The sequence below is a fragment of the Pseudomonas sp. MF7453 genome, assembly GCF_016405455.1.
Lineage (GTDB): Bacteria > Pseudomonadota > Gammaproteobacteria > Pseudomonadales > Pseudomonadaceae > Aquipseudomonas > Aquipseudomonas paralactis.
The window spans coordinates 1-230,686 of sequence record NZ_JAEKCN010000004.1 but is presented as its reverse complement, the minus strand read 5'-3'; the positions used below and the strand labels follow the sequence as shown (position 1 = coordinate 230,686).

202 protein-coding genes, 3 tRNA genes and 2 pseudogenes (1 of these 207 cut by a window edge) are annotated in these 230,686 nt (G+C 59.6%); 91 read left to right on the top strand and 116 right to left on the bottom strand.

The annotated features are described in order from the left end of the window. Positions 1 to 163, top strand: partial view of a cold-shock protein gene (locus JFT63_RS29880; protein WP_005790922.1) — the end only. Its footprint begins 440 nt before the window's first position; 163 of the gene's 603 nt are visible here — the last part of the coding sequence; its start codon lies beyond the left edge, outside the window; it ends in the stop codon at positions 161 to 163. Positions 164 to 236: 73 nt separating this feature from the next. On the opposite strand, the gene JFT63_RS08870 is transcribed toward JFT63_RS29880, so the two are convergent. Together JFT63_RS08870 and JFT63_RS08865 are read right to left on the bottom strand one after the other, a co-directional pair. After that, positions 237 to 443, bottom strand: a complete 207-nt coding sequence (locus tag JFT63_RS08870) for a SlyX family protein (protein ID WP_017847119.1) — start codon at positions 441 to 443, stop codon at positions 237 to 239. A gap of 3 nt (positions 444 to 446) precedes the next feature. After that, on the bottom strand, positions 447 to 872 hold the full coding sequence (locus JFT63_RS08865) for an HIT domain-containing protein (RefSeq protein ID WP_198843796.1): 426 nt from the start codon (positions 870 to 872) through the stop codon (positions 447 to 449). Positions 873 to 1,615: 743 nt separating this feature from the next. Here JFT63_RS08865 and JFT63_RS08860 point away from each other — a divergent pair. Further along, complete coding sequence (locus JFT63_RS08860; RefSeq protein ID WP_044267846.1) at positions 1,616 to 2,914, top strand: OprD family porin; 1,299 nt, start codon at positions 1,616 to 1,618, stop codon at positions 2,912 to 2,914. 181 nt (positions 2,915 to 3,095) lie between these two features. Here the strand turns inward: JFT63_RS08860 and JFT63_RS08855 are convergent, their stop codons facing one another. Further along, the gene (locus tag JFT63_RS08855; protein ID WP_054898004.1) at positions 3,096 to 3,938 is read right to left on the bottom strand and encodes a mechanosensitive ion channel family protein; all 843 of its coding nucleotides are present in this window, start codon (positions 3,936 to 3,938) and stop codon (positions 3,096 to 3,098) included. Positions 3,939 to 4,075: 137 nt separating this feature from the next. Then, a complete protein-coding gene (locus JFT63_RS08850) occupies positions 4,076 to 4,561 on the bottom strand; it encodes a YajQ family cyclic di-GMP-binding protein (protein ID WP_003193880.1) in 486 nt (161 codons plus the stop codon). A gap of 123 nt (positions 4,562 to 4,684) precedes the next feature. Between JFT63_RS08850 and JFT63_RS08845 the strand changes: the two genes are divergently transcribed. From JFT63_RS08845 to JFT63_RS08835, 3 genes are read left to right on the top strand one after another with little or no spacing between them, the layout of a single operon-like run. Continuing rightward, positions 4,685 to 5,602 carry a putative 2-dehydropantoate 2-reductase gene (locus tag JFT63_RS08845; protein WP_198843795.1) on the top strand — a complete coding sequence of 306 codons (918 nt, stop codon included), beginning with the start codon at positions 4,685 to 4,687 and terminating at the stop codon, positions 5,600 to 5,602. 46 nt (positions 5,603 to 5,648) lie between these two features. After that, positions 5,649 to 7,685 carry a sensor histidine kinase gene (locus JFT63_RS08840; protein WP_198843794.1) on the top strand — a complete coding sequence of 679 codons (2,037 nt, stop codon included), beginning with the start codon at positions 5,649 to 5,651 and terminating at the stop codon, positions 7,683 to 7,685. A 2-nt stretch (positions 7,686 to 7,687) separates the two neighbouring features. Beyond that, positions 7,688 to 8,266 (top strand): cob(I)yrinic acid a,c-diamide adenosyltransferase, encoded by a 579-nt coding sequence (locus JFT63_RS08835; protein WP_198706736.1) that lies wholly within the window; start codon positions 7,688 to 7,690, stop codon positions 8,264 to 8,266. Between the two features lie 115 nt (positions 8,267 to 8,381). On the opposite strand, the gene JFT63_RS08830 is transcribed toward JFT63_RS08835, so the two are convergent. The 3 genes from JFT63_RS08830 to secA form a co-directional block, all read right to left on the bottom strand. Then, the gene (locus JFT63_RS08830) at positions 8,382 to 9,326 is read right to left on the bottom strand and encodes a Nudix family hydrolase (RefSeq protein ID WP_057704414.1); all 945 of its coding nucleotides are present in this window, start codon (positions 9,324 to 9,326) and stop codon (positions 8,382 to 8,384) included. A 141-nt stretch (positions 9,327 to 9,467) separates the two neighbouring features. Further along, entirely contained in the window at positions 9,468 to 10,685 is a 1,218-nt protein-coding gene (gene argJ / locus JFT63_RS08825; RefSeq protein WP_065895085.1) for a bifunctional glutamate N-acetyltransferase/amino-acid acetyltransferase ArgJ, read from the bottom strand. 123 nt (positions 10,686 to 10,808) lie between these two features. Beyond that, complete coding sequence (secA, locus tag JFT63_RS08820; protein WP_057704412.1) at positions 10,809 to 13,544, bottom strand: preprotein translocase subunit SecA; 2,736 nt, start codon at positions 13,542 to 13,544, stop codon at positions 10,809 to 10,811. Positions 13,545 to 13,850: 306 nt separating this feature from the next. Between secA and JFT63_RS08815 the strand changes: the two genes are divergently transcribed. Further along, a complete protein-coding gene (locus JFT63_RS08815) occupies positions 13,851 to 14,306 on the top strand; it encodes a DUF721 domain-containing protein (RefSeq protein WP_186560428.1) in 456 nt (151 codons plus the stop codon). A 4-nt stretch (positions 14,307 to 14,310) separates the two neighbouring features. On the opposite strand, the gene JFT63_RS08810 is transcribed toward JFT63_RS08815, so the two are convergent. Then, on the bottom strand, positions 14,311 to 15,789 hold the full coding sequence (locus tag JFT63_RS08810; RefSeq protein ID WP_057704410.1) for a helicase HerA-like domain-containing protein: 1,479 nt from the start codon (positions 15,787 to 15,789) through the stop codon (positions 14,311 to 14,313). A gap of 205 nt (positions 15,790 to 15,994) precedes the next feature. Here JFT63_RS08810 and JFT63_RS30055 point away from each other — a divergent pair. The 5 genes and pseudogenes from JFT63_RS30055 to JFT63_RS08790 form a co-directional block, all read left to right on the top strand. After that, positions 15,995 to 17,026: pseudogene (locus tag JFT63_RS30055) on the top strand (cache domain-containing protein); the annotation flags it as partial. 93 nt (positions 17,027 to 17,119) lie between these two features. Continuing rightward, positions 17,120 to 17,884 (top strand): methyl-accepting chemotaxis protein, encoded by a 765-nt coding sequence (locus tag JFT63_RS30050; protein ID WP_407071394.1) that lies wholly within the window; start codon positions 17,120 to 17,122, stop codon positions 17,882 to 17,884. A gap of 214 nt (positions 17,885 to 18,098) precedes the next feature. After that, on the top strand, positions 18,099 to 19,220 hold the full coding sequence (locus JFT63_RS08800; RefSeq protein ID WP_186560426.1) for a glycosyltransferase family 4 protein: 1,122 nt from the start codon (positions 18,099 to 18,101) through the stop codon (positions 19,218 to 19,220). Next, positions 19,213 to 19,965: a DUF2334 domain-containing protein gene (locus tag JFT63_RS08795; RefSeq protein WP_198843793.1), complete on the top strand. Its 753-nt coding sequence runs from the start codon at positions 19,213 to 19,215 to the stop codon at positions 19,963 to 19,965. Before JFT63_RS08800 ends, JFT63_RS08795 begins: the two co-directional genes overlap by 8 nt. Continuing rightward, positions 19,953 to 21,062 (top strand): lysylphosphatidylglycerol synthase transmembrane domain-containing protein, encoded by a 1,110-nt coding sequence (locus JFT63_RS08790; RefSeq protein ID WP_198843792.1) that lies wholly within the window; start codon positions 19,953 to 19,955, stop codon positions 21,060 to 21,062. The genes JFT63_RS08795 and JFT63_RS08790 overlap by 13 nt, the downstream gene beginning before the upstream one ends. Positions 21,063 to 21,185: 123 nt before the next feature. Here JFT63_RS08790 and purU read toward each other — a convergent pair whose 3' ends face one another. Beyond that, positions 21,186 to 22,034 carry a formyltetrahydrofolate deformylase gene (gene purU, locus JFT63_RS08785; RefSeq protein WP_005790961.1) on the bottom strand — a complete coding sequence of 283 codons (849 nt, stop codon included), beginning with the start codon at positions 22,032 to 22,034 and terminating at the stop codon, positions 21,186 to 21,188. A 347-nt stretch (positions 22,035 to 22,381) separates the two neighbouring features. On the opposite strand from purU, the gene mvaT reads away from it, so the two are divergent. After that, positions 22,382 to 22,756, top strand: a complete 375-nt coding sequence (gene mvaT / locus JFT63_RS08780) for a histone-like nucleoid-structuring protein MvaT (RefSeq protein WP_005790963.1) — start codon at positions 22,382 to 22,384, stop codon at positions 22,754 to 22,756. Positions 22,757 to 22,846: 90 nt separating this feature from the next. Here the strand turns inward: mvaT and sbcB are convergent, their stop codons facing one another. Then, the gene (gene sbcB, locus JFT63_RS08775) at positions 22,847 to 24,274 is read right to left on the bottom strand and encodes an exodeoxyribonuclease I (RefSeq protein ID WP_057704405.1); all 1,428 of its coding nucleotides are present in this window, start codon (positions 24,272 to 24,274) and stop codon (positions 22,847 to 22,849) included. 167 nt (positions 24,275 to 24,441) lie between these two features. Between sbcB and JFT63_RS08770 the strand changes: the two genes are divergently transcribed. From JFT63_RS08770 to JFT63_RS08745, 6 genes are read left to right on the top strand one after another with little or no spacing between them, the layout of a single operon-like run. Beyond that, on the top strand, positions 24,442 to 25,134 hold the full coding sequence (locus tag JFT63_RS08770) for an RDD family protein (RefSeq protein WP_186560422.1): 693 nt from the start codon (positions 24,442 to 24,444) through the stop codon (positions 25,132 to 25,134). After that, on the top strand, positions 25,131 to 26,111 hold the full coding sequence (locus tag JFT63_RS08765; RefSeq protein ID WP_198843791.1) for a stage II sporulation protein M: 981 nt from the start codon (positions 25,131 to 25,133) through the stop codon (positions 26,109 to 26,111). The genes JFT63_RS08770 and JFT63_RS08765 overlap by 4 nt, the downstream gene beginning before the upstream one ends. Next, positions 26,098 to 27,627: a DUF4129 domain-containing protein gene (locus tag JFT63_RS08760; protein WP_198843790.1), complete on the top strand. Its 1,530-nt coding sequence runs from the start codon at positions 26,098 to 26,100 to the stop codon at positions 27,625 to 27,627. The genes JFT63_RS08765 and JFT63_RS08760 overlap by 14 nt, the downstream gene beginning before the upstream one ends. Next, positions 27,624 to 28,781: a DUF4350 domain-containing protein gene (locus JFT63_RS08755; RefSeq protein WP_198843789.1), complete on the top strand. Its 1,158-nt coding sequence runs from the start codon at positions 27,624 to 27,626 to the stop codon at positions 28,779 to 28,781. The genes JFT63_RS08760 and JFT63_RS08755 overlap by 4 nt, the downstream gene beginning before the upstream one ends. Next, positions 28,778 to 29,773: an AAA family ATPase gene (locus JFT63_RS08750; RefSeq protein ID WP_198843788.1), complete on the top strand. Its 996-nt coding sequence runs from the start codon at positions 28,778 to 28,780 to the stop codon at positions 29,771 to 29,773. Before JFT63_RS08755 ends, JFT63_RS08750 begins: the two co-directional genes overlap by 4 nt. 7 nt (positions 29,774 to 29,780) lie before the next feature. Continuing rightward, complete coding sequence (locus JFT63_RS08745) at positions 29,781 to 31,112, top strand: DUF58 domain-containing protein (RefSeq protein WP_198843787.1); 1,332 nt, start codon at positions 29,781 to 29,783, stop codon at positions 31,110 to 31,112. A 10-nt stretch (positions 31,113 to 31,122) separates the two neighbouring features. On the opposite strand, the gene JFT63_RS08740 is transcribed toward JFT63_RS08745, so the two are convergent. Together JFT63_RS08740 and JFT63_RS08735 are read right to left on the bottom strand one after the other, a co-directional pair. Beyond that, a complete protein-coding gene (locus JFT63_RS08740) occupies positions 31,123 to 31,482 on the bottom strand; it encodes a PilZ domain-containing protein (RefSeq protein ID WP_186560413.1) in 360 nt (119 codons plus the stop codon). A gap of 220 nt (positions 31,483 to 31,702) precedes the next feature. After that, positions 31,703 to 32,077, bottom strand: a complete 375-nt coding sequence (locus JFT63_RS08735) for a tetratricopeptide repeat protein (RefSeq protein WP_057704397.1) — start codon at positions 32,075 to 32,077, stop codon at positions 31,703 to 31,705. Between the two features lie 176 nt (positions 32,078 to 32,253). Between JFT63_RS08735 and pyk the strand changes: the two genes are divergently transcribed. Beyond that, complete coding sequence (pyk, locus tag JFT63_RS08730; protein ID WP_005790976.1) at positions 32,254 to 33,705, top strand: pyruvate kinase; 1,452 nt, start codon at positions 32,254 to 32,256, stop codon at positions 33,703 to 33,705. Positions 33,706 to 33,917: 212 nt separating this feature from the next. Here pyk and JFT63_RS08725 read toward each other — a convergent pair whose 3' ends face one another. Then, a complete protein-coding gene (locus JFT63_RS08725; RefSeq protein ID WP_198843786.1) occupies positions 33,918 to 34,859 on the bottom strand; it encodes an iron-sulfur-binding ferredoxin reductase in 942 nt (313 codons plus the stop codon). A gap of 216 nt (positions 34,860 to 35,075) precedes the next feature. Between JFT63_RS08725 and JFT63_RS08720 the strand changes: the two genes are divergently transcribed. From JFT63_RS08720 to JFT63_RS08700, 5 genes are all read left to right on the top strand, one after another. Next, a complete protein-coding gene (locus tag JFT63_RS08720) occupies positions 35,076 to 36,599 on the top strand; it encodes a fumarate hydratase (protein WP_032879675.1) in 1,524 nt (507 codons plus the stop codon). A gap of 253 nt (positions 36,600 to 36,852) precedes the next feature. Continuing rightward, the gene (locus JFT63_RS08715) at positions 36,853 to 38,619 is read left to right on the top strand and encodes an ATP-binding protein (protein ID WP_198843785.1); all 1,767 of its coding nucleotides are present in this window, start codon (positions 36,853 to 36,855) and stop codon (positions 38,617 to 38,619) included. Next, positions 38,613 to 39,938, top strand: a complete 1,326-nt coding sequence (locus tag JFT63_RS08710) for a sigma-54-dependent transcriptional regulator (protein WP_198706751.1) — start codon at positions 38,613 to 38,615, stop codon at positions 39,936 to 39,938. Before JFT63_RS08715 ends, JFT63_RS08710 begins: the two co-directional genes overlap by 7 nt. A gap of 287 nt (positions 39,939 to 40,225) precedes the next feature. After that, positions 40,226 to 41,545, top strand: coding sequence for an MFS transporter (locus JFT63_RS08705; protein ID WP_198843784.1), 1,320 nt, complete (start codon positions 40,226 to 40,228; stop codon positions 41,543 to 41,545). Between the two features lie 150 nt (positions 41,546 to 41,695). After that, positions 41,696 to 42,328, top strand: coding sequence for a flavin reductase family protein (locus tag JFT63_RS08700; protein WP_198843783.1), 633 nt, complete (start codon positions 41,696 to 41,698; stop codon positions 42,326 to 42,328). A 125-nt stretch (positions 42,329 to 42,453) separates the two neighbouring features. On the opposite strand, the gene JFT63_RS08695 is transcribed toward JFT63_RS08700, so the two are convergent. Both JFT63_RS08695 and JFT63_RS08690 read right to left on the bottom strand, forming a co-directional pair. Beyond that, positions 42,454 to 42,699: a hypothetical protein gene (locus tag JFT63_RS08695; RefSeq protein ID WP_019817340.1), complete on the bottom strand. Its 246-nt coding sequence runs from the start codon at positions 42,697 to 42,699 to the stop codon at positions 42,454 to 42,456. Positions 42,700 to 42,743: 44 nt separating this feature from the next. Further along, the gene (locus JFT63_RS08690) at positions 42,744 to 43,085 is read right to left on the bottom strand and encodes an antibiotic biosynthesis monooxygenase family protein (RefSeq protein WP_198843782.1); all 342 of its coding nucleotides are present in this window, start codon (positions 43,083 to 43,085) and stop codon (positions 42,744 to 42,746) included. A gap of 328 nt (positions 43,086 to 43,413) precedes the next feature. On the opposite strand from JFT63_RS08690, the gene JFT63_RS08685 reads away from it, so the two are divergent. Further along, positions 43,414 to 44,343 carry an AraC family transcriptional regulator gene (locus JFT63_RS08685; RefSeq protein WP_057704390.1) on the top strand — a complete coding sequence of 310 codons (930 nt, stop codon included), beginning with the start codon at positions 43,414 to 43,416 and terminating at the stop codon, positions 44,341 to 44,343. Positions 44,344 to 44,464: 121 nt separating this feature from the next. On the opposite strand, the gene JFT63_RS08680 is transcribed toward JFT63_RS08685, so the two are convergent. From JFT63_RS08680 to edd, 4 genes are all read right to left on the bottom strand, one after another. Continuing rightward, positions 44,465 to 45,892 (bottom strand): ATP-binding protein, encoded by a 1,428-nt coding sequence (locus JFT63_RS08680; protein WP_198706762.1) that lies wholly within the window; start codon positions 45,890 to 45,892, stop codon positions 44,465 to 44,467. Between the two features lie 31 nt (positions 45,893 to 45,923). Continuing rightward, entirely contained in the window at positions 45,924 to 46,658 is a 735-nt protein-coding gene (locus tag JFT63_RS08675; protein ID WP_005790997.1) for a response regulator, read from the bottom strand. 138 nt (positions 46,659 to 46,796) lie between these two features. Then, on the bottom strand, positions 46,797 to 47,753 hold the full coding sequence (locus tag JFT63_RS08670) for a glucokinase (protein ID WP_198843781.1): 957 nt from the start codon (positions 47,751 to 47,753) through the stop codon (positions 46,797 to 46,799). Further along, on the bottom strand, positions 47,750 to 49,576 hold the full coding sequence (gene edd, locus JFT63_RS08665) for a phosphogluconate dehydratase (protein ID WP_186560401.1): 1,827 nt from the start codon (positions 49,574 to 49,576) through the stop codon (positions 47,750 to 47,752). Before edd ends, JFT63_RS08670 begins: the two co-directional genes overlap by 4 nt. A gap of 221 nt (positions 49,577 to 49,797) precedes the next feature. Between edd and gap the strand changes: the two genes are divergently transcribed. The 8 genes and pseudogenes from gap (at position 49,798) to JFT63_RS30040 (ending at position 58,856) form a co-directional block, all read left to right on the top strand. Next, positions 49,798 to 50,799: a type I glyceraldehyde-3-phosphate dehydrogenase gene (gene gap, locus JFT63_RS08660; RefSeq protein WP_057704386.1), complete on the top strand. Its 1,002-nt coding sequence runs from the start codon at positions 49,798 to 49,800 to the stop codon at positions 50,797 to 50,799. A gap of 221 nt (positions 50,800 to 51,020) precedes the next feature. After that, entirely contained in the window at positions 51,021 to 51,539 is a 519-nt protein-coding gene (locus JFT63_RS08655) for an RNA polymerase sigma factor (RefSeq protein WP_005791005.1), read from the top strand. Between the two features lie 75 nt (positions 51,540 to 51,614). Next, positions 51,615 to 52,583, top strand: a complete 969-nt coding sequence (locus JFT63_RS08650) for a FecR family protein (RefSeq protein ID WP_057704385.1) — start codon at positions 51,615 to 51,617, stop codon at positions 52,581 to 52,583. Positions 52,584 to 52,698: 115 nt separating this feature from the next. Next, positions 52,699 to 55,263, top strand: coding sequence for a TonB-dependent receptor (locus JFT63_RS08645; RefSeq protein WP_198843780.1), 2,565 nt, complete (start codon positions 52,699 to 52,701; stop codon positions 55,261 to 55,263). Positions 55,264 to 55,399: 136 nt separating this feature from the next. Beyond that, a complete protein-coding gene (locus JFT63_RS08640; protein WP_057704383.1) occupies positions 55,400 to 56,008 on the top strand; it encodes a biliverdin-producing heme oxygenase in 609 nt (202 codons plus the stop codon). A 169-nt stretch (positions 56,009 to 56,177) separates the two neighbouring features. Beyond that, on the top strand, positions 56,178 to 56,579 hold the full coding sequence (locus tag JFT63_RS08635) for a YbaN family protein (RefSeq protein ID WP_186560395.1): 402 nt from the start codon (positions 56,178 to 56,180) through the stop codon (positions 56,577 to 56,579). 75 nt (positions 56,580 to 56,654) lie between these two features. Beyond that, a pseudogene (locus JFT63_RS30045) lies at positions 56,655 to 57,998 on the top strand (PDC sensor domain-containing protein); the annotation flags it as partial. A gap of 102 nt (positions 57,999 to 58,100) precedes the next feature. Further along, positions 58,101 to 58,856 carry a methyl-accepting chemotaxis protein gene (locus JFT63_RS30040; protein ID WP_372804199.1) on the top strand — a complete coding sequence of 252 codons (756 nt, stop codon included), beginning with the start codon at positions 58,101 to 58,103 and terminating at the stop codon, positions 58,854 to 58,856. A 145-nt stretch (positions 58,857 to 59,001) separates the two neighbouring features. Here the strand turns inward: JFT63_RS30040 and JFT63_RS08625 are convergent, their stop codons facing one another. Next, positions 59,002 to 59,565: an NAD(P)H nitroreductase gene (locus JFT63_RS08625; RefSeq protein WP_198843779.1), complete on the bottom strand. Its 564-nt coding sequence runs from the start codon at positions 59,563 to 59,565 to the stop codon at positions 59,002 to 59,004. Positions 59,566 to 59,705: 140 nt separating this feature from the next. Between JFT63_RS08625 and JFT63_RS08620 the strand changes: the two genes are divergently transcribed. From JFT63_RS08620 to JFT63_RS08610, 3 genes are read left to right on the top strand one after another with little or no spacing between them, the layout of a single operon-like run. Further along, entirely contained in the window at positions 59,706 to 61,133 is a 1,428-nt protein-coding gene (locus JFT63_RS08620; protein WP_198843778.1) for a di-heme oxidoreductase family protein, read from the top strand. A 31-nt stretch (positions 61,134 to 61,164) separates the two neighbouring features. Further along, positions 61,165 to 62,229 carry an imelysin family protein gene (locus JFT63_RS08615; RefSeq protein ID WP_057703856.1) on the top strand — a complete coding sequence of 355 codons (1,065 nt, stop codon included), beginning with the start codon at positions 61,165 to 61,167 and terminating at the stop codon, positions 62,227 to 62,229. 2 nt (positions 62,230 to 62,231) lie between these two features. Continuing rightward, a complete protein-coding gene (locus JFT63_RS08610) occupies positions 62,232 to 63,329 on the top strand; it encodes a DUF1513 domain-containing protein (RefSeq protein WP_057704003.1) in 1,098 nt (365 codons plus the stop codon). A 177-nt stretch (positions 63,330 to 63,506) separates the two neighbouring features. On the opposite strand, the gene JFT63_RS08605 is transcribed toward JFT63_RS08610, so the two are convergent. The 5 genes from JFT63_RS08605 to colR form a co-directional block, all read right to left on the bottom strand. After that, positions 63,507 to 63,734 (bottom strand): hypothetical protein, encoded by a 228-nt coding sequence (locus JFT63_RS08605; protein ID WP_198843777.1) that lies wholly within the window; start codon positions 63,732 to 63,734, stop codon positions 63,507 to 63,509. Then, positions 63,731 to 64,450: a lipopolysaccharide kinase InaA family protein gene (locus JFT63_RS08600; protein ID WP_198843776.1), complete on the bottom strand. Its 720-nt coding sequence runs from the start codon at positions 64,448 to 64,450 to the stop codon at positions 63,731 to 63,733. Before JFT63_RS08600 ends, JFT63_RS08605 begins: the two co-directional genes overlap by 4 nt. A gap of 3 nt (positions 64,451 to 64,453) precedes the next feature. Continuing rightward, a complete protein-coding gene (locus tag JFT63_RS08595) occupies positions 64,454 to 65,134 on the bottom strand; it encodes a class I SAM-dependent methyltransferase (RefSeq protein WP_057703859.1) in 681 nt (226 codons plus the stop codon). Positions 65,135 to 65,322: 188 nt separating this feature from the next. Continuing rightward, positions 65,323 to 66,603, bottom strand: a complete 1,281-nt coding sequence (locus tag JFT63_RS08590; protein ID WP_057703860.1) for a sensor histidine kinase — start codon at positions 66,601 to 66,603, stop codon at positions 65,323 to 65,325. Next, complete coding sequence (gene colR, locus JFT63_RS08585) at positions 66,593 to 67,276, bottom strand: two-component system response regulator ColR (protein ID WP_003208587.1); 684 nt, start codon at positions 67,274 to 67,276, stop codon at positions 66,593 to 66,595. Before colR ends, JFT63_RS08590 begins: the two co-directional genes overlap by 11 nt. A gap of 199 nt (positions 67,277 to 67,475) precedes the next feature. Between colR and JFT63_RS08580 the strand changes: the two genes are divergently transcribed. Further along, positions 67,476 to 69,425: an LTA synthase family protein gene (locus tag JFT63_RS08580; RefSeq protein WP_057703861.1), complete on the top strand. Its 1,950-nt coding sequence runs from the start codon at positions 67,476 to 67,478 to the stop codon at positions 69,423 to 69,425. Between the two features lie 49 nt (positions 69,426 to 69,474). After that, complete coding sequence (locus JFT63_RS08575) at positions 69,475 to 70,200, top strand: phosphatase PAP2 family protein (protein WP_198843775.1); 726 nt, start codon at positions 69,475 to 69,477, stop codon at positions 70,198 to 70,200. Between the two features lie 762 nt (positions 70,201 to 70,962). On the opposite strand, the gene groL is transcribed toward JFT63_RS08575, so the two are convergent. From groL to JFT63_RS08550, 5 genes are all read right to left on the bottom strand, one after another. Continuing rightward, entirely contained in the window at positions 70,963 to 72,609 is a 1,647-nt protein-coding gene (gene groL, locus JFT63_RS08570) for a chaperonin GroEL (protein WP_057703864.1), read from the bottom strand. 50 nt (positions 72,610 to 72,659) lie between these two features. Beyond that, entirely contained in the window at positions 72,660 to 72,953 is a 294-nt protein-coding gene (locus JFT63_RS08565; protein ID WP_057703865.1) for a co-chaperone GroES, read from the bottom strand. 248 nt (positions 72,954 to 73,201) lie between these two features. Next, positions 73,202 to 73,678 carry an FxsA family protein gene (locus JFT63_RS08560; RefSeq protein ID WP_032879654.1) on the bottom strand — a complete coding sequence of 159 codons (477 nt, stop codon included), beginning with the start codon at positions 73,676 to 73,678 and terminating at the stop codon, positions 73,202 to 73,204. Positions 73,679 to 73,744: 66 nt separating this feature from the next. Next, a complete protein-coding gene (locus JFT63_RS08555) occupies positions 73,745 to 74,476 on the bottom strand; it encodes a HugZ family pyridoxamine 5'-phosphate oxidase (protein WP_198843774.1) in 732 nt (243 codons plus the stop codon). A gap of 103 nt (positions 74,477 to 74,579) precedes the next feature. Beyond that, positions 74,580 to 75,587 (bottom strand): DUF481 domain-containing protein, encoded by a 1,008-nt coding sequence (locus JFT63_RS08550; RefSeq protein ID WP_057703867.1) that lies wholly within the window; start codon positions 75,585 to 75,587, stop codon positions 74,580 to 74,582. Positions 75,588 to 75,741: 154 nt separating this feature from the next. On the opposite strand from JFT63_RS08550, the gene JFT63_RS08545 reads away from it, so the two are divergent. The 4 genes from JFT63_RS08545 (at position 75,742) to JFT63_RS08530 (ending at position 80,558) form a co-directional block, all read left to right on the top strand. Further along, positions 75,742 to 76,095, top strand: coding sequence for an MGMT family protein (locus JFT63_RS08545; RefSeq protein ID WP_057703868.1), 354 nt, complete (start codon positions 75,742 to 75,744; stop codon positions 76,093 to 76,095). Between the two features lie 43 nt (positions 76,096 to 76,138). Continuing rightward, complete coding sequence (locus JFT63_RS08540; RefSeq protein WP_057703869.1) at positions 76,139 to 77,671, top strand: AmpG family muropeptide MFS transporter; 1,533 nt, start codon at positions 76,139 to 76,141, stop codon at positions 77,669 to 77,671. Positions 77,672 to 77,868: 197 nt separating this feature from the next. Beyond that, a complete protein-coding gene (locus JFT63_RS08535) occupies positions 77,869 to 79,584 on the top strand; it encodes a proline--tRNA ligase (RefSeq protein ID WP_057703870.1) in 1,716 nt (571 codons plus the stop codon). A 20-nt stretch (positions 79,585 to 79,604) separates the two neighbouring features. After that, entirely contained in the window at positions 79,605 to 80,558 is a 954-nt protein-coding gene (locus tag JFT63_RS08530; protein ID WP_198843773.1) for a hypothetical protein, read from the top strand. 84 nt (positions 80,559 to 80,642) lie between these two features. On the opposite strand, the gene dinB is transcribed toward JFT63_RS08530, so the two are convergent. Then, positions 80,643 to 81,701, bottom strand: coding sequence for a DNA polymerase IV (gene dinB, locus JFT63_RS08525; RefSeq protein WP_198843772.1), 1,059 nt, complete (start codon positions 81,699 to 81,701; stop codon positions 80,643 to 80,645). A 278-nt stretch (positions 81,702 to 81,979) separates the two neighbouring features. Between dinB and JFT63_RS08520 the strand changes: the two genes are divergently transcribed. The 4 genes from JFT63_RS08520 to JFT63_RS08505 all read left to right on the top strand — a co-directional run bounded on the left by JFT63_RS08520 (position 81,980) and on the right by JFT63_RS08505 (position 86,509). Further along, a tRNA-Met gene (locus JFT63_RS08520) sits at positions 81,980 to 82,056 on the top strand. A gap of 174 nt (positions 82,057 to 82,230) precedes the next feature. Continuing rightward, positions 82,231 to 82,307: transfer RNA gene (locus JFT63_RS08515), tRNA-Met, on the top strand. A 279-nt stretch (positions 82,308 to 82,586) separates the two neighbouring features. Next, on the top strand, positions 82,587 to 85,229 hold the full coding sequence (gene mprF, locus JFT63_RS08510; protein WP_198843771.1) for a bifunctional lysylphosphatidylglycerol flippase/synthetase MprF: 2,643 nt from the start codon (positions 82,587 to 82,589) through the stop codon (positions 85,227 to 85,229). Further along, positions 85,229 to 86,509: a virulence factor family protein gene (locus tag JFT63_RS08505; RefSeq protein ID WP_057703874.1), complete on the top strand. Its 1,281-nt coding sequence runs from the start codon at positions 85,229 to 85,231 to the stop codon at positions 86,507 to 86,509. Before mprF ends, JFT63_RS08505 begins: the two co-directional genes overlap by 1 nt. Before the next feature lie 135 nt (positions 86,510 to 86,644). On the opposite strand, the gene recJ is transcribed toward JFT63_RS08505, so the two are convergent. Then, entirely contained in the window at positions 86,645 to 88,354 is a 1,710-nt protein-coding gene (gene recJ, locus JFT63_RS08500) for a single-stranded-DNA-specific exonuclease RecJ (protein WP_198843770.1), read from the bottom strand. 149 nt (positions 88,355 to 88,503) lie between these two features. Beyond that, the gene (locus tag JFT63_RS08495; RefSeq protein ID WP_003193952.1) at positions 88,504 to 89,046 is read right to left on the bottom strand and encodes a YaeQ family protein; all 543 of its coding nucleotides are present in this window, start codon (positions 89,044 to 89,046) and stop codon (positions 88,504 to 88,506) included. A gap of 137 nt (positions 89,047 to 89,183) precedes the next feature. Between JFT63_RS08495 and JFT63_RS08490 the strand changes: the two genes are divergently transcribed. Then, positions 89,184 to 90,383 (top strand): CaiB/BaiF CoA transferase family protein, encoded by a 1,200-nt coding sequence (locus JFT63_RS08490; RefSeq protein ID WP_198843769.1) that lies wholly within the window; start codon positions 89,184 to 89,186, stop codon positions 90,381 to 90,383. Positions 90,384 to 90,553: 170 nt separating this feature from the next. Here the strand turns inward: JFT63_RS08490 and JFT63_RS08485 are convergent, their stop codons facing one another. Next, the gene (locus JFT63_RS08485) at positions 90,554 to 90,838 is read right to left on the bottom strand and encodes a DUF3509 domain-containing protein (RefSeq protein WP_057704004.1); all 285 of its coding nucleotides are present in this window, start codon (positions 90,836 to 90,838) and stop codon (positions 90,554 to 90,556) included. Positions 90,839 to 91,044: 206 nt separating this feature from the next. Between JFT63_RS08485 and JFT63_RS08480 the strand changes: the two genes are divergently transcribed. After that, on the top strand, positions 91,045 to 91,707 hold the full coding sequence (locus tag JFT63_RS08480) for a response regulator transcription factor (protein WP_186559948.1): 663 nt from the start codon (positions 91,045 to 91,047) through the stop codon (positions 91,705 to 91,707). Here the strand turns inward: JFT63_RS08480 and JFT63_RS08475 are convergent. The 6 genes from JFT63_RS08475 to xerD all read right to left on the bottom strand — a co-directional run bounded on the left by JFT63_RS08475 (position 91,676) and on the right by xerD (position 101,491). Continuing rightward, positions 91,676 to 92,920, bottom strand: a complete 1,245-nt coding sequence (locus JFT63_RS08475) for an EAL domain-containing response regulator (protein ID WP_057703879.1) — start codon at positions 92,918 to 92,920, stop codon at positions 91,676 to 91,678. The genes JFT63_RS08480 and JFT63_RS08475 overlap by 32 nt on opposite strands. 182 nt (positions 92,921 to 93,102) lie before the next feature. Beyond that, positions 93,103 to 96,675, bottom strand: a complete 3,573-nt coding sequence (locus JFT63_RS08470; protein ID WP_057703880.1) for an ATP-binding protein — start codon at positions 96,673 to 96,675, stop codon at positions 93,103 to 93,105. A 129-nt stretch (positions 96,676 to 96,804) separates the two neighbouring features. Then, a complete protein-coding gene (gene thrC, locus JFT63_RS08465) occupies positions 96,805 to 98,214 on the bottom strand; it encodes a threonine synthase (protein WP_186559942.1) in 1,410 nt (469 codons plus the stop codon). A gap of 67 nt (positions 98,215 to 98,281) precedes the next feature. Beyond that, the gene (locus tag JFT63_RS08460) at positions 98,282 to 99,586 is read right to left on the bottom strand and encodes a homoserine dehydrogenase (RefSeq protein WP_078822234.1); all 1,305 of its coding nucleotides are present in this window, start codon (positions 99,584 to 99,586) and stop codon (positions 98,282 to 98,284) included. A gap of 128 nt (positions 99,587 to 99,714) precedes the next feature. Further along, positions 99,715 to 100,446, bottom strand: coding sequence for a thioredoxin fold domain-containing protein (locus JFT63_RS08455; protein ID WP_005791088.1), 732 nt, complete (start codon positions 100,444 to 100,446; stop codon positions 99,715 to 99,717). A gap of 148 nt (positions 100,447 to 100,594) precedes the next feature. Next, a complete protein-coding gene (gene xerD, locus JFT63_RS08450; protein WP_046069403.1) occupies positions 100,595 to 101,491 on the bottom strand; it encodes a site-specific tyrosine recombinase XerD in 897 nt (298 codons plus the stop codon). 107 nt (positions 101,492 to 101,598) lie between these two features. Between xerD and JFT63_RS08445 the strand changes: the two genes are divergently transcribed. Then, on the top strand, positions 101,599 to 103,407 hold the full coding sequence (locus JFT63_RS08445; RefSeq protein ID WP_057703884.1) for a cation:proton antiporter: 1,809 nt from the start codon (positions 101,599 to 101,601) through the stop codon (positions 103,405 to 103,407). Here JFT63_RS08445 and JFT63_RS08440 read toward each other — a convergent pair whose 3' ends face one another. From JFT63_RS08440 to ffh, 6 genes are all read right to left on the bottom strand, one after another. Then, positions 103,408 to 103,821 (bottom strand): acyl-CoA thioesterase, encoded by a 414-nt coding sequence (locus JFT63_RS08440; protein ID WP_198843768.1) that lies wholly within the window; start codon positions 103,819 to 103,821, stop codon positions 103,408 to 103,410. An 81-nt stretch (positions 103,822 to 103,902) separates the two neighbouring features. Continuing rightward, positions 103,903 to 104,253, bottom strand: coding sequence for a 50S ribosomal protein L19 (rplS, locus tag JFT63_RS08435; RefSeq protein WP_003175895.1), 351 nt, complete (start codon positions 104,251 to 104,253; stop codon positions 103,903 to 103,905). Between the two features lie 45 nt (positions 104,254 to 104,298). Then, positions 104,299 to 105,072, bottom strand: coding sequence for a tRNA (guanosine(37)-N1)-methyltransferase TrmD (trmD, locus tag JFT63_RS08430; RefSeq protein WP_153475158.1), 774 nt, complete (start codon positions 105,070 to 105,072; stop codon positions 104,299 to 104,301). Further along, the gene (gene rimM / locus JFT63_RS08425) at positions 105,054 to 105,590 is read right to left on the bottom strand and encodes a ribosome maturation factor RimM (protein WP_003175898.1); all 537 of its coding nucleotides are present in this window, start codon (positions 105,588 to 105,590) and stop codon (positions 105,054 to 105,056) included. The genes trmD and rimM overlap by 19 nt, the downstream gene beginning before the upstream one ends. Before the next feature lie 5 nt (positions 105,591 to 105,595). After that, the gene (gene rpsP / locus JFT63_RS08420) at positions 105,596 to 105,847 is read right to left on the bottom strand and encodes a 30S ribosomal protein S16 (protein WP_003175899.1); all 252 of its coding nucleotides are present in this window, start codon (positions 105,845 to 105,847) and stop codon (positions 105,596 to 105,598) included. A 251-nt stretch (positions 105,848 to 106,098) separates the two neighbouring features. Continuing rightward, on the bottom strand, positions 106,099 to 107,475 hold the full coding sequence (gene ffh, locus JFT63_RS08415; protein WP_003193965.1) for a signal recognition particle protein: 1,377 nt from the start codon (positions 107,473 to 107,475) through the stop codon (positions 106,099 to 106,101). Positions 107,476 to 107,707: 232 nt separating this feature from the next. Between ffh and JFT63_RS08410 the strand changes: the two genes are divergently transcribed. From JFT63_RS08410 to JFT63_RS08400, 3 genes are all read left to right on the top strand, one after another. Continuing rightward, positions 107,708 to 108,520, top strand: coding sequence for a cytochrome C assembly family protein (locus tag JFT63_RS08410; RefSeq protein ID WP_003193966.1), 813 nt, complete (start codon positions 107,708 to 107,710; stop codon positions 108,518 to 108,520). Between the two features lie 12 nt (positions 108,521 to 108,532). Then, entirely contained in the window at positions 108,533 to 109,771 is a 1,239-nt protein-coding gene (locus JFT63_RS08405; protein WP_057703886.1) for a transporter associated domain-containing protein, read from the top strand. A gap of 272 nt (positions 109,772 to 110,043) precedes the next feature. Then, on the top strand, positions 110,044 to 111,354 hold the full coding sequence (locus tag JFT63_RS08400) for an MFS transporter (protein WP_198843767.1): 1,311 nt from the start codon (positions 110,044 to 110,046) through the stop codon (positions 111,352 to 111,354). 112 nt (positions 111,355 to 111,466) lie between these two features. Here JFT63_RS08400 and purT read toward each other — a convergent pair whose 3' ends face one another. The 5 genes from purT to JFT63_RS08375 form a co-directional block, all read right to left on the bottom strand. After that, positions 111,467 to 112,648, bottom strand: coding sequence for a formate-dependent phosphoribosylglycinamide formyltransferase (purT, locus tag JFT63_RS08395; protein WP_198843766.1), 1,182 nt, complete (start codon positions 112,646 to 112,648; stop codon positions 111,467 to 111,469). A gap of 70 nt (positions 112,649 to 112,718) precedes the next feature. After that, positions 112,719 to 113,186, bottom strand: a complete 468-nt coding sequence (locus tag JFT63_RS08390) for a preQ0 transporter (RefSeq protein ID WP_003193971.1) — start codon at positions 113,184 to 113,186, stop codon at positions 112,719 to 112,721. Positions 113,187 to 113,332: 146 nt separating this feature from the next. Beyond that, entirely contained in the window at positions 113,333 to 113,548 is a 216-nt protein-coding gene (locus tag JFT63_RS08385) for a DUF1289 domain-containing protein (RefSeq protein ID WP_198843765.1), read from the bottom strand. Then, positions 113,545 to 114,069: a gamma carbonic anhydrase family protein gene (locus JFT63_RS08380; protein ID WP_054898908.1), complete on the bottom strand. Its 525-nt coding sequence runs from the start codon at positions 114,067 to 114,069 to the stop codon at positions 113,545 to 113,547. Before JFT63_RS08380 ends, JFT63_RS08385 begins: the two co-directional genes overlap by 4 nt. Positions 114,070 to 114,104: 35 nt before the next feature. After that, a complete protein-coding gene (locus JFT63_RS08375) occupies positions 114,105 to 114,707 on the bottom strand; it encodes a CoA pyrophosphatase (RefSeq protein ID WP_016971944.1) in 603 nt (200 codons plus the stop codon). Positions 114,708 to 114,854: 147 nt separating this feature from the next. On the opposite strand from JFT63_RS08375, the gene JFT63_RS08370 reads away from it, so the two are divergent. The 7 genes from JFT63_RS08370 to nagE all read left to right on the top strand — a co-directional run bounded on the left by JFT63_RS08370 (position 114,855) and on the right by nagE (position 123,350). After that, positions 114,855 to 115,403: an NUDIX hydrolase gene (locus JFT63_RS08370; RefSeq protein ID WP_003193976.1), complete on the top strand. Its 549-nt coding sequence runs from the start codon at positions 114,855 to 114,857 to the stop codon at positions 115,401 to 115,403. 37 nt (positions 115,404 to 115,440) lie between these two features. Further along, positions 115,441 to 115,944, top strand: coding sequence for a L,D-transpeptidase family protein (locus JFT63_RS08365; RefSeq protein ID WP_057703892.1), 504 nt, complete (start codon positions 115,441 to 115,443; stop codon positions 115,942 to 115,944). 262 nt (positions 115,945 to 116,206) lie between these two features. Then, entirely contained in the window at positions 116,207 to 116,953 is a 747-nt protein-coding gene (locus JFT63_RS08360) for a GntR family transcriptional regulator (RefSeq protein WP_032895423.1), read from the top strand. A 22-nt stretch (positions 116,954 to 116,975) separates the two neighbouring features. Next, positions 116,976 to 118,082, top strand: coding sequence for an N-acetylglucosamine-6-phosphate deacetylase (nagA, locus tag JFT63_RS08355; protein ID WP_198843764.1), 1,107 nt, complete (start codon positions 116,976 to 116,978; stop codon positions 118,080 to 118,082). After that, positions 118,063 to 119,085: an SIS domain-containing protein gene (locus JFT63_RS08350; protein WP_198843763.1), complete on the top strand. Its 1,023-nt coding sequence runs from the start codon at positions 118,063 to 118,065 to the stop codon at positions 119,083 to 119,085. Before nagA ends, JFT63_RS08350 begins: the two co-directional genes overlap by 20 nt. 30 nt (positions 119,086 to 119,115) lie before the next feature. Further along, positions 119,116 to 121,626 carry a phosphoenolpyruvate--protein phosphotransferase gene (gene ptsP, locus JFT63_RS08345; protein WP_198843835.1) on the top strand — a complete coding sequence of 837 codons (2,511 nt, stop codon included), beginning with the start codon at positions 119,116 to 119,118 and terminating at the stop codon, positions 121,624 to 121,626. 26 nt (positions 121,627 to 121,652) lie between these two features. Next, a complete protein-coding gene (gene nagE, locus JFT63_RS08340; RefSeq protein ID WP_198843762.1) occupies positions 121,653 to 123,350 on the top strand; it encodes an N-acetylglucosamine-specific PTS transporter subunit IIBC in 1,698 nt (565 codons plus the stop codon). A 126-nt stretch (positions 123,351 to 123,476) separates the two neighbouring features. Here nagE and JFT63_RS08335 read toward each other — a convergent pair whose 3' ends face one another. From JFT63_RS08335 to purL, 3 genes are all read right to left on the bottom strand, one after another. Continuing rightward, positions 123,477 to 123,746, bottom strand: a complete 270-nt coding sequence (locus JFT63_RS08335; protein ID WP_020301367.1) for a DUF6124 family protein — start codon at positions 123,744 to 123,746, stop codon at positions 123,477 to 123,479. A gap of 475 nt (positions 123,747 to 124,221) precedes the next feature. Further along, the gene (locus JFT63_RS08330) at positions 124,222 to 124,533 is read right to left on the bottom strand and encodes a hypothetical protein (protein WP_054897795.1); all 312 of its coding nucleotides are present in this window, start codon (positions 124,531 to 124,533) and stop codon (positions 124,222 to 124,224) included. 4 nt (positions 124,534 to 124,537) lie between these two features. Beyond that, entirely contained in the window at positions 124,538 to 128,434 is a 3,897-nt protein-coding gene (gene purL / locus JFT63_RS08325) for a phosphoribosylformylglycinamidine synthase (RefSeq protein WP_198843761.1), read from the bottom strand. 286 nt (positions 128,435 to 128,720) lie between these two features. Here purL and mltF point away from each other — a divergent pair, with 286 nt between their 5' ends. Beyond that, on the top strand, positions 128,721 to 130,181 hold the full coding sequence (gene mltF, locus JFT63_RS08320; protein WP_057703898.1) for a membrane-bound lytic murein transglycosylase MltF: 1,461 nt from the start codon (positions 128,721 to 128,723) through the stop codon (positions 130,179 to 130,181). A 136-nt stretch (positions 130,182 to 130,317) separates the two neighbouring features. On the opposite strand, the gene JFT63_RS08315 is transcribed toward mltF, so the two are convergent. The 5 genes from JFT63_RS08315 to treP form a co-directional block, all read right to left on the bottom strand. Continuing rightward, positions 130,318 to 130,596 (bottom strand): PTS transporter subunit EIIB, encoded by a 279-nt coding sequence (locus JFT63_RS08315; protein WP_198843760.1) that lies wholly within the window; start codon positions 130,594 to 130,596, stop codon positions 130,318 to 130,320. A gap of 2 nt (positions 130,597 to 130,598) precedes the next feature. Beyond that, on the bottom strand, positions 130,599 to 133,133 hold the full coding sequence (gene ptsP / locus JFT63_RS08310) for a phosphoenolpyruvate--protein phosphotransferase (protein ID WP_198843759.1): 2,535 nt from the start codon (positions 133,131 to 133,133) through the stop codon (positions 130,599 to 130,601). 85 nt (positions 133,134 to 133,218) lie between these two features. Beyond that, a complete protein-coding gene (locus tag JFT63_RS08305) occupies positions 133,219 to 134,439 on the bottom strand; it encodes a maltoporin (protein WP_198708046.1) in 1,221 nt (406 codons plus the stop codon). A 166-nt stretch (positions 134,440 to 134,605) separates the two neighbouring features. Continuing rightward, the gene (gene treC / locus JFT63_RS08300; protein WP_198843758.1) at positions 134,606 to 136,252 is read right to left on the bottom strand and encodes an alpha,alpha-phosphotrehalase; all 1,647 of its coding nucleotides are present in this window, start codon (positions 136,250 to 136,252) and stop codon (positions 134,606 to 134,608) included. Positions 136,253 to 136,374: 122 nt separating this feature from the next. After that, positions 136,375 to 137,817, bottom strand: coding sequence for a PTS system trehalose-specific EIIBC component (gene treP, locus JFT63_RS08295; RefSeq protein ID WP_057703903.1), 1,443 nt, complete (start codon positions 137,815 to 137,817; stop codon positions 136,375 to 136,377). A gap of 256 nt (positions 137,818 to 138,073) precedes the next feature. On the opposite strand from treP, the gene treR reads away from it, so the two are divergent. Then, the gene (gene treR / locus JFT63_RS08290; protein ID WP_057703904.1) at positions 138,074 to 138,778 is read left to right on the top strand and encodes a trehalose operon repressor; all 705 of its coding nucleotides are present in this window, start codon (positions 138,074 to 138,076) and stop codon (positions 138,776 to 138,778) included. 252 nt (positions 138,779 to 139,030) lie between these two features. On the opposite strand, the gene JFT63_RS08285 is transcribed toward treR, so the two are convergent. Beyond that, positions 139,031 to 139,633: a TetR/AcrR family transcriptional regulator gene (locus JFT63_RS08285; protein WP_233102257.1), complete on the bottom strand. Its 603-nt coding sequence runs from the start codon at positions 139,631 to 139,633 to the stop codon at positions 139,031 to 139,033. A 113-nt stretch (positions 139,634 to 139,746) separates the two neighbouring features. Here JFT63_RS08285 and JFT63_RS08280 point away from each other — a divergent pair, with 113 nt between their 5' ends. Next, entirely contained in the window at positions 139,747 to 140,670 is a 924-nt protein-coding gene (locus JFT63_RS08280; RefSeq protein ID WP_198843757.1) for an NADP-dependent oxidoreductase, read from the top strand. A 29-nt stretch (positions 140,671 to 140,699) separates the two neighbouring features. Next, positions 140,700 to 141,578, top strand: coding sequence for an aldo/keto reductase family oxidoreductase (locus tag JFT63_RS08275; protein WP_198843756.1), 879 nt, complete (start codon positions 140,700 to 140,702; stop codon positions 141,576 to 141,578). A 208-nt stretch (positions 141,579 to 141,786) separates the two neighbouring features. On the opposite strand, the gene JFT63_RS08270 is transcribed toward JFT63_RS08275, so the two are convergent. The 4 genes from JFT63_RS08270 to JFT63_RS08255 all read right to left on the bottom strand — a co-directional run bounded on the left by JFT63_RS08270 (position 141,787) and on the right by JFT63_RS08255 (position 145,319). Then, positions 141,787 to 142,968, bottom strand: a complete 1,182-nt coding sequence (locus JFT63_RS08270; RefSeq protein ID WP_045338580.1) for a macro domain-containing protein — start codon at positions 142,966 to 142,968, stop codon at positions 141,787 to 141,789. Then, on the bottom strand, positions 142,968 to 144,311 hold the full coding sequence (locus JFT63_RS08265; protein ID WP_045338579.1) for a DarT ssDNA thymidine ADP-ribosyltransferase family protein: 1,344 nt from the start codon (positions 144,309 to 144,311) through the stop codon (positions 142,968 to 142,970). Before JFT63_RS08265 ends, JFT63_RS08270 begins: the two co-directional genes overlap by 1 nt. A gap of 41 nt (positions 144,312 to 144,352) precedes the next feature. Next, complete coding sequence (locus JFT63_RS08260) at positions 144,353 to 144,532, bottom strand: hypothetical protein (protein ID WP_045338577.1); 180 nt, start codon at positions 144,530 to 144,532, stop codon at positions 144,353 to 144,355. Between the two features lie 430 nt (positions 144,533 to 144,962). Further along, a complete protein-coding gene (locus tag JFT63_RS08255; protein ID WP_045338574.1) occupies positions 144,963 to 145,319 on the bottom strand; it encodes a plasmid mobilization protein in 357 nt (118 codons plus the stop codon). A 489-nt stretch (positions 145,320 to 145,808) separates the two neighbouring features. On the opposite strand from JFT63_RS08255, the gene JFT63_RS08250 reads away from it, so the two are divergent. From JFT63_RS08250 to JFT63_RS08225, 6 genes are all read left to right on the top strand, one after another. Further along, entirely contained in the window at positions 145,809 to 146,018 is a 210-nt protein-coding gene (locus JFT63_RS08250) for a TraC family protein (protein WP_045338571.1), read from the top strand. Between the two features lie 2 nt (positions 146,019 to 146,020). Then, positions 146,021 to 146,245 carry a hypothetical protein gene (locus JFT63_RS29535; protein WP_233102256.1) on the top strand — a complete coding sequence of 75 codons (225 nt, stop codon included), beginning with the start codon at positions 146,021 to 146,023 and terminating at the stop codon, positions 146,243 to 146,245. Between the two features lie 269 nt (positions 146,246 to 146,514). Beyond that, on the top strand, positions 146,515 to 147,309 hold the full coding sequence (gene trbJ, locus JFT63_RS08240) for a P-type conjugative transfer protein TrbJ (protein WP_045338568.1): 795 nt from the start codon (positions 146,515 to 146,517) through the stop codon (positions 147,307 to 147,309). A gap of 2 nt (positions 147,310 to 147,311) precedes the next feature. Then, complete coding sequence (locus JFT63_RS08235) at positions 147,312 to 147,500, top strand: hypothetical protein (RefSeq protein ID WP_045338566.1); 189 nt, start codon at positions 147,312 to 147,314, stop codon at positions 147,498 to 147,500. 2 nt (positions 147,501 to 147,502) lie between these two features. Beyond that, a complete protein-coding gene (gene trbL / locus JFT63_RS08230) occupies positions 147,503 to 149,122 on the top strand; it encodes a P-type conjugative transfer protein TrbL (protein ID WP_054907373.1) in 1,620 nt (539 codons plus the stop codon). Positions 149,123 to 149,124: 2 nt separating this feature from the next. Next, a complete protein-coding gene (locus JFT63_RS08225) occupies positions 149,125 to 149,445 on the top strand; it encodes a hypothetical protein (RefSeq protein WP_045338563.1) in 321 nt (106 codons plus the stop codon). A 477-nt stretch (positions 149,446 to 149,922) separates the two neighbouring features. Here JFT63_RS08225 and JFT63_RS08220 read toward each other — a convergent pair whose 3' ends face one another. The 8 genes from JFT63_RS08220 to JFT63_RS08185 all read right to left on the bottom strand — a co-directional run bounded on the left by JFT63_RS08220 (position 149,923) and on the right by JFT63_RS08185 (position 158,260). After that, positions 149,923 to 150,447 (bottom strand): hypothetical protein, encoded by a 525-nt coding sequence (locus JFT63_RS08220; RefSeq protein WP_233097083.1) that lies wholly within the window; start codon positions 150,445 to 150,447, stop codon positions 149,923 to 149,925. A gap of 205 nt (positions 150,448 to 150,652) precedes the next feature. After that, positions 150,653 to 151,531: a helicase RepA family protein gene (locus tag JFT63_RS08215; RefSeq protein WP_045338561.1), complete on the bottom strand. Its 879-nt coding sequence runs from the start codon at positions 151,529 to 151,531 to the stop codon at positions 150,653 to 150,655. A gap of 3 nt (positions 151,532 to 151,534) precedes the next feature. After that, on the bottom strand, positions 151,535 to 151,756 hold the full coding sequence (locus JFT63_RS08210) for a helix-turn-helix transcriptional regulator (protein WP_045338559.1): 222 nt from the start codon (positions 151,754 to 151,756) through the stop codon (positions 151,535 to 151,537). A 301-nt stretch (positions 151,757 to 152,057) separates the two neighbouring features. Continuing rightward, the gene (locus JFT63_RS08205; RefSeq protein WP_045338558.1) at positions 152,058 to 153,266 is read right to left on the bottom strand and encodes a tyrosine-type recombinase/integrase; all 1,209 of its coding nucleotides are present in this window, start codon (positions 153,264 to 153,266) and stop codon (positions 152,058 to 152,060) included. 307 nt (positions 153,267 to 153,573) lie between these two features. After that, on the bottom strand, positions 153,574 to 155,151 hold the full coding sequence (gene guaA, locus JFT63_RS08200; protein ID WP_005791155.1) for a glutamine-hydrolyzing GMP synthase: 1,578 nt from the start codon (positions 155,149 to 155,151) through the stop codon (positions 153,574 to 153,576). An 81-nt stretch (positions 155,152 to 155,232) separates the two neighbouring features. Then, entirely contained in the window at positions 155,233 to 156,702 is a 1,470-nt protein-coding gene (guaB, locus tag JFT63_RS08195) for an IMP dehydrogenase (protein WP_034128014.1), read from the bottom strand. A gap of 104 nt (positions 156,703 to 156,806) precedes the next feature. Continuing rightward, positions 156,807 to 157,355 carry a sugar ABC transporter ATPase gene (locus JFT63_RS08190; RefSeq protein ID WP_198843755.1) on the bottom strand — a complete coding sequence of 183 codons (549 nt, stop codon included), beginning with the start codon at positions 157,353 to 157,355 and terminating at the stop codon, positions 156,807 to 156,809. 137 nt (positions 157,356 to 157,492) lie between these two features. Then, positions 157,493 to 158,260, bottom strand: coding sequence for a sulfite exporter TauE/SafE family protein (locus JFT63_RS08185; RefSeq protein ID WP_198843754.1), 768 nt, complete (start codon positions 158,258 to 158,260; stop codon positions 157,493 to 157,495). 99 nt (positions 158,261 to 158,359) lie between these two features. Here JFT63_RS08185 and JFT63_RS08180 point away from each other — a divergent pair, with 99 nt between their 5' ends. From JFT63_RS08180 to leuA, 6 genes are all read left to right on the top strand, one after another. Continuing rightward, positions 158,360 to 159,250 carry a LysR family transcriptional regulator gene (locus JFT63_RS08180; protein ID WP_198843753.1) on the top strand — a complete coding sequence of 297 codons (891 nt, stop codon included), beginning with the start codon at positions 158,360 to 158,362 and terminating at the stop codon, positions 159,248 to 159,250. A 9-nt stretch (positions 159,251 to 159,259) separates the two neighbouring features. After that, positions 159,260 to 160,639: an exodeoxyribonuclease VII large subunit gene (gene xseA / locus JFT63_RS08175; protein WP_057703908.1), complete on the top strand. Its 1,380-nt coding sequence runs from the start codon at positions 159,260 to 159,262 to the stop codon at positions 160,637 to 160,639. 3 nt (positions 160,640 to 160,642) lie between these two features. Beyond that, positions 160,643 to 161,461: a M23 family metallopeptidase gene (locus JFT63_RS08170; protein ID WP_198843752.1), complete on the top strand. Its 819-nt coding sequence runs from the start codon at positions 160,643 to 160,645 to the stop codon at positions 161,459 to 161,461. A 135-nt stretch (positions 161,462 to 161,596) separates the two neighbouring features. Further along, positions 161,597 to 165,682: a dermonecrotic toxin domain-containing protein gene (locus JFT63_RS08165; RefSeq protein WP_198843751.1), complete on the top strand. Its 4,086-nt coding sequence runs from the start codon at positions 161,597 to 161,599 to the stop codon at positions 165,680 to 165,682. Between the two features lie 375 nt (positions 165,683 to 166,057). After that, complete coding sequence (locus JFT63_RS08160) at positions 166,058 to 170,026, top strand: membrane-targeted effector domain-containing toxin (protein ID WP_233102254.1); 3,969 nt, start codon at positions 166,058 to 166,060, stop codon at positions 170,024 to 170,026. 364 nt (positions 170,027 to 170,390) lie between these two features. After that, positions 170,391 to 172,070, top strand: coding sequence for a 2-isopropylmalate synthase (gene leuA / locus JFT63_RS08155; RefSeq protein ID WP_057703912.1), 1,680 nt, complete (start codon positions 170,391 to 170,393; stop codon positions 172,068 to 172,070). Between the two features lie 198 nt (positions 172,071 to 172,268). Here the strand turns inward: leuA and JFT63_RS08150 are convergent, their stop codons facing one another. The 21 genes from JFT63_RS08150 to trmJ all read right to left on the bottom strand — a co-directional run bounded on the left by JFT63_RS08150 (position 172,269) and on the right by trmJ (position 191,225). Further along, entirely contained in the window at positions 172,269 to 173,060 is a 792-nt protein-coding gene (locus JFT63_RS08150; protein ID WP_057703913.1) for an amidohydrolase, read from the bottom strand. Beyond that, entirely contained in the window at positions 173,048 to 174,196 is a 1,149-nt protein-coding gene (locus JFT63_RS08145; protein WP_198843749.1) for a pyridoxal phosphate-dependent aminotransferase, read from the bottom strand. The genes JFT63_RS08150 and JFT63_RS08145 overlap by 13 nt, the downstream gene beginning before the upstream one ends. 134 nt (positions 174,197 to 174,330) lie before the next feature. After that, entirely contained in the window at positions 174,331 to 175,800 is a 1,470-nt protein-coding gene (gene der / locus JFT63_RS08140; RefSeq protein WP_057703915.1) for a ribosome biogenesis GTPase Der, read from the bottom strand. A 264-nt stretch (positions 175,801 to 176,064) separates the two neighbouring features. Next, complete coding sequence (gene bamB, locus JFT63_RS08135; RefSeq protein ID WP_198843748.1) at positions 176,065 to 177,216, bottom strand: outer membrane protein assembly factor BamB; 1,152 nt, start codon at positions 177,214 to 177,216, stop codon at positions 176,065 to 176,067. Continuing rightward, entirely contained in the window at positions 177,209 to 177,850 is a 642-nt protein-coding gene (locus JFT63_RS08130; protein ID WP_003194010.1) for a YfgM family protein, read from the bottom strand. Before JFT63_RS08130 ends, bamB begins: the two co-directional genes overlap by 8 nt. A 41-nt stretch (positions 177,851 to 177,891) precedes the next feature. Beyond that, entirely contained in the window at positions 177,892 to 179,181 is a 1,290-nt protein-coding gene (hisS, locus tag JFT63_RS08125) for a histidine--tRNA ligase (protein ID WP_057703917.1), read from the bottom strand. Positions 179,182 to 179,204: 23 nt separating this feature from the next. Next, positions 179,205 to 180,314, bottom strand: a complete 1,110-nt coding sequence (ispG, locus tag JFT63_RS08120; RefSeq protein ID WP_003175952.1) for a flavodoxin-dependent (E)-4-hydroxy-3-methylbut-2-enyl-diphosphate synthase — start codon at positions 180,312 to 180,314, stop codon at positions 179,205 to 179,207. A 2-nt stretch (positions 180,315 to 180,316) separates the two neighbouring features. Next, positions 180,317 to 181,315, bottom strand: coding sequence for a RodZ domain-containing protein (locus JFT63_RS08115; protein ID WP_198843747.1), 999 nt, complete (start codon positions 181,313 to 181,315; stop codon positions 180,317 to 180,319). Further along, the gene (gene pilW, locus JFT63_RS08110) at positions 181,315 to 182,073 is read right to left on the bottom strand and encodes a type IV pilus biogenesis/stability protein PilW (protein WP_186559905.1); all 759 of its coding nucleotides are present in this window, start codon (positions 182,071 to 182,073) and stop codon (positions 181,315 to 181,317) included. Before pilW ends, JFT63_RS08115 begins: the two co-directional genes overlap by 1 nt. 12 nt (positions 182,074 to 182,085) lie before the next feature. Next, positions 182,086 to 183,234, bottom strand: a complete 1,149-nt coding sequence (gene rlmN / locus JFT63_RS08105; protein WP_005791178.1) for a 23S rRNA (adenine(2503)-C(2))-methyltransferase RlmN — start codon at positions 183,232 to 183,234, stop codon at positions 182,086 to 182,088. Between the two features lie 29 nt (positions 183,235 to 183,263). Continuing rightward, positions 183,264 to 183,689 carry a nucleoside-diphosphate kinase gene (gene ndk, locus JFT63_RS08100; RefSeq protein WP_003175956.1) on the bottom strand — a complete coding sequence of 142 codons (426 nt, stop codon included), beginning with the start codon at positions 183,687 to 183,689 and terminating at the stop codon, positions 183,264 to 183,266. A 91-nt stretch (positions 183,690 to 183,780) separates the two neighbouring features. Continuing rightward, entirely contained in the window at positions 183,781 to 183,981 is a 201-nt protein-coding gene (gene iscX, locus JFT63_RS08095; protein ID WP_003194015.1) for a Fe-S cluster assembly protein IscX, read from the bottom strand. A gap of 14 nt (positions 183,982 to 183,995) precedes the next feature. Beyond that, the gene (gene fdx / locus JFT63_RS08090; protein WP_032895388.1) at positions 183,996 to 184,337 is read right to left on the bottom strand and encodes an ISC system 2Fe-2S type ferredoxin; all 342 of its coding nucleotides are present in this window, start codon (positions 184,335 to 184,337) and stop codon (positions 183,996 to 183,998) included. A gap of 3 nt (positions 184,338 to 184,340) precedes the next feature. Then, entirely contained in the window at positions 184,341 to 186,203 is a 1,863-nt protein-coding gene (gene hscA, locus JFT63_RS08085; RefSeq protein WP_198843746.1) for a Fe-S protein assembly chaperone HscA, read from the bottom strand. Between the two features lie 51 nt (positions 186,204 to 186,254). Continuing rightward, on the bottom strand, positions 186,255 to 186,776 hold the full coding sequence (gene hscB / locus JFT63_RS08080) for a co-chaperone HscB (RefSeq protein WP_034128027.1): 522 nt from the start codon (positions 186,774 to 186,776) through the stop codon (positions 186,255 to 186,257). A gap of 8 nt (positions 186,777 to 186,784) precedes the next feature. After that, entirely contained in the window at positions 186,785 to 187,108 is a 324-nt protein-coding gene (gene iscA, locus JFT63_RS08075; protein ID WP_003209680.1) for an iron-sulfur cluster assembly protein IscA, read from the bottom strand. Between the two features lie 28 nt (positions 187,109 to 187,136). Beyond that, positions 187,137 to 187,523: a Fe-S cluster assembly scaffold IscU gene (gene iscU / locus JFT63_RS08070; protein WP_003175965.1), complete on the bottom strand. Its 387-nt coding sequence runs from the start codon at positions 187,521 to 187,523 to the stop codon at positions 187,137 to 187,139. A gap of 99 nt (positions 187,524 to 187,622) precedes the next feature. Then, entirely contained in the window at positions 187,623 to 188,837 is a 1,215-nt protein-coding gene (locus JFT63_RS08065) for an IscS subfamily cysteine desulfurase (protein WP_003194019.1), read from the bottom strand. A 50-nt stretch (positions 188,838 to 188,887) separates the two neighbouring features. After that, complete coding sequence (iscR, locus tag JFT63_RS08060; RefSeq protein ID WP_003194020.1) at positions 188,888 to 189,379, bottom strand: Fe-S cluster assembly transcriptional regulator IscR; 492 nt, start codon at positions 189,377 to 189,379, stop codon at positions 188,888 to 188,890. Between the two features lie 287 nt (positions 189,380 to 189,666). Beyond that, positions 189,667 to 190,452 (bottom strand): serine O-acetyltransferase, encoded by a 786-nt coding sequence (cysE, locus tag JFT63_RS08055; RefSeq protein ID WP_198843745.1) that lies wholly within the window; start codon positions 190,450 to 190,452, stop codon positions 189,667 to 189,669. Between the two features lie 2 nt (positions 190,453 to 190,454). Further along, positions 190,455 to 191,225: a tRNA (cytosine(32)/uridine(32)-2'-O)-methyltransferase TrmJ gene (trmJ, locus tag JFT63_RS08050; protein ID WP_198843744.1), complete on the bottom strand. Its 771-nt coding sequence runs from the start codon at positions 191,223 to 191,225 to the stop codon at positions 190,455 to 190,457. A gap of 145 nt (positions 191,226 to 191,370) precedes the next feature. Between trmJ and suhB the strand changes: the two genes are divergently transcribed. Then, positions 191,371 to 192,186 (top strand): type III secretion system regulator SuhB, encoded by an 816-nt coding sequence (gene suhB / locus JFT63_RS08045; RefSeq protein WP_005791195.1) that lies wholly within the window; start codon positions 191,371 to 191,373, stop codon positions 192,184 to 192,186. 205 nt (positions 192,187 to 192,391) lie between these two features. Here suhB and JFT63_RS08040 read toward each other — a convergent pair whose 3' ends face one another. From JFT63_RS08040 to queA, 6 genes are all read right to left on the bottom strand, one after another. Further along, entirely contained in the window at positions 192,392 to 192,934 is a 543-nt protein-coding gene (locus JFT63_RS08040) for a glycine zipper 2TM domain-containing protein (protein ID WP_003194023.1), read from the bottom strand. Between the two features lie 124 nt (positions 192,935 to 193,058). Continuing rightward, the gene (gene secF, locus JFT63_RS08035; RefSeq protein WP_057703923.1) at positions 193,059 to 193,973 is read right to left on the bottom strand and encodes a protein translocase subunit SecF; all 915 of its coding nucleotides are present in this window, start codon (positions 193,971 to 193,973) and stop codon (positions 193,059 to 193,061) included. Between the two features lie 9 nt (positions 193,974 to 193,982). Continuing rightward, positions 193,983 to 195,851: a protein translocase subunit SecD gene (secD, locus tag JFT63_RS08030; RefSeq protein WP_057703924.1), complete on the bottom strand. Its 1,869-nt coding sequence runs from the start codon at positions 195,849 to 195,851 to the stop codon at positions 193,983 to 193,985. A 62-nt stretch (positions 195,852 to 195,913) separates the two neighbouring features. After that, positions 195,914 to 196,252 carry a preprotein translocase subunit YajC gene (gene yajC / locus JFT63_RS08025; RefSeq protein ID WP_003175975.1) on the bottom strand — a complete coding sequence of 113 codons (339 nt, stop codon included), beginning with the start codon at positions 196,250 to 196,252 and terminating at the stop codon, positions 195,914 to 195,916. A gap of 43 nt (positions 196,253 to 196,295) precedes the next feature. Further along, a complete protein-coding gene (tgt, locus tag JFT63_RS08020) occupies positions 196,296 to 197,411 on the bottom strand; it encodes a tRNA guanosine(34) transglycosylase Tgt (protein WP_032803964.1) in 1,116 nt (371 codons plus the stop codon). Positions 197,412 to 197,416: 5 nt separating this feature from the next. Further along, positions 197,417 to 198,466 carry a tRNA preQ1(34) S-adenosylmethionine ribosyltransferase-isomerase QueA gene (gene queA / locus JFT63_RS08015; protein WP_198843743.1) on the bottom strand — a complete coding sequence of 350 codons (1,050 nt, stop codon included), beginning with the start codon at positions 198,464 to 198,466 and terminating at the stop codon, positions 197,417 to 197,419. Between the two features lie 108 nt (positions 198,467 to 198,574). Between queA and JFT63_RS08010 the strand changes: the two genes are divergently transcribed. After that, positions 198,575 to 198,659, top strand: a tRNA-Leu gene (locus JFT63_RS08010). 83 nt (positions 198,660 to 198,742) lie between these two features. After that, positions 198,743 to 199,072, top strand: coding sequence for a hypothetical protein (locus JFT63_RS08005; protein ID WP_198707333.1), 330 nt, complete (start codon positions 198,743 to 198,745; stop codon positions 199,070 to 199,072). Here the strand turns inward: JFT63_RS08005 and JFT63_RS08000 are convergent. Together JFT63_RS08000 and JFT63_RS07995 are read right to left on the bottom strand one after the other, a co-directional pair. Beyond that, positions 199,043 to 199,681, bottom strand: a complete 639-nt coding sequence (locus JFT63_RS08000) for a LysE/ArgO family amino acid transporter (protein ID WP_044268254.1) — start codon at positions 199,679 to 199,681, stop codon at positions 199,043 to 199,045. The genes JFT63_RS08005 and JFT63_RS08000 overlap by 30 nt on opposite strands. Positions 199,682 to 199,707: 26 nt before the next feature. After that, entirely contained in the window at positions 199,708 to 200,514 is an 807-nt protein-coding gene (locus JFT63_RS07995) for a 2OG-Fe(II) oxygenase family protein (protein ID WP_034133614.1), read from the bottom strand. Positions 200,515 to 200,739: 225 nt separating this feature from the next. On the opposite strand from JFT63_RS07995, the gene JFT63_RS07990 reads away from it, so the two are divergent. Further along, on the top strand, positions 200,740 to 201,432 hold the full coding sequence (locus tag JFT63_RS07990; protein WP_198707331.1) for an NBR1-Ig-like domain-containing protein: 693 nt from the start codon (positions 200,740 to 200,742) through the stop codon (positions 201,430 to 201,432). Positions 201,433 to 201,440: 8 nt separating this feature from the next. Here JFT63_RS07990 and JFT63_RS07985 read toward each other — a convergent pair whose 3' ends face one another. After that, entirely contained in the window at positions 201,441 to 202,076 is a 636-nt protein-coding gene (locus JFT63_RS07985; RefSeq protein WP_198843742.1) for a LysE family translocator, read from the bottom strand. Between the two features lie 156 nt (positions 202,077 to 202,232). Here JFT63_RS07985 and JFT63_RS07980 point away from each other — a divergent pair, with 156 nt between their 5' ends. Then, complete coding sequence (locus JFT63_RS07980; RefSeq protein WP_057703933.1) at positions 202,233 to 202,604, top strand: PH domain-containing protein; 372 nt, start codon at positions 202,233 to 202,235, stop codon at positions 202,602 to 202,604. A 58-nt stretch (positions 202,605 to 202,662) separates the two neighbouring features. Here the strand turns inward: JFT63_RS07980 and JFT63_RS07975 are convergent, their stop codons facing one another. Then, positions 202,663 to 203,037 carry a c-type cytochrome gene (locus JFT63_RS07975; protein ID WP_057703934.1) on the bottom strand — a complete coding sequence of 125 codons (375 nt, stop codon included), beginning with the start codon at positions 203,035 to 203,037 and terminating at the stop codon, positions 202,663 to 202,665. Between the two features lie 29 nt (positions 203,038 to 203,066). After that, positions 203,067 to 203,498 carry a bleomycin resistance protein gene (locus JFT63_RS07970; RefSeq protein WP_198843741.1) on the bottom strand — a complete coding sequence of 144 codons (432 nt, stop codon included), beginning with the start codon at positions 203,496 to 203,498 and terminating at the stop codon, positions 203,067 to 203,069. 180 nt (positions 203,499 to 203,678) lie between these two features. Between JFT63_RS07970 and JFT63_RS07965 the strand changes: the two genes are divergently transcribed. The 7 genes from JFT63_RS07965 (at position 203,679) to JFT63_RS07935 (ending at position 212,758) form a co-directional block, all read left to right on the top strand. Continuing rightward, entirely contained in the window at positions 203,679 to 204,059 is a 381-nt protein-coding gene (locus JFT63_RS07965; RefSeq protein WP_057703936.1) for a response regulator, read from the top strand. 194 nt (positions 204,060 to 204,253) lie between these two features. After that, entirely contained in the window at positions 204,254 to 204,868 is a 615-nt protein-coding gene (locus JFT63_RS07960; RefSeq protein WP_198843740.1) for a biliverdin-producing heme oxygenase, read from the top strand. After that, the gene (locus JFT63_RS07955; protein WP_198843739.1) at positions 204,865 to 207,093 is read left to right on the top strand and encodes an ATP-binding protein; all 2,229 of its coding nucleotides are present in this window, start codon (positions 204,865 to 204,867) and stop codon (positions 207,091 to 207,093) included. The genes JFT63_RS07960 and JFT63_RS07955 overlap by 4 nt, the downstream gene beginning before the upstream one ends. A 429-nt stretch (positions 207,094 to 207,522) precedes the next feature. Continuing rightward, entirely contained in the window at positions 207,523 to 209,427 is a 1,905-nt protein-coding gene (locus JFT63_RS07950) for an alkaline phosphatase D family protein (protein ID WP_198843833.1), read from the top strand. Between the two features lie 137 nt (positions 209,428 to 209,564). Continuing rightward, positions 209,565 to 210,578: a diguanylate cyclase domain-containing protein gene (locus JFT63_RS07945; RefSeq protein ID WP_198843738.1), complete on the top strand. Its 1,014-nt coding sequence runs from the start codon at positions 209,565 to 209,567 to the stop codon at positions 210,576 to 210,578. Positions 210,579 to 210,692: 114 nt separating this feature from the next. Beyond that, positions 210,693 to 211,943: a 2-aminoadipate transaminase gene (locus JFT63_RS07940; RefSeq protein WP_198843737.1), complete on the top strand. Its 1,251-nt coding sequence runs from the start codon at positions 210,693 to 210,695 to the stop codon at positions 211,941 to 211,943. A gap of 98 nt (positions 211,944 to 212,041) precedes the next feature. Continuing rightward, a complete protein-coding gene (locus JFT63_RS07935; protein ID WP_198843736.1) occupies positions 212,042 to 212,758 on the top strand; it encodes a hypothetical protein in 717 nt (238 codons plus the stop codon). 87 nt (positions 212,759 to 212,845) lie between these two features. On the opposite strand, the gene ptaA is transcribed toward JFT63_RS07935, so the two are convergent. After that, positions 212,846 to 213,940, bottom strand: coding sequence for a pyoverdine biosynthesis transaminase PtaA (gene ptaA, locus JFT63_RS07930; protein WP_198843735.1), 1,095 nt, complete (start codon positions 213,938 to 213,940; stop codon positions 212,846 to 212,848). Between the two features lie 211 nt (positions 213,941 to 214,151). Between ptaA and JFT63_RS07925 the strand changes: the two genes are divergently transcribed. Both JFT63_RS07925 and JFT63_RS07920 read left to right on the top strand, forming a co-directional pair. After that, positions 214,152 to 214,757 carry a helix-turn-helix transcriptional regulator gene (locus tag JFT63_RS07925; protein ID WP_082629676.1) on the top strand — a complete coding sequence of 202 codons (606 nt, stop codon included), beginning with the start codon at positions 214,152 to 214,154 and terminating at the stop codon, positions 214,755 to 214,757. Then, positions 214,744 to 215,607, top strand: coding sequence for a queuosine precursor transporter (locus tag JFT63_RS07920; protein ID WP_198843734.1), 864 nt, complete (start codon positions 214,744 to 214,746; stop codon positions 215,605 to 215,607). The genes JFT63_RS07925 and JFT63_RS07920 overlap by 14 nt, the downstream gene beginning before the upstream one ends. A gap of 107 nt (positions 215,608 to 215,714) precedes the next feature. Here JFT63_RS07920 and queC read toward each other — a convergent pair whose 3' ends face one another. The 8 genes from queC to hmpA form a co-directional block, all read right to left on the bottom strand. Beyond that, positions 215,715 to 216,413, bottom strand: coding sequence for a 7-cyano-7-deazaguanine synthase QueC (gene queC / locus JFT63_RS07915; protein ID WP_057703945.1), 699 nt, complete (start codon positions 216,411 to 216,413; stop codon positions 215,715 to 215,717). Between the two features lie 148 nt (positions 216,414 to 216,561). Then, positions 216,562 to 217,449: a heme o synthase gene (cyoE, locus tag JFT63_RS07910; protein WP_005791249.1), complete on the bottom strand. Its 888-nt coding sequence runs from the start codon at positions 217,447 to 217,449 to the stop codon at positions 216,562 to 216,564. 11 nt (positions 217,450 to 217,460) lie between these two features. Further along, entirely contained in the window at positions 217,461 to 217,796 is a 336-nt protein-coding gene (gene cyoD / locus JFT63_RS07905) for a cytochrome o ubiquinol oxidase subunit IV (protein ID WP_003194051.1), read from the bottom strand. Further along, positions 217,796 to 218,422 (bottom strand): cytochrome o ubiquinol oxidase subunit III, encoded by a 627-nt coding sequence (locus JFT63_RS07900; protein ID WP_034133624.1) that lies wholly within the window; start codon positions 218,420 to 218,422, stop codon positions 217,796 to 217,798. The genes cyoD and JFT63_RS07900 overlap by 1 nt, the downstream gene beginning before the upstream one ends. 3 nt (positions 218,423 to 218,425) lie before the next feature. Beyond that, positions 218,426 to 220,444, bottom strand: a complete 2,019-nt coding sequence (gene cyoB / locus JFT63_RS07895) for a cytochrome o ubiquinol oxidase subunit I (RefSeq protein WP_003194053.1) — start codon at positions 220,442 to 220,444, stop codon at positions 218,426 to 218,428. Between the two features lie 3 nt (positions 220,445 to 220,447). After that, complete coding sequence (gene cyoA / locus JFT63_RS07890) at positions 220,448 to 221,389, bottom strand: ubiquinol oxidase subunit II (protein WP_005791256.1); 942 nt, start codon at positions 221,387 to 221,389, stop codon at positions 220,448 to 220,450. Positions 221,390 to 222,181: 792 nt separating this feature from the next. After that, positions 222,182 to 222,688 carry a disulfide bond formation protein B gene (locus JFT63_RS07885; protein ID WP_057703946.1) on the bottom strand — a complete coding sequence of 169 codons (507 nt, stop codon included), beginning with the start codon at positions 222,686 to 222,688 and terminating at the stop codon, positions 222,182 to 222,184. Between the two features lie 220 nt (positions 222,689 to 222,908). Further along, positions 222,909 to 224,090: an NO-inducible flavohemoprotein gene (gene hmpA, locus JFT63_RS07880; RefSeq protein ID WP_198843733.1), complete on the bottom strand. Its 1,182-nt coding sequence runs from the start codon at positions 224,088 to 224,090 to the stop codon at positions 222,909 to 222,911. A 147-nt stretch (positions 224,091 to 224,237) separates the two neighbouring features. On the opposite strand from hmpA, the gene norR reads away from it, so the two are divergent. Next, the gene (gene norR / locus JFT63_RS07875; RefSeq protein ID WP_198843732.1) at positions 224,238 to 225,782 is read left to right on the top strand and encodes a nitric oxide reductase transcriptional regulator NorR; all 1,545 of its coding nucleotides are present in this window, start codon (positions 224,238 to 224,240) and stop codon (positions 225,780 to 225,782) included. 152 nt (positions 225,783 to 225,934) lie between these two features. On the opposite strand, the gene JFT63_RS07870 is transcribed toward norR, so the two are convergent. Further along, entirely contained in the window at positions 225,935 to 226,837 is a 903-nt protein-coding gene (locus JFT63_RS07870; protein ID WP_057703949.1) for a DMT family transporter, read from the bottom strand. Between the two features lie 136 nt (positions 226,838 to 226,973). Between JFT63_RS07870 and JFT63_RS07865 the strand changes: the two genes are divergently transcribed. After that, positions 226,974 to 227,849: a helix-turn-helix domain-containing protein gene (locus tag JFT63_RS07865; protein WP_198843832.1), complete on the top strand. Its 876-nt coding sequence runs from the start codon at positions 226,974 to 226,976 to the stop codon at positions 227,847 to 227,849. Here the strand turns inward: JFT63_RS07865 and JFT63_RS07860 are convergent. Beyond that, positions 227,846 to 230,341: a helix-turn-helix transcriptional regulator gene (locus JFT63_RS07860; protein ID WP_198843731.1), complete on the bottom strand. Its 2,496-nt coding sequence runs from the start codon at positions 230,339 to 230,341 to the stop codon at positions 227,846 to 227,848. The genes JFT63_RS07865 and JFT63_RS07860 overlap by 4 nt on opposite strands. A gap of 230 nt (positions 230,342 to 230,571) precedes the next feature. Continuing rightward, positions 230,572 to 230,686: hypothetical protein (locus JFT63_RS30035; protein WP_442963710.1), on the bottom strand; the 115-nt coding region annotated here is incomplete at its 5' end.

The window sequence follows — 230,686 nt, the reverse complement described above, 5'->3', positions numbered from 1 at the left end:
CATTTCCCGCGATTCGGGCGACGATATCTTCGTCCACTTCCGGGCGATCCGTGGCGAAGGCCACCGCGTTCTGGTCGAAGGCCAGCGTGTGGAGTTCTCGGTGATGAACCGTGACAAGGGCCTGCAAGCCGAAGACGTCATCGCTGCCCTGCCGCGTCGCTGATCCCAAGCCTTCGCAGCAAAAAAAACCGCGATCCGGCGTTGGCTGGATCGCGGTTTTTTATGGCCTGCGCTTTTTAATAGTGCGGCGGTGGCGCTTCTTCTTCAGATGACTCGAACTGGCCGCCCATTTCTTCCTGGCGTTTGAGCAAGGCGGTCATTTGCAACTGCAGGCGCTCAACCGCCCGCTGCTGTGTCACCAGGATGTCGTTGAGGGTCTCGATGGTGTCGTCCTGAAAGGCCAGGCGGCTTTCCAGGTCGGTAACGCGGTCTTGCAGGTCCATGATTCAGTCCTGGGTAAAGATGAAGTCGGCAGGCAACAGCTCGCGCAATCGAGCGCGGATCGCCGCCACTTGCTCTTGGGTATAGGGCCGGGCCGGATGCTTGCCCCACACTGGCGCCGGCCAGGCGGCGTCATCGCGTTTGCGCACGATCACATGCACATGCAATTGGCTGACGACGTTCCCCAGCGCGCCGATGTTCATCTTGTCAGCGGCCAGCCCCTCGTTAAGCCATTGCGCCAGGGCTGTCGTTTCTTGCCACAAGGTTTGTTGATCGGCGACATCCAGTTGAAACACTTCGCTGATACCGTCGATGCGTGGCACCAGAATGAACCAGGGGTAATTGGCGTCATTGGACAGCAGCAAGCGACAGAGCCGGAAGTCCCCAATGGCCAAGGTGTCTTGTTGCAGGCGTTGATCTAAGGCGAACACGTAGGCACTCCGTTCGGCAGGTCGGGACAGGCGCCCAGCATACCTTCGAACGCCCAAGGCTTCACGGCCAATCCTGAATGCCCTGAGGCAGACAGGTGAAAAAATGCACCTTTTGAAGGCAGAAAAATAGTTGATCCACGCTAGACCGGGCCTCAACGGCACGCACCAAAATGACCCACTCGTGCGTCAAAGGGATCCGCCAATTACCCACTTAGAGGGGTGAACCGGTAACGTTTTACCCAGGTACAGGTTTTGCGTAGCACCCAAGAGCGGTAACACCCTGGGCGTCAAGCCCAAACCAAACGGCGTAAAAGGCCCGTGCTTATGCGGTTTTTACACGCCCATCACACTTTTCACGAAAAAATGACATTCGGTCGCCGGTTTGAGCACGCTTGTTGCATTCACCCCCGTATCGTCGACAACGGCACCCGTCTGGAAGCAGGTGTTTCGCGATAAACAACAGCAGCGTTTCAATGTGTTTCATGGACGAGTTCAAACTTTAAAATAAGTGTGAAACAGCATTGAAGTTGTCAGCCTTGTTACATTCGGGCTGTGAATTTGCGACATGGATCTAGCGATTTACGACAGCCTCGTAAAGAAGCTGAAAGGAAAGATGGGCAAGTATCGTCATAAGGGCCTGCGTGATATAGCTTTACGCTGGCACCCATAACAGAAAGAGCCGCCCAGATAAAAATACAGGTGGGACGGCAGTACTCTTCCTAAAACCAAAGGAGCAAATCACGATGCGCGTGATGAAGTGGAGCATGATCGCCCTGGCTGTTTCAGCAGGCACCTCGCAGTTCGCAATGGCGTCCGCCCAGGACGATTCCAAGGGCTTTGTTGAAGACAGTACTTTCAGCATCAATACTCGCGCTCTGTACTTCAGCCGCGACTTCCGTAATGAGCCAGGAGGCGGTTACAGCACCGTCAACGGCAAGCGTAAAAGCCGTGCCGAAGAAACCGGCCTGGGCTTCAATGCCCTGTACGAATCGGGCTTCACCCAAGGCACCATTGGTGTCGGTGTGGACGTGATCGGCCTGATGGGCCTCAAGCTCGACAGCGGCAAGGGTCGCGCCGGCACGGGGCTGTTCCCTACCGGTTCCGACGGTCGCTCGCAGGACGACTACTCCAAAGGCGGCGGCGCAGTTAAGTTCCGCATCTCCAATACCGTCTTGAAAGTGGGTGACCAGTACACCACCGCACCGGTATTCGCCTCTGATGACAGCCGTCTGTTGCCGGAGCTGCCACAAGGTATCTCGATCACCAGCAACGAGATCAAGGGCCTGAAGCTTGAGGGCGGCCACTTCACCTCCAGCGTCGCGCAAAACCAGACCTACCATGACAGCCTGGGCCTGACCAAAACCGACTTCGTCGGCGGCGTCTACGCATTCACCCCGGAATTCACCGGCAGCCTGTACTACGCCAAGACCGAAGACTACTTCCGCAAGTACTACAGCAACCTGAACTGGACCCACGCCCTGAGCGATGATCAGTCGTTCGCGCTGGACTTCAACATCTACGACACCAAGAGCGACGGCGCCGGCCTGCAACGTGCAGAGAAGGATGGCGTGACCAAGCTCGATAACCGCGCCTTCAGCTTGCAGGGTGCGTACACCATCGGCGCGCACACCTTCACCCTCGCCGCCCAAAAGGTTACCGGTGACGGTGACTACGGTTACGGCGTAGACGGCGGCGGCACAGTATTCCTGGCCAACTCCATCGCCCGTTCCGACTTCAACGCCGAAGGCGAGAAGTCCTACCAGGCGCGTTACGACATCAACATGGCGACCTTCGGCATTCCTGGCCTGAGCTTCATGACGCGCTACGTCACCGGTAGCGGCGCCAACACCGGCACTACCAGCAACGGCAAAGAGTGGGAACGCGACATCGAAGCCAAGTACGTGATTCAGAGCGGCCCGGCCAAAGACCTCAGCCTGCGTCTGCGTCAAGCGACTTACCGCTCCGGCGATGGCGTTTACTACGGTTCGCCGTCGATCGACGAACTGCGTCTGATCGCGAACTACCCGCTGAACATCTTGTAATTGCCGGTTCAATTACAACGATGACTTGAGGCCTCGGCCTTAAACAAAAAGCCGCTCCTCTGGTTAACAGGGAGCGGCTTTTTTATTGCAGTTTTGTTTCAACCAACAAAACAACTAGCAAGCTAAGTAACTAGTTTTTCAAAGCTGACCTTTCGGCCAACTTCGATAGCATCACGCCAAGTTACTTCGGCGCACTTTCCTGCATCACCCGAATAACCCGTTGCGGAAACGGAATATCAATCCCGGCCGCTTTCAAACGGTCACGCGCCAGTTCATTGAACATAAACATCACGTCCCAATAATCCGGTGTGTTGGTCCAGCAACGCAGGGAGACGGTGATGGAACTGTCGCCCAACGTCGACACCACCGCCACGGCGGCAGGGTCCTTCAGTACACGCGGGTCTTCAGCCAAAGCCAGCAGCACTTCACGGGCCTTCTGCAGGTCCGCCTCATAGTCCACACCCACGTCAAACACAACCTTGCGGGTCGGCTGGCGGTTGGTGTTGGTGATAAGACCGTTGGACAGGCTGCCGTTGGGGATGATCACCGTCTTGTTGTCGCCGGTACGCAGCACCGTGTGGAAGATCTGGATGCTGTCGACGGTACCCGAGGTACCCTGGGCTTCTATCCAGTCACCGATACGGAACGGGCGGAACAACAGAATCAACACGCCGCCGGCAAAGTTCGCCAGGCTGCCTTGCAAGGCCAGGCCGATTGCCAGGGTAGCGGCACCGATCGCCGCAACGAACGAGGTGGTGGCCACACCAATCATCGAGGCCACGTTGACCACCAGCATGACTTTGAGCGCGATGTTAGCAAGGCTGGTGATGAAGTGTTGCAGTGCCAAGTCAGCGTTACGCATGGCCAGCAGACGGCCCACGCGGTGAGTCAAGACGTTGATCAGCCACCAGCCGATGGCCAGGGTGACCAACGCCAGCAATACGCGGCTGCCGTATTCCATGATCATAGGGAGCCAAGACTGGGAGGTCTTGATCAGGTGATCCATTTCAGCGTTCAAATCCATCTACTTTCTCCTGTTGTACGGCGATAAGGCTGTATTGACTGCCTGACAACGCAATTGAGCCCCGAAGGGCTCAATTGTAGGCAATGATGCTTGGGGCGTGGGACGTCAAAAGTGCCCACAGGTTCCCCAAAGTGCCATCAGTCGCGGAAGTTATTGAACTGCAGCGGCATGTCGAAGGTCTTGGCGCGCAGAGCTGCAATAGCCTCTTGCAGGTCATCACGCTTCTTGCCGGTGACGCGAACCTGCTCGCCCTGGATGGCGGCCTGGACCTTGAGCTTGGCGTCCTTGATGTGAGCGACGATCTTCTTGGCCAGCTCCTTGTCGATGCCTTCCTTGAGCACGGCTTCCTGCTTCATCAGCTTGCCGGAAGCGTAGGCGTCCTTGACCTCCAGGCATTGCACGTCGATCTTGCGCTTGACCAGGGCCAGCTTAAGGATCTCGATCATCGCTTCCAGCTGGAAATCGGCTTCAGCGGTCAGGTTGACGGTCAGTTCCTTTTCCTTGAATTCGAAGCTGCCTTTGCCTTTCAGGTCATAGCGACGGTCCAACTCCTTGACGGCGTTCTCGACGGCGTTGGTGACTTCGTGTTTGTCCAGTTCAGATACCACGTCGAACGAAGGCATGTGATTTCTCCAATATAAGGGGCGGGCTCAGTAGAGATGGAGCGCGCCCGAGCTAAAATGCCGGGGCATTATAGCGGTTCTTTCGCGCCGTTCACCGCTGGCGACCTTATGGAGCACACACTGATGTCGACCACCTGGCATATTCTTGGCGCCGGCAGCCTGGGCACGCTCTGGGCCACACGGCTGGCCCGCGCAGGCGTGCCCGTCAGGCTGATTCTTCGTAACCCGGCACGCCTGGCCAGCTATCGCGCCGGCCAAGGGTTGACCCTGGTGGAACACGGCGTGGAACAGACTTATCCGGTCATCGGGGAAACGCCTGACAGCCCGGAGCCGATTCGGCGTCTGCTGGTGGCGTGCAAAGCCTACGACGCCCAAAGCGCCATCGCCCAGTTGCAGCATCGACTCGCACCGGACGCCGAGCTGATCCTGTTGCAAAACGGCCTCGGCAGCCAGGACGCCGTGGCGGCGCAATGGCCGTCGGCGCGCTGCATCTTTGCCTCCAGCACCGAAGGCGCGTTTCGCGATGGCGATTGGCGGGTGGTATTTGCCGGCCATGGCTACACCTGGCTGGGGGATGCGAGCCATCCCACCCCGCCGCTGTGGCTGGATGATTTGCAAGCGGCAGGCATTCCCCATGAATGGGCCACCGATATCCTCACGCGCCTGTGGCGCAAGCTGGCGCTCAATTGCGCCATCAACCCACTGACCGTGCTGTACCACTGCCGCAACGGCGGCTTGAGCGCCCACCACTGCGAGGTCGCCACGCTCTGCGCCGAACTGGCCGAACTGCTGGAGCGCTGCGGCCAGCCTGCCGCTGCACAGGACTTGCACAGCGAAGTCGAGCGGGTGATCCAGGCCACCGCCGCCAACTATTCCTCCATGTACCAGGACGTCGCCAACGCCCGGCGTACAGAGATCAGTTACTTGCTGGGCTACGCGTGCCAGGCCGCGGCCCGTCATCAGTTGGCAGTGCTGCATCTACAACAGGTGCACGCGCGGTTGGTGGCGCATTTGCTCGCACGCGGATTGGCCAGCGACTGAGGCACGCGCTACCCTGCCTACCTGTCTATCACCTGGGAAAACCCTGATGCCACTGCGCCAGCGTCTTGAAAATCTACCGGTAGGGCAGAAACTGCTGGCGGCCCTGCTGGTGCTGTTGACCACCGTATTGCTGGTGGCCAACCTGACGTTTATCAGCGCCGCTTACTGGATCTCTCAGGAAAGCATGGCCCCCCAGGCGTTGCAGGCCATCGGTCGGCTGGTGTCCAACCCGTCGCTTGCCGCCCAGGCGCTCGAATCGCCGGCCAAGGCCGAGGCACTGCTCAACGAACTGACCAGCTATTCCCCCCTGCGCGCCGCGGCCTTGTACGACGGCGAAGGCAACCGTCTGGCGCAGATGCAACACGGCGACCGCCTGCACCTGCCGGACCACTACCGGCATATCGAAGCATGGCGTGTTACCGAGTTTCGCAGCAACCAAGTCATCACCCTGCCCCGCGGCGCCCAGCCTTCCGGGCATTTGCTGCTGGTGGCCAGCAGTGAGTTGCCGGTGGCCTTCTATACCGGCACGCTGACCGCGAGCCTGGGTATCCTGATCTTCAGTGTGTTGCTGTGGCTGGTCATCGCCCGGCAGATCAAACGCCTGATCACGCGGCCCATCCATGAACTGGAAGAACTGTCGCGCCAGGTCACCCGCGAAGAGAACTACGCCCTGCGCGCCGGGCCTGGCAACCGTGATGAAATCGGCAGCCTGGCCGAAGCCTTCAACACCATGCTGTCGCGGATCGAAGCCCGCGAGCAACAGCTCAAGCGCGCACGCGACGACTCCCAGGCCGCTTACGACCAGGCCCAGGGTTTGGCCGAAGAAACCCGGCATACCAACCGCAAGCTGGAACTGGAAGTTCAGGTGCGCAGCAAGATCGAGAAAAAACTCACGGGTTTCCAGAACTACCTCAACAGCATCATCGACTCGATGCCCTCGGCGCTGATCGCCCTGGATGAACAGCTCTACGTCACCCAGTGGAACCAGGAGGCCACCGCCCTTTCCGGTACGCGCCTGGACGAAGCCCTGAATCAACCGATCTTTCTCGCCTTCCAGCCGCTTAAGCCGTACCTGCCGCAAATCAAGGCGACGGTGGAGCAGCACACGGTGGAACGGATCGAGCGGGTCACCTGGGTCAAGGACGACGAGCCCAAGCATTACGCCCTGACGTTCTACCCGTTAATGGGCGGTGCCGGGCGCGGGGTGGTGATCCGGATCGACGACATCACCCAGCGCCTGTCCCTGGAAGAAATGATGGTGCAATCGGAAAAAATGCTCTCGGTCGGCGGTCTCGCGGCCGGCATGGCCCATGAAATCAACAACCCGCTGGGCGCGATCCTGCATAACGTGCAGAACATTCGGCGGCGCCTGTCCCCCGACCTGCCCAAAAACCTGGAGCTTGCCGAGCAAGTGGGGATTGAGCTGGACACGGTCAATCACTACCTGCAAGGCCGCGAAGTCCCGAAATTGCTGGACGGCATTCAACAGGCTGGCGCGCGAGCGGCGAAAATCGTCACCCACATGCTCAGCTTCAGTCGGCGCAGTAATCGTCAGATGGCACCCTGCGACTTGCCGGCCCTGATCGACCAGGCCGTGGAAATTGCCGGCAACGATTTCGACCTCACCATTGGCTTCGACTTCAAGGGCCAAGCGATCATCCGCCAGTTCGACCCGCAACTGGGCCCCGTGCCTGGCACCGCCAACGAGCTGGAGCAAGTGCTGCTCAACCTGCTGAAAAACGCCGCCCAGGCGATTCACCTGCGCGAGGACGACAGCGAGCCGGGGCGCATCATCCTGCGCACCCGCCTCAACCCGCCGTGGGCGGAAATCCAGGTGGAAGACAACGGCATCGGCATGAGCGAAAACGTGCGCAAACGCACGTTCGAACCGTTCTTCACTACCAAGGAAATCGGCCAGGGCACCGGGCTTGGACTGTCGGTGTCGTATTTCATCATTACCAACAACCACAAGGGCCAGATGGAAGTGCATTCCACCCTGGGCCAGGGCACCTGCTTTACCTTGCGCCTGCCCCTTGCCGGCAGCCAATTGCCCGCCACTGAACTTACCCAACTGGAGCACTGACCATGGGCTTTCGCCTGTCGAAAATCTACACCCGTACCGGCGACAAGGGCGAAACCGGCCTCGGCGATGGCCGCCGCGTACCCAAGGACCACCCGCGCGTGGAGGCGATTGGCGAGGTGGATACGCTGAACAGCCAGTTGGGTTTGCTGCTGGCCAACCTGGAAGAACAAAGCGGCAAGCATCCGGCGTTAATGGATGTGATTGAGGTGCTCACCCCTTGTCAGCATCGTTTGTTTGACCTGGGCGGTGAGCTGGCGATGCCGGTGTACAAGGCACTCAATGCCGCGGAAGTGGATCGGCTGGAAGCGGCGATTGATCGCTGGAATGAGGAGGTTGGGCCGCTGGAGAACTTCATTCTGCCTGGCGGTTCGGCGTTGATCGCCCAAGCCCATGTGTGCCGCAGCCTGGCGCGCAGCGCCGAACGCCGCTGTCAGCACCTGAATGCGGTGGAGCCGTTGGAGGGTGTGGGGCTGGCGTATATCAATCGGTTGTCGGATTTGCTGTTTGTGGCGGCCAGGGTGATTGCCAAGCGCCAGGGGGTTGCGGAAGTGTTGTGGCAGGCGGCGGCCAAGCCACACTGAGCATAATGTGGCGCTTGATAGTGCCCCATCGCAGGCAAGCCAGCTCCCACACTTGAAGTTGTTCACCTATCAAATGTGGGGCTGGCTTAGCTGCGATGGGGCCATCAGAGCTGCATCACACCTGCGGCCAGAACGCGCGAATACCTGCCACACCTTGCGCACCAGCTTCCCAAGCCTGCTCCCGCTGCGCAGGCCCAACCCCGCCCAGCAGAAACACCGGCTTGCTGAACCCGGCGATCAACTGCTGCACCTGCTCCCAACCCAACGGCTGGGCATCCGGATGGGTCTGGGTCGGCTGCACCGGCGACAGCGTGACAAAATCCACGTCCATCATCTCTGCCAGCGCCAGTTCTTCCGCGTTGTGGCAGGACGCCGCCAACCAGCGGTCTTTGGGCAGCGGCCGGCCCTTGCTCGCGTATTTGCGCAACTGCGCCGAGGTCATATGCCAGCCGGCGGCGGGGAAATCACCCAGCCACTCGAACGGCCCCTTGAGCATCAGTTGCGCCTTGCCTGCACACAGGCCCACCGCATCCACCGCCAGGTCACGGTATTTGGGGTCGTAGCCGTTAGGCGCACGCAGTTGAACCAGCTTGGTACCACCGGCGATAGCCTTCTGGATACCGCGCAACAATGTCGGGGTTTCCAGCTCACCGGGGGTGATCAGGTACTCGGCGGGCAGGCGCGCAGCGGCAACGATCGGCGCATTCGCCGCCGGGAACTCATAGTTGAGCAAGTCCCGCGGCGACACCCATTCCAATGGCTGCCCTTCGGCGCCATGGGGCTCGCCGGTAAAGGCCGAGACTTCCCAGACATCCAGCAATACCTGTTTGTCCGGGTAGTCATGCTGCACCTTGATCAGCGGCCGCGCCGTGATGACCTGGATGCCCAGCTCTTCCTGCAATTCACGGGACAAGGCCGTGGTGACCGACTCATCGGCCTCCACCTTGCCGCCGGGAAATTCCCAGAGGCCGCCTTGATGCTGGGTATCGGCACGGCGCGCCAACAGGATCCTGCCGTCGACACCGCGGATCACCGCGGCTGCTACATGCACTCGTTTCACACCACTGCTTCCTCTTGTTGAGCCCTTGTAGGAGCGAGCTTGCTCGCGAAGAACGTCAACGATAACGCGTGCATTCTGGATGACCGCGGTGGCATTGAGTTTTTCGCGAGCAAGCTCGCTCCTACAGGGGGAGGGTCATTTTCAGGTACGGTATTCCGCGTTGATCTTCACGTATTCGTGGGACAGGTCTGTGGTCCAGATGGTTTCGCTGCACTCGCCGCGGCCCAGTTCGATGCGGATAGTGATCTCTTCCTGCTGCATTACCGCCGAACCCTGGGCTTCGGTGTAGGTTTCGGCGCGGGCGCCACGGCTGGCGATGCACACGTCACCCAGGAACACGTCGATCTTGCTTACGTCCAGGTCCGGCACGCCGGCACGGCCAACGGCAGCCAGGATGCGGCCCCAGTTCGGGTCCGATGCAAACAACGCAGTCTTGATCAGCGGCGAGTGCGCCACGGTGTAGCCTACATCCAGGCATTCCTGATGATTGCCGCCGCCATTGACTTCAACCGTGACGAACTTGGTCGCGCCCTCGCCGTCGCGCACGATGGCCTGGGCCACGTCCATGCACACTTCAAACACTGCCTGCTTCAACGCCGCAAACAATGGGCCTTCGGTAGAGGTGATTTCCGGCAGGTTGGCCTGGCCAGTGGCGATCAGCATGCAGCAGTCGTTGGTGGAGGTGTCGCCGTCGATGGTGATGCGGTTGAACGACTTGTTGGCGCCATCGAGCATCAGGCGTTGCAGCACATCGCGGGAGACTTTGGCGTCGGTGGCGATATAGCCGAGCATGGTAGCCATGTTCGGGCGGATCATGCCTGCGCCCTTGCTGATACCGGTCACGGTGACGGTCACGCCGTCATGCACGAACTGGCGGCTCGCGCCTTTTGGCAGGGTGTCGGTGGTCATGATGCCGGTGGCCGCAGCCGCCCAGTTATCCACAGACAGGTCATCCAGCGCGGCCTGGAGGGCACCTTCGATTTTTTCCACCGGCAGCGGCTCACCGATCACACCGGTGGAGTACGGCAGCACCTGGCTGGCGTCCACGCCGGTCAGTTGCGCCAGCTTGGCGCAGGTGCGCGCAGCTGCCACCAGGCCAGGCTCACCGGTGCCAGCGTTAGCGTTGCCGGTATTGGTCAGCAGGTAGCGAATCGATCCGGCCACCCGTTGCTTGGCCAGAATCACCGGCGCAGCGCAAAAGGCGTTGAGGGTGAACACTCCCGCCACGGTCGAGCCTTCGGCACAGCGCATCACTACCACATCCTTACGCCCCGGGCGCTTGATGCCGGCCGAAGCAATACCGAGTTCAAAACCGGCGACCGGGTGCAATGTGGGCAAAGGACCAAGACCAACAGCCATGTATGCGCTCCTTGAAATAGATGATGTCTGTGCCGTCGCTATCGACGGTGGGAATTAATGGCAAAACGCCGCGACGGCTGATGCCGGTCGCGGCGCGGGGTGTTGCAGCGTCAGGCGAAAATCTTATTCGATCTGGCCGTGGCAGTGTTTGTATTTCTTGCCCGAACCGCAGAAGCACAGCTCGTTGCGGCCCAGTTTCTGATCATTGCGAACCGGGCTTTGAGCCAGGGCCACGTCGACCTCTTCGCCCAACGCCTCAGGTGCTTCCAGGCCCGGTGCCTCGTCATGCTGGAACTGCATGCGCGCAGCCAGCGCCTCGGCTTCCTGACGCAGGCGTGCCTCTTCCTCGATCGGGTCTTCACGACGCACCTGAACGTGGGAGAGCACGCGAATCGAATCGCGCTTGATCGAATCCAGCAGTTCGGAGAACAGCGTGAACGACTCGCGCTTGTACTCCTGCTTCGGGTTCTTCTGGGCATAACCGCGCAGGTGGATACCGTGACGCAGGTGGTCCATGGTCGACAGGTGGTCTTTCCACAGGTCATCCAGCACGCGCAACACGATTTGCTTCTCGAAGGTGCGCAGTGCTTCGGCACTCGCCTGCTCTTCTTTCTCGTTGTACGCGGCCAGCAGTTCGGCCATCAGTTTTTCGCGCAGGGTTTCTTCGTACAGGTGGTCGTCTTCGTCCAGCCACTGCTGAACCGGCAAGTCGACACCAAAGTCGCTCTTCAATGCCGCTTCCAGGCCGGCGACATCCCACTGCTCAGGCAGGGACTGTGGCGGGATGTGGGCGCTGACGGTAGCGTTGAGCACGTCCTGACGGAAATCAGCGATGGTCTCGCCAATGTTGTCGGCAGCCAGCAACGTGTTACGCATGTGATAGATCACTTTACGCTGTTCGTTGTTGACGTCGTCGAACTCAAGCAGTTGCTTACGAATGTCGAAGTTGCGACCTTCAACCTTGCGCTGGGCCTTCTCGATGGCGTTGGTCACCATGCGGTGCTCGATCGCTTCACCGGACTGCATGCCCAGAGCCTTCATGAAGTTCTTCACCCGATCAGAGGCGAAGATGCGCATCAGGCTGTCTTCCAGCGACAGGTAGAAACGGCTGGAACCGGCGTCACCCTGACGACCGGCACGGCCACGCAACTGGTTGTCGATACGGCGCGATTCGTGACGCTCGGAGGCGATCACCTGCAAACCACCGGATTCCAGCACGGCCTGGTGGCGCTTCTGCCAGTCAGCCTTGATCTGGGCGATCTGCTCAGGGGTCGGGTTATCGAGCGAGGCCACTTCCACTTCCCAGTTGCCGCCCAACAGGATGTCGGTACCACGACCGGCCATGTTGGTGGCGATGGTCAGCGCGCCTGGGCGACCGGCCTGGGCAATGATCTCGGCTTCTTTTTCGTGGAACTTGGCGTTCAGTACCTTGTGCTCGATGCCTTCCTTGTTAAGCAGGTTGGACACGTGCTCGGAAGTCTCGATGGTGGCGGTACCCACCAGGATCGGGCGGCCCTTGGCCATGCCGTCCTTGATGTCGTTGATGATCGCCGCGTATTTCTCTTCGGCGGTCAGGAACACCAGGTCGTTGTAGTCTTTACGCGCCAACGGCTTGTTCGGCGGAATGACCATCACAGCCAGGTTGTAGATCTGGTGGAATTCGAACGCTTCGGTGTCGGCCGTACCGGTCATGCCGGACAGTTTGTTGTACAGACGGAAGTAGTTCTGGAAGGTGGTGGACGCCAACGTCTGGCTTTCGGCCTGGATGTTGAGGTGTTCCTTCGCTTCGATGGCCTGGTGCAGGCCTTCGGACAGGCGACGACCGGGCATGGTACGACCGGTGTGTTCGTCAACCAGCACGACCTGGCCGTCCTGCACGATGTATTCAACGTTGCGATGGAACAGCTTGTGAGCGCGCAGGCCGGCGTACACGTGGGTCAACAGGCCCAGGTTATGCGCCGAGTACAGGCTTTCACCTTCGGCCAGCTCGCCGATCTGGGTGAGCATTTCTTCGACAAACTGGTGACCGGCTTCGTTGAGTTCGACCTGGCGGGTCTTCTCGTCGATGGTGAAGTGACCTTCTTTGGTCACCACGCCTTCCACTTCCTCGATGTGCTGCTCCAGGCGCGGGATCAACTTGTTGATCTCGGTGTACAGGCGCGAGCTGTCTTCGGCCTGGCCGGAGATGATCAGCGGGGTACGGGCTTCGTCGATGAGGATGGAGTCGACTTCGTCGATCACGGCAAAGTTGAGTTCACGCTGGAATTTTTCATCCATGCTGAACGCCATGTTGTCGCGCAGGTAGTCGAAACCGAATTCGTTGTTGGTGCCGTAGGTGATGTCGCAGGCGTACGCGGCGCGCTTCTCTTCCGGCGGCTGGAACGGCGTTACCACGCCGACGGTCAGGCCGAGGAATTCATACAGCGGGCGCATCCAGTTAGCGTCCCGGCGGGCCAGGTAGTCGTTCACCGTCACAACGTGCACGCCCTTGCCGGACAGTGCGTTGAGGTAAACGCCCAGGGTTGCCACCAGGGTCTTGCCTTCACCGGTACGCATTTCGGCAATCATGCCTTCATGCAAGGTCATGCCGCCGATCAACTGAACGTCGAAGTGGCGCATGCCCATGACGCGCTTACCGGCTTCGCGGGCGACCGCGAAGGCTTCGGGCAGCAGCTTGTCGAGGGTTTCACCTTTGGCTATGCGGGCCTTGAACTCTTGGGTCTTGGCGCGCAATTGCTCGTCCGACAGAGCAACCATCTGCTCCTCGAAGGCATTGACCAGCTGCACCGTCTTGAGCATGCGTTTGACTTCGCGCTCATTCTTGCTTCCAAAAAGTTTCTTTAACAAAGGCGCAAACATATCGGCAGGTTCTTCCACACATAGGGATGGAGGGCGCACCGTGAGTGGCCCGAGCAGCCCTCACGGCCGCATTGCGAACGCGCATTCTACCCGGAATCGTGGGTGAGGAAAGTAACGTTGTTTCCCGATGCAGGCGCGGCGCTATGAGAGGGCTTGTTTAAAATAAGGGCTTTTGCGCGAACTTCAACCCATAGAGCGCAGAAGTTACTTATTGATTTCATGGGCAAAGCCCAGCCGAGGCAGAGCCTCGGGGTGTGCAGGCGCTTTCTGCTAAGATAGCCGCTCTATTACCTAAGGTGTCTAAACATGGCATTTCGCCCTCTCACAGCCCGCGCTCCCGGCGTGTTGCTTCGCGAAGCCAAGCCGTTGAAAGCCATCTTTGGCCATGCCAAGCGCCTGGGCCATTTGCAACGCCTGCTTGAAAGCCAGCTGCAACCGGCCGCACGTGAACATTGTCATGTGGCGTCCTGGCGTGAAGGCAATCTGCTACTGATTGTCACCGATGGTCATTGGGCCACGCGCTTGCGTTATCAGCAAAAACGCTTGCAGCGCCAGTTGATGGTGTTTGAAGAGTTCGCCGGTTTGACGCGCATTCAGTTCAAGGTGCAGCCGCCCACCGTGCCGCAAGGCGCAGTGGGGCATACGATGGATCTGTCGGAAAATGCAGCTGAAACCCTCCAGGCAACCGCCGAAGGGATCAGCGACCCAGGCTTGCGCGCCGCCCTGGAACGGCTGGCCGCCCATGCCCGGCCCAAGGCCTGAAACGCTATTTGCGTTTGCTGCCGCCCAGCAACGAACCCAACAGGCCACGTACCAACTGGCGCCCCATTTGATTGGCCGCCTGCTGCATTGCTGATTTCAGTGCCTTGCCGGCAGTAGTTCCAAGGAATGCACCGGCCTTGTCGGTAAAGCTCGGCTCTTCGGCAGTCGCTGCGGTTTCCTCGGTGGGCCCAAGCTCCTTGCGAGCCATCAGCACTTCATAGGCCGACTCCCGGTCAACCGGTTTGTCATAGCGACCCAACAGCGGCGAACCGGCGACCAACGCCGCACGCTCTGCTGCGCTGAGCGGCCCGATCCGCGATTGCGGGGGAGCAACCAGTACACGCTGGACGACTTCCGGCGTGCCCTTTTCCTGCAAGGTTCCCACCAACGCCTCACCAGTCCCCAGCTCTGTGAGCACCGACAAGGTATCGAAGGTCGGGTTGGGACGGAAACCATCGGCCACCGCCCTCAGGGATTTCTGCTCTTTGGCAGTGAACGCACGCAAACCATGCTGGATACGCAGGCCCAGTTGCGCCAGCACCGTATCCGGCAAATCGCCCGGCGATTGGGTGACAAAGTACACGCCGACGCCTTTGGAGCGAATCAAGCGCACCACTTGTTCCAGACGCTCCTGCAAGGCTTTTGGCGTATCGGCGAAGAGCAAATGCGCCTCGTCGAAAAACAGCGCCAACAGCGGTTTGTCGGCATCGCCCCGTTCCGGCAACTGCTCAAACAGCTCTGCCAGCAGCCACAACAGGAAGGTCGCGTAGACCTTCGGCGCTTCATGCACCAGCCGGCTGGCATCGAGCAGGTGAATGCGCCCGCGGCCATCGCTGGCCGGCTGCAGAATATCTTCAAGTTGCAGGGCCGGCTCGCCAAACAGCGCTTCGGCGCCCTGCTGTTCCAGCACCGCCAGGCGCCGCAACAGTGCCTGGCTGGAGCCGGTGGTCATCAACGCCGCGTCGTCACCCAGCAGCTCCGGGTGATAGCGCAAGTGGTTGAGCAGTGCCTTGAGATCCTTGAGGTCCAGCAACAACAGACCTTCGCGATCGGCCACCTTGAAAGTCGCATAGAGCGCCGATTGCTGGCTGTCGGTGAGTTCCAACAGGCTGCCGAGCAACAACGGGCCCATTTCGCTGATGGTGGTGCGCAGCGGATGGCCGGTCTGCCCGTGGATATCCCACAAGGTGACCGGATACGCCTGGGCCTTGTAATCAAGGAACGGCATACCGGCAATGCGCTCGGCCACTTTACCCTGCGGGTTGGCGGCGGCCCCCAGGCCGCAGAGGTCGCCCTTGATGTCGGCGGCGAACACCGCCACGCCCGCGTCACTGAAAGCTTCGGCCAGGCGCTGCAAGGTGACGGTCTTGCCGGTCCCCGTGGCACCGGCGATCAACCCATGACGGTTGGCCAGACGCATGGACTGGGCGATGGGCTGGCCATCAAGGCCGGCACCGATAAGCAGTTGTGTGGAGTCAGGCATTTCGTCACCTATGGTTAATCTTTAGTGCTGCGAGGTCGATATAGACGGATGTAAGCCCGACAAAGACTAAAAAACGGTCAGATAATTCCGATACGGACCAACGGAGCTATCACCAGAAATACCACACCTTTTTTAACGCTGCCATTTTGCGCCTCCCCTATAGGACGCGCCTCGGATATTAAGACCTTAGCGGACCCTACAAGCCATGAATAAAAATCTGCGCTTCAGCCACAAGATCCTGCTTGCAGCCTCCCTTATCGTCATCGCCGCCTTCGCGTTGTTTACCCTCTACAACGACTACCTGCAGCGCAATGCGATTCGTGACGACCTCAATAACTACCTGCACGAAATGGGGGACGTTACCGCCAGCAACATCCAGACCTGGCTCACCGGGCGTATCGCCCTGGTGGAAAACGCTGCGCAAAACATTGCCATCAACCCTGAACCCTCAGTGGTTGCCGGCCTGCTGGAACAGAAAGCGCTGACCTCTTCGTTCATGGCGACCTACGTCGGTGACAGCCAGGGCACCTTCACCATTCGTCCTGACACCAAGATGCCCGACGGCTTCGATCCGCGTGTTCGCCCCTGGTACAAGGGCGCCCAGGCCAGCAACGGTTCAACCCTGACCGAACCCTATATCGACGCGGCCACCGGCCAACTGATCATCTCCGTGGCCACCCCCAGTGCCAAGGGCGGCCAAAGTGTCGGCGTGGTCGGCGGTGACCTGAGCCTGCAAACCCTGGTGGATAACATTGGCGCGCTGGATTTTGGCGGCATGGGCTATGCCTTCCTGGTCAGTGCCGATGGCAAGGTACTGGTGCACCCGGACAAGGCTCTGGTAATGAAGACCCTGGCTGACGTGTATCCAAAGGACACGCCGAAGATCAGCGGCGACTTCAGCGAAGTACAAGCCAACGGCAAAACCAACATCGTGACCTTTACCCCGATCAAGGGCTTGCCATCGGTGAACTGGTACCTGGGCGTGTCGGTGGATAAAGCCAAATCGTTCGCCATGCTCAGTGAGTTCCGCACTTCGGCCGTGATCGCCACCCTCATCGCAGTAGTGATCATCATCGCCTTGCTGGGCATGTTGATCCGCGTGCTGCTGCAGCCACTGCACCTGATGACCCGGGCCATGCAAGACATCGCCGACGGCGAAGGCGACCTGACCCGCCGCCTGGTCATTCAGAACAACGATGAGTTCGGCACCCTGGGCACCGCTTTCAACCGTTTCGTGGAGCGCATCCACACCTCGATTCGCGAAGTGTCGTCAGCCACCGAGCAGGTCAATGAAGTAGCTCTGCGCGTGGTCAGCGCCTCCAACTCGTCGATGGTCAACTCCGACGAACAGGCCAACCGCACCAACAGCGTCGCCGCCGCCATCAACCAACTGGGTGCCGCCGCCCAGGAGATCGCACGCAACGCCGCACAAGCCTCCAATCAGGCCAGCGACGCCCGGCATTTGGCTGAAGACGGCCAGCAAGTCGTTGAGCGCAATATCAAGGCCATGACGCAGCTGTCGAGCATGATCAGCACCTCCAGCAGCAATATCGAAGCACTTAACAACAAGACCGTGAATATCGGCCAGATCCTGGAAGTGATCACCAGCATTTCCCAGCAAACCAACCTGCTGGCACTCAACGCCGCCATCGAAGCCGCGCGCGCCGGGGAAGCCGGGCGTGGCTTTGCGGTGGTAGCCGATGAAGTGCGCAACCTGGCCCATCGCACTCAAGAATCGGCGCAACAGGTGCAGACGATGATTGAGGAACTGCAAGTGGGCGCGCGGGATTCGGTCAGTACCATGAGTGAAAGCCAGCGTCACAGCCTGGACAGCGTGGAAATCGCCAACCTGGCCGGTGAGCGCTTGAACAGCGTGACCCAGCGCATTGGCGAGATCGACGGCATGAACCAGTCGGTCGCCACCGCCACTGAAGAACAGACCTCAGTGGTGGAGTCGATTAACATGGACATCACCGAGATCAACACCCTCAATCAGGAAGGGGTGGAAAACCTGCAATCGACGCTACGCGCCTGCTCGGACCTGGAACAACAGGCCTCGCGCCTGAAACAATTGGTGGGCAGCTTCCGGATCTGAGGTCCGCCACCTTAATCCACCTGTAGGAGCGAGCTTGCTCGCGAAAAACGTCAACGATAACGCGGGCTGCCTGAAGAAACGCGGAGTCTGTGAGTTTTTCGCGAGCAAGCTCGCTCCTACAGCGTGCTGTTTGTCCGCACCGTCATCCTGCGAATCTAAACCGAACATCTATCCTTACCTCAGGTCCATCTAGGGAGAGCAATGGATCGGAGGGATGTTCACCGTGCATATCGCTGACATAACCATGTTCTACGCCCCGGCCAGTGGTGGCGTACGCACTTACCTCGACGCCAAGCACCGGCGTCTGGCGCTCAAACCCGGGATTCGCCATAGCCTGTTGATCCCCGGCGCGCACTTGAGCGAACAGGACGGTGTCTTCAAGGTACCGGCCCCTGCTCTGCCCTTTGGCAAGGGTTATCGCTTCCCCCTTCGCTTGGCGCCATGGCGAAATGTCCTGCACGATTTACAGCCCGATCTGATCGAGGTCGGCGATCCGTACCTGACTGCCTGGGCCGCGCTGGACGCCCGGCGACAGTTGGATGTGCCGGTCATCGGTTTTTACCACTCCGACCTGCCGTTGCTGGTCAGTAACCGTATGGGCCCCTGGTTCACGCCGAACGTTGAAGCCTATGTCAGCAAGCTCTATGGGAATTTTGACCGAGTGCTCGCCCCCAGCCAGGTGATGGCCGACAAACTCAGTGGGCTCGGGGTAAGAAACGTATTCGTCCAACCCCTGGGTGTCGACCTGCACACCTTCACTCCGGAGGTGCGCGACCCCGGCCTGCGTGCCGAGTTGGGTATTGGCCAGGATACGCGGCTGTTGATTTTCGCCGGACGCGGTTCCAAGGAGAAAAACCTGCCGGTATTGCTCAACTGCATGAAGCGCCTGGGCGAGGGCTATCACTTGCTGCTGGTGGGCTCCGGTATGCCAGCCAGCGTGCCGGACAATGTCACTGTGATAGACGGGTTCCGCCCCGCCCACCATGTCGCCCGGCTGATGGCCAGCGCCGACGCCTTGCTGCATGGCGGCGACCAGGAAACCTTTGGCCTGGTGATTCTGGAAGCCATGGCCAGTGGCATCCCGGTCGTCGCCGTCGCGGCCGGGGCTTTCACCGAGATTGTCGATGAGCGCTGTGGCCTGCTGTGTGCGCCCAACAACCCGAAGGCGATGGCCGATTCGGTGCGCGAATTGTTCAGCGCCGACAGCCGGCGTCTGGGCGCCCAGGCTCGGCGCCATGTCGAGCAGCATTACGCGTGGGACACGGTGGTCGACAGCCTGCTGGGGCATTACTACGCAGTGCTGGGCAGTCATAAGCCGATGCTTGCCCATGGCTGAGCCTGCGCTGATGCTGGTGCTGCACGATGTGGCACCGAGTACTTGGACCGACTACCGACCCTTTGTCGAGGCCGTTGATGCCTTGGGTAACGTGCCCATCACCTGGCTGGTGGTGCCGGACTTCCACCACCATGATGCCCTGGCAGCCCACAGCGATTTTCGTCGCCTGCTCGACAGCCGTGTCGCCAAGGGTGACGAACTCACCTTGCACGGCTATTACCACTGCGATGACCAACCTGCGCCGCGTTCACCGAAAGAGTGGTTTATGCGGCGCATCTACACTCATGAAGGCGAGTTTTACCAGCTGTCCGAGGCCGAGGCGTTGCAGCGACTGACCGCCGGTATCGAAATATTCCAGCGCAATGACTGGCCGCTGCACGGCTTTGTCGCCCCGGCCTGGTTGATGAGCGACGGCACCCGCCAGGCCTTGCGCCAATTGCCGCTTTGCTACACCAGCGACCCACAGCATCTTTATCGCCTGCCTGACTTCACCCCCATCAAGGCCCCGGGCCTGGTCTGGAGCGCCCGCAGCGCCTGGCGCCGGGGCTTGTCCAAAGTCCTCAGCGACCAACGCGAGCAGCGCTGGCACAAGGCCCCGTTGATCCGATTGGGATTGCACCCGGTAGACATGCGTCACGAGTTTTCCCGTCGTTATTGGCTGCAAACCTTGCAACGCTTGCTCAACGCGGGTCGACGCCCCCACACCAAGGCTGCCTGGCTGAAGACGCAGTCATGGGCCGACTGATCTGGCTGCTGTTGGCCCTCTTGGTCGCGCTGCTGATACCCGCGTGGCTGGGCGGCGGCGAAACGGTTGCGCGCCTGCGGCAGTTTCCCTTCCCCCAACTAGTGGGGATGTTTGCCATGATTATCGGCTGCTGGCTGATCAACAGCCTGCGTCTGCGTCTGTTGCTGGGCGAGCAAGGCCGCCAACTGGGACGGCTCAAAAGCCTGGGTGCAGTGATATCGACCGAGTTCGCCATGTGCGCCACACCCGGCGGCAGCGGCGGACCGCTGACCCTGATGGCATTGCTGGCGCGCAATGGCATACGCCCTGCCCGTGCGAGCGCGGTATTCGCCATGGACCAGTTGAGCGACTTGTTGTTTTTTCTGTGCGCCCTGGCGGGAATTGTTTTGTATGCGCTGTTCCATAACCTCAACCCGCGCCTTGAATGGTTGCTGGGGCTCAGTGCCGTATCGATGATCGGCGGGGTCCTCACCGGCTTGGCGGTGGTGCGCTTTCATCGTCGGTTGATTCGCCTGGCCGGCGCGATGCTCAAGGCCATTAAGGTAAGGGCGCGCACGCGCCGACGCTGGGCCCGCAGGTTGCTGCGTTTTCTCGCGGCGTTCACTGCCACGCTGAAATTACCCTGGCCCTTATTGCTCGGGGTGTTCGCGCTGACCAGCCTGCATTGGTTACTGCGCTACAGCGTGTTGTACCTGGCGTTGCGCGGTTTGGGGGGTGATGTGCAGTGGGCCTTGAGCTTCCTGATCCAGATGCTGTCTCTGACGGCGGGGCAGTTCAGCCTGTTGCCGGGCGGTGCGGGCGCGGCGGAGTTGACGTCAGCGGCCCTACTGGCCCCCATGGTCGGCAAGTCCACTGCGGCAGCGGCTATCCTGATCTGGCGGGCGGTTACCTATTACTTCTATCTGCTGGCCGGCGCCCCAGTCTTTGTGCTGATGGTCGGCAAACCGTTGCTCAAGCGTCTTTTACAGGGTCGACAGGTGGCTCGTCCTGCACCTGCAGCTGTTCCCACAAACGGGCTGCATCGGGAAACTCAGTACCATCCTCGGCGCTCAGCGCCTGCGGGTCGTAGCGACTCAGACAGCCCTCGCCCACCGTAGCGGGCGCCCTGGAGGTGGCTTTATCGAGCGGATCGGTCATGGGCGCCTCCTTAAGGCAGGAATAAAAAAGGGCCTGAGGAGTTTTACTCCCAGGCCCCTGCTTATTCAACCCAAGCGGGTCGATCAGAAGACTACGGTCTTGTTGCCATGTACCAATACCCGATCCTCCAGGTGGTAACGCAGGCCACGGGCCAATACCATCTTCTCGACGTCACGGCCGAACCGCACCATGTCTTCGATACTGTCACTGTGGCTGACACGCACCACGTCCTGCTCGATGATCGGGCCGGCGTCCAGCTCTTCGGTGACGTAGTGGCACGTCGCACCAATCAACTTTACGCCACGCAGGGAGGCCTGGTGATACGGCTTGGCCCCAACAAAGGATGGCAGGAAACTGTGATGGATATTGATCACCTTACCGGCGTATTCACGGCACAGTTCAGGTGGCAGGATTTGCATGTAGCGCGCCAGCACCACCACATCCGCTTCATGCTGCTTGACCAGGCGCGACACCTCGGCGAACGCCGGCTCCTTGTCCTGCGGGTTGACCGGTACGTGGTAGTACGGGATGCCATGCCACTCGACCATGCTGCGCAGGTCGTCATGGTTGGAGATCACGCAGGCAATCTCGCAGTCCAGCTCGTCGCTGTGCCAACGATGCAGCAGGTCTGCCAGGCAGTGGGATTCGCGGCTGGCCATCAGCACTACGCGTTTCTTCTGTTCCGTGTCGGTGATGTGCCAGGTCATCGAAAACTCTTCGGCGATGGGCGCGAACGCCTCGCGGAAAGCTTCCAGGCCAAAGGGCAGCGTATCGGCACGGATTTCGTGACGCATGAAAAACCAACCGCTGAGATCGTCCGAGTGATGACTCGCCTCGGTGATCCAACCATTGTGGGAAGCCAGAAAGTTACTGACCTTGGCAACGATGCCAACCCGGTCCGGGCAAGCAATCACCAGCCGAAAAGTGCGCATTAGGGGGAACTCCAGAACTTCGCAAAGGCCGCTATTCTAGCGATTGCGCAGAAAAACTGCAGTATTCGTTGCGCCTTATTCTGCAGCCACCTCGTGACAACAGCCCTTAATAGCGTAAGGCCTTACCCTCGCTATATGACCGTACAACGGCAAGCTCAGACAGTTAGCGAAAATTAAGGTATTTATCTTTCGGCGTAACGGCTGCAATTAACACTTTTGCATCGCTTTGCCACAAACATTCAATCTCCTTCACATAAATATCGTCTTAAATGTTTACTTGGTGAAATTGCCTGACTATTATTAGGCCACTCACCCTGTCAATCAGCGTTCTACATAAGGTAGTCCACATGTCTCTGATCAACGAATACCGCGCCACTGAAGAAGCTATCAAAGAGCTGCAAGCCCGTTTGAAGAACCTGTCCCAAGACGACAAGCTGCAAACCGAGCTGGAATTCGAAGGCAAACTGCGCACCCTGATGGGTGAATACTCCAAATCGCTGCGTGACATCATCGCGCTGCTGGATCCAGAGTCGAAAGTTAAAGCGCCACGCGGTGCTGTAAAAACTACCGGCACCAAGCGTGCTCGCAAAGTCAAGCAATACAAAAACCCGCACAACGGCGAAGTGATTGAAACCAAAGGTGGCAACCACAAAACTCTGAAAGAGTGGAAAGCCAAGTGGGGCGGTGACGTAGTTGAAGGTTGGGCTACTCTACTGGGCTAAGCCTGGTCGGACGTTCCCCCGATACGCTACACATTAAAAACGCCAGCCTGCTGGCGTTTTTTATTGTCTGAATATTTTGTAATTACCGGCCTACAGGCTCAAGCGGGCCGCTAAAGAATCGGCATAGTCCTGCCATCCATCCAGCACCTGACGCTGGAATGAGGTGGCACTAAGCGCCAACTCCTCACGCGCCTGCTTAAATGCCATCAGGGTATTCGGTGCTCCCCATTGCGGATCCGACAAACGTTGCTGACAGAAAAGTCTCCAGCGTTGTTGTTCCTCGGCATTCAAGGTTTCAGGGAAGTTACGCGCGCGGTAGCGAAATAATAATTCCGGCAAACGATGGTCATCGAACGGCCACGACTGATGTGCTAATTGCGCGGGCTCCGCCAGGCGAACTTGTTCACATAAACGGCGATCCCGATCGCCAATAAAACCATCGTAGAGCTGCTGCTCCGGGTCCGCATTCGACGCAAAGTCTTCCTCGGCGTAAATGGCTGCCAACTTATCGCGCCAAACTTGCTGTGCGTCAGTTAGCCGCAGCGCCCGCGCCTGACAGGTGTCCATATCCAATTGCAAACGCTCGCGGTCTTGCGGGCGCAGCACCTTCAACGGTGCTACCACTGGGCAGCGGTTGATATGCAATAGTTTGAGAGGCACCGGCAGTTCACCGTCCGCCAACTCATCCCGGCGCGTATAGAGGCGCTCGCGCAAAGTCTGCGCATCCAGGTCCAGCAGCCCCTGTGGGTCGAGCCCAAGGTCGCAGACGATCAACGCATTGCGGTTGCGCGGGTGCCAGGCCAGGGGCAATACCACGCCCAGGTAATGGCGTTCGGCGGAAAAACGCCCGGAGATATGCACCATCGGTTGCAACAACCGCACCTCATCCATCACCCGCTGCTTGCTGCGCAGTTGAAATAACCACTCGTACAGCCTGGGCTGCTTTTCCCGGACCAATCGCGCCAGGGCGATGGTTGCACGCACATCAGACAACGCATCGTGTGCCTGACCATGATCAATGCCATTGGCTTGGGTCAGCCGCTCAAGCTTGAGGGTCACGCGCCCGTCTTGCTCAGGCCAGATAATTCCCTCCGGCCGCAACGCGTAGGCAGTGCGCATCACGTCGATCAAGTCCCAGCGGCTGTTGCCGCCCTGCCATTCGCGCGCGTAGGGGTCGAAAAAATTGCGATACAGGCTGTAGCGCGTCATTTCATCGTCAAATCGCAGGGTGTTGTAACCGGCGCCACAGGTGCCTGGCGCGGCCAGTTCGGCGTGCACCCGGGTCATGAAGTCGGCTTCGGCAAGGCCCTTCTGCGCGAGAACGCCTGGCGTGATACCGGTGATCGCGCACGCAGCCGGATGGGGCAGGATATCGTCGCCGGGCTGACAATAAAGATTGATCGGCGCACCGACCTCGTTGAGTTCAAGATCGGTGCGAATGCCGGCTACCTGGAGCGGGCGATCGTTGCGCGGGTTGATACCGGTGGTTTCATAGTCGTACCAGAAAATCGAGGTCACGGGCTATTCCTGTGCTGAAGACCGACAAAGTCTAGGCGTTGCAAGGCGTCTGGGGCCAGCGATACCTTTACTGTATAAATACCCAGCAAAACCTTGAGTGGTTGCTTCCAGCCTCGACACTGCTAGCATCCGTGTCTCTTACTCGCTTTGCACTGCCAAGGATCGCAATGCCACCAGCTCCTTTGGATACCCATTACCAAATCGAGACCCCGGAGGGGATCGACCTGCCCTTGCGCCCTGCCGGCCTGCCACCCAGGGCATTGGCCTTTGCATTCGATCTGGGCGTGCGTGGCATCATCATGGGTATCCTGCTGGTGCCCCTGGCACTGCTGGGCAATATTGGCCTCGGGCTGGGTTCGCTGCTGCTGTTCCTGGTGAGCTGGTGGTACATGGTGCTGTTCGAAGTGCTCAACCAGGGCTGCTCGCCGGGCAAGCAGGTCATGGGCCTGCGGGTGGTCCAGGATGATGGCACGCCCATTGGCTGGTCGGCTTCGCTGATCCGCAACCTGCTGCGCTTTGTCGACATGCTGCCTTTCGGCTATTTCCTCGGCGCGATCAGTTGCCTGCAACACCCGCACTTCAAGCGCCTGGGCGATCTGGCCGCCGGCACACTGGTGGTCTATCGCGAACTACCGCTGGTGCGCCCGCGTGTCCCTCAAGCGGCCGCGCTGCGCCCGCCCTTTGCACTGGAGCTGAGCGAACAGCGGGCCATACTCGGTTTTGCCGAGCGCCAGGCCGAGCTCTCTGCCGAACGCGTGCATGAGCTGGCCGCAATCCTCGCCACGCCCCTGCAAGTCCCCCCGGCACGCGCCGTGGAACAACTCAACGGTGTGGCACGTGGTTTATTGGGGCCGACATGAAGCAAAGCCTTTTTGAAAGCCGCCACCAGCCGCAATGGCAAACCTTCGCGCAGCAACTTGAGCAGTTGGAGCAAGGCAAAGCCAAGGATGGCGAGGTGGCGGACTTCCCTCACCAATATCGGCGCCTGTGCCAACACCTGGCCCTGGCCCAGCAGCGTGGCTACAGCAGCTACCTGGTAGACCGCCTGCAGCAACTGGCGCTGCGCGGCCATCAACAGTTATATCGCCATCGCCGCCAACTGGCGGCCAATGTACTGGCGTTCCTGCTCGCCGATTTCCCGCGCCTGGTACGTGAACAATGGCGCTTCGTACTGATCGCCGGTTTGCTGTTCTTTGGCAGCCTGGTGGGCATTGCGCTGCTGGTCTACCTGTTCCCCGACCTGATCTACAGCATCGTCAGCGCCCAACAGGTGGCCGAGATGCAGGGCATGTACGATCCCGCTGCCAGCCGCTTGGGACGCGCCGCCGAGCGCGCAGCCAGCGAGGACTGGATGATGTTTGGCTATTATGTGATGCACAATATCGGCATCGCCTTCCAGACGTTTGCCGCTGGCCTGTTGTTCGGCCTGGGCAGCGTGTTCTTTCTGGTTTTCAACGGTTTGATGATCGGCGCGGTCTCGGGGCACCTGACCGACATTGGCTATGGGCAGACCTTCTGGTCATTCGTCATCGGTCATGGCGCATTCGAATTGAGCGCCATTGCGCTGGCCGGTGCTGCGGGTTTGCAATTGGGTTGGTCATTGATCGCTCCCGGGCGGCTGCCACGAGGCGAGGCCTTGCGCCTGGCAGCCCACAAGAGCGTGCGGATGCTCTGCGGGGTCATGGTGTTTCTGCTGATCGCGGCGTTCATCGAAGCCTATTGGTCCTCCACCACCCACTTCGAGCCCTGGCTCAAATACCTGGTAGGCACTGCGCTCTGGCTACTGGTGGCTGTTTACCTGATCTTCGCCGGACGGGCTCGCCATGCGCCTGACTGACGCCAGCGTGGTGATTCGCCCGCGCACTTCCTGGGAAGCCATGGACCTGGGCGTCCTGATGGCCAGGCAACATCGTTTGCTGCTGATGGGCAGTTGGGCAATGGTGAGCCTTCCTGTGTTTATTGCGCTGACCGTGCTGCTGTGGAATTACCCGTCGCTGGCCATGTTTCTGTTCTGGTGGCTCAAGCCGGCTTTCGACCGCCTGCCGCTGTACATTCTTTCCAAGGCCCTGTTTGGCGAGCGCCCCAGTCTCAAACAGGCCGTTCGCCGGTGGCCACACCTGCTCAAGGGGCAACTGTTTGCCAGCCTGACCTGGCGCCGCCTGAGCATGAGCCGCAGCTTCACACTGCCGGTCAGTCAACTTGAAGGGCTCGCGGGGCAGGCGCGGCAACAGCGCCTGGGGATATTACTGCAACGTAACGCCGGTGCCGCCCGCTGGCTGACGATTATTGGGGTACACCTGGAAATCGGCCTGTGGTTCGGCGCCATGGCGCTGTTCTATTTATTCATCCCCCAGCAGCTGGAAATGGATTGGGACTGGCAGCGCCTGGCGCTGGCAACCAGCTCAAACGTGCTGTGGGTGGAGCACCTGGGCAATGCCTTTTACGCACTGGTCCTGGTGTTTTGGGAACCCATCTACGTTGCCTGTGGCTTCAGCCTGTACCTCAACCGTCGTACAGCTCTTGAAGCCTGGGACCTGGAGTTGGTATTCCGCCGGTTGCGTCAGCGCCTGAGTAGCGTTGCAGCGCTGTTGCTGCTGGCCGTCGGCTTGGCGCTGATACCGTTCAGCCCATCCGCCATGGCCGATGAAACAACGGGCCACAAGCCACTCAATACACAGGCTGCCAGTCAGTCCATCAAGGCACTGCTGGACAAGCCGCCCTTCAAGAACCCGGAAACCGTCACCCGCTATCGGTTTGGTGAAGAAAAGCCGCCAGTCAAAAACACAGCCCGTGGCGACGGTAAACTACCCGACTGGCTCCAGGCCTTACTCGACAACCTCAACAGAGACAGCTTCAAGCCCCTCGCCAAAACCCTGGAAATACTGCTGTGGAGCCTGTTGATTGGCGGACTTGCCCTGGTGGGATGGCGTTACCGGGAGTGGCTGCGCACCTTTGTCAGCCGCAACCGGCGTGCCCGCCCTGAACCCCCCACACCTCCCCCTGCTCAGTTGTTCGGGCTGGAACTGGGGGTCGAGACATTGCCGCAAGACATCGCCAGCGCCGCCGAACAGTTATGGCCCACCCAGCCACGGCAAGCCCTTGGTTTGCTGTATCGCGGCCTGCTCAGCCGCCTGCTGCATGAATTCAATTTGCCGCTCAAAAGCGCCGACACCGAAGGCCAGGTGCTGGAGCGCGTTCAACAGTTGCAGCAACCGCAGTTGCTGGCGTTCAGCGACGAACTGACGCGTCACTGGCAAAACCTCGCCTATGGTCATCGCTTGCCGCCCTCCTCAACCCAACAAAAGCTGTGCAGCGATTGGCGCACTCTGTTCACTGACGGAGCCAGCCAATGAAACGGCCATTATTGTGGTTGGCGCTGCTACTGGTAGGCCTGCTGGGTGTGGGTGGCTTGTATGCCTGGCATAAGGCAATCCCCTATGACGAAGTAGTGGATCGCGGCCCGTCGCCGGATGCACTGGCCAATCCTTATTTGGCCGCCGAGCATTTTCTGCACCAGCAAGGCCTGGTGGTGGAACACGCCAACGGCCTTGAGCAGCTTGCGAACCTACCGGCCAAAGGCCATAGCCTGTTGCTGCTGGGGGAGCGCAGCAACATGACCCCGCGCCAGGTCGAGCAACTGCTGGCGTGGGCAAAGTCCGGCGGGCACCTGCTGCTGGTCGCCGAGGCATTGTGGGACGAGGAAACCGGCAAGAGCGGCGACCTGTTGCTTGATCGCCTTGATATCCACCAGGCCTTGAGCGAAACCTTCGATGAACCGGCGCCCGCACGTAAAAAGCCCGCGGCAGACCTGACCAAATTTTATGTCGACAATGAAACTGACCCGGCGTATTTCAGTTTTGACACCGACTTCAACCTTATCGACCCCAAGCACCTGGCGCAGTTTTCCGCCAACAGCGCCGATTCAAGCCACCTGATGCAACTCAACCTGGGGCAAGGCCGCGTCACTGTGATTACCGATAGCGACCTGTGGAAAACCCCAAACATCGGCAAACACGATAACGCCTGGTTGCTGTGGTACCTGACCCAGGAGACTGACGTAACCTTGCTGTTCAACAGTGACACGGACGATCTGCTGACCCTGTTGATCCGATATTTCCCACAGGCCCTCATCGCCCTTGCTGCACTGATCGCCCTGGCGCTGTGGCAGGCCGCCATGCGCCAGGGCCCGATCCAGGCACCGGTCCCCAAGGCACGTCGGCAACTTCAGGAACATTTGAAGGCCAGCGCCGATTTCCTGCTGCGCCGCAGCGGTCAGGGCACCTTGCTGCAAGCCTTGCAGCACGACCTCCTGCGCGCCGCTCGGCGGCGCCATCCAGGCTTTGAGCATCTCACTGCAGCAGAGCAGCGGCGGGTGCTGGAACACCTGACGCGACACCCCCCTCATATCATCAGCCAGGCGCTCGAACCACTGACGCAGAAACGGCTCTCCAGCGCCGATTTCAGCCGACAGGTTGCGTGCCTGCAAACCCTCAGGAATGCCTTATGAGCGACTCTCCAATGGCCACCGCCCTGACCGCCGAAAACCTGCAACGTGCCAGCCAGCAGGCCCAGGCCCTGCGGGTGGAATTGCGCAAGGCCGTGATTGGCCAGGATCAGGTGATTGACGATGTGCTCACCGCCTTGATCGCAGGTGGCCATGTACTGCTTGAAGGTGTACCCGGCCTTGGCAAAACCTTGCTGGTACGGGCACTGGCCCGGTGCTTTGGCGGTGATTTCGCCCGTATCCAGTTCACCCCGGACCTGATGCCCAGCGATGTCACCGGCCACGCCGTGTACGACCTGCAGACTGAACAGTTCAAACTGCGCAAGGGGCCCGTGTTTACCCACCTGTTGCTGGCCGACGAAATCAACCGCGCCCCGGCCAAAACCCAGGCAGCGTTGCTCGAAGCCATGCAGGAACGCCAGGTCACCCTGGAGGGCGAGGCATTGCCCATCGGCCAGCCCTTCATGGTGCTGGCGACTCAGAACCCCATCGAGCAGGAAGGCACCTACCCATTACCCGAGGCCGAGCTGGACCGGTTCATGCTCAAGCTGCGCATGGACTACCCCGACGCCCAACAAGAACTGGACATGGTCCGCGAAGTGACACGCTCGTCCAGGGCAGACATGCTGGATGTGCAACCGTTGCGCACGGTGCTGCAAGCCGAGGATGTGGTGCTGATGCAGCAGATCGCCAGTGACCTGCCCCTGGATGAACAAGTGCTCGATTACGCTGTGCGCCTGGCTCGCGCCACGCGCAGTTGGCCAGGGCTGACCCTCGGTGCCGGGCCCAGAGCATCTATCGCCCTGGTACGCGGCGGCCGGGCCCGGGCGCTGCTGCGTGGTGCAGAATTCGTGACGCCCGATGACATCAAGGGCTGTGCCCTGGCAGTGCTGCGACATCGGGTACGCATTGCGCCGGAACTGGACATCGACGGCCTGGAGGTAGACCAGGTGCTCAAGCAGTTGCTGGACCAAGTTGCGGCACCAAGGCAATGACACGGCCATGAAACCAACCCGTTTGCTGCTGATCTGGCTGGGTGTGCTGCTTGGCCTGAACATCGTGTTGGGCGCTTCGGTTGCGTTGCAGATCAAGGTACCTGAAACCTTGCAGTCAGTGGCCTGGGGCCTGCTTCTGGCGTTGCTGCTGCTGGCGCTGCTGGATGCCGCACGCTTGCATCGATGCCCCTCGGCGCGCGTCCACAGGAAATTGCCCAGCAGCCTGGCGCTGGGGCGCTGGGAGGAAGTGCGCCTGTGCCTGGAGCACGACTATCCTCAGCCACTGACCGTGCAGGTATTCGATCACGTGCCCGATGGCCTGAGTGTGGATAACTTGCCTCAATCCATCCAATTGCGCCCCGGCGAGCACGGCGAGCTAGGCTATCGCGTTCGCCCCTTGCGACGCGGGCATTTCAGTTTCAGTCGCTGCGAACTTTGGCTGCCCAGCCCATTGGGCTTGTGGTCGGCACGGCGATGGGTCCAAACCCCCGACGCCACCCGGGTCTACCCGGATTTCGCCCGTTTGTACGGTGCGCAATTGCTGGGGGTGGATAACTGGCTGAGCCAGCTGGGCGTGCGCCAACATCAACGCAGGGGATTAGGCCTGGAGTTTCATCAATTGCGCGAGTTTCGTGAAGGTGACAGCCTGCGCCAGATCGACTGGAAGGCCACCGCCCGGCAACGCACACCAATTGCCCGGGAATACCAGGACGAACGCGACCAGCAAATCGTATTCATGCTCGATTGCGGCCAGCGCATGCGCAGCCAGGATGCCGAGCTATCCCATTTCGACCACGCCCTCAACGCCTGCCTGCTCTTGAGCTACGTCGCCTTGCGACAGGGCGATGCCGTGGGTTTATGCACCTTTGCCGGCGACCAACCGCGCTACCTGAAGCCGGTCAAGGGCAGTGGCCAGTTGAACACCTTGCTCAATGCTGTCTACGACTTGGAGGCCACCCGAAAAACCGCCGACTATGAGGCGGCCGCCCATCAATTGCTGGCACGGCAAAAACGCCGGGCACTGGTGATCATCGTCACCAACCTGCGAGATGAGGATGATGAAGCGCTGATGAGCGCCGTCAAACGAATCGGCAGGCAACACCGCGTACTGGTGGCCAGCCTCAGAGAGGAAGTTCTCGATCAACTGCGCCTGGCCCCTGTGCAAACACTCCCCGAAGCACTGGCCTACAGCGGCGCAATCGATTACCTCAACGCCCGCAACCAACTCCATGATCGCTTGAGCGCTCATGGGCTTTCAGTACTGGATACGTTGCCGTCAGAACTGGGCGCCACACTGGTGACGCGCTACCTGGGATGGAAAAAAGCCGGGGTTTTCTAACTGGCAGTGTTCAGACAGAGGCCTGTTGAGAATCAAAGCTGAAGTATTGCAACAAGGCGCTGATCAACTGCCCGTACTCTTCGGGCGGCTGCTGCACGCGAAATCCGGAGTCGTAATGCTGGGGATTCACGTCCTCGCGGCTCCACAAGCAGGTCGCCGTGAGATCAATCATATAAAACTCGCCTTGCGCCGCTGGAATTTTCAAGCAGAGCTCGAAATCCACGTCGATCATCATGGGTAACTGGCTGATCAACATCAGCCCATCTTCAGACACATTGCCCAAAAAACCGATCGGCTTGTCGGTTATACGGTTGAACACCTGCAAAAAGTAAGGTAATTGATGCCGTTCGATCCGTCGCTCAGTAAACATAATTATGTCGCCATCCAATAGCCAGAGTATGACCGTGCAGTGATTCGGAACAAGCAGCTGCTCGCTCTCCCTGTATCTCGGTGTGACGACGGATACCACCTGTCGTCAGACTGCTACCGAATCAGGGCCTTGCATCCGTTCGAATGGAAACCTATACAAACGGACATTCAAAGAATAGCCCAAGACTGGCGACGGGCCAGCTATGAAATGACAAATATCATTACAAAGACGCAGGCCGTGGTTTTGCGACGCTCCCGCCCTGGTAATGCCCCAGTTGCTGCAAGGTATCGAGCCGGGCACGGGCGCGGTAGGCATACTCGCTCGACGGGTATTGGCTGATGATGAACTGATAGGTTTGTGCGGCATCGACAAACAGTTTTTGTCGCTCCAGGCACTGCCCGCGCAACATCGAAACCTCCGGCTGCACATAGCGACGGGTCCGGCTTTCGCGGTCGACCTGGGACAATTCCAGGGTGACACGTGCGCAGTCGCCCACCCCATAGGCACGGTAGGCGTTGTTCAAATGGTGGTCCATGGACCAGCGGGTACAGCCGACAACACTGACGGCCAGGGCAGCAACAAGCAAAATTCGCATGGGGGTTCTCCTGTCATGTGCAGTGTATCGACCCCCGAGCGAAAATCTTCAAGGCTGTTTGCCTCTCCAACCGCAGCAAAAACAAAGGCAATCGTCGATAAGTAGTGCAAACGAACAATGACTACAACGAAAGAGCATAGTAGCCTTCCCCAGCGCTTGAACTCAGGAGTCTGTGCATGTCCGTCCGTCGTACCAAAATCGTCGCCACCCTTGGCCCGGCCAGCAACTCGCCGGAAGTCCTCGAACAGCTGATTCTGGCTGGTTTGGACGTTGCCCGTCTGAACTTCTCCCACGGCACCCCGGACGAGCACAAGGCTCGCGCCAAGCTGGTGCGTGACCTGGCCGCCAAACATGGCCGCTTCGTTGCATTGCTGGGTGACCTGCAAGGCCCGAAAATCCGTATCGCCAAATTCGCCAACAAGCGGATCGAGCTGAAGATCGGTGACAAGTTCACCTTCTCCACCAGCCACCCGCTGACCGAAGGCACCCAGGACGTCGTCGGTATCGACTACCCCGACCTGGTCAAGGATTGCGGCGTCGGTGACGAACTGCTGCTGGACGACGGCCGCGTGGTTATGCGCGTCGACACCGCGACCCCAACCGAACTCCACTGCACCGTGATCATCGGCGGCCCGCTGTCCGACCATAAAGGCATCAACCGCCGTGGTGGCGGCCTGACAGCGCCGGCCCTGACTGAAAAAGACAAGGCCGACATCAAGCTCGCCGCCGAAATGGAAGTCGACTACCTCGCCGTGTCCTTCCCGCGCGACGCCGCCGACATGGAATACGCCCGCAAACTGCGCGACGAAGCCGGCGGTACCGCCTGGCTGGTGGCGAAGATCGAACGTGCCGAAGCCGTGGCCGACGATGAAACCCTCGACGGTCTGATCAAGGCTTCCGACGCCGTGATGGTTGCCCGTGGCGACCTGGGCGTGGAAATCGGTGACGCCGAGCTGATCGGTATCCAGAAGAAGATCATCCTGCACGCACGCCGCCACAATAAAGCGGTGATCGTCGCGACCCAGATGATGGAGTCGATGATCCAGAACCCGATGCCGACCCGCGCCGAAGTGTCCGACGTGGCCAACGCCGTGCTCGACTACACCGACGCCGTGATGCTCTCGGCTGAAAGTGCCGCCGGCCCTTACCCGCTGGAAGCCGTCCAGGCCATGGCACGCATCTGCGTCGGCGCTGAAAAGCACCCGACCAGCAAGACCTCCAGCCACCGCATCGGCAAGGTCTTCGAAAGCTGCGACCAGAGCATCGCCCTGGCAGCCATGTACACCGCCAACCACTTCCCGGGCGTTAAAGCGATCATCGCCTTGACCGAAAGTGGCTACACGCCGTTGATCATGTCGCGCATCCGCTCCTCGGTGCCGATCTACGCGTTCACCCCACACCGCGAAGCCCAGGCCCGCGCGGCCATGTTCCGTGGCGTGTACACCATCCCGTTCGACCCGGCGTCGCTGGCACCGAACGAAGTCAGCCAGAAGGCGATCGACGAGCTGGTCAAACGCGGTGTCGTGGAGAAAGGCGACTGGGTCATCCTGACCAAGGGCGACAGCTACCACACCACCGGTGGCACCAATGGCATGAAGATCCTGCATGTGGGCGACCCACAGGTCTGACTGACACGCTGAAAATACAAAGGCCCCGCCATGAAAATGGTGGGGCCTTTTGCATTTCAGTGCAGGCCACTGTGTTGAATTTCAGGGCCTCATCGCAGGCAAGCCAGCTCCCACAATAGTCAGACAACTCGGTCTACTGTGGGAGCTGGCTTGCCTGCGATGGCGTCATCAGCACCGGGCGATAAACTCCGATACAGCCTTGAACAGGCTTTTCATAAAGTGAACGGGCGGGATAGAAACACATCTGCCAGCAATTGATTACGCGGCAGTCCCGCCAGGAACAAGCGCTTGGAAAAGGCCTCGACGCTGGCAGGGTGCCCGCAAAGCAAGGCCAGGGTATGCCGGGAAGCCAGCCGCAGTTGCGCCAGTGCCGGCTGCAACTGCGCCGCAGTCAATAGCTCCACGGTCAGGTGCCCATGTTGCGCGGCAAGCGCTGCCAGGGGTTCAGCCAGATAATGAGCTTCGGCCTCATGAGCCAGGTGAATCACGCGAATCTCGCCTTGATGATCCTGGCGCAGTGCCTCGCGCAACACACCCCACAAGGGCCCCAGGCCAGTACCGGACGCCAGCAGCCACAACGGCCGCGATTGCCAATCAGGGTCGTAGTGCAGCGCTCCACCCCGCAGTTCGCCCAAGCGTAGAGGCTCACCGACCTTCAACTGTCGTGCGGCATCGCTGAAGGCACCGGGTTGACGGCAATCGATATGGAACTCCAGATACGGCTCCTCCTGGGGCAAACTCGCCAGGGAATAAGGGCGTGCCACCTGCCCCGCCCACAGCACCAAATGCTGCCCGGCCCTGTACCGCAGGGCACGTTCCGGTTGCAGGCGCAGGCGCAGTACCGTCGAGCTCAGCCAATCGGCGCCCACCACATGGGCGGGCAGGCCATCGCGCTGAGGGTCAAACGCTTCGACCTTCAGGTCCGCAATGACCCGGCACTGGCACGCCAGGCGCCAACCTTGCTGGCGCTGCGTCGGGCTCAGGGCTTCGGGCTGCTGGTCGTCAACCTCATCCTCGCAACGCACCAGGCACGCATGGCAACTGCCGGCCCGGCAACTGAAGGGCACGGCCACGCCGGCCTGATTCAAGGCATCCAGCAGATTGCTGCCGAGGGATACAGACCAGTGGCGTTCGCCGACGTACAGTTCAGGCATATAAAGACTCAATCATAAGGAGCGCGCACAGGGAATCATGCCTGCGACAGTTTGACCATAGTCGGGTGTATCGGCCACCGTGCCGGGTTATACTGCCGCGCCTTTTTAGCGTCGCGCCTGCACCATTTTGGCGTGCCTTGGAAAGGTGAGCTCAGCGGACCGATGCAACACTGAGCCCACCTTTATTGAATGTTCCCTTATAGAGGAGCGCGACTCATGACCGTGATCAAGCAAGACGACCTGATTCAGAGCGTTGCCGACGCCCTGCAATTCATTTCCTACTACCACCCCGTTGATTTCATCCAGGCCATGCACGAAGCCTACCTGCGCGAAGAGTCGCCGGCGGCCCGTGATTCCATCGCCCAGATCCTGATCAACTCGCGCATGTGCGCCACCGGCCACCGCCCGATCTGCCAGGACACCGGTATCGTCACCGTGTTCGTGCGCGTGGGCATGGATGTACGTTGGGATGGCGCCACCATGGGCCTGGACGACATGATCAACGAAGGCGTGCGTCGCGCCTACAACCTGCCGGAAAACGTTCTGCGCGCCTCGATCCTCGCCGACCCGGCAGGCGCGCGCAAGAACACCAAGGACAACACCCCGGCGGTGATCCACTACTCCATCGTCCCGGGTAACACCGTGGAAGTGGACGTGGCAGCCAAGGGCGGCGGTTCCGAGAACAAGTCGAAAATGGCCATGCTCAACCCGTCCGACTCGATCGTCGACTGGGTGCTCAAGACTGTTCCGACCATGGGCGCCGGCTGGTGCCCACCGGGTATGCTCGGCATCGGTATCGGCGGCACTGCCGAGAAAGCCGCGGTGATGGCCAAGGAAGTGTTGATGGAATCCATCGACATCCACGAGCTGAAAAAGCGCGGCCCGCAGAACCGTATCGAAGAGATGCGCCTGGAGCTGTTCGAGAAGGTCAACCAACTGGGCATCGGCGCCCAGGGCCTGGGTGGCCTGACCACCGTGCTCGACGTGAAGATCATGGACTACCCAACCCACGCCGCGTCCCTGCCGGTGTGCATGATCCCCAACTGCGCCGCCACCCGTCACGCGCACTTCGTGCTCGACGGTTCGGGCCCGGCGTCGCTGGAAGCGCCATCGCTGGACGCCTACCCGGAAATCGTCTGGGAAGCCGGCCCATCGGCCCGCCGCGTCAACCTCGACACCCTGACCCCGGAAGAAGTGCAGAGCTGGAAGCCGGGCGAAACCGTGTTGCTCAACGGCAAGATGCTCACCGGTCGCGACGCGGCGCACAAGCGCATGGTCGAGATGCTGAACAAGGGCGAAACCCTGCCGGTGGACCTCAAGGGTCGCTTTATCTACTACGTCGGCCCGGTTGATCCGGTGCGTGAAGAAGTGGTTGGCCCGGCGGGCCCGACCACCGCGACGCGGATGGACAAGTTCACCCGTCAGATCCTGGAGCAAACCGGCCTGTTGGGCATGATCGGCAAGTCCGAGCGCGGCCCTACCGCTATCGAAGCGATCAAGGATCACAAGGCCGTGTACCTGATGGCCGTGGGCGGTGCCGCTTACCTGGTGGCGCAAGCAATCAAGAAGTCGCGCGTGGTGGCATTCGCCGAACTGGGGATGGAAGCCATCTACGAGTTCGACGTAAAAGACATGCCGGTTACCGTTGCAGTCGATAGCAACGGCGAATCTGTACACATCACCGGTCCTGCCATCTGGCAGAAAAAGATCAGTGAGAGCCTGGCGGTGGAAGTGCAGTAAGCGCTTTCTCCACAAGCATAAAGGCGACTGCGGCCCATGGCCCAGTCGCCTTTTTTATACCTGAAGCGATTGCTATGGCGAACGCTGTGAAATGTGGGAGCTGGCTTGCCTGCGATGACATCAAACCGGTGTGACTGAAGCACCGAGGTGTCTGCATCGCAGGCAAGCCGGCTCCCACACAAGCTCGTTCGCCACAAGATCCAGACAGCTCATGCTATGGTGCTCGCCCCTCACTGTGCCTGCTCATCATCGTATGATCGTGATCCCTCGCCCTCTGCGTCTGACGTTTTACTCGTTGCTGATCATCGCCGGCGCAGTGCTGGCCGCCGCCTTGGCCACCCGCCATGCCGAACGCCAGGCCCTGGTGGATGAGGCCGCCCGCGCCAATCAGCAACTGGCGCTGTACGCCAACTCTCTGCACACCCTGATCGAACGCTACCGCGCCCTGCCCGCCGTGCTGGCACTGGACTCAGAGATGATCCGCGCGCTGAAGGGCCCACTCGATAGCGCCACCCAGGATGCACTCAATCGCAAGCTCGAACGCATCAACGGCGCCGCCCAGTCCTCCACCCTGGAGCTGATGGACCGCACCGGCCTGGCAGTGGCCGCCAGCAACTGGAATTTGCCCAGCAGCTATGTCGGCCACAATTACGCGTTCCGTCCGTATTTCAGCCAGACCTTGAGCCAAGGCACGGGGCGTTTTTACGCGGTGGGGGTGACGACCGGCATTCCGGGGTACTTCCTGTCCAGTGCAGTGGTCGATGAGCAAGAGCAATTCCTTGGCGCCATGGTCGTCAAGCTGGAGTTCCCGGAACTGGAACGCGAATGGGCCCAGGGCAATGACTTGCTGCTGGTCAGCGATGCCCGCGGCATTGTGTTTATCGCCAACCAGCCGGGCTGGCGGTATCGCAACCTGCGGCCGTTGTCGGTGAGTGACCTGGCAGAACTCAAGGCCACCCGCCAATATGACAAGAAGCAGCTGCAACCACTGGAAACCCAGACCCTGCAGCGCTTCGACGATAACAGCCACCTGATGCGCGTCAACGGCCCGGACGGCAGCGCCAACTACATCTGGGAAGCCCTGCCGCTCAAAGCCGAAGGCTGGACCCTGCACCTGCTGCGCAAACCGCAATTTCCGTTTGAAGACCAGCGCAACGCCGGCCTCGCCGCCGCCGGGTCCTGGCTGGCGCTGGTGTTTCTGGTGCTGTTCCTGAGTCAACGCTGGCGCCTGGCTCGCCTTCGCCAACGCAGCCGCGAAGAACTCGAACACCTGGTAGAAGAACGCACCCAGGCCTTGCGCACCGCCCAGGATGGCCTCGTGCAGTCAGCCAAACTGGCGGCGCTGGGGCAGATGTCTGCCGCCCTTGCCCATGAAATCAACCAACCGCTGACTGCCCAACGCATGCAGCTGGCCACCCTGCGACTGTTGCTCGACCATGGCCGTGTGGACGATGCCTACAAGGCGCTCACGCCGCTGGATGACATGCTCACGCGCATGGCCGCGCTTACCGGCCACCTCAAGACCTTTGCGCGCAAAAGCCCCAGCGGCCTGCGCGAACGCCTGGATCTGGCCAGCGTGGTCGACCAGTCCCTGCACCTGCTCGACGCGCGTTTGCGCGATGAAGCCATCGGCGTAGTGCTGGACCTGGCCCGCCCGGCCTGGGTACGCGGCGACGCGATTCGCCTGGAACAGGTGCTGATCAACCTGCTGCGCAACGCCCTGGACGCCATGGCCGACAAGCCGCGCAAACGCCTGGAAATTCGTCTGCACGCCGATCAGCAGCTGTGGCAGTTGAGCGTCAGCGACAGCGGTGGCGGGATTGCCGAAGAACATTTGAACAACGTATTCGACCCGTTTTTCACCACCAAACCGGTGGGTGACGGGCTCGGCTTGGGGCTGGCGGTGTCCTACGCTATCGTGCATGAATTGGGCGGGCGCCTGACCGCCGGCAATCGTGGCGACGGCGCGGTGTTTACCCTGACCCTGCCCGTCGCACTGGAGACACCCGACCTATGTTGAACGCAGTGATTGTGGTGGATGACGAAGCCAGCATTCGTACGGCCGTCGAGCAGTGGCTGAGCCTTTCGGGGTTTGATGTTCAGTTGTACAGCCGTGCCGAGGAATGCCTGGCGCACCTGCCCAGGGACTTTGCCGGGGTGATCTTGAGCGATGTGCGCATGCCCGGGCTCAGTGGCCTTGAACTGCTGGCCGAGGTACAGCGGCGCGATGCCGACTTGCCGGTGATTTTGCTCACCGGCCATGGCGACGTGCCGATGGCCGTCGAAGCCATGCGCGACGGCGCCTACGACTTCCTGGAAAAACCCTTCAGCCCCGATGCACTGCTCAACAGCCTGCGTCGTGCGTTGGACAAGCGCGGCCTGATCCTGGAAAACCGTCGCCTGCACCAACAGGCCGATCATCGTGCACAACTGGAATCCAGCCTGCTGGGGGTGTCCAAGGGCCTGCAAACCCTGCGTCGCCAGGTGTTGGACCTGGCGACGCTACCGGTCAACGTGTTGATTCGGGGTGAAACCGGCAGCGGCAAAGAGCTGGTTGCCCGCTGCCTGCATGATTTCGGCCCACGCGCCAAGAAGCCGTTTGTGGCGCTCAATTGCGCAGCGATCCCCGAGCAGTTGTTTGAAGCCGAGCTGTTCGGCCACGAAAGCGGCGCGTTCACCGGCGCTCAGGGCAAGCGTATCGGCAAGCTGGAGTACGCCCACGGCGGCACCCTGTTCCTCGACGAAATCGAAAGCATGCCTCTGGCGCAACAGGTAAAACTATTGCGCGTGTTGCAAGAGCAGAAACTGGAGCGTTTGGGTTCCAACCAGAGCATCAATGTCGACCTGCGCATCATCGCCGCCACCAAGCCGGACCTGCTCGAAGAAGCACGCGCCGGACGTTTTCGCGAGGACCTGGCTTATCGCCTGAACGTCGCCCAACTGCGCCTGCCACCGCTGCGCGAGCGTCGCGAAGATATTCCGCTGTTGTATGAGCATTTCGCTCAAAGCGCCGCCGAGCGTCTGGGCCGCCATCTTGAGCCACTGAGTGGGCCGCAGCTGAGTCGCCTGCTCAGCCATGACTGGCCGGGCAACGTGCGTGAACTGGCTAACGTCGCCGAGCGCCAGGTGTTGGGCCTTGGAGAACCTGAACCGGAAGGTATTGAGCCTGGGCAATCGCTGGCGGCGCAGCAGGAGGCTTTCGAGGCGCATTGCCTGAAAGCCGCGCTGACCCGGCATAAAGGCGATATCAAAGCGGTGCTGGCCGAGTTGCAACTGCCGCGTCGCACCTTTAATGAAAAGATGCAGCGGCATGGGTTGGCGAGGGAGATGTTTCTGTAGCGACCTTCTGATCGTCATCGGGGGCAGGCCCCCTCCCACAGTTTGATTTGTGAATACATTCAAGTGTGGGAGGGGCGGTGCGACAATTCGACTTGCTCCCGATGACGCCCGCAGCCATAAGCGGATTTCCGCTCACCACCCAAAAATCATCGGCAATTTTCCGCTCAAAAAAATCCTGTAACCCTTCTATTCCGGGCCTTCATCCACCTGGCACAGCTTCTGCTATAGCCCAAGTCAGGCAGTGCTCAAGCACGCTCCATAAAAACAACTAGATGAAGGATCCTTCAATGGATAACTCCAACTCCCTGCCTCTGGGATCGGCGTCTGCGCCGGCAAAAGAACGCTCCACCTCCAGCCGTATCAAGTCGATCTTCAGTGGATCGGTCGGCAACATGGTCGAGTGGTATGACTGGTACGTCTACGCCGCCTTCTCGCTGTACTTCGCCAAGACCTTCTTCCCCGCCGGCTCTTCCACCGCACAGTTGATGAACACTGCCGCCATCTTTGCCGTGGGCTTCATCATGCGCCCCATCGGCGGCTGGTTGATGGGGCTCTACGCCGACTACAAGGGTCGCAAGGCCGCCTTGATGGCCTCGGTATTGCTGATGTGCTTCGGTTCGCTGCTGATCGCCCTGACACCGGGTTATGACACGATTGGTATCGGCGCGCCGATCCTGCTGGTGTTCGCACGCTTGCTGCAGGGCCTGTCGGTAGGCGGCGAGTACGGTACGTCAGCCACCTACCTGAGTGAGATGGCGACCAAGGAACGTCGTGGTTTCTTCTCCAGCTTCCAGTACGTGACGCTGATCTCCGGCCAGCTCATCGCCCTGGCAGTATTGATCGTGCTGCAACAAACACTGACCACCGAGCAGTTGTATGCCTGGGGCTGGCGTATCCCGTTCGCCATCGGCGCCCTGTGCGCAGTCGTTGCGCTGTTCCTGCGTCGCGGCATGGAAGAAACCGAATCGTTCACCAAAAAGGAAAAAGCCAAGGAAAGCGCCATGCGCACCTTGATGCGTCACCCCAAGGAAGTGATGACCGTCGTCGGCCTGACCATGGGTGGCACCCTGGCCTTCTACACCTACACCACCTACATGCAGAAATACCTGGTGAACACCGTCGGCATGAGCATCTCCGACTCCACCACCATTTCGGCGGCGACGCTGTTTCTGTTCATGTGCCTGCAACCCCTGGTTGGGGGGCTGTCGGACAAGGTCGGTCGCCGGCCGATCCTGATTGCCTTCGGCTTGCTCGGTACCCTGTTCACCGTGCCGATCCTCACCACGCTGCATACCATCCAAAGCTGGTGGGGCGCGTTCTTCCTGATCATGGCGGCGCTGATCATCGTCAGCGGCTATACCTCGATCAACGCTGTGGTGAAAGCAGAACTGTTCCCTACGGAAATCCGCGCACTGGGCGTAGGCCTGCCGTATGCATTGACCGTTTCGATCTTCGGCGGTACCGCTGAAGTCATCGCACTGTGGTTCAAAAACATCGGCATGGAGACGGGCTATTACTGGTACGTGACCGCGTGTATCGCGGTGTCGCTGGTGGTCTATGTGACCATGAAGGACACGCGTAAACACTCGCGTATTACCACAGACTAAAAATCGGGGGAGCGGGCTTGCTCCCGATAGCGGCGGTTCAGTTAACAAATCAGTGACTGATACACCGCAATCGGGGGCAAGTTGAATCGTCGCACCGCCCCTCCCACATTGGATATGATGAACGCCTCAGAATTAAGAGCAGAACAGGCCATGTCCGACGATATTCACTTTTACGAACCCGCCAATGGCCACGGCCTGCCACACGATCCGTTTAACGCCATCGTCGGCCCGCGCCCGATTGGCTGGATCTCCTCGCATGACAGCGAAGGCCGCCTGAACTTGGCGCCGTACAGCTTCTTCAATGCGTTCAACTACATTCCGCCGATCATTGGGTTTTCCAGTGTCGGACGCAAAGACAGCCTGAATAACATCGAACAGACCGGCGAGTTTGTATGGAACCTGGCCACCCGCCCGCTGGCCGAGCAGATGAACCAGAGTTGCGCGGCGGTCTCGCCGGATGTGAATGAATTCGAGTTGTCCGGCCTGACGCCGGTGGCCTCGAAGGTCATCGCTGTACCAAGGGTCGGCGAAAGCCCGGTGTCGTTCGAATGCAAAGTGACGCAGATCATCCAACTGCAACGCGCCGACAAGGAACTGGTGCCGAGCTGGCTGGTGCTGGGCGAAGTGGTTGCGGTGCACATTGCCAAGTGGCTGCTCAAGGATGGCATCTACGACACCGCTGCCGCCGAGCCTATTTTGCGCGGGGGTGGCCCGGCGGATTATTTCCAGCTGGGGCCTGAGGCCCTGTTCAAAATGCACAGACCAGGCGCCACCAAACCCTGACTGAAATGCAATCAAAACTGTGGGAGCTGGCTTGCCTGCGATGACGGTGGGTCAGTTAACTCAGGAGTGACTGATACACCGCTATCGCAGGCAAGCCAGCTCCCACATTGGTTAGGTGTGCTGCCTCAGCGTTCAGCAGTCGCCCAGGTCAGTTGGCCTTCTGCATCCACATCGACCAAATGCTCGAGTTGCAACGTCGCCGCATCATCGGCATCGGACGCAGTCTTGAACGTCTGCCCATCAAGGATCTTGTGAAACCTGGGCGCGCCCATGCCGTCCAGTGCCTTGACGGCAACGGCGGCGCTGTAGCCACCTTCTCCCGGTACGACGGCGGAAACGGCTTCGTGGTGAGCAAATTGTTTACGTGCCATGTTGCAGGTCCTGGCCAATGGAAAGTTGGCCATTGTAAACCGGTTCAACCGGCCAGTTGCAGGTACTCGCCGTAGGCGTTGACGGCGGATGCGTCGGTGAAGGTCTGGAAGTCCATGCTGCGCACGACCATGTCGTTGAGCAACTGCGTAAAAATCATCAAGGCCGGCGAGCTGAAGTAGGTACTCATGGCCTCCTCGCTGCTCCAAAAACCGGATACCAGCCATACATCGGGGTCGACCTGGGAATGCTGCAACGAGAATTGCAGGCAACCCGGGGCCTGGCGACCCGGTTCGATCAAACTGCTCAAGCGTGCACCCAGTTCGGTGCTGCACCCGCTACGGGCGCGGATAAAGGCCATATGGCTCGCGGGAATGGGGATGGACATGTTCGACTCTCCCGTTGAGAAGTGATGCTCGGCAAGCACGGTGAGGGTGTGTTGCCACAGCATCAAAGATAGCGGCCCGGCTGTGGCTGCGGTTAGTCGATTCCTGCAGGCTTATTGCACAATCCTGCGAGAAACATAGAAAGGACGTTCGGCCCCCGGGATTTATTCCATGCACAGGTCCAGTGTTTCAGGGAGATGACAGGCGGCCTGCTTGCCTGATTCACTACCTATCGCAGGATCAGGCAAGGATCCTGCAGGATCGGCGTAACACTTTTCGAAAAGCTGGCGCTAAGCTGAGCCCATCAAAGCAGCGTGTAGAGGACGTTCCATGTCGTCGCCCGAACCAAAGTCCATCCCCGTCGATGCCGAGATGGAGAAACAACGCGCCGAGCTGGCCAGTATCGTGCACCGCCACACCTGGGAAGACGGCTCCTACGGCACGGCGATCACCTCGCTGTATCTGAACCGCCATAACACGCCACGCGACTTCATGCCGGTGCTGGTGGAACCTGCCCTGTGCATCCTCGCCAGCGGCAGCAAGGAAGTGCGCCTGGCCGATGAAATCTTTGCCTATGACCCGCTCAATTATCTGGTGTTTTCGGTCGCCATGCCGGTAGCCGGCAGAATCATCGATGCTACCCCGCAAGACCCGAACCTGTCGGTACGCATCAATATCGATCCGGCCCAGCTCACCGCGCTGATTGCCGAAGCCGGGCCTATGGGCGTGCCGTCGCGTCCCACTTCTCGCGGCATGTATGTGGATCGCATCGACACCCCGCTGCTCGATGCGGTGCTGCGCCTGACCCGCTTGCTGGACACGCCCAAAGACATCGCCATGCTCGCGCCGCTGATTAACCGTGAAATTCTCTATCGCTTGCTGCGTGGCCCACAGGGTTATCGGTTGTATGAAATTGCCGTGGCCAACAGCCAGAGCCATCGCGTCAGCCAGGCAATCACATGGTTGAACGGCAACTATGAACAGCCACTGCGCATCGACGACCTGGCCAAGGAAGTGAACCTGAGCGTCTCGACCTTGCACCATCGCTTCAAGGCGATCACGGCTATGAGCCCGCTGCAGTATCAGAAGCAACTGCGCTTGCAGGAAGCGCGGCGCTTGATGATTGCCGAAGGGCTGGAAGCCTCGGCGGCGGGGTATCGGGTGGGGTATGAAAGCCCGTCGCAATTCAGCCGGGAATACAGCCGGTTGTTTGGGGCCCCGCCACTGCGCGACTTGGCCCGGTTGCGCCAAAGCATCTGATGTACGCAGAGCAAAATGTGGGAGCTGGCTTGCCTGCGATGGCGGTGTGTCAGTCACTGATGAGTCAACTGAACCACCGCTATCGCAGGCAAGCCAGCTCCCACAGTAGGTCTGCGTATATTCAATCTAATCCGCGGGGAAGTTGCAGGGTGACGCGCAGGCCGCCTTCGCGCAGGTTCTGCAAACTCACTTCGCCGCCATGGCTATGGGCGATGTTGCGCGCGATTCCCAACCCCAATCCGTACCCCTGCTGCTGGCCGGCCAGGCGAAAGTGCGGTTCGAATACCTGCTCCAGACGCTGCTCCGGTACACCGGGGCCTTCGTCATCCACATGCAGGACGAACTGCACACCATCATCCTCGATGTGCAAATGCGCGTTCTGCCCGTACTTCAAGGCGTTGTCGATCAGGTTGCCGATGCAACGTTTGAGCGCCAGCGGCTTGCCTGGATACGCCGCCAGGGCAGCGCCATCGAGGGTTACTCGACCGTTTCCATTAGGCGCCAGGTACGGTTCCACCAGGCATTCGAGTACGTGATTGAGGTCTACCGGCTGAATGTTTTCGTGGATGTCGGTGTCTTTCACGCATTGCAGCGCACCTTTGACCAGCAGTTCCAGCTCATCCAGGTCGCGGCCGAATTTGGTTTGCAGGTTCTCGTCTTCGAGCAATTCCACCCGCAGGCGCAGGCGGGTAATCGGTGTGCGCAAGTCGTGGGAAATGGCGCTGAACAACTGGCTGCGTTCGGTCAGGTAACGGCTGATGCGTTCGCGCATTGCGTTGAAGGCGCGGCCCACTTCCACCACTTCACTGCCACCGCCCTCGGCCACCGGTTCTACATCGGCCCCCAGCGACATGTCCCGCGCCGCCCGCGCCAGGCGCTTGAGCGGCCGGCTTTGCCAATGCACCAGCAAACCGATAAACAGCAGCAAAAAACCACTGGTCAGCACGATAAACCACACCTGCTGGGACGGCAGGCCCTGTTCTTCAAGGCTGGTGTAAGGCTCTGGCAACAGCGAGGCGATATACAGCCATTCGCCGGGCGCCAGTTGAATCTGTGTGACCAACACTGGCGGGTTGACCGGTTCCAGGGTCAATGCGTAATGGGCCCAGGAGCGCGGCAGTTCGTCGAGCTTGAGACCGGCGTTGAAGATGCGCAGGTCTTCGGCGCTGACGAACTCCACCGAGATATGCACATCGGCACCCAGGGTCTGGCGTAACACCTCATCGACCGCTTCCAGCACCGCTTGCTTGCGCGGCGTCTGCGGCAGGATCGCCATGTCCAGCGGGCGGTCATTGAGGGTCACCACAAAGCGGGTGCCGCCCATGCTGCGCAACTGATCAAGGACCAAGGGCCGGTAGGCCACCGGCAGCGAACGGAAATAACTCACGCTGGCGGTCATCGAGTGCGCCAGGCTGCGGGCGCTGGTGACCAGGCCCTCAAGCTGGGTGGCGCGCAGTTGCGAGACCCAGATCACGCTGGACAGCGCCTGGGCGAACAGCACGACCAGTAAGGTCAGCAGTAACATGCGCCCCAGCAGCGAACGTGGCACCGGAAAGCGGCGGCGGCGCTCGGTCAAAGGTTCAGTGGGCATTGCCGGCAACCACGCTGGCTGCCAGTTGATAACCGCTGCCGCGCACGGTGCGGATCAGCCTCGGGGGTTTTTCGGTATCGCGCAGGCGTTGGCGCAAGCGGCTGACGGCCATATCGACGATACGGTCAAGCGGCATCAGGTCACGCCCACGGGTAGCGTTGCCGATGGTGTCGCGGTCGAGGATCTGTTGCGGGTGGTCGAGAAACAACTTGAGCAAGGCAAAGTCAGCACCGGAAAGGATGACCTCTTCGCCATCAACGTGAAACAAGCGGTGGCTGATCATGTCCAGACGCCATTCATCGAATACCAATACATCGCCGCCAGTGCTGCGCTCCTGGCCAAACTGGCATCGACGCAGCAACGCCTTGATGCGCGCCTGCAACTCGCGGGGGCTGAACGGCTTGCCGATATAGTCGTCGGCGCCCAGTTCCAGGCCGATCACGCGGTCGGCTTCGTCGGAACTGGCGGTGAGCATGATGATCGGCACCTGCGCCTGGCGCGGGTGCTGGCGGATCCAGCGGCACAGACTGAACCCGTCTTCATCCGGCAACATCACATCGAGGATGACCAGGTCGCACGGCGCCTCGTTCATCGCCTGGCGGAACCCCGCGCCATCGGCCACGCCACGGACCTGGAAGCCGGCGCGACTGAGGTAGGTTTGCAGCAATTCGCGGATCTCCTGGTCGTCGTCGACGAGGAGAATGGATTTACTGATTACGCTCACGGGGTCCTCCTTGTGGTTATGGCCTGGCTTAAATCATCGGGTGCGCTTTAGGCCGTCATCGCAGGCAAGCCAGCTCCCACACTTGGAATGCATTCCAGACTGTGGGAGCTGGCTTGCCTGCGATGGCGCCATTATGACCTATGCAAAAGCTTGCTCAAGCGCCACACCCGCCCCGGTCAAACCGGAATACGGCGCTGTCACCAACCACACTGGAATACCCTTGAAGTAGTCGCTCATGCAGCCTTTATCCGCAAAGCTTTTGGCGAAACCGCTGGCGATAAAGAAGTCGGCAAACCTGGGTATCACACCGCCCACGATGTACACGCCACCGCGCCCACCGGTGGTCAATACGTTATTGCCCGCGACCCGGCCCAGCCAGATGCTGAACTGGTCCAGGACCTCCATGGCCACCGCGTCGCCGGCCAGGCCCGCTGCGGTGATGGCTTCGGGCGTGTCCAGCAGCGGCTCGTGCCCGTCCACCGCACAAATAGCGCGATACAGACGCGGCAAGCCGCCGCCGCTCAATACGGTTTCGGCGCTGACATGGCCGATCTCTGTGTAAATATGCTGCCACAGCTGGGTTTCCCGCGGGCTGCTCAGGGGCAGGTCGACGTGCCCGCCCTCCCCCGGCAATGCCGCGAAACGCCCGGCGCCGAGGTCCAGCAAAGTGCCAACGCCCAAGCCAGTGCCAGGCCCGATCACCACCGCAGGGCGCAACGGCTCCGGCGTGCCTTCACAGACCACGCGGAACTCGTCGGGCTTGAGGCGTGTCATGCCCAGGGCCATGGCCGAGAAGTCATTGACCAGCAGCAGTTCATCCACTTGCAGGGCCTGGCAAAACGCAGTCTTGCTCAGGCGCCAGTGATTGTTGGTGAACTTGAACTCATCGCCACTCACCGGCCCGGCCACCGACAGGCACACCGCACCGATGTCCCCGATTTCCAGGCCTTCCTCTTTGAGATAGACCTTGATCGCCTCTTCAGGGCTGCCGTGATCCACCGTGGCATGCACGCGAATCGAATGCAGCTCCTGATCGCGCCACAACGCAAAACGGGCGTTGGTGCCCCCGATATCACCGACCAGCGCAAGCTTCACTTAAGCGTCTCCAAGGCAGAGGTAAAGGCGCTGGCGCCCTGCTCTGCGGAGCTTGCGGCCAAGCGCATGAATGCAAACAGCTCGCGACCGGCTCCCACGTTATTGCCCAACAGGCCCGTGGCAGGCGTGCGCGCTGCAAATACTTCGGCGTCCACCTTAAGCTCCAGGGTGCCGGTAACGCCATCGACGCGAATGATATCGCCATCCTGGACCCGCGCCAGCGGCCCGCCGCTCTGGGCTTCGGGGTTGACGTGGATCGCGGCAGGGATCTTACCCGACGCGCCGGACATTCGCCCGTCTGTTACCAACGCCACTTTGAAACCACGGTCCTGCAACACGCCGAGAAACGGGGTCATCTTGTGCAGTTCCGGCATACCGTTGGAGCGCGGCCCCTGGAAGCGCATCACCGCAACGAAGTCTTTTTCCAGCTCGCCAGCCTTGAAGGCGTCGGCCAGGTCCTGCTGGTCCTGGAACACCATCGCCGGCGCTTCGACCACCTGATGCTCGGGCGCGACAGCCGAGACTTTCATCACGCCACGGCCAAGGTTGCCTTCCATCACGCGCAAGCCGCCTTCCGGCGAAAACGCACGGGCCACGGGGCGCAGGATGGTTTCGTCGAGGCTCTCGATCGGGCCGTCGCGCCACACCAGTTCGCCGTCTACCAGGAACGGTTCCTGGATATAGCGGCTCAAGCCCTTGCCGGCCACGGTGTTGACGTCTTCGTGGAGCAGGCCGGCTTCGAGCAGCTCGCGGATCAGGAACGACATGCCGCCCGCCGCCTGGAAGTGGTTGATGTCGGCCTTGCCGTTCGGGTAAACATGGGACAGGGTCGGCACCACCTCGGAGAGGTCGGCCATGTCTTGCCAGGTGAGGATGATGCCCGCCGACATGGCGATGGCCGGCATGTGCAGCGTGTGGTTGGTGGAACCGCCAGTGGCGTTCAGCGCAACGATGGAGTTGACGATGGATTTCTCGTCGACGATCTCGCCGATCGGCGTGAAGTTGCCATTGGCCTTGGTCAAGCGCGTGACCTGATGCGCGGCTTCGCGGGTGAGCGCATCACGCAGCGGCGTATACGGGTTGACGAATGACGCGCCCGGCAAGTGCAGGCCCATCACTTCCATCAGCAGCTGATTGGTGTTGGCGGTGCCGTAGAAGGTGCAGGTGCCGGGGCTGTGGTAGGACTTCATCTCCGATTCCAGCAGCTCTTCGCGGCTGGCCTTGCCTTCGGCGTAGCGCTGGCGCACATCAGCTTTTTGCTTGTTGGAAATACCCGACGGCATCGGCCCGCCCGGCACGAAGATCATCGGCAGATGGCCGTAGCGCAGCGCGCCCATCATCAGGCCCGGGACGATCTTGTCGCAGATGCCCAGCATCAACGCGGCGTCAAACATATTGTGGGACAGCGCTACCGCCGTGGACATGGCGATGACTTCGCGGCTGAGCAGGCTCAGCTCCATGCCCGGCTCGCCCTGGGTCACGCCGTCGCACATGGCGGGGGTGCCGCCGGCGAACTGGCCGACCGAGCCAACTTCGCGCAGCGCCTTTTTGATTTGTTCAGGGAAATGCTCGTAGGGCTGATGCGCCGAGAGCATGTCGTTATAAGAAGAAACAATTGCCACGTTGGCGGCATTCATCATGCGCAGGCTGTTTTTGTCTTCGGTGCCGCAACCGGCCACGCCATGGGCAAAGTTGGCGCATTGCAGCTTGCCGCGCATCGGACCGTCGCTGGCTGCGCCGCGAATGAGCGCAAGGTAAGCCTCGCGGGTGGCGCGGCTGCGGGCGATAAGCCGTTCGGTGACCTCAAGAACGCGGGGATGCATGTATAGAACTCCAGGCTAACGGATGTGGCGACCTGAGTGTCTATGCTGATCAAACGCCCACGGCTCATGGGATGGCAGGGGGTCGTTTGGATCATCGGACCAGTTGATTCAGGTCACTCGTTGTAGATTGAACAAAATATTGCCACTAAAAAGGCTTGTTTTCTATTTTTATGCGAATAATCTTGTAATTCTTACAACAAATCGACGACAGGCACTTTCCAATGACTCTTCGTATCGCAATCAATGGTTTTGGCCGTATCGGCCGTAATGTCCTGCGCGCACTGTATACCCAAGGCTATCGCCAGGATTTGCAGATCGTCGCCATCAATGATTTGGGCGACAGCTCGATCAACGCCCACCTGCTCAAATACGACACGGTACACGGCACTTTCGATGCAGAGGTCGCCCACGATCAGGAAAGCCTGACCGTCAATGGTGACCGGATTGCCGTCAGTGCCATTCGCAACCCCGCCGACCTGCCATGGGCTGCGCACAAGATCGACGTGGTGTTCGAGTGCACCGGCCTGTTCACCGATCGTGACAAGGCTGCCGCCCATATTAGCGCCGGCGCACGCAAGGTGATCATTTCGGCCCCGGCCAAGGGCGCGGATGCCACTGTGGTGTATGGCGTAAACCATGACATTTTGCGCCAGTCCCACCAGATCATCTCCAACGCATCGTGCACCACCAACTGCCTGGCGCCGGTCGCCCAGGTGCTGCACCGCGAGCTGGGTATCGAAAGCGGCCTGATGACCACCATTCACGCCTACACCAACGACCAGAACCTGACCGACGTCTACCACACCGACCCTTACCGCGCACGCTCGGCCACCCAGAACATGATCCCGAGCAAGACCGGCGCGGCTGAAGCAGTCGGCCTGGTGCTGCCGGAACTGGCGGGCAAGCTGACCGGCATGGCGGTGCGTGTACCGGTGATCAACGTGTCCCTGGTGGATCTGACTGTACAGCTGAAGAAAGAAGCCACGGCCGATGAAGTCAATGCCCTGCTCAAACAGGCCAGCCAACACTCGAAAATCCTGGGCTACAACACCCTGCCGCTGGTTTCCAGTGACTTCAACCACAACCCGCTGTCGTCGATCTTCGACGCCAACCACACCAAGGTAAGCGGCAAGTTGCTCAAAGTGCTGGCCTGGTACGACAACGAGTGGGGTTTCTCCAACCGTATGCTGGATAACTGCCTGGCGCTGTGCAACGCCGAGTAATCCCTGGGCTGGATTGTGTGAACTGGCTTGTGTGGGAGCCGGGCTTGCCCGCGATGCAGACGACTCGGTCGTTCAGTCAAACCGAGGTGATGCTATCGCAGGCAAGCCAGCTCCCACATAAGCCTGGTTCCCACACGATCTCCAAGGCATCTCAAAGTGCCACTTGCCATTTGCGTTGATGATAAGCATTATCATTCACTGCAAATCGGTCTGGTATCACTGTGAGCCAATCTCGCTTCAACCAAGTCTTTCTCACCCAACGGGTGATTCTGCTACGCACCTTGCAGCGGATGGTGAATAACCACAGCACCGCCGAGGACCTGTTGCAGGAAACCTACCTGCGCGTCACTCGGGCCCTGAGCGAGCGGCCGATCGATCACCTTGAACCCTTTGTCTACCAGACCGCGCGCAATCTGGCGCTGGATCACCTGCGCTCGCGCCGGATCCAGGCCCGTACGTTGCAGGAAGACGTCCCGCTGGATGTACTGCAAAGCGTCGCCGCCCCTGCCAGCACCCCTGAAGAAGCCATTCAGGCCGAGCAACTACTGGAGCACCTGAGCGTCAGCCTCGGCCAGTTGAGCGCTCGTCAGCAGCGGATTTTCATCCTCAGCCGCTTGCACGGTTGCAGCTACCAGGAGATTGCCGATCAGTTGAACGTGTCCTTGAGCACCGTGCAAAAGGAACTGAAATTGATCATGGCCATCTGTGTAGGTGTGGCCGAACGGCTGGATCAGCCTTAAGCTCCATCCGACAGAGCTATTGATCCAGGCTGTACGAAAAAATGAATAGAACGTGGCGAAGACCCGAGGAACACCGTGACGGACCCGAATAAACTGCGCCCCCATGCGTTGGCTCATGAGGTGCTGCAAGACACGGCCATGGACCAAGCCCTCGATTGGCTGATCGCCTTGCAATGCCCGCAACCCGGGCAGCAGGCCGAGTTCGACGCTTGGCTGGCCAAGGACCCGGCGCATGTTCACGCGTTCAGCAAAGCCCAGGCGACCTGGGGAGGAGCACCGGTACACAGCGCTGCCGTGGCCCTCGCAGTGCCACGCAAGCCAAGCGGCTGGCGCCGGATCAAACCACACTGGAAGCCCCTGGCCACCGCCGCCGTGCTGTTGATCGGGCTGTTCAGCTTCAGCAACTTGCCGGTGCGCCTGCAGGCCGATCACCTCACCGTGGTCGGCGAGCGCCAGCGCCTGCAACTGGACGATGGGTCCAGAGTGCTGCTCAACACCAACTCGGCGTTTTCCAGCCACATCACCGACCGCCAGCGCATGGCGCGCCTGTACCAGGGCGAAGCGTTCTTCGACATAGCCCCAAGCCGTGACCTGCCCCTGGAAATCGACGCCGGCCCCGTACGTGCCAGCGTGCGCGACACCGCCTTCGCCGTGCGCTACCTCGATGGTGAGGCTCAGGTACAAGTGCAGCGCGGCGATGTCGACCTGAGCAACAGCTTCGACGATGCCCGCGTACGCCTGAGTGCCGGGCAAAGCATCCGCATCGGCCCCAAGGGTTTCGGCCAACCGGCCAAGCTCGATGCCGGCAAGGATCTGGCCTGGGTGCAAGGCCGGCTGGTGTTTGAAAATTGCCCGCTGAGCGAAGTCCTGGCGGAACTGCGCCGTTATTACCCTGGCTGGATCGTCAACAACAATGAGCAACTGGCCAGCGTCGCCGTCACCGGCAACTATCGCCTCGACCAGCCCCTGGACGTGGTGCGCTCCCTGGCCCACATCACCTCAGCCAAGCTGTCGGAATACCCGGCACTGGTGATCCTGAACTAAATGAGAATTATTTTTACTCGATGTTAACCGGCGATACGTCTCGTTATAGCCAATGCAACTGATTCCTATTTGGTTCAGTCCGCAACTATAAGATTCGTATCCCGGAGCGCTCTCGATGTCCTCTCGTTTCAACCGCCGGTGTTCTTCGCCCGTTCTGTCCTTGCTGACCGCTGCGATCCTGCTGGCTGGCGCGCCTGTCATGAGCGCCACCGCCGCCGAACCCGCCCCTCGCAGCCACGGTAATTACAACTTCAGCATCGAGCAGCAACCATTGGTGTCGGCGCTCAACGCCTTTACCGCGGTGACCGGCTGGCAAATCGGCCTGCCGGCAGAGCTGGGCCAGGGTGTGTCGTCCCCTGGCGTGCGTGGCCCGCTGTCGCCGGAAAAAGCGCTGGACCGGTTGTTGGTGGGGACCAACCTGAGCTACCGCAAACTGGGCAATAACAACATCGTGCTGGAGAAACGCACCGCGGGCAGCGCCCTCGCCCTGCAACAGGTGACCATCAGCGCCACCCGTAACGAACAGGCGGTGAGCAGCGTACCCAGTACCGTCAGCGTGCACGACCGCGAAGAACTGGACCGCCAGAACACCAACAACATCCGCGAACTGGTGCGCTACGAACCCGGCGTTTCCGTCGGCGGTGCCGGTAGCCGCTCGGGTAACTCGGGCTACAACATCCGTGGTATCGACGGCGATCGCATTCTCACCCAGGTGGACGGCGTCGAAGTGCCCAACAACTTCTTCAACGGCCCCTACGCCAAGACCCGTCGCAACTATGTCGACCCGGAAATCGTCAAGCGTGTGGAGATCCTGCGCGGCCCGGCCTCGGCCCTGTACGGCAGCAGCGCCATCGGCGGCGCCGTGAGCTATTTCACCCTCGACCCGGATGACATCATCAAGCCAGGCCAGGACGTCGGCGCCCGTCTGAAGACCGGCTACAGTTCCGCCGACGAGAGCTGGCTGACCTCCGGCACCTTCGCCGGGCGCGTACAAGACGTTGATGGCTTGCTGCACCTGAGCCAGCGCAATGGCCATGAAACCGAATCTTACGACGGCAACAACGCCACCGGGTTGGCCCGCACCGGCGCCAACCCGGAAGAGGCGCGCACCACCAATGTGCTGGCCAAGCTGGGCTGGAACTATGGCGATGACAATCGCCTGGGCCTGACCTACGAGAAGTTCAAGGACGATCGCGACGTCAATCTGAAGAATGCCGTAGGCGGCCCGTTCATTGGCGGTCGGGGCATGAACCTCTACCGTGCCCGCTCGGGCAACGACACCATCACCCGCGAGCGCTTCGGCCTGGAAAACAGCTTTGCCCTGGAGTCGCCGATCGCTGATCGCATCAAGACCAGCCTCAACTACCAGATCGCCAAGACCGATCAAACCACCGCCGAGATCTACCAGTCTGGCCGCCGCGTGCTGCGCACCCGCGACACCCTTTACGAAGAAAAACAGTGGGTCTTCGACGCTCAACTGGACAAGGCTTTCAGCCTGGGTGAGACCGACCACCAGGTAACCTACGGCACCACCCTCAAGCAGCAGAAAGTCACCGGCTCACGCGAAGGCTCGGCCTCGTGCCTGGCCATTGGTAGCGGCTGCACCGCCATCGGCGCGCCCAGCCCACAGGCGAGCGACAGCGTGAAAAAGTCCAGCGACTTTCCCGACCCGACCATCAACACCTACTCGCTGTTCGCCCAGGACCAGATCAGCTGGGACAAATGGACCTTCCTGCCCGCCGTGCGTTATGACTACACCCGGCTCAAGCCCAAGCTGACCCAGGAGTTCCTCAACACCGTCAACCCAACTGGCGAATATGCCGTCGATGGCAAGGACAAAACCTGGCACCGCGTCACGCCCAAGTTCGGCCTGACCTACGCCCTGACCGATCACTACACCTGGTTCGGCCAGTACGCTGAAGGCTTCCGCACCCCCTCGGCGAAGGCCCTGTATGGCCGCTTCGAAAACCTCAACCTGAACTATACCGTCGAACCCAACCCCGACCTCAAGCCCGAAACCAGTAAAGGCATTGAAACGGGAATTCGCGGCAAGTTTGACGAAGGCTCCTTCGACATCGCGGTGTACTACAACAAGTACCGCGACTTTATCGACGAAGACAACGCCGTGGTCGGCGGCACCGTAGAGCAGTTCCAGGCCGTCAATATCAAGCGCGCCACCATCAAGGGCATGGAAGCCAAGGGCCGCCTGAACCTGGATGCCTTCGGCGCGCCGAAGGGCCTGTACACCCAGGGTTCGATTGCCTACGCCCATGGCCGCAACGACGACAATGGCGAGCCGTTGAACAGCGTCAACCCGCTCAAGGGCGTGTTTGGCCTGGGTTACGACCAGGACAACTACGGCGGCCTGCTGAGCTGGACCCTGGTGAAGAAACAGAACCGCGTCGACAGCACCACCTTCCACGCTCCCGACGGCAGCACCGACGGCCCGCTCAAGACCCCGGGCTTCGGCATCCTCGACCTGACCGCCTACTACAAGGTCACCAACGACGTGACCATCAACGGTGGCCTCTACAACCTGACCGACAAGAAGTACTGGAACTGGGACGACGTGCGCAGCTACGACAGCGTCGGCGAAGCCGGTGTGACCGGCCCGGCCAACCTGGACCGCCTGACCCAGCCCGGTCGCAACTTTGCGATCAACCTGATCTGGGACATCTGAGCCCTCAGCCTCACCTCGCCAGGATCAATCCCGGCGAGGTGAGGATTTTTTACTGTGCCGCGTCTTCTTGTTCGTCTAGTTGATAACAGCTCTCTTTAAGGGCACCCAGGCGCTCCCTCTTTCAAGGACTTTTTACATGACCGCTTCTCCTACCGCAGAACGCCCAAGCCTGCGCTCCCAGCGCCTGAACCAGATCACCAATGAACCGCACACCAAGCTGGATGCGTTGGTCAAGGCCCATGCGCCGTTCGAAACCCAGGCCAACTTCGCCCGCTTCGTGGTGGCCCAGTACCTGTTCCAATCGGAACTGGTGGCGCTGTACAACGATGCCAAGCTGAACACGATCATCCCCGACCTGGCCGCCCGCTGCCGCGCCGAAGCCGCCAAGCTCGACCTGGCAGACCTCGACACCGACGTTCCGGCCCCGGTCGCCGGCGCGGTGAAAAACCCAAGCCAGGCCGAAGCCCTGGGTTGGCTGTTCGTGTCCGAAGGCTCCAAGCTGGGCGCCGCGTTCCTGATCAAGCGCGCCGTGGGCCTGGGCCTGAGCGAAACCTTCGGTGCGCGCCACCTGGGCGAGCCCGCCGGTGGCCGCGCCGAAGGCTGGAAAAGCTTCACCCGCACCCTCGACGGCCTGCAGTTCAGTGCCGAAGAAGAAGCTGCGGTAGAAAAAGGCGCGATCGATGCGTTTGTGCGCTTCACCGTGCTGCTGGAACAGGCGTACGCTAGCGCCCCAGAACTAGCATAAGTATTCCGGTAGACAGCGGTTCAATGTGGGAGCTGGCTTGCCTGCGATGGCGGTGAGTCAGCTCCAGATGTTTAACCTGATACACCGCTATCGCAGGCAAGCCAGCTCCCACAGTTGAGTGCATTTCATGGCTAACAATGTGTAAACCTTCCCACCAGAAAACTGCAGCATGACCGGCAAAACCCAATCCTCCTCAAAGATCGCCCAACTTCTCTATGGCCTGCTGGCCTACGTCAGCCTGGGGATTGGCTTGGTGGCGATTGTCATACCGGGTTTGCCGACCACCGAATTCATCCTGCTGGCCGCCTGGGCCGCCACCAAAAGCTCACCGCGCTTGAGCGCCTGGCTGGAAAACCACCGCCTGTTCGGGCCGATCCTGTTCAACTGGCGCAACGGCAAGATCATTGCTCGCCGGGCCAAAGTCAGCGCCACAGTGAGCATGTTGCTGTGCGCCGTGCTGATGCTGGTGATGCTCGATCACGGCTGGCCGGTGTACCTGGCAATTGCCGGAATGGGCCTGGGCAACCTGTGGATCTGGTCCCGCCCCGAGCAGCTCGCACGCCCCGCATAACGGCCGGTGTAGGCATTTTCCTACCGCTCATCGCCTATTTCTCATGAATTGATTTGTGACGCCGATGTTTCAGGCATGACGCCGAAGGGACTTGGCGCGTTTGCGTGCATACCAACAAGTCCATTCGTGAGTGAACCTATGTTCGACACCCTCTCCATCCGCTTGAAAATCGTGCTGCTGTCCGGCCTCTGCCTGCTGGGGGTGATCGCACTGGTGGTCGGCATCAATATCTACAACACCAACCAGAACGATCGGTTGGTCAGTGATTCAAGCTCACGAATGCTCACCGCCAGCGTCGAACAACTGCTGCAAGCCAAGGCCGCTGAACAGGCCGGGCACTTGCAAAAGACCTTCGGTGAAAACCTGCTGGCGGTCACCGCCCTCGCCGACCAAATCAAGGATCTGCGTCAATTGGGCACCAAGCGCTCCGTTGAAGCCGGCGCCCTGCGCGAAGAAATCAACCAGAGCGTCAAAACCGTGTTCGAGCGCAACACCAAGGTGCTGGGCATCTGGCTGTCGTTCGAGCCCAACGGGCTGGATGGCAAGGACAGTGAGTTCATTGACGACAAGGCACGCGTCTCCAACGAAAAAGGGCGTTTTTCCAGCTACTGGAGCCGGGCCGGCGGCGAGAGCCTGAACACCATCATGGTCGAGGATGACCTGACCAAGACCACCCTCAACCTCAGCGGTACGCCCTACAACATTTGGTATACCTGCCCACGCGACACGCGTAACACATGCCTGCTGGACCCGTACGAAGACACCGTAGCCGGCAAACCGGTGCTGATGACCACCATTTCCCTGCCCCTGATCGTCGACGGTAAAGTCATCGGCGTCGTGGGTGTCGACATCGCCCTCACCGCCCTGCAAGCCACCACCGACGCGGCACAAAAGGATCTATTCAACGGTGCAGCTCACCTGGAAATCCTGTCCAGCACCGGCCTGATTGCAGCCTACAGCGGTGAACCGGCCAAGGTCGGCAAGAACCTGATCGACAGCCTCGGCGCCGAAGGCAAGGAGATCGTGCAACTGCTGGGCAATGATCGGCCCATGATCCGCGAACAGGACGACACCATTCGCGCCGTGTACCCGGTCAAGCCGATTGCCGACGCCAAATCCTGGGGGGTGGTGATCAAACTGCCTAAAAGCGTAATGCTGGCTGATAACGAAAAGCTGCAAGCTGTGCTGGATGACGCCCAGGCTACCGGCACCATCAAAGCCTTACTGGTGGCCGCCGCCGCCGGCTTGCTGGGCTTGTTGCTGATCTGGCTGACCGCCACCGGCGTGACCAGGCCGATCAACAGTGTGGCGGCCATGCTCAAAGACATTGCCAGCGGCGACGGCGACCTCACCCAACGCCTGGCCTACGCCAAGAAAGACGAACTGGGCGAGTTGGTGAACTGGTTCAACCGCTTCCTCGACAAGCTGCAACCGACCATCGCGCAGATCAAGCAAAGCATCACCGAAGCCCGGGGTACCGCGGATCAATCCTCGGCCATTGCGCGCCAGACCAGCGAAGGCATGCAGGTGCAGTTCCGCGAAATCGACCAGGTTGCCACCGCCTCAAATGAAATGAGCGCCACCGCCCACGATGTCGCCAACAGCGCCTCCAATGCCGCCAGCGCGGCACGCGGCGCCGATCAGTCGGCCCGTGAAGGCATGTCGATCATCGAGCAGAGCACCCGCGACATCACCACCCTCGCCGAGGAAGTCAGCAAAGCCGTAACCGAAGTCGAAGCCCTGGCGGTCAACAGCGAGCAAATCGGTTCTGTATTGGAAGTGATCCGCAGCATTGCCGAACAGACCAACCTGCTGGCATTGAACGCAGCGATTGAAGCGGCACGCGCCGGGGAAAGCGGGCGCGGTTTTGCGGTAGTGGCCGACGAAGTACGCAACCTGGCCAAGCGCACCCAGGATTCGGTCGAGGAAATCCGCGTGGTGATCGAACGTATCCAGAGCGGCACCCGTGGGGTGGTGGCGACCATGCACTCCAGCCAGCACCAGGCCCAGAGCAATGCTGGCCAGATCCATCAAGCGGTGCAGGCCCTGGGCAAGATCAGCGACGCAGTCACGGTGATCAGCGACATGAACCTGCAAATCGCCAGTGCTGCCGAAGAGCAGAGCGCGGTGGCCGAAGAGGTCAACCGCAACGTCTCGGCAATTCGTACCGTGACCGAAACCCTCACCGGCCAGGCCACCGAGTCGGCGGCGATCAGCAGCCAGCTCAATGCCCTGGCCAGCCAGCAGATGAAGTTGATGGATCAGTTCAGGGTCTGATTCGGTCCTGAAACATTGCCCCCTGTAGGAGCGAGCTTGCTCGCGAAAAACGTCAACGATAACGCGTGCTTTCTGAATAAACGCGGCGCCTTTGAGTTCTTCGCGAGCAAGCTCGCTCCTACATATAGAGCAGGAGGGGGGTGAATTACCGGCCTGGCCAGGCCTGGACGAACGGCGTCAGGTCTTCCTTCGGCGCGGTGCGTGGCGGGTTCTGCGGTGTGCCCAAGTAGAGAAAACCAATCACTTCTTCATTCGCCGCCAGCCCCAGGCCTTTGGCGACATGGGCAGAGTAGGACAATTCGCCGGTACGCCACACTGCACCAATCCCCTGGGCATACGCCGCCAGCAGGATGCCGTGGGCCGCACAGGCTGCCGCCAGCAATTGCTCGGACTTGGGCACCTTGAAGTGCTCTTGCAGGCGCGCAATCACCACCACTACCAACGGCGCACGCAGCGGGCCGTTCTGGGCCTTGTCGATGACAGCTTGCGGTGCGTCGGTATCCTGCAGCCGGGCGGCTTCGGCCAACAGCGTGCCCATTTGCTCACGGGCCGCACCTTCTACGGTAAGGAAACGCCAAGGGCGCAACTGACCATGATCGGGCGCACGCATGGCGGCAGCGAACAACAGGTCGCGCTGCTCCTGGGTCGGTGCCGGGTCAAGTAAACGCGGCACGGAAACACGGTTGAGCAAAGCGTCGAGAGCCTGCATTGGCCACCTCCAGAAAAAAATGTGCGGTCATTCTAGCGGGAAAGAATCGCGATGCCACCAAACGATAATTGCTCTTATTCAAACCGCCCGGCCCTGTTAGACTTTGCGACCAGATTTTGCGCCCTCGTCCAGGAATCTCGATGTTCCGTTCGCTTTCTTACCTGTCTGCAGCGTTGATGGCTCTATGCCTGACGGCTTGCGACGACGCCCCTCGCTTCACCAAGGCCGAGCCGGGTGAATCGCGATCCGGTGGCGCGACGACGGTAAACAAGCGCGACCAGAACGCCTTTTCCCTGCCCTCGGCCAATCTGGCGCCCACCCGTCGTTTGGACTTCAGCGTCGGCAACAGCTTTTTTCGCAACCCCTGGGTGATTGCGCCAGCCACCACCACGGCTCGGGATGGCCTGGGCCCGCTGTTCAATACCAACGCCTGCCAGAACTGCCATATCAAGGATGGCCGTGGCCACCCGCCACTGCCCGACGCACCCAATGCCGTGTCGATGCTGGTGCGCCTATCTGTTCCCGATGCCCCGCATTACGACAAGCTCATCGAACAGATCGGTGTCGTACCCGAGCCGGTCTACGGCGGACAGCTTCAGGATATGGCGGTGCCCGGCGTTGCGCCGGAAGGCAAGGTGCGGGTCGACTACACACCGGTCACCGTCAGGTTCAAGGACGGTACGGTGGTTGAATTGCGCAAGCCCGACCTGCAGATTACCCAACTCGGCTACGGCCCGATGCACCCCGACACACGCTTCTCGGCGCGTATCGCCCCGCCGATGATCGGCCTGGGCCTGCTCGAAGCAATCAGTGACGCCGATATCCTGCGCAACACCGACCCCAAGACCGCCGACAAAGACGCCATCGTCGGCCGCGCCAATTGGGTCTGGGATGACGCCCAGCATAAAACCGTCCTCGGGCGCTTTGGCTGGAAAGCCGGGCAACCCAACCTCAATCAACAAAATGTTCACGCATTTTCGGGTGATATGGGCCTCACCACTTCCCTGAGACCCTTCGATGACTGCACCGACGCCCAAGTGGCCTGCAAACAGGCGCCCAATGGCAATGGCCCTGACGGCGAGCCGGAAGTCAGCGATAACATCCTGCGCCTGGTACTGTTCTACACCCGCAACCTCGCAGTGCCTGCACGCCGGGACGTCAACACGCCTCAAGTGCTGGCCGGCAAGAACCTGTTCTACCAGGCCGGTTGCCAGGGCTGCCACACGCCGACATTCACCACGGCCGCCAACGCCGCCGAACCTGAACTGGCCAACCAGGTGATCCGCCCGTACAGCGACCTGTTGTTGCACGATATGGGCGAAGGCCTGGCCGACAACCGCACTGAATTCAAAGCCACTGGCCGTGAGTGGCGCACCCCGCCGCTGTGGGGCATTGGCCTGACGCAAACCGTCAGTGGCCACACCCAGTTTTTGCATGATGGCCGCGCCCGCAACCTGCTTGAGGCCGTGCTGTGGCACGGCGGGCAAGCACAAGCGGCGCAGCAACATGTGTTGTCGTTTAACGCCGAGCAGCGTGCCGCGTTGCTGGCGTTCCTGAATTCTTTATAAGCTTTGCCCCACTCACAGAAGGGAGCTCGACATGTTTCGTCCCAAGTTGTTGTTCACCAGCCTCGCCGCCCTTGCCCTGGGCGCGTGCTCGCCCCAGGATCCGCAAGCGGTGACCTCGGCGGCCATCGCCAAGCAGGTGATCCTGCCGACCTACAGCCGTTGGGTTGAAGCCGACCGTCAACTGGCCGTCAGCGCCCTGGCCTACTGCCAGGGCAAGGAAAGCCTGGACACCGCCCGCGCCGACTTCCTGCACGCGCAAAAAGCCTGGGCCGAATTGCAACCGCTGCTGATCGGCCCGCTGGCCGAGGGCAACCGCGCCTGGCAGGTGCAGTTCTGGCCGGACAAGAAGAACCTGGTCGGTCGCCAGGTCGAGCAACTGGTCAGCGCCCAGCCGCAGATCGATGCGGCCGCCCTGGCCAAATCCAGTGTGGTGGTGCAGGGCCTGTCGGCCTACGAATACATCCTCTACGACGCCAAGCCCGACGTCGCCGACGAGGCCCAGAAAGCCCGCTATTGCCCGTTGCTGATGGCCATCGGCGAGCGCCAGAAAGTCCTGGCCGAGGAGATCCTCGCCAGCTGGAACAGCACCGACGGTATGCTCGCGCAGATGACCAAGTTTCCGAACCAGCGCTACGCTGATTCCCACGAAGCCATCGCCGATCTGCTGCGCGTGCAAGTGACGGCGCTGGACACCCTTAAGAAAAAACTCGGCACCCCGATGGGCCGCCAGACCAAGGGCATTCCACAACCCTTCCAGGCCGATGCATGGCGCAGCCAGTCCTCCCTGCAAAGCCTGGAGGCCAGCCTCGCCGCCGCACAGACCGTGTGGGTGGGTGTCGACAACAAAGGCCTGCGCGGCCTGTTGCCCAGCGATCAGAAGCCGTTGGCCGAGAAGATCGACGCCGCCTATGCCGCGTCGCTGAAACTGTTCGCCAGCAACCAGCGCTCCCTCAACGAACTGTTGAACGATGACGCCGGGCGCCAGCAACTCAACGATATCTACGACAGCCTCAATGTGGTCCATCGCCTTCACGAGGGCGAGCTGGCCAAAGCATTGGGCGTCCAACTGGGCTTTAACGCCAACGACGGTGACTGATGATGCTCAGGCGACAGGCTTTGGCGCTCGGTAGCGTGTTGCTCAGCGCCCTCACGTTGGGCGGCTGGACGCTGTTCAAAGGCAAAGACAAGGGGCCGCTGCTGCTCTCGGCACGCGATGATGCCGATGGCAAGCACTACGCTGTCGGCTACCGCCTGGACGGCAAGCCGGTCTTTGCCACCCAGGTCGGCCAGCGTTGCCACGACATCATCAACCACCCGACGCTGCCGATTGCGCTGTTCGTCGCCCGTCGTCCGGGCACCGAGAGCTACCTGATCGACGTGCGCGACGGCACGCTGCTGCAAACCATCACCTCAAACGCCAACCGCCACTTTTACGGCCATGCGGTGATCCACAAGAGCGGCGACTGGCTGTACGCCACCGAGAACGACACCTCCGATCCCGGTCGCGGGTTGTTGGGTGTGTACACGTTTGAAGGCGAGCGGCTGGTGCACAGCGGTGAGATTTCCACCCACGGTATCGGCCCGCATCAGGTGTCATGGATGCCCGACGGTGAAACCCTGGTGGTGGCCAACGGCGGCATTCGCACCGAAGCCGAAAGCCGCGTGGAGATGAACCTCAACGCCATGGAACCGAGCCTGGTGTTGATGCAGCGCGATGGCACCCTGATCAGCAAGGAAACGTTGGGCCAGCAGATGAACAGCGTGCGCCACATGGGGATCGCCAGCGATGGCACCATCCTCACCGGGCAGCAGTTCATGGGGCCGTCCCAGGAGCGTTCAGAGTTACTGGCGATCAAGCGCCCGGGCCAGCCTTTTGTGGCTTTCCCGGTGGCCGATGAGCAACTGCAAGCGATGGGGCATTACACCGCCAGCGTGGCGGTGCACAACGAACTGCGCCTGGTGGCGCTGACAGCACCGCGTGGCAACCGTTTCTTCATCTGGGATATGGACAGCGCTGAGCTGCGCCTGGATGGCCCCTTGCCCGACTGTGCGGGGGTGGGTGCTGTGGCGGATGGCTTTGTGGTGACATCCGGTCAGGGGCGTTGCCGCTTCTATGACTGCCGCCAGGAAAAGTTACTGGCAACACCACTGGAGTTACCGGCGGGGTTCTGGGACAACCACCTGCACATGGCCTGAAATGACCCTTCTGTAGGAGCGAGCTTGCTCGCGAAGATCGCCAACGATAACGCGCCCATCCTGGATGAACGCGCCGTCCTCAGGTTTTTCGCGAGCAAGCTCGCTCCTACAGTTAAAGCGTCAGGCATAAAAAAAGGGCCTCGCATCGCAAGGCCCTTTCCGGGGGTTTGACTCGTTTCAACTGTGCGGCCTCATCGCTTGAGACATCCCGAACATGAATAACAGCAAATCATGATCCGGCTTGACCGCCACACTCGCCTTGGCAATACGCGGCAGCAGGCATTGCCCGCCACCGTCTACAGCACTGAGCACCTGTGTGCGAGGTTGTTCCCACACGGCCAGGGCCAGGGCTGATATGCCCAATGCCCCGACCAAAAACAAACCTCGTGCTATTTCTAGCTTCATCTGGTTAAACCCTTGATAGCGCTGCCAAACGCCGTCTCGTAAAAGTAGCTGAGTTTTTTCCAGTCGGTATCATTCCACGACGAATGGCGGCGCAATTGCAGCATGTCGTGGGACGCGGCCCGATAAGCGGTCAAACGCTGGCGACATTTTTCAAAGTCCAGCAGCGCCACTTCCACAATTGCCGCATCAGGCTCACCGGTTACCCGAACGAAAATGTGCTTGATATACAGGCAACCGTGTTGCCAGCGGCCTTTGTGCATACGGGCCAGGGTAGCGGCCAATTCCTGGAGCAAACGCTCGTGGACCGCCTCGCCGTACTGCTCACGGCCACCGGCGGCATACCAGTTTTCGATTTCGTCGAAACCGTCCAGGGACGCGGTCACCAACAGGGCTTTCCATTGATGTTGCGGGTCGCGTCGCGCCTCGCAAAACACCAACTCCGGTACGCGCACATCCAGCAAACGCAGGCCCTTCAAGGCATCACGCTCACGCAGCACGGTCGGACGCCCAAAGGGATGCAACCAGCTGCGGTAGATGTGGCCGGTCTGACGCTTGCAATACAGCAAACGCCCATTAGGGCTGACCACCCGCTGCACACCACTTTCACCGCCACGCCGGCGATTGGGTTCTTCGACCCACTCACCCTTCTGACGCCAGAAATAATCAAACCGCTCCTCGGGAGCTACATGACTGCCTGCTACGCACTCAACTGCCATCTGTTACCTCTTGCGCAATACATACACTCGCCACATGGCGTAGAGCGGTATGAAGTCCAGGGACTCCTGAACACGGAAACCGGCCTGCTCGAATTCTGCCTCGACAGTAGCAGCCGGTAACACAAACCGGTTTTGGTAACCTTCCTGCTCACCTCTATTGCGACGACGTACTTCGCTGCGCTTGCGCTTCCAGGCCTTGAAATTGCCGTCCACCCACAGCGAAATAATCACGCTGTCGCGGGTAACCCGCTGAAACTCGCGCAGTATTGTCAGCCTGTGCTCCGGTTCACCGATGTGGTGCATCAAGCGCATGCAGAAAATACTGTCGACGGAGTTATCTGGCAAATCGATATCAAAGGCAGATGTCTGCAAAGGGCGTACCCGTTTCACCACCTCCGCCGGTTGAGCGGTAGTGGCGATCTTCAACATCGACGCCGAATTATCAGCCCCGATAATCACACGGTTGGGTTTTTCGGCCAGCAACGGCCAGAAACGTCCGGCACCACAAGGCAAGTCCAGCACCAGGCCTGGCTCACCAGCCATGGCCAGTGCACCGCGCGCCAGTTGCTCGTCGCGTTTGTGGGACAACCGGCGAGCCAGATTGTCCTGATGTTTGAGTAAATATTGCTGCGCGTGTTGATCGTCGTACTTTTCGGAAAATTCCAACTTGATTGGGGAAGGCATCGTACGTCTCCGGTAACTAATGCCTACAACCTTAAGCAGCTAAACGTAATCAACAGGTCAACTCATTGTGAAAATCTTGTCCTGTCCAAATGCATACATTTCAAGACTTTACAGAAACATTCAGTAGCATCGGGCCATCTTCGCTGAAAAGCAGGCAGTCTGCATCCGCAAAGCGACAGACTGAACGGTCAGGTTTTGACCTGACTCAATTCCACATGAAAACGGCAGCCATTGGGCTCCATGGTCGTCAAGCTCACGCTCCAGCCCTGGCTTTCGCAGATCCGTTGCACCAGCGAAAGGCCCAGCCCCAGCCCCTCGCCACGGTTCTCGCTGCCGCGCACAAAAGGCTCGAACATTGCTTCGCGCTTGTCTTCAGGAATGCCCACGCCAGAGTCCTCCACCACAAAACCACTCGGCTCCAGCGTGAGGCGGATAAACCCTTGCTCGGTGTAATGCAGTGCATTGCGCAACAGGTTACCCATCACCGCGTGCAGGAACGTGGTGTTGTAGCGGGTATCCAGTGGGTTGCCAGGGCAGTAGATCAACTCAAGGCCTTTTTGCTCGATAGGCCCACGCCAGATTCCGAGCAAGTCCTCGGCGACCTGCGTCAGGTTGACCTGAGCCGACATGGCGGTGTCGTCGTGTTTGGCGCGGGCCAGCATCAGGAAGGTCTGCACCAGTTCACGCATTTCTTCACAGGCCCGCGCGATTCGCTGGACCTGGTTACGACCGCGTTGATCGATGGCCGGGTTTTCCAGCAGCAGTTCACAGGAGCTCGCCAGCACCATCAAGGGCGTGCGCAACTCATGGCTTACATCGCTGGTAAACAACTGCTCACGGGACAACGCCTGTCGCAGACGACCCAGCGTGGCATCGAACGCCACCGCCAACTCGCCCACTTCATCGGCCGCATAGTCCGGCGCCAGAGGTGGCGCCAATCCCAGCAACTGGTCGCGATGGCGGACCTGGCGGGCCAGGCGCACCACCGGCGCCATCACCTTGCGGGCCAGCACCCAGCCGAGGAACACCGCCAGCGCCAGGCTGAGCACGAACCCCACCAGCACCACGGCAAACAGCACGCGCTCACGCTCTTCGAAATCGCTTTGATCCTGCAACAGCACATAGCGCCGACCGTCGATCACCTCGACCATGGCGTGGTACGACAGGGATTCGCGAAAGACTTCGTGAAAGCCCGGGTCCAGATGCCGAAGATCCTTGGGCAACTCGAAATCGCCTTGCCCGCCGCTGAAGTAGAACAGCTGGTCCGGCTCCGGCCGATGTCGCCAGTCTTCCAGGCTGTCCATCAACAGCAAGCGTTGCAGGTCACCGCCCAGGCCCGCCGAGATCAACTTCTCTTCGACCAGGTGCACCGTCGCAACGATCCCCATGGCGAAGGCCCCCGCCACCAACGCACTCATCAAGGCAAAGGCGATGATGATCCGTTGGGCAAGGCTTTGCTTAAACTCCATCACGGCCCTCGGCCAAGCGATAACCCACACCGTGCACCGTTTGCAACAACGGCTTGGCGAAGGGCTTATCGATCACCTGGCGCAATTGATGAACATGGCTGCGCAGGCTGTCGCTGTCCGGGCAGTCATCGCCCCACAGGGCCTCTTCAAGAATCTCCCGGCGCAATACGTGCGGGCTCTTCTGCATCAACACCGCCAGCAGTTTCAGGCCTACGGGGTTGAGCTTGAGCAGGCGCCCTTCGCGGGTGACTTCCAACGTATCGAGGTCGTAGTTCAGGTCACCCACCTGCAGGGCACGGCGACCGCCACCCTGGGCCCGCCGCAACACCGCCTCGATCCGCGCGGCCAGTTCCGACAAGGCAAATGGCTTGAGCAGGTAATCATCAGCCCCGGATTTGAAGCCTTGCAGGCGATCATCCAGTTGATCGCGCGCAGTGAGCATGATCACCGGCGTATCGCGGCGTGCGTCTTCGCGCAGGCGTTTGCACAGGGTGTAGCCATCGATGCCAGGCAGCATGATATCGAGCACGATCAGGTCGTAATGCTCGGTGGCCGCCAGGTGCAGGCCCGATAAGCCGTCCTGCGCACAGTCCACTGTGTAGCCTTTGAGCCCCAGGTAATCGGCCAGGTTGGCGAGGATATCGCGGTTGTCTTCAACCAAAAGAATTCGCATGGGCAGTGTCTCCGTACGCGGTAACGGCCGTGTTGGCTCGCGCAGCTTAAGGCCAAGCGAGGCTCAGGGATAGAGCTCAAAGGCCCACCGGCGAGGCTTTTCAACTGATTGCACGTCAAACGAGTTTTTCACTATAGCTTCACAAACCGACCACAGCGTCAGGGTGAAGATCGCGCCCATTGATCTAAGGAACCTGGACATGGGCTTTCTCAAAACGGCGCCAATGCGCTATCTGCTGTTGATAATCGGTGCATGGTTAGTGGTTTTCCTGCTCACTCGCAGCGTGTTGCTGGTGACTCACCTGAATGAAGTGGGCGGCAACTTGCTGCCAGTGTTTGGCGTGGGTCTGCTCTACGACTTGGGCTTTCTTGCCTATGCGGCCTTGCCGCTGGGCTTGTATTTGCTGCTCTGCCCGCCAGCACTGTGGCGCCGCCGCGGCCACCGCTGGTTCTTGCAGGCACTGCTGACGATCAGCCTGTTCGCCATGCTGTTCACCTCGGTGGCCGAATGGCTGTTCTGGGATGAGTTTGGCGTGCGCTTCAACTTTATCGCCGTCGATTACCTGGTGTATTCCGATGAGGTGCTCAACAACCTGCTGGAGTCTTACCCAATCGGCAAGTTGCTGAGTCTGCTGGCGATGCTGGCCGTCATCTTGAGCCTGGCCCTGCGTAAACCGTTCAATGCCGCCATGGCGGCACCGTTGCCGGCACTGCGTGGCCGCTTGGTCAACGCTCTGGGCCTGTTGGTGGTCGCCGGCCTCAGCCTGCAACTGATCAGCCAGGACAGCCCGCGTGCCCAGGGCGGTAACGCCTACAAAAACGAATTGGCCAGCAACGGCCCTTATCAATTCTTCGCCGCGTTCCGCAATAACGAACTGGACTACACCCAGTTCTATCAGAGCCTGCCCACCGATCTGGTCGCCCGGCAACTGCGCGCCGAACTCAGCGAACCCAATGCACGTTTTATCGACCCGGACCCGCTGGATATTCGCCGCGCCATCACCAACCCTGGAACACTGCGTAAACCCAACATCGTACTGGTGACCATCGAGAGCTTCAGCGCCAAGTACATGGGCAGTAACGGCGATCAACGCAACCTCACGCCGAACCTGGATGCGTTGCGCAAACAAAGCCTGTACTTCAATAACTTCTATGCCACCGGTACACGAACCGACCGGGGCCTGGAAGCCATTACGCTGGCGGTGCCACCCACGCCAGGTCGTTCGATCGTCAAGCGCATCGGCCGTGAAAGCGGGTTCGCCAGCCTCGGCCAACAACTTGCGGCCATCGGTTATGACAGCGTGTTTGTCTATGGCGGACGCGGTTACTTCGACAACATGAACGCGTTTTTCAGCGGCAATGGTTATCGGGTCGTGGACCAAAGCAGCGTGCCCGAGTCAGAAATCTCGTTTAAAAATGCCTGGGGCATGGCCGACGAAGACCTGTTCAAGCAGACCTTGAAACTGGCCGACGCCGACTACGCCAAGCAACAGCCGTTCTTGCTGCAACTGATGACCACCTCCAACCATCGTCCCTATACCTACCCGGATGGGCGCATCGATATCAAATCCGGCAAGGGCCGCGATGGTGCGGTGAAATACACCGACTACGCCATCAACCAGTTCCTTGAGGCTGCCCGCCAAAAGCCATGGTTCGATAACACCATTTTCGTGTTCGTCGCCGACCACACAGCCGGCAGCGCAGGCAAGGAAGACCTGCCGATCACCAACTACCAGATTCCTCTGTTTATCTATGCTCCCAAGCTGATCGACGCACGAGAGTCCGCACAGCTGGCCAGCCAGATCGACCTGGCGCCGACCTTGCTGGGCCTGATCAACCTGAGCTACGAGTCGACGTTCTTCGGCCGTAACCTGTTGCAAGACAACCCGCTGCCACCGCGAGTCGTGGTGGGCAACTACCAGCATTTGGGCTTGTTTGACGGCAAGGACCTGGCAATCCTCAGCCCGCGCCAAGGCTTGCGTCGCCATGACCAGGCCCTTGGAGCAAGCCAGGAGTTGCGCGTCGGTAGCGATGACCCATTGATCCAGCGGGCAATTACCTACTATCAGGCCGCCAGCTATGACTACAAACAGCAACTGCTGAGCTGGAAAGCGCCCAAGGAAGAGGCTCCAGCCTTAAGCAAACGCTAATCAAAAGTCCCGTGCAGGTGAGCAGGGGACTTTTTCACCAGGGTTCGTGATGAAATCCCCCTCCTCTTTACCGGTTTCCAAACCGCTTAATTTTTGGCTGTGCCTGGGCCTGCCTGCCGGCGCCGCAGTGGCCTTGCTGTTGCTGGAGCTGACCTCGCTGGATATGGACCTGGCCAGGCATTTCTATAGCGCAGAGGCTGGCGGCTTTATTGGCCGCTATAGCTTCTTCCTTGAAGACATCCTGCATGACCGTGCCAAGCAACTGGTGATCCTGTTTTCGGTGCTGGCGATTCTGGGGCTGGTCGGCAGCTTCATCCTGCAGCGACTCAAGCCGTACCGCCGTGAACTGGTGTGCCTGGTGCTGTCGCTGGGAATGGCGACGGCGTTCGTGTCGCCATTGAAAACCATCACCGCCGTGCAATGCCCCTGGAGCCTCAAGGAATTCGGCGGTCAGGAAACCTACAGCGAACTGCTCAGCCCGCGCCCGCCTACCGATAAACCTGGCCGCTGCTGGCCCGGCGGACATGCAGCCACCGGGTTTGCCTTGTTCGCCTGGTTCTTCGCCCTGAGAGATCGGCGGCCACGGCTGGCGCGCAACGCGTTCATATTCGCCGTCAGCCTGGGCAGCGTGTTTTCAATCAGCCGTATGCTGCAAGGGGCACACTTTTTCTCCCACAACGTGTGGACAGCGATTTTTTGCTGGCTGATTTGCCTGGGGCTGTATTGCTTGTTGCTGTACCGGCCTGCGCGGCAAGCCGTAGGGCCAGACAGTTAAACGGTCATAGCCTTCTGTAGGAGCGAGCTTTCTCGCGAAAAGCTTCAACGATAACGCGTGCTTGCTGAATGAACGCGGCGCCTTTGAGTTTTTCGCGAGCAAGCTCGCTCCTACAAAAAAGCCATTAGGGCTGCCTGCGAAAGCCAACGGTAACCACGATGCGAAGCGAGTCGCTCTTGAACTTGATCTGCTTGTGATCTTGATCTGGCTTTTGATCTTAGGCGCCCCGTTAAACCACGCTGGCCGAACGCAGGCTTGAATTCGTGGGTAACCCGGCAGGACGCCGGGTTAGCCGCCCCGCGCCATGGATGGCGCGTGGCGGCGGCCCACGGATTCAAGCCTGCGTTCGGGCACACCGAGCCCAAGCGAGGTGCCGAGTGGTGGGGCAAGAGCGTTTTGCTTACTTTTGTCTGGGCCGGCATTCCGGCTTTTCAAAAGTGAGCCGCTGTCAGAGCGGAACCCTAGGTGGCCGTTACCTAAATAACGGATATGTACCCGGTCCAACTGTGTTGACTGTCAGGCCGCCTTCGCGAGCAAGCCCACACATTGGGATCGCGGGGTGTCAGGGAGATTGCCGTCGGCTGGCAGGGCGTCATCGCAGGCAAGCCAGCTCCCACAGTTGGATCGCGGGGGTGTCTGGGAGAACTGCGCCAGTCACGGGAGCAAGCTCCCTCGCCACAGGTCCAGCATGCAACCGTGCATAAAAAAGCCCCGCCTGCATCACTGCAGGCGGGGCTTTTTATAGCGCCGGGTAAGGCTGGCTTACATCATGCCGCCCATGCCACCCATGCCGCCCATATCTGGCATACCGCCGCCAGCTGCGCCTTCGGCCTTCGGCTCGTCGGCGATTGCAGCTTCAGTGGTCAGGATCAGGCCACCGATGGAGGCTGCTGCCTGCAGCGCGGAACGAGTCACCTTGGTAGGGTCCAGGATGCCCATTTCGATCATGTCGCCGTAGATGCCAGTCGCAGCGTTGTAACCGTAGTTACCTTTGCCGTTCTTGACTTCGTTGACCACAACGCTTGGCTCGTCGCCGGAGTTGGCAGCGATCTGACGCAGCGGTGCTTCAACAGCACGACGCAGCACAGCGATACCGACGTTCTGGTCGGCGTTTTCGCCGGTCAGGTTAGTCAGCGCTTCCAGAGCACGGATCAGCGCAACGCCACCGCCAGGTACCACGCCTTCTTCAACGGCTGCACGGGTTGCGTGCAGGGCGTCTTCAACGCGGGCCTTCTTCTCTTTCATTTCAACTTCGGAACCAGCGCCAACCTTGATCACTGCAACGCCGCCGGACAGCTTGGCCAGGCGCTCTTGCAGTTTTTCACGGTCGTAATCCGAGGAAGTTTCGGCAACCTGTGCACGGATCTGCGCGATACGCGACTCGATGTCGCCTTCAACGCCAGCACCGTCAACGATGATGGTGTTTTCCTTGGAGATGGTCACGCGCTTGGCGCTACCCAGGTTTTCCAGGGTGGCGCTTTCCAGGCTCAGGCCGATCTCTTCGGAGATAACGGTACCGCCGGTCAATACGGCGATGTCCTGCAGCATGGCCTTGCGACGGTCGCCGAAGCCTGGAGCCTTGACGGCTGCAACCTTGACGATGCCACGCATGTTGTTCACAACCAGCGTCGCCAGGGCTTCGCCTTCAACGTCTTCGGAAACGATCAGCAATGGGCGGCCGGCTTTGGCAACGGCTTCCAGTACTGGCAGCATTTCGCGGATGTTGGAGATCTTCTTGTCGACCAGCAGGATCAGCGGGTTGTCCAGCTCGGCAACCATGGTCTCTGGCTTGTTGACGAAGTAAGGAGACAGGTAGCCACGGTCGAACTGCATGCCTTCTACAACCGACAGTTCGTTTTCCAGGCCCGAGCCTTCTTCAACGGTGATCACGCCTTCTTTACCGACTTTTTCCATGGCTTCGGCAATGATGTCACCGATGGAGCTGTCGGAGTTGGCGGAGATGGTGCCTACCTGAGCGATGGCCTTGGTGTCGGCGCATGGCTTGGACAGGTTTTTCAGCTCGGCAACGATGGCGACGGTCGCCTTGTCGATGCCACGCTTGAGGTCCATAGGGTTCATGCCGGCAGCAACGGCCTTGTAGCCCTCGTTGACGATCGCCTGAGCCAGTACGGTAGCAGTGGTGGTGCCGTCGCCTGCGTCATCGTTGGCACGGGAGGCAACGTCTTTGACCAGCTGCGCGCCCATGTTCTCGAAACGGTCTTTCAGTTCGATTTCTTTGGCGACGGAAACGCCGTCCTTGGTGATGGTCGGAGCGCCGAAGCTCTTCTCGATGATCACGTTACGGCCTTTCGGGCCCAGGGTCGCTTTTACCGCGTCAGCCAGGACGTTAACGCCTTTGAGCATTTTTTTACGGGCGGAATCGCCAAACAGAACTTCTTTAGCAGCCATGATCGATATTCCTTAAATACTTTGTAGTAACGGGAAAATTAGCGAGGAAATCAGTCTTCCAGAATGGCGAGAATTTCGTTCTCAGCCATGACCAGCAGGTCTTCGCCGTCTACTTTCACAGTGTTGCTGCCGGAGTAAGGGCCGAAAACAACCTTGTCACCCACTTTCACGGCCAGTGCGCGTACATCACCGTTCTCCAGGGTTTTGCCTGGGCCAGCAGCGACGATTACACCGTGGTTGGCTTTTTCAGCAGCCGAACCTGGCAGAACGATCCCGCCAGCGGTTTTCTTTTCTTCTTCGCTGCGACGGATTACGACGCGGTCGTGCAGAGGACGAAGCTTCATTGTCGATCTCTCCTAATTGTGTTTTTCATCGGCCGGTATCAATTCCGGCGGGTTAAATTCCGGCGGTGCCGGTCGCGGCTCGCAGGGCGAGACGCGGAAGTCTGTCTGATGTCACCACCAGAAACCTTGCGGTGACCGTTACATAAGGGCGCATGAGCTTATTACAAGGGGCCCGGGCGGAAATTTTTTCAGGTTACTCCCCGGGTAAATGCAACACGGCACCCGAAGGTGCCGTGCCAGTGAAGCGGTTATTTGTTGTCGCGGTGTTCGAACTCGCCTTCGATCACGTCACCTTCACGCCCCAGCGGTTGGCGCGGAGCCGGGCCGCCACGGGGTTGCAGGTCGTCGGCAAACGCGCGTTGGCGTATGGCCGCCTCTTCGGCGCGCTGACGCATCTTGCCGGCCAGCAGTTTGCGGGTAAAAGGCAGCAGCAGGACCAGGCCGAGCACGTCGCTGATAAAGCCCGGCAGGATCAGCAGGCCACCGGCCAGCGCCATCATCAGGCCCTCAAGCATGGTTTGGGCCGGCAGTTCGCCGCGGTTCAGGCTTTCACGGGCACGCAGCGCCGTGGCCAGGCCAGCCACGCGCAACACCAGAACGCCGAGCATGGAGCCTGCAATGATCAGCAACAGCGCCGGGAAGAACCCGATCGCACCGCTGACTTTAACGAATACGAACAGCTCCAGCACCGGGAACAGCAGAAAGAGCAATAAAAAAGGGCGCATCAAATGGTTCCTCAACGCAAGAATGCCTTGCCAGTTCACCTTAGATGACGTCGCCGTTGTGTGAATTCAAGCGCCTGCCGTGGTTTTTTTCGGCCACGCCTGGGCGTGAGCCAATGAAACCAGGGCCTCGCGTACTTGTGTCGGCGTATTGCAAGGCATCTCGAAAGGCAACCAATGCAAGCTTTGGCCAATACGCAGGTGCATGCCTTCGCTGTCGATGCCGGCCAACTGCGCAGGCTCGCTGGCAGGCAAGCCGCCGAGGTCGACGTAATGGGCAATGGCCTTGGCGTGATCGCTGTTCATGTGCTCGATCATGCTGCGCTCGGCCTTGCCCGCAAACGGATTGGCCAGGGTCAACTCGTCGACCCAGTGAATCGCGCCAAACCCACCGATATAACGGTGGCGCACCGGCTTGAGCACCCAGAAATCGAAATCATGGGCCTTGTGGTAGTTGGCCGAATCGGGAAAGTAGCGGTAGTAACGCTCGGCAGCCGCTTCAATGGCTGCGGCGTCTTCCAGCTTCTGGGCCTCGGCCAGGTAGGTCAGGCGCCCCACCGCCTGCACATCATCGGCCTCGCGTTCACCCACCAGCAGCGAGCACTTGGGATCTTTTTGCAGGTTATGGGTGTGCTGGGCGATGCGGCTGATCAGGATCAGCGGGCGGCCCTGCTCGTCGAGGCAGTAGGGCACGACCGAGCCGAAGGGAAAACCGGGCATGGCTTTGGATTGTGTGGACAAAGCCCCACGGTATTCCTTGAGCAACAGCTCTCGGGCGTTCTTGGCAACGTGCGCGCTCAACGTATGACTCCTCGGGTGTTCCGCCGCCCATGGCATATGGGAATGGATCTCAACACAAGGTAATCAATATCCGCGCAGGTTGCCAGAGTGGCCGCAGCTGCTTTTACCAGGCCACACCAAAGCCCGCGGTGTAGCGGGTCTTGCTCAGGCTGCTCTCGGAACTGCCGCTGACCTCGTTGCGTTCAGCCTTCAAGTTGAGCGAGGCCCATTCGGTGACCTTGTAGCGCAGGCCCATTTCCGCATCCAGGGAATATTCCGACGGCCCGGCAAGGGGCTTGCCCAATTCGCCGTTGGTGAAGAACTCAACAGTCTTGCCCACCAGGTAGCGGTTGTAGTTCCACTTCATGGCCAGGGAATAGAAGTTGTCCTTGCCGCCATCGGCATATTCATAATCGGTGCGGTTGACCAGCGAACCGAGGGAGAACGCGCCCAGTTCATCGTCCCAGAACTGATAGCCCGGGCCGGTACCGACAACGCGCTGACGCGCCAGGTCTTCGATCTTGTCGCGCTTGTAGGTCAGGCGGCCCTGCCAGAACCATTTCTCGGTGATGAAGCGGTCCAGGTTGTATTCCAGCGCCCAGTTATCGGTGGTGGTGATGTCGTCCTGGAACTCGCGGTTGTATTCACCCTTGCCCGTATGCCGCCACTGGCCGTGACGGGCCGAGGTTTTGAAGTCGATGTCGTAGTCGTTGGTGTCTTTGTCGGCGCGCTTGTAGTCCAGCGCCAGGTCGACGTTGCCCTTCCACACCAGATCTTCGATCACCGGTTTGGGCTTCATGATCTGTTGGATGCTTGCCAGCTCCACCGTCTTGGGCGCCTCGCCATTGGCCAGCACCACCTTGCCCTCGTCAGATGCCTGCAACGACTTGGCTTTTTCGCCGCTGTAGGCGTCCTGCTTGACCAGCAACTCCTGGTCGCTTTCCAGGGTCTTGACCTGCTTCCAGTCCACCGGGATCGATCCTGCATAGGTGGTTTGGATAAGCAATTTGCCACCGTCGAAGACTTTGATCTTGCCGGTCAGCCGGTCGCCGTTTTTCAACCAGACGGTATCGGCGAGTAAAGGCGTGGAAGCACTGAAAACAGCAAGGCATAACAGAGTTCTGGACAACATAAGCAGATACGGGGCTCAGGAGTGGCAAAAAAATGGGGGTTATAGTGTTACATGGCTAGAACTGACTCAAGGATTTATATTGAGTTCAATGCTCATCGTCATGTTTACAGACGTTTCTGACAAAACCGCGACGATCTCAACGGATATCCCCATAATGAAGCCACCCGCCGATGCGCCGCAAAGCCCCGCCGAAATGCGGCGTACCGCGCTGTACCTGACTTTGTCGCAAGTGCCCGAAGGCTGCGTGGTGAGCTATGGCGAGCTGGCTCACCTGGCGGGCCTGGGTCGTGCCGCCCGATGGGTCGGACGCACCCTGAGCCAGTTGCCCGAGGACACGCGATTACCCTGGCATCGGGTGCTGGGCGCCGGTGGCCGGATAAGTCTACCGGTGGGCAGCGCCTCGGGCGATGAACAACGTGCGCGTTTGCGTAGCGAAGGCGTCACTATCTTGAACAATCGTGTTGATATTCAGCGCCATGGCTGGCGTCCGGTAGAGCACAGCGGTTAGAGTGCGCGCTTTGTTTCCGCAAATCTGAGGCAGACTCCAGCCCATGCCCCGTAAAACCTGGCGCGCCGCGCTCGCCGCCTATGCCAGCCCCTCGACGTTAGTGCTGTTGTTGCTCGGCTTTGCCGCCGGCATGCCTTACATGTTGGTGTTCTCGACGCTTTCCGTGTGGCTGCGCGAGGCCGGCGTGGCCCGCGAGACCATCGGCTATGCAAGTTTGATCGGCCTGGCCTACGCGTTCAAATGGGTCTGGTCGCCGCTGCTCGATCAGTGGCGCCTGCCGCTGCTCGGCAAACTGGGGCGTCGTCGTTCCTGGTTGGTGCTGGCTCAGTCGCTGGTGATCCTCGGATTGATCGGCATGGGCTTTTGCGATCCGCAAAAACACTTGTCGTGGTTGATCGCCATTGCGGTGGTAGTCGCCTTTGCCTCGGCCACACAAGACATCGCCGTCGACGCCTACCGCCTGGAAATCGCCGATGACAGCCGCCAGGCCGCCCTGGCCGCGAGCTACATGTCCGGCTATCGCATCGCAGCTCTGCTGGCCACAGCGGGCGCGCTGTTCTTTGCCGAAGGCTTCGGCTCCACCGGTTTCAACTATAAACACTCGGCCTGGACCGGCACCTATGTGCTGTTCGGCGTGTTGATGGTGCCGGCGCTGCTGACCACCTTGCTCATGCGTGAACCCGATGTGCCCCTGCGCACCCAACTGCAGGCCGGGCGCTACAGCTTCGTGCACCAACTGGTGTCGGTGTTCGTACTGATCGTACTGTTGGTGTCGGTACCGGCGATGTTCACCCAGCTATACAACACCGACTTCGCCAGCGTGCTGTTCCAGGGCGTAAGCCTGTGGGAACTGCTGATGGAAGACCGCGCGTTCCTGCGCGCCATCCTCTATATCACCCTCACCGGCCTGTGCCTTTCGGCCATGGGCCGCCGGGGCCTGGCGCCGGTGCTGACGCCCGTCAACGACTTTATCCTGCGTTACCGCTGGCAGGCGCTGCTGCTGCTCGGGTTGATTGCCACCTATCGCATGTCCGACACGGTGATGGGCGTGATGGCCAACGTGTTCTACATCGACCAGGGCTTCACCAAGGACCAGATCGCCGGGGTGAGCAAGATCTTCGGCCTGATCATGACCCTGCTCGGCGCCGGCATGGGCGGCCTGTTGATCGTGCGGTTCGGGATCCTGCCGATCCTGTTCATCGGCGGCGTGGCCTCGGCCGGCACCAACCTTTTGTTCGTGATGCTCGCCGACATGGGCCCCGACCTGCAGATGCTGATTGTCACCATCTCCCTGGACAACTTCAGCTCGGGCATGGCCACCTCAGCCTTCGTGGCGTACCTGTCGAGCCTGACCAACCTCAAGTTCTCCGCGACCCAATATGCGTTGCTCAGCTCGATCATGCTGTTGCTGCCACGCCTGATCGGCGGGTATTCGGGGGTCATGGTGGAGAAGTTCGGTTATCACAACTTCTTTATGATCACTTGCCTGATGGGCGTGCCGACGCTGTTCCTGATTGCGCTGCACTGGTTCCAGGAGAACCGCCGCGCCCGGCTGAATCCGCCGCAGGAAGACTGATACGACTCGGTCAATGTGGGAGCTGGCTTGCCTGCGATAGCGAGGGTGAACCCAACGCCGCTATCGCTGGCAAGCCAGCTCCCACATAAGCGACGGTTACGACAGATACGCCCCGCCACCTCACGCCTGTACTCCAGCAGCAACCGCCCGTACAATCCCAAGTCATTTCAAGTCCAAGCAACCGACAACGGCCTACCATGCGTACCAGTCAATATTTGCTCGCCACACAGAAAGAAACGCCTTCCGACGCGGTTGTGATCAGCCATCAGCTGATGCTGCGCGCCGGTATGATCCGCAAACTGGCCTCGGGCCTGTACACCTGGTTGCCCATGGGCTTGAAGGTGATGCGCAAGGTCGAAGCCATCGTTCGCGAAGAAATGAACGCTGCCGGCTCTCTGGAAGTGTTGATGCCGAGCACGCAACCGGCTGAGTTGTGGCAGGAATCCGGGCGCTGGGAAGAGTACGGCCCCGAGTTGCTGCGCTTCAAGGACCGTCATGGCCGCGATTTCTGCGCCGGCCCGACCCATGAAGAAGTCATCACCGACCTGATGCGCAACGAGTTGAGCAGCTATAAACAGTTGCCGCTGAACCTGTATCAGATCCAGACCAAATTCCGTGACGAGATCCGCCCGCGCTTCGGTTTGATGCGTGGCCGTGAATTCATCATGAAGGACGCCTATTCGTTCCACGCCGACCAGGCTTCCCTGCAAGCGACCTACGATCGCATGCACCAGGCCTACTGCAACGTGTTCACGCGCCTGGGCTTGAAGTTCCGCCCGGTTGAAGCGGACAACGGCTCCATCGGCGGTGCCGGCTCCCACGAGTTCCACGTACTGGCCGAGTCCGGCGAAGACGATATCGTGTTCAGCAACGGCTCCGACTACGCGGCGAACATCGAAAAAGCCGAAGCCGTACCGCGTGAAACCTCGCGCCCAGCACCGACCGAAGAGCTGCGCCTGGTCGACACGCCAGACACCAAGACCATCGCGGCGCTGGTGGAGAAATTCAATCTGCCGATTGAAAAGACCATCAAGACCCTGATCGTGCGCGCTGAAGAAGAAGGCAAGCTGATCGCCCTGGTGATCCGTGGCGACCACGAGCTCAACGAAATCAAGGCCGCCAACCAGCCTGGCGTAGCCAGCCCGCTGGTCATGGCCACCGATACCGAACTGCGCGACGCCATTGGCGCCGGTGCAGGCTCCCTCGGCCCGCTGAACCTGCCGCTGCCGATCATCATCGACCGTTCCGTCGAGCTGATGAGCGACTTCGGTATCGGCGCGAACATCGACGACAAGCACTACTTCGGCGTGAACTGGGAGCGTGACCTGCCGGTTCCGACCGTGGCCGACCTGCGCAACGTCGTAGCGGGTGACCCAAGTCCGGATGGCAAAGGCACCCTGGAAATCAAGCGCGGCATCGAAGTCGGGCACATTTTCCAGCTGGGCAACAAGTACAGCAAGGCGATGAAGTGCGAAGTGCTGGGCGAGAACGGCAAGCCGATCACCCTGGACATGGGCTGCTACGGCATTGGCGTGTCCCGCGTGGTTGCCGCTGCCATCGAGCAGAACAACGACGAGAAAGGCATTATCTGGAGTGACGCTTTGGCGCCGTTCCAGGTGGCCCTGGTGCCGTTGCGCTATGAAACCGAGCAAGTACGCGAAGCCACCGACAAGCTGTACGCTGAACTGACCGCTGCCGGTTTTGAAGTGCTGCTTGATGACCGGGACAAGAAAACCAGCCCGGGCATCAAGTTCGCCGACATGGAACTGATTGGCATCCCGCACCGGATCGTGGTCAGTGACCGCGGCCTGGCTGATGGCAATCTGGAATACAAGAGCCGGACCGAAGCCGAAGCCCAACCGTTGCCGGTGGCTGACGTGCTGTCTTTCCTTCAGGCGCGTATTCGTCGCTGAAAACCAGATCAAGAGAAGTCATGTTCAAGCGAAACACCAGAGCCCTGGGGGGCGCCGTCTTGTGCGGCGCCCTGCTGGTCAGCGGCTGCGCCAATCAGATGTCGCAACGCAGTGAGCACGAGGAGCGGGTCGAGCGTAAGTTGCTCGACCACAGCCTGCAGATCGATGTAGGCGAACCCAAAGTGCTGGAGCTGCCGCAACGCCGAGTTCGCATTCATGAGCAAAAGACCTTCGAGGTCACCGAATTCGAAGTCACCCGTCGTTACGATCGCTACACGCCCTACCAACCCTGGCGCAAACTCTATGAGATGCCGCTGGGTGCCGTGGCGTTAGTGGCAGGCGTGGGTGCCAACGTGGCGAATATCTTCGCCCTCGGCAACCTGCCCACGAGCGTGACGCGAGACTGGCTGAGCTACGGCGTGGACGGCATCAACCCGTTCATGAACGTGCAATCCCACGGCCGTGCGCAACAGAACCTGGCGGCTATCGATGAAGTCCAGCGTGACAAGCGCCTGGAGTATTCGAGCCTGCCATGGAGCGAGCGCCCGGTACAAGTCACTGCCGGCAAGCAGACCCATGAGCTGACCACCGACCGCAACGGCGTCCTGCGCCTGAACCTGTTGGACAGCCCCTTTGCCGAGCAGGACCTGAACCGCGTCACCACCTTGAAGATCAGCGTGGAAGATGGCCAGGACGACGTGCATACGGACTCGACCCTGGCGGTCAGCAACTCCCTGCGCGGCAAATTGCTGGAAGCCCATGCCCTGATCTACGACGACCTGGAAGATGACGAAGTGAACCAGTGGGTGCACCGCGTCAAGCGCCTGTCGGAGTTGGGCCTGGAAGAAGAAGCCAGCGAACTGGAACAAAGCCTGATCGAACTGACGCGCAATGATCCGGAATTGCAGCAGGAGTTTGTGCAAGCGCTGACCAAGGATGCGGGGCGACTCGTCGCAGACCCTGGCGTACGCTGAGCTCTCAAAGTTTGCACAGGACAATGTGGGAGGGGGCTTGCCCCCTCCCACATTTAGATCCCCTACATTCTTTAATCCCGGTTTCTACCAGGAAAATTCGAGCTGTTCGTTGCCGCCGCTCAGGTCCAGCAACCGCACCCCAATCCCCAGCAACCGCACCGGCTTGCCCCCACGGTTAAACGCCTGGGTCATCAACTGCTGATAACTCTCCAGATCCCGCCCTGCCCCCGCCTGCTCCAGCGTCGTCTGGGTAAAGTCATGAAACTTCACTTTCACGAACGGTTTGCCGGCCCGGTAGCTGCTGTCGATACGTGCCATGCGCCCGGCCAGGGTGTCCATCAGCTCCGGCAGTTTGGCCAGGCAGCTTGAAAGATCCGGCAAGTCCACATCGTAGGTATTTTCCACGCTGATCGATTGCCGACGGCTGTCGTTTTGCACCACGCGGTCATCAATCCCACGGGCCAGGCTCCAGAGTCGTTCGCCAAAACTGCCGAATTCGCGCACCAACGCCAGCTTGTTCCACTCGCGCAACTGCAAGCAGTCTTCGATGCCCAGGCGCGCAAGCTTGTCGGCGGTGACCTTGCCAACCCCGTGCAGCTTGCTGACCCGCAACTGCGAGACAAAGTCTTCGACCTGGCCCGGGGTAATCACAAACAGGCCGTTGGGCTTTTTCCAGTCGCTGGCAATCTTGGCCAAGAACTTGTTCGGCGCCACGCCGGCCGACACGGTGATATGCAGTTGGTTGGAGACCCGGCGACGGATGTCCTGGGCGATACGCGTGGCACTGCCGTTAAAATGCGGACTGTCGGAGACGTCGAGGTAGGCTTCATCCAGCGACAACGGCTCGATCAGGTCGGTGTAGTCGCGAAAGATCGTCTGAATTTCCTTCGACGCTTCCTTATAGGCATCCATGCGCGGTTTGACGATGGTCAGGTCGGGACACAGCTTCAGGGCATGGCGCGACGACATCGCAGAACGAACCCCATACGCACGCGCTTCGTAGTTGCAGGTAGCGATCACCCCCCGCCGGTCCGCCGAGCCGCCCACAGCCAAGGGTTTTTGCGCCAGGCTCGGGTCGTCACGCATCTCGATGGCGGCGTAGAAGCAATCACAGTCGACGTGGATGATTTTGCGCTGCGTCATATAAACGGGGTGTGGACCAACGGGTGGTCAGTATCGCATTCACCCCTGTATATAGCACCAGTAGTTTGATTCTTCCTTCCAAGTGGTAGGAAGTTTCCATGATGAATTTATTTTCTCAATCGAATCCAAGCTTCCGATAGAGCTGAAAGCCTCGGCCCGACTGGCCCCGAGCGCTTCAAGATCATGCCTTGGAGAGCTAACCGATTGAACCACAAGCGCTTTTGTTTGATTTACAGGTTGACACACTCGCGTTCCTCTGTAGAATGCCGACACACAGACGCGGGATGGAGCAGTCTGGTAGCTCGTCGGGCTCATAACCCGAAGGTCGTCGGTTCAAATCCGGCTCCCGCAACCAAACATCAAAAAAGGCTACTCGAAAGAGTGGCCTTTTTTGTGCGCGCCCGTTTTCTCCCATTGCGCCTGAAAACACCGCCAACACCTTGATTTCAGAATAATTCGCACTTATTTGTGCCATCGGCTCATTAACGGTTGACACCTCGCCATTGCGCTGTAGAATGCCGCCCACAGACGCGGGATGGAGCAGTCTGGTAGCTCGTCGGGCTCATAACCCGAAGGTCGTCGGTTCAAATCCGGCTCCCGCAACCAAACATCAAAAAAGGCTACTCGAAAGAGTGGCCTTTTTTGTATCCGGCGAAAAAGTTCTTCTGAAACAATGGCATGGCATCTTTCATGAAACCGTAGTCGGTTTGTAGAGTCCATCTCATTGCACGCTATGCTCAATGCTCAAGCACTGCCCTCTACGACCAATGGCCGCAGTCGCCGCCCCCGGTGATCCGCGTTAATATTTGTAATTATTTTGTCCATAGGGATTGGTAACTTGGCTGGATACCCCCATCCTGTCGCGCACAATCCACGAGGTGATTGATGCGCGCCAACTCGTCTGAACCACAAGACACCGTCACAGCAGAACAACCGATCACGCCGACCCGTTTACGTTGGCTGGATTTGTTGAGCAAGTATCGCCAGCCCATTGGCCTGGCCGTCACGCTGCTGCTGTTTGCAATCGCCCTGATCGCCTGCCGCCATCTGCTGCTGGAGCTGGACCTCTACGCACTCCACGATTCGATTCTGGAAGTGCCCAAGCCAGCCTTGCTCGGTGCGTTTGCAGCGGCGGTTGCAGGCTTCATTATCCTGCTCGGTTATGAATTTTCCGGCGCACGCTATGCCGGGGTGAAGTTACCCGCCAGAACCCTGGCCCTGGGTGGTTTCACCGCCTTTGCCATCGGTAACGCCATTGGCTTGTCGATGCTCTCGGGCGGTTCGGTGCGCTACCGTTTATATGCCCGCCACGGCATCGGCGCATCGGAAGTGGCGCACATGACCGTGTTCGCCAGCCTCGCTCTGGGCTGCGCCCTGCCGCCACTGGCCGCATTGGCGACGCTGAGCAATTTGCCGGCGGCTTCGACTTACCTGCATTTACCGCAAAGCCTGCTCGGGGGTGTTTCCGGCGCAGTATTAGTGCTGTCGGCCATGCTGTGCGTCGGTATCTATCGCCGCCGCCTGCCGGAACAACCCTACCCCGACAACCTGCTGGTCAAGGCCGGTCGCCGTACCCTGCGCCTGCCGGGCCGACGCCTGACCTTTCTGCAACTGATCATCACCGCCCTCGACGTGGCCGCCGCCGCTGGCGTCCTTTATATGCTGTTGCCGGAGGCACCGCCCTTCGGCCCGTTCCTGCTGGTATACCTGCTGGCCCTGGCCGCCGGCGTGCTTAGCCATGTGCCGGGGGGCGTGGGTGTATTCGAAGCGATCCTGCTGGCGGCCTTCGCCGACAAACTCGGTGCCGCGCCCCTGGCCGCCGCCTTGCTGCTGTACCGGATGATCTACGTGGTGCTGCCGCTGTTGATCGCCTGTGTGTTCCTGCTGGTCAACGAGGCCCAGCGCCTGTTCCAGACCCAACAGAGCCTGCGGGTAGCGTCGGGGCTGGCAGCGCCGGTATTGGCCGTCCTGGTTTTTTTGTCCGGCGTGGTCCTGCTGTTTTCCGGCGCCACGCCAGAGATCGACTCACGCCTGGAAAACATCGGCTTCCTGATTCCCCACCGCCTGATTGACGCTTCGCACTTTGGTGCCAGCCTGATCGGCGTGTTGTGCCTGCTGCTCGCCCAGGGCCTGCGTCGACGTTTGTCGGCGGCCTGGATGCTGACCATGGTGTTGCTGCTGGTGGGCGCCCTGCTCTCGCTGCTCAAGGGTTTCGACTGGGAAGAAGCCAGCCTGATGACCATGACCGCGGTGCTGCTGGCGATCTTTCGCCGCTCGTTCTACCGCGCCAGCCGCTTGACCGAACTGCCGTTTTCGCCGCTGTACCTGGTGGCCAGTGTCTGCGTGCTCGGCGCTTCGATCTGGCTGCTGCTGTTCGCCTATCAGGATGTGCCTTACAGCCATCAACTGTGGTGGCAGTTCACCCTCGACGCCAACGCCCCGCGCGGCTTGCGCTCGTTGCTGGGCGCCGCGGTACTGCTGGTGATCGTGTCGCTGACCTGGCTGCTGCGCACGGCGCGCCCGGTCATCCACTTGCCGACCCCGCAAGAACTGGAGCGCGCCAGCAAGATCCTGATGGCCTCGTCCCAACCCGACGGCGGCCTGGCGCTCACCGGCGACAAGGCCCTGCTGTTTCACCCCAACGATGAAGCCTTCCTGATGTACGCCCGTCGCGGGCGCAGCCTGGTGGCCTTGTACGACCCGATCGGCCCGACCCAGCCGCGCGCCGAGATGATCTGGCAGTTCCGTGATCTGTGTGACATCCACCACGCCCGCCCAGTGTTCTACCAGGTACGCGCCGAGAACCTGCCGTACTACATGGACATCGGCCTCACCGCGATCAAACTGGGTGAGGAAGCCCGGGTCGATCTGAAACGCTTTGACCTTGAAGCCAAGGGCAAAGAGATGAAGGATTTGCGCTACACCTGGAACCGTGGCACCCGCGACGGCCTGTCCCTGGAAATCTTCGAACCCGGCCAGGCGCCGATGGATGAATTAAAAGTCATCTCCGATGCCTGGCTTACAGGTAAGAATGTGCGCGAAAAGGGCTTCTCTCTGGGCCGTTTCAGCGACGACTACCTCAAGCACTTTCGTATCGCGATCATTCGCTTTGAAGGGCGCCCGGTAGCCTTCGCCAACCTGCTTGAGACTTACAATCACGACCTGGCCAGCCTTGACCTGATGCGCGCCCACCCCGACGCGCCCAAGCTGACCATGGAATTCATGATGGTAGGCCTGATTCAACATTATAAGAGCCACGGCTACGCCCGCTTCAGCCTCGGCATGGTGCCGTTGTCGGGCTTGCAACCGCGCCGTGGCGCACCGCTGACCCAGCGCCTGGGTTCGATGGTGTTCCGCCGTGGCGAGCAACTGTATAACTTCCAAGGTTTGCGCCGCTTCAAAGACAAGTTCCAGCCCGACTGGGAACCCCGTTACATGGCCGTGCCCGCAGGACTTGATCCGCTGGTGGCACTGGCCGATACCGCCGCCCTGATCGCGGGCGGCTTGACTGGATTGGTGAAACGCTGATGATTCGACGCTCCTGGCGGTATGTATTGGCCTTTGTAGTGCTGCTTGCGCTGATCGCGGCGGGTGGCTTTTGGTACTGGAACCGCCCTGCCCCGCAACCGACCCTGGAGCAATTGCCCCAGGCCGACGGCTCGGTAATGACCCGCGTCACCCCCGCAAGCGCCGCCAAAGCCCGTGTGGCCGTGGCCGTGCTGGCCGACGAAGCCCTGACCGACAGTCAGCTGGTTGCCCTGAGCCAGGGCGGCGCAGCGCAAATCGTTCAAGTGATCCTGCCCAAGGATGACTGCAAGCTGCAGGAACAAGCCCTGCAAGGCGCCCTGGCGCAGCTCAAAGGCCCGGCAACCCTGGTCAGCGGCATCGGCCCTGGCGCTGCGCTCGCCTGGCGCTGGCTGGCCACTCAGAATGATGACAAGGCTAACGCGATCTCCGTGGGCTTTGCCCTGAAACAGGAAGGCTGCAACGACCCGCTGCCCAAAGCCTCTGCCCATGGCAACTGGCTGGTGGCGTGGAACGACAACCCGGACGATGAAAGCGCCAGCTTCGTACGTGACACACCGCGTGCCACCACCAGCATCAGCGACTACGACATTCATTACCCGCAAGTGCTGAACAATGAACTGCGCAAGCAACTGGTCGGTTCGGACAACGGCGGCCTGGCGATTCCGGTGGTGGAAGTGCCTGCCGGCCAAGCCAAGGACACCGTGACCCTGTTCCTCTCCGGTGACGGCGGCTGGCGTGACCTGGACCGCGACGTGGCGGGCGAGATGGCGAAGATCGGCTACCCGGTGGTCGGCATCGACACCCTGCGCTACTACTGGCAGCACAAGACGCCGGAGCAAAGCGCCAAGGACCTCACCGAACTGATGCAACACTACCGGCAAAAGTGGGGCACCAAGCGCTTCGTACTGACCGGTTATTCGTTCGGCGCCGATGTACTGCCGGCGATCTACAACCGGATGCCGGAAAACGAACAACAGCGCGTCGACGCAATCATCCTGCTGGCATTTGCGCGCACTGGCAGCTTTGAAATCGAAGTGGAAGGCTGGCTGGGCAACGCCGGCAAAGAAGCCGCCACCGGCCCGGAAATGGCCAAGCTGCCGCCTGAGAAAGTCGTGTGCATCTATGGTGCAGAAGAGGTCGACGAGAGTGGCTGCACCGACAAGACCGCCGTTGGCGAAGCCATGAAGCTGCCGGGCGGGCATCACTTCGATGAAAACTACCCGGCGCTGGCCAAGCGGTTGGTGGATATTATCGTCAAGCATCAGGCCAAAGCCGAATAGCTCCAGCTTAACCCAAGACCCAATGTGGGAGCGGGCTTGCCCGCGATAGCGCTGGCTCAGTCACAGTAGCGTTGACTGACACTCCGTCATCGCGGGCAAGCCCGCTCCCACAGTGGTACGTGGTGTTGATGAAAACTAGCGCGGTTCAATGTGCGCAATCATCAACTGCACCGTCTCATTGCCACGAAACTCATTCACATCCAGCTTGTAGGCCAACTCCACCCAGCGCACGGTCGGGTTCGGCCAGACTTCACGGTCCACACCAAAGGCGATGCCATCAAGCTTCACCGACCCGCATTCGCTCTTGAGCACCACTTTCAAATGCCGCTCACCCACCACCCGCTGCTCCACCAACTGGAACACGCCGTGAAACAACGGCTCCGGAAAGTGCTGCCCCCAAGGGCCGGCATGGCGCAGAGCGCGGGCCAGTTCCAGGTGAAACTCTTCCACGGCCAATGTGCCGTCCGAGAGCAAGCGGCCGGTGAGGTCTTCTTCGCGCAGTTGCCGACGCACTTCGGCATCAAAGGCTTGCGCAAACAACGGGAAGTTCGCCTCGGGCAAGGTCAGCCCGGCGGCCATGGCGTGGCCGCCGTATTTGCTGATCAGGTTGGGATGCTGGCTGGCGACAACCGCCAGCGCATCGCGGATATGAAAGCCTTGCACCGACCGTCCAGAGCCCTTGAGCAGGCCGTCGCCCGCGTCAGCAAAGGCAATGGTGGGGCGGAAGTAGCGTTCTTTCATGCGCGAGGCGAGGATACCGATCACCCCCTGGTGCCACTCCGGGTCGAACAGGCACAAACCATAGGGCATCGACTCCACCGGCAAGTCCTTGAGCTGGGCCAGAGCCTCGCGCTGCATGCCTTGTTCGATGGATTTACGGTCCTGGTTCATGCCGTCCAGTTGCGCGGCCATTTCCCGTGCGGCGCCAGCGTCGGTGGTGAGCAGGCATTCGATGCCCAGGCTCATGTCATCCAGGCGCCCGGCGGCATTCAGGCGCGGGCCGAGGATAAAACCCAGGTCGGTGGAGGTGATACGCGCATGATCACGCTTGGCCACTTCCAGGATTGCCTTGATGCCCGGCCGCGCACGACCGGCACGAATACGCTCCAGGCCCTGGTGGACGAGAATGCGATTGTTGGCGTCCAGCGGCACCACGTCGGCAACGCTGCCCAGGGCCACCAGATCTAGCAGTTCACCGATGTTCGGCTGCGGTTTGTTGTCATACCAACCCAGGCTGCGCAAGCGCGCGCGCAGGGCCATCAACACGTAGAAGATCACGCCGACACCGGCCAGGGCCTTGCTGGGAAACGTACAGCCCGGCTGGTTCGGATTGACGATGGCGTCGGCGGCCGGCAGTTCATCGCCGGGCAAGTGGTGGTCGGTGACCAGCACCTGCAACCCCGCCGCTTTCGCCGCCGCCACGCCTTCGACACTGGAGATACCGTTGTCCACGGTAATCAGCAATTGCGGCTCGCGCTGCAGCGCCACCGCGACAATTTCCGGAGTCAGGCCGTAGCCGTATTCGAAGCGGTTGGGCACCAGGTAGTCGACATGGGCCGCACCGAGCAATCTCAGGCCCAGGGTGCCCACGGTGCTCGCCGTGGCGCCGTCGGCATCGAAGTCACCGACGATCAGGATGCGCTGGCGCTGCTCCAGGGCGGTCACCAGCAAGTCCACCGCGGCGTCGATCCCCTTGAGCTGCTGGTAGGGAATCAACCGCGCCAGGCTCTTGTCCAGCTCGGCTTCCGACTGCACCCCGCGTGCGGCGTAAAGGCGGGTCAACAGCGGCGGCAGTTCACCGAGAAAAGGCAGGACGGCGGGCAAAGGGCGGGGATCGATACGCATACGGTGGTGATAACTTCTCTTTAATCATTGTAGGAGCGAGCTTGCTCGCGAAGGTGGTTAACGATGACGCGTGTGCCTGGGTGATCGTGGTGCCCTGGAGTTTTTCGCGAGCAAGCTCGCTCCTACAGGGAGCCGGGTTCAGCCAAGGTTTAACCGCGCTCGCCGACCAGCCATTGCAGTTGCACTTCATGCTGGCCACGGTCATCGGTCACAAAGATCGTGCCTTCGCTGATCATCACGTCCCACTTGATGACGCGGGGCATGTCCTTGGCCAGGGTCTCCAACACTTCCTGGGGCACGGCAGCGATATGTACGTTTTTCAGGTTGTTGGCCACCGGCACCACCTTGCCTTCCCACACGCGCAGGCTGCCATAGGCCAGCAGGCTGGTGCGTTCGGTGCGGCGCGAGCACCAGGTCAGGCGATCGGCATCCGGCTGGCCGACTTCGATCCAGTGCAAAACCCGATCATCCAGGCTTTTTTCCCACAGGGCCGGTTCGTCTACATCCGACAGGCCGCGCCCGAACGCCAACTGCTCGTTGTACCAGAGGGCGTAGGCCAGCAGGCGCACGGTCATGCGCTCTTCGGTTTCCGAAGGGTGGCGGGCGATGGTCTGTTTGACGCTCTCGTACACCGAACGGTCGAGGTCGGTGAGGTTGAGTTCGAATTTGTAGGTCGTGGACGGCTGGGCCATGAACGGGCTTCTAAAGACAAGGAAAGGCGGCCAGTCTAACCGATGGCGAGGTCATTGAACGAATACTGCGCTGCATCCGGGCGGCTCGCCTATGTTAAAAAGCAGGACATCATCGTCCAGCGCTTGTAAGGATCCCCATGTCGCTCACTGCCAAACCACTTGCCGGCCTGAAAGTCATCGAACTGGGCACCCTGATCGCCGGCCCGTTTGCCTCACGCATTTGCGCTGAATTCGGTGCCGAGGTGATCAAGGTCGAATCCCCGGACGGCGGCGACCCGCTGCGCAAATGGCGCAAGCTGTATGAGGGCACCTCGCTGTGGTGGTTCGTGCAGGCGCGCAACAAGCAGTCGCTGACTCTCAACCTCAAGCACCCCGACGGCTTGGCGATCCTCAAGCAACTGCTGGCCGACGCCGACATCCTGATCGAAAACTTCCGCCCCGGGGTGCTGGAAAAACTCGGCCTGAACTGGGAAACCCTGCATGAGCTGAACCCCAAGCTGGTGATGGTGCGCCTCTCGGGCTTCGGCCAGACTGGGCCGATGAAAGACCAGCCGGGGTTTGGCGCAGTGGGTGAGTCCATGGGCGGCTTGCGCTATATCACCGGCTTCGAGGACCGCCCGCCGGTGCGCACCGGGATTTCCATCGGCGATTCGATTGCCGCGTTGTGGGCAGTGATCGGCGCGCTGATGGCGCTGCGTCACCGCGAAGTCAACGGCGGCTTGGGCCAGGTGGTGGATGTGGCGCTGTATGAAGCCATCTTCGCCATGATGGAAAGCATGATCCCTGAGTTCGATGTGTTCGGTTTTATCCGTGAGCGCACCGGCAACATCATGCCCGGCATCACCCCGTCCTCGATCCACACCACCGCAGACGGCAAGCATGTGCAGATCGGCGCCAATGGCGATGCGATCTTCAAGCGCTTCATGGCAACCATCGGCCGCGACGACTTGGCGAACGACCCGCAGTTGGCCAGTAATGACGGGCGCGACAGCCGCCGCGACGAGCTCTACGGCGTGATCGACCGCTGGGTTAACTCGCTGCCCTTGGAGCAGGTGATAGAGCAACTGAAGAAAGCCGAAGTGCCCGCCAGCCGTATCTACAGCGCCGAAGACATGCTGGGCGACCCGCAATTTCTGGCCCGGGAAATGTTCCTCAAGGCCAAGCTCCCGGACGGCAAGGACTTCAAGATGCCGGGCATTGTGCCCAAGCTCTCGGACACACCGGGCAGCTGTGAATGGGTGGGCCCGCAATTGGGTGAGCACAACACTGTGCTGCTCAATGCCCTGGGTTACGACGCCGCAGCTATTGCTCGCCTGCGCGAGAATGGCGCGATCTGAGAATCGCGGGCAAAAAGAAACCCCGAGCAGTGGGGAGACAACTCGGGGTTAAACGTGGCCTTAAAAAGGCACGCACAGCAAGCGACAAACACCGGAGCACAATGATTGCTCTTGCTGTTACGTACTCTGACTGACCGCCGCGTAGGAAGGTTCCGAAGAAAAATAATGTTTCATGCCAGTGCGCCGCCACGGGTTTGGGCAGCGTTACGCAAGGCGGCAATGACCGAGGGTTCCAGGCGCCCTTCGGCGATTTTCACGTCGCGCAGCAGGCAATCCACGACATCCACCAGCGCGCGTTTGTCGGCCAATTGCGCGCGATCGACTTCGCGTTCTACCACAATGGCGCCGCCGGGGTTCTTTACGGTTACCAGGCAGTCTTCCCGCATACCAGAAGTGGTCAGCGTAACCTGATAAGGGCTCAGTGCTTCACTGAGCAATAGGTGGATACTTTCCATCTCGATCACCACTCAATCATTCGAAAAAGGTTCGAAAAACAAAAATGTCACGAAGAGGCTGACATTCAAGTGACCCGTGCTCAAAGCAGAAAGTTCTACCTTTTATGTAATCCACTGCTTGAGGAAAACGAGCATGCACGGAAAAGATGACAGAGAAAAAACACACCTTCACGCGCTAGAATCCCTGGACTACCTGGGAGCCTGCCTTGAGAGCTGCGTCTGAACCGCCTTTGCGTATCGTCATTGCCGACGATCATCCGATTTTCCTGATTGGCCTGCGCGCAGTGCTTGAGCGTGACCCGCACATCAGCATCGTCGGGGAGGCCAACTCGCCACAGGCCCTCAATGCGTTACTGCAAGACGGTGCCTGCGATGTGCTGGTGACCGACTTTATGATGCCCGCCGAGCCCCACGCCGACGGGTTGCGCCTGATCGAGCAACTGCGCCGACGCTTTCCGCAGCTGCCGATTGTGGTGGTCACCATGCTCAACAATGCCGGTTTGTTTCATTCGATTCTGGCATTGGGCGTAATGGGCTTGCTGAGCAAGGCCAGCCTGGCCGATGAACTGCCCCAGGCGATTGGCCAGGTGCGCCAGCAACGCACCTACGTGGCCCAGACCATTCGCCAGGCGCTGAGCCTGGCCGGGGAAGTCGGCGCCGATCGCCTGCACTCCCAGGAGCATCTGTCACCCCGGGAGCTGGAGGTGATTCGCCTGTTGGCCACGGGCATGACGGTGGGCCAGATCGCCGCGCACCTGCATCGCAGCAAGCAGACCGTCAGTGCGCAAAAAGTCAGCGCCATGCGCAAACTGGGACTGGCCAATGATGCCGCGCTGTTTATTTATGTGCAGGAACACGGGCTGGCCTAGCCTGGAACGCGATCCATTGCTTGAGCGCCTCGGCCTCCATCGGCCGGGCAATGAAACAGCCTTGCAGCCACGCCGCCCCCAGTTCACCCACGGCGTGATAATCGGCAGCGCTTTCCACCCCGGTGACCACCACGGCGATATCCAGACGCGCGGCCATGCTCATGGCCCCCGCCACCACTGCTGCCTTGCGATCGTCACCGGCCATCCCGCAGGCAAACGCCGGGGGGATTTTCAGTTCGGTAAAGGGCAATTCCAGCAAATGCTGCAAGCTGGTGCCGCCCATGCCGAAATCCCCGATGGACAACTGGCAGCCCAGCATCCGCAGGCGCAGCAAGCCGGTGAGGTGGGCACTGTCGGTTTTCAGCGTTGAGGTTTCCACCAGCTCCAGCGTCAGGCTATGGGCAGGTATGCCGTGAAGTTGCAGCAGACCCTGCAATATCTGGGGAAAGTGCGTGCGCTCAAGCATACGCCCGGGAATGTTCACCGCCACCGGCAGCACCTGGCCGGTCTCGCCCATGACCTGATTGGCCAGGCCCAATGCCTGTTCCAGCACATGCCAGGTAAAGGCCTCTTCCATGCCGGCGAACTCCAGCACCGGCAGGAACTCATCGGGCAGCAGCAATTGAGCTTCCGGCAACTGCCAGCGCGCCAACGCCTCCACCCCTTGCAACACTCCGGCCTGGCTGACGATGGGTTGATACCAGACCCTGCCGCAGGCCGCGATGGTCGCCTGGCTGACATCCGCCGACGGCGGCAGTTGCTCCCTGGTGTTCAACCCCAGCAACTGGCGCACACGCTCCCAGGACAGCGCCGCTGGCCCCGGCCGCAAATGCCTCTGGCAGTCAGCCAACACTTGCCCGATCAGCGTTGCCGAGGCTGGCTTGGGCAAGCACGCCAGCACGTTGAGGCCCAATTGCCGCGCCATATTCGCCACGCCTTCGAGCACATCGGGTTCGGCATTGCTGAGCAGGACCAACACCTGGGCCAAACGATGCTCGGCCAGCTCACGGATCAACTCCAGGCCATCGCCGCGCTCCAGGTACAGATCGCAGATGGCGATATCCACCGGCCCTTTACTGTCCAGGGACTGACGGGCCGTTTCGACATCTTCTGCGGTCAGCACATTGAACACACCGTTGGCATTGAGCATCTGGTGCAGTGCCATCAGCTGAAACGGGTTGTCTTCGAGGATCAGTACATTGAGAGAGCGCATGGGTCATGGAGTCGATACTGGGAAAAGTCCCCCACAGTAGCCATAAGCCGCGAAGCACCCCATAGGACGCGTCCGAAATGAGTCGCCTGTAAGAGCGAGCTTGCTCGCGAAAAACGTCAACGATAACGTGTGTTCCCTGAATAGACGCGGCGCCTGTGAGGTTTTCGCGAGCAAGCTCGCCCCTACAGGTCCAGATAAGGCTGCAGGTCGCGACGAAACGCCTTGAGCACCTCGGACAACCTCAACCAAGGCTGCTCCAGCTCAGCCCCACGCTGTTCTCGCGCGCATTGCTCAAGCGCCACACAAGCCTTGGCCAACGGCAACGCATCCACCAGCGAACAAATGCCCTTGAGGCGATGCAACGCCGCATTCAAGCGCGCCACATCACGCTCGGCCAGGGCGCTGGCCAACACCTCATGTTCGTGGTCCAGGCTTTTGGCCAGTTCCTGCAACATGCTGTGCAGCACCGGCCCATCGGCCTGGGTCATGGTACGCAGGGCCTGGATATCGAATGAACGCTGCGGCGCCACCTGCGCCAGCACGCGGGTCCAGTGCTCCAGGGTCACCGGCTTGACCAGCAGTTCATCCATCCCCGCATCCTCGCAGCGTCGTTGTTCATCTTTCATTGCGTTCGCCGTGCAACCGATCAACGCACAACGGGGCCGATGCTCTTGGGCTTCGATACGCCGGACCGCCTCGCTCAGGGCATAGCCGGACATACCCGGCATCTGGCAATCGGTCACCAGCACGTCAAAACGCTGCTCACGCCAGCGCTGCAAGGCGGCCTCGGCCGAATCCAGGGCGATCACCTGATGCCCCAGAAACTGCAACTGCTGCGCCAGCACCAGACGGTTGGCGGCCAAATCATCCACCACCAGCACCGACAGGCTGCGACCTGCAGCAGGCAAGGCTGGTGCAGGCGTGGCCGGCACATCGTCGGTGCTGACCCGATCAAGACGCAGATCGATGCATACCTCGGTGCCCTCACCCACCACGCTTGCCAGGTGAATGCGACCGCCCATCAATTCCACCAATTGCTTGCAGATACTCAGGCCCAGCCCGGTGCCGCCATGCTCCGCTGCGGTCAATGCGCTCACTTGAGTAAATGGCTTGAACAACCGCGGCTGCTGCTCGGCGCTGATGCCTGGGCCGCTGTCCTCGACGCACAGGTGCAGGTATTCGTTATTGGACTCATCCCGCTGGCAGGTGACGCTGAGCCTCACCCCGCCCTGCTCGGTAAACTTCAGCGCATTGCCCAGCAGGTTGTGCATCACCTGGCGTAAACGCAGCGGATCGAACCAGTAATAGCCCTTGGCCGCCGGATCAAACGCCAGGGTCAAATGCAGGCCCTTTTTTTGCGCCGTGGCTTCGAACAGGCGCTGGATGCCTTCGAAAAAGCTCTTTAATTCGGTGGTTTGCGGTACCAGTTGCAGGTGACCGGCCTCGATCTTGGCCAGGTCCAGGCTGTCGCCCATCAGCGCGATCAGCTCGCGCGCTGAGCGATGGGCCACCTGCAAGGCTTCAGAGACAGGCTGGCCGCTGGCCAGGCAGCGTTCCTGCTCCAGTTCGAGCAACCCGATGATGGCGGTCATGGGTGTACGAATCTCATGACTCAATGCAGAAAGAAATGCACTTTTGGCGTAGTTGGCTTCGTCGGCAGCCTGGCGGGCATCCATCAATTGGTGCTCCAGGTCTTTGCGTTCGTTGATATCGATCCAGCCACCCAGCAGCCCCTGCAAGCGGCCCTGAGCATCGAAGAACGGCACCGTCCACTGGTAAACGTGAAAGCTGCCGCCGTTGAACTCCAGCTCGCGATCGACAAACAACGACTCTTGCGTGGCCAATTGTTCCATATGGCCGGCGTGCAGGCGCGCCGCTGTGGCCTCAGGCATTACCCCACTCTCCATCAGCGTCAGCCCCTGAATCAGCTCAAGCCGGGTCGCCAGTTGCTGTTCATAGCTTTTGTTGCAGGTCACCAGCCGCCCGGCCAGGTCACGCACGAACAGCGAGTTGGGCATACCGTCGAGCAACGCGCGTTTAAACGCCAATTGGTCATTGAGCCGCTGCTCGGCTTCCAGCCGCTGACGAATCTGACGCTTGAGCCGGCTGTTCCACACCAGCGACACCAGCACAAACAGCAGCGCCGTGGCCACCGTCCAATACGCCCAGGGGGGCACCCGTTGCCAGGCTGGCACCGGAATCGCCACAGCACCGATCCAGCGCAGGCGCAGTGCGCTCAGCTCGGCCACCGGCAAGGCTTCCAGGGCCTTGTTGAGGATACTCAGCAGTTCAGGCTGGTCCTTGCGTACCGACAGGCAATTGGATGACCACTTGCCGTCGACGCTGCGGCCGATACGCAAACCCTCCTGGGAGTAACTCTGTACCTCCACTTCGGTTTGCAGCGTGGCAGCGGCCTCGCCCCGTTGCACCAGTTCACGGGCCTGGGCGTAATTGTCTACCAGGCGCAGCTTGATCTGCGGGTGCATCTGGCGGACGTAACTCTCCAGCACATGGCGCGCCGGCAGCGCCAGAACCTTACCGTCCAGCTGCTTCAAGCCCGTCAGCGGCGTGGCGTCGGCGCGCTCCACGAACACCCAGCCGGAGCCGCCAAAGCCATGGCTGAAGTCGAGCAGCGCCCTGCGCTCCTGATTCGACGCCAGGGTGGTGTTCATCTGCGCCCTGCCGGTTTCCAGCCATTCCAGGGTTTGCGCGGTGGAGTGCACCTCTTCGAAGACAAACTGCAAACCGGTCATGCGCGAAATGCGGTGCAGCAGGTCGACATTCAAACCCACCCAGTGGCCGTCCTTATCCCTGAAGATATAGGGCGACATTTGCTGGGCCACCACTACCACATGGGGATGCTGCAACAGCCAGGTGCGCTCCGCGGCGGACAACTCTACGCGCTCACCGCGAAAGCCGACGCCAAGCCCTGTCGTCCAGCGGCCCAGGATCTCCCGCTGTACCGACTCGTCAATGCTCGCCAAGGCGCGGTTCATCATCGCCCCCAGCAATGGATCGGCCTGGCGGGTGGCAAAGGCAAAGCCGATGGGCGCCAGCCGGCTTTGTTCCTTGATCTGCAACCCCAGGTAAGGCCGCAGCGATTTGTAGGCCCGCACAATCACTTCATTGCCGATAAACGCATCGGCATCCCCTTGCTTGAGCGCTTCCAGGCCGCTGTAGAGGTTGGGTGCGAGCATGATGTGACTATCGGGGTAAGCCGCCTGCACGTTGTGCACATTGGCGTAGCCATCAAGCAATACGACTTTCTTGCCCGCCAGGTCATCCTCTTGAAACTCATCACGACGCAGCACCACCACCGACCGGTCGGGCATGTAGTCCTGGGTGAACTGCAAGCCGGGCACATCGCGCTCGTAGCCGTTGGCGCTGGTCAGAATATCGATGGCCCCGCTGCGCAACGCCTCGACCGCCTGGGCCCGCTCGGCAAAGCCCAGCACCTGCATCGGCACCTGCAAGCGTGCGCCGACCAGGCTCAGGTAATCGGCACTGATGCCCTGATAGCGGTTGCGGTCGCGGGTGATATCGATCGGCTGATAGTCATCAATGGAGATACCCACCTTCAACGTCCGATGGGTCGCCAGCCACTGCTGCTCTGCGGGCGCCAGGGGCAAAGGCTCAAGCGGGATAAACGCCGGCACCAGCTTGAAGGGCAGGCTGACGGCCGCCAGGCTTACCGGTAGTTGGGTGAGCCACAGCACGCACATCAGCCGCACTGTCCATTGAATCAAAACCTGCACCGATTTAGCTTCCTTGATTGGGCGAAGGGACAAGTATGGCTCGCCAAAATAAAAAAGCCCGTCACGAGGACGGGCTTGGCCGACTGCAAAAAAGCTAACTGCCGGATGTAATCTGACCAACTGTGGAAATCAGAGCGGCTTGCCGCGGTTACCGTGCTGGCTGACAAACGCCTGCACCGCCTTCAGGTCATTGGCCAACACGGTGCAGCGCTCTTCACGCTCGAACAGGTCGGCCAGGTGCTCCGGCAATTGCAGTGCCTTGCCAACACCGGCCTTCTCCACCGCTTCGGGGAATTTGACCGGGTGTGCCGTGCCGAGGATCACCATCGGAATATCCAGGCTGCGGCGGCATTCGCGCGCAGCTTTCACGCCGATGGCCGTGTGGGGGTCGAGCACTTCGCCGGTCTGGGCGTAGACCTGCGCGATGGTTTCGCAGGTCTGCGCATCATCCACAGCCAGGGAGTCAAACAGCTTGCGGGTTTCGGTCCAGCGCTCTTGCTCGACGCTGAAACCGCCACCTTGCTTGAAGCTGTTCATCAACTCGGCCAGGGCTGCGCCGTTGCGACCGTGCATGTCGAACAGCAGGCGTTCGAAGTTCGACGAGACCATGATGTCCATGGATGGCGACAGCGTGGCGTGCAAGGTTTCCTTCACATACTGGTTGCCGCTCATGAAGCGGTGCAGGATGTCGTTGCGGTTGGTGGCAACGATCAACTGGTTGATCGGCAAGCCCATATTGCGTGCCAGGTAACCGGCGAAGATGTCGCCGAAGTTGCCGGTCGGCACCGAGAACGACACTGAACGCGCCGGGCCGCCCAACTGCAGCGATGCATGGAAGTAGTAGACGATCTGGGCCATGATCCGCGCCCAGTTGATCGAGTTCACCGCCACCAGGCGTGTGCCCTTGAGGAAGCTTTGGTCAGCGAAGCTGTTCTTGACCATTTCCTGGCAGTCATCGAAGTTGCCTTCGATGGCGATGTTGTGGATGTTCTCGCCGAAGAGAGTGGTCATCTGGCGACGCTGAACTTCCGACACGCGCTTGTGCGGGTGCAGGATGAAGATGTCGACGTTTTCGCAGTGCTTGCACCCTTCGATAGCCGCCGAGCCGGTATCACCGGAGGTGGCGCCGATGATCACCACGCGCTCGCCGCGCTTTTCCAGCACGTAGTCGAGCAGGCGACCGAGCAGTTGCAGGGCGAAGTCCTTGAACGCCAGGGTCGGGCCGTGGAACAGCTCCAGTACCCACTCATTGCCGTTCAGTTGGCGCAGGGGCGCGATGGCGTTGTGGGAAAACACGCCATAGGTTTCTTCCAGAATCTTCTTGAAGTCCGCATCCGGAATGCTGCCGGTGACGAACGGGCGCATCACTCGGAAAGCCAGCTCGTGATACGGCAGGCCGGCCCAGGAGGCGATTTCTTCCTGGGTGAAGCGTGGCAGGTTTTCCGGCACATACAGGCCGCCGTCGGTGGCAAGGCCTGCCAGCAGGACGTCTTCGAAATTCAGGGCCGGTGCCTGGCCGCGGGTGCTGATGTAACGCATGACTGGCTCCTCTAAAACATTCTCGAACAGGGGCCGCCGAATGGACGGGGCCCCTGGAACAAATCGGTTAGTTCAAGTGTTCGACGCGAATCCGCACCACCGGGCCGACCACGCCTTGCAGGGCTTCGAGGGCGTGGATGGCATCGTTGATGTGCTGTTCGAGCACACGATGGGTCAGCAGGATCATCGGCACCTGGCCGTTTTGCTCCTCGACTTCCTTCTGCATGATCGACTCGATGTTGATACCGCGCTCCGACAGGATGCTGGCGACCTGGGCCAGCACGCCTGGATGGTCCTGGGCCTGGATGCGCAGGTAGTAAGCACTTTCGCAGGCTTCGATCGGCAGGATCGGATGGGCCGACAGCGAGTCCGGCTGGAAGGCCAGGTGCGGCACGCGGTTTTCCGGGTCGCTGGTCATGGCGCGAACCACGTCCACCAGGTCGGCGATTACCGACGAAGCCGTCGGCTCCATGCCGGCACCGGCGCCGTAGAACAGGGTGGAACCGGCGGCATCACCGTTGACCATCACCGCGTTCATCACGCCATTGACGTTGGCGATCAGGCGGTCGGCCGGGATCAGCGTCGGGTGCACACGCAACTCGATACCGGCCGGGGTGCTGCGCGCCACGCCCAGGTGCTTGATGCGGTAGCCCAGGGCTTCGGCGTAGTTCACGTCGGCGGTGGTCAGCTTGGTGATGCCTTCGGTGTAGGCCTTGTCGAACTGCAGCGGAATACCAAAGGCGATGGACGCCAGGATGGTCAGCTTGTGGGCCGCGTCGATGCCTTCCACGTCGAAGGTCGGGTCGGCTTCGGCATAACCCAGGGCCTGGGCTTCGGCCAGCACGTCTTCGAAGGTACGGCCCTTCTCGCGCATTTCGGTGAGGATGAAGTTACCGGTGCCGTTGATGATGCCGGCGACCCAGTTGATGCGGTTGGCGGACAGGCCTTCGCGGATTGCCTTGATCACCGGGATACCACCGGCCACCGCGGCTTCGAACGCCACGATGACGCCTTTCTCGCGGGCCTTGGCGAAGATTTCGTTGCCGTGCACGGCGATCAGCGCCTTGTTGGCGGTGACCACGTGCTTGCCGTGCTCAATAGCCTTGAGCACCAGCTCGCGGGCCACGGTGTAGCCGCCAACCAGTTCGATGACGATATCGATCTCAGGGTTGGTGGCCACGGCGAACACATCGTTGGTAATCGCAATACCGGTCGTTTCGAACTGAGGCTTTGGCGAACGCATGGCAATTTGCGCCACTTCAATCCCGCGACCTGCGCGGCGGGAAATTTCTTCAGCGTTACGCTGAAGTACGTTGAAGGTACCGCCACCGACGGTCCCTAACCCACAGATGCCTACTTTGACCGGTTTCACTGAAGAACTCCCCATGAAACGGCCGACGCTAGGTCGGCCGTGAAAACAGCCGCACAACTGCGGCTCTCAATTAATGACCCGCCGACAGTTCGGCGAGTCATGATCGTCAAAGGCTCAACGATAAATGCTTACTTGGCACCCAGTGCCAGTTTGGCAACTTGCGGCGCCGGCTGGTAGCCCGGAATCACCTGGCCGTCGGCCAAAACGATGGCCGGTGTACCGTTCACACCAATGGACTGGCCCAGGGCGAACTGCTTGGAAACCGGGTTGGCGCATTTGGCCGACTTGATTTCCTTGCCATCGACCATCTTGTCCATGGCCGCTTTTTTGTCGGCCGAGCACCACACCGCCTGCAACTGCTCGTCACCCGGCGAACCCAGGCCCTGGCGCGGGAAGGCGACGTAGCGCACTTCCACGCCCAGCTTGTTCAACGCCGGAATTTCGGCGTGCAGCTTGTGGCAGTAGGGGCAGGTGGTGTCGGTGAATACGGTGATGTGGGTCTTGGTCTCGCCGATGGCCGGGTACACCACGGTTTCAGCCACCGGGATACCGTTGATCAGCTTGGACACGCCCAAGCGCTCGGCCTTCTCGGTCAGGTTGACCGGCTTGCCGTCCTTGAGCTGGAACAGGTAGCCCTGGACGATGTACTGGCCATCGGCACTGGCGTACAGCACACGGCTGCCCTTGAGCTTGACTTCATACAGGCCGGCCATGGGGCTGGCGCTGATGCTTTCGATCGGGGTATCGAGCGCCAGGTTGGCCAGGCTCTTGCGAATGGTCTGCTCGGCCGCATCATCGGCGACAGCAAAGGTGGAAACCAACGCAATGGCTGCGGCGGCAATAATCTGGGTCAAGCGCATGGGAACTCCTGAAGGCAGAGGCGGGGACGGGAGCGGAATACTGATCTGGAACACAACGGGTGCCGTCCCCTTTGCGAACCGGCAAAGCCTACCACAGTTGGGCGGGAGGGCAGACCGCGACAGGTAAAATGGGCCATTTCTGACGGTTTTATCCGCGCGGGTGATGCTTGGCGTGCATATCCTGCAAACGTGCGCGTGCCACATGGGTGTAGATCTGGGTTGTGGATAAGTCGCTGTGGCCGAGCAGCATCTGTACCACGCGCAAATCCGCGCCATGGTTGAGCAAATGGGTAGCGAACGCATGACGCAGGGTGTGAGGCGACAGCGCCTTGCCGATCCCGGCCACTTTGGCCTGGTGCTTGATGCGGTGCCAGAAGGTCTGGCGGGTCATCTGCTCGCCGCGCAGGCTGGGGAACAGCACGTCGCTGGGGCGCCCGCCGAGCAATTCGTGGCGCGCATCGCGCATGTAGCGCTCAACCCACACAATCGCCTCCTCGCCCATGGGCACCAGCCGCTCCTTGCTGCCCTTGCCCATCACGCGCAATACGCCCTGGCGCAGGTTAACCTGCTCCAGCGTCAGGCTGATCAGTTCGGTCACGCGCAGGCCGCAGGCGTAAAGCACTTCCAGCATGGCGCGATCGCGCTGGCCGATGGCTTCACTGAGATCCGGCGCAGCCAACAGAGCATCCACGTCAGCTTCCGACAAAGATTTAGGAAGAGGCCTACCTAATTGCGGCATATCGATTTGTAGAGTGGGATCGGTCGCAATGAGCTTTTCCCGCAGCAGGTAGCGATAAAAGCCGCGCACGCCGGACAGGAATCGTGCGGTGGAGCGTGGTTTGTAGTTCTGCTCAAGGCGCCACGCCAGATGATCGAGGATCAGCTCGCGCCCGGCGTTGATCAATTCAAGATTTTTATCCTGCAACCAGCCATTGAACAGGGCCAGGTCGCTGCGATACGCCTGGCGCGTGTTGTCCGACAGGCCTTTTTCCAGCCAGAGGGCGTCAAGGAAACGGTCGATCAAAGGGTGGTCGATGGCGGGCATGGGTACTCAAAGCAGCGCAGGATGGGGACTGCGCGAATTATTTAGTGAACTGTGGCAAGGGCCGCTAGTCTTTCATAGCCCGCTACTTCAAGGAACAGGAAGCTTCAATGAATGAACAACAGATTTTGCTGGCCTTTGGCGGCATTGGAGTGGCGGCATTGGGTTGCCAATGGCTGGCGTGGCGGCTCAAGTTGCCGGCGATCCTGTTTCTGTTATTGACGGGTATTTTGGCGGGGCCGGTACTGGGCTGGCTCGACCCGCAGGAGATGTTCGGCCCTCTGTTAATGCCGTTGGTGTCCCTGGCCGTGGCGTTGATCCTGTTCGAAGGCAGCCTGACCCTGCACCTGTCGGAATGGAAGGAAATCGGCAGCGTGGTGCATCGCCTGGTCACGGTCGGTGCCCTGTCGACTTGGGCGGTGATCACCCTGGCCACGCACTGGCTGCTGGGTTTTGACTGGATGCTCGCGCTGCTGTTCGGCACGCTGACCCTGGTCACCGGGCCAACCGTGATCGTGCCGATGCTGCGCGTGGTACGCCCCAAAGCCTCCATCGCCAATATCCTGCGCTGGGAAGGCATCGTCATCGACCCGATTGGCGCGCTGCTGGCGGTGGTGGTTTACAGCTTCATCATTGCCCGGGCTTCGGGCGATGGCTTGAGCCATAGCCTGCTGACCTTTGGCGGCGTCATCCTCTGCGGCAGCCTGTTCGGGATCGCCGGCGGCTGGGTACTGGGGCAGATCATGCGCCGCCAGTGGTTGCCGGAATACCTGCATAACCTGGCGACGCTGGCGGGTGTGCTGGGCATCTTCATTGCCGCCAACCAGGTGATGCATGAGTCCGGCCTGCTGGCGGTCACGCTGATGGGCATGTGGATGGCGAACATGAAGGGCGTGGATGTAAGACACATCCTGCACTTCAAGGAAAACCTCAGCGTGTTGCTGATTTCCGGGCTGTTCATCCTGTTGGCGGCGCGCCTGGACCTGAATGCCTTGATCGCCCTGGGCCCATTCGTGCTGATTCTGCTGGTAATCATCCAGTTTATTGCTCGCCCGCTGAACGTGGCGCTCTCGACCTTCGGCTCCGGACTGAACTGGCGCGAGCGTGCACTGCTGGCCTGGATCGCGCCACGGGGCATTGTGGCGGCGGCGGTCTCGGCGATCTTTGCGATCCGCCTGGATGAGGCGGGTCATGAAGGCGCGCTATTGCTGGTGCCGCTGACCTTTGCGGTGATCATCGGCACCGTGGTGCTGCAAAGTGCCACGGCGCGCCCCTTGGCGCGCTTGCTCAAAGTCGCCGAGCCTGCGCCCAGCGGTTTCCTGATCGTCGGCGCAAACGGCCCGGCGCGGGCACTCGGCAAGGCATTGCAGCAATTGGGCAGCCGGGTGTTGCTGACGGATTCAAGCTGGGAAAACATCCGCGCCAGTCGCATGGAGGGCCTGCCGACCTACTTCGGTAACCCCGCCTCCCAACATGCCGAGTCGCATCTGGACCTGGTCGGCCTGGGGCATTTGCTTGCGCTCTCCCCGTCCGGCGAGTTGAACGCCTTGGCGACCATGCGTTTTCGCCATGATTTCGGCCAGCGACTGTTCGCCCTGGCCAGCAGCCAGGAAAACCGTCGCACCGACAAACACAAGGCCAGCCACGAACACCGCGGCCACCTGTTGGGCAGCCAACCCCTGAGCTATACCAAACTGGCAAGCCTGCTGGGCCAGGGTGCCGAGCTATATAGCACCAACCTCACCGATGGCTTTGGCTGGGAGCAGTACCAGGCGTTGCACGGCGAGCGCGCCACCTTGCTGTTTGCCCGGGACACCAGCGGCTGGGTGCATGTGGTCACGCCCGAGAGCAGCCTGAAGCCCGTGGCCGGTTGGACCCTGCTGGCGGTGATTCAACCGCAAAACAGCACCACCGAGTAATCAGTTGGCAAACCCAGGCAATACCGGTACAGGGCGTTTGTCCGCGTCAATCGCGACAAAGCTGAACACGCCCTGGATCGCCTTCTCACGACCATCAGCGCTCATGCTCTCGACAAACACTTCCACTTCAACCTTGAGGCTGGTGTTGCCGACCTTGATCACGCGACCGATCAGCTCAACGATGGAACCGGCCGGGATCGCGTGATTGAAGTCGATACGGTCGGTGGAGACCGTCACCAACGGCAAGCGACAAAAGCGCGTGGCGGTGATGAACGACACTTCGTCCATCCATGCCAGGGCGGTGCCGCCGAACAGGGTGTTGTGATGGTTGGTGGTGGGCGGGAACACGGCCTTGGTCACGTGGGTAACGGACAGGTCGGTGCGGCGCTGGATTTCTTCGAGACGGTTGGTCATGGTCAATACCGGCAAATGGACAAATTTCAGGCACAAAAAAGCAGCCCGTAGGCTGCTTTTTTCTGCATCGGGAAGCTGGACTTAAGCCAGTTTTTCCTTGATGCGAGCTGCTTTACCGGACAGGTCACGCAGGTAGTACAGCTTGGCTTTACGTACGTCACCGCGACGCTTAACGGCCATGCTGTCGATCTGCGGGCTGTAGGTCTGGAAAGTACGCTCTACGCCAACACCGTTGGAGATTTTACGAACAGTGAAAGCACTGTTCACACCACGGTTACGCTTGGCGATTACCACGCCTTCGAACGCTTGCAGACGCGAACGGTCGCCTTCCTTCACTTTCACCTGAACGACAATGGTGTCGCCCGGGGCAAAGGTAGGGATCTCTTTGGTCATCTGCTCTGCTTCGAGTGCAAGGATGATTTTGTTAGTCATGCTGTGCTCCTAAGGTAAGTCAATGGACCTACCATCGATACGTTGTTAACTATCGTCCCGCGCGAGGATGTATTCCTCGAGCAGCTTCTTCTCTTCTCCAGAAAGCGAGCGGCTTTCCAGAAGATCGGCGCGTCGTTCATAGGTCCGACCAAGGGACTGCTGTAAACGCCAACGCCGGATGTGTGCGTGATTGCCACTTAGCAATACGTCGGGAACACGCTGATCCACATACACCTCCGGACGGGTGTAGTGCGGGCAATCCAGCAAACCATCCGTGAAGGAATCTTCCTCCGCGGAGTCCGCATGCCCTAAAGCTCCGGGCAGCAGTCGTGTAACCGCATCTATCAGGACCATCGCCGGCAGCTCGCCGCCAGACAGGACATAGTCCCCAATCGACCACTCTTCATCGACATGAGCTTCAATAAAACGCTCGTCAATGCCTTCATAGCGACCGGCAATCAGGATCAAACTTTCCTCATTCGCCAGTTCGCGTACCGCCGCCTGTTTCAGCTGACGGCCTTGAGGGGACAGGTAAATTACCTTCGCCTTCTCCCCGGCGGCTGCCTTGGCCTGAACCAACGCATCTTCCAGGGGCTTGATCTTCATCACCATGCCCGGGCCACCGCCAAATGGGCGATCGTCCACAGTGTGATGTCGATCCGTCGTGTAGTCTCGCGGGTTCCAACAGGTGAGCTGCAACAGCCCCTGTTTCACCGCCCGACTGGTGATGCCGTACTCGCTGATGGCGGAAAACATCTCGGGAAACAAACTGATCACTTCAATGCGCAAATTAGCCACGCTTAGAAGTCCGCGTCCCATTCCACCTTCATCTCGCCCGCTGCCAGGTCGACTGCCAACACGCATTGCTCGGTATAGGGCAACAGGCGTTCGCGATCATCCAGGCTGCCAGCGCAAGGCTTGACCACCATTACATCATTGGCGCCGGTTTCCAGAAGATGATCGATTTTCCCCAGCAATTGCCCGAGTTGATCAATAACCTTCAGACCTTCCAGCTGGTACCAGTAGTACTCGCCGTCGGTCAATTCAGGGAACAGGTTGCGCGGCACGCAGATCTCGTAACCGGCCAGAAGACGAGCTTCTTCACGATCATCAAGACCCTTGAGCTTTGCGACCAGGAACTTGTCGCTCCCGCGTCCACTGACCAGCTCGACCTGTTTCACGCTGCCTTCGCGCTTGAGCGTCCAGGTTTTGTACTGCAACAGGTTTTCAGTCGGATCAGTAAAGGAATACACCTTCACTTCGCCGCGAACGCCATGAACAGAGTAAATCTTGCCGATAACGATCAAATCATCAGCAACAGCTGGCGTCGCGTTCATATTGCTCAGGCTGCGGCCTTAGCCGAGTCCTTCAACAGTTTTGCAACGCGCTCGGATGGCTGTGCGCCAACGCTCAGCCAGTAGGCTACGCGCTCTTGGTTCACGGACAGACGAACTTCTTGACCACGAGCAACAGGGTTGAAGAAACCAACCTGTTCCTTGTGCGAACCGTCACGCGGGTTGCGGCTGTCGGTTACGGTCAAGTGGTAAAACGGGCGCTTTTTGGAGCCGCCAAGGGCAAGACGGATTGTTAGCATGTGAACATCGTTCCTGTAGTCGGTGCTGCAAATCTAAATGCACAGCGGGCATAGGTGCCCGAAAGGCCGCATATTCTAAGGAATATCCGGACTTTTGCAAATGTCTTTTTCTGGCGCCTATCAGCGTGCCATTCAGATCTGCCATAGAGCCGTCGGTTAAAACGGCGAGTCAGCGCCCGCCAACGGCGGGTTTGCTGGAGATCCCACATCCCTGTGGGTCGGAGCGCAAGCAAGGCTTACGCTCGAATACTTTACATTTTAGGCATGCCGCCGCCGGGCAACATACCGCCCATGCCGCGCATCATCTTGGCCATACCGCCCTTGGCGGAGAATTTCTTCATCATCTTCTGCATCTGCTTGTGTTGCTTGATCAAGCGACCGATGTCCTGCACCTGGGTGCCGGAACCCATGGCAATCCGGCGCTTGCGCGAACCGCTGATCAGCTCAGGGTCGCGGCGCTCGGCCGGGGTCATGGAGTTGATGATGGCTTCCATCTGCTTGAACTGTTTCTCTGCCGCGCCCTGGGCGTTGCCCATCTGCGCCAGGTTCACACCGCCGATGTTGGGCAGCTTGTCCATCAGGCCGCCGAGGCCGCCCATGTTCTTCATCTGTTGCAGCTGGTCGCGGAAGTCTTCAAGGTCGAAGCCCTTGCCCTTCTTCAGCTTCTTGGCCAGCTTGTCGGCCTTGTCCTTGTCGAGTGTGGCTTCGGCCTGTTCGATCAGGCTGAGCACGTCACCCATGCCAAGGATACGCGAGGCGATACGCTCGGGATGGAACGGTTCGAGCGCTTCGCTTTTCTCGCCCATACCGATGAACTTGATCGGTTTACCGGTAATGGCACGCACCGACAACGCGGCACCGCCACGGGCGTCACCGTCGACCTTGGTGAGGATTACGCCGGTCAGCGGCAGTGCGTCACCAAAGGCCTTGGCGGTGTTGGCCGCATCCTGGCCGGTCATGGCGTCGACCACGAACAGGGTCTCGACCGGGTTGATCGCGGCATGCAGCGCCTTGATCTCGCCCATCATCTCTTCATCGATGTGCAGGCGACCGGCGGTATCGACGATCACCACGTCGATGAACTTGAGTTTGGCTTCTTTAATAGCCGCGTTGGCGATGTCGACCGGCTTCTGGCTCAGGTCGGACGGGAAGAAGGTCACACCCACTTCGCCCGCGAGCATTTCCAACTGCTTGATGGCCGCCGGACGGTACACGTCGGCCGACACCACCATCACGGATTTCTTCTTGCGCTCTTTAAGGAAGCGCGCCAGTTTGCCGGCGGTAGTGGTTTTACCCGCACCTTGCAGACCGGCCATCAATACGACGGCCGGTGGCACGGCGCTGAGGTTCAGGTCTTCGTTGGCCGCGCCCATCAGGCTTTCGAGTTCGGCCTGGACGATCTTCACAAAGGCCTGGCCCGGGGTCAGGCTGCGGGACACTTCGGTGCCGACCGCGCGCTCCTTGACCGAGTTGACGAAGTCCTTCACCACCGGCAAGGCCACGTCGGCCTCCAGCAACGCCATGCGCACTTCACGCAGGGTGTCTTTAATATTGTCCTCGGTCAGCTTGGCCTTGCCGGTAACGTGGCGCAGCGTCTGCGAGAGACGGTCAGTCAAGTTTTCAAACATGCGCGATCCTTTCAGGCCCTACTCATCGAAATGCAGGTAGACCGAGGTAATGGCGGCCCAGGCTCTGGCAAATCGCTATTAACAACAGCGCTCGGCGAGCCTGCGGCGTGGGCAGGTCGCGGATTATAGCGAAGACTGCGCCCATGCACACCCGCTGTCTGGCCCGGGAGTCTTTCTTGCAGCGCAGGTGTGTGCCAAACTCAACGCCTTTCGGGCTTGCCTACCAGGATTTATGCTCCCCTTGTCACCCAGTTTGCTACCCAGCCTCGCCGCCGCCATTTTGTATGCCGCTGCGACTCTCTATCAGGGCACTCGTCTGGCCCAAGGCGCCAAAGCGGACAAACGTCTGCTCGTCGGCCTTGGCGTGCTGGCCCTGCTGGCCCATGCCGCCAGCCTGTTCACTCACCTGATGACGCCGGTGGGCCTGGGCCTGGACTTTTTCAGCGCCGCCAGCCTGATCGCCGCGGCCGTCATCGCGCTGACGCTGCTGGCCTGCTACCGCATTCCCGTCGAGAACCTGCTGGTGCTGCTATTCCCCCTGGGCATGTTGACGGTACTGCTGGCGCAATTCACCCCTACCGGTACCGTACAGGTGATCGATGAGGAACCGGGCATCCTTGCCCACATCCTGTTGTCGATCCTTGCCTATGGCATGTTCACCATCGCGGTGTTCCAGGCCCTGCTCCTGCTGCTGCAGGATCACCAGCTCAAGCACAAGCACCCGTCGGGGCTGATCAAGAACTTCCCACCGTTGCAAACCATGGAAAGCCTGCTGTTCGGGTTCCTGTGGGCCGGCTGGACCCTGCTGTCGCTGTCGCTGATCTCCGGCTGGCTGTTCGTCGAGAACCTGTTCGCCCAGCACCTTGTGCACAAAACCCTGCTGGCGTGCCTGGCCTGGGTGGTATTCAGTGTGCTGCTGTGGGGCCGCAACCGCCTCGGCTGGCGTGGGCACAAGGCAATCCGCTGGACCCTGGCCGGGTTCTGCCTGCTGATGCTGGCCTATTTCGGCAGCAAGCTGGTTCGCGAATACATCCTGCATATCTGACGGGCAGCGATCATGGATAACTTGCCCCTGGAGCCAATGCTCGCCGTCATTGCCTTGCTGATTTTATGGGCGGCGCTGTTTACCGCCATCGAAGCGGCACAACAACATCTGTTGGCCCTGCGCCCCGGCACCCGCCAGGGCGACAAGGCTGCCGCACGCCTGAGCTTCCCGCGCCATAGCCTGATCCTGTGCAACAGCCTGTGCCGCGCCGCCGTGGTGATCCTGTGCACGCTGCTGGCAATCTATGCCTGGGCGCAGAACGGCCCATGGCTGGGTTGGCTGATCTCCTGTGCACTGCTGCTGATTCTCGCCGATTACCTGCCTCGCATCCTGGCCACCCGTCATCCGCAAGCGGTGCTGGGTTTTGGTAACGCCCTGCTGGGCGTACCGCTGAAAATCCTCTATCCACTGGCCTGGTTGCTCAATGGCATCAGCCTGTTGCTGCTGCGTCCATTCACACGCAAATCCGGTGTGGTGAAAAACAGCGACGAACCGCTGCCGGACCATGACGACCAAGCGCCGCTGGAGATGGACGAAGATCGTGCGCCCGGTATGCCCGGCATCCATGCGCTGGATAACATCACCGTCAACGACATCCTGGTGCCCCGCAGTGAAGTGGACGGCATCAACCTGGACGACTCGATCGATGAAATCATCGAACAACTGCGCAACTCCCAGCGCACACGCCTGCCGGTGTTCCACAGTGATATCAACCAGGTCGAGGCAGTGCTCAATACACGCCAGGTCCAGCACCTGCTGCCCGACGCCAGCCTGACCAAAGAGGCATTGCTCGCCGCCTGTCACGAACCCTACTTCGTACCGGAAAGCACACCGCTGCAGCTGCAATTGCTGAACTTTCACAAGCAGCAACGGCGCCTGGGCATGGTGGTGGACGAATACGGCGAAGTGCTGGGCATCGTTACCCTGGAAGATATCCTGGAAGAAATCGTCGGCGAATTCGAAAGCGATCAGGCTGTGGATAACCCGCACATCGAAGCCCAGCCCGATGGCCGCTACATCATCGATGGCGCCGCTTCGATCCGCGAACTAAACAAAAGCCTGGGCTGGCACCTGCCCAGCGACGGCCCCAAAACCCTCAACGGCCTGGTGACCGAAGCGCTGGAAACCATCCCCGATTGCGCGGTATGCCTGAAAATCGGCCGCTATCGCCTGGAAATCCTCGAGACCGAGGATAACCGGGTGAGCAAGGTGTTGATCTGGCATACCAGCCATGTGCCGGTGGCCGCCTGACCTCAGCAGGCTCCCACATTGATCCAGTTCCAGGCCATAGATCCTCACCAGCCCCTTGTTGGATCCTTAGCCCCCTTCCTATAATCCCTGCGGCTTACCCAAGCCCCGCCCGACCGCGTGCTATCCGCACTCAGCGTGTCCAGGCACCGCCTTACCATGTCCGACCGGTGTTTGCTCCCATCCCGAGCCGCTCCGCGCATTGCCCTGATCCATGGGTGTTCGACCAATAATAATCCGCGTCCAAACGCGCAATGACCGTCAGGGATACCTCCATGAGCACCACCTACCAAGAGGGCGCAGCCGCCGCCCCGACCAACTCGACCGCCCGCGTCGCCACGGCGAGCATCGTCGGCACCGCCATCGAGTTCTACGATTTCTATATCTACGCCACGGCCGCCGCACTGGTGATCGGGCCGGTGTTCTTCCCGCAGACGTCCGGCACCGCACAGATGCTGGCCTCGTTCCTGACGTTCGGCATCGCCTTTATCGCCCGACCGCTGGGCTCGGCGTTGTTCGGCCACTTTGGCGACCGTATCGGGCGCAAATCCACCCTGGTGGCCTCGTTGCTGCTGATGGGCGTGTGCACCACCTTGATCGGTTTGCTGCCCGGCTATGACAGCATCGGCGCCTGGGCACCGATCCTCTTGTGCGTATTGCGCTTCGGCCAGGGCCTGGGCCTTGGCGGAGAATGGGGCGGCGCGGCCTTGCTGGCGACCGAGAACGCGCCCAAGGGCAAACGCGCGTGGTTTGGCATGTTCCCGCAGTTGGGCCCGTCGATCGGGTTTCTGGCGGCCAACGGTTTGTTCCTGATCCTGGCCATGAGCCTCAATGACGAGCAGTTCCGCAGCTGGGGCTGGCGCATCCCGTTCATCCTCAGCGCCGCGCTGGTGATGGTGGGCCTGTATGCACGCCTCAAGCTGCACGAGACACCGGTGTTCGCCAATGCCGTGGCCCAGGAAAAGCCGGTCAAAGTGCCGCTGGTGGAATTGTTCAGCCAACATTGGATGCCGGTGCTGCTGGGCGCCGCGTCGATGGTGGTGTGCTATGCGCTGTTCTATATCACCACTGCATTTTCGTTGAGCTACGGTGTTTCCACCTTGGGCTACAGCCGTGAAACCTTCCTCGGCCTGCTGTGTTTCGCGGTGCTGTTCATGGGGCTGGCGACACCGCTGGCGGCATTGGCCAGCGACCGTTACGGGCGCAAGCCGGTGCTGATTGTCGGCGCGGTCCTGGCGATTCTGTCGGGGTTTACCATGGAGCCGCTGCTGACCCATGGCTCGACCTGGGCGGTGGCCCTGTTCCTGGCGCTGGAGCTGTTTTTGATGGGCGTGACCTTCGCACCAATGGGCGCGCTGCTGCCGGAACTGTTCCCGACCCGCGTGCGCTATACCGGCGCATCGGCGGCGTATAACCTGGGTGGGATCGTGGGAGCCTCGGCGGCGCCGTTCTTCGCGACCAAGCTGGTGGCGATGGGCGGGCTGAGTTATGTCGGTGGGTATGTGTCGGCGGCAGCGCTGCTGAGTTTGATTGCAGTGCTGTGCCTGAAAGAGACGCGGGATAACGACTTGAACAAGGTCGCCTGATAGACCGCTATTGCAGGCAAGCCAGCTCCCACATTAGAAAGCACTCACATCAAAATATGTGAACCCAATCAAATGTGGGAGCTGGCTTGCCTGCGATAGACGCGACGGGGTTTTAGAGCTCTACAACAACTGCTTGGGAAGCACGGGTCGCCTTGGCCCGAGCCGCTTCAATCGACTCGTCCCGCGCCAGCGCCACGCCCATACGGCGCTGGCCATTCACTTCAGGCTTGCCAAACAGACGCAACGCCGTATCCGGCTCGCTCAACGCAGCGCCGAGGTTGGCAAACGCCGTCTGGGTCGACTGCCCTTCCACCAGAATCACCGCCGAAGCCGAAGGCCCGAACTGACGGATCAAAGGGATCGGCAGACCCAGGATGGCCCGGGCGTGCAGGGCAAACTGCGACAGGTCCTGGGAGATCAAGGTCACCAGGCCAGTGTCATGGGGGCGCGGCGACACTTCGCTGAACCACACCTGGTCGCCCTTGATGAACAACTCCACACCAAACAGACCACGACCACCCAAGGCTTCGGTCACCGCCTTGGCAACGCGCTCGGATTCCGCCAAAGCAATCGGGCTCATGGCCTGCGGCTGCCAGGACTCCTGATAGTCGCCCTTCTCCTGACGATGACCCACCGGAGCGCAGAAAGTGGTACCGCCGATATGGCGTACGGTCAGCAGTGTGATTTCGTAGTCGAAATCGATAAAGCCTTCGATGATCACCCGGCCCTTGCCGGCACGACCGCCCTCTTGGGCGTAGTCCCAGGCTTTCTGCACGTCATCAGTGCTGCGCAACAGGCTCTGGCCCTTGCCCGACGAACTCATCACCGGCTTGACCACGCACGGGAAACCCAGGTCCTGGACGGCCTTGCTGTAGTCTTCGAAGGTGTCGGCGAAGTGGTACGGCGAGGTCGGCAGGTCCAGTTCTTCGGCGGCCAGGCGACGGATGCCTTCACGGTTCATGGACAACGACGTGGCGCGGGCGGTCGGGATTACGGTAAAGCCTTCGGCCTCCAGTTCCACCAGGGTGGCGGTGGCGATGGCTTCGATTTCCGGCACGATAAAGTGCGGCTTCTCCGCCTCGATGACCGCACGCAGCGCTGCGCCGTCGAGCATGTTGATCACATGGCTACGGTGCGCCACCTGCATGGCCGGCGCGTTGGCGTAGCGATCCACGGCAATCACTTCAACGCCCAGGCGCTGCAGTTCGATCACTACTTCCTTGCCCAGCTCACCGCAGCCACACAGCAAAACGCGGGTCGCGGTTGGCGACAATGGAGTTCCGATTCGGGTCATCTCAGGTCCTCAGGGGAGCGGATCATGGGGGAGAAAGGCCGGCATTTTACATGAACTGTAAAAATTGGCCTCAGTTGGCGACAGCCCGCCGGCGAATGCGCCAGGCCATGATCAACCACACCACGGTGACACCGGCGAATTTGGACACCAACGCCGTGCCCGCCACCGCCGGGGTCAGCGCGCCGATCAGGCCGAAAAAGATAAAGGTATCGAGGGGAATGCTCAGCGCCGAACTTATCCACAGGCGATCATGCAGCGGGCGCTTGGTGATGCTGAACACCAGCCAGTCGATACACTCGGACACCGCAAACGCCGTGGCACTGGCCAGGGCGATGGACGGGTCGGAGGTGATATAGGACAGCACCAGCGCCGCGAGCATGGCGATGATTGCGCCATGGCCGAAGCGGGTTTGCACCATGTCGCGCAGGATAAATACCAGGCCGCCCCAGGCGGACCAGATGACGTCCAGGTGTGGGGCGGTGGAGAAGGCGAAGTTGATCAGCACGACGCTGCTGATATAGGCGATCAGGAAAAACATGGGGATGGACCTGTGGGTAATGCCGCACAGGGTACACAATTACAAGGATGTCGTCTGGCAGGGCCTCATCGCAGGCAAGCCAGCTCCCACATTTGAACGCATTCACACATCAAGGGTGGGAGCTGGCTTGCCTGCGATGAGGCCTGTCAGACGCCAGATTTCCCAGGGGTCATCCACATCATCCCACTGGCCACCGCCCGCTCATGGCACAACCCCAGCACCAACCGGCGTTCGGCATTATCCATGCGGCCCCAACGCGTAATCTCGTCCACATTGCGCTGGCAGCCGGTGCAGATATCGTCATCGTCCAGCGCGCAAATACTCACGCACGGCGAGGCAACAGGCCGTTCAACCGTACTCATTCTTCCTGCTCAACCAGATCCCGCGCGTAACGCTGCGAGTTATGCACATAGTGCGCAGCGCTGGCTTCGAGCATCCGCTTCTGCGCCTCGGTCAGCTCACGCACCACTTTGCCTGGCGAGCCCATGACCAGCGAGCCATCGGGGATTTCCTTGCCTTCACCGATCAGCGAGTTGGCGCCGATGATGCAATGCTTGCCAATCTTGGCGCCATTGAGCACCACCGCGTTAATACCGATCAGGCTGTAGTCGTCGACGGTGCAGCCGTGCAGCATGGCGTTATGGCCAATGGTCACGCCAGTGCCCAGGGTCAGCGGGTAGCCCATGTCGGTGTGCATCACGCTGCCGTCCTGCACGTTGCTGTTCTTGCCGATCAGGATCAGCTCGTTATCGCCACGCAATACCGCGTTGAACCAGACGTTGGCGCCCTCCTCCAGCTTGACCTTGCCCACCAGGGTGGCATTGGGTGCCACCCAACTGTTGGGATGCGTCTCGACGCGGGCATCGCCCAGGCGGTATTTCATGGTTTTCCCTCACGGCTTGCCATTCATGCGATGGCTTAGATATTGATAAAACTTTTGGGCGGCTGGTGCAGGCTGATCTTGGCATCGTCATAGAGCAGGTTAATCAGCTCGACAATCATGATTGCCGTCAGCCCCCAGATTTTGTATTCGCCGAACCGGTAGCTGGGCACATACCAACTGCGGCCCTGGTAATCAATGCGGTGGGTATGTTCGCGTGGGTCCTGTCGGAAAAAGTCCAAAGGCACGCTGAAAACGGCGGCAATCTCGGCGTCGTTGGCCAGGTATTCGACGTAATCGGGGATCACGCCCACATACGGCGTTACGCGGATGCCGTGCAGGGAAATCAGCGGGCTCAACGGGCCGATGACTTCAACCAGCCCCGGCGGCAGGCCGATTTCTTCTTCGGCTTCGCGCAAAGCGGTAAAGATCAGGTCCGGGTCTTCGGGGTCGCGGCGCCCGCCGGGAAAGGCCACTTCGCCACCGTGGGTCGACAGCCCGCTGGCGCGCAGGGTCAGGATCAGCTCGGGTTCGTCACTGCGGGTAATCGGCACCAGCACCGCCGCCTCGGGGAAACGCCCGTCGGTTTCCAGGGTATGGGGGGTGTGATTGCTTACCCGGCGAAGTAGCTCGTCCAGCATGAGTCATCTCGGTCTGTTGGCTACCTTGCATCATGCACCAAAGCGTGCGAGCGCCCAACCCCAAAACCGCAGAGCTGTCGCTAAACGACAACTTGCAGGAACGCCCGGCACCAAGCCAAGATGTGCCCATTCTCCAGGAACCCCAGCATGAATTTCTGCAGCCAGTGCGGCAAACCGGTGACCCAACGTATTCCCGAAGGCGACGCGCGCCTGCGTTATGTATGCGATCACTGCTCGACCATTCATTACCAGAACCCCAATATCGTCGCCGGTACCGTGCCGGTGTGGGGCGACCAAGTGCTGCTGTGCCGCCGCGCCATCGAGCCACGCCTGGGTTACTGGACCCTGCCCGCCGGCTTTATGGAAAATGGCGAGACCGTCGAACAGGCCGCCATGCGTGAAACCCTGGAAGAAGCCTGCGCCCGGGTGCGCAACTTAAGCATCTATACCCTGATCAATGTGCCGCACATCAGTCAGGTGCATATCTTCTACCGCGCCGAATTGATCGATCTGGACTTCGCCGCTGGCCAGGAGAGCCTGGAAGTGAGGCTGTTCGACGAAGCCGATATCCCTTGGTCCGAGCTGGCTTTCCGCACGGTCGGGCGTACCTTAGAATGCTTCTTCGCTGACCGTCGCCAACAGGCGTACCCGGTACGTAGCGAATCTGTGCCACCGCTGTCCAAGCCCGCCCAATAACAAGCCGGCCGATCGTCGCCAAAGGGATACCGTTTCAATGCGTTGGTTGCTTGCTCTGATCTGCCTGTCGTTCGCCACGCTGTCCCCGGCCGCCACGGTGCAAACCCTTGGCGGTAAAACGGTCGAGAAAGTCCTGGTGCTCAAGTCCGCCCACCAATTGCAACTGATCAACGACGGCAAACCGTTCAAGACCTACCGCATTTCCCTGGGCAAGAACCCCAAGGGCCACAAGCTGATCGAAGGCGACCGCCGCACACCCGAAGGCCTCTACTGGATCGACTGGCGCAAGACCAGCGACCGCTTCAACCTGGCCATGCACATTTCCTACCCCAACATCAGCGACGCCGCCCGCGCCCGCCGCGAAGGCGTAAAGCCGGGCAGCATGATCATGATCCACGGCACCCCCGACACCGAAGACTACCCGGAACAGTGGTTTCACACCCTGGACTGGACCGACGGCTGCATCGGCATGCGTAACGTGGACATGCGCGAAGTGTGGAGTCTGGTCAAAGACGGCACCCTGATCGAGATTCGGCCGTAATCACGCGCCGTTCGTAAAATAATTCGAAAATAATTCCTGCCCCAGGCAGCGCCTGCCCGTGAATACCAGTTCACCGCGCGGGACCCTGCACTTGCGCGCGCAATAAAGACCTCTCTAATACCACTTGATACCAAGCCCCATTAAAGCGCCCTGAAACCGGGATTCGCGCCGTTTTGGTAGCATTGACATGGTATTTAAGTGGTATTAATTTCCGGCCATTACCGGGCGACAACATTCCAATAACGCATCGGAAACCTGACAGATGAATCCCATCCTGGCCCTGCGCCCCGACGATAAGCAGTCCACGCCGCTGTACCTGCAACTGGCTCGCAGCCTTGAAGCCGCGATCCATGCCGGCCAGTGGAAGTCCGAACAAGCCTTGCCTTCGGAACGCGCCCTCAGCGAGCAGTTGAGCATCTCGCGGGTCACCGCCCGTAAAGCGCTGGAAGTGTTGCTGGCCCAAGGCCTGATCCGTCGCAGCCAAGGCTCCGGCACCTTTATCACGCCGCGTCTGGAACAACCTTTGTCGCGCCTGTCGGGGTTCAGCGAAATGCTGCGGCTCAAGGGGTTTGTGCCCACGTCCCAGTGGCTGGAGCGCGATATCACCCCGCCGACCCACGAAGAACTGATCCGCCTGGGCCTGTCGCCCACCGACAAAGTGGCGCGCCTCAAGCGCCTGCGCAAAGCCGATGACACGGTGATGGCGATTGAAATGACCGCCATGCCGGCCTCGGTGTTGCCCCACCCCCAGGCCATCGGCAATTCGTTGTACGAATACCTGGAGAGCATCGGCAAGCCCATCGTGCGCGCCTTGCAGCATATCCAGGCGATCAATGCCTCGGACGAGTTCGCCGCGCTGGTCGGCATCGCCCCCGGCACCGCCATGCTACTGATGACCCGCGTGGGCTACACCGCCGACAACACGCCGATTGAGATCACCGACACCTATTGCCGCAATGACTACTACGACTTCGTCGCAGAGCTGCGCCGCCATGACTACTCCGCCTGAAGGCGAACTTAGAGAACTGCCCATGACTGAAGACAATATCCTCACGCCCAGCGGCTGGATGCGCGGTCGCCTGGTGCACGAGCACGGCAAGGTTGTCGCCATTGACGGCACGCCGTGCGACCCGGCCGACAACGACCTGCCCTACCTGTTGCCGGGCTTTATCGACCTGCATGTGCATGGCGGTGGCGGCGCGGACATCATGGAAGGTGCGGGTGCCTTCGAGACCATTACCCGTACCCACGTGCGTTTCGGCACCACCTCGCTGCTGGCCACCACCATGACGGCGCCGGTGGAAGAAATTTCCCGCGTGCTTGGTGAACTGGGCAACTTCTGCGAACAACGCCCCGTGGGCAGTGCGCGGGTGCTGGGCGTGCATTTGGAAGGGCCCTACATTAACCCCGGCAAACTCGGCGCCCAACCTAACTTCGCCCACACCGCGTTGATGGCCGAAGTCGAAGCCTACCTGCGCCTGGCGCCGATCCGGGTGATCACCATCGCCCCGGAAATCGCCGGCCACGACGGCCTGATCCGCGCCCTCAGCCAACGCGGCGTGCGCATGCAGATCGGCCACACCCTGGGCAGCTATGAAGAAGGCGTTGCCGCCCTGGCCGCTGGCGCCACCAGTTTCACCCACTTGTACAACGCCATGAGCCCGCTGCATCACCGCGAACCCGGCATCGTCGGCGCCGCGCTGGCCCACGCCCAGTACGCCGAGCTGATCCCGGACTTGCTGCATGTGCACCCCGGCGCCATGCGCGTGGCGCTGCGCTCGATCCCCTGCCTGTACTGCGTCACTGACTCCACCGCCGCCGCCGGTATGCCCGACGGCGAATACAAGCTGGGCAGCCACACCGTGACCAAATGCCTGGGCGGCGTGCGCCTGGCCGATGGCACCCTGGCCGGCAGCACCCTGACCATGGACCAGGCGCTGCGCAACCTGGTGAAAATCGGCCTGCCCATCAGCGAAGCCTCACAACGCCTCTCGCAATTTCCTGCGGACTACCTGGGCCTGGAAGAACGCGGCCGCCTGCAACCGGGCAGCTTTGCCGACTGCGTACGCCTGGACCGCTCCCTGACACTCACCGACGTAATGGTCGAAGGAGAAACCATTGACTTCAAAAATGCTTGAAGAGGCCCTGGCCTCCTGCAACGCCGTCGCGGCCCAACTGCAACGCCTGGACCCGATGCTGGAAGAAATCGCCGGGCGCCTGCGCCGCCAGCCGCCGCAAGTGGCGATGACCATCGCCCGCGGCAGCTCCGACCATGCCGCCAGCTACTTCGCCTATCTGGCCATGCAGCATGTGGGCATCCCGGTGGCGTCGTTGCCGATGTCGGTAGTGACCCTGTTGCAGGCGCCGATGAAGGTCAGCGGCCAAGTGGCATTCGGGTTCTCCCAATCGGGGCAGAGCCCGGATCTGGTCAACAGCCTGCGCCTGTTACGCAAGCGGGGTGCCTTGAGCATCTCAATGGTCAATGCCGAAGACTCGCCGCTGGAAGCCGCCTGCGAGTTCCACGTGCCGCTGTGCGCCGGGCCGGAACTCAGCGTGGCCGCCACCAAGAGTTTTATCGCCACCCTGAGCGCCAGCGCGCAGCTGATCGGCCACTGGAATCAGGAAGCCGACCTGTTGCAAGCCTGCCAGGCTCTGCCCGATGGCCTGCGTGACGCCGCCAAGCAAGATTGGCGCCTGGCCGTCGACGCCCTCAAAGGCAGCCAGCGCTTGATGGTGATCGGCCGTGGCGCCGGGTTTGCCATCGCCCAGGAAGCCGCGCTCAAGCTCAAGGAAACCTCGGCGATCCAGGCCGAAGCCTTCAGCAGCGCCGAAGTGCGCCATGGCCCGATGGCGCTGATTGACGAGAACTACCCCCTGCTGGTGTTCGCCCCACGCGGCGCCGAACAGGCCGGCCTGTTGAGCCTGGCCGCCGATATGCGCCAACGCGGCGCCCGCGTGCTGCTGGCCGCACCGGACGATATCGCCGAACGCGACCTGACGCTCAGCCGCGCCGAACACCCGAGCCTGGACCCGATCCTGGCGATCCAGAGCTTCTACGTGATGGCCGCAGGCCTTGCTGAGGCACGGGGCATGGACCCGGACCAGCCGCGCCACCTGAGCAAAGTCACCCGCACGCACTAAAGCGGCGTTTTCCTGATGAGTACCGTGCCCATGCCCAACAACAATAATCCATTGACCTTCAGCGCCCCCTTGAGTGGGCCGGTGCTGGCCCTGAACCGCGTCCCCGACGAAGTGTTCGCCAGCGGCGCCATGGGCGACGGTCTCGCTATCGACCCGCTGAACGATTGCCTGCAGGCGCCCTGCGACGGCGTGATCATCCATGTCGCCCGCACCGGGCATGCGCTAACGCTTCGCGCCGACAACGGTGCCGAAGTGTTGATGCATATCGGCATCGACACTGTTGAGCTCAATGGCGAAGGCTTTGCCTTGCTGGTGAAGGAAGGCGCACGAGTGAGCGAGGGCCAGCCGTTGGTGCAGTTTGATCTGGATCGTATTGCGCGCCAGTGCAAGAGCTTGGTGAGCCTGATCATCCTCACCAACAGCGACCGTTTTGCGCTGACGCCTCTGGCAGTGAAAAGCGTCAAGGCCGGTGAACCGCTGATGCAATTTGCCCCGCGTTCGGGCACCGCCGTGCAGGCAGCTGTGGATAACTCCAGCGCCGAAGCCAGCGCCAGCGTGCACATCACTCACCGTGGCGGCTTGCATGCGCGCCCTGCCGCACTGGTGCGCAAGACGGCGCAAGGTTTCAGCAGTCAATCGCAGCTGCACATCGGTGATAAATCAGCGGCGTGCGACAGCCTGATCGGCCTGATGGGGCTGGGTATTGGCGAAGGCGACGAGGTGCGGGTGACCTGCCGTGGCACCGATTGCGAAGCCGCGTTGCAGGCGCTGGTCGCCGCGCTGTCTGTGGTGGTGCACGAAGAACATCAGGCGCCGGTCGTGGCCACGCCCCGCCGCGTGAATACCCAAGCCAATGTACTGCAAGGCGTGTGCGCGGCACCGGGCCTGGTGTGCGGGCCGTTGTTCCGCCTGACGGGCATCGAGCTGCCGCAAGACACCGGCAGCCATAACGTCGAGGAGCAACAGCAACAGCTGAATGCGGCCCTTGAGCAAGTGCGCGGTGAAATCCGCAGCACCCTGGACCACGCTCGCCAACGCAAGAACGTCGAGGAAGAAGAAATCTTCGCCGCCCACCTCGCCCTGCTGGAAGACCCGGCGTTACTCGACGCAGCCACCGCCGCCGTCGAAAAAGGCAGCGCCGCCACCCACGCCTGGCGCGATGCGATCCAGGCCCAATGCGCCGTGCTGTTGGCGTTGGGCAAGCCGCTGTTCGCCGAGCGCGCCAACGACCTGCGCGACCTGCAACAGCGGGTATTGCGTGCGTTGCTGGGTGAAGCCTGGCATTTCGAATTGCCGGCCGGTGCGATTGTCAGCGCCCATGAACTGACGCCCTCAGACCTGCTGCAACTGAGCACGCAACAGGCCGCAGGCATCTGCATGGCCGAAGGCGGCGCGACCTCCCATGTGGCCATTTTGGCCCGAGGCAAAGGCTTGCCCTGTGTGGTGGCGTTGGGCGATGAAGTGCTCGACGTGCCCCAAGGCCAACGGGTGGTGCTCGACGCCGCCAATGGCCGCCTGGAACTGGCCCCCAGCGAAGCGCGCCATGCCGAAGTCCACCAGATTCGCGAAACACAAAAACTGCGTCGTAAAGAGCAGCAGGCCCAAGCCCAGCAAGCGGCGAGTACCCGCGATGGCGTGACCATCGAAATCGCCGCCAATGTCGCCTCCAGCAGCGAAGCCCAACTGGCGTTCGCAAACGGCGCCGATGGCGTCGGCCTGCTGCGCACCGAATTCCTGTTTGTCGACCGTCGCACCGCGCCGGATGAGCAGGAACAACGCCAGGCTTATCAGGCTGTGCTAGACGCCATGGGTGACAAGTCGGTGATCATCCGCACCATCGATGTGGGCGGCGACAAGCAACTCGACTACCTGCCGCTGCCCGTCGAGGCCAACCCGGTGCTGGGCCTGCGCGGCATTCGCATGGCCCAGGTACGCCCGGAACTGCTCGACCAGCAACTGCGTGCCCTGCTGCAAGTCGCGCCGCTGGGGCGTTGCCGCATCCTGCTGCCGATGGTCAGCGAGGTGGATGAACTGCTGCAGATTCGCCAGCGCCTGGATGAACTGTGCGCCGAGTTGGGTTTGAGCCAGCGCCCCGAACTGGGGGTGATGATCGAAGTGCCCGCCGCCGCGCTGATGGCCGAAAAGCTCGCCGAGCATGCGGACTTTTTGTCCATCGGCACCAATGACCTGTCCCAGTACACCCTCGCCATGGACCGCGACCACGCAGGCCTGGCCGCCCGTGTCGACGCGCTGCACCCGGCGTTGTTGCGGCTGATCGCCCAAACCTGCACCGGCGCAGCCAAGCATGGCCGTTGGGTTGGCGTGTGCGGCGCGCTGGCCTCCGACCCGCTGGCCACGCCGGTACTGGTCGGCCTGGGCGTCACCGAGCTGTCGGTAAGCCCGCCGCAGATCGGAGAGATCAAGGACCGCGTTCGTCATCTGGACGCGGCGCAATGCCGGCAACTGAGCCAGGCACTGCTCGACCTGAGCAGCGCTAAAGCCGTTCGCCAAGCCTGTCAACACCACTGGCCGCTGAGCTGAAAACAACAAGAATAGGGAGACACGCCATGTACCAACACTTTATCGAAGGCCTGCAACGCCTGGGCCGCGCCCTGATGCTGCCGATTGCGATCCTGCCAATCGCCGGCCTGTTGCTGCGCCTGGGCGACACCGACTTGCTCAACATCGCGGTGATGCACGATGCCGGCCAGGCGATCTTCGCCAACCTGGCGCTGATCTTCGCCATCGGCATTGCCGTAGGGTTTGCCCGTGACAACAACGGCACCGCAGGCCTGGCCGGGGCGATTGGTTACCTGGTGATGATCTCCACGCTCAAGGTGATGGACACGTCCATCAACATGGGCATGCTCGCCGGTATCGCCAGCGGCCTGATGGCGGGCGCGCTGTATAACCGTTTCAAAGACATCAAGTTGCCGGAGTACCTGGCGTTCTTCGGTGGGCGACGCTTTGTGCCGATTGTCACCGGCTTCAGCGCGGTGGGCCTGGGCGTGATCTTCGGCCTGATCTGGCCGCCGATCCAGCACGGCATCAACAGCTTCGGCGTGCTGCTGATGGAAAGCGGCAGCCTGGGCGCGTTCGTGTTTGGCGTGTTCAACCGCCTGCTGATCGTCACCGGCTTGCACCACATCCTTAACAACATGGCCTGGTTCGTGTTCGGCAGCTTTACCGACCCGGTGACCGGCGCGGTGGTCACCGGTGACCTGACTCGTTACTTTGCCGGCGACCCCAAAGGCGGCCAGTTCATGACCGGCATGTTCCCGGTGATGCTGTTCGGCCTGCCCGCCGCCTGCCTGGCGATGTACCGCAATGCGTTGCCTGAGCGGCGCAAAGTGATGGGCGGCATCTTCCTGTCGATGGCGCTGACCTCGTTCCTCACCGGGGTGACCGAGCCGATTGAATTTGCTTTCATGTTCCTGGCGCCGTTCCTCTACTTGCTGCATGCGCTGCTGACCGGCCTGTCGATGGCCGTGACCAACATGCTCAATATCCACCTGGGCTTTACCTTCTCCGGTGGTTTTATCGACATGGTGCTGGGCTGGGGCAAGTCCACCAATGGTTGGCTGGTGGTACCGGTGGGCTTGGCTTACTCGGTGATCTACTACACGGTGTTCAGCTACTGCATCCGCCGCTTCAACCTGAAGACACCGGGCCGGGAAGATATCCAGGTGGTGCAGGCTGAAGCGATGAGTGATAACCAGCGTGCGACGGCTTATATCCAGGCGTTGGGTGGGGCTGAGAACTTGCTGAGTGTGGGTGCTTGCACCACGCGGCTGCGCTTGGACATGGTGGATCGCAACAAGGCGGTGGATGCAGCGTTGAAAGCGCTGGGCGCCATGGCTGTGGTGCGGCCGGGGAACGGCGGCAGTTTGCAGGTAGTGGTTGGGCCAATGGCCGATAGCATTGCTGATGAGATTCGCTTGGCGATGCCGGGGTTTGTTGCCGCAACGCCTGTAGCGGTTGCGCCTGTGGATAAGCCGGTGGCGGTGAATGTACACGAGGCCGAAAAGTGGCTGAATGCCCTGGGTGGCCGAGAGAATGTGCGCCAACTGGAAGCGGTAGCGATGACCCGGTTGCGGGTGGAGTTGGGCGATGATTCGGGGTTGTCTGAAGCTCAGCTCACTGTGCTCGGTTGCCAGGGTGTGAGTCAGCTTGAGAGCGGTGTTTGGCACTTGTTGGTTGGTGACAAGGCCTCTGGCTTGGGTGAGGCGTTGGAGCGGTTGGTTACCCGCCCGATCAACGCCTGATCACCCTGTGACCGATCGTTCCCACGCTCTGCGTGGGAATGCCGCCCCGGACGCTCTGCGTCCCGCCCTGCGCAAGGGTGACGCAGAGCGTCACAGGATGCATTCCCACGCGGAGCGTGGGAACGATCAGTTAGCGGTGGCTGCTGACACTTCGTGAAGATCCAGCACCCGATCCACCATCAACTGGATCCCTTCCACCATCCGATGAATCCCCAGCACTGCATCACGCAGGGGGCCGTCGACATCAAAAGCCAGTTGACCCGCCAGTGCCTGCACGGATGCCAGGTCTTGGGAGGCGTTGGCGAGCAGGGTTTCGCTGTTCAGGTTGGTTAGGATGGTGAAGATTTGGTCGGTGGGCTGGGAATCAGATGGGGGATTGGGACTGTCTTTGATCATGGTAAACCTCTGGTGTGAAGTAAGAACTACCAGCATCACTTGCAGATGATGGGTGGCAGCTGTGTGCGGGCCTGCAAGACCGAGAGTCACCAGCAAGTCTCGGTAGACCCGAAGGTCTCCCGCACACAGCCGCCATAAATGGCGACCATGAAAAAGCGCCGCAATTATAAAGGCGCTTGTGACTAACTGGTGAGGTTTCGGCGGGCTTGCAGTCCCGGTCGCTGAATTGGCAGCGACTGGCGAAGGTTAGTGGTACCCGTTCCGAGGGACAACCTGAAAGGCTTGTCGGAAAGTTCTGAGGCGCCTGCACCGGCGCCATCGCAGGCAAGCCAGCTCCCACAGTGGGTTGATGCATGACAGGACAACACGATCAAACTGTGGGAGCCGGGCTTGCCCGCGATGAGGCCCTTGCAGGCAACAAAAAACCCGCCGACCAAACTGGCCCAGCGGGTTTCTTGTTTATGCAGCCAGCCGATCAAAAATCCGCCAACTGCCACACCTCATACGCAGGTGTCTCATAGGGATGGCTGAGCTTCAAAGCAGCCACAGCGGCCACGATCAATTCATCTGCCACCACCAACTCAACCTTCCACTCTTCAACCACTTCAACCTGGCCGACCTGCCCGATAAACGGCTGACTGCCGTCCAACGCGCGGAATTGGCCCTGGCCCAGCACTTGCCAGGCGCAGCTGTCGTAGTCGCCGATGCGCCCGCCGCCGGCTGCGAAGACGGCGGTTTTTACCGTCTCCACATGGCTGTCGGGCACGAAGAAGGCGAGCTTGTACACGGCCTTAGTTCACCCACACGCGAGCGTTGCGGAACATGCGCATCCAGGCACCGTCTTCGTTCCACTCTTCCGGGCGCCACGAGTTCTGCACGGCGCGGAACACGCGCTCCGGGTGCGGCATCATGATGGTCACGCGGCCGTCGCGGCTGGTAAGGCCGGTGATCCCGCGAGGCGAGCCGTTCGGGTTGGCCGGGTAGCTTTCGGTGACCTTGCCGTGGTTGTCGACGAAACGCAGGGCTACGGTGCCGGACAGGTCGGCTTCGAGCAGCGCTTCTTCGCTGGCGAATTCGGCATGGCCTTCGCCGTGTGCGATGGCGATCGGCATACGCGAACCGGCCATGCCCTGCAGGAAGATCGAGTTGGACTCCTGCACCTGCACCATGGCGACGCGGGCTTCGAACTGCTCGGAACGGTTGCGCACAAAGTGCGGCCAGAACTCGCTGCCCGGGATCAGTTCGCTGAGGTTGGACATCATCTGGCAACCATTGCACACACCCAGGGTGAAGCTGTCGTTGCGTTCGAAGAAGCCCTGGAACGCATCGCGGGCACGGCTGTTGAACAGGGCCGACTTGGCCCAGCCTTCACCGGCACCCAGCACGTCGCCGTAGGAGAAACCACCGCAGGCCACCAGGCCCTTGAACTCGTTGAGGTCAACGCGACCGGCGAGGATGTCGCTCATGTGCACGTCAATCGCATTGAAGCCGGCGCGGTCGAACGCCGCCGCCATTTCCACCTGGCCGTTGACGCCCTGCTCACGCAGTACGGCAACCTGAGGACGAATGCCCTTCTTGATGTAAGGCGCGGCGATGTCCTGGTTGACGTCGAAGCTGAGCATGGTGCTCAGGCCCGGGTTGTCTTCTTCCAGGATCACGTCGAATTCCTGCTCGGCGCAGTCGGCGTTGTCGCGCAGACGCTGGATCTGGTAGCTGGTCTCGGCCCACTGGCGTTGCAGCAAACGACGCTGGCCGGTAAAGACCGTGTCGCCGTTGAACGAGATATTGACTTCACCGTTGTTGATCGGCTGGCCAATCACCGCCACGCACTCGGCCAGGCCAGCGGCGCTGAACTGGGCGAGCACGTCTGGGGTCGCGTCCTGGCGTACCTGGATCACTGCACCCAATTCTTCGTTGAACAGGATGCCGTTGATTTCGGCAGCATCCTCGGCAACGCTGTCGAGCACGATGTTCAGGCCGCAGTGACCGGCGAAGGCCATTTCGACAACGCTGGTCAGCAAACCACCGTCGGAACGGTCGTGGTAAGCCAACAGGTGGCCGTCGGCGTTCAGGCCCTGGATCACGGCGAAGAAGGCCTTGAGGTCTTCGGCGTCGTCGACGTCCGGGGCCTGCTTGCCGAGCTTGCCGTGGGTTTGCGCCAGGATCGAGGCGCCCATGCGGTTCTGGCCACGGCCCAGGTCGATCAGGATCAGGTCGGTGGTGCCCTTGTCCATGCGCAGTTGCGGGGTCAGGGTCTGGCGGATGTCAGTGACCGGCGCGAAACCGGTGACGATCAGCGACAGCGGCGAAGTGACGCTCTTATCGGTGCCGTCTTCGTTCCAGCGGGTGGCCATGGACATGGAGTCCTTGCCCACCGGAATGGTGATACCCAGTTCCGGGCACAGCTCCATGCCGACGGCTTTGACCGTGTCGTACAGGCGCGCATCTTCACCCGGGTGGCCGGCAGCGGACATCCAGTTGGCCGACAGTTTGATGTCGGACAGCTTGCCGATACGCGAGGCCGCGATGTTGGTGAGGGTTTCACCGATGGCCATGCGGCCCGACGCCGGAGCGTCCAGCAGGGCCAGCGGTGTGCGCTCGCCCATGGCCATGGCTTCACCGGTGTACACGTCGAAGCTGGTGGCGGTGACGGCAACGTCAGCCACCGGCACTTGCCAAGGGCCGACCATTTGGTCACGAGCCACCAGGCCGGTGATGGTGCGGTCGCCGATGGTGATCAAAAAGCTTTTGCTCGCCACGGCCGGGTGGTGCAGCACGCGTTCGATGCTGTTGGCCAGGTCCAGCGTGCTTGGGTCGAAATCATCGCCCAGTTCAGCTTCACGGTTGGCCGAACGGTGCATGCGCGGGGCCTTGCCCAGCAGCACTTCCAATGGCATGTCCACGGGGCTGTTGCCAAAGTGGCTGTCGGTGACGGTCAGTTGCGGCTCGGCAGTGGCTTCGCCGACCACGGCAAACGGGCAACGCTCGCGTTCGCAGATGGCCTGGAAGCGTGCGAAGTCTTCAGGGCCAACAGCCAGTACGTAGCGTTCCTGGGATTCGTTGCTCCAGATTTCGTGCGGGGCCATGCCCGGCTCGTCGTTTGGAATGTTGCGCAGTTCGAAACGGCCACCACGCTCGCCATCGTTGACCAGTTCCGGGAAGGCGTTGGACAAACCGCCGGCGCCGACGTCGTGGATGAAGCTGATCGGGTTCTTGTCACCCAACTGCCAGCAACGGTCGATGACTTCCTGGCAGCGGCGCTCCATCTCAGGGTTTTCGCGCTGTACGGAAGCGAAGTCCAGATCTGCCGAACTGGTGCCGGTGGCCATGGAAGAGGCTGCGCCACCGCCCAGGCCGATCAACATCGCCGGGCCGCCGAGCACGATCAGCTTGGAGCCGACCAGAATCTCGCCTTTCTTGACGTGTTCTTCACGGATGTTGCCCATGCCGCCAGCCAACATGATCGGCTTGTGGTAGCCGCGCACTTCATCGCCACGCGGGGTGGTGATGGACTGCTCGAAGGTCCGGAAGTAACCGGTGAGCGCCGGGCGCCCGAATTCGTTGTTGAACGCGGCGCCGCCCAGCGGGCCTTCGATCATGATGTCCAGCGCGGTGACGATGCGCTCAGGCTTGCCGTACGGCACTTCCCACGGCTGTTCAAAGCCTGGGATCTGCAAGTTGGATACGGTGAAACCGGTGAGGCCCGCCTTGGGCTTGGCGCCACGGCCGGTAGCACCTTCATCGCGGATTTCACCGCCCGAACCGGTAGCTGCGCCCGGGAACGGGGCAATCGCGGTCGGGTGGTTGTGGGTCTCGACCTTCATCAGGATGTGCACCGGCTCCTGCACCGCGCCGTACTGGCGGGTTTCAGGGTCCGGGAAGAAACGGCCGGCGACGGAGCCGACGATGACCGAGGCGTTGTCCTTATAAGCCGACAGAACGCCTTCGCTGTGCATCACGTAGGTGTTCTTGATCATGCCAAACAGGCTTTTTTCCTGGCTTTCGCCGTCGATGTCCCAACTGGCGTTGAAGATCTTGTGACGACAGTGCTCGGAGTTGGCCTGGGCAAACATCATCAGTTCGATGTCGTGCGGGTTGCGCTGCAAGCCGTTGAAGGCGTTGACCAGGTAGTCGATTTCGTCGTCGGCCAGGGCCAGGCCGAGTTCGGTGTTGGCCTTCTCGAGGGCGGCGCGACCGCCACCGAGCACGTCAATCGCGGTCAGCGGCTTGGGTTCGGCGTGGCTGAACAGGCCGGCAGCCTGTTCCAGCTGGCTGACGATGATCTGGGTCATGCGGTCGTGCAGGCTGCTGGCGATCAGCTCGGCCTCGGCGTCGCTGAACTGGCCGGCGACGTAGAAGGCGATCCCACGCTCCAGGCGCTGGATTTTATCCAGGCCGCAGTTGCGGGCGATGTCGCTGGCCTTGCTCGACCAGGGCGAGATGGTGCCGAACCGTGGCAGAACCAGGAACAAGCGGCCAGTCGGCTCTTGAACGGGAACGCTTGGGCCGTACTTCAGAAGGCGTGCCAGCACTTGCTGTTCGTCGGCGGTCAAGACGCCGGTTACGTCGGCGAAGTGAGCAAATTCAGCGTACAGGCCTGTAACAGCTGGAACCTTCTGGCTCAGTTGCTCAAGGAGTTTGCTGTGGCGAAAGGCAGAAAGGGCAGGAGCGCCGCGCAGGATCAACATCTTCGGGACAGCCTCGGGAAGGGGTGTGCTTTGAGGCCGTGCATTCTAGCGTAAACCTTCGCCAACGGCACCCGAAACGCTACCGGTGGCCGCCGCCGAACGTCAGTTGGCACGCTTTGCCTGCGATCACGGCGTTATCCAGGGTGTTGGGCGCAGTTATTTTAACCGTCACAATCGCTCGCCAAGCCCCGTTTCTGCGGGCTGCAGCACAGTTTTACGCTGGCTAGCAGACAAGCGCGCCGCTGTCGAGATATGGCGCCGTGAGCCGTTTGCGTATACTGCGCAGATGTTCTTCCCAACTGTTTCGCGCCTGCGATGGGTCAAATGGCTCATCGCCACCCTGCTCTTCCTGATGCTCAGTGCCTGTGTTGATAAACCCAGCACACTGGAGCGAATCAAGGAGGATGGCGTATTGCGGGTGGTCACCCGCAACAGTCCGGCCACGTATTTCCAGGATCGCAACGGTCAGACCGGTTTCGAATATGAACTGGTCAAGCGCTTTGCCGACGAGTTGGGCGTGAAGCTGGAAATCGAGACCGCCGACAACCTTGATGACCTGTTCGGTCAGTTGGGCAAACCCAACGGTCCGGTTCTGGCCGCCGCCGGCTTGGTCAGCAGCGAGCAGCGCCGGCAACAGGTGCGTTTTTCCCACCCGTACCTGGAAGTGACCCCGCAGATCATCTACCGCAACGGCCAATCGCGCCCCACCAACGCCACCGACCTGGTGGGCAAGAAGATCATGGTGCTCAAGGGCAGCACCCACGCCGAGCAACTGGCGGCGCTGAAGAAGCAGAACCCCGCAATTGAATACGAAGAGTCCGACGCGGTTGAAGTGGTCGACCTGCTGCGCATGGTCGACGAGGGGCAAATCGACCTGACCCTGGTGGACTCCAACGAAGTCGCCATGAACCAGGTGTACTTCCCCAATGTGCGCGTGGCCTTCGACCTCGGCAATGCCAGCAACCAGAGCTGGGCCGTGGCGGCAGGCGACGACAACAGCCTGCTCAACGAGATCAACAGTTACCTGGACAAGGTCGAGAAGAACGGCACCTTGCAGCGTCTGAAAGACCGCTACTACGGGCACGTCGACGTGCTCGGCTATGTCGGCGCCTACACCTTTGCCCAGCACTTGCAACAACGCCTGCCCAAGTACGAGAAACACTTTCGTGCGTATGCCAAGGCAGAAAAGGTCGATTGGCGGCTGCTGGCAGCCATCGGCTACCAGGAATCGCTGTGGCAACCCACGGTCACCTCCAAGACCGGCGTGCGCGGCCTGATGATGCTGACCCAGAACACCGCGCAAGCCATGGGCGTGTCCAACCGCCTGGACCCCAAGCAGAGCATCATGGGCGGCGCCAAGTACCTGGCCAGGATCAAGGATGAGCTGGACGACAAGATCGCCGAGCCCGACCGCACCTGGTTCGCCCTCGCCGCTTACAACGTAGGCACCGGCCACCTGGACGACGCGCGCATCCTGGCGAAGAAAGAAGGCCTGAACCCGAACAAGTGGCTGGACGTGAAGAAAATGCTGCCACGCCTGTCGCAGAAGCAGTGGTACAGCAAGACCCGCTATGGTTATGCACGTGGCGGCGAGCCGGTGCATTTTGTGGCGAACATCCGGCGTTACTACGACATTCTTACCTGGGTGACCCAACCGCAGCTGGAAGGCAACCAGGTGGTGGAAGGCAACCTGCATGTGCCGGGCGTGGACAAGACCAAGCCTGCGCAAGACACCCCTCAACTCTGATCACGACAGCCCGCACACTGCAAATCCCTGTGGGAGCCGGGCTTGCCCGCGATGGCGGCCTGACAGTCAAGGTATTCGGCGCCTGACACACTGCTATCGCGGGCAAGCCCGGCTCCCACATTTGATCATCGTAGCCTTATAGGCCGGTGAGCAGGTGGAGCACGCCGCCCGGCAGTACCATCACGGCGGGTATGCCCGCTGCCTTCAACGCCGACTCATCCAACCCACCCACCTCCTTTAATTGCACCCTCACACGCGTCAGTGCCACGCGCTGCTGTGACGTGACGTTCCCCTCCCCACCCAATGCACTCAGCACCTCGGCCGACAACAGGCTCGGTGTCGACGCGGTAACCGTCTCCGCCACCAAATCAGGCGTCAGGGCTTTCCAGAACGCCCGCTGCAATTTCTCGAACATGCTCAGTGCTCCACGACAGGTGAGGTTTCAACGGTGGCGGCGTGGTACAGGCGCAGGGCCTCACGCACTTGGCCGGCTTCTTCCAGGCCCAGCACTTGGCGGGCGATGATCTGGCAGTCGAGCAGGTCCAGCTCACGCACGGTGGCCTTGATGGTCGGGATCAGCGGCACGCTGACCGACAGCTCATCCACGCCGAGCCCGATCAATACCGGCACCGCCACGGTTTCAGAGGCCAGCGCACCACATACCCCCACCCACTTGCCGTGGGCATGGGCCGCCTTGACGGTGATGTCGATCAAGCGCAGTACCGCCGGGTGAAAACTGTCGGCCTGGCTGGCCAGGCGCGGGTGGTCACGGTCCATGGCGAGGGTGTATTGGGTCAGGTCGTTGGTGCCGATGGAGAAGAAATCCACATGGGGCGCAAACACATCCGCCATCAGCGCCGCGCTGGGGACTTCGATCATGATGCCCAGCTTCGGTAACTCGGTCAGCCCGAGCGCCAACGCCTCTTCTTCGAGCATCTTGCGCGCCAGGTGCAGCTCCGACAGCAGGCTGACCATCGGCAACATGATATGCAGCCGCGCCAGGCCTGCGCTGGCAAGAATCGCGCGCAGCTGTTCACGCAGCAACTCGGGGCGCTCCAGGCACAGGCGAATACCGCGCAGGCCAAGGAACGGGTTGGTCTCGCTTTCCATCGGCACATAGGCCAAGGGCTTATCGCCACCCACATCCAAAGTGCGCACTACCAGGTTGCGCTCGGTACCCAGGGCGCGGGCGATGGCGCTGTAGGTGCCAGCCTGCTCTTCGGCGCCAGGGGCGCGGTTGCGGTCCAGGTAGAGGAACTCCGAACGCAGCAGGCCCACGCCTTCCCCGCCCAGGGTCAGGGATTGCTCCACTTCCTGCAAAGAAGCCACGTTGGCCGTGACTTCGACATGATGCCCATCGCGGGTGACCGCCGCCCGTGAGGCCTGCGCCACTTCACGTTGCAGCCGCAGTTTTTGCTGTTGGCGAACTGCCTGCAATTGTTCGATTTCAGCCAGGTCCGGCTCCAGGTGCAGCTCGCCTTTGTCAGCATTGAGCAGCACCCGTTTGCCGTTGGCCAGGGCCAATACCTGGCTCGGCACCCCGCAAATCGACGGCAGGCCGAGCGCCCGGGCGAGGATTGCCACATGGCTGGTCGCGCCACCGGCGACCGTGACGAAGCCTAAAACTTTACTGGCATCCAGGCCGGCGGTTTGTGAAGGCGTCAGCTGTTCGGCGACCAGGATGGCGCACTCCGGCAGGTCCATTGATCGCTCAGGCACGCCCAGGATCAACTTGAGCACGCGCTGGCCAACATCGGCCAAGTCCGCCGCACGCTCAGCGAGCAGTGCTTTACCCAGGCCCTCGAAGAGTTGAGCAGTCGCCACTGTGGCGCAGTTCCAGGCAAAGGCGGCACTCTTGCCCTCGGCCAGCAGGCTATAGGCTTGTTCCAGCAGGGTGGGGTCTTCGAGCAATTCTTGATGGGCGCGAAAGATTTCAGCCTGGGCACTGCCGGCCGCCTTGGCTTGCAAGCCTTGCAGCGCCTCGGTTGCCGCCCGCAGGCCACGCGCCAATGCGGCCCGCTCAAAGGTTTCTCCGGCGCCAGCTTCGGGAATATCGAGCGCCGGCTCCGCCACTTGGACAACCTGGCCAAACGCCGAGCCCGGTGATGCGCAGACGCCCCGCAGCACGGTCGCCGAAGACGCCGGCACAGCGGGCCTGCTGATCTTCTCGACCGCTACCGGCAAGGTCTCGCCACAGCCGTCGAGCAACAACGCCACCAGCGCCTGGATCGCCGCCTCGGCATCCTCGCCCGCCGCGCTCACCTGCAGGCTATCGCCCTGGGAGGTCTGCAGCGCCATGATCGCCACAAGCGACTTGGCATTCGCGCTCAAGGTTTGCTTGTGCAGAAAGATGCTGGAACTGAACCCCTTTGCCGCCTGGGCAAACACTGCCGCAGGTCGGGCGTGCAAGCCGTTGGCATTGGGCAGGGTTACTGGCTTGGAGAACAGCGCATTGCCCTCCTCCTCGTCCACCTCAGCGGCCATCTGCCCCGGTGAAACCTGCAACAGTGGTTGGCCGGACTCGACCAGCGCCTGATCGGCCACCAACGGCACAAACGGCTCGCCGCTCACAATGAGCATCAAGGTCAACAGGCTGCGTGCATGGAGCGCCACATAGTCTGCATCGAACTCGATCAGCGGCTGCCCGGCCTCCACCCGTTGGCCTTCCTCGACCAGGCGGGTGAAGCCCTGGCCTGCCAGGTTCACGGTGTCCAGGCCAATATGCAGCAGCACCTGCACACCGTTATCGGCGGTGACACTGACCGCGTGGCCGCTGTCCTGAATGTTGCTGATCACCCCGGCTAACGGTGCGCAGAGGGTCTGCGAGGTGGGGTCGATGCACAGGCCATCGCCAATCACGCGGCCGGAAAATACCGGGTCGGGCACCTGATCCAGCGCCAGCAAAACCCCGGACAAGGGTGCCAGCAGTTCCAGGGGTTGAGATGTGGTCATGACTTCACCTGTTTGTGTTGTTCTTTAAAAATCATTGAGTCGATGCAAGGTTGAGGATGACGAAGATCAAAGGTGGGAGCCCGGATTACTTCCACCAATATTCGACCTGCACACCGACGTTCGACCCATGCCGCGCCGTGCCATAGGCGCCGGTGTCGGACAACGCCGAGCCCGCCGCCAACTCATTGGCCGCACGCTTGGCCGCTTTGTTCCAGGACGCATAGGTGTAATACAGCCGTACTTCCGGCCGAGCCCAGAACTCAGGGCCTTTGGGCGACCAGGTCGGAGCGAAGGTAAATTTGCTCAGTTTGCGCGTACCTCCGGTGGCCTCGACCTGATCGTGCCCCAGCTCAGTGACCAGTTTGAATTGCTCGCTGAGCGCATACGCCGGACGCACACCGAGGGACATCCAGTTCTGATCCTGACGCCCAGGACGCACATCTTTCTGGTACACAGCTTCAACTTGTCCACCGAAACGCGGTGTCACCTGCCAATCAAAGAACTCCACGGCGCGGTAACTTTTGCTGCTTTTGTCCAGCGTGGTATTGCCGGTGTAACCCAGGCCGGTGCCAGGGCCTTCGCCGTACTGCAGGGCAAACTTGTTCTTGCCACCCAGGAAGGCCGCTTGTACATGCTGCGCCGTCAGTGCCCAGCCGCTGTTGGTGTCACGCCCACCGGCCTTGGCGATGTAGCTCAAGCCAAGCTCCAGTTCGCCACCGGGGTTGGTCTTGAAACCTGCGACGTTGAAGTCGTGACGGGTGGCGTATTCCTTCTGGTACAAGTTGTCCTTGCGCGACAGGGCGTAGCTGTATTTCAAGCCGCCGATCAGCACGTCCTCGATTCCCCCGCCGGTGGCGCTCTGGTTCCAGTAGTAGAAATCCGAGATATGGATGTCGTTACGCTTGTAGTAACGCCGCCCGGCCCACAGCGAACCGCCATTGAGACTGGGCAGGTTGGACCATTGTGCGTACATCTGCGGCATACGCGCCGAACCGTTGTTTTCGCCCTGGAACTTCAGGGCGCGGTCGTACTTGTTGTAGAGGGAAGCCATGGCATCGACGCTGAACACCGAACCGTCATCGAGGGTAAGCAGGTCCTGGCGCAATTCCAGTTCAGCGTACTGCTCGCATTCGTTGCCCAAGCGGTACTTGGTTTGCGCCCCCGGCAGTTGGAAGCATTGCTGCTTGCCACTGCCGGTCGATGTGCCTGCGCCGCTGCGCAAGTAACCGGCGAATTCCAGAGCCTGGGCGCCAAACGGCACAGCGAGGCACGAGGCGATAAGGCCCAGCTTTATTGTTGTTTTCATGAAGCGCTCCTTTTCTTTTTATTGTTTTTTCTTACTGTCTTGCGTGACGCGATCACCTGTAGGAGCGAGCTTGCTCGCGAAGAACTTGCAGCCTCCACGCACACCCTGGAGGGGCGCGTTATCGTTGGCGATCTTCGCGAGCAAGCTCGCTCCTACAGGGGGTATCTCAACCCGTCAGGTGCAGCACGAAGGACTCATAGGGGCGTAGCACCACCGTGCTCGTGCGCACCGGGCAGTCGGGGTAGTTGCTGATCAGCAAGCGTTGTTCGCACGCCGCGTTGATGACGCCATCGGGCAATTGGATTTCGCACGGCGTGCCGTAGAAGTTGTTGAGCACCAACAGGCGCTCGCCCTGGCCTTCACGCAGGTAGGCCCAAACCTTGGGATGGTCTTGCAGCAGTGGGCGATAAACGCCTTGCTGGATCAGAGGCTCATGGCGCCGCAGGGCGATCAATGCACGGTAGTGATGCAGCACCGAGTCCGGGTCATCCAGCTGGTTTTCGACGTTGATGTGCGCGGCGTTGGCCGGGATGCCGATCCACGGCACGCCAAGGCTGAAGCCGGCATTGGCCTGGCTGTTCCACTGCATGGGCGTACGCCCGTTGTCGCGAGACTTCTGCATGATTGCCGCCATGCTCGACGCCTCGGACTCTCCTGCATCGCGCTTGAGCCGGAAGATATTCAGGGTTTCCACATCGCGATATTGTTCGATGCTGTCAAAGCCCGGATTGGTCATACCCAGTTCTTCGCCCTGATACACATAGGGTGTGCCCTGGAGGAAGTGCAGCGCGGTGGCAAGCATCTTGGCCGAGACCACGCGATATTCGCCGTCATCACCAAAGCGCGAGACCACCCGTGGCTGATCGTGGTTACACCAGAACAACGCGTTCCAACCACCACCGGCCTGCATACCTGTCTGCCAATCGGAGAGGATCTGCTTGAGTTGCAGGAAATCAAAATCAGCCTTCACCCACTTTTGCAGGTTGGGGTAATCGACTTTCAGGTGGTGGAAGTTGAAGGTCATCGACAGCTCTTTCGAGGCCGGATTCGAGTAGCGAATGCAGTGTTCCAGGCGAGTGGACGACATCTCGCCCACGTTAATCAGGTCATGGCCTTCGAAGACTTCGCGGTGCATTTGCTGCAGGTACTCATGCACATGCGGGCCGTCGGTATAGAAACGGCGGCCGTCGCTGGTGTCTTCAGGGAAATCGGCGGGCTTGGAGATCAGGTTGATCACATCCAGGCGAAAACCACCCACGCCTTTGTCTCGCCAGAAACGCATCATCTTGAACACTTCGGCGCGCACCCTGGGGTTGTCCCAATTGAGGTCGGCCTGGGTATGGTCAAACAGGTGCAGGTAATACTGGCCAGTCTGCGCTTCGTATTCCCAGGCCGAGCCGCCGAACTTGGACTCCCAGTTGTTCGGCTGGTCGCGCCAGATGTAGAAGTCGCGGTAAGGGTTATCGAGGCTGCTGCGTGCCTGCTGGAACCACTCGTGCTCGACGGAGGTGTGGTTGACCACGATATCGAGCATCAAACGGATGCCGCGCTTGGCCGCCTCGCTGATCAGCAAGTCGCAGTCGGCCATGGTCCCGTAGCTGGGGTCGATGGCGTAGTAGTCGCTGATGTCGTAGCCGTTGTCACGCTGAGGCGAACGCAGGAAGGGGGTGACCCACAGGCAATCCACGCCCAGCCACTTGAGGTAGTCGAGTTTGTCCACGATGCCCAGCAGGTCACCGGTGGCGTTACCCGCGTGGCTGTGGAAGCTTTTTGGGTAGATCTGGTAGATCACCGAGTGTTGCCAGGTTTGCATGGTGGGTTCCTTCAGTAGAGTTGGGTGCTGGCCCTTCTGGCCTCATCGCAGGCAAGCCAGCTCCCACACTTGAATGTGTTCACACATCACTGTGGGAACTGGCTTGCCTGCGATAGCGATCTTCAGGCGACGCGGTAACCAGGCCGAATGATCTTCATGCTCAACATGCACGTCAGCGCAAACGGCACGACCATCGCCACGACCATGCCGATCACAAACATCGGAATCGCACTCGGCACGATCGAGATAAACCCGGGCAACCCACCGACGCCGATGGCCGAGGCCGTGACCTTGTTCAGCGACAAGAAAATACTGCCCAGCGCCGAGCCCAGCAGCGCGGCGTAGAACGGAAACTTGAAGCGCAGGTTGACCCCGAACATCGCCGGCTCTGTGATGCCGAAATAAGCCGAAATCGCCGAGGTGGACGCCATGCTTTTGTCCCGCGCATTGCGGGTCATGTAGAACACACCCAATGCAGCGCTGCCTTGGGCCAGGTTGGACATGACGATCATTGGCCAGATAAAGGTGCCGCCCTGGGTGGAGATCAACTGCAGGTCGACGGCGAGGAACATGTGGTGCATGCCGGTGATCACCAGCGGAGCGTAAAGCAGGCCGAAAATTGCCCCGCCGATCATGGGTGCAATCTCGAACAGGGTGACCAGGCCTTCGGTAATCAGGATGCCGAGGTGGCGCGTCACCGGGCCAATGATCGCCAGGGCCAGCACGCCGGTGACGACGATGGTGGTGATCGGCACCACCAGCAATTGAATGGCATTCGGCACCCGCGCCCTTAGCCACTTCTCGATCACGCTCATGACAAAGGCAGCCATCAGGATCGGCAGGATTTGCCCCTGGTAACCCACCTTCTCGATCTGGAACCAGCCGAAGATATCGAAGTACGGCAGGCTTTGGCCGTCGAGGCCGGCGACCGCCTTGCCGTAGTTCCAGGCGTTGAGCAGGTCCGGGTGCACCAGCATCAGCCCCAGCACAATGCCGAGGATTTCACTGCCGCCGAACCGCTTGGCCGCTGACCAGCCCACCAGCGCCGGCAGGAACACGAACGAGGTGTTGGCCATCAGGTTGATCAGGCTCCACAGGCCATCCAGGTTCGGGTAAGCCTCCAGTAGTGTCTGGCCTTCGATGAACATGCCCTTGGCGCCCATCAGGTTGTTCACGCCCATCAACAGGCCAGCGATGATCAGCGCGGGCAGGATCGGCATGAACACATCGGAGAACACCCGCACCAGGCGCTGCATGGGGTTGGTCTTGTCGCCGCCGGCTTTCTTCACGTCGGCAATGGTTGAAGCAGCCAGGCCGGTCAGTTCGCGCAGGGCGGCGTAGACCTTTTCTACTTCGCCGGGGCCGATCACAACCTGGAACAGGCCGCCGGTAAAGAACGAGCCCTTGACCAGATCGACCTGGTTCAACGCATTGCCGTTGACCAGGCTGGGGTCCTTGAGCGCCAGGCGCAGGCGGGTCACGCAATGGGCCGCTTGTTCAAGGTTATCGCGGCCCCCGAGATGCTCGAGAATCTCGCGGGCAGTAGACGAATAGTCGTGGCTCATGCTCGTTTTCCACTGTGATTGTTTTTATGGGTGGCAGTCATTGGCAGCACGCCGAGGAAGAAAAGTACTCGTCTGTACGAGTTAAATCAACAACTCGTCTGTACGAGTTACACTTTTGTTTATGCGTGGGAGCCTGCTGTCAGATTTTTCCCACACCTGTACGGCTGTCCAATGGACAAACCCCACCTCTGCCACTAAGGTTCCTGCCTTGAACCCGCAGTCCTCCTGCATAAAAGTCGGGCATAGAGCCATCGCCATGAGCAAATACAACCAGATCTATACGGATCTGCTTGCCAGCATCACCACCGAGCGCCTGCAACGCGGCACGCGCCTTCCCTCCGAAACTGAACTGATGGACGCCTACCAGGCCAGCCGTGGCACCGTGCGCCGCGCCATCGAGCAGTTGCAGGAGCGTGGCTTTGCGCAAAAAATCCATGGCAAGGGCACCTTCGTGCTATCGCCCAACCCGATCGAGTTTCAGTTGGGCGGTATCGTCAGCTTCCACGAGACCCACGCCGACCTGGGCGATGACGTACACACTGACGTCGTCGAATTCACCCAGATCCCTCTGGAAGGTTCCCTGCTGCAACACATCGAAGCCGAGCCCGGCACGCTCATCACCCGTGTAAAACGTGTACGGCGCATCGGTGGCAAACGCGTGATTCTCGACATCAACCACTTCGTCGCCGACCTGATCCCCGGCCTGGACCGCTCGATTGCCGAGCAGTCGATCTACGCGTTTATCGAGCAAACGCTGGAGCTGCAGATCAGCTATGCACAGCGCACCATCGAAGCCCTGCCGCGCAGCAAAGACGACCAGGCGCACCTGGACCTCGATGGGCAAAGCCATGTGATCGTGGTGAGTAACCAGACGTTTTTGCAGGACGGGAGGCAGTTCGAGTACACCGAGTCGCGGCATACGCTGGATAAGTTTTACTTTTCGGATATTGCGCGGCGGTGAATTCTACGCGCGGGCTTGGGTCTGACGGTTTGAAAAGCGCCCACGCCCCTCAATAGCGGCTCCCCATGCACCGGGCTCAACGGGCGACACAGAAAGCAAAACCCCGGCACGTGGCCGGGGTTTTGTCATTCAGCACTCACCTGCTATTGCAGGATCATTCCCACTCTATTATCAACAGGGATCCACAGGCCCTTAAAACCGAAGCCCATAAGGCATCTTTGCTTCCCAAACCATGAAAAATACCATTGTTTTTTAGTAAACACTCATCTCAGTTTTAAGGCTCCTGAAGTTGGCTTCGAGATGCTCAGCAAGCGCTCGCTGACAGCCATCGGCAATCCAGGTTTCGACGGAAAGACGCAGCGCGCCGACACTGGCCATTGCCGCCAGACGTAGTCCTGGTTGCCGGTCGACACCCGGCCATAGCTCGCACAGGGCTTCATAAGCGGCATACTCCATTCGCAGAAACTTGGCTTGGTTGCCGAGCTGAAGCTGTTCCGTAGTCTGCACAATCCTCCCAATCAGCACCGCCACATCCGGATGCATGTGTGCAGCCAGAGCAATCATCGCGGCGTGAGTGGTAGCGAGTGGGGATGCTTTCACGCCCTGCTTGCGGATCTCAGCGCCTAGCTCATCCGGCAGCGATTTTTGCCAAGCCAGGATGATTTCCTCCTTCGAAGCAAAGTAGTGGAAGAACGTGCGACGGGCGATACCCGACGCTTCGGCAATCGCATCCAGCGTCGTCCCTTCATAACCGCGTTCAGAAAACAGCTTCAGACCTACCTCGGTGATGCGACGGTACATCTCTCGACGCTTGCGTTCGCGAACGCCCTCTTTGTCCTTGTGCTCGCGTGTCATGCGTTTGATCTCAAGTCTCCAGGGTTGCATAAATGCACTGAGTGCAATATATTTTTTGCACCAAGTGCAAAATTTATCAGCAAACCCTGCTACGTCCAAGTGGGACCCAGCCAATGAAAGCCATACGCATCCATGGATTCGCAAATTCCCCTCTCATAGAGGACATCCCCACGCCTGATATCGGTCCAGAAGAAGTGCTCGTACGCGTAGAGGCAACTGCTCTCAACCCTCTCGACGGCCTCGTGGCATCAGGGGTCGCCCGTCAATTTTTCAAGATTGATCTACCGATAACCCTCGGCACCGATTTCGCCGGGACCATTGAGCGCATCGGCGAGGCTGTCACACGATGGAATGTCGGCGACAGGGTGATTGCCTGCGTCGACGCGGGAACAAGTGGCGGTCTTGCGGATTTCGCCGTGGCACCCGCCAGCGCATGTGTGCCTCTACCCAGCACCCTATCGGCAGTTCAAGGAAGTGCGATTCCTACCGCAGGCATCACCGCATGGCATTCATTGTTTTCCAACGCCGGGCTGAAAGCCGGCGAGACGGTGTTGATCCATGCTGGCGCAGGGGGCGTAGGCAGCTTTGCCGTCCAGTTCGCTTGTGTGGCAGGCGCACAGGTGATCGCAACCGCCTCGGGTGATGGCTTGGCAATAGCGTCCGCCCTGGGCGCTCAGAAAGTCATTGACTACAAGAACGAAGATTTCACGCGCTTAACCAGTGACGTCGATGTGGTGCTCGATTTGGTCGGTGGCGAAACCCAAAGTCGATCCTACAGAGCCCTGCGTACCGGCGGGCGGCTCGTTTCCACCGTCATGCCACCCGACGAGTCAGAGGCACGGGAACACAGGGTAACGGCGAGCATGTTCTACGCCAAGCCTTTCATCGAACGTCTCGGCGAACTCGTCACGATAGTCGCAGAGCAAAATCTGAAGGTCGTCATAGACCGTACTGTCGCCTTTGAGCGTTTCGACGAGGCATGGAAACACCAGCTATCGGGTCGGGCACGCGGCAAGGTCGTCGTTCTCCCGCACTAAAACCATCAGTCCATCTACAGGAACATCCGATGACCACTTCTTCCCTTGGCGGAACCTTCACACCTGCCGGCACAACGATGAACCTCAAGCGCATGGGCTACGGCACCATGCAGCTACCCGGCCCGCACGTATGGGGGCCACCGCGCGATAAAGAAGCCGCGCTGGCGGTATTGCGCGAGGTAATTGCCTTGGGTGCAAATCACATCGACACCGCCGAGTTCTATGGCCGTGGTGTCTCGAATCGACTGATCCGTGAAGCACTGTCGCCTTATCCGAAAGACCTCACGATCATCACCAAGGTCGGTTTCGTACGCGGTGAAGATGCGTCCTGGGCGCCTGATCTAACGCCGGACGGTCTCAAGCGGGCAGTGCATGAAAACCTTGCCAGTCTTGGCCTGGAAACTCTCGACGTCGTCAATTTGCGGCTGGGTAGTGCACATGGTCCGGATGATCGATCACCTCTGGAGCCGCTGCAGGTGCTGGTCGAGTTGCAACAACAAGGCGTGATCCGCCATATCGGCCTCAGCAATGTCACCCCAGCCCAATTTGCTGAGGCCAAATCAATAGCCAAGATCGTCTGCGTGCAGAACCAGTACAACCTGATCAAACGAGACGATGACCATTTCATCAACGCGCTGGCAGATGAAGGCGTGGCCTATGTGCCGTTTTTCCCGCTGGGCGGTTTTTCTCCGCTGCAATCGTCGCGGCTTTCTCAGGTGGCTGAAGAGCTGGGGGCCACACCAAAACAAGTTGCTCTGGCGTGGTTACTTCAGCGCTCTCCCAATATTCTGGTAATTGCGGGAACGTCATCTCCAATACACCTTCGAGAAAACTTTCAAGCAACGAATCTCCAACTGTCGGAAACGCAGGTCACAACTCTCGATGCAATTGCCGAATTAACTGAGTAACAGCATCACGTCAGATCTGTGCGCGGGACATCTAGATAGGTCTTATAAGCAAACGCCCGCTATTAAGCGGGCGTCTTTTATTGCAAGTAGGGGTCACTCCCACTCAATTATTTTAATCTATAAAAAAACGATAAAAATCAGAACCTTATGAATGCAAGACCATAAAGTACCATGATCGATACCATGCTCGACTTTGGCTAAGCTGAGATCAAGCAGAGTTCGCCCCCCCCCCCTTAGCCGCATCAGACTTGTGAATATCATCCGCGAAAACGCTTGTTAGGGGCATATCCAAGTCAAATCCTTTTGCCCGAATGTCTAATACCGCCTTTATATCCTCTGGTGAGCTGATTTCAGAAACGCAGTAATACGCATCTACAGAAATCCGCTTGAGTTGACTCTTATATTTTTCCAACCAAGCAAGCTTGCTAGCGAAAAACACCACCTTCTCAGAAAGATACATCCTCGCAAAAACAGAAGGCATAAATTCTTTCTTATCGAAGGCAACTACTGGATTACCTATCGAGAGAAGATTAGGCTTTTCTTTTCGCGTTGATGACGATACTTTTTTTATGGACTCGTAGATTCCGGATGGGAGAACACAGCCGCAAATTACACCTTGGGTCGAAAGTTCAAGCGCGAGTTTTTTTTCAAAGGCTGTCCCCCCCAACAAAATACTGCACTTCTCGAGAACGCAAAAATCAACAAACTTTCGTATAGCATTTATCTCGCTTAAGTCAGGCTTGCTGCTGCATACAACTGAAAAATCGTATCTAAATTTATTTTGCTGTTTTGGATAGTAATACACATCCTTCTTGGTGTAGATGCGCAACTTTTCCGGGTATGCGTCCGACGCATATTTAACAACCCCAGCCCCAACCGAACCAAGCAGTTGCTCATAGTCAGGCTCCGAAGCTTTGACATTGCCCGCTTTCACTGAATCGAAGGGCTCAAAGACATATATATGCGCAGGAGAGTTTTTTAGCTTCTCAGCAATCATGGATCGGACCCTGTCCCAGTCCAAACCACCATGACCACAGCCTAGGGCCGGAAGAGTTACTACTTTTCCACTCTTATCTTCAAGATACTTAGAAAGCCATTCCAACCCATCATCAATATAATGATACTCAGATGGATTCTTCCAATGATTTTTAGTCGGAAAATTTATGATCTCGATGTCTTTCGAGATCATATCCTTTTGCAACCAAACGGAAGGCAGGCCGGGGCGAATAATGCCCGAACGACACTTCTCAGCATAGTCATCGAACATTTCAGGAAATCTTTTCTTAAATGCGAGCGCCACACCTGCACCCATCACACCAACACAGTTGACTGTATTGATCATGATATCCGCATCAAAATCGAAAAAATCTCCGGAAACAAACTCTATCATTAAATATTACCTTGCAATTTTTGAAGAGCCTCAACTCTGAGGGCGTCGATTCCAGCAGAGACTTGCATCAACCAAATTTGATTTAACGCACCAATATCAGCCTTACTCAAAGCCACCAACATAGTGATATCTTCAGGACAAGTAATTATATCGAACAACTGACTTTTGTCCCGACCTTTAGCAACAATCTCACCCAGTAGGTCATCATAAGTCACCAGCATTATAATTTTTCGGACTATATCTGGTGGCAGAATAGGCAAATCCTCAGTCAAAATTCTTTTCAACATAGGCAGGGATTTTTTGGGATGTTCACCATCAGCCTTATTCATAAAGCTATTGGGCCAGCGTGTTTTGGGCCCTTTGCCTATATCGTGGAGATAAGCTGCAAGCTCCAAGACCTCACGATGGATAGGGTCCAACTGAATATATTCGGGTGAGTTCAGCACCAGCCCCGAAACACGTCGAGAATGAGCGCCAACATCTTCGCGATGTGGCCCGTAGTTCGCGCCGAGACCATCGATATCTTCTAGCTCTCTGATGGCCGCGAAGTTAGCGCGAATAGCACGCAAGGCGTCACTTAAGGTCTGGAATTTCGGCATCACCTGACGCTGAAATGAGACCACATGAGAAATAGCCTCATCTACAAAACGCTTGAGGAAAAAAGGCCCTGTAACCAAAGAAGCATTCCAGTTACCAGGCTCTAGATAATAATGCTCCCCTCCCGCCTCCACAATGTTCGGCGGAACAACCCCTTTGTTCTGAAAAATTTGCCTAACACAGTCAGACACGCTGCGATTAAATGTAACTATCTGATTAATTTCAGACAATGGGACATGATCTGGTAACAAAAGCTCCGCCATTTTGCGGTGCTTCTGAGCATCGTCGTCATATCCCCACCGATTGTTATCGATAGTTTGCCAATCTAGTTGGTCGAGCTGATCAGACTGATGATTTCCAGAAAAGAAAGCTGGGGGAACGTCCGTATTTGCAGACGCGCTTGTGTAATAGGCCCCAGCTCTTGTCTCCATCAGCAAAACCGAAACGGAAAGGTAAATGATGAACTGCTGATCTACGTTCTTCTTATAGAGCACCGCCTGCTGCATAGGCGTTTTCTTTGCGAAATAGAATGGTACATAATCATGAACACACCGCCCGTTGGCTCCAGGCACTTGCATAAGCGCCCGACGCCTCTGTATTCCTTCCTCAGCGACGTTAACGTGCAGAATGCCGCGAGCAATTTTTTGATTGGTCGAAAAAATACCGTGATCAATTATTGATTCAAGATTCTGTATCGATGTGAAATGATATGCGTTGCGACCCCTATGGTGCACAGGAACTGCCATGTTTCCCCCTTGAATAAACTATTGATAGAGCGATACTAAAATCATTGCTCTTGATATTTTTCTGGAATTATTGGGATCTGCCGACGCAGAATTTCAATCTCTCCTTGTTCGCCATCACGCAAAACTTCCTCAGCAAGTTTCATCGCGTATTCTGGATCAGAGTCAAACGCCTCCGCCATAACTTCATCGTGGCCTCGATCTTTCCTATGTTGTTTTTTCATTTAAGCCTCGACAATGCTTACCGATTCGCATTTTGGATTGTGCAATCCAGTCTATACCAAATCACATGATTTGCTTCTCGATCTCCATCACCAAGCGGTACAAGGCAACCATTCGTGCGCGCCTCCCGTGCTCGGGCTTCAACCACCACAAATCTCGCCCTGAAAGCCTCACGACTCACCTTAACCACAGCCGTCACCCGCCTCATCAGTTCCATCACCGATGAATCGAGGTCGCAGCACTGCGTGCCTCGACATAGGGCGTGCTGCCAACCAATGCTTCCGTCGATGCATGCAACATGCCGCAGAACGAACCTTCGATGCGTTGGCTAACCACCTATCAATCCAACATCAGGCGCTCGATTGGCCGCATTGATACGGCATGACTGTGCGAAGCTGAACTTTGCTTTGTGTCAGACGACACGTACAGCAGTCATCTTACGACGCGTGACATGATGGAAAGCACCTCGCTCTGCAATTTACGAAAGTCATTCATCATCGCTTCCACATCCATTGGACTTGCGCCTTGTCCGCGCTTCTCCGCGAGCCAAAGTTTCAGTAGTCCGGCCACCCGGCCAAGGTCGCCATTGACCTTGGCCAAGTCAGCAACTGCTAGCAGGTCAACCACGGATCGAATAGGGCTGTTACGACCGACCGCCAACAGGTAGGCGGACAACGACATGTTGGCCTGGCGAGCTTTGTCCTCGATCTCTGCGCGCTCGTCTTCCGACACCCATACCTTGATCGGCGGCAGCTTCCGTCGAGGGGTGGGCTTTTGCTCTTTCTCCATGCTGTACCTCTCAAGCTTTTCAACAGTCGCGGCAGCGATGGTGAGCCTCGCAGAGCAAGATCCGTCGAGCCGCAGGCGAGTAAGGGGCTGTGGTGGGGGTCGTAGCTGCGAAGCAGCGTAGGCCCACAACACACATCTTGCCGTCTGTCTGAGTGCAACTCAAAGAAATTTAATGCTAATGGCCGTTTTGGTAACGCAAGTTGCCTTGAGTTTCCTTGAATTTCGTTAATTTTTCCTTAGTTGCCTAGAGTTGCATTAATCTAAGCAGGAATTTCCTAAAATTGCCTTGAACTTACTTAATCGACGAAATTGAACTGAACGGATCAAACAGGGCGGAGAAAGCACAGGGGTGGCGACCAACATGCCGTGGCCGCGCTTCGTTCTTAGCGATGCCAATCCTGATGTGGTCAGAAATTCCAGCGGTCGCTAAAATCTCCCTGATGCACAATAGGTTAAGGCCGAAATGGCACCAAAAAAGGAGCACTAAAATTGGCTAGAAAAACCCTTTCCGAGCGACGAGCTGACGCGCTTTCTGAGCTAGAGATGGCTAAGGCAAGGCTCGCAAAGCTCGACAATGAAGCAGCAGAAAGAATCGGGAGAATTGCAATAAAATCAGGATTGGTTAATCTTGAGCTTACGGACGATCAGATCCGGGAAGAATTCGATAGAATCGTGGAAGGGATCAGCAAGAGGAATTGATCATGAAGACAGCTCACCGCATCAGCGCTTTGGCCAATCAACTCAATGAACTGCAAGCCTGCCTAGGTCGAGCCAGCGGGCAATCTAGTAAGCCCGTTGTGGAAGCCCAGCGCATTGCGGCCGAGCTAGCTTCTTCACTCGAAGAGTGGCACCTAGAGACGCTGCACATCCCTGAGACTGAACGTAACCTTTATCGCGCTCAGAATCCTTATTACGCGGCCCACTGACGCCGCGCACATACTTATCAAAAGCTCACTTTGGTGGGCTTTTTTTTGTCCGCAAAAAGCATCAAACCGGACAGCTAAGTAATCTTCCTCATGAAAGAAAAACCCTAGACAAGTCAGATGGTTGGCATCATTGCAAAGGATGATTGACGGACAGTTTCCGGACGCAAGTCATTGAAATCTATGCGGATAAGTATCTATCCGCATATTCAAAACCACCCCGTATCGGACAATAATCAGACCTCAGATTACGACAAAGTGAGGTATTCGGCATGGAAATGGAATCGCGAAAAACGTCAGCTTATGTCGCTCGGGTATTTGGCCGAGGCGCGGCGCTAGCTGTGGCAATGGCAACCACAGGCCTTGGTGTAGGCCTCTACATCACACCTGCACCGGCTTACGCCATCTACTGCTCTAACTGCTCGACGTTCTATCAACAGATGTTCGAGTACGCCGAACAGGTCAACACGGCGCTGAACACTGCCGAGCAACTGCAAACGCAGATTCAGCAGTACCAAAACATGGTCACGCAGGGCACGGGCCTGCCCGATTCGATGTTTGGCAGCATTGCGGCTGACTTGAAAAGCGTGGTCAACATCTACAACCGTTCGCAGGCCTTGGGCCGTCAAATCCAAAACATGGATTCGCAGTTCAACACGGCTTTCCCCGGCTTCGATTCCTACCTGAATCAAGCAGCGAATTCGGCAGAGGTCCCGGCGCAGGATCGCTATCAAAAGTGGTCGCAACAGGGCCGCGACAACGTGAAGACGGCGATGGAAGCGGCAAATCTCAATACCAGCACGTTCGAGCCTGAAGACGCCCAGCTTGCTCGCATGGTGGCCCGTTCGCAGTCAGCCGTAGGCCGCATGCAAGCTATTCAGGCGGGCAACGAAATCGCCTCGCAGAACGTCCAGCAACTGCAAAAACTGCGGGATCTGATGGCCACTCAAATCAACATGCAGGGCAACTACATGGCCCAGCAAGGCGACCGGCAGGCCGTTAGCGAAGCGACTGAACAGCAGTTTGAAGCGCGGAAAAATACACGCGGCGGCGTGAAGGAGTACTGAGAATGACTATTTCGAAATGGCTAATCGCGTTGATGTGCGCCGGGTCCGCACTGACCGGTTACATGGTTACCGTGGTGGTTCAAAGCAACATCGAATGTACTGCGATGGCTGAGCAACAACGGCAAAAGCGTGACGCAGATGCGTCGTTTGAGGCGCGCCCGAACACTCGCGGCGGTGTGAAGGGGTACTAGCTATGGATCGTCGTCTTTTGTTGTTTCTCGCCTTGGCGAGTGTGTTCATGGCCGGAAATGCTGTGGCCGCGACCGACCTTTCCCATGCCGATACATCGGTTCAGGGCCTACTCGACCTAGTTTTGCAACAGTCGCACCAGTGGTCAGCGAAGCTGTATGACTATGCGATCAGACTGTTCTGGCTGCTGGCCTCGATACAGTTTATTTGGACGTTCATGCCTCTGGTAATGAAGCAAGCCGACTTCGGCGAGATTGTCGGCGAGCTGCTGCGCTTCGTGCTGGTGATCGGTTTCTTCCTTGCAGTCATGAAGTACTCAGTGGAGTGGTCAACGGCCATCGTCGATAGTTTCCGCGATGCAGCGGCATCAGCGAGCGGGCTCGGGCGTGCATTAGAACCCGGCGATATGCTTGCAGTTGCGCTGGATTTTGGCCGCACAATGGTAGAGGGCATTTCAGTATTTTCTCCAGCCAAGGGACTTCTGATCGCTGTATGCGCAATTCTTGTGTTGGCGTGTTTCGCATTCATCGCTGCATTCATGTTTGTCACGCTCGTAGAGGCCTACGTAATCATCAACGCATCCGTGCTGTTCTTGGGCTTTGGTGGCTCGCAATGGACGCGGGAATTTGCAATTGCGCCAATGCGTTTCACCGTCGCGATTGGTGCAAAGCTATTTGTATTGACTCTGATTGTCGGCCTGGTTGTACAGTCGGCTAAGCAGTGGTTAGCGGCCTACACCAATGATGAAGCGTCATTGATGACGATGGTCGGCTTGGCCTTGGTGTGCTGCTATCTGACCAAGACTATTCCTGACCTGATCGGCGGCATGATTAGCGGCACGTCCATGGGTGGTGGCTCGGCCATCGGCGGGATGGCGGTGGCCGGGGCAGCCGGGGCAGCTGCGGCGGCTGCCACCATCGCCACGGCCGGGGCGGCCGCTCCGGCTGCTGCCGGTGCTCTTGGCGCTGCCGGTACTGGCGGCGCTGCTGGGGCCGGTGTAGCGGGTGCAGGTGGGATTGGCGGCGGCGGTCTGGCTTCTGCGATCAATTCCAGTTTTGCCGGTGGTGGTGCGCCCGCAGCGGCGGCGGCTCACGGCGGTGCGGCCGCTGGCCTCGGCGCGAGCACGGGCGGCCACGCGGCCGCACAAGGCGCGTCGTCGGCCGGTGCCCGCGTAGGCGGCAGCGCCGCCCCTCAATCACCGGGCACGGCTCCGCAGCAGCCTAGCAGTGGTGTCCAGCAGGCGACCAAGCAGGCCGGGAGAGCGGCGCAGGGCAACGACGACAAAGACCAGCAAGGGGCACCAAAAGGGGGAGTCGTTGGTTCTGGCAACGGCTTTTCCCAAGCGGCCAACGCTAGCGCAAAAGCGATCGGTGTGATGACCTCGATGGCAGTGCCAGGCATGGAGAATGCGCACTCTCTATCTCTTGGTGCAGGATCTTCGCCGCCTGTTCCCGACGGTGCCAGCTCGCCCGTTCCAACCAATGGCGCGGAAACAACCGTGGAAGCTGCACAAACGGAATCTAACGTCATCCGTCCATCCTCGGACGAAAGCCCCGCTACAAGTCGCCTAGCCTCGCTCAACGTGCCCGGCACGGCCTCAAACAACGACACGTCGGAGAAATAACCATGAAGGACATACTGATGTTCGCTGGATTCGTAGTAATCGCATCGACGCTAGCCATCTGCATGTGGACGCTCGGTCGATGGCTGCGTAGCAAGGGCTACGGGCCGCAGCTCGATAGGTTGGATCGCCAGTACACGGCTTTGCAGCTTCGAGTAAGCCCGCTCGCCTTGTCGGCATCCTATCGCATGTTTGCCGGAGCACAGGCTATCAATCGCCTACCTTTGCTGGGCAGCAAGAATAACGCAGCCCTGAATCAGCAGGCGTTGATGGCCATCCAGGCCGCGCAGGAAGCACAGAAGCAAGAGAGTCCCGGCAAGCAGTGATCGCTGACCGGACCCACACAACCCCGCCTTAGTGCGGGGTTTTGCTCTTCATATGGGGCTACTCTTGGCTGCGACGAACAACCACACGGGGCTCCGCTATTAGTAATACGCACGAACTTGTCTCAACTCCGTCCGTCACACGCCCTGTGATGCCCTGCGCTGCGTTCTGAGCGATTATGGGGCCTTGCGCACCCTAGCAATCACCGCACGCCCAAAAAGCGTTTTTGACGGCTCCTGCGGCGTTCTGGCGAGTCCAAAGAGATCGGACGGCCCCTAGCTCTTCCTTTTTGGTGTCCAACGGCCGTAGGCCGACCGGCAAGGCCGGACCGCGCCTAAAGCGCGGGCTGTGCCGCGCAGGACTGAATATCCTGAATATCCTGCTAACTCCGGGCGGATGTGGCACGTTTCGGGCGGGTGTGACACGCTACCGGGCGGGTGTGACACGCCATCGGGCGGGTGTGGCACGCTTTAGGTGTTTTAAGCACCGCTTTTCTTAATGCGATCACCATCGAGCACAAGCCCAATTTTCCGTAAATCTTCAGCTTCCTCTTTGAGCCTACGTCTCGCATTGCGCATGTCTTGACTTGAGGCTTGTCCGGCAACCGCCACAATAACGGTGTCTAGGTACCAACCGCCTGTCGGCTCTACTTTGTGGCTCAAGACGTGCCGCGCTACCGCTTGGCTGATGCCATGCTGAAGGCGAGCAATTGGGGCCGGGTCGTAGAACAAACTCAAGTCATGCTCTAGCAGCATCACCAGTGCGACACCAAGGCGAACACGCCATAAATTACGCTGCCCCCCAGTTAGGGGATCGGGTCGTGTCTTGGACGAAGGAATAACGTGGTCGATCAATCCGCCAATTATCGGAAAATCAAATTGGGGTGTTTCAATCGTAATCGTTGCAGCGCGCAGTTCCACAAACAATTTCTCAATCTGTGTGAAGCTATAGCGGCTGTCGGAAATTGTTTTTCTCACTTGAGCGGGATCTACCAGAAGTTCCACACCGCCATCTGAGACAGGGCGTTGCCGTTCTGCGCAATACAAGACTGCTTCAACAGTATCGGCGTGTCTCTGGCCTAGTCTACCTAACACGCGACAACGCCCAAATGATGTATCTAGCCAATCGCCTTGGCGATGCTGTGGGCGCTGGCTAGGCTGATAAATCCTCAATCGGGCCAGTGCGGTAGTACTGGTGGGGACTACGGCGTTACCACCGCTCATCGTCATTCCCACTTACGACGTGCAAAGCGCGTTCCCTCTTCACCGCCTCCAATTCCACCGGCACAAGCACGCCACCGTCGTGGCGCTTGTACCATTGATCGAGCGGAGTGGCATCGTAGTTCTGTTTGCTAACACCAAAACGAACGAAGAAACCTCTTCGGTCATTACCGATGGGTTGCCGATCATAGCTGCGGTCGCTGAGAGTTTTGGCCTGCTCCTCAGTCATCTTGGCGACGAAGCCGCACCAGCGGGCGTTGTCGATCAGAGCGGACGCACCTCGTGCTGCCTGCTGCTGATCGGCTTGACCCTCGCGGGCGCTGCCCTTGCTGACATGATGCAGGTACAGGACTGATGCCCCGGTATTGGTAGCGACGTGCTCAAGCGTGGCGATAAGCCGCGACATGTCGCCGTTGCTGTTCTCGTCTCGGTCGTGAACTCGGCTTAGAGTATCCAGCACGATCAACCGGGCACCCTCGCAAAACTCGGTGATACGGACAAGATGCCGGTCATCCATGACGTTCAGCCGTTTACCCATGATCGACTCAAGGATGAGGTTCTTCGCAATGGCCTCGCGTGCCTGCTGATTCAAGTGCTGGCCTATGGCATGGATGCGGCGCACCAATGCAACTTCCGGGTCTTCCCCAGCGAAATAGACCACACGGCCAGCGCATGCGGGGGAAAGCCCAACAAGATCACCGCCGGCAACGCTGCATGCGATAGCCATTGCCGCTTCCAGCGCCCAGAAGCTCTTCCCTGTGGCTCCGGGAGCTACCAAGGCCCCTACTGTCCCAGCAAGAAAGCCCGGCCAAATGAAGTCTAGAGTGGGCGGCTCGTTCTCGAACGCAGCCCGTAAGTCAATCGCCACAATTCAGGCCCCCATTCCGGGCCGGGGAGCCGGACCGGCCCCCTTGCACGCATCAATCCATTCCTCGACTTCCCCCAAATCCCACACGACCTTACGGCTGCTGAGAGCAATACGGCGAGGGAATTTTCCCTGCTTTTCAAAGTTGTAGATCGTGCGTTCGCACAACGGGATCATTGCCAGCAACTGTTTCTTGCTGATCAGGACTTTTCTCGATTCTTTCTCCACACCGAATACCTCGTTTCGTGATCATTCGAGGTTCGATTATTGCCCCACATTTCTGGTATTTTCCAGCATTTTTAGACAATTTTCCCATACAAATCAATCACTTGAGCGTCCGTCAAACGTCCAGTTTCGGGACGGGGATAATCACCCAATCTCTTGTTTTATCGGTGGTTTTTTTAAACGAAATTCAGAGAAAAAAGTGTCCCTAAAACGTGCGTTTCGGGACAAAAAAAAGCCCACCGAAGTGGGCGTTTCGCCACAAACGAACGGGCGCCATGTGCTCTGTAGTCCATGAAGCTCGGTATCAGCCCTCGGAGCGCGGTCTCCTAAGCGTCCATTCGTCGATCATGTCCGCCCAATCCTGCAGCATCGCCCGACGCTGATCTCGATATTCGGCCTTGTTGTAAACCGCTCGCACACCCTTCTGTTCGTGTGCGAGGCACTTCTCGATCCAATCGGTGTTATAGCCAGCCTCATGTAACAATGTGCTGGCAGTCCGTCGCAAGTCGTGCGGCCCGAACTTGCCTAGCGACTGCCCCTCTTTCTGAGCGAGGCGATAGGTCAGCGTTAGCACTTGATTGAGAGTGGCACTGCTCATCGGTAAGTCAGAGTCATAGCGCGATGGAAGAACATATTCCGAGCCACCCGCAAAGGTTTTCAAGGCAATGAAAATATCAAGCGCTTGCCTGGACAGGAACACCAAATGCGGATTACGGCGCTTCATCCGCTCTTTGGGAACTGTCCAGACTGCTTCGCTGAAATTGATTTCGCTCCAAGTCGCATTGGTCAGTTCACTTTTGCGAACCATGGTTAGCAACAGCAACTTAGCCGCAACACGCACCGAAGAAGCGGTACCAATGCGTTCCATGTACTGATACATCAAGGCGATTTCATCAGGAGTCAAGGCCCGGTCGCGCGGCTCGAATTTTGCGATGCTGGTAGGCCGCACCAGATCAGCCGGGTTCTCAACCTTCTGACCACGTTCGATTGCCCATCGAAAGACCTGCATCACAATCTCTCGCGAGTGAACTGCTGTTGCCGGAGCACCTCGCTCAACGATGCTGTCAGTCAGCGCTCGCAGGTCCTCATGCGTAATTTCAGCGAGTTTCTGGTTGCCAAATTTCGGCTTTAGCTCTCGTTCGAAAACCGAGCGTCGCATATCGCGGGTGGAATCAGCCATTTGGTACCCACGCAGCCATTTTTCAGCCCAAACCCCGAACGTCTCCGCATCCCTGACGCGGCCCTTTTCTCTGGCCTTCTCTTTGGCTGGTGACTTCCCAGCGGCGATCATCTTTTTTGCCTCGCCGAGCCGTTCCCGGGCTTCCGCTAGGGTGATGCCCCCTACACCGTAACGGCCGAAGGTGATGGTCTCCTGCCTACCGTGGATCGAGTAGTTGTAGCGGAATGAAATCGACCCCGCCGGGGTGATGGCTACATAGAGACCGTCACGGTCGTTCACTTTGTAGAGCTTGTCTTTCGGCTTGATGTTACGCAGCTTGGTATCGGTCAGCATGGTCAGGACGGGTTTCCTCTAAAAAATACCATGCTCAGCCTGCATCGTATTGATCCCATAAAACCCTTACGGATCAATACCTTAACGCAACTCAATACCATGCCCATCTGGTTAGGAGCAACATGGTATCAAGCGCCGAACATGGCATCAGGGTCAGGTCGTACCATCTACCATGCCATAAAAAAGGGGTGCTTGGCGATGCGAAAACTTGCCAGATAGTGCGGAGCCGAAAACGCAAAAGCCCGCAATTACGCGGGCTTCAGGGGTGTTTCATGCCACTTGCTACCGGTCTATGCCGGACGCGGGATCATTCCCACTCAATCGTCGCCGGCGGCTTGCTCGACACGTCATACGTCACGCGCGAAATGCCTTCGATTTCATTGATGATACGGCCGCTGACCGTCTCCAGCAGTTCGTAAGGCAGGTGTGCCCAACGCGCTGTCATGAAGTCGATCGTTTCTACGGCACGCAGTGCAACAACCCATGCGTAACGACGACCATCGCCTACAACGCCAACCGATTTCACCGGCTGGAACACCACGAACGCCTGGCTGACCTTGTGGTACCAGTCGGCCTTGCGCAGTTCTTCGATGAAGATGTGGTCGGCGCGACGCAGCAGGTCGGCGTATTCCTTCTTCACTTCACCCAGGATGCGCACGCCCAGGCCCGGGCCCGGGAATGGGTGGCGGTAGACCATGTCGTACGGCAGGCCCAGTTCCAGGCCCAGACGGCGGACTTCGTCCTTGAACAGTTCGCGCAGCGGTTCTACCAGCTTGAGGTTCATTTCCTCAGGCAGGCCACCCACGTTGTGGTGGGACTTGATCACGTGGGCCTTGCCGCTCTTGGCGCCGGCCGACTCGATCACGTCGGGGTAGATGGTGCCCTGGGCGAGGTATTTGATGTTGTCCAGTTTGTTGGACTGGGCATCGAACACGTCGATGAAGGTGCGGCCGATGATCTTGCGTTTCTTCTCCGGGTCGGACTCGCCGGCCAGGTTGTTGAGGAACTGCTCCTCAGCGTTGGCGCGGATCACCTTGACGCCCATGTTCTCGGCGAACATGGCCATCACTTGCTCACCTTCGTGCAGGCGCAGCAGGCCGTTGTCGACAAACACGCAGGTCAACTGGTCGCCGATGGCCTTGTGCAGCAAGGCAGCCACAACCGAGGAGTCCACGCCGCCGGACAGGCCGAGCAACACGTTGTCGGTACCGACCTGGGCGCGCACTTGAGCGATGGCGTCTTCAGCGATTTTCGACGGGGTCCACAGGGCTTCACACTCGCAGATGTCGAGGATGAAGCGCGACAGGATGCGCCCGCCTTGCTTGGTGTGGGTCACTTCCGGGTGGAACTGCACACCGTAGTAACGACGCTCGTCGCTGAACATGCCGGCGATCGGGCAGCTCGGGGTGCTGGCCAGGATGTGGAAGTCTTCCGGCATTTTGGTGACCTTGTCACCGTGGCTCATCCACACGTCGAGGCCGAACAGGCCGTCGGCGTCGATGTGGTCTTCGATGCCATCCAGCAGGCGGCTCTTGCCGACCACGTCGACACGGGCATAACCGAATTCACGCAGCTCGGAACCTTCAACCTTGCCGCCCAGTTGCTCGGCCATGGTCTGCATGCCGTAGCAGATGCCGAACACCGGCACGCCCAGGTCGAATACCGCTTGCGGGCAGCGCGGGCTGTTGGCTTCGTGTACGGACTCGGGGCCACCGGCGAGGATGACGCCTTTAGGGGCGAATTCGCGAATCGCTGCGTCGTCCATGTCGAACGGGTGCAGTTCGCAGTACACGCCGATTTCACGCACGCGGCGGGCGATCAGTTGGGTGTACTGGGAACCGAAATCGAGGATCAGGATGCGATGGGCGTGAATGTCGAGGGCCATGAAGTCAGTCTCGTCTAATGAATCAGAAACAACTCGGGGCTGAAAGAACAGCCCCGGTTACTTAACGTTTTGCTGGAAGGCTCAACCTACACGGTAGTTTGGCGCTTCCTTGGTGATCTGCACGTCGTGGACATGGGATTCAGCCATGCCGGCGCCGGTGATCCGCACGAACTCTGGCTTGGTGCGCATTTCTTCGATGTTGGCGCTGCCGGTGTAACCCATCGAGGAACGCAGGCCGCCCATCAGTTGGTGGATGATCGCGCTCAGGGTGCCTTTGTACGGCACACGGCCTTCGATGCCTTCCGGTACGAGCTTCTCGGCGCCTGCCGAAGAGTCCTGGAAGTAACGGTCGGAAGAGCCTTGCGCCTGGGACATGGCGCCCAGCGAACCCATGCCACGGTAAGCCTTGTACGAACGGCCCTGGAACAGTTCGATCTCGCCTGGCGCCTCTTCGGTACCGGCAAACATCGAGCCCATCATCACGCAGGAGGCACCGGCTACAATGGCCTTGGACAGGTCACCGGAGAAACGGATGCCGCCGTCGGCGATCAACGGTACGCCGGTGCCTTCAAGGGCAGCGGCGACGTTGGCGATGGCGCTGATCTGCGGCACGCCCACACCGGCAACGATACGCGTGGTGCAGATAGAACCAGGGCCGATACCGACCTTGACCGCATCGGCGCCGGCTTCGGCCAGGGCCTTGGCGGCAGCGCCAGTGGCGATGTTGCCGCCGATCACCTGCACTTCTGGGAAGTTCTGCTTGACCCAACGCACGCGGTCGATCACGCCTTTGGAGTGGCCGTGAGCGGTGTCAACCACCACCACGTCAACACCGGCAGCAACCAGCGCCGAAACGCGGTCGCCCGTGTCTTTACCGGTACCGACCGCAGCGCCAACGCGCAGACGACCTTGGTCATCCTTGCTGGCCAGCGGGTAAGCCTTGGCTTTTTCGATGTCGTTGACGGTCATCATGCCTTTGAGGGCGAATTTGTCGTCGACGATCAGCACGCGCTCGATGCGGTGCTTGTGCAGCAGTTCGCGCACATCGTTCTTGTCGGCACCTTCCTTGACGGTGACGAGGCGCTCTTTAGGCGTCATCACTTCGCGGACGGTCACTTCAAGGCGGTTCTCGAAACGCACGTCACGGGAAGTGACGATGCCGACCAGGTCGCCATCGTGCAGCACCGGGACGCCGGAGATGTTGTGCATGCGAGTGAGTTCGAACAGATCACGCACGGTGGCGTCAGCTTCGATGGTGATCGGATCTTTCACCACACCGGCTTCGTAACGCTTGACCTTGCGCACTTCGGCAGCTTGCTGCTCGATGGTCATGTTCTTGTGGATGATGCCGATGCCGCCTTCCTGAGCCATGGCAATGGCCAGACGGGCTTCGGTGACGGTGTCCATGGCAGCGGAAACCAGGGGAATATTCAGCTCGATGCCACGGGTTAGGCGGGTCTTGAGACTGACTTCGTTAGGAAGCACCTCGGAATAACCGGGCACTAGGAGAATGTCGTCGAATGTCAGAGCTTCTTGGCTGATACGCAGCATCGCGGGGGCTCCCGAGCGGGAAAATGGAAGCGCGCCATTATATACATGCACCCTGCCGGGCTCAATGTAAAACTCTGACAAACTTGGTAATAGTGATAGATGGTTTAAAGCTCGACTTTGACCCAGCTCACCTTCTGGTCCAACCAATCGGCAAACTCGTCGATAAAGCTCTGCTTGAAACCCGCCTCCGCCCAGTTGTTGAAAATGAAGCCCAGGTTGGAAAAGGCGCATTCCTGCAGGAATAGAAAGCCGTTGATGTCGTCTTCATGCCCACACAGCGGGCAGGTGAAGTTATCGGTGTGGCCAGGCATCCAGTCTTCCAGGCTTTCGAACAGCGCCTCGCCGACCTCTTTGAGACATTCCGGGCAGCCGGCTTCTTCAAGGAACCCCTTGGCCGGCGTATAGATGCAGCGCTTGTAGATGATCTCCAGGCCATTGACCGGCTCGTTGAACGGCAGCGCCTCGGGGTGCAGCACCACGGCGCGGGCACCATCGGCCAGGGCGTAGCCCATGCGGTTGCCGGTACGCCCACAGGTGGTGAGTTCTTCCTTGATGATGTTCTTGCGCACCAGCCAACGCACAATCGCCCGGGCGCGGGGTTCGTGGACGGGCAAGGTGGAGATTTTCGGGACAAGGATGCTTTGGGAGTTCATGGGAGTCCTGCGGTGTGGCTATTGGCGCCATCGCGGGCAAGCCCGGCTCCCACAGTTGATCGCATTCCAATGTGGGAGCCGGGCTTGCCCGCGATGACGCCCGGGAGGACGGCAGCTTAATCCCTGAAAAAATCAGGTCAAGTACTCACATACCGCCCGATCAACGCAATACCACTGGCCAATACCAACCAGGTCACCAACCGCACGAACGCCTCACGGGACAGCCGCATCGTCAGCCTGCGCCCACACCAAAGCCCCAGGGACATCGCCGGCAACAGGCAAACCGCCAACAGCAACAACGGCAAATCTGCATACACCCCGGCAATCAGGAACAGACTCAAACGCACGACCGTGCTGCAACTGATCAGCGCGCTTTGCGTGGCCCGCGCCGCGTCCTTGGATAATCGGCTATTAAGATAGATGGCATATAAAAAGCCGCCACTGCCGAATAGCGCCCCAAACAGACCGCCAACGGTGCCCATGGGAATCGACCAGCCAGCCGCCAGCTGAATCGGCCGTACTTTCACCGCCAGGCTGTAAATCGCATAGGCACTGATAAACAGCCCCATCAACAGCAGCAACAGGTCCGAATGCAGGTTGAGCAAAAACACCACGCCCAGGGTGCAGCCGATGGCCATGCAGGGCAGCAATCGCAGCAACTCCGGCCTGCTCACATCCCGTCGCGTTTGCAGCAGCCCGCCAAACGCCGCGACAAAATCCAGCAGCACCAACAGCGGGATAATCTTCGACAGCGGCATAAACACGATCAGGATCGGCCCGGCGACCAAGGCCGTCCCGAACCCGGCAATGCCAAACACCACATAGGCCAGCACCACACCCAGGCCGATCACCAGCCAATCCACAGCCCCGAACGACCACTGACTCATCAACTCAACCAGGCTCATGGATTATTCCTTGTTGGACATGGCCTTCACTTTAGCCATTGCTGACTGTTGCGACTAATATCTTCAAAGTTGGCCACTCATCTCAAAAAGGCATGACTTGTGATCTCCATGCGGCAACTGCGTTACTTCGTCGAAATCGCCGACAGCGGCAGCTTCAGCGCCGCCGCCGAACGCCTGTTTGTGGCGCAGTCGGCCTTGAGCCGGCAGATCAAGGAACTGGAAAACCAGCTGCAAACCTCATTGTTCGAACGCACCGCACGCCAACCGCGGCTCACAGCTGCCGGTGAAGCGTTCTATCCACGGGCGCGCAATTTGCTGAGTGAGTTGCTCAAGGCCAGCGAAGTGGCGACCCAAGTGGGCAATGGCCAGCTTGGCACGCTGCGCCTGAGTCACTCGAGCACCGTGCCGATGAGCGGCGCGTTATTGCACGGCATCAGCACCTGGCTGGAGCGCTGCCCGGGCGTGTCGGTGGATATCGCCAAGCTCTCCTCCGAAGCCCAGTTGGAGGACATCGCCGAGGGTCGCCTGGACGTCGGCCTGCTGCGCTTGCCCGTGCTGCGCCAGCGCGACGGCGTGCGTGTGCTGCCGTTGTACACGGAGCCGTTGGTGCTGGCGGTGCCGCCGAATCATCCATTGGCACGCAGCGACGCACCGGTGGAGTTGGCGCAGCTCCAGGACCAGGCGTTTATCTCGATTCCCCACCCTCAACGTGGCGGGCTGAGTTATCTGTCGGCCGAATTGTGCATGCGTGCAGGATTTTTCCCCAAGGCCGCGCGGGTGATGTCGCGCAAGACCACACAGTTGCAATTGATCCAGGCCGGTTTCGGTATTGCCTTGTTACCAAAATCCATGCAGGACATCGCCCCCGCCAACCTGCACTTTTTGCCCCTGGCCGACCCGGACTGCCACAGCACCGTGGCCCTGGCCTGTGCGCAAGCGCCAAGCCCGTTGGTGGAGCAATTCTGTCAAACCCTGCACGAATGCCTATAAACTGCCGCCATGATTAAAGATCCTTTTGCCCGACTGGGCCTGGACCGCGAAGTCCTGACTGTCAGCCAACTCAACGGCCGCGCGCGGGTGTTGCTGGAAGACGTGTTCACCAATATCTGGGTTGAAGGCGAGATCTCCAACCTTGCCCGCCCGGCTTCCGGCCATGTGTATTTCACCCTCAAGGACAGCGGGGCTCAGGTGCGTTGTGCGCTGTTTCGTAACAACGCTGCGCGCGTACGCCAGGCGTTGAAGGACGGCCTGGCGGTGAAAGTGCGTGGCAAGGTTTCGTTGTTCGAGGGGCGTGGCGACTACCAGTTGATCCTCGATACCGTGGAACCTGCCGGCGATGGCGCGCTGCGCCTGGCCTTCGATGCATTGAAAGAGAAGCTCAGCGCCGAGGGCCTGTTCAGCGCCGAGCGCAAGGTGCCGCTGCCCGCGCACCCTCGGCGTGTCGGCATCATCAGTTCGCCGACCGGCGCGGTGATTCGCGACATCATCAGTGTGTTCCGCCGCCGAGCGCCGAACATTGAACTGACCCTGATCCCGACCGCCGTGCAGGGCCGCGAGGCGATCCCGCAGATCGTGCGGGCGCTTAAACTCGCGGATGCACGCGGCTTCGATGCGCTGATCCTGGCCCGTGGCGGCGGCTCACTGGAAGATCTCTGGTGCTTCAACGAAGAAGCCGTGGCGCGAGCGGTGGACGCCTGCGTCACGCCCATCGTCAGCGCCGTCGGCCATGAAACCGATGTGTCGATCAGCGACTTCGTGGCGGACGTGCGCGCCCCGACGCCCTCCGCCGCCGCCGAACTGCTGGCACCGGACGCCAGCCATCTGGTGCGCCAGGTAGACAACCTGCATCGGCGCCTGGTGATGCTGATGCGCAACCGCCTGAGCCACAGCCGCCTGCGCCTTGAAGGCATGGCCCGGCGCCTGCGTCACCCGGGCGAGCGATTGCGCCAACAGGCCCAGCGCCTGGATGACCTGGACATGCGGATGCGTCGCGCCTTCGAGCGCAGCCTCAATACCCGCCGTGAGCGCCTGATCCGCCTGGAAACGCGCCTGGCCGGCCAGCATCCCGGTCGCCAATTGGCGCTGCTGCGCCAGCGCCTGGACAGCCTCGCCGAACGCCTGCCCCGTGCCATGCGCGAGGGCCTGAAGGCACGACGCCTGCAACTGCAAAGCCAGGTGCAGACGTTGCAGGTGGTCAGCCCGCTGGCGACCCTGGGCCGTGGCTACAGCATCCTCTTGGACGAGCGCGGCCAGGCGATTCGCAATGCCGCACAAACCCACACCGGCCAGCGCCTGACCGCGCGCCTGGGTGAAGGCCAACTGCAAGTGCGGGTGGAAGACAATCACCTGACCCCCGTCACCCTTTCGCTACTGGATTGATTGATGCCACGTCTACTGACTTTGTTACTGCTGTGCCTGTCCATGAATGCCTACGCGGACAGCTATATCACCCGCACCTTGAACAAACCGGTACCCGGCGGTGTGGCCGTGGTCGAACTGGGGCTGTCCGCAACGGCGCCCAAAGCCACTTACCAAGGCAAACCGGTGCTGGTGGTCAAAGAGCAGGACAACTGGCTGGCGATCGTCGGCATCCCGTTGACGGTCAAGCCTGGTAACGAGCGCATCAGCAGCGGCGGGCGTAATTTGCCGTTTATTGTCGGTTACAAGAAGTACCCGGAACAGCGCATCACGCTGAAGAACAAAAGCCAGGTCAACCCTGACCCGGCCCAGCTCAAGCGCATCGAGGGCGAGTTGGCGGTGCAGCTCAAGGCTTACCGCAGTTTCAGCCCCAACCTGCCGAGCAACCTGGTGCTGGATAAACCGGTGAACGGCCCGTTGTCGAGCAAGTTCGGCGTGCGGCGCTTCTTCAACGGCGAAGAGCGCAACCCCCATTCGGGCCTGGATTTCGCCGTGCCGGCCGGTACACCGATCAAGACGCCCGCGAACGGCAAGGTGATTCTGGTTGGTAATTACTTCTTCAACGGCAACACCGTGTTCGTTGACCATGGCCAAGGCTTTATCAGCATGTTCTGCCATATGTCGAAGATCGACGTGAAGGTGGGCCAGCAGTTGGTGCGCGGCGCAGTCGTGGGCAAAGTCGGCTCGACGGGCCGTGCGACCGGGCCGCATATGCACTGGAATGTCAGCTTGAACGATGCGCGGGTAGACCCGGCAATCTTTATCGGCGCCTTTCAACCCTGAGCACCGTCCAATGCCCTGAGCGCCGGACATATCGCTACATTTGCAACCGGAACCAACCCACCGTTCCCTCTCACTTAACTGGCGACTTACAAGGACCGTAACGACAACATTTCGATTAAGTGATGAGGTTGTTTTATGTTTGCGCCAGCCAGCTCTACAGTCCAACGCCCATTGGATCAACATCACGCCTTTGCCCCTCCCGCCGAAACACCTCCCCCGCAAGAAAAAAGCCAGACCGGCCCCCGCGCAGCGCCTTCGACCTACGCACCCGCCGATCTGCCTTTACCCGACTCGCCAAGGACGCCACCTGCCACAGTCCCCCCCTCAGGCACTATCAGCCTCATAGAACAACACAACGAAGCTACCCGTTCGATACAGCAGCTCTACAAAGAGCAACCGAACTTCAAGACCTTTGTGCAGCAACAACTGGCCACACTGTTTCCTGACCACCCCCACCTTAATGCCGCCGACCTCACCTTCAAGCGTTGGCACAAGCAAAACGATGGCAGTCTAAAAACGCTGTCCGTAGAACCCCTTCTTGATGCACTGAATAAAGACATCCAGGAGCAGTTACGTAACCCCGGGGGAAAAGCAGGCGAAGACAACAACGTCCACACGGGCTTTTTCACCCAGGGCAGCGCCGGTGTGCCACCCACTCTGGTCAACTCAGCACACTCATTGCACACGCTTGCCCAGCGCATCATCCAATACGCGACAGCGCAACAGACGTTCTGGACCACACCTCGTCAAAGCCCGCAAAACCCCCAGGTGCGAACCACGCCACAGAACGAGCTATTGGCCCTGCACAAGCGGCAGCTGGCAACACTGGCCGCCGCTCGCGCCAACGATGGCACCTTGAGCCCGGCGAGCAAGCAGCTGATCGACACAGCGCTGCAATACCCCACCCTGGTCGAACGGGAAAGTGCCTTTGCTGACGGTGCACGCCCTGGGGTGTACCCGCTCACCGTGGATGACGGCACTGAACGTGGGGCACTGTTGGCGGGCGCCTTCCTCATCACCCAAACAGACGGTTCCTTCGCGACTGAACCCACATGGCCTAAAGGTCGGTCCCTGGCCCTCGACGACAGCCACGGGCCGGTGGTTCTGTATACCCCCGGGGAAGGGTTCGAGGAATTCGCCACGCCCGCCCAAGCCCGCGAAGCAGTGGCCAAGCGTCTTGATCACGGTGGGGCGGACGCCGAGTTGTTGCTGCAAACGCTGCCGCTGGCGCTGCAAAACCGGGCGGAGCAGCCTTCGGGAGATGACCTGACCCTGCGCGTCGAGCCCGTGACCGCAGATGTTATGGCAGAGGGTATCCCGTGGATGCTCAAGCGCCAGCAAGAGGAAATCAATAAGCAGCTCACCGAGACACTGACGGCCACTACGCCAAGTAACCCACTGACAGACCCGACGTCAATCCAAGCCATTGACGACGCCGCTGACTGGTCGTACCAACTGGATAGCAGCCATGCACTGCTGGCCTACCACGCCAGGCTGATCGAGAAACAACAACCAGAGTGGTTGAAAAATCTGACCCCGGCTCAAGAAGCCATCTTTCTCAACCTGGAACAGGCGGAGAAAAAAAGTACTGACGCGCTACTTCCACGGCTTCAAAAAATCCCCTCTCTTTCAGACTTCGCCCGCGACAGGATGAACGAGGCGATCAAGCAGCTGTATCCGACTGCGCAGATTGATGCCGATCAACTAAAGGTACAGGTAGACGAAACCACAACCCAGGACAACTCGACCGACTTGGTGGTTGTCGACCTGACCCTCTCAATACTGGGTAAACGCATCACTACCTCGTCAGAACAAAAACATCTTTCACTGACCGATCTGGCGCTGAAAAACCCCACCGGCTTTTTGCCCAGAAGTGTCCAGAAAAAAACCACCCTCACAATGACCCTGCCGTTGGTTGACCCAAAGGGCAATCCGATTACCGATAGCAAAGGCAAGCCGATCATACTCAATGATGAACAGCTTAAAGCCTTGATCAACACTGCGGATGTGGGAGGCCAATACGACAAGCTGCTAAAAAAAGAACTGGCACCTGATGCCCCTTCGGACCTGCGCGAGGCATGGAAATCCAACCTCAGTGATGCCATGGACAAAGAGGCGTTTCTCGCGCAACTGAGCCCTACGGCCTATAAAGAGCAGGCCGCCGAAGACAAGCGCAGCAAACGTGCAGCGCAATGGGTTGCGGCAATTCTGGACCACCCCGACCCCGCCGACCGCCCCAAAGTCGATGGCCACAGCATTATCGCCAATGCCCTGCTCGACTATGGGCAACCGATTCATGGGGTGATGGTGATTGGCAACAACGTCGATTCATCATTGGTGCTGTACACACCCAAGGCGCCCGACGGCATCGCGTTTCGCGAAGTAGCGGACCAGAAAGCAATGGACGCCTTACTGAAACAAGACGAATGGAAAGCCTATATCGCGGACAGAAAATCACCGGTCAATAAAGATGATGTGGCTAAACGCGACGAGGCCATCAGGGATATCTCCAACAATCCATTAACTGCCATGGCGCCTGACAAAGTCCTGGATATAGCGGTCAAAGAGATAAAGGTCGCGTTCGGTGGCTCGGTACTCAAACCCATACAAGGTAATGTTCAGGATCATCTGTATCAGCAAAACGTTCAGATGATAGTCGACAAGGCAGACCATCAATCCGTCAGCAGCGCGGAAGTGGCCAGGCAATCGTTCATCAATAAAGTCACGTTTGGCGCCGAAGTGGGCATGTTGTTTCTGGATTTTTTGCCAGGCGTCGGCAAGGCCGCGAGAACCGGTGCTCATCTGAGTAAAGCCGCCTTGGTTGCTTTGCGCGCCAACCGTAAACTTTTGCCCAAGCTCATAAGCAAACCCGGCCTGGCACAGACGATCTATGTTGATTTCGCACTGACTACAGCAGGTATCAAGGGTGTGCGTGCCGCGCCACTACGCCCCGTTTTCAGATCGTCGACAACGGCGCGCGCGCCATCATCAGCGAGCGCCTCCAGCAGCGGCGTAACCACCGTCGCCACGCGCCCCTCGACCAACGCTGCCACTCCAAACCGCGACCTGAGCGCCTACACCGTGCCCAATGAGGTTATCAGCGGCCGCCCCTTGCGCCCCGACGGCACTTACAATGTGGGAGATAACTGGTACGTACGCTTTACCGACAGTACCGGTACGAACAGGGTTTATCAGATCGACTCGGCATTTCACGCTCGCAGTGGACAGGTCAATATCATTGATCCCAATGCGCCGGCGACGGCATCTAGAAGCACCAGGACAGTGGCCTCCCTGCAATCGGCAGGCAACGGGGAATGGCGCATCAACCAACTGCCCGGCGGCAGGCGCGGCAGAGAACGCAGGCAATTGCATGAGTGGCCGATGAGTTACACCGATTATTTGCTCTCGGGAGGCCTCGATATAACCGCTGCAGGCGTTAACAGACGCTTTGCGACACGCTGGTTCAGAGAAGGGGCGAATGAAAGCTATGCCAATCAGGCCTTAGCGCCTACACCTCGTCCGAACATGCCTGCCATAACGCCAAACGCATCACCGGGCGAACTGGCGCGTGAGCTGCTAAGCACCTCAAACGGCATTGTATTTGGAGAGATGCACAATCAGATTGCTACCAACGTCATGCTGATCAAGAACATGCAGGCTTATGCAGATGAAGGTGTCACAACCCTTTATCTGGAAGGCGCTGAATGGAATGGGTTTACAGGTTACACAGCCGATGAAATTTCACGCATACCCCCGCAGCCCGGCAATCGTATTTATAAACCCGAGGTGCCTACGCGCGAGGATGTGCTGGTCGCCGCGCAGCAACACGGCATCAAAATCGTAGGTATCGAACATGAACATCTGACGATGCACTCAACTCGCCCCTATGACGATGACGTTGCCAACCTTCGGCATACCACTGACCGGTTGCGAGAGTTCAACTACTTCGCCAGCAAGGTTATTCAGCGCACCCCGCCAGGGGAAAAGTGGATCGCCGTGGTGGGTAGAAGGCATATGAACACCACCCAGGGCGTGCCCGGCATTGCCGAACAAACCGGGGCCATCAGCGTGGGTGTATACGACGCAACGCCCGGCGCCAGCAGTGTCGCCGTCAAGCATACCGGCCCGCGTCCGGCGCCTGAAAAACGGTTCGCCGCCGATGCAACGGTGGGAGACTACCAAGTCCACCAAAACGTTGACCCCTACCTTAAAACGCTTTGAACGACCTGATAACGGCGCGCTGACACGAGCAGCGCGCCTCGCCGAACACGACTTTGGAGCAGGTTGTTGCGCACCTCTTACAATTTCGCCAGGAACCATCCGACATCCAGCACTCACCTATCTCATAACTTACACGGAGCGTAATGAGCACGACCTGACCAGTGGAAATTTAAAACCTGTGAGACTCACTCTATGTTCTCTCCTGCCCAAGCGTTGGCAGCACGACTCCAACAACAAACCCTGAGCACTTCCGCAGTCACCGCCTCCTCCTCTTCACCCACAAATTCCGGTACGACACCCGAGCTAACGCCCGCCCCCACCTACGCTCCCGACACGCCCCCTGTCCCCACTTCACCCGGCATCGCCAGAGCGCAAATGCGTTACCCCAAGCTGGAGAAACACTTCAAACCCAGCAAGCAGTTAGCCTACACCGTTGAACACGGCCTGTTGACGCAGGACATGCAGCGCCTGCACAACCAACAGCCGAGCTTCAAGACCTTCATACAGGCGCAACTTGAACACGCATTTCCCGACGTCAGGCCTCTGAATGCCGAGACAATGAGCGTCAATCGTTACCGCGTTGACGGCGATCGGGAATCACTGGCGTCGTCCGAACCGTTGATGACCGCCCTGGCCAAGACGGTTCAAGATATCCTGGCCAATCCCAACAAGCTGATGCGTCCTGAACGCGACATAAAGGTCGAATTCACTCATCGCACTAGCCTGGCCGACCTGGCAATGCCAGCCGCCACCGCAGGCACATTGCACAGCATCGCCCGCAGCATCGCCACGCAATACCCGCAGGCAATTGAACAGTACTGGAACACCCCCAGCCCGGTTCATGAAGACCCGCGCAAGCACGAGTCGCCCCTGAATCAACTGCTGACGTTGCACAAACGCCAATTGTCGAGCCTGGCCGCCCTGCGCTTCAGTGATCAAACCCTGAGTGCAGAGAGCAAAGCCCTGATCGACGACGCGCTGCGATACCCCACCCTGGATGCCCGTGAAAAAAAATTCGCCCATGGTGATCGCCTGGGCGTGTACCCCATCACAATCGATGACCAAACCGAGCGCGGAGCGATGCTGGCGGGTGCGTTTCTCATCACCAAAAGCGACGGCTCACATGCCACATCGCCTACATGGCCAAATGGGCGCGCCCTTGAGCTCAACGACACCAATGGCCCCGTCGTGTTGTACACACCCGGCGAAGGATTCGAAGAGTTTGCAACACCCGCGCAGGCACGCCAGGCGTTGGCCGACCGGCTGGACCAAGGCGGCACTCAGGCCGAGCTGCTGTTACAAACCCTGGCACCCTCCCTGCAAAACAGAGCCGATGGTTTTTCCGGCGATGACCTGATGCGCAGCGTCTTGCCGTCGTCCGGGGATGTGTTGGCAGAAGCTGTGCCCTGGATGCTCAGGCGCCAGCAAGCAGAAATCAATGCGGGTTTGGGCAAAGCCTTGGCGCCAGGCAATACCCTCAACCCTTTGCTCGACAGCACATCACTGCAAGCCATAGATAATGCCGCTGACTGGTCGTATCTGCTCGATGGCAGCAATGCGATGCTGGCCCGAGATGCGAAACTGGCTGACAAAAACCAACCCGAGTGGCTGAAGAACCTGACCCCGGTGCAGGAAACCGTGTTTTCGCATTTGGAACGCGTGCAAGACAAAAGTCTGGATACGCTGGCGCCGCTGCTCGAAAAAATCCCGTCCCTGGGAGCCTTCTCCCGCGACAGACTGAATGCGGCCATCAACCAGCAGTACCCGAACGCGAAAGTCGATGCTGATCAGTTAAAGGTGCAGGTACACACTCGTACCGGTATCCACGGGGGGCGGGGCACTGGCGAGCCCCTTTATTCCAAACAGGACTCCGTCTCTCTGACCGACTTGGCGTTGAACAATCCCAGTGGCTTTCCAGCCATAGAGAGAGGCAAGTTTTCCGATATAAAAATGACCTTGCGGCTGCTGGACACCCAAGGCGAGCCCGTCCTGGACTTGGCCGGCAAGCCGGTTACCCTGGACACCGACGACCTTAAAAAACTGGTCAATGACACCGATGTCGGCGGCGAGTACACCAAACTGCTTAAACGGGAAATGGCCACGGACACCGAGTCGGGCAGCGCTGCGCAATTGCGTACAGCGTGGAAAGCCAGCCTGGAAGGCGCCATGTTCAAAGAGGCGTTTTTGGCCGAGCTCAATCCCGACGCTTACAAGGAACAAGCCCACGAAAACACCACCACCAAGCGCGCGGCGCAGTGGGTTGACGCGGTAATGGAGCACCCCGATCCCGCTACACGCCCCCAGGTCGATGGAAAAAACATTGTCGCCAACAGCCTTGTCCACCGAGGGTTGGCGGTGCAAGGCGTGATGGTGATCGGCAATCAGACGGACTCGTCGCTGGTGCTTTACACCCCCAAGGCTCCCGACGGCATCACCTTTCGTGAAGTGGCGGACCATAACGCCCTGGACACCCTTCTGGCTAAAGGCGAATGGGCGTCCTATATCGCGAAAAGGAAATCACCCGTCAGTAAAGATGACATCGCGCAATTTATGGACGCGCTTAAAAGCACGGCGTACAACCCCTCGAACCTGATCTCCCCCGAACTGATAATTTCATCGGTCAAGCTATTGGGCAGTGCGATAAGCCTGAAAGCCATCGATGGCGACGTTCAAGATCATCTGTACAAACAACACGTACAGATGGTGATCGACCGAGCTGATCATCAATCCGTCAGCAGTGCGGAAGTGGCAAAGCAATCCACCCTCAACAAAATCGAGTTCGGCATTGAAGTGGCCTTGATCTTTGCGGACCTGATACCTGTGGTCGGCAAAGGTGTGTCCACAGGTGTTCGCCTGGGCAAAGCCGGTGTGACTGCGCTGCGCGCCAATAGCAGAATATTGCCGCACCTGATCAAAAAACCGGGCTTGGCACGGGCGATCTACAGTGATTTCAGCCTGGCGGCCTCAGGCATTACCAATCTTCGCGCCGCACCGATGCGGCCGGTATTGCGACCCACCGGTCTGTCCGGCCCGCTTGCACCGCGCTCGGGTCCCAGAGCGTTGCCGGCGCCCCCCAACCCACCTCTGGCAGGTGCGTCCACCAGCAGCGGTATCAGCACCATCGCTACGCGCCCTTCGACCACCGCCGCGCTGCCAAACCGCGACCTGAGTGCCTACACCGTGCCGAACGAGGTCATCAGCGAGCAGCGCCTGAGGCCCGACGGCACTTATAACGTGGGGGACAGTTGGTATGTGCGCTATACCGACAGTACGGGTACGAACCGGGTTTATCAGATCGACTCGGTATTTCATGCGCGCAACGGGCAGGTCAATATCATCGATCCCAATGCCCCACCGACGGCGCCACGGGGCAGCAGAATCGTGGCGTCCCTGCAATCGGCTGGGAACGGAGAGTGGCGGTTGAGTGAATTACCTGGAGGAAGAGGAAAAAGGGGCAGAACTGCACCACCTTCCGATGAGTATGTGGACCGCATGCTCTCGGGGACGGCAACTGAAGACATTACCGGGGGACCGACAGTCAGCAGACCACTAAGGCGATGGTTCACACGCGATGTGAATAACTACTACAACGACCTGGCAACTAACGGGTTACCTGCACGGCCAACCATGCCAATAATGACGATCAACAGCGCACCTGAAGAGGCCATTCGAAACACCCTCTCTCAACCAGGTGTACGTGGTTTAGTGGTTGGAGAATTGCATGACGAACCAGCCGCTTTTCAATTGGTTATCGATCAGATGAAAAGCTTGGCAGATTGCGGTGTCACGACCCTTTACCTTGAGGGCGCCATTTATCCGCCAAGCTTTACAGGCGTAAACCATGCGGACGTACTACCTTCCGAAGCGCACTATCTGATCGATCGCGCCTATCGCCAGGAATTCAGTGGCGGCCCGACCATGGCGGACGTCATCAGCGAAGCAAACAAGCATGGAATAAATGTGGTAGGCATCGAACACCCGCTATTGACTTCCCATGCGGATAATTATGCAGACTGGCAACGTAGACCGACTAAATTTTTCGAACGACTGAGAGAACTTAACTACTTCGCAACCCGTATCATTGAAAAACTCCCAGCGGGAGAAAAATACGTTGCGTTAGTAGGAAACGCGCACATGAATACTTACTGGGGGGTCCCAGGTATTGCTGAATTAACCGGCGGGGTCGGGATATCCGTAACCCCGACCCTGAAAGGCGGCTCAAGCCTCGTCAGTCAACCGCCTAATACTCCACCTCCGCCGTTGAAATTCATGCATGGCACGAACATATATGACACTCCGGGAGACATTAATATTGCCTACAACATCGACTCACTGACCGTTTGATCGCCTCGTGAGAGGAACGCTATGCAGCCAGCCGCTGCATAGCCGACCATTGCGCAATAGAAAACACATCAAGCACAAAAAAACAAAAAACATTAAATTAACGCAATAAAAAATCTCAAAAGTGCAAAAAAATAGAAATCCTCTCAATTTTTTCTGATTACTTGCCATCCTCCCGCCCCGCGGTTAGGGTTGAATGCATGAAAACCTCACACACCCTCATTCAGCTCCGCCAGCACCGCAGCCTGTGCCTCGTCAGCGCACGACTGCCAGGCTGAATCGATCTGCCTCGTCTTTAAGCTTTATCCCCAATAACAGTTCCACGGCAGGCCGCCTTTTCTCGGCCCCTACAACAAAGGATTTCCCGATGAGCATGCTCAAAGACCCGTCTTCGAAGTACCGTGCGTTCCCGACCATCGATATCCCGGACCGCACCTGGCCATCGAAGACCATCACTCAGGCGCCGATCTGGTGCAGCTCCGACTTGCGTGATGGCAACCAGTCGCTGATCGAACCGATGGACGCCGCGAAAAAGCTGCGTTTCTGGAAGACCCTGGTCGCCGTCGGCGTGAAGGAAATCGAAGCGTCGTTCCCGGCCGCGTCGCAAACCGACTTCGATTTCGTGCGCACCCTGATCGAAGACAACCACATCCCCGAGGACACCACCATCCAGGTGCTGACCCAGGGCCGTGAAGACTTGATTGCGCGCACCTTTGAATCCCTGCGCGGCGCCAAGAAAGCCATCGTGCACTTGTACAACGCCACGTCGCCGTCGTTCCGCCGCATTGTGTTCAACCAAGACAAGGACGGCATCAAGGCGATCGCCGTCAACGCGGCCAAGCTGTTCGTCAAATACGCCGCCCAACAGCCGGAAACCCAGTGGACTTTCGAATACTCCCCGGAGACGTTCAGCGCCACTGAGCTGGAGTTCGCCAAGGAAGTCTGCGACGCCGTGATCGAGGTCTGGAACCCGACGCCCGAGCACAAGATGATCCTCAACCTCCCGGCCACCGTTGAATGCGCCACGCCGAACATCTATGCCGACCAGATCGAGTGGTTCGGTCGCCATATCAACCGTCGTGACAGCGTGATCATCAGCCTGCACACCCACAACGACCGTGGCACCGGCGTAGCCGCTACCGAACTGGGCCTGATGGCCGGCGCCGACCGTGTCGAAGGCTGCCTGTTCGGCAATGGCGAGCGTACCGGCAACGTCGACCTGGTGACCGTGGCACTGAACATGTACACCCAGGGCCTGGACCCGCAACTGGACTTCTCCGATATCGACGGCGTGCGCAAAGTCGTCGAAGAGTGCAACCAGATCCAGGTGCATCCGCGTCACCCCTATGTGGGCGACCTGGTGCATACCGCGTTCTCCGGTTCCCACCAGGACGCGATCCGCAAAGGCTTCTCCCAGCAGAAAGACGATGCGTTGTGGGAAGTGCCGTACTTGCCGATCGACCCGGCCGACATTGGCCGCAGCTACGAGGCGGTGATTCGTGTGAACAGCCAGTCAGGCAAAGGCGGTATCGCCTACCTGCTGGAACAGGAATACGACATCAGCTTGCCGCGTCGTATGCAGATCGAGTTCAGCCAGGTGGTACAGGCCGAAACCGACCGCGTGGGCCTGGAAATGACTGCGCCGCAGATCTACGCCTTGCTGCAGCGTGAATACCTGCAAGCCAACACCCCGTACGCGCTGGTCAGCCATCGCTTGCAGGAAGAAAACGGCAACAGCTTTGTCGAGGTCGAAGTTTCCGGCAAGGGTCAGGGCGAAACCAACCTGCACTGGAAAGGCAAAGGCAACGGCGCGCTGGAAGCCTTGGTGGCCGGCCTGCCGATTGGCGTGGAGATCATGGACTACAACGAACACGCCATCGGCGCGGGCACCAATGCCAAGGCCGCAGCCTACATTGAACTGCGCGTGAACGGCGAGCGTCCGGTGCATGGCGTGGGTATCGATGAAAACATCACCACCGCCAGCTTCAAGGCGCTGTTCAGTGCGCTGAACCGCTCGCTGAGCCAGTTGGAAGCCAAAGCGGCGTAACCGGCTGCTGAAATGCAGAAGGCCCCTGGGTGTGAATCCAGGGGCCTTTTTGTTTGGCGTCAGAGTTGTAGTGTTTGTGGGGCCTTCATCGCGGGCAAGCCCGGCTCCCACGTTTGGACTGCAGTTTTTCAGGTAACTCCAATCAACTGTGGGAGCGGGCTTGCCCGCGATGACGCCCTTGCAGGCGACAGATAAGCCTCAGACAAACTGAAAGCTATCGGCATCCAGGTTCGCCGGGAATCGTGTACGGTAAGCCGCCAGCTCCGCCGCATCCAGGATCACCTGGAACACCCCATCCGCCTCCCCCGCACTGAGCAAGGTTTCACCCTGGAAATCCAGCACTTGGCTGTCACCTGTATAGGCAAAGCCCTTCCCATCCGTGCCGACGCGATTCACCGCCGCCACGTAACACAGATTCTCAATGGCCCGCGCCGGCAACAGGCGGTTCCAATGCTGACGCCGCGCACCTGGCCAGTTGGCGGTGTACAGCAGCAAGTCGGTGTCCTGGGCATCACGGCTCCATACCGGGAAGCGCAGGTCGTAGCAAATCAGCGGGCGGACGCGCCAACCTTTCAACTCAAACAACACCTGGCGCTCGCCGGGGGTGTAGTGATCGTGCTCACCGGCCATGCGGAACAGGTGACGCTTGTCGTAATGCAGCACCTCGCCATCCGGCCTCGCCCACAACAGGCGGTTGCGGTGGCTGCCGTCGGCGGCCTGGATAATCACGCTGCCGGTGATCACAGCGTTGTATTTGGCTGCCTGCGCCTGGAGCCAGTGATGGGTCGGGCCGTGTTCCGGCTCGGCAAGGGCGGCCGATTCCATGGAGAAACCGGTGGTGAACATTTCCGGCAGCACAATCAGGTCAGCGCCGGTGGCCTGCTCAAGCAGCAGCTCAAAATGTTCAAGATTAGCCTGACGGTCATGCCACACCAGGCTGGTCTGGATCAGGGCGATATTCAGGTTGGGCAGTGCACTCAGATCACGCATAGTTTTTCGGCTGCGTGTTGCAGCGTCTCCTCGCGTTTGGCAAAGCACAGACGCACCAGGCGCTGGCCTTGGGGTGGGTGCTGGTAGAACACCGAGACCGGTATCGTCGCCACCCCGTGTGCGCGGGTCATCCACAGGGACATGGCGACGTCATCCAGGTCTGGGCGAATCTGCGAGTAATCCACCAGTTGGAAGTAAGTGCCGCTCACCCGGGTAAAACTGAAGCGGGACGGCGCCAGCAGGTCGCAAAACAGGTCGCGCTTGGCCTGATAAAAGGCCGGCAGTTCTTCGACATGCTCCGGGTGTTCGGCCATGAAGTCAGCCAAAGCGTACTGCAAAGGGGTTACGCCGCAAAAGTTGACATATTGATGCACCTTGCGCAGTTCAGCCGTCAGGGCTGGCGGCGCGACCACGTAACCGGTTTTCCAGCCGGTCACGTGATAGGTCTTGCCGAAGGAGCTGACCACGAAGGCGCGCTGATACAGCTCCTGATGGGCCAATACGCTGACATGGGCCACACCATCGAATACCAGGTGTTCGTAAACCTCATCGCTGATCAGGTAAATATCACGGTCGCGGATCAGTTCGGCCAACTGGTCCAGCTCGGCGCGGCTGATCAGCGCGCCAGTCGGGTTATGTGGCGAGTTGATGATAATCATGCGGGTGCGCGGTGACAGCGCCGCCTTGATCCTCTCGAAGTCGAGGGCAAAGCCGTCCAGGCTCAGTTGCACATGCACACAACGACCACCGGCCAGCTCCACCGAGGGCTCATAGCTGTCGTAGCTGGGGTCGAACACGATGACTTCATCGCCATGACGAATCACCGCCTGAATCGCGCAGAAGATCGCCTCCGTGGCACCAGGGGTGATGGTCACCTCGCTGTCCGCATTGACCGTAGCGCCATAACTGCGAGCGATCTTGGCGGCCACCTGCTGACGCAGCACGGGCAAGCCTGTCATGGGCGCGTATTGGTTGTGACCCAGGGCAATATGCTTGCCTACTGCGTCGAGCAAACCTTGCGGGCCATTGAAGTCCGGGAAACCCTGGGACAGGTTGAGCGCGCCGGTTTCAGCGGCGAGTTGCGACATAGTGGTGAAAATGGTCGTGCCGACGTTTGGCAGCTTACTGGTGATCATCGGAGGCCCCTGCAGGTGAGCCCCAAGTTTTAAGCCGCCAATTGCATCGGGTCAAGGCACAAACGGCCGCGCACAAAAAAGGGCTCCAAAGGAGCCCTCTCTTGCAGCGTGTCGCTTACAACGCAAAGCTGCCGTTATTTCTTGTCACGGCGCTTCTTGTCGGCCTTCTTGTGGTGAGTCATCAAACGACGCTTCTTGTTCACCTGACGGTCGGTCAGTGTGTTCTTGTTGCCTTCGTATGGGTTCTCGCCACCCTTGAACTCGATACGGATCGGCGTACCGACCAGTTTCAAGACACGGCGGTAGGTGTTTTCCAGGTAACGGACGTAGGACTTGGGAACCTTCTCGATCTGGTTACCGTGGATCACGATAATCGGCGGGTTGGCACCACCCAAGTGGGCGTAACGCAGCTTGATCCGACGGTTGTTGACCATCGGCGGTGCGTGCTCGCCCACTGCGTCTTCAAGGATCTGAGTCAGGCGGTTGGTCGGCCAGCGGGTAACCGCAGACTTGAACGAGTTCTGGACCGAGGCGTAGAGGTTGCCCACGCCGGTGCCGTGCAGTGCCGAGATAAAGTGGATATCGGCGAACTCAACGAAGAACAGCCGACGCTGCAGCTCGATTTTGACGAAATCGCGCTCGCTCGGCGTCATGCCGTCCCACTTGTTGATCGCGATCACCAGGGCTCGACCGGCTTCCAGGGCAAAGCCCAGCAAGTTGAGGTCGTGGTCCACCACGCCTTCGCGGGCGTCCATCACGAAGATCACCACGTTGGCGTCTTTGATCGCTTGCAGGGTTTTGACCACGGAGAACTTTTCAACTTCTTCGTGGATCTTGCCGCGCTTGCGCACACCAGCGGTGTCGATCAGCGTGTACTTCTCGTCGTTACGCTCGAACGGGATGTAAATACTGTCGCGCGTGGTGCCGGGCTGGTCGTAGACGATGACGCGGTCTTCACCGAGCATACGGTTGACCAGGGTCGACTTGCCGACGTTCGGGCGGCCAATGATAGCGATCTTGATACCGTCTTTTTCGCTCGGGCCAGGAATGCGCTTGGCTTCCTCGCCTTCAGCGACGATCTCTTCCTCGCCTTCTTCTTCGTCGACATCATCCTTGGGGAAGTCGCGCAGGGCGATTTCCAGCATCTGGGTGATACCGCGACCGTGGGCACCGGCGACCGGGATCGCGTCGCCCAGACCCATCGGGCTGAATTCGGCACGGGCCGCCTCAGGATCGATGTTGTCGATCTTGTTGGCGACCAGATAGGAACGCTTGTTGCGCTTGCGCAGGTGCTCGCCAATCATCTGGTCAGCGGCGGTATAGCCCGCGCGGGCGTCCACCAGGAACAACACGACATCGGCTTCTTCAATGGCCAGCAGCGACTGCTCGGCCATTTTTTCGTCCATGCCATGCTCGTCACCGGAGATACCACCGGTGTCGACAATAATGTAGGAGCGCCCTTGCCACTTTGCCTCACCGTATTGGCGATCACGGGTCAGACCGGACAAGTCGCCGACAATGGCGTCGCGAGTCCTGGTCAGGCGGTTGAACAAGGTGGACTTGCCGACGTTAGGTCGGCCCACCAGGGCGATTACGGGAACCATGCGGCTCTCCACTTCGTTATTTCAGAAAATACAAAAGCCGCTGCAGGGCAGCGGCTGGTGCTCGGGGCGGCATTTAACATGCCACATGCCCTGCTTCTGCCCCCGCCACTGTAGGAGCGAGCTTGCTCGCGAAAAAACCGAGAACGACGCGTTTATGCAGAAAACCCGCGTTATCGTTGACGTCCTTCGCGAGCAAGCTCGCTCCTACAGCAACAGGCCTTGAAACAGGGCCGCCTGGGGGTTACCCCAAGCATAGTCAAACCTTTACTTGATGGTCAGGGCTTCCAGCTTGCCGCCGTTGCCATACACATAAAGCATGTTACCCACCACCAGCGGACGCGCACGCAGGCCGTCGCTGTCGATACGCTGGCGACCAACAAAGCGACCATCCACCTGGCTCAGCAGGTGCAGGTAACCTTCAAAGTCACCGACCGCTACGTAGCTGGAAAAGACTTCCGGTGCCGACAGTTGACGGCGAGCCAGCGAGTCGTTGCTCCACAGTGCAGTGGTGGAACGCTCATCGACACTTTCAACGGTGCCGGATGCCAGGCTCACATAGACGCTGCCAAACCCTTGGGCGACACCCGCATAACTGGAAGCATCACGCTGCCAGTTGATGCGACCGCTTTGCAGGTCCAACGCGGCAACACGACCCTGATAGGTGGCGACGTAGATCGTTTCACCCGACAGCAGCAAGCCGCCGTCGATGTCTACAACGCGATCCAGTTCGGAACGACCTTGCGGAATGGCCACACGGGTTTCCCAGGCCGGCACGCCGTTCTGGGTATTCAAGGCAACCACTTTACCGGTCGACAGGCCAGCCACGGCGAAGTTGTTGGTCACAATCGGACCACTGGTACCACGCAGCGTCAACACCGCCGGGGTGCTGTCGTACAACCAGCGCTGGTCGCCAGTGGAGGCCTCCAGGCCGATCACGCGGTCGTCCTGGGTTTGCACCACAACGACATCGCCGTTGGTCGCCGGTGCCGAGAGCACTTCACTGGTCACGCGAGCGCGCCATTTCTCTTCGCCGGTGCTGGAGTCGAGTGCGACCACATCACCTTTGAGCGTGCCGATCAACACCATGCCGTAGCCGACACCCACACCGCCGGAAACCGGCAGTTCGAGGTCTTTCTTCCACTTGACGTCGCCGCTCATGCGATCCATGGCAACCACGACGCCAGTGGAATCAGTGGCCACGATGTTGTCGCCGTCGATCGCCGGCTGCAACAGGTTGTAGAGGTCGCCCTGCCCATCACCAATGGATTGGCTCCATTGTTTTTGCAGGACTACTTCTTCCTTGAAGCTGGTCAGCTCGGCAGGAGGCAGTTCTTTTTTGCTGTTGCTGCTGCAACCCGCGGCCAAAACGGCCAGAGCCAGCAATGCTGCATGTTTCCAACGGATCACGTCACGCATCCCCTTTGGCCAAGTCGTCGAGCTTGATTTGTAAGCCACCGACCGCCGCTTCATCAGACAGCGCCGCCTTGGCTTTTTGGTACGCAGCATGGGCTTCGTCGGTACGACCCAATTGGACCAACAGGTCGCCCTTGAGCTCTTCGCGAGTGGCCACGAATGCCTTGTCAGCATCGCCGTCGAGCAGTTTGAGTGCTTCGTCAGCCTTGTTCTGTGCCGCCAATACCTGTGCCAGACGCTGACGTGCGATTTCACCCAGGGTCGGGTTGGTCGGTTTGTCGGCAATGGCCTTCAGTTCGGTGGCGGCGTCATCCAGCTTGCCGGTATCGACCGCGACTTTAGCGACGAACAGGCTGCCGTACTGGGCATAGGTGCTACCGCCGAATTCGTTTTTCAGCTTGCCGGCCAGGTCTGCCACCTGCGCAGGGTCAGGCTTGCCGTCCGGCGTCAGGGTAGTTTCCAGCAATTGCTGATAAACGATCGAGGCACCCTGGGATTGGTTGGCCTGATACTTGGTCCAGGCTTGCCAGCCGAACACCACCACTAAAGCCAGCAGGCCGCCAGTGACCAGGGGCTTGCCGTTACGCTGCCACCAGTCCTTGAACTCGGCCAGTTGCTCATCATCAGTACTCGACACCCCAATACTCCTTAATCGCTAAATTCGGCTGTTCGACAGCTTCAACCCTGCACGACGCAGGTGGCCAAGTGCGCAGCGAGCGCATCAAAGGCAATGTTCTGTTGTTCACCCTGGCCACGCAGGGGTTTGAAACCTATCACTTGCTGGGCCAATTCGTCATCGCCAAGGATCAGTGCATACAGCGCACCGCTCTTGTCGGCTTTCTTGAACTGGCTCTTGAAGCTGCCGGCGCCGGCATTGATCTGCAAGCGCAGGTTCGGCAATTGGTCGCGTACTTTCTCGCTCAAGGCCAGGGCGGCCAGTTCGGCAGCCTCGCCAAAGGCACAGAGGTACACGTCTACTTGACGGGAAATTTCTTCGGGAACCTGCTCCAGGGTTTCCAGCAGCAGGATCAGCCGCTCGATGCCCATGGCAAAGCCTACGCCCGGGGTCGGCTTGCCGCCCATCTGTTCGACCAGGCCGTCGTAGCGGCCACCGGCACACACGGTGCCCTGAGCGCCGAGCTTGTCGGTGACCCACTCGAATACGGTCTTGCTGTAGTAGTCGAGGCCACGCACCAGTTTGGGGTTGATCACGTAGGGAATACCCGCTGCATCCAGGCGAGCCTTCAGGCCCTCGAAATGCACCCGGGACTCGTCGTCCAGGTAATCGGCCATTTTCGGCGCATCGACCAGCACGGCCTGGGTGTCGGCGTTCTTGGTATCCAGGACGCGCAACGGGTTGGTCTTCAGACGGCGCTGGCTGTCTTCGTCCAGTTTGTCCAGGTGGGCCGACAGGTACTCGACCAGGGCTTCGCGATAACGCCCGCGGGACTCGCTGGTGCCCAGGCTGTTGAGTTCAAGCTTGACCGCATCACGGATGCCCAACTGGCCCCACAGGCGCCAGGTCAGCACGATCAGCTCGGCGTCGATGTCCGGACCGTCAAGGTTGAAGACTTCACAACCGATCTGGTGGAACTGGCGATAACGACCTTTCTGCGGCCGCTCGTGGCGGAACATCGGGCCGATGTACCAGAGCTTCTGGGTTTGGCCACCACCGGTGATGCCATGCTCCAGTACGGCACGCACGCACGCGGCAGTGCCTTCCGGACGCAGGGTCAGGGAGTCGCCGTTGCGGTCTTCGAAGGTGTACATCTCTTTTTCGACGATGTCGGTCACTTCACCGATGGAGCGCTTGAACAGCTCGGTGAACTCGACGATCGGCATGCGGATCTGCTTGTAACCGTAGTTATCCAGCAGGCGCGCGACAGTGCTTTCGAAGTAGCGCCACAGTGGCGTCTGCTCCGGCAGGATGTCGTTCATGCCACGAATGGCTTGCAGAGACTTGCTCACATCAAATCCTTAAATTCGTTCAATCAGCCGCGAGCGATCAGCGCTGCGTCAGCGGCGACCTTCTCGGCCGCTTTCTCGCGGATCAGCTTTTCCAGCTCATCCACCAGATTGTCATTCGTTAGCTTCTGCGACGGCTTGCCGTCGATGTAAATCAGGTTCGGTGTACCGCCGGTCAGGCCCACATGGGCCTCTTTGGCCTCACCCGGCCCGTTGACCACACAACCAATCACTGCGACATCCAGCGGCACCAGCAGGTCTTCGAGGCGCAACTCCAGGTCGTTCATGGTTTTCACCACGTCGAAGTTCTGCCGCGAGCAGCTCGGGCAGGCAATGAAGTTGATACCACGGGAACGCAAACGCAGGGATTTTAGAATGTCGTAACCGACTTTCACTTCCTCAACGGGGTCTGCCGCCAGGGAGATGCGGATAGTATCGCCAATCCCTTCGGCGAGCAGCATACCGAGACCCACCGCAGATTTCACTGTGCCTGAGCGCAAACCGCCCGCTTCGGTGATACCCAGGTGCAGCGGCTGCACGATTTCCTTGGCCAGCAAGCGGTAGGCTTCAACCGCCATGAACACATCGGAGGCCTTTACGCTGACCTTGAAGTCCTGGAAATTCAGGCGTTCCAGGTGCTCAACGTGGCGCAGTGCCGACTCAACCAGCGCCGCTGGGGTAGGCTCGCCATATTTTTTTTGCAGGTCTTTTTCCAGGGAGCCGGCGTTCACGCCAATGCGGATCGGGATCCCCCGATCACGGGCAGCATCCACCACGGCGCGCACGCGGTCTTCGCGACCGATGTTGCCCGGGTTGATACGCAGGCAGTCCACACCCAGCTCGGCCACGCGCAGTGCAATCTTGTAGTCGAAGTGAATGTCGGCAACCAGCGGCACCTTGACCAACTGTTTGATACGACCAAAGGCCTCGGCTGCATCCATGTCTGGTACGGAAACTCGCACGATGTCCACACCGGCCGCTTCCAGACGGTTGATCTGGGCCACGGTGGCCGCCACATCGTTGGTGTCGCTGTTGGTCATGCTCTGCACTGCGATAGGGGCATCGCCACCCACCGGCACCGAGCCGACCCAGATCTTGCGCGATACGCGACGTTTGATTGGAGATTCGCCGTGCATGACTATTGTCCCAACTTGAGGCGAGCGGTCTCGCCACTGGTGAACGGCGCCACGTCTACAGGCTGGCCGTTGTAGGCCACTTGCGCGCCACGGGCGAAGCCCAGACGCAGCGTCAAAGGAGGCTTGCCGCCCTGGTCAAGCGTATCTCCCTTACGCTTCAAACCGCTGAACAGCACTTTGCCGTTGCCATCGGTGAGCTGCGTCCAGCAGTCAGCGATGAAGGTGATTTGTACGCGCCCATCACCGGCGATCAACGCTGGGGTGGTCGGAGGCGACATGGCTGGCGCTGCCGGTGCGGCTGGCGCAACTGGCGCAACTGGCGCAGGCGTCGCAGGTGCGGGTGCCGCTGGGGCTTGAACCACCTGTGCTGCCGGGGTAACCGGGGCCTCTACGGCCGCAGTCGCAGCAGGAGCGGTGCCCGCTTGCGGCGCTGGCTGCTCAGTTGTAGCCGGCACTTCTGGTGCGGCCTGCCCTTCGGCCACCGCCTGGTCTTCGGGCTCGTCCAGAGGATGAATCTGGGTGGTGCCATCGGCGCTTTCGACTTCGACGTGCTCCATGGCGTTGCTAGTCAGGTCTTTGCTGCGCTGAGAAGCCTGGTCTTGCCACCAGACGAAACCGCCGCCGACCACAGCAACCAGCAGCAACAGGCTGACAATCCGCAAAATCGTGTGGGAAACCCGCGTTGGCTCCTCGATACGACCAAGACCATGGACATTACTGCCCTGGGCATCGGTACCGGTGAACTGGTCGAACTCCTGCACCAGCACGGCCTGGTCGATCCCCAACAGTTTGGCGTAGGCGCGGATATAGCCGCGGGCGAAGGTGTGCCCAGGCAGCTTGTCGAACGCGCCAGCTTCCAGGTTGGCCAGGGACGTGCTGGTCAAATTGAGCTTGAGGGCCACTTCCGCCAGCGACCAACCATTGCTTTCGCGGGCCTGACGCAAGGTTTCGCCTGGGTTTACGCGATTAGCTGCTACATCTTCCGGGTGCGCGGCTTTCATCATTGCTCCGACAGGTATTGCTGATATTCCGGCGTACCGGGATAGAGTCGTTCGAGTTGCTGGCCAAAACGTGCGGCCGTGTCGTGTTCTTCATGAACCGTCGCCAGGCGCACACCGAGCAATAGACTACGTGCATTTTGCCCACTGAGCAGGCTAAAACGCTCGTAATAGTCTCGTGCCGGCACATAATGCCTGTCTTCGTAAGACAACTCAGCCATTTCAAGCAATGCTCGTGGCTGGCGACTGTTCAGATGCAGGGCTTTTTCCAGCTGCTGGCGCGCGCTTTCGCGCTGACCGAGGCGCATTGAGGTCACCCCGAGGTTCTCGAACACCCGCGAACGCTCAGGATAAAGGGTATCGGCGCTGGCTTGCTGGAAATAACGCGACGCCTGGGCGTAGCGCTTCTGCTCGAACAGGAAACTGCCGTAGTTGTTCAGCAAACGGGAGTCGCCAGGACGGGAAGCCAAGGCCTTGTTGAAATAGCGGTCGGCCAGCTCCGGCTCGGCCTGAGCCTGAAAGACAAGGGCCAGTGCAGCGTTGGCGTCGGCATCATCGCTGTCCAGCTCAAGAGCCTTTTTCAGCGGCACCTTGGCCTGCTCGCTCATACCTTGACGCAGATACCCCAAGCCCAATTGCACATAGGCAACCCGCGCCTCATCACGGCCTTTAGTGGTGTGCAAAGGGCTGTCATGGCCCGATGAAACACAGCCGGCAACGAGGCCGGCAAGCAGTAAAAGCAGCGCAAGGCGCAAGGGCATAGAGATCCTCTCTCAGATTCGATTCACAGCAATTTGCGGCAAATCTTCGGCGGCGTTAAGTTCGCGCACGGCGATATAACGTTCGCTGCGGCGGGTGCGGTCCATCACCTGCCCTACCAATTGGCCACAGGCGGCGTCGATGTCTTCACCACGAGTGGTGCGCACAGTGACGTTGTAGCCGGCCTGGTGCAGTTGATCCTGGAAACGGCGAATGGCGTTGTTGCTCGGCCGCTCGTAACCAGAATGCGGAAACGGGTTGAACGGGATCAGGTTGATCTTGCACGGGGTGTTCTTGAGCAACTCGATCATCTCGACTGCGTGCTCGACCTTGTCGTTGATGTCCTTGAGCATGGTGTACTCAATGGTCAGTACGCGCTTTTCGCCCAAGGTCGCCATGTAACGCTGGCAAGATTCAAGCAGCATCTTAAGCGGATACTTCTTGTTGATCGGCACCAATTGGTTACGCAATGCGTCATTGGGTGCGTGCAGCGACAACGCGAGGGAGACGTCGATGTGCTTGGCCAGCTCATCGATCATCGGTACCACGCCGGAGGTCGACAGGGTCACACGGCGCTTGGAAATGCCGTAGCCCAGGTCGTCCATCATCAGGTGCATGGCCGCGATTACGTTGTCGAAGTTCAGCAGCGGCTCACCCATGCCCATCATCACCACGTTGGTGATGGCACGGTCGACGGTCGCCGGGACGCTGCCAAAGGATTTGTTGGCAATCCACACCTGGCCGATGACTTCGGCGGCGGTGAGGTTGCTATTGAAGCCTTGCTTGCCGGTGGAGCAGAAACTGCAATCCAGGGCACAGCCTGCCTGGGACGAAACGCACAAGGTGCCACGTTTGCCCTGGGGAATGTATACGGTCTCGACGCAGCTGCCGGACGCCACGCGCACCACCCATTTACGGGTGCCATCGCTGGAGATGTCCTCGCTGACCACTTCGGGACCACGCACCTCGGCAATGGCCTTGAGCTTGTCGCGCAGGGCCTTGCTGACGTTCGTCATGGCGTCGAAATCGTCGACGCCAAAGTGGTGAATCCACTTCATTACCTGACCGGCACGGAAACGCTTCTCCCCGATTGAGTCGAAGAATTTCTCCATTTCCGGCTGAGTCAGACCCAGCAGGTTGGTTTTAACAGTCGATGTAGTCATGGATTCACCCTCACTCTTTAAGCCGATGCTTAGCGAGCGGTTACTTCAGTAGCAGCGAAAAAGTACGAGATTTCGCGAGCAGCAGCAGCTTCGGAGTCCGAGCCGTGAACAGCGTTGGCGTCGATGGACTCAGCGAAGTCAGCACGGATGGTGCCGGCAGCTGCTTCTTTAGGGTTGGTAGCGCCCATCAGCTCACGGTTCAGAGCGATAGCGTTTTCGCCTTCCAGAACCTGAACAACAACAGGACCGGAGATCATGAAGGCAACCAGGTCGCCGAAGAAGCCACGAGCGCTGTGCTCAGCGTAGAAGCCTTCAGCTTCAGCCTTGGACAGTTGCTTGAGTTTCGAAGCTACAACCTTCAGGCCGGCTTTTTCGAAACGAGTGGTGATCTCGCCGATGACGTTTTTTGCAACAGCGTCAGGCTTGATGATGGAGAAAGTACGTTGAACAGCCATGGTGTAACTCCAGAAACGGTAATTTACGAAAAATTAAACCCGCGAATTATACGCGGGTTATTGGGTATTGCCTAACTGCGTAAAGGAGGCGTCAGTCCTGTTCTTCTTTCCAGGCAGTCTGGATAGCTTCCAGAACCTTTTCGCCGCCGCGATCACGCTCATCTTCGAACCCGGGCAATGCCATGACCATGTCACGCAAAGCTACAAAGTTCAGGGAGTAAGGATCCAGATCCGGGTTGCCATCGGCCAACAGGATAGCGATCTCTTGCACATCAACCCACTTAAGACTCATGACACTTCCTTGAATCAATGCGGCGCTTCAGCCGCATGGTTAAGCGAATATTTCGGAATTTCGACGGTGAGGTCTTCAGTCCCCACTTTCGCCTGGCAACTCAGGCGCGACGTCGGCTCCAGCCCCCACGCCCTATCAAGATAGTCTTCTTCCAGGTCATCAGCCTCATTGAGGCTGTCGAAACCTTTACGAATGATGCAGTGGCAAGTGGTGCAGGCATTGACGCCGCCACAGGCACTTTCGATCTCGATATGGTTGTCATGGGCGACGTCGAGCAGGGACTTGCCGGTCTCAGCCTCCACGACCATGCCCTCAGGGCAATGTTCGGCGTGCGGTAGAAAAGTGACCTGCGGCATCAGTTATTCCTCAATTTCATTCAGGTTGCGGCCCGCCAGCGCGGCTTTAACCGTCTGATCCATGCGGCGGGCAGCAAAGGCATCAGTCACTTGCGACAGGCGCTTGGTCTGTTGCTCGATGGCGTAGCCATCGTTGCCTTTCATCAGTTCGGCCAGTTCCTGCATTTGCAGGTCGATGACCATGCGTTCTTCGGCATCCAGCAGGCGCTCGCCGTCGGCTTCAAGGGCACCCTGCACCGCTTCGAGCAGGCGCTGGGCATCCACTTGCTGCTCGCGCAATACGCGGGCGACCTTGTCGTCACCGGCATACTGGAACGAATCCTTGAGCATCTTGGCGATTTCGCCATCGGTGAGGCCGTAGGACGGCTTGACCTGGATGCTGGCTTCAACGCCCGAACCCAGTTCGCGGGCGGCCACGTTGAGCAAGCCATCGGCATCGACCTGAAAGGTCACGCGAATCTTCGCCGCGCCCGCCACCATGGCCGGGATGCCACGCAATTCAAAGCGCGCCAGGGAGCGGCAGTCGCTGATCAACTCGCGCTCACCTTGCAGCACATGAATCATCATGGCCGTCTGGCCGTCTTTGTAGGTAGTGAAATCCTGGGCGCGAGCAACGGGGATGGTGGTATTACGCGGGATCACCTTCTCCATCAGGCCGCCCATGGTTTCAAGGCCCAGGGACAACGGGATCACGTCGAGCAACAGCAGTTCGCCGCCGTCGCGCTTGTTACCAGCCAGGGTATCGGCCTGGATGGCGGCGCCGATGGCGACGACTTGATCCGGGTCGATTTCGGTCAATGGTTGGCGCCCAAAGGCTTCGGCTACCGCTTCACGCACGCGCGGCACGCGGGTGGAACCACCGACCATGACCACTGCGCCGACATCTTCCAGCTCAATGCCGGAGTCACGCACAGCACGACGGCAAGCCTTGAGGCTGCGGGCGACCATTGGCTCGATCAGCGCGTCAAAGGCTTCGCGGGTCAGTTGTGCCGACCAATCAGCGTAAGTCACTTCAACGGATGCAGCATTAGTCAGCGCTTCTTTGGCCGCACAGGCAGTTTGCAGCAAGTTACGCTGCGCGCCCGGATCCAGGTCGGCAGACAAACCTGCGCTGGTGATGATCCAGCCGGCAATGGCGTGGTCGAAGTCATCGCCGCCCAGGGCACTGTCGCCACCGGTGGCCAGCACTTCGAAAACGCCGCCGGTCAGGCGCAGGATAGAGATATCGAAGGTGCCGCCACCCAGGTCATAAATGGCGACCAGGCCTTCAGCGTGCTGATCCAGGCCATAGGCCACAGCCGCAGCGGTCGGTTCGTTGAGCAGGCGCAGCACATTCAGGCCCGCCAGCTTCGCCGCGTCCTTGGTGGCTTGACGCTGGGCGTCATCGAAATACGCCGGAACCGTGATCACCGCCCCGACCAGCTCACCGCCCAGGGTGTTTTCCGCACGCTGGCGCAGCACCTTGAGGATATCGGCCGACACTTCTACGGGGCTTTTCGGGCCCTGGATGGTGTCGATGAAGGGCATGTGGGATTCGCCGCCGACAAAGCGGTAAGGCAATTGGTCGCCCAATTGCTTGACGTCGGACAAACCACGCCCCATCAAGCGCTTGACCGACAGCACGGTGTTCAACGGGTCGGCAGACGCGGCCAGCTTGGCCGACTCACCCACTTCAGTGCGATCGGCGTGATAACGCACGGCGGAAGGCAGGATCACCTGCCCATCGGCGTCGGGCAGTGGCTCGGACAGGCCGCTGCGCAAGGCAGCAACCAGGGAATTGGTGGTGCCCAGGTCAATCCCGACCGCCAGGCGACGCTGGTGCGGTTGAGGGCTTTGGCCGGGTTCGGCGATTTGCAGTAGAGCCATGGTAATCAGGTCTTATCTGTCTATCAGGCGTGCATCACGGGCAGCACTGGGTTAATCGTCGAGGCGCTCTTCTAGCTGGCGCACTTCGTAGGTGAGCTTATCGAGGAACTGCATGCGCCGCATCAGGCGTTCGGCCTGTTCACGTTGCGCCGCATCATCCCAACAGGCTGCGAAGCTTTCGTTGAGCTCATCCTGGGCGGTTTTCAAACGACGCTTGAAGACTGCAACACCGGCTATATCGGCTTCGTCCTGCAAGTCTTCAAGCTCTTCGCGCCACTGCATCTGCTGCATAAGGAAGTCCGGATCATGCACCGTAACTTCCAACGGCAACTCGCCACCGTTCAGCGCGAGCAGGTAACGCGCGCGTTTCGCGGGGCTTTTGAGCGTCTGATAGGCTTCGTTGAGGCTGGCCGATTGCTCCAGGGCCAGGCGTTGCTCACGCTCGGAAGCGTCGGCAAAGCGGTCCGGATGCACCCCACGCGCCAGTTCTCGATAGCGCGTAGCAAGCTGCTCAAGGTCCAGCCGAAAGCTCGGCTGCAGCTCGAATAAAGCGAAATGACAAGGAGTACCCACGATTAGCCTCAGATATTGAAGCTTTCGCCGCAGCCACACTCACCGCGTACGTTGGGGTTGTTGAACTTGAAGCCTTCGTTCAACCCTTCCTTGACGAAATCGAGTTCGGTGCCGTCCAGGTAGGTCAGGCTCTTGGGGTCGATGATCACTTTCTCGCCGTGACTTTCGAACACCTGATCCTCTTCAACCACCTCGTCGACAAACTCCAGCACGTAGGCAAGGCCGGAACAGCCCGTGGTGCGAACACCCAGACGAATCCCCTCACCTTTACCGCGCCCATTCAGGGAGCGGCGAATGTGCTGCGCAGCCGCTTCTGTCATGCTGATAGCCATCGTTGACTCCTTACTCGTCGCCAAATGCTTAGATCAAGCCTTTCTTCTGCTTGTAGTCGCGAACCGCCGCCTTGATGGCGTCTTCAGCGAGTACGGAGCAGTGGATTTTCACTGGCGGCAGTGCCAGTTCTTCGGCCAGCTGAGTGTTGCTGATAGTGACAGCCTCATCCAGAGTCTTGCCTTTCATCCATTCGGTCGCCAGGGAGCTGGAGGCGATGGCCGAACCGCAGCCGTAAGTCTTGAATTTGGCGTCTTCGATAACGCCAGCATCGTTGACCTTGATCTGCAGGCGCATTACATCGCCGCACGCCGGAGCGCCGACCATGCCGGTGCCGACATCAGGATCTTCCGCGTTCATCTTGCCGACGTTGCGCGGGTTTTCGTAGTGGTCGATGACCTTTTCGCTGTAAGCCATGGTACTGAATCCTCACTCATCAGGGCCGCTCTGGAACCCTGTAGTCACGCCTGCGTTTTCCGCCACGTTCCTACAGAGCTTGGGTGGCGGCTTCTATATTTAGTGTGCCGCCCACTCGATCTTGGAGATATCGACACCGTCTTTGTACATGTCCCACAGCGGCGACAGAACGCGCAGCTTGTTGACGGCTTCGCAGACCTTCTGCGCGGCGTAGTCGACTTGTTCTTCAGTGGTGAAGCGGCCGAACGTAAAGCGGATCGAGCTGTGTGCCAGTTCGTCGTTGCGGCCCAGGGCGCGCAATACATACGAAGGCTCAAGGGACGCCGAGGTGCAGGCCGAACCGGACGAAACCGCCAGGTCCTTGAGCGCCATGATCAGCGACTCGCCTTCGACGTAGTTGAAGCTCAAATTCAGGTTGTGCGGTACACGGGCGGTCATGCTGCCGTTGATGTACAGCTCTTCAAGGTTTTCGACCTGCTTGTAGAAGCGATCGCTGAGGGCCTTGATGCGCACGTTTTCGGCAGCCATGTCTTCCTTGGCCACACGGAAAGCTTCGCCCATGCCGACGATCTGGTGGGTCGCCAGGGTGCCCGAACGCATACCGCGCTCGTGACCGCCGCCGTGCATGGTGGCTTCGATGCGCACGCGAGGCTTGCGGCTCACGTACAGCGCGCCGATGCCTTTAGGGCCGTAAGTCTTGTGGGCAGAGAACGACATCAGGTCGACTTTCAGCTTGGACAGGTCGATATCGACCTTGCCGGTAGACTGAGCGGCGTCGACATGCAGCAACACACCCTTGGAGCGGGTCAGCTCGCCGATGGCGGCGATGTCGTTGATCGTGCCGATTTCGTTGTTCACGTGGATCACGGAAACCAGGATGGTGTCTTCACGCATCGCGGCTTCGATCATCGCCGGGGTGACGATACCGTCGGTGGTGGGCTCAAGGTAAGTCACCTCGAAACCTTCACGCTCCAGTTGGCGCATGGTGTCCAGGACAGCCTTGTGCTCAATCTTGGTGGTGATCAGGTGCTTGCCCTTGGTCGCGTAGAAATGCGCCGCGCCCTTGATAGCCAGGTTGTCGGACTCGGTGGCACCGGAGGTCCAGACGATTTCACGCGGGTCGGCGTTGACCAGGTCAGCGACCTGGCGACGAGCGTTCTCAACCGCTTCCTCGGCCTTCCAGCCGAATACGTGGGAACGGGAGGCCGGGTTGCCGAAGTTTCCGTCAACCAGCAGGCATTCGCTCATTTTTTGCGCGACACGCGGATCAACCGGGGTGGTCGCTGAGTAATCAAGGTAAATCGGCAATTTCATGGACTTTCTCCTAAATCAGGCTGGCTGGCGTGCCGTTAGCTCTTCGGCTGTCACTCGACGGCGGACGCTTCGATTTTGTCCAGACGCGGCGCCTTGGTGTTGCAACGGCGCTGGTCCTGACGCTGGGCTACTTCTTGCACCTCACGGCGAGTCACAAGATCAGCCAAGCTGATACCACTCAAAAACTCATGGATCTGCAGGCTCAAGTCACACCACAAGTGATGTGTCAGGCAGGTGTCGCCGGCGTGGCAATCACCCAAACCCTGGCATTTGGTGGCATCGACGGATTCGTTGACCGCGTCGATCACCTGGGCCACTTGAATGCCCTGCATGTCGCGGGACAATTGGTAGCCACCGCCCGGACCGCGAACGCTGGAAACCAGATTGCTGCGGCGCAATTTGGCGAACAACTGCTCGAGATACGACAGGGAAATGCCTTGGCGCTCGGAGATATCGGCCAGGGACACCGGCCCAGTTTGCGCGTGCAGGGCCAGGTCAAGCATGGCGGTCACCGCGTATCGGCCTTTTGTAGTCAGTCTCATGGACAAGTACCAAGGTGTTTCAGAATGGGAGCAAGTATGCGATTCCCGAGTATTTAAGTCAACTATAAGACCTAGTACTTTAGTCAGGAATACCCGTAAAAAGGGCGCGCGAATCATAGCAGCATGGGGTGGGATCGAACAGCGCAACCAGGCCTGCTGCAAGACCACCGAGCCAATGAAGATCAAATGTGGGAGCTGGCTTGCCTGCGATTGCGGTGGGTCAGCAACCTACAAGCAAGCTGATAGACCGCTATCGCAGGCAAGCCAGCTCCCACAAGAGACCGCATTCAGCCTGCCTTGGTGGTAGCGGCCTCGTCCTTGATTTCAGCAAAATCTTCTTCGCGCAGTTCAGGCAAGTCTTTGGCACAGTACGGGCTGCCCAACTCCTTTAGCGCACCGCACATGCCTTCCAGCTTGCCATCTACCGCTTGCAGATGATCAAGCAATTGGCCGATGGCGCGAGCCACCGGGTCGGGCATGTCTTCGCTGACACCGTAGGCGTCGAAGCCGATCTTCTCGGCCATGGCCTTGCGCTTGGCCTCTTGCTCGTCACCGACCTGCGGCTTGACGATGATGCGACCCGGAATGCCCACCACTGTGGCACCAGCAGGTACAGCCTTGGTCACTACGGCATTGGAGCCTACCTTGGCGCCCGCACCGACGGTAAACGGCCCCAGCACCTTGGCGCCCGCGCCGACCACCACGCCATTTTCCAGGGTCGGGTGACGCTTGCCTTTATTCCACGTGGTACCGCCCAGGGTCACGCCCTGGTAAAGCGTCACGTCATCACCAATTTCAGCTGTCTCGCCAATCACGATGCCCATACCATGATCGATAAAGAAGCGACGGCCGACTTTGGCGCCTGGATGAATCTCGATGCCGGTCAACCAACGCCCGAAGTTCGACACCAGCCGGGCCAGCCATTTCCAGCCCATGCCCCACAAGGCGCCGGACAGGCGGTGAATCCAGATCGCGTGCAGGCCGGGGTAGCAGGTCAGCACTTCAAAGGCGTTGCGCGCCGCCGGGTCACGATGGAAAACACTCTGGATATCTTCTCGCAAACGCTCGAACATTTTTAATCCTTCCGCTTAAGAAGCTCACCACGGGCCGCTTTCTGGGTTTCCGTGAGGATGCCACGCAATATGTTCATTTCCGCCCGGCTCACCGAACTGCGGCCGTACAAGCGACGCAGGCGCGCCATCAAGTGCCGTGGCTTTTCAGGGTCGAGGAATTCGATGGCGACCAGGGTTTGCTCCAGGTGCTCATAGAACCGTTCCAACTCGTCCATGGTGGCCAACTCGCCACTTTTGGTCGATGCAACCTCTTCCTTTTCCATTTTGCTCGGTTGACCAGCAGCGGCCAGCCAGGCCATGCGCACTTCATAAGTCAGCACCTGCACCGCAGCCCCGAGGTTCAGCGAGCTGAACTCAGGGTCTGAGGGGATATGCACGTGGTAATGACATCGCTGCAGCTCTTCGTTGGTCAGGCCGGAATCTTCACGGCCGAATACCAAGGCGATTTCAGCACCGCCAACAGCCTCCTCCACCACTTTGGTGCCGCACTCACGCGGGTCCAACAGCGGCCAAGGGATACGCCGGTCGCGGGCGCTGGTGCCGAGCACCAGATTGCAGCCGACCAGGGCGTCCTCCAAGGTGGCGACCACCTGGGCATTTTCAAGCAAGTCATTGGCGCCGGACGCACGGGCATCAGCCTCGTGGTGCGGGAATACCCGCGGTTCGACCAGCACCAGGCGCGTCAGCCCCATGTTTTTCATGGCTCGCACCACCCCGCCGATATTGCCGGGATGACTGGTATTGACCAAGACGACACGAATGTTTTGCAGCAAGGGAGGCGCTCTCGGACACGGGAAAGGGGAGCAAATCTTACAGAACCGCCTAAGGTTATGCCATGAAAGCTAACGTCATCCTTCACCTTGAGAAAGTTTCTGCTAGAATGCTCGGCTTTCTTTAACAACCTTAGGTGACACATCCATGCAGCCCATGCTGAATATCGCGCTGCGCGCCGCCCGCAGCGCCAGTGAATTGATCTTCCGCTCCATCGAGCGCCTGGATACCATCAAGGTCGACGAAAAAGACGCCAAGGATTATGTATCCGAGGTGGATCGCGCCGCCGAACAGAAAATCATCGACGCCCTGCGCAAGGCCTACCCTACCCACGGCATCCTCGGTGAAGAAACCGGCCTGCACAAAGGCAGCGGCGAAGGCGAAGACTACCTGTGGATCATCGACCCACTGGATGGCACCACCAACTTCCTGCGCGGCATCCCGCACTTTGCCGTGAGCATCGCCTGCAAATACCGTGGCCGCCTGGAACACGCCGTTGTGCTGGACCCGGTTCGCCAGGAAGAATTCACCGCCAGCCGTGGCCGTGGCGCCCAACTGAACGGTCGCCGCCTGCGTGTCAGCGGTCGCACCAGCCTGGAAGGCGCTCTGCTGGGCACCGGCTTCCCGTTCCGTGACGACCAGATGGACAACCTGGAAAACTACTTGGGCATGTTCCGCGCCCTGGTTGGCCAGACCGCCGGCATCCGCCGCGCCGGTGCAGCCAGCCTGGACCTGGCCTATGTGGCCGCCGGTCGTTTTGATGCGTTCTGGGAATCGGGCCTGTCCGAGTGGGACATGGCTGCAGGCGCCCTGCTGATTCAAGAGGCTGGCGGCCTGGTGAGCGATTTCACCGGTGGTCACGACTTCCTGGAGAAAGGCCACGTAGTTGCCGGCAACACCAAATGCTTCAAGGCAGTACTGACGGCGATCCAGCCGCACCTGCCGGCTTCGCTGAAGCGTTAAGCGAGCGAGCACAAAAAAAGCACCCCTCGGGGTGCTTTTTTATGCGTGGGATTTAGCAAAAACCAATTCCAACTGACTCAATACAATCCAATGTGGGAGCTGGCTTGCCTGCGATGGCGGGCTGCCAACCAACTGATTAGTTACTGACCCACCGCTATCGCAGGCAAGCCAGCTCCCACATTTGGATCGAAACCAGACCTGGGGATTACTGCTGGTTCTGACCGAGGATCAGACGACCTTCCTTATCGACCGGAATCTGGCTGCCAGGGTCGCGCTCCATACGCACGGTACCCTCCTTGCCATCCAGGTTGTAACGCACGTCATAACCGACCACCTTGTCGCTGATGTCGTTAACGGTGTTACAGCGAGTCTGAGTCGTGGTGTAGGTATCACGGTTCTGCATACCTTCCTGAACCTTGTTACCGGCGTAGCCACCACCGACCGCACCGGCCACGGTGGCTAGCTTCTTGCCGTTACCGCCACCAATCTGGTTGCCCAGCAGGCCACCCGCAAGGGCGCCCACCACAGTACCGGCGATTTGATGTTGATCCTGCACCGGACGCTGCCGGGTCACAGTGACGTCCTTGCAGACCTCGCGCGGGGTTTTGATCTGGGTTTTAACCGGCTGTACCGCCAGTACTTGCGCATACTCAGGGCCGCTTTTTACCAGGCTGTAGGTGGCAACAGCACCCCCGGCAGTTACACCGACAGCACCCAATACCGCACCAACCAGCAACGACTTGTTCACGTTGAACCTCCTGACCATCACAAACGGATCGAAAGATCCGCGCTATACCCAGCCTTGGAGCAAAAAAAAAGGCGCGAGTTCAATACTCGCGCCCTTCTTGTAACAGCCGATCAACTAACACCCATCAAGGGCGGTCGTCGACCTCCTTGCCGGTAGCGGCAGGAGGGATCAAGTCTTCGCTGTTGAGGTTCAGCCAGATCAGCACCACGTTGGCGATGTAGATCGACGAGTAGGTACCCGCCAGAACACCGATGAACAGTGCCAGAGAGAAACCCCACAGGTTGTCGCCGCCGAAGATCATCAGCGCAGCGATCGCCAGCAAAGTGGAGATCGATGTTGCCATGGTCCGCAGCAGGGTCTGGGTAGTGGAGATGTTGATATTCTCGATCAACGTCGCCTTGCGCAGGACCCGGAAGTTCTCACGAACCCGGTCGAATACCACGATGGTGTCGTTGAGCGAGTAACCAATGATCGCCAGCACAGCCGCCAGTACGGTCAGGTCGAAGGTGATCTGGAAGTAGGCCAGGATACCCACGGTCACGATCACGTCGTGGATCAGCGACACAATGGCGCCGACACCGAACTTCCACTGAAAGCGGAACGCCAGGTAGATCATGATGCCGACCAGCGCCATCAGCATGCCGAGGCCGCCCTGATCGCGCAGCTCTTCACCCACTTGTGGGCCGACGAACTCGACGCGCTTGACCGAAGCCGGGTTGTCGCCGCCGACCTTTTGCAAGGCCTCGGCTACCTGGTGACCCAGTTGCGGGTCTTCGCCAGGCATACGCACCAGCAGGTCAGTGGTGGCGCCGAAGCTCTGCACCACGGCTTCGTGATAGCCGGCCTTGACCAGCTCGCTGCGCACCAGGGTGACATCGGCTGGCTTCTCGTAGGTCAGCTCGATGAGCGTACCGCCAGTGAAGTCCAGACCGTAGTTCAGGCCCTTATGGAACCAGCTGAACAACGCCAGAACGGTAAGGAGCACGGTGACGCCGAACGCAATGTTGCGAACGCCCATGAAGTTGATTGTACGTAACATGGCAGCCCCTTAAATCCACAACTTCTTGAAGTCACGCCCGCCAAAGATCAGGTTGACCATTGCGCGGGTCACCATGATGGCCGTGAACATCGAGGTAAAGATACCCAGGGACATGGTCACCGCAAAGCCTTTCACCGGGCCTGTGCCCATGGCGAAGAGAATCCCGCCGACCAGCAACGTGGTCAGGTTGGAGTCGAGAATCGCGGTAAATGCCCGGCCGAAGCCTTCGTTGATTGCACGCTGTACGGTCATGCCGGCGGCGATCTCTTCACGGATACGCGAGAAGATCAGCACGTTGGCGTCAACCGCCATACCCATGGTCAGCACGATACCGGCGATACCCGGCAAGGTCAGCGTAGCACCCAGCAGCGACATCAGCGCCAGCAGCATCACCATGTTGCCCGCCAGGGCGACGGTGGCGATAACGCCGAAGAAGCGGTAGATGGCGATGATGAACAGCGACACGAACAACATGCCCCACAGCGCCGCATCGACACCCTTGGTGATGTTGTCGGCACCCAGGCTCGGGCCGATGGTACGTTCTTCTGCGAAGTACATCGGCGCGGCCAGGCCACCGGCACGCAGCAACAGCGCCAGCTCGGAGGACTCACCCTGGCCGTTCAGGCCGGTGATGCGGAACTGCGCACCCAGCGGCGACTGGATGGTCGCCAGGCTGATGATCTTCTTCTCTTCCTTGAAGGTCTGCACCGGCACGTCTTTCTCGACGCCGTTGACCATCTGCTTGGTGTAGGTGGTCACCGGGCGCTGCTCGATGAAGATCACCGCCATGCTGCGACCGACGTTGCTGCGCGTGGCGCGGCTCATCAGTTCGCCGCCGTGGCCATCCAGGCGGATGTTCACTTCAGGTGTGCCGTGCTCGCCGAAACCGGCCTTGGCGTCGGTCACCTGGTCACCGGTAATGATCAAGCCACGCTCGATCAACGCAGGAGGACGATTGCCCTCGCGGAACTCGAACTCTTCGGAGGTTGCGCGGGTAGCACCCGGCTCAGCCGCAAGGCGGAATTCCAGGTTGGCGGTTTTACCCAGGATACGCTTGGCTTCAGCCGTGTCCTGTACGCCCGGCAACTCAACCACGATACGGTTGGCGCCCTGACGCTGCACGATCGGCTCGGCTACACCCAACTCGTTGACGCGGTTACGTACCGTGGTCAAGTTCTGCTTGATGGAGTACTCGCGGATCTCGGCGATCTTGGCCGGGCTCATCGCCAGGCGCAGCACAGCCTGACCATTGAGGTCAGCCGGCAGGATGTCGAAGTCATTGAAGTTCTTGCGGATCAGTGCACGGGCCTGTTCGCGGGAAGCTTCGTCAGCAAAACCCAGCTGAATGGCACCATTGAGCTGCGGCAGGCTGCGATAACGCAGTTTCTCTTTGCGCAGCAGGCTCTTCACGTCGCCTTCGTAGACCTTCAGACGTGCGTCCAGAGCCTTGTCCATGTCGACTTCCAGCAGGAAGTGCACACCACCGGACAAGTCCAGACCCAGCTTCATCGGGTGCGCGCCAATGCTGCGCAGCCATTGAGGCGTGGTCTGTGCCAGGTTCAATGCAACGACGTAGTCGTCACCCATGACCTTGCGCACGACGTCTTTGGCCGGCAATTGGTCTTCTTGCTTGGTCAGGCGCAACAAGCCGCCTTTGGAACCAGCTGCCAAGGTTGCCGCTTTAACCTGGATGCCCGCGTCATTGAGCGCTTTGCTCGCACGGTCCAGATCAGCCTGATTGACCTGCAGCGAAGTGCTGGCGCCAGAGATCTGGATTGCCGGGTCATCAGGATAGAGATTGGGAGCGGAATAAATAAAGCCGATCGCCAGCACCGCCAGGATCAGTACGTATTTCCACAGAGGGTATTTGTTCAGCATCACGCCGCCCGCTTATAACGCGGGGCGCCTTGCGCGCCCCGTCGATTGGTAAAGGTTGTTACTTAGATCGCTTTGAGCGTGCCTTTAGGCAGCGTGGCGGCGATGGCGCCCTTCTGGAACTTCATTTCCACGGTGTCGGAGACTTCCAGTACCACGAAAGCATCGGAAACCTTGGTGATCTTGCCGGCGATACCGCCAGTGGTCACGACTTCGTCGCCTTTTTGCAGGCTGCCCAGCAGGTTCTTCTGCTCTTTGGCGCGCTTGGCCTGTGGACGCCAGATCATCAGGTAGAAGATGACCAGGAAGCCGACCAGGAAAATCCACTCGAAACCACCGCCCATAGGGCCGGCAGCAGCAGGCGCAGCGGCGTCAGCCATGGCGTTAGAGATAAAAAAGCTCATTTAGCACTCCAGTTGCAAATAGTGAATCTTAGGGTCGGAAAACTCAGTCCAAGGGCGGCACAGGGAGGCCACGCTTGGCATAGAAGGCATCGACGAAGGCGGCCAATGTACCCTGTTGAATAGCCTCGCGCAAACCAGCCATCAGGACTTGGTAGTGACGCAAATTGTGGATGGTATTCAACATGCTACCCAGCATTTCCCCGCACTTGTCCAGATGGTGCAGATAAGCACGGGAGAAGTTCTGGCAGGTGTAGCAGTCACAGGTAGGATCCAGCGGCGAATCATCATGGCGATGGAACGCGTTACGGATCTTGAGCACGCCTGTATCGATGAACAGATGCCCATTGCGGGCATTACGGGTTGGCATCACGCAATCGAACATGTCCACACCGCGGCGCACACCCTCTACGAGATCTTCCGGTTTGCCAACGCCCATAAGGTAACGAGGTTTGTCAGCAGGCATCAGACCCGGCAGGTAATCGAGCACCTTGATCATTTCGTGCTTGGGCTCGCCCACCGACAAACCGCCGATGGCCAGGCCGTCGAAGCCGATCTTGTCGAGGCCTTCCAGCGAGCGTTTGCGCAGGCTTTCATGCATACCGCCCTGGACAATCCCGAACAGCGCCGCAGTGTTGTCGCCATGGGCGTTCTTCGAACGCTGGGCCCAACGCAGGGACAGCTCCATGGAGATACGCGCCACGTCTTCGTCAGCCGGGTAAGGCGTGCACTCGTCGAAAATCATCACGATGTCCGAACCCAGGTCGCGCTGGACCTGCATCGATTCTTCCGGCCCCATGAACACCTTGGCACCGTCCACCGGTGAGGCGAAAGTCACCCCCTCTTCCTTGATCTTGCGCATGGCGCCCAGGCTGAACACCTGGAAACCACCGGAGTCGGTGAGGATCGGGCCTTGCCACTTCATGAAGTCATGCAGGTCGCCATGCTTCTTGATCACTTCCGTACCCGGGCGCAGCCACAGGTGGAAGGTGTTGCCGAGGATAATCTCGGCGCCGGTGGCAACGATGTCGCGCGGCAACATGCCTTTGACGGTGCCGTAGGTGCCGACCGGCATGAAGGCCGGGGTCTCCACGGTGCCACGCGGAAAGGTCAGGCGACCACGACGGGCTTTGCCGTCCGTGGCGAGCAATTCAAACGACATACGACTCATAAGTTGTCCTCAGGGCCGCGCGGCGCCGGGTTACGGGTGATAAACATCGCATCACCGTAGCTGAAAAAACGGTACTCGTTAGCGATGGCGGCCTGGTAGGCAGCCATGGTTTGCGGGTAACCGGCAAAGGCCGACACCAGCATCAACAGCGTGGATTCCGGCAAATGGAAATTGGTGACCAGGCAGTCGACCACATGAAATGGCCGCCCTGGGAAAATAAAGATATCGGTGTCGCCACTGAACGTCTTGAGCACGCCATCACGTGCTGCACTCTCCAGCGAACGCACGCTGGTAGTGCCCACCGCAACCACTCGACCGCCACGCGCCTTGCACGCATTAACCGCGTCCACGACGTCCTGGCTGACTTCCAGCCATTCGCTGTGCATATGGTGGTCTTCGATGTTCTCTACACGCACCGGCTGAAACGTGCCGGCCCCCACGTGCAGGGTCACATAGGCCGTCTCGACGCCCTTGGCGGCAATCGCATCCAGCAGCGGCTGGTCGAAATGCAGCCCGGCAGTCGGCGCGGCAACGGCGCCGAGGCGCTGTGAGTACACCGTCTGATAGCGCTCGCGGTCCGCGTCTTCGTCGGGGCGGTCTATATAAGGAGGCAACGGCATGTGGCCGACGCGATCGAGCAACGGCAGCACTTCTTCGGCAAACTCAAGCTCGAACAAGGCGTCGTGACGCGCCACCATCCGGGCTTCGCCACCGCCATCAATCAGGATGTTCGAACCCGGTTTGGGCGACTTGCTGGAGCGCACATGGGCCAGCACGCGATGGCTGTCCAGCACCCGCTCCACCAGAATTTCCAGCTTGCCGCCGGACGCTTTCTGGCCAAACAGCCGCGCCGGGATCACCCGGGTATTGTTGAAAACCATCAGATCGCCCGGGCGCAAATGCTCAAGCAAATCAGTGAATTGACGGTGTGCGAGGGCACCGCTGGGCCCGTCCAGGGTCAGCAGTCGACTGGCGCGACGCTCGGCCAAAGGGTGGCGAGCGATCAGCGAATCAGGGAGCTCAAAAGTAAAGTCAGCAACGCGCATGATGGGGTTCGTCTAGCAGGGCCGGGAAGTCTAGCGGAAATAGTGAAAATAGACCATGAAACGTGATTGACCAACGGTAATCTCATCTCTATACTTCGCCGCCATTGAGCCCTGATGGCGGAATTGGTAGACGCGGCGGATTCAAAATCCGTTTTCGAAAGGAGTGGGAGTTCGAGTCTCCCTCGGGGCACCATCTTAAAGAAAGACCTTGAAATTCAAGGTCTTTTTTTTCGCCTGCAAAAAAGTGCCAGGCGTGGCAGTGGAGGTAGCGGGACCATGGAGTTGACGCTTGAAGCAGTTGCGTTGTTTGCGCTGAAGCTGGTGCATGAGACTGACCACGGCAGCCCATTGCTGCGCGATGATCCCGTGATGGAGTGCTATGATCGCGAGGTGTTCGGGTTGTTAGTGCGCCAGGGAAACCTGGCTGAGATCCAGTTGAAGCTCGATGAGTGCATCACCCAGGCGTTGATTGCATTGGGTGGAGCGGACAGCGTTCTCGGGCGTGAATTGCAAAGGCTATCCACCGATGTGCAAAACATCGCTCGTCTTGATGAGTTGACCTGCCCGCTGACCGTACTAAAGGGCTATCTGAAAGATGTGCAATGAATCGTTGATCAGCATAACGGCCAGGTAAACCATCAACACCGCCACCCCTGCATCCAGCCAGCGCCAGACCGCAGGCTTGCGAAACAATACCGTCAATCGCTGACAGCACAGCGCCAACACCACGAACCACACGAGTGATGCCGTCATGGCGCCTGTCGCGAACAGCGCCTGTTGGCCCGCAGGTTTCGTGGCACCGATGGAACCAATCAACACCACGGTATCGAGCCAGGCGTAAGGGTTGGCAAAGCCGAGTATGACCGCCGAGCGCAACAGCCCTCTTTGCGAGTTGCCGCCTTGAGCATCCGGCATGGACTGATCCCGGATACAAGCCAACAGACGTTGGCCACCAAACCAAAGCAGATAGGCAGCGCCGGACAACAGCAATAGTGCCATCACCTCAGGCCGACTTCCCAACAACGAACCTAAACCCGTGACCCCGAAAGCGATCAGGAAAATATCGGCCAATACGCAAATAGCGACAACGCCCCAGATCGGCCCGCGACCGACACCTTGGCGGATCACCAAGGTGTCTTTCGGGCCAGGGGCGGCGAACAGTCCGATACCCAAGAGCAAACCTTCGAGGTAAAGGGCATTGAAGTGAGGAAACATGGACTGTTCGAGCCCTCCAGGACTATTTAGCGCAGTTGAATCGGTTGATTACCGAAACCGGTATGACGAGCATTCACAGTACTGCCCAGATCAATGGGTTTCTGACGATAAAAGGTCGTTAGCAACTGATCCGGATTGGGGTTTGCAAAGTAGATCAATGAACTTCTGGCAACCGGTTTGCTAGGTGCAAGTACAGCATGGTAGGCGGCAGGCACGGCATGATCAGAGAGTTCTGTCAGCAAGGAGCCCGCCAGCACCGCGACCTCGTTCTCCAGAAGGCGTACCGGCTCCAATGATCGTCCTTTCATCAAAACCAACCCTTCGCGGGTAGGCTTGATAAACGAAAGCATATGCCCGTCTTCATGAGGATCCTGGGCATATTGACGAGAACTGTCTTTGGCCTGTGGACCATAGACGCACAACTGGATGTACGATGCCGAGCGAAAGGGGGCCAAGGTTTGAACGCCAAACTCCTCGCAAATGCCATCCATCACTCCCTGGGCCAACTCGCTCATCTGTCGCTCATAACTGCCGACTGCGGCCACGAAAGTACTTCGGGTGAATTCGAAAGCGGTTCTTTTTGAAGCGTGCGCGGGCCAGTAACAAAACCGCTCGCACAGGTCCGGGTGATCCTCGGCAAGGGAGTACTCGGCGCCAAAAGGGAAAAACCCATCTGTGTCCTGGGCAAAGGAAAATTCATCCTTGATGGCCTGGGGAATGGCCGAATACCCATCAATGATCTTTTTGTAGTCCTGCAACATCGAATCAGGAATTTGCAGGATGCCAAAGCCTGATCGGGCAATGGATTCACAGCACGCTTTCATTGGACTCATAGCTATATCCACAGATAGATGTAAAGGAATGCAACACACACAAGGTTCGCAAGCATGTGAGAAACCGCGACACTGGATATGCCAACCAAACCGGGACCTATCCATGTCTTTCACAACGTCGCCAGCAAGACCAAAGTCTGCATTGCTATGTAACCGTGACGGCGTGCAGGTTGTCCTTTTTGGCGTACAAGATGACGTCTTCCACTGGAAACGGGTTTGCAAAATATGAGCATCAAAACTGGCGATACTCTTCGAGCGCTCGTCGTACGACGCAGTCGAGAGCTGGGCAAACCCCTGACTAATCTGGCTAAGGAGGCTGGCATCTCCAGAACCTATCTTTATGGATTGGCGGGCGGTGCTTCAAAAGATCCATCCGTACGTACCCTGATAAAATTAGCCAAAGCGCTACGGGTCTCCCCGCTGCTGCTGTTTCGCTACTTCGCCGACCTGACCGGTGCTCCAACTGATTCTTACTCAATGGCTATCACCAACCGGGCCATTGGCTTGCACGACCCATCTGACATTGCCGTATTCAACGCAGACGTGACCACGCCTGACCAGACCGTAGTGCTGCCCGGTGAAACCTTTCTGAAAACCTGGGAGATCCAGAATCTCGGGACCCGCCCCTGGCGCGGCCGGCGATTGGTCAGAGTGGACGGTGAGTACGTGATCGCCCGTCGAACCGCTTCGGGGGAGCCATTGGAAGTGGTGATGGATAGCCATCTGCGAAGCCTGAACAACGATATTCCGATAGCAGAAACTCTGCCCGGCCAGCCAGTGCATATCACCGTGGAGTTCGGAGCACCGAGGGAGACCAGTACCGTCACCTCAATCTGGCGTATCGAAGATGAACATGGGCAGCCTTGCTACGAGCCAGCATTCATCCTGCATGTGATTGTCAACGTCATGGCACGCTGAAAGCAGCCTTATTTGCGCCCTTCCACCGCCATCCGCACCGCCAGCCCCATCAGCACCGCCCCCATCACCCAGCGCTGCACCACCTGCCACCCCGGCCGGGTCACGAAGAACACCGCGATGGAGCCCGCCATACAAGCAATCACCGCGTTGACGCTGACGCTGATGAAAATCTGCAGAGAGCCCAAGACCAACGATTGCACCAGCACGCTGCCATGGCCGTTCGGATCAATGAACTGAGGCAGCAGCGACAGATACATCACCGCCACCTTGGGGTTGAGCAGGTTGGTCACCACGCCCATGGTGAATAACTTGCGCGGGCTGTCCTTGGGCAAGTCCCGCACCTGAAACGGTGAACGCCCTCCCGGCTTGACTGCCTGCCACGCCAGGTACACCAGATACAGCGCTCCACCGAACCGCAGCACGTCGTAGGCAAGCGGCACCGCCATCACCAGCGCGGTGATACCCAGCGCCGCGCACACCATATAGATCACAAAGCCCAGCGCCACCCCGCCAAGAGAGATCAGCCCTGCCGTGCGCCCCTGGCAGATCGAGCGGGAAATCAGGTAAATCATATTCGGCCCGGGCGTAAGTACCATGCCGAGTGAAATCAGGCCGTAGGCAAGCAAGCTGGATATATCGGGCATTGTTTAGCTCCTGAATTTTTATGCTGCCGGCGTAAAATCCTTCGCCGACGCTGTAGTGTTAAGCGCCATGCTAGAGCCTTGCAGGCTCGGCTGTTAGATACAGATCCGCGAGCAAAACGTCATACACCGTCGGCACCACTCATCCAGGACAGACACATGATCGATTTCAACAACAAAGGCTTCTTCAAACTCAAACAAAACAACGAGTACGCCGAGCGCGTATCGGCCTTGCTGCTGGACGGTGAAGAAGTAGTCGACGCGTACAAGGCCATGCGCGACGGCGTGGTCTTCACCACCCAGCGCATCATCGCGGTGAACGTGCAGGGCATCACCGGCAGCAAGAAGGACTTCACCTCGCTGCCGTACAAAAACATCGTGGCGTACTCTGTGGAAACGTCAGGGACGTTTGATCTGGATTCGGAGCTGGAGATTTACTTTTCGTCGTTGGGCAAGGTGAAGTTTGAGTTCACTGGCAAGACCTCGATTGTGGAGATTTCGCGGTTGATTTCAAAGCATCTGCTGGCCTGAACTGGGGGGGCGGTGCGACGATTCGACTTGCTCCCTCCCACACGCTGATCGCGTTGGCTCACTTGGGCTGGAATGTCTCCAGGTACGCCAGGATATTTTCAATCTTTTGCGAATCACTGATGCCCCAAAAGATCATCCGCGTCCCACTTACCACCGATTTCGGGTCTTCAATGTAGGCCGCCAGTTTTTCCTGCGTCCAAACCACCCCCGAATTCTTCATCGCCTCCGAATACTGATAATCCGTGGTCGTACCGGCAGGCCGGCCAATTATGCCGTTCAGCTGCGGCCCAAACCCACCCCGCGCACCTTCGCCGATGCTGTGGCAGCCGCCGCAGGTCTTGGTGAAGAGTTTGCCGCCCGCTTCGGCGTCGCCGGCAGCAAACGCGGGGGCGGCGATAAAGGTCAGGGCGAGGGTCAATAACACGTACTTCATGAGGGTCTCCCTAGGCGTATTGCCGTCGATTATGCCTGCTTGAATGGCCGCTCCCCCAGCCGTTCCACCAGGCGTACCAGATAACCGTCCGGGTCTTGCACGATGAATTGGCGCTGCCCGGCCTCTACGTCGCCGGCGCGATACCAGGCATCCTCGACATCACGGAACAGCGGCAGGCGGATTTGCGACAGGCGCTGCAAGATGGGCGCTACGGCAGGTACGTCGATCTGCAAGTTGATGCCGCGCCCGAACGGTTGTTGCAACGGCGCGGTCAGCCACTGGCCAGCTTCCGGATCGTATTGCTCCAGCATGATTTGCGCGCCGTGCAGGTCGAGGTAGGCAAAGCCGTCCTCGGGGCGCTGGTAAGCGATGTCGAAACCCAACTGGTCAACCCAGAATGCCAGGCTGGCACCAAGGTGGGTAACGATGAGTTCAGGCACGAGTGGGTTACGGGTGAACATGTCATTCCTTGGACGACGCAGTGGCGCTTACCTTAACGGATTATCGTGCTGACGGCTTGGTCCCAGGCGGCTGTTGGCAAACAGCCAAATGACCACCCATCGTTTAAAAAACATCCAATCGAACCTATCTACCCAACCCCCACTCCACCTTACTGAACCCCTGATGGTGGAGTAAGGATCATGGCTCAGCCATCGATTTTAGTATTGGAAGACGACGAGATCATTCGGGCGTTGATGGTGGATGTGCTGGAGGATTTCGGTGCAGTGGTGACATCGTTTCCTTCAGCGGATGAAGGCATGATTTATCTGGAGCGCGGCGATGACCCTGTGGATCTGATTGTCAGTGATATTCAAATGCCCGGTCTGCTCAATGGCTACGACTTGAGCCGCGTGGTGGCTCATCGCTGGCCTGAAGTGCAGGTGGTGCTGACTTCCGGCAATACGACGATCGCCACTCAATTGGGCAGTTCGGTGCGGTTTCTGCCCAAACCGTGGAGCACCGAACGTTTGCTTGAGTGCGTGCAAACAGCATTGACCCAGCAGGGAATGCCCATGCATTGATAGCGTCGCGACATCATCCAGACCGAACTCGTGGCGTGCCACGGGGTCATTTGAAATACAGGGAGCGACTTTTCTGATCCACCGGTCAGCCTTTTCGCTTCTTGCGTTCAGCTGACGACAACGAGTTGTGTAGAATTGTCGCCCATTTTCATGCGTCATTCCTGGCCGACAGGCCCACAGTTCGAGCTCATTGAATGCATTCACAGGCCCATGACGTTGGTGCGCCATCCTTGCTGGAAACGTTGCGCACGGGCACGGGCCTGTTGCATGTCGCGTTGGAAAAGCGCCTGCCGTTTTTTTCTGCACGCCTGGATGCCCAGTGGTATCGGCGCTTGCTGCAGGCGTACTACGGTTTTTATCAACCCATGGAAGCGGTGCTGTATGACAGCGGCTTGATTCCGGGTGGAATTGACATTGCATCGCGCGTAAAAACGCCGACGCTGGTTAGCGATCTGCGCGCCCTGGGCTTGCATGATCAGACCATTGGCGCCCTCCCCCGCTGCACCCAACTCCCCACGCTGGATACTCCCCCTGCTTGCCTTGGTGCCCTGTATGTACTGGAAGGTGCAACGCTCGGCGGCCAGGTACTGCGCAGGGAAATGGCGTCGCGCCTGGCGATCGAAGCCGACAACGGCGGTGCGTTTCTCGATGTTTACGGCGCCGAGACCGGTCGGCGCTGGAAAGACTTTCTCGACTACCTGGCTCGCCAGCCGCTGGATGCGAACGCTCAAGCGCGCGCAGTGATGGCTGCCCGTTCCACTTTCAGCGGCTTTGAGCAATGGCTCGAACGCCAGGAGGTACTGCTATGAAACCCGAAGACTTTGAAGAGCTGCTTGCCAACTGTGCCGACGAGCCCATTCGTTTCCCGGGGGCAATCCAGCCTCACGGCGTATTGCTGACCCTTTCGGAACCTGGCCTGAACATCATCCAGGTCAGTGCCAACGTCGGCACCTTGTTCGGCCACGCGCCCGAGGCCTTGTTGAATCAACCGCTGCATACGTTGATTGGCAGTGAATACGCCCAACTTGTGCAATCAATGGCCGAGCACAATACCTTTATCGACGCCCCACCCCTGCATGTCACGCTCAATGGCGCTCAGTTCGAAGGTTTGCTGCATCGTCATCAGAACGTGCTGGTATTGGAATTCGAACCCCGACTGGCGGATTTCAAACCCCAGGTGCGCAATGGTCGCACCAGCAACCTGAGCAAAATGCTGCAACGCCTGCAATCGGCGAAGACCTTGCAAGCGCTGTACGCCATCAGCGTGGATGAGATCCAGGCCATGACCGGTTATGACCGGGTGCTGATCTATCGCTTCGAAGACGAAGGCCATGGCCAGGTAATCGCTGAGGCGTCGGCGCCGTCGATGGAGTTGTTCAACGGCCTGTTCTTCCCCGCGTCCGACATCCCCGAACAAGCCCGTGAGCTGTATCGCACCAACTGGCTACGGATCATCCCAAATGCATCCTACGAACCAGTGCCGCTGTTGCCCAAATTACGCCCGGACACCGGCCAGCCCCTGGACCTGAGCTTCGCTACCCTGCGCAGCGTGTCACCGATTCACTGCCAGTACATGCAGAACATGGGCGTGTTGTCGTCCATGAGTATTTCGCTGATGAAGGGCGACAAACTCTGGGGCCTGATCAGCTGCGGCAACCGTGAGCCGCTGCTGGTGCCGAACGATCTGCGCATGACCTGCCAGACTATCGGCCAGGTGTTGTCGCTGCAGATCAGTGCCATGGAAGCCCTGGAGTTGAGCCGCCAGCGCGAGGACAAAGTCGAAACCCTGGCGTTGCTCGATCGAGCGATGAAAGCCAGCGACGACAATGTGTTCGACAGCCTGGCCCACCACGGCAAAAAACTGATGGACCTGAGCTTGTCCGGCGGCGTGGCGATCATCGAAGACAAGCAACTGCACCGCTACGGCAATTGCCCGGAGCCGGCGCAGATCCGTGCACTGCACAAGTGGCTGCAAGAGCGAGACCAGCCAGTGTTTTCCAGTCACAACCTGGCTTCGCTGTACCCACCCGCCGCCGAGTTCCAGACCGTGGCCAGTGGCGTGCTCGCCATGAGCCTGCCCAAGCCTGTGGACAACGCAGTGATGTGGTTCCGCCCGGAAGTCAAAGAGAACATCAATTGGAGCGGTGACCCGAGCAAGCCGTTGAATCTGGAAACCTCAGACACTGGCCTGCGCCTTCGCCCACGCACGTCATTTGAAATCTGGAAAGTGGAAATGGCCGGCATCTCCACCAAGTGGAGCCATGGCGACCTGTTTGCCGCCAACGACCTGCGGCGCTCGGCCCTGGAAAATGACCTGTCCCGACAAGTGCGGCGCGAACAGCAAGCGGTGCGGGCTCGGGACGAATTGGTGGCGGTGGTTTCCCATGACCTGCGTAACCCGATGACGGTCATTTCCATGCTCTGCGGCATGATGCAACAAGCGTTCAGCTCCGACGGCCCACACACCTCACGGCGGATTTCCTCGGCCATCGACACCATGCAACAGGCCGCCGGGCGCATGAATGTATTGCTGGAGGACTTGCTCGACACCTCGAAAATCGAAGCCGGACGCTATGTGGTCAAGCCCGTGGCCCTGGATGTCGCCCAGATTTTTGAAGAGGCTTACTCGCTGCTGTCGCCACTGGCCTCGGAAAAAGGTATCGACCTGTCGTTCAACGCCGAACCCGGCCTGCAGATCAACGCCGACCCGGAGCGTTTGTTCCAGGTGCTGTCGAACCTGATCGGCAACGCCATCAAGTTCACGCCGCGCCAGGGCAACATCGGTATCAGCGCCATGAGCAACGGCGAAGAGATCGTGTTCTCGGTACGCGATTCCGGTGAAGGCATTGCGCCTGACCAGTTGCCTCATGTGTTCGAGCGGTATTGGACCCAGACTGAAAACAACCCCACCGGCAGTGGCTTGGGGCTGTATATCACACAAGGAATTGTCCAGGCCCACGGCGGCCGGATCGAGGCGCAGAGTGAGCTGGGCCGGGGCAGTGAGTTCAGGTTTACGGTGCCCAAGCCGAACTGAATACGCCCTGTCACACTTTCCCACACCGCTGGCCGGGAACGCTTGCCCGGCCTATGCCACTGATCAGGGCGCACTCGAAAGAAGTTTTGGTGCGAGAAGTCATCCTCCAATTACGTAAGAGGTTTCCAATGATCATCGGTAATTCGTTTAACAATTTCAGCTACAACATCCAGCAATCGGGAAAAACTACCCAGCCCCCCGCCAATCCCGCACAAACATCTTCACCGGTAGACAGCAACGAACCGGGGCAACACACACGCAAAAAGCGCAATGACTCTAACCTGGATAGCCTTGGACAGGGCAGGGTGCTTTAAACCGTTAGGGATCACCGGCAAGCCGTGCAGCGCCCAGCGTTGCACTCTGTTAACAAAACACTGACATCCCCTGCGTTACCCTCTCCGGTTTCACTTGGTGTGAGCTGCACTCTTGATGCATCAAACTGACGACATCCTGCCCGCCGTCATCGCGGGGCCTCTGCTACGGCGCCTGGAGCCGCAACGCCTGGTTATCTGGCTGGTGGGAACGCGCGCCCTGACGCCGACCTTGAGGCTGTATTTACCTCAAGGCGAAACGCTGGATAGCGTCCTCGATGAGCAGCACTGCCAGGTGGTTTGCGTTGGACGTGACGCCTTTATCCATCTTATGGATGTATCACTGAGCCATGCCCTGCCCCAGGACGAGCTCATCGGCTACGACCTGCTGATTGACGGCGTCGGCATTGCCCAATGGGCACCGCACTTGCTGTATGCCGACGCGACCACGCCGACCTTTGTACTGCCTGGCCGCATCAACCACTTGGTGCATGGCTCCTGCCGCAAGCCCCACCACCGTGCAGACGACGGTTTGTTGTGCGTCGACCGCCTGCTGGCTGACGCGCGTACACCGCTTGAACGTCCAGCCTTACTGATGATGAGCGGCGACCAGGTCTACGCCGACGATGTCGCCGGGCCCACGCTGCGGGCCATCCATGCGTTGATCGCGCGCCTGGGCCTGTTCGACGAGTTTCTGGAGGGCGCCGTGGTGGACGACAGCGTCAGCCTCTATGGGCATCGCGCCAGCTATTACCACCGCGCCGACCTGCTTCCGGCGCTGGACAGCAACGAGACCCTGCGCGAGCGCTTTTTCGGCGGCGTGAAGAAGCCGATCTTCACCAGCAGCACCGCTGACAATCACTTGGTGACCTTTGCCGAAGTGATCGCGATGTACCTGCTGGTCTGGTCGCCCACCCCGTGGACTTTGATCACACCACAACCGCCGCAACTGAGCGCGCAAGAACAGCAGCGCTATGCCCGTGAACAGGTGCAGATCGATCAATTCCGCACCGGCCTGCCAGGGGTAGCCCGCGTGTTCGCCCACCTGTCGACGCTGATGATCTTCGATGATCACGACATCACCGACGATTGGAACCTCAGCGCCCAGTGGGAGCAAACCGCCTACGGCCACCCCTTCTCCAAACGCATCATCGGCAATGCCTTGCTGGCGTACCTGTTATGCCAGGGCTGGGGCAACCAACCCCAGGTGTTTGACGAACTGCTGAGCCAGACCCAGGCACTGACTGGCCAGGCGCAGGGCAATCATCTGAACGCTGCTGCCCAGGATGATCTGCTGGAGGCGCTGCTGAAATTCCAGCAATGGCATTACGTTTTGCCCACCACCCCTGCCCTGGTGGTACTCGACACCCGTACCCGGCGCTGGCGCAGCGAATTTACCCTCAAGCAACCTTCCGGCCTGCTGGACTGGGAAGCGTTGAGCGAACTGCAACAGGAGCTGCTCGACCATCCGTCGGCCATAATTGTCTCGCCTGCGCCGATTTTCGGGGTCAAGCTGATTGAAACGGTGCAAAAGGTCTTCAGTTGGTGCGGCTTCCCATTGCTGGTAGACGCCGAAAACTGGATGGCTCATCGCGGCGCCGCCCAAGTGATCCTGAATATCTTCCGCCATTCGCGTACGCCCGGTAACTACGTGATTCTCTCCGGCGACGTGCATTATTCGTTCGTGTACCAGGTGCTGATTCGCCACCGCAACGGCGGCCCGAAAATCTGGCAAATCACCAGCAGCGGCATCAAGAATGAGTTCCCACCGCGCCTGCTGGAATGGTTCGACCGTCTCAACCGTTGGCTGTATTCACCCCGCTCGCCACTCAACTGGTTTACCCGCCGGCGCACCATGCAGGTAGTGCCGTATATTCCGGACCATGCCGAGGCGGGTGAGCGGCTGTGGAATAGCGCGGGAATTGGCCAGGTGTTTTTCAATGAACAGGGCCAGCCAGACGAGATTTACCAACATAACGCGGATGGAAAGCCTCGAACAAAGATGCTGGCGCCCGAACAATAGCCAAACGCCACTATCCGAAAGCAGCACATCCGCCCTATTCAAACCGTGCAAGCAGCGAGGTAGAGTAGCGCCAGCCACGGAGTACCGGCGTCAACAATAACTGGCCCTAGAAGCCAGCCCTCGCAGGGAGCACGCGGATGGACGATACACCCGGCAACGAGCCACTACGCAATGACGTTTCCGAACTCAATGTCGACCTGCTGCACGCCATCATGGAACTGGTCAGTGACGGCATCTGGGACTGGAACGCCAAGACTGGCTATGTCTACCGCAACCCCGGCTGGTACGAAATGCTCGGTTACTCCCGAGATTCACTGGCAAACAACGTGTTCACCTGGGAGAGCGTGATCCATAGCGAGGATTACCCGCGCGTGATGGCGTTGTTTGATGATTACATCAGTCAGCGCTCGCCCCTTTACCGTGCCGAATACCGCTGCCGCAAAGAAGACGGCACGTACCTGTGGATTGAGGACCGTGGCTACATCATTGCCCGTAACCCCGACGGTTCAGTGGCGCGCATGGTGGGCGCGCACCGTGACATTCATACGCGCAAATGCTCCATTGAACGCTTGCAAAAGCGCAACCAATCCCTTGAAGCGCTGGTGGCGGAACGTACCCTTGAGTTATCACGGGTCAATCAACAATTGCAGTTGCAGTTGGACGAAAACCGTTCGCTGGCAGAGCGCGACGCGCTGACGCGCATCGCCAACCGCTATCGCCTGGAAAAATGCCTGCTGCAAGAATGCGACCGCGCCGAACGCTTTCATGTGCCCCTGGCGCTGGTGGCAATGGACATCGATGACTTCAAACCGATCAATGACCGGTACGGTCACGGCGTCGGTGATCAGATGTTGATAGGGGTGGCGGAGCGTCTGGAAAGCTGCGTACGCACCACTGACCTGCTGGCTCGTTGGGGCGGCGATGAGTTCATGGTGGTGCTGCCCGCCAGCAACCTGGACACGGCGAAGGAATTGGCCGAAAGGATTCGCCGTGCAATCAGGCAGTCGCCTATCGTCAACGACCTCAACGTCACCCTGAGCCTGGGGATTGTGGAACGGCGCGCGGGTGAGTCCCCTGCCGCGCTGGTGGCAAGGGCGGATCGAGCGCTGTATCGATCCAAGGCAGCGGGCAAGGATGGGGTGTCGGATTAACGCAGACCATCGCTCCTTCCGATTTGGAATGACCCGGCGACTTTATTTCGTTTGCGGCAAGGCCCGGTGCGCGGCTTAGATAAACCCCGCCCAGCCTTGTCGAGTACCCGATTCATGAGCCACGCCAGCATCAGCCAATCGATTTCCATCGTTCATCCCATCAGCCTCAGCCATGGTAAAAACGCCGAGGTGTGGGACTCCGCAGGCAAACGCTACATCGACTTCGTCGGCGGCATCGGCGTACTCAACCTGGGCCATTGCCATCCGGGCGTGGTGGCGGCGATTCGCGAGCAGGCGACCAGGCTCACCCACTATGCATTCAACGCCGCACCGCACACGCCCTACATCGAGTTGATGCAACGCCTGACGGCGTTTGTCCCGGTGCATTATCCGGTCAGCGGTATGCTCACCAACAGCGGTGCGGAAGCGGCGGAAAATGCGTTGAAGATCGTCCGCGGCGCTACCGGACGATCAGCGGTGATCGCTTTTGACGGAGCCTTCCACGGCCGTACCCTGGCGACCCTCAACCTCAATGGCAAGGTGGCGCCCTACAAGCAAAAGGTCGGCGTACTGCCTGGCCCGGTGTATCACCTGCCGTACCCCAGTGCCGATAACGGCGTAACCTGCGCCGAAGCGCTGAAGGCGATGGACCGTCTGTTCAGCGTGGAAATCGACGTAAACGATGTGGCCTGTTTCATCATCGAGCCGGTGCAGGGCGAAGCCGGTTTCCTCGCCCTCGATATTGAGTTCGCCCAGGCCCTGCGGCGCTTTTGCGACGCGCACAACATCCTGCTGATTATCGATGAGATCCAGTCCGGCTTTGGTCGCACGGGGCAGCGCTTTGCCTTCTCGCGCCTGGGCATCGAACCGGATCTGTTGCTGCTCGGCAAAAGCATCGCCGGTGGCGTGCCGCTGGGGGCGGTGGTAGGGCGCAAGGCGCTGATGGACAACCTGCCCAAAGGCGGCCTGGGAGGCACCTACTCCGGCAACCCCATCGCCTGCGCGGCGGCACTGGCGACCCTTGAGGCGATGACCGATGAACACCTGCACACGTGGGGGGCACAGCAGGAGGCGGCGATTGTCAGCCGCTATGAAGCCTGGCGCTCACATCAACTATCGCCCTACCTGGGCCGCCTCACCGGCGTCGGCGCCATGCGTGGCATTGAACTGGTGAATGCCGATGGCACACCGGCCTCCAGGCAACTCACGCAGTTACTCGGCCTGGCGCGAGACGCCGGCTTGCTGCTGATGCCCAGCGGCAAGTCGCGACACATCGTGCGCTTGCTGGCACCGTTGACCATCGAACCTGCGGTGCTGGAGGAAGGCCTGGATATTCTCCAGGCGTGCCTCGCGCAACTGGACTAATCACGTCACCCACCCGAACCTGCCTTGACCTGATCTCCCTCGCCGCCGAAAATGCCCGACGTTTTTTGTCTCCCCGTTTACTACGTAGTGAAATTTTAATGCCTGATTCCTACACCGCAGAATCCGCCGAAGAATCCGTAACCGTCTTGCACGCCAAAGCCGAGTACGAAAACGCCATCAATCTTTCACAGCATGTGCCAGCGGCCAAGATCATCAGCGAGATGGTGCTGGACGCATTTCATACCTCCAAGGAAAGCGACCAGATCCGCGAGTTGCGCATCGCCATCCGTCAGGCCCATGACGCCTTTGACGATGACAAAGCCTACGACCTGATGGGCCAGCTCAAGCAGCTGAAGGACGCCGAAGCCGCCGATAACGCCGCCCTCGAAGACCTGAGCAGCAAGTTCTCGATCAGCCGCATCCTGTCCAGCTTCAAGGACGACCCGCAGTTTCAGGAACTGGTCTATGGCCTGGCCCTCAAGGTCCTGAACCAGTCGCATCAGGCTATCAGCAACCCGAGTGCCGGCAAGAGCAAGGCAGCACGGGCCAAGAAAGAAGCTGAAGTGTTTGTGATCAGCAAGGATGGCATCAGCGTTACCCTGCCGCTGCGCACACCACGCTCCAGGCTCAGCGTGGACCGCGAAGCCTTCGAGTTCCTGGGGTTCAACTTCGTCGGTGAGGGCGATGAGGCCGAACTGGAAGTGGAAAGCTTTGTGGATAACGCCGGTAATGAACAGCCGTTGAGCCGCAAGAGTGTGATTACTGCGCTGCAGCAGCAGACGGCGTTTGACGGCTACAGCATTGCCCAGCAGTAACGCGGCAACACTGCTGGATTAAGATAGCGCACTGTGGCAAGGGAGCAAGCTCCCTTGCCACCGTCTTGGCTAGCTGTCAGTAATGTGTCAGCCCACGCGCGCGATCTGCGCGGCAAACACCTCGCGAAAGCGTTCCATCTCCTGCTGGTTGCCCACGGTCACCCGTACCCACTGCGGCCAGTTCTGCCATACCCGCCCCACCAGCACATTGTGTGCGGCCAGCCGCTCAATCACCTGCTCAGCCGGTTGCTTCACATCGATCATGAAGCAATTGCTCTGGGAAGCCGTGCAGCTAAAGCCCCGGCCTTTGAGCCAGATAATGGTCTCATCACGCAACCTGGCATTGAGCGCCTTGCGTTGGCCCACCAACATAGCGTCCTCCAGGCTGGCACGTGCGCCCAACAGGCTGGCAGCGGCCGGGACGTTGTCACCGCCGAACACCGCCAGCCGCTCCAACAGCGCCGGATGCCCGATTGCCAGCCCCAGGCGCGCTCCGGCCATGCCGTAGATTTTCGAGAACGTGCGCAGTACCAACAGGTCGTCATGGTCGTTGACCCAGCTCACACAGCTGGGTGCATCGCAGAAGTCGATATACGCCTCGTCCACCACCAGCACGCTGCCTTTGGGTTTGTTCGCCAGCGCCTGACGGATGGCCTCGGTGGGGGTCAGTGTGCCGGTGGGGTTGTTGGGGTTACACAGGTACAGCATCCCGGCCTGCGGGGCTGCCGCGAGCATGGCCGGCACATCGTGGGCATGACGGGCGTCGAGGTTCACTTCACGCACCGGCGCCTTGATCGACTCGGCTGCCTGGCGCACAAGTTCATAGGACGGTGTCGCCATGACCACGCCGCGGGTTTGGCTGGTAAACGCCAACACCGCAAAACGCAGGGCCGCCATCGAACCGGCAAACACCGCGACGTTTTCTTCGCCAACCCCCTGCTGTTGGGCAAACAGTGCAGCCAAGGCGTACATGTCCGGGTAGGGGTAGCGACCAGACGCTGCAATCGCTCGCTGCATCGCCTCACGGGCGGCGTCTGATGGGCCGTAAGGACTCTCGTTGTAGTTGAGCCGCACCTTGTCGGACTCAGCCGGCAGCGGGCTGGCGACCGCCCAATCCAACGGCCCGAGTACAGGTAACGCCGCCCCGAGAGCGAGAAGGGACCTACGGCTGACACTGACCATGGTGACTACTCCTTGTCGAAGTGCGAGGGATTCGCACCGGTCGTATATAACGGTATGACGAGAAAGCAGTTGCCTGATTTAGCCGCGCGACGTATCCCTGCACTCAGTACTTTATTGTCAACGCGAGCCCATGCAACACTTGCGCTGCCGCAGGCCTGGAATAGACATTCTGCCGGGCCTGGACTGATGACTAAATGGAAGTGGTGAGCACTTGATACACAGACGAGAAAAAACCGAGCACTTGAAGAGCAATATCAAGTACTTGATCAAAAGTCGTGGCGAAACCCAGCTTTCGTTAAGCAATGCCGCCGGCCTGACCAGGACGACCATCTACAACATCCTGGAAGGCAAGGTCGTCAAAGTGCAGCAGTCGACCATTCGCAAGATCTCCGATTTCTTCGGTGTCTCGTACGAAGAAATCGAAACCGTCAACTTTGAAGCCAAGGAAGTCATCGAAAGCAACGTTTCCCCCCTGGGCAACAAGAACCCGTCGGCAGTGCCTGTGCTCAAGGAAAGCCTGCTGATGCAGAACCTGGGCAAGCGCATCGGCGAACTGGCCACGCTTTACCCACTGACTTACTACTTCGGCACTTCCTGCAACTTGATCGGCGTTCGACTGGAGCACGCAATTCCCGGCATCAATGAGCCAGGGGACTTGCTGATCGTGCAGAAAGGCTCATCGAGCGACGATAAAGAAAAGCTGGTGTACGACCGCGCCACCAAAAAGCTGTTTATCACCCTTGAGCCCTGCGGCAACTCGGACCGCTTGTGCGTCATCGGCGATATTCTTGAGGAGCGCTTCAATGACAACCTGTGAAGGCGCCGTGGAAAACAGCAAGTACAAGTTGCTGGGCTTTGAAAATGACAAGCGCCTGGCGGTGATCATGGTGATCGCCACGGGCAAGGTGGTCAAAATCAAGCTCAGTGAGGTGCTCAACAGTGAAATGATGGACAACTTCAATAAGCTTGAAATCAAGAACCTCTACAAGAAGTTCTATTCACAGGCAGGAACAGTCACCGCCTACGATATTAATGACCGCAATGAAAACTCGTGGATGATTTACATCATCCTGAACCTGTTGCTGTTCACGTTTTACATCTTTACGAGCGTCGCCGCGACCAAACCGATCTACCTGGAATCGATAGGCATCATTGTGACGCCGGGCACTTTTTTGTACCCGCTGACCTTTTTGATTGTGGACCTGCTGAACGAGAACTTCGGCCTGCGCCTGGCCAGGCGAGCCATTCTGTTTGCGTTTGCCAGCAACGCGATGATCATCATCCTGTTGTATGGCTCGACGTTCCTGCCGGGGCTGCCGGGCTGGAAACTCGATGGGCCGTATAACGACGTGATTCTGCAAGTGTCGTCGGTGCTGGTGGCCTCCTCGGTGTCGTTCCTGGTCTCGGAGAATATAAATTCTTATCTGCTGTGCAAGATCAAGGAACTGACCAACTCCAGGTACCTGTACCTGCGAATTTTCTTCAGCACCTTCTTTGCGGTAATCATCGACAGCTTTCTGTTCTGCTTTATCGCCTTCTACGGTGCCATGCAGACCAGCGATATTCTGAACATGATCTATGTGCAAATCGCGATCAAAGTCGCTTTTGCGTTCTTCAATATCCTGCCCGCATACGGGGCGCGTTCGTTGTTCAAGCGCTTTCAATGATCCTGTAGGAGCGAGCTTGCTCGCGAAGAACCCGAGAGCGCCGCGCTCAACCAGATGCGCTGCGTTATCGTTGACGTTCTTCGCGAGCAAGCTCGCTCCTACAAGGGTTACTTCAGTTGCAACTTGTGCTTGAGGCTCTGCATGACATGGGTCTTGTTCTGCAGGTAGTCATTCAAGCCACGGGCGCGCAGGTTGCACGCATCGCAATTGCCGCAGCCGGTACCAATCACGCCGTTGTAGCAGGTCAACGTCTGCTCGCGTACCAACTCCAGTTGGTCGTGGTAGTCGGCCAGGGCCCAGGTTTCGGCCTTGTTCAGCCACATCAACGGGGTGTCGAGGCGTACGTCGTATTCCATGCCCAGCTTGAGGGCCTGATTCAGTGCCTTGACGAACTCGTCACGGCAATCGGGGTAGCCCGAGAAGTCGGTTTCGCACACGCCGGTAATCACGGCCTCGGCCTTGACCTGGTAGGCGTAGATCGCTGCCAGGGTCAGAAACAGGATATTGCGGCCCGGCACGAAGGTGCTCGGCAGGCTTTCGCCTGAGCTGTTCACGGTCGGCACGGGAATGTTGTCACGCGTAAGGCTGCTGATCGCCAGTTCGTTGAGCAGCGACACATCCATCACTTTGTGTACGGTGGCGCCCAACTGCTTGGCCAACTTGCGAGCCACTTCGATTTCCGCCACATGGCGCTGGCCATAATCGAAGGTGATGCAGTGCACTTCGTCATAGTGCTTGAGTGCCTGGATCAGGCAGGTGGTCGAATCCTGCCCGCCACTGAAGACCATCACGGCTTTTTTACTCATTGCATTGCTTCCTGCATTTGTAGAATTGGGAGGTAGGAGCGAGGCGGGCGGCTAGCCCTTGCTCGCGAAAAACGTCAACGATAACGCAGCGCTCAATAAAAAACCCCGCGCGACTTTCGAAGGCGGGGCTTTTTTACTGCAAGACCACTCAGTGTGCGTAGGTCAGCAACAGCTCTTTCGGTACCTGGAAATCCAGGGACATCATCACGCTGAGCGCGGTGATGGTGAAGATCGAGAACACGAACAGCTTGCGCGCCCAGACGGTGTCGTCCACCGCCTTGTAGCCGGTCCAGGCCATGTACAACCAGTACATGCCCATGGCGGCGGCGACGGCAAGGTAGCTCATGCCGGCGTAGCCACTGAAGGTCAACATCAAGGTCGCCACGAGGAAGGCCAGGATGTAGAGCAGGATGTGTTTCTTGGCCACCTGGATGCCACGCTTGACCGGCAATACCGGAATCGACGCAGCCAGGTAGTCATTGAAGCGGAAAATCGCGATGGCGTAGGAGTGCGGCATCTGCCACAGGCTGAACATCACCAGCAGCACCAGCGCGGCCATGTCGAAGCTATTGGTTACAGCCACATAACCAATCACCGGCGGCATCGCCCCCGACAGGCTGCCCACCAGCGTGCCGTGAACCGACTTGCGCTTGAGGTACAGGCTGTAGAGGCCGACGTAGATGACAAAACCGATCACGGCAAACAGCGCCGCCAACGGGTTGGCCACCTTGTACAACAACACCACGCCCGCAACACCCAGGATGGTCGCGAAGATCAGTGCCAGTTTCAGGGAAATAAGCCCCTGCACCAGCACGCGATTCTTGGTGCGCTCCATCTTGATGTCGATGTCACGGTCGATGCAGTTGTTGAACACGCATCCGGAAGCAACCACCAGGGACGTACCGATCATCGCAGCCAGAAAGATGGCCAGATCGACATGTCCCTTGGAGGCCAGGAAGAAACCGCCCGCCACAGAAAGCACGTTACCGAAAATGATCCCCGGTTTGGTGATTTGGATAAAGTGCTTAAGCGACATCGGGTCTTACCTCACTTCGCCATCATGTAGGTGTGGATGCTGAACATGATCCACAGCGACAGACCAACCAGCAGAACGATCACCAGGCCTGCGAACACAAACGCGATCACGTTCTCGCGCTGCTCTTTGGAGCGGTCCAGGTGCAGGAAGTACACCAGGTGAACCAGAACCTGAATCACCGCGAACGCCAGGACGATCATCAAGGTGATCGACTTCGGCAAGGTTGGGTACATCACCAGGCCGAATGGGATCAAAGTCAGGATGACCGACAGGATGAAGCCGATGGCGTACGACTTTACGCTGCCGTGGCTCGAATCGTGGCTGTCATGGGAGTGTGCATTAGCCATTACAGAGTCCCCATCAAGTAAACGACGGTGAATACGCAGATCCAGACCACGTCCAGGAAGTGCCAGAACAGGCTCAGGCAGCTCAGGCGAGTCTTGTTGGTGTTGGTCAGGCCGTGCTTATTGACCTGATAGATCATCACCGCCATCCACAGCAAACCTGCGGTTACGTGCAGACCGTGGGTGCCGACCAGCGTGAAGAACGCCGACAGGAAACCGGAACGGTGCGGGCCATAGCCTTCGGAGATCAGCAGGTGGAACTCGTTGATCTCCATGCCGATGAAGCCCAGGCCGAACAGGAAGGTCAGGCCCAGCCAGGTCAGTACGCCCTTCTTGTTGCCCTTGTAGAAGGCCAACATGGCGAAGCCGTAGGTGATCGAACTGAACAACAGCAAGGCGGTTTCGCCGAGCACGTAAGGCAGTTCGAAGATGTCGTGGCCCGACGGGCCACCCGCTACGTTGTTTACCAGTACCGCGTACACCGCGAAGATCGACGCAAACAAGATGCAGTCGGTCATCAGGTAGAGCCAGAAACCGTAGACGGTTATTGGCCCCGAGTCGTGGTGATGGTCATCGTGCCCATGGTCATCGACATGGGCGTGTCCAGCATTGGTCACTAAGTTCGACATGGTTTAAGCCTGTTCCAACGAGGTTTCTACACGGTTGGCCGGAATCTTCTTCTCGGCTACCAGGCGAGCGTGCTGCTCGGCTTCGATGCGTTCGATCGTTTCGACCGGCACCATGTAGCCTTGATCATCACGGGCAGCGTGAATGATGAAGTAACCGATAGTGCCCACCAGGCTCGCGATTGCCAGCCACCAGATGTGCCAGATCATCGCGAAACCGAACACGGTCAACAGCGCACCCATCACCACGCCAGTGGCGGTGTTGTTTGGCATGTGGATCGGCTCGTAGTGCTTGGGCTTCTGGTACGCAGTACCGTCTTCCTTGGCTTCGGTGAACGCATCAATGGTGTTCGCAGTAGGGATCACGGCGAAGTTGTAGAACGGTGGTGGCGACGAGGTCGACCATTCCAGGGTGTGGCCGTTCCAAGGGTCGCCGGACTCGCACATGTTCTGCTTGCGATCACGCACGCTGACATACAGCTGGATCAGCTGGCAGGCGATGCCCACAGCGATCATCACCGCACCGAACATGGCAACGTACAGGTACGGTACCCACTCAGGGTTGGTGGTGGCGTTCAGACGACGGGTCATGCCCATGAAGCCCAGTGCATAGAGCGGCATGAACGCGACGAAGAAGCCCGAGATCCAGAACCAGAACGCAGCCTTGCCCCAACCTTCGTGCAGCTTGAAGCCGAACGCTTTCGGGAAGTAGAAGCTGAAACCAGCGATGTAGCCGAATACCGCACCACCGATGATTACGTTGTGGAAGTGAGCGATCACGAACAGGCTGTTGTGCAGCACGAAGTCAGCACCCGGGATGGCCAGCAGTACGCCGGTCATGCCGCCGATGGCGAAGGTCACCATGAAGCCCAGGGTCCACAGAACCTGGCTGGTCATGCGCAGACGACCGTGGTAGATGGTGAACAGCCAGTTGAATAGCTTCACCCCCGTCGGGATGGAAATCAGCATCGTCGCCAGGCCGAAGAAGGCGTTGACGCTTGCCCCCGAACCCATGGTGAAGAAGTGGTGCAGCCATACCATGAAGCCCAGTACGGAGATTGCGCCCGATGCGTAGACCATCGAGTGGTGACCGAACAGGCGCTTGCCGGTAAAGGTCGAGATCACTTCGGAGAAGATACCGAACGCTGGCAGGATCAGGATGTACACCTCAGGGTGACCCCATGCCCAGAACAGGTTCACGTACATCATTGGATTGCCACCAAGTTCATTGGTGAAAATGTGGAAATCCAGGTAACGGTCAAGCGACAGCAGCGCCATGGTAGCGGCCAGGATCGGGAACGAAGCCACGATCAGTACGTTTGCCCAGGTGCAGGTCCAGGTGAAGATCGGCATGTCCATCAGTTTCATGCCAGGGGCGCGCATTTTCAGGACGGTGGCCAGGAAGTTGACCCCCGTCAATGTCGTCCCGAGTCCTGATAACTGTAGGGCCCAGATGTAGTAGTCCACACCCACGCCCGGACTGTATTGCAGCCCCGACAATGGCGGATACGCAACCCAACCGGTCTTGGCGAATTCGCCGACGCCCAGGGAAACGTTGATCAGCACCACGCCGGACACCAGCAGCCAGAAGCTCAGGGAGTTCAGGAACGGGTAGGCAACGTCACGCGCACCAATCTGCAGCGGCAAGGCAAGGTTCATCAAGCCGGTGAAGAATGGCATCGCCATGAAGATGATCATGATCACACCGTGAGCGGTGAAGATCTGGTCATAGTGTTCAGGTGGCAGGTAGCCAGGCGAACCCTCGGTGGCCATGGCCAGCTGGGTACGCATCATGATGGCGTCGGCAAAACCACGCAGCAGCATGACCATGGCAACGATGACGTACATGACGCCGATTTTCTTGTGGTCGACCGAGGTCAACCACTCGGTCCACAGGTAGGACCACTTCTTGAAGTACGTAATACCTGCAACCAGTGCCAGACCACCCAGCGCGATCATGGCGATGGTCACCATCACGATCGGCTCGTGGAATGGGACCGCGTCCCAACTTAATTTACCAAACATCGTTTACTCCTCTGCCCCAGCAGTTGAATGCGCGCCTGTATCAGAACCTTCAACCGCGGCCACTTCTTTCTTCTCGTGCTTGACCGGCTTGCCTGGCTTCATACCTTCGTACTTGTCGACGATTTTCTGAAACAGGTCCGGCTCATACGCGGAGTACAAGGCGACAGGGTTGTTCTGGCTCGGTTTGGTCAGAGCGTCGTATTCAGCTTGATCAAGCTGTTTAGGTGCGGCCTTGACTGCAGCTACCCAGGCGTCGAAATCTTCCTGGCTTGTCGAGATCGCTTTGAATTTCATGCCGGTAAAGCCAGCGCCGCTGTAGTTGGCGGAGATGCCTTCCATTTCGGCTTTCTGGTTGGCGATCAGGTGCAGGCGGGTCTGCATGCCTGCCATCGCGTAGATCTGGCCGCCCAGTGCAGGGATGAAGAACGAGTTCATCACGGCGTCGGAGGTGATCCGGAAGTTAAGCGGGGTGTGCTCCGGGAAGCGGATCTCGTTGACGGTGGCGATACCCAGGTCCGGGTAGATGAACAGCCACTTCCAATCCAGCGCGACCACCTGGATGTTCACAGGCTTGACGTCGGACTCCAGCGGACGGTACGGGTCCAGCGCGTGGGTCGACTTATAGGTGATGTAACCCAGGGCGATGATGATGAGGATCGGGACCAGCCACACCGCGATTTCGATCTTGGTGGAGTGCGACCACTTCGGCGCGTAGGTGGCGCTGGTGTTGGACGCGCGGTATTTCCAGGCGAAGGCGAAGGTCATCACGATCACAGGAACCACAACCAGCAACATCAGCAGGGTGGCGGTGATGATCAGGTTGCGTTCATCCAGACCGACCTGTCCTTTTGGGTCGAGCAAGGTCCACTTGCAGCCTCCCAGCATTAAAAACATGCCAAGCAGCGGCAAAAAGCCTAGTAATCGGGGGTACCTGTTTTTACTCATCTCACGACCTCTAAAGCAGCTTGCGCAATGCAGTTGGGTTTTGATCGCCAACACTTCACCCTGCCAAGGGTTGGCATTTCTCTTCGATTGAATAAGAGCCTGCCCGACACGTCATAACTGTACGTTTCACGGACCTGCAGTGAGTTCTTATTCGATTTCGTGGCTAAAGGCCTTGTTACAGACCAATTCCATTTGGTGCGGATAGTTGAAAGGCTGCCGGAACCTGGGGTCGCATTGAGCCTTCCATCTGCTCCTCGACCGCTCCAATGCTCAAATATTGAACAGCACCGGACATTCAGTGCGGGCGATTGTAGTTAGCTAGCGATGTATAAACCATGTCTTATAAAGAAATAATTTTTATCGATTCCAGCAACAATCCTTCACCAAAGTTGCAAAGATTCGCGATCTTATCGCGTTCGATTCTCAACAAAAACCACAAAAATTGCCGTGTTATTGGGCAGATTGCCACTTCCCTTACAGCCTGTAAGGGCATGGCGAAGGGATGCAAGTGCCCATAAACCAAGGGATTCACTGATCCCTCAAGCACTCCGGGCTCACGCCCGTCGCGGCACCGCTCGAAGCCTGAATTGACAGCACAACTTGTGCGCAGGATGCAAATTTAAGGGCCGATTCGGGGCATCAGAAACGTCCTGCGACAGCGTCCGTGTGACAACATGTCGCACGCTGCGCGCAGCTTAAGTTGCCCCTCGTCACAGCGCTTTCACAAATCCCTACAAACCAAAACGCTCCGGCCTTCACAAGAAGGGCGGAGCGTTTTGTCACAACGAGGGGTCAGGCTTTGGGATGACGATTGCGGTAGATGCACAGGGGCACCAGGATCACCGTCAGCACGAACGCCACCAGCGCCCATTGGGCCAGGGACAGGCCGAGGATCGGCGGGTAGGGAGTGCTGCAGAAACCATCGACCTGGAACCCGAGGGGAAACACCTTGGCCAGGGGCAGATCATCGACGATCGGTTGCAACACATCGATGCCGCAGCTGACCTGAGGAAAGAACTGGGTGTACACATGGTGGCCGGCGGCGGCCACGCCACCCAAGGCGCTGAGCACCACCAGCCCTTCGAAGAACGTGACTGCGCCTTTGGTGCGCATGGCGGCACCGATGAACGCGAAGACCGCAATCAGCAGCAAGGCATAGCGTTGCAGGATACACAGCGGGCAAGGCGCTTCGCCCAGCACCACCTGCATGTACAGCGCGCCGCCAATCAGCGCCAGGCAGATAATGCCCAGCAACACCAGAAAGCGCCGCTCCCTGCCCAAACGCATGTCGTCAATCATCCCCGTTTCCCTTTACCTGATTATGGTTGTGCCTGATGGCAACAAGTTTACACACAGGCAATGGTTAAAACAGAGAGGGGTTAACAGCGGATTAATCGTGGCAAATGTAGTGATTGTGCGGACGCCATCGCGGGCAAGCCCGGCTCCCACATTGGAATGCAATCCTCTGTGGGAGCCGGGCTTGCCCGCGATGATGCCGATGCAGTCAATGGCCCAAACTCTATTCCAACGCCGCCGCCGGGCCAAAAAACTCATAGCGCGCCTGCTTCTCCGGCACACCCAGCGCCTTGAGATGACGCTTGACCGCCGCCATGAAACCCTTGGGCCCCAGGAAGTAGGCATCAATGTCGCGCTGCTCAGGCAACCAGGCTGCCAGTTGCTCCTGGTTGAGCATCCCGACCTTGTCTGCCGCCGGGCTGATACCGTCATCCTCGGCGTAGCAGTAGAAACGCTTGAGCTGCGGATGCTTGGCCGCCAGGGTGTCCACCCAGTCACGGAAGGCATGCACTCCGCCGTTACGGGCGCAATGGATGAAGTGCACCGGGCGCTGGGTCGCCAGGGCAGCTTCGAGCATCGGCAGTGTGGGCGTAATGCCTACCCCGCCGCTGATCAGCACCAGCGGTTTATCACTGTCGGCCAGGGTGAACTCGCCCGACGGCGGGAATAGCTCAATGGTCGCGCCGACATGCATCTGGTCGTGCAGGTAATTGGAGACCCGCCCACCCGCTTCGCGCTTGACGCTGATGCGGTACATGCCGGTACCGGTGAGGGCCGACAGCGAATAGTTGCGACGCACTTCTTCGCCATCAAGGACCAACTTCAAGCCAATGTACTGGCCGGGCGCTGCGGCCAGGATAGGGCCGTTGTCCACCGGGGCGAAGTAGAAGGAGATGATCTCGTCGCTCTCCTCCACGCGCTTGACCAACAGGAACGCCCGCGCACCCCGCCAGCCGCCGGGCGCCTGGGCTTTTTCGTCGTAGATGGCCGCTTCGGCGCCGATCAGAATGTCCGCCAACTGGGCGTAGGCCGCGCCCCAGGCACTCATGACCTCGGGGGTGGCAATCTCGCTGCCCAGCACTTCAGAAATAGCCCGCAGCAGGCAGGCCCCGACGATGGGGTAATGCTCGGGCAGGATCTGCAAGGCCACGTGCTTGTTGATGATCTTGGCTACCAGATCGCCCAATTGGTCCAACTGGTCGATATGCCGCGCGTACATCAGCACGCCATTAGCCAGGGCGCGAGGCTGGTCACCGCTGGCCTGGTGGGCCTGGTTGAACAGCGGGCGGACCTCGGGATACTCGGACAGCATCATGCGGTAAAAATGGGTGATCAGTGCTTCACCGCCGCTTTCCAGCAGGGGCACAGTGGATTTAACAATGGCACGGTCTTGGGCACTCAGCATGGGAGACTCCTCGGTCTTTTTACTCATTACCCTTAGGTAGTCAGTATTCGTGCCAACTAATAAACCAATGCTTTTCAATAGCTTAAACATTATGTAGTCAGTATGACCTCCTACGCTTTATAGTCATATCGACTACAAGGAGTCATTATGACTGCAAAACCGCTGCTCACCGCCCTGCTGCCGCTGGTCGCCGATCTGTCCCGGGAACTGCCCGAAGGCGAGCGCTACCGCCGCCTGCTGCAAACCATGCGCGCCCTGTTGCCCTGCGATGCCGCCGCGCTGCTGCGGCTGGATGGCGAGTGGCTGGTGCCGCTGGCGGTGGATGGCTTGAGCCCTGACACATTGGGCCGACGTTTCAAGATCAGCGAACACCCGCGCTTTGAAATACTGCTGAGCAGCCCCGGCCCTACCCGCTTCGACAGCGACAGCCAATTGCCCGACCCCTATGACGGCCTGGTCGCCGGTTTGCACGGCCACCTTGAAGTCCACGACTGCATGGGCTGCCCGCTGTTTATCGACGACCAGCCGTGGGGCCTGCTGACCCTTGACGCTCTCGACAACGAGCGCTTTGAACGGGTCGAGCTGGACGCGCTGCAGGCCTTCGCCAGCCTGGCCGCGGCGACGGTCAATGTGGCTGAACGCATTGAGCGCCTGGCGCTGCGGGCCGAAGACGAGCACCAGCGCGCCGAAATCTATCGCCAGGCCAGCGGCCAGCAGCACAAGGAAATGATCGGCCAGAGCAAGGCGCATAAACGGCTGGTCGAGGAAATCAAGCTGGTAGGCGGCAGCGACCTGACCGTGCTGATCACCGGCGAAACCGGGGTCGGCAAGGAGCTGGTCGCCCAGGCGATCCATGCCGCGTCATCGCGTGCCGACAAGCCGATGATCAGCCTCAATTGCGCCGCACTGCCGGAAACCCTGGTGGAAAGCGAGCTGTTCGGCCATGTGCGCGGCGCTTTCACCGGCGCGCTGAATGAGCGCCGAGGCAAGTTTGAACTGGCCAACGGCGGCACGTTGTTCCTGGACGAAGTGGGTGAACTGTCATTGAGCGTACAGGCCAAGCTGCTGCGCGTGCTGCAAAGCGGCCAGTTGCAGCGCCTGGGTTCGGACAAGGAACATCAGGTGGACGTGCGCCTGATTGCCGCCACCAACCGCGACCTTGCCGAAGAAGTGCGCAATGGCCGCTACCGTGCCGATTTTTACCACCGCCTGAGCGTGTACCCGCTGCAAGTGCCGGCCCTGCGTGAGCGCGGACGGGATGTGCTGTTATTGGCAGGCTTCTTCCTCGAACAGAACCGGTCGCGCATGGGCCTGGGCAGCTTGCGCCTGACCAGTGACGCTCAAGCGGCACTGCTGGCCTACAACTGGCCCGGCAATGTGCGCGAATTGGAACACCTGATCGGACGTAGCGCGCTCAAAGCCCTGGGCAACTGTCGCGAGCGCCCGAAGATTCTCAGCCTGAGCGCCCAGGACCTGGACTTGCCCGACGTCAGTGCAGCGGTGCTTGAAGCACCGGTCGAAGCTGCGCCCATCGCCACTGGCGACCTGCGCCAGGCCACCGAGCACTATCAGCGCCAGGTCATCAGCGCCTGCCTGGAACGCCATCAGCACAACTGGGCCGGCGCCGCCCGCGAACTGGGCCTGGACCGCGCCAACCTTGGGCGCATGGCCAAGCGCCTGGGCCTCAAATAAAGCAGGCACCTGCGTCAAATGTGGGAGCTGGCTTGCCTGCGAAAGCGGTGGGTCAGTTAAAGATACATTGACTGGCACACCGCCTTCGCGGGCAAGCCCCCACAGGGGATTCGTGGCAGGCGCTGATTCTATGGGCAAGCCGGCTCCCACATTCAGGCTTGGCTAGCCTTGAGGTCCGGCACGATGGCCCGAGGCTTACGAAACACCAACACATTCCCCAACATCACCAGCACCAGCCCCATCAGCGCCGGCGCCGTCCACTGATAGCCCTCGGCGAATGCCGACACATTCAACGCCACTACCGGAAACAGTACCGTGCAATACGCTGCTTTCTCCGGCCCCATGCGGCCGACCAGGGTGAGGTAGGCGGTAAACCCAATCACCGAGCCCGGGATCACCAGGTACCACAGCGCACCGATATACCGCGCGCTCCAGTCCATCTCGAAGGGAATGCCACGCACTGCGCAATAGCTCGCCAACATTGCCGCCCCATACGCCATGCCCCAGGCATTGGTGGTCAAGGGTTTGAGCCCGGCCTTTTGTTGCAGGCTCGAAAGCATATTGCCCGCCGAAAAACACAGCGTCCCCAGCAGCGCCAAACCCAGGCCCAGCAAGGTCTGCGGGCTGGCGGTATGCCCGGCCAGTTCCGGCCAGAACAAAAAGCCCAGGCCCAGCAACCCAAGCGCGCCGCCCATCAATACGTTACGTGCCACTCGCTGGCCAAAGAACACCCGGGCATTCAGCGCATTCCACAAGGTCGCCGTGGAGAACACCACGGCCACCAGGCCACTGGGGATCCACTGGCTGGCAGTGAGAAAGCACATGAAGTTAACGCAGAACAGGCACAGCCCTTGGGCCAGGCAGATCAGGTGCCCGCGCCGGTTCATCACCTGCAATTTGCGACTGAGCAGCAACAGCGCAAACAGCACCAGCGCCGCCAGGCCGAAGCGATAGACAATCGACACGGGAATCGCCACCACGCCCAGCTGCCACTTGAGCGCAATCCAGGTGGTGCCCCAAATCAGCACCGTGAGTAAATACAAGAAGAGGTTCATAGCAGGCTCCGTCGATTGAGCCACAGTGTTGCCTTCAACCACCCTGAGGTTCTTGCACATTCTTGCGCTTTTGTCGGGCGATGGGCTCACAGCGCCCGCCGCCGGGAGTAGGATGCAAGACGTCGGAGAACACACCATGCCAGAGCTGGAATCGCTGCACGTCTTTCAATCCCTCAACCGCTCGCCTCACGCACGCCTGGAAGCCTGCGCCGAGCTCGGTGACGGTTTGTCTGCGGCCGTGTGGAGCAACCACCACGATGCCCAGGACTACCAGGCGCCCAGCCATCACACCCTGTCCTGTTATATCGGCGGTGGCACGGGCACCTTTCGGCGTGATCAGCCAGGCACCAAGGGCGGCCCCGACAAATTGTGCATTCTGCCGGCCGAGCACCAGTCGGCGTGGGTGATCAATGGCGAGATTCGCCTGGCCCACGTGTATTTCAGCCCGGAGCAATTTGCCCTCGGCTGCGTCACCCTGCTGGACCGCGAGCCGCGGGAGTTGCAGTTGCGTGAGACGACCTTCCTTGAGGACGCCCGCCAGGCCCGACGCTTTCACCAGTTGATCAGCCTCAACTGGCTCGAACCCGGCGAGCGCCTGCTGACCAGCAGCCTGGCCCATGAACTGCTCAGCCACACCCTGCTCAACCAGGTCGGCGTGCGCGACGGCCTGCGTCTCAAAGGCGGGCTGGCGGCGCACCAACGGCGGCGTTTGGTGGAATACATCGACCAGCATGTTGAAGACCCCATCAGCCTCGGCCAGTTGGCGTCGATGTGCGCGCTGTCGGAATACCATTTCGCCCGGATGTTCCGTCAGAGCTTCGGCGTGCCGCCCCATCAATACCTGCTGGCACGCCGCCTGGCACGCGCGCAAACTTTGCTGCGCAGCAGCCCGTTGCCCTTGGGCGAGGTCGCCTTGAGATGCGGTTTTTCCAGCGCCAGCCATTTCAACCAGCGCTTTCGCCAAGCCATGGGCGCCACCCCGGGCGAATACCGCCAGGCATTGCGCGCCTAGGCCATCAAGCCCAGCGTTTTCGCCTTGGCCACCGCCTGGGTGCGTCGTTCCACCCCGAGTTTGCTGTGGATGCGCCGTGCATGGGTCTTGACGGTGTGCAAGGAGATATACAGACGGTCGGCGATTTCCAGATTGGAGTTGCCCAGGGCGATCAATTGCAACACTTCGAGTTCGCGCTGGCTCAGAGGATTTTGCATCGCACCGGCAGGCGTGACCTGCGGCTCCAGGCTCAGCTCACTCAATAGCCCAGGTGCACGCAAGCGCAGCTCGCGAATCGCCTGCTGTACCTGGCAACGTGCCGCCAGCGCCAGCCCGGCCTGCAATGCACGACGGGCCAACGCCGGGTCACCGAGTTGCCAGGTCACCTCACCCAACACCAGGTGCAGTTCGGTTTCCAGACACAGCATCCCACGCTGACGGGAGGTTTCGAGCAAGGCATTGAGCCGTGCGATAGGTTGCTCGGCACAGCCCAGCCTGACCTCGGCCAGCACCAGCAAATACTCCAGACGCGGGATCAGTTCCAGGGTCGCCGGCGGTGCCTGCTTGGCACAGGGCCCACGGAAATGGCGCAACACCCGGCGCACCGCTTGTACCGTTAATTCAGCCCGGCCCTGTTGTAGCCACAGGTGCCCGCTGACTAACAACAACACCGCGCGATACACCGTCTCCGGGACATGGCGCTGCTGCATCAGGCGCTCGGCGTCACGCAATTGAATAAAGGCTTGGGCGTAGTCGCCACGGTTGGCCGCCAGCAGCGCCAGACCGAGATAGCCATATAACACGCGCTTGTCCTGGCTTTGCAGGCACAGCGTCAAGCCGGTCTCAAAGCATTCACACGCCAGGGCGTCCTGGCCTTGCCGCAAGGCCAGGTGCCCACGACGCAGGACGATGCGCCCCACTAATGGCCCGGCCCTAAGCCGCTGGCGAGCCAGCATCGCCTGCACCGTTTCCAGCAGGCTCTGCGCCCGATACGGCGCGCCGCGCTGCTCCAGCAACTGGGCGTGATCCAATTCCAGCAGCGCTTCAAGCACCAGCGAACCGTGAGCACGTGCCAGGCACAATGCTTCGCGGCTCAAGCTCTGGGCGACGTCCAACTCACCGCGCAGCAGAGCTTGTTGGGTCAGGCCCGACAGGCACATCAGGCGTGAGGTCCAGGCGCTGTCAGGCAAGGCTTGCAGCGCTTCGAGCAAGTGTTCGCGGGAGCGCTCGGCATCACCGCTCAAATGCAGCAACCAACCCCACTGCGCCTGCCAACGCGCCAGCAGGTAGCGCTGCGCGGCGGCCGTCGGTTGCGGGGCGAACCGGGCCAGTTGGTCGATGCACAAGGCGGCCTGCTCGAAGCGCCCGGCAAACAACAACGCGGCCGTAAGCAGCCCCACCAACTGCGCCGAACCCAACATCAACTCATCGCCATGCTGTTCATGCAGGCGCAACAACAGCACGGCATTTTGCTGGCGAAACAGATCCTCGAAACTGAAATGCTGCAACAGGCTCACCGCCACTTCGTACTCCTGCGCCAGCAACGCCTGCTCGAACGCGGCCTGCCAGTCACCCTCGGCGCTGAACCATTGGCACGCGCGTCGGTGCCAGGAGCGTTTGGCCGGCCAGGGCTCATCGCGCAGCAGTCGCGCCAACGGTGGGAAAACGTGGAGCCAGTCGCTGGTGTCTTCCCAGGGCTGGATAAACGCACCCAGTGCCTGCAACTCGTGCAAATGCTCAGCGCCGTCACCACCACCGAACAAGTACTCACACAGGTTCAGGTTGAAGCGCGGCAGATGGGCCAACACGCGCCAGGCCTCAGCCAATGGCGCCGACAAGGTGTTGAACAGCTCATGCTGCAGGTAATCGAGCAGGGTCTTGTCGGGGTGACCGTCGCCCAACAAGGCGATACGCACACCGGCGCACCAACCGCCGCTGAACTGCATCACGCTGTCGACGGTATGCCCCGGGGCGAGCAGTTGCTCGACTTCCTCAGCGCTGAAAAACAACTCGCTGCACTCCAGCAACTCATCGTCGAGCAACAGGCGTGGCCAATTGCACAACGGGCGCCGTCGCGCGCCCAGCCACCAGGTCAACTGCGGGCAGCCGGCGGCGAGCAAACGGTCCAGCAGCGCATCCAGCTCAGGCGCAGGCGAGCGACAGAAATCATCCAGAAATAACCACGTCGTGTGGGGCCAACGGCCCAAGTCGAGCAATAACGTGGCTTCATCCACAAACGGCAAGCCAAGCTGCTGCGCCAGCCGTGCGCAGAATTCCAAGGGGCTGAGCGCGGCACCGTTGAGAGGCATCCACACCACCTGGCACCCCTTCGGCGCCTGCAACGCACACTCGGCGAGCAACGCGCTCTTGCCGCTGCCTCCCGGTGCGCACAGCAACCTTACCCGCGCCTGCGCCGTCAGCAGAGGCACAGTCAGCCGCGCACGCAACACGTGGTGGGCGGACAGCCGTGGCATAAATCCAGGACGGTCCAGGCAGCGAGTCATGGCGGTCATTGCTGCATCCTGCTGTTTTTATTGTTGCGTCACCCTAGACCTGTGGTTGGCGGTTGTTGAAGAAGTATTCAGCGGGTTGATTGAAGACCATAAAAACCAAGGTATACGCCCTTCAGTGTGGGAGCTGGCTTGCCTGCGATGGCGGTGCAACAGCAATCGATGAGCGGCCTGGCCCACCGCTATCGCAGGCAAGCCAGCTCCCACATTTTCAACCTCATTTCAGTGTGGAATCAGCGAACGCCCGCCGACCTCAGCGCCGCCGGGGTGTAGTCCGCCGCCTTGGCCGCGAAGCCAAACACGAAGCTGCTTTTCTCCTCGTTCTTCATGCCCAGCGCGATGTAGCGT

Coding starts and splice junctions, on each gene's coding strand:
- JFT63_RS08715 (WP_198843785.1), top strand. CDS start 36,853: ATGATCGTGATCCCTCGCCCTCTGCGTCTGACGTTTTACTCGTTGCTG.
- JFT63_RS08365 (WP_057703892.1), top strand. CDS start 115,441: ATGCGTTGGTTGCTTGCTCTGATCTGCCTGTCGTTCGCCACGCTGTCC.
- JFT63_RS08755 (WP_198843789.1), top strand. CDS start 27,624: ATGAAACGGCCATTATTGTGGTTGGCGCTGCTACTGGTAGGCCTGCTG.
- cyoD (WP_003194051.1), bottom strand. CDS start 217,796: ATGGCTAATGCACACTCCCATGACAGCCACGATTCGAGCCACGGCAGC.
- purT (WP_198843766.1), bottom strand. CDS start 112,648: ATGACCCGAATCGGAACTCCATTGTCGCCAACCGCGACCCGCGTTTTG.
- JFT63_RS08725 (WP_198843786.1), bottom strand. CDS start 34,859: ATGCCTGAACTGTACGTCGGCGAACGCCACTGGTCTGTATCCCTCGGC.
- JFT63_RS07945 (WP_198843738.1), top strand. CDS start 209,565: ATGGACGATACACCCGGCAACGAGCCACTACGCAATGACGTTTCCGAA.
- norR (WP_198843732.1), top strand. CDS start 224,238: ATGACTGCAAAACCGCTGCTCACCGCCCTGCTGCCGCTGGTCGCCGAT.
- JFT63_RS08835 (WP_198706736.1), top strand. CDS start 7,688: ATGGGCTTTCGCCTGTCGAAAATCTACACCCGTACCGGCGACAAGGGC.
- gap (WP_057704386.1), top strand. CDS start 49,798: ATGACTCTTCGTATCGCAATCAATGGTTTTGGCCGTATCGGCCGTAAT.
- JFT63_RS08575 (WP_198843775.1), top strand. CDS start 69,475: ATGAAATCCCCCTCCTCTTTACCGGTTTCCAAACCGCTTAATTTTTGG.
- pilW (WP_186559905.1), bottom strand. CDS start 182,073: ATGCCCTTGCGCCTTGCGCTGCTTTTACTGCTTGCCGGCCTCGTTGCC.
- JFT63_RS08635 (WP_186560395.1), top strand. CDS start 56,178: ATGACCGGCAAAACCCAATCCTCCTCAAAGATCGCCCAACTTCTCTAT.
- iscA (WP_003209680.1), bottom strand. CDS start 187,108: ATGGCTATCAGCATGACAGAAGCGGCTGCGCAGCACATTCGCCGCTCC.
- JFT63_RS08600 (WP_198843776.1), bottom strand. CDS start 64,450: ATGGCAGTTGAGTGCGTAGCAGGCAGTCATGTAGCTCCCGAGGAGCGG.
- purL (WP_198843761.1), bottom strand. CDS start 128,434: ATGTTGATCCTGCGCGGCGCTCCTGCCCTTTCTGCCTTTCGCCACAGC.
- JFT63_RS08770 (WP_186560422.1), top strand. CDS start 24,442: ATGCCACCAGCTCCTTTGGATACCCATTACCAAATCGAGACCCCGGAG.
- JFT63_RS08745 (WP_198843787.1), top strand. CDS start 29,781: ATGAAACCAACCCGTTTGCTGCTGATCTGGCTGGGTGTGCTGCTTGGC.
- JFT63_RS08695 (WP_019817340.1), bottom strand. CDS start 42,699: ATGGCACGTAAACAATTTGCTCACCACGAAGCCGTTTCCGCCGTCGTA.
- bamB (WP_198843748.1), bottom strand. CDS start 177,216: ATGCGTGACGTGATCCGTTGGAAACATGCAGCATTGCTGGCTCTGGCC.
- JFT63_RS08235 (WP_045338566.1), top strand. CDS start 147,312: ATGACTATTTCGAAATGGCTAATCGCGTTGATGTGCGCCGGGTCCGCA.
- treR (WP_057703904.1), top strand. CDS start 138,074: ATGAGCAAATACAACCAGATCTATACGGATCTGCTTGCCAGCATCACC.
- JFT63_RS08850 (WP_003193880.1), bottom strand. CDS start 4,561: ATGCCTTCGTTCGACGTGGTATCTGAACTGGACAAACACGAAGTCACC.
- JFT63_RS08550 (WP_057703867.1), bottom strand. CDS start 75,587: ATGTTGTCCAGAACTCTGTTATGCCTTGCTGTTTTCAGTGCTTCCACG.
- JFT63_RS08065 (WP_003194019.1), bottom strand. CDS start 188,837: ATGAAATTGCCGATTTACCTTGATTACTCAGCGACCACCCCGGTTGAT.
- JFT63_RS07935 (WP_198843736.1), top strand. CDS start 212,042: ATGCCTGATTCCTACACCGCAGAATCCGCCGAAGAATCCGTAACCGTC.
- ndk (WP_003175956.1), bottom strand. CDS start 183,689: ATGGCTGTTCAACGTACTTTCTCCATCATCAAGCCTGACGCTGTTGCA.
- JFT63_RS08535 (WP_057703870.1), top strand. CDS start 77,869: ATGCGTACCAGTCAATATTTGCTCGCCACACAGAAAGAAACGCCTTCC.
- cysE (WP_198843745.1), bottom strand. CDS start 190,452: ATGTTCGAGCGTTTGCGAGAAGATATCCAGAGTGTTTTCCATCGTGAC.
- trbJ (WP_045338568.1), top strand. CDS start 146,515: ATGGAAATGGAATCGCGAAAAACGTCAGCTTATGTCGCTCGGGTATTT.
- JFT63_RS08145 (WP_198843749.1), bottom strand. CDS start 174,196: ATGATCACCAGTAAGCTGCCAAACGTCGGCACGACCATTTTCACCACT.
- der (WP_057703915.1), bottom strand. CDS start 175,800: ATGGTTCCCGTAATCGCCCTGGTGGGCCGACCTAACGTCGGCAAGTCC.
- JFT63_RS08170 (WP_198843752.1), top strand. CDS start 160,643: ATGCCACGTCTACTGACTTTGTTACTGCTGTGCCTGTCCATGAATGCC.
- iscR (WP_003194020.1), bottom strand. CDS start 189,379: ATGAGACTGACTACAAAAGGCCGATACGCGGTGACCGCCATGCTTGAC.
- JFT63_RS08440 (WP_198843768.1), bottom strand. CDS start 103,821: ATGACCAACCGTCTCGAAGAAATCCAGCGCCGCACCGACCTGTCCGTT.
- leuA (WP_057703912.1), top strand. CDS start 170,391: ATGAGCATGCTCAAAGACCCGTCTTCGAAGTACCGTGCGTTCCCGACC.
- JFT63_RS08545 (WP_057703868.1), top strand. CDS start 75,742: ATGAAGCCACCCGCCGATGCGCCGCAAAGCCCCGCCGAAATGCGGCGT.
- JFT63_RS08530 (WP_198843773.1), top strand. CDS start 79,605: ATGTTCAAGCGAAACACCAGAGCCCTGGGGGGCGCCGTCTTGTGCGGC.
- JFT63_RS07990 (WP_198707331.1), top strand. CDS start 200,740: ATGAGCATCAAAACTGGCGATACTCTTCGAGCGCTCGTCGTACGACGC.
- dinB (WP_198843772.1), bottom strand. CDS start 81,701: ATGACGCAGCGCAAAATCATCCACGTCGACTGTGATTGCTTCTACGCC.
- iscX (WP_003194015.1), bottom strand. CDS start 183,981: ATGAGTCTTAAGTGGGTTGATGTGCAAGAGATCGCTATCCTGTTGGCC.
- mltF (WP_057703898.1), top strand. CDS start 128,721: ATGTTCTTCCCAACTGTTTCGCGCCTGCGATGGGTCAAATGGCTCATC.
- secA (WP_057704412.1), bottom strand. CDS start 13,544: ATGTTTGCGCCTTTGTTAAAGAAACTTTTTGGAAGCAAGAATGAGCGC.
- JFT63_RS08685 (WP_057704390.1), top strand. CDS start 43,414: ATGTCGTCGCCCGAACCAAAGTCCATCCCCGTCGATGCCGAGATGGAG.
- JFT63_RS07965 (WP_057703936.1), top strand. CDS start 203,679: ATGGCTCAGCCATCGATTTTAGTATTGGAAGACGACGAGATCATTCGG.
- JFT63_RS08005 (WP_198707333.1), top strand. CDS start 198,743: ATGGAGTTGACGCTTGAAGCAGTTGCGTTGTTTGCGCTGAAGCTGGTG.
- JFT63_RS07975 (WP_057703934.1), bottom strand. CDS start 203,037: ATGAAGTACGTGTTATTGACCCTCGCCCTGACCTTTATCGCCGCCCCC.
- ptsP (WP_198843835.1), top strand. CDS start 119,116: ATGCCCAACAACAATAATCCATTGACCTTCAGCGCCCCCTTGAGTGGG.
- mprF (WP_198843771.1), top strand. CDS start 82,587: ATGCGCGCCAACTCGTCTGAACCACAAGACACCGTCACAGCAGAACAA.
- rlmN (WP_005791178.1), bottom strand. CDS start 183,234: ATGACTACATCGACTGTTAAAACCAACCTGCTGGGTCTGACTCAGCCG.
- JFT63_RS07970 (WP_198843741.1), bottom strand. CDS start 203,498: ATGTTCACCCGTAACCCACTCGTGCCTGAACTCATCGTTACCCACCTT.
- JFT63_RS07995 (WP_034133614.1), bottom strand. CDS start 200,514: ATGAGTCCAATGAAAGCGTGCTGTGAATCCATTGCCCGATCAGGCTTT.
- JFT63_RS08000 (WP_044268254.1), bottom strand. CDS start 199,681: ATGTTTCCTCACTTCAATGCCCTTTACCTCGAAGGTTTGCTCTTGGGT.
- JFT63_RS08115 (WP_198843747.1), bottom strand. CDS start 181,315: ATGAAAGCCGCGCACCCGGAAGATGTAGCAGCTAATCGCGTAAACCCA.
- ffh (WP_003193965.1), bottom strand. CDS start 107,475: ATGTTTGAAAACTTGACTGACCGTCTCTCGCAGACGCTGCGCCACGTT.
- JFT63_RS08490 (WP_198843769.1), top strand. CDS start 89,184: ATGTCGCTCACTGCCAAACCACTTGCCGGCCTGAAAGTCATCGAACTG.
- tgt (WP_032803964.1), bottom strand. CDS start 197,411: ATGTCGTTTGAATTGCTCGCCACGGACGGCAAAGCCCGTCGTGGTCGC.
- JFT63_RS08560 (WP_032879654.1), bottom strand. CDS start 73,678: ATGCGCCCTTTTTTATTGCTCTTTCTGCTGTTCCCGGTGCTGGAGCTG.
- guaB (WP_034128014.1), bottom strand. CDS start 156,702: ATGCTGCGTATCAGCCAAGAAGCTCTGACATTCGACGACATTCTCCTA.
- argJ (WP_065895085.1), bottom strand. CDS start 10,685: ATGGCTGTTGGTCTTGGTCCTTTGCCCACATTGCACCCGGTCGCCGGT.
- JFT63_RS08475 (WP_057703879.1), bottom strand. CDS start 92,920: ATGCGCTCTCTCAATGTACTGATCCTCGAAGACAACCCGTTTCAGCTG.
- JFT63_RS29535 (WP_233102256.1), top strand. CDS start 146,021: ATGAAGACAGCTCACCGCATCAGCGCTTTGGCCAATCAACTCAATGAA.
- JFT63_RS08225 (WP_045338563.1), top strand. CDS start 149,125: ATGAAGGACATACTGATGTTCGCTGGATTCGTAGTAATCGCATCGACG.
- colR (WP_003208587.1), bottom strand. CDS start 67,276: ATGCGAATTCTTTTGGTTGAAGACAACCGCGATATCCTCGCCAACCTG.
- rpsP (WP_003175899.1), bottom strand. CDS start 105,847: ATGCTAACAATCCGTCTTGCCCTTGGCGGCTCCAAAAAGCGCCCGTTT.
- JFT63_RS08505 (WP_057703874.1), top strand. CDS start 85,229: ATGATTCGACGCTCCTGGCGGTATGTATTGGCCTTTGTAGTGCTGCTT.
- JFT63_RS08265 (WP_045338579.1), bottom strand. CDS start 144,311: ATGGCAGTTCCTGTGCACCATAGGGGTCGCAACGCATATCATTTCACA.
- JFT63_RS08815 (WP_186560428.1), top strand. CDS start 13,851: ATGGCATTTCGCCCTCTCACAGCCCGCGCTCCCGGCGTGTTGCTTCGC.
- JFT63_RS08700 (WP_198843783.1), top strand. CDS start 41,696: ATGTCCGACGATATTCACTTTTACGAACCCGCCAATGGCCACGGCCTG.
- guaA (WP_005791155.1), bottom strand. CDS start 155,151: ATGGCCCTCGACATTCACGCCCATCGCATCCTGATCCTCGATTTCGGT.
- ispG (WP_003175952.1), bottom strand. CDS start 180,314: ATGCACGGCGAATCTCCAATCAAACGTCGCGTATCGCGCAAGATCTGG.
- JFT63_RS08720 (WP_032879675.1), top strand. CDS start 35,076: ATGACCGTGATCAAGCAAGACGACCTGATTCAGAGCGTTGCCGACGCC.
- JFT63_RS08690 (WP_198843782.1), bottom strand. CDS start 43,085: ATGTCCATCCCCATTCCCGCGAGCCATATGGCCTTTATCCGCGCCCGT.
- JFT63_RS07920 (WP_198843734.1), top strand. CDS start 214,744: ATGACAACCTGTGAAGGCGCCGTGGAAAACAGCAAGTACAAGTTGCTG.
- JFT63_RS07860 (WP_198843731.1), bottom strand. CDS start 230,341: ATGACCGCCATGACTCGCTGCCTGGACCGTCCTGGATTTATGCCACGG.
- rimM (WP_003175898.1), bottom strand. CDS start 105,590: ATGAACGCGACGCCAGCTGTTGCTGATGATTTGATCGTTATCGGCAAG.
- JFT63_RS08280 (WP_198843757.1), top strand. CDS start 139,747: ATGAAAGCCATACGCATCCATGGATTCGCAAATTCCCCTCTCATAGAG.
- JFT63_RS08845 (WP_198843795.1), top strand. CDS start 4,685: ATGTCGACCACCTGGCATATTCTTGGCGCCGGCAGCCTGGGCACGCTC.
- JFT63_RS08370 (WP_003193976.1), top strand. CDS start 114,855: ATGAATTTCTGCAGCCAGTGCGGCAAACCGGTGACCCAACGTATTCCC.
- groL (WP_057703864.1), bottom strand. CDS start 72,609: ATGGCTGCTAAAGAAGTTCTGTTTGGCGATTCCGCCCGTAAAAAAATG.
- edd (WP_186560401.1), bottom strand. CDS start 49,576: ATGCATCCCCGCGTTCTTGAGGTCACCGAACGGCTTATCGCCCGCAGC.
- JFT63_RS08540 (WP_057703869.1), top strand. CDS start 76,139: ATGCCCCGTAAAACCTGGCGCGCCGCGCTCGCCGCCTATGCCAGCCCC.
- JFT63_RS08760 (WP_198843790.1), top strand. CDS start 26,098: ATGCGCCTGACTGACGCCAGCGTGGTGATTCGCCCGCGCACTTCCTGG.
- JFT63_RS08285 (WP_233102257.1), bottom strand. CDS start 139,633: ATGACACGCGAGCACAAGGACAAAGAGGGCGTTCGCGAACGCAAGCGT.
- yajC (WP_003175975.1), bottom strand. CDS start 196,252: ATGAGCTTTTTTATCTCTAACGCCATGGCTGACGCCGCTGCGCCTGCT.
- JFT63_RS08410 (WP_003193966.1), top strand. CDS start 107,708: ATGCTCCCCTTGTCACCCAGTTTGCTACCCAGCCTCGCCGCCGCCATT.
- JFT63_RS08190 (WP_198843755.1), bottom strand. CDS start 157,355: ATGAACTCCCAAAGCATCCTTGTCCCGAAAATCTCCACCTTGCCCGTC.
- JFT63_RS08580 (WP_057703861.1), top strand. CDS start 67,476: ATGGGCTTTCTCAAAACGGCGCCAATGCGCTATCTGCTGTTGATAATC.
- JFT63_RS08705 (WP_198843784.1), top strand. CDS start 40,226: ATGGATAACTCCAACTCCCTGCCTCTGGGATCGGCGTCTGCGCCGGCA.
- JFT63_RS08810 (WP_057704410.1), bottom strand. CDS start 15,789: ATGCCTGACTCCACACAACTGCTTATCGGTGCCGGCCTTGATGGCCAG.
- xseA (WP_057703908.1), top strand. CDS start 159,260: ATGATTAAAGATCCTTTTGCCCGACTGGGCCTGGACCGCGAAGTCCTG.
- JFT63_RS08495 (WP_003193952.1), bottom strand. CDS start 89,046: ATGGCCCAGCCGTCCACGACCTACAAATTCGAACTCAACCTCACCGAC.
- JFT63_RS08735 (WP_057704397.1), bottom strand. CDS start 32,077: ATGCGAATTTTGCTTGTTGCTGCCCTGGCCGTCAGTGTTGTCGGCTGT.
- JFT63_RS08645 (WP_198843780.1), top strand. CDS start 52,699: ATGTCCTCTCGTTTCAACCGCCGGTGTTCTTCGCCCGTTCTGTCCTTG.
- hmpA (WP_198843733.1), bottom strand. CDS start 224,090: ATGCTGAGTGCCCAAGACCGTGCCATTGTTAAATCCACTGTGCCCCTG.
- JFT63_RS08740 (WP_186560413.1), bottom strand. CDS start 31,482: ATGTTTACTGAGCGACGGATCGAACGGCATCAATTACCTTACTTTTTG.
- JFT63_RS08750 (WP_198843788.1), top strand. CDS start 28,778: ATGAGCGACTCTCCAATGGCCACCGCCCTGACCGCCGAAAACCTGCAA.
- purU (WP_005790961.1), bottom strand. CDS start 22,034: ATGCGCACTTTTCGGCTGGTGATTGCTTGCCCGGACCGGGTTGGCATC.
- JFT63_RS08255 (WP_045338574.1), bottom strand. CDS start 145,319: ATGGAGAAAGAGCAAAAGCCCACCCCTCGACGGAAGCTGCCGCCGATC.
- JFT63_RS08160 (WP_233102254.1), top strand. CDS start 166,058: ATGCGTTACCCCAAGCTGGAGAAACACTTCAAACCCAGCAAGCAGTTA.
- fdx (WP_032895388.1), bottom strand. CDS start 184,337: ATGCCGCAGGTCACTTTTCTACCGCACGCCGAACATTGCCCTGAGGGC.
- JFT63_RS08795 (WP_198843793.1), top strand. CDS start 19,213: ATGGCTGAGCCTGCGCTGATGCTGGTGCTGCACGATGTGGCACCGAGT.
- JFT63_RS08400 (WP_198843767.1), top strand. CDS start 110,044: ATGAGCACCACCTACCAAGAGGGCGCAGCCGCCGCCCCGACCAACTCG.
- ptaA (WP_198843735.1), bottom strand. CDS start 213,940: ATGGTCAGTGTCAGCCGTAGGTCCCTTCTCGCTCTCGGGGCGGCGTTA.
- JFT63_RS08270 (WP_045338580.1), bottom strand. CDS start 142,968: ATGATAGAGTTTGTTTCCGGAGATTTTTTCGATTTTGATGCGGATATC.
- ptsP (WP_198843759.1), bottom strand. CDS start 133,133: ATGACCACATCTCAACCCCTGGAACTGCTGGCACCCTTGTCCGGGGTT.
- JFT63_RS08605 (WP_198843777.1), bottom strand. CDS start 63,734: ATGAAGCTAGAAATAGCACGAGGTTTGTTTTTGGTCGGGGCATTGGGC.
- JFT63_RS08455 (WP_005791088.1), bottom strand. CDS start 100,446: ATGCGCTTGACCCAGATTATTGCCGCCGCAGCCATTGCGTTGGTTTCC.
- hscA (WP_198843746.1), bottom strand. CDS start 186,203: ATGGCTCTACTGCAAATCGCCGAACCCGGCCAAAGCCCTCAACCGCAC.
- JFT63_RS07960 (WP_198843740.1), top strand. CDS start 204,254: ATGCATTCACAGGCCCATGACGTTGGTGCGCCATCCTTGCTGGAAACG.
- JFT63_RS08305 (WP_198708046.1), bottom strand. CDS start 134,439: ATGAAAACAACAATAAAGCTGGGCCTTATCGCCTCGTGCCTCGCTGTG.
- JFT63_RS07900 (WP_034133624.1), bottom strand. CDS start 218,422: ATGTCGAACTTAGTGACCAATGCTGGACACGCCCATGTCGATGACCAT.
- JFT63_RS08855 (WP_054898004.1), bottom strand. CDS start 3,938: ATGGATTTGAACGCTGAAATGGATCACCTGATCAAGACCTCCCAGTCT.
- JFT63_RS08615 (WP_057703856.1), top strand. CDS start 61,165: ATGTTTCGTCCCAAGTTGTTGTTCACCAGCCTCGCCGCCCTTGCCCTG.
- JFT63_RS30040 (WP_372804199.1), top strand. CDS start 58,101: ATGCAGGTGCAGTTCCGCGAAATCGACCAGGTTGCCACCGCCTCAAAT.
- JFT63_RS30050 (WP_407071394.1), top strand. CDS start 17,120: ATGGTCAACTCCGACGAACAGGCCAACCGCACCAACAGCGTCGCCGCC.
- queC (WP_057703945.1), bottom strand. CDS start 216,413: ATGAGTAAAAAAGCCGTGATGGTCTTCAGTGGCGGGCAGGATTCGACC.
- JFT63_RS08590 (WP_057703860.1), bottom strand. CDS start 66,603: ATGGAGTTTAAGCAAAGCCTTGCCCAACGGATCATCATCGCCTTTGCC.
- JFT63_RS08610 (WP_057704003.1), top strand. CDS start 62,232: ATGCTCAGGCGACAGGCTTTGGCGCTCGGTAGCGTGTTGCTCAGCGCC.
- JFT63_RS08405 (WP_057703886.1), top strand. CDS start 108,533: ATGGATAACTTGCCCCTGGAGCCAATGCTCGCCGTCATTGCCTTGCTG.
- nagE (WP_198843762.1), top strand. CDS start 121,653: ATGTACCAACACTTTATCGAAGGCCTGCAACGCCTGGGCCGCGCCCTG.
- JFT63_RS07980 (WP_057703933.1), top strand. CDS start 202,233: ATGATCGATTTCAACAACAAAGGCTTCTTCAAACTCAAACAAAACAAC.
- cyoE (WP_005791249.1), bottom strand. CDS start 217,449: ATGTCGCTTAAGCACTTTATCCAAATCACCAAACCGGGGATCATTTTC.
- JFT63_RS08445 (WP_057703884.1), top strand. CDS start 101,599: ATGAATGAACAACAGATTTTGCTGGCCTTTGGCGGCATTGGAGTGGCG.
- JFT63_RS08375 (WP_016971944.1), bottom strand. CDS start 114,707: ATGCTGGACGAGCTACTTCGCCGGGTAAGCAATCACACCCCCCATACC.
- JFT63_RS08640 (WP_057704383.1), top strand. CDS start 55,400: ATGACCGCTTCTCCTACCGCAGAACGCCCAAGCCTGCGCTCCCAGCGC.
- treP (WP_057703903.1), bottom strand. CDS start 137,817: ATGAGCCACGACTATTCGTCTACTGCCCGCGAGATTCTCGAGCATCTC.
- JFT63_RS08185 (WP_198843754.1), bottom strand. CDS start 158,260: ATGAGCCTGGTTGAGTTGATGAGTCAGTGGTCGTTCGGGGCTGTGGAT.
- JFT63_RS07955 (WP_198843739.1), top strand. CDS start 204,865: ATGAAACCCGAAGACTTTGAAGAGCTGCTTGCCAACTGTGCCGACGAG.
- trmD (WP_153475158.1), bottom strand. CDS start 105,072: ATGGGACGCGGACTTCTAAGCGTGGCTAATTTGCGCATTGAAGTGATC.
- nagA (WP_198843764.1), top strand. CDS start 116,976: ATGACTGAAGACAATATCCTCACGCCCAGCGGCTGGATGCGCGGTCGC.
- mvaT (WP_005790963.1), top strand. CDS start 22,382: ATGTCTCTGATCAACGAATACCGCGCCACTGAAGAAGCTATCAAAGAG.
- rplS (WP_003175895.1), bottom strand. CDS start 104,253: ATGACTAACAAAATCATCCTTGCACTCGAAGCAGAGCAGATGACCAAA.
- JFT63_RS08390 (WP_003193971.1), bottom strand. CDS start 113,186: ATGTTTTTCCTGATCGCCTATATCAGCAGCGTCGTGCTGATCAACTTC.
- JFT63_RS08565 (WP_057703865.1), bottom strand. CDS start 72,953: ATGAAGCTTCGTCCTCTGCACGACCGCGTCGTAATCCGTCGCAGCGAA.
- cyoA (WP_005791256.1), bottom strand. CDS start 221,389: ATGAGTAAAAACAGGTACCCCCGATTACTAGGCTTTTTGCCGCTGCTT.
- JFT63_RS08860 (WP_044267846.1), top strand. CDS start 1,616: ATGCGCGTGATGAAGTGGAGCATGATCGCCCTGGCTGTTTCAGCAGGC.
- suhB (WP_005791195.1), top strand. CDS start 191,371: ATGCAGCCCATGCTGAATATCGCGCTGCGCGCCGCCCGCAGCGCCAGT.
- pyk (WP_005790976.1), top strand. CDS start 32,254: ATGTCCGTCCGTCGTACCAAAATCGTCGCCACCCTTGGCCCGGCCAGC.
- recJ (WP_198843770.1), bottom strand. CDS start 88,354: ATGCGTATCGATCCCCGCCCTTTGCCCGCCGTCCTGCCTTTTCTCGGT.
- JFT63_RS08385 (WP_198843765.1), bottom strand. CDS start 113,548: ATGAGTACGGTTGAACGGCCTGTTGCCTCGCCGTGCGTGAGTATTTGC.
- treC (WP_198843758.1), bottom strand. CDS start 136,252: ATGCAAACCTGGCAACACTCGGTGATCTACCAGATCTACCCAAAAAGC.
- JFT63_RS08840 (WP_198843794.1), top strand. CDS start 5,649: ATGCCACTGCGCCAGCGTCTTGAAAATCTACCGGTAGGGCAGAAACTG.
- JFT63_RS07985 (WP_198843742.1), bottom strand. CDS start 202,076: ATGCCCGATATATCCAGCTTGCTTGCCTACGGCCTGATTTCACTCGGC.
- JFT63_RS07885 (WP_057703946.1), bottom strand. CDS start 222,688: ATGATTGACGACATGCGTTTGGGCAGGGAGCGGCGCTTTCTGGTGTTG.
- JFT63_RS07865 (WP_198843832.1), top strand. CDS start 226,974: ATGCCAGAGCTGGAATCGCTGCACGTCTTTCAATCCCTCAACCGCTCG.
- JFT63_RS08360 (WP_032895423.1), top strand. CDS start 116,207: ATGAATCCCATCCTGGCCCTGCGCCCCGACGATAAGCAGTCCACGCCG.
- cyoB (WP_003194053.1), bottom strand. CDS start 220,444: ATGTTTGGTAAATTAAGTTGGGACGCGGTCCCATTCCACGAGCCGATC.
- JFT63_RS08625 (WP_198843779.1), bottom strand. CDS start 59,565: ATGCAGGCTCTCGACGCTTTGCTCAACCGTGTTTCCGTGCCGCGTTTA.
- JFT63_RS08380 (WP_054898908.1), bottom strand. CDS start 114,069: ATGAAATACCGCCTGGGCGATGCCCGCGTCGAGACGCATCCCAACAGT.
- JFT63_RS08870 (WP_017847119.1), bottom strand. CDS start 443: ATGGACCTGCAAGACCGCGTTACCGACCTGGAAAGCCGCCTGGCCTTT.
- JFT63_RS07870 (WP_057703949.1), bottom strand. CDS start 226,837: ATGAACCTCTTCTTGTATTTACTCACGGTGCTGATTTGGGGCACCACC.
- JFT63_RS07940 (WP_198843737.1), top strand. CDS start 210,693: ATGAGCCACGCCAGCATCAGCCAATCGATTTCCATCGTTCATCCCATC.
- trbL (WP_054907373.1), top strand. CDS start 147,503: ATGGATCGTCGTCTTTTGTTGTTTCTCGCCTTGGCGAGTGTGTTCATG.
- JFT63_RS08620 (WP_198843778.1), top strand. CDS start 59,706: ATGTTCCGTTCGCTTTCTTACCTGTCTGCAGCGTTGATGGCTCTATGC.
- thrC (WP_186559942.1), bottom strand. CDS start 98,214: ATGCGTTACATCAGCACCCGCGGCCAGGCACCGGCCCTGAATTTCGAA.
- JFT63_RS08765 (WP_198843791.1), top strand. CDS start 25,131: ATGAAGCAAAGCCTTTTTGAAAGCCGCCACCAGCCGCAATGGCAAACC.
- JFT63_RS08275 (WP_198843756.1), top strand. CDS start 140,700: ATGACCACTTCTTCCCTTGGCGGAACCTTCACACCTGCCGGCACAACG.
- JFT63_RS08800 (WP_186560426.1), top strand. CDS start 18,099: ATGTTCACCGTGCATATCGCTGACATAACCATGTTCTACGCCCCGGCC.
- JFT63_RS08260 (WP_045338577.1), bottom strand. CDS start 144,532: ATGAAAAAACAACATAGGAAAGATCGAGGCCACGATGAAGTTATGGCG.
- JFT63_RS08710 (WP_198706751.1), top strand. CDS start 38,613: ATGTTGAACGCAGTGATTGTGGTGGATGACGAAGCCAGCATTCGTACG.
- JFT63_RS08315 (WP_198843760.1), bottom strand. CDS start 130,596: ATGTTCGAGAAATTGCAGCGGGCGTTCTGGAAAGCCCTGACGCCTGAT.
- JFT63_RS07950 (WP_198843833.1), top strand. CDS start 207,523: ATGCATCAAACTGACGACATCCTGCCCGCCGTCATCGCGGGGCCTCTG.
- JFT63_RS08335 (WP_020301367.1), bottom strand. CDS start 123,746: ATGATCAAAGACAGTCCCAATCCCCCATCTGATTCCCAGCCCACCGAC.
- iscU (WP_003175965.1), bottom strand. CDS start 187,523: ATGGCTTACAGCGAAAAGGTCATCGACCACTACGAAAACCCGCGCAAC.
- secF (WP_057703923.1), bottom strand. CDS start 193,973: ATGTTACGTACAATCAACTTCATGGGCGTTCGCAACATTGCGTTCGGC.
- JFT63_RS08485 (WP_057704004.1), bottom strand. CDS start 90,838: ATGGAAAGTATCCACCTATTGCTCAGTGAAGCACTGAGCCCTTATCAG.
- JFT63_RS08150 (WP_057703913.1), bottom strand. CDS start 173,060: ATGCGTGATCTGAGTGCACTGCCCAACCTGAATATCGCCCTGATCCAG.
- xerD (WP_046069403.1), bottom strand. CDS start 101,491: ATGCCCGCCATCGACCACCCTTTGATCGACCGTTTCCTTGACGCCCTC.
- JFT63_RS08205 (WP_045338558.1), bottom strand. CDS start 153,266: ATGCTGACCGATACCAAGCTGCGTAACATCAAGCCGAAAGACAAGCTC.
- JFT63_RS08595 (WP_057703859.1), bottom strand. CDS start 65,134: ATGCCTTCCCCAATCAAGTTGGAATTTTCCGAAAAGTACGACGATCAA.
- JFT63_RS08165 (WP_198843751.1), top strand. CDS start 161,597: ATGTTTGCGCCAGCCAGCTCTACAGTCCAACGCCCATTGGATCAACAT.
- queA (WP_198843743.1), bottom strand. CDS start 198,466: ATGCGCGTTGCTGACTTTACTTTTGAGCTCCCTGATTCGCTGATCGCT.
- secD (WP_057703924.1), bottom strand. CDS start 195,851: ATGCTGAACAAATACCCTCTGTGGAAATACGTACTGATCCTGGCGGTG.
- JFT63_RS08790 (WP_198843792.1), top strand. CDS start 19,953: ATGGGCCGACTGATCTGGCTGCTGTTGGCCCTCTTGGTCGCGCTGCTG.